Source organism: Elusimicrobiota bacterium (genome assembly GCA_016721625.1).
GTDB lineage: Bacteria > Elusimicrobiota > Elusimicrobia > FEN-1173 > FEN-1173 > JADKHR01.
Genome location: JADKHR010000001.1, coordinates 1 through 230,686 on the forward strand (window position 1 = coordinate 1; position 230,686 = coordinate 230,686).

Below are 230,686 nucleotides of genomic sequence, written 5' to 3' on the forward strand. Positions count from 1 at the left end.
AAGGCGGAGGCAGAAATTTGGACGGATTACCGGAACCCCAAAGAAGGCGACGGGTTTTGGGTGAATCAGACAGAGGTGGAATACGGGGTGACGGATCGTTATAGCCTGGGGCTCTATGGCGTTTTTATCGAGGGACAAGGGTTCTCCGCGGTGAAAGTGGAGAACCGTTACCGCCTGAACGAGCCTGGCGAATGGCCCGTGGACACGGCCCTTTATCTGGAATTTAAGAAGGGGATCCAGGACAAAGCCCAGGATGAGATCGAAGGGAAAGTCATTCTCTCCAAGGATTGGGGCCCCGTGAATATTTCCGCCAATCCGATTTTGGAACTTGAAAAAGAGGAAAAGCCCGGCGGGGACGAGTGGGAATTGGAGGCGGGTCTGGCCCTGGGAACGTGTTACACCCGTTTCTGGAAGCGTGTGACCCCGGGTATTGAACTTTTTCTTGCGGAGAAGGAAAGCCGGGTCACGCCGGGATTCTACATCGACCTCGCTCCGGATGTCCGGTTGAACCTGGGTGCGGGGATCGGGATCGAGAAGGCGGCTGATCCTTTTCAGTTGAAGACCATTTTGGAGTTGGAGTTTTAAATGAGGCTTTTGGCCCCCACTGGGGTAACGTCAGATCCCGGGGTTGTTCCCTCTCCCCGACCCTCTCCCGCTTTCGAGGCGAGAGAGGGCGTGGTCATGGGAAAGAAGGGGGCGGTTCTGTGCCTGTGACTTCGTCGGTTTCCGTGGGCGCTCCGGCCAAAACCCGCACGCTCGTTCTCGTGGGGAACCCCAACGTGGGGAAGTCGGTGATTTTTGGGCGGTTGACGGGGCAGTACGCCACGGTGTCCAACTATCCGGGGACGACGGTGGAGGTCTCCTCGGGGTGGAGCTGGTTGGCGGGGGGGAAGTGGCGCGTGATCGACACGCCGGGGGTGAACTCGCTTTTGCCGTCCTCGGAGGACGAACGGGTGACGCGGGATTATTTACTGAAGGAACGGCCGGACGCGGTGTTGGCCGTTCTCGACTCAAAAAATCTGCGGCGCGGGTTGTTAACGACGTTGGAACTGGTGGACTACGGGATCCCCATGGTGGTGGCGTTGAATCTCGCCGATGAGGCGTTGGATCGCGGCATCGCGGTGGACGCCGCCGGCCTCAGCCGGCATTTGGGCGTTCCGGTGGTCCCGACCGTGGCCACCACGGGGGAAGGGATGGCCGAGTTAAAGCGCGCGGTGGAACGGGCCGCGAGGCCCATCCTTTCCACCAGGGATCCTTCGGAAATCGGGCGGGCCCTGGAAACCCTCGCTCCCCTTTTGGGGGAGGGAAATCCCGCGGCCCGCGCGGTCGGTTTGGCGCTCCTCTCGGGGGACGACACGGTTCTCACCTGGAGGCGGGAGGGGGGATCGTCCGAGGCGGCGCTCTTTCAAGCGGCGGAGCGGGAACGCGCTCGTTTTGCGCGGCCGCCCCGCCAAATCCTTTTTGATGGGCGGGAAGCCCGCGTGCGGGAGATCTGCGCGGAGGTGATGTCGATCCGGGGGCGGCTGGCGCCAAAAATATCCCAACGGCTCGGGCAATGGGCCCTTCGGCCCTGGCCGGGATTTTTGATCGCGGGCCTGGTCCTTTACGGGGTGTATGAATTTGTGGGCGTGTTCGGCGCGGGGATGGCGGTTAATTTTCTGGAAAAAACGGTGTTCGGCCAATGGATCACGCCGGGGGCGACCTGGCTGACGGAAAAAATCTTGCCCTGGCCCTTCGCCAGGGATCTTTTGGTGGGCCCCTACGGCGTGGTGAGCATGGCTTTCTCCTATGCCTTTGCGCTCATCCTTCCCATCGTGGCGACCTTTTTCCTGGCCTTCGGCCTCCTGGAGGATTCAGGCTACCTGCCTCGGCTTTCGGTGTTGTTGGACCGCGTGTTCCGCTTGATGGGTCTGAACGGGGCGCGCGGTCCTGCCCATGATTCTAGGGCTCGGGTGCGATACCATGGCCACCATGACCACGCGGATTTTGGACACGAAAAAAGAAAGGATGATCGTGACCCTTCTGCTGGCCCTTTCGGTGCCTTGTTCGGCCCAGCTGGCGGTGATCCTGGGGATGGCGGCCGGGCTCTCGCCGAAGGTCCTGGGGGTGTGGCTCTTTGTACTCGTGGGGACGACCCTCGCCACCGGATGGGCGGCTTCCCGAATACTTCCCGGGGCGCGCTCGACTTTTCTCATGGAGATCCCGCCGATCCGTCGGCCACTCTTTCGGAACATTTGGATGAAAATGCGGGTGAGGTTGACGTGGTATTTGAAAGAGGTGGTGCCTCTCTTCGTCTACGGAACCCTCGGGCTCTTTTTCTTGGACCGCTGGGGATGGCTCAAGGCGGCGGAGCGGGGGTTCTCTCCCATCGTTCAACAATGGCTCGGGCTTCCCGCCCAGGCCACCGAGGCGTTTCTGGTGGGGTTTCTTCGTCGGGATTACGGGGCGGCGGGCCTCTACTCGCTTCAGAAGGCGGGGCTCTTGGATTTGCGGCAGGTGACGGTGAGCCTGGTCCTTATCACGCTTTTCATGCCCTGCGTGGCCCAGTGGCTCATGATGTTCAAGGAGCGGGGATGGAAAGGGGCGCTGACCATCACGGTGGCGGTGCTGGCGGTGGCGTTGGGGATTTCGGGGGCGCTGAACCGGGTGATTCTTTTTTTTCCGTGGTTGGTGGGTGGGTAGAATAAAGGGGTCTATTGAAGGTTCTAACTTTATCGACGAAAAAACAACAGAGCTTCTTTCTCCCCCTTGGGGTGGGGCGGATGGGGCGGTGATCTTCGTTGGAAACACACCCTCTCCCTCCCCTCTCCCGCCAGCGGGAGAGGGAAATTCCTTTAGAAGGGCAAGAGAGGCAAAAAAAGGAAGGAGCTTTTTATGACGGAGACGCAAAAGTATCCTATGCCGACGGCGGAGCGTGAGGATGTGGAGGAATCGTTGGGGCTTCTTTGGCACAAACGGGAGGGGGGGGTGACGGACGCGGCGGGGCTCCGTTCGGCGCTCATCGCGGCGGGAAGCCCGGAGGGGTTCGATCGACTGCTTCGGCACGGGTTCATCCAGGAAGTTTCAGGCCGAACGATCATGACCCCGACGGGAGATGAACTGGCCCGAAACGTGGTTCGGCGTCTGCGGTTGGCGGAGCGGCTCCTGACCGACGTTTTGCTCATCGACCGGAACGCGGTGGACCCCAACGCCTGCGTGCTGGAACACAGCATTTCGCCCGAGGTCACCGAATCCATTTGCACGCTTCTCGGGCATCCCGCGGAGTGCCCCCACGGTCTCTCCATTCCGCCGGGGGCCTGTTGCGGACGAAACGACGGGCACCTCTCTCCCATCGTCACGCCGCTCTCCCGCCTGGCGGCGGGGGAAAGGGGCCGTGTGGCCTACCTTCAATTGAAAGACCATCCCGAACTGCACCGTTTGCTTTCCCTGGGCGTCATCCCGGGCGCGCCTCTCCACCTGCACCAAACCTTCCCGGCTTTCGTCGTGGAGGTGGGGGAAAGCCAACTGGCGTTGGAGTCCGCCATCGCCGCCCGGATCTTTGTGCGCCGGGCGGAGGGGCCTTTAATTTCGTAATATTTCCTTTCCATTCCAAAGGAAAGGACCCCCATGCCCCTCGCTCCCCTCACGCGCCCCATCGTTTTTTTTGACCTGGAGACCACCGGCCTTTTGGTGGAACTGGACCGGATCATCGAAATCGGTCTCATCAAGCTTTTTCCCGACGGGCGGACCGAGCGGCTCGTCCAACGGTTCAACCCCTCCATGCGCATTCCCCAGGAGTCCATCGCCATCCACGGAATCACCAACGACATGTTGAAGGACCAACCGGCCTTCCGCGATTGGGCGCCGCGGCTTTTTGAAATTTTCGAGGACGCGGACATCGGGGGCTTTTCTTTGAACCGATTGGACATCCCCATGCTCACGAAGGAGTTCACCCAAGCGGGTTTCGCGTTCTCCATGGACGGCCGCCGCATCGCCGACGCCAGCAAGATCTTTCGGGAAAAGGAACCCCGCAACCTCACCGCCGCCTACCGGTTTTACTGCGGCAAAGATCTGGTGGGCGCCCATTCGGCCGGAGCCGACGCCGAGGCCAGCTACGAAGTCTTTCTCGCCCAACTGGACCGCTACGGGGACCTCCCCAAAGAAATGAATGGGATCCATCGGTTTTGCACCGCCCCCGGGCCTTCCCAGGTGGACCTGGACGGGCGGTTGGTGTGGCGGGACGGCGAAGCCTATTTCAATTTCGGCAAACACCGTTTCCATAAATTGGCGGCCGTCGTCCAAGAGGATCCCGACTACATTAAATGGATCGTAGAGAAAGCCGATTTTTCACCCGACTTCGTTGAGATCTGTCGACAGTCCCGTCGGGGAATCTTTCCTCGCCAACCGCCGTCGGCCTTGCCGAAGAAGCCATGAATCACCAGCTGGTCATGTGGGTGGTGTTCAATTTGGTCGTGGCGGCGATGCTATACATCGATTTGGCGGTGGCGCAAAAGAAGAGCCACGCCGTCGGCATGAAAGAGGCCGCCCTCTGGAGCCTCGTCTGGGTGGGGGTGTCTCTCCTTTTCAGCGTTGGGATCCACTTCTATCTTTCCCCGGAAAAAGCTCTTCAGTTCCTGACGGGCTATGTCATCGAGAAATCTCTGTCCGTCGATAACATGTTCGTGTTCATTATGATCTTTTCGTTTTTTGCGGTTGAACCGGCCCAGCAACCGCGTGTTTTGAAATGGGGAATCCTGGGAGCGTTGGGCATGCGGTTCGTGCTTATTTTTGTTGGGGCGGCCCTCGTGGAGAGGTTCCACTGGGTCCTTTACCTCTTCGGAGCGATCCTTCTCTGGTCCGCCTACAAAATGGCTTTTGGCGTTGAAAAGCAGTTCAACCCCGATGAGAATCCGCTCTTTCGCCGATTGAAATCCATTCTGCCGATGACGGGAGTTCATGGGGACCGTTTTTTCGTCCGCATCGGAGGGCGGCTCCACACGACCCCGCTGTTCTTGGCTTTGGTCGTGGTTGAATTCAGCGATTTGGTGTTTGCCTTGGATTCCATTCCGGCCATTTTTTCCATCACGACCGACACTTTTCTGGTCTACACCTCCAATGTCTTTGCCATCCTGGGATTGCGCGCCCTCTATTTTTTGGTCAATGGTTTGGTTCAGATCTTCGCCTACTTGAAATACGGGGTGGCCGTCATTCTTGGCTTCGTCGGGATAAAAATGCTGGTCAACGAGTGGTTCCACATTTCAACCGCCGCGTCCATGGGAGTCGTGTTGGGGGTCCTCGTGCTTTCCGTGCTTCTGTCGGTGTTGCGGCGCCCTCGCCCCCCGGAGAAACTGGAGGGGGGCGCTTGACCCCTTACCAGCGGGCAGTGACCTCGCTCCAGTCGGCGCGGACCAACCGTTTTCCTTCCAAGCGCACGTTCAGCGCGACGGCGTCGTCGTAGTAGATCGAAAGGCCCCGGGCCTCCAGGGTTCCGCCCACCCGCACCGTTCCCAAAATCGCGGCGGCTCCCTCGTCGTGTTTTAACAGATCCCCCTGCACCCACACCAGGCCCCGGATCGCCGCGTTTTCGATGGTCAGACAACAGCGGCCCGGCTGGTCCGCCAGGGGAGCGAACCGTTCCCAGGTTTCTTTCGCCTCCGGCCCATACTCCCGCTGGGCCCCGGCCGGCAGGACCGAACGCAGTTCTCCCGACTGACCCTCCAACTTTAAATGATTTTCCGGCCCTGTTAAAATCAACGCTTCGACCTCCAGAAATGCCCCCCGGGCCGACAGTTTTGTTTCGATGGGTTCCGGGGTGTCGTTTTCAATCAGGATAACGGCCGTGGGGTCCGAGAGGGCGTACTTTCGGCCGTCCGGGGAGGCTTGGAAGCGGATTCCTTGGCCGCTGTTAGCCGAGGCGAGAAAATGGCCGGAGCTGGCGGGAGACGCCAGGGCGGGCCAGGACCCTTCCCCGTTCCATTCGACTCGGCCACCGGAATCGGGAACCAGCGGGATGGACGTTTTTTTGGCGCGCTCCCGGTAATAAGCCAAATCCAGAACGGGGGCGTCGCCCAGGGTTTTATCGTTGGAGCGCCGGTTCCCCGCCCCGTTTTCGCGGTCGTTCCAATACACGACCCGCCCCTGGGCGAATTTTCTGGGAAATCCATCCGTGTTTCCAAGCAAGAGGTTACCCCGGGCCACCACGGGCCCCCAGTGCACGTGGACCGACGGGCCCAGAGCCATGTCGCCCGCCGTTTGCAGGGCCGCGGGCAGGCCGTCTTTCGTAAAAACGGCCTGAAGCGCCCGGGTGTCCCCCGAGGTGGTGTCCAGTCCGGTGGTGAGAACCGTCACGTCCCTGGACGTGGGCCCGGGGACGAACCGTATCCGGTAAAAGCCCCCTGAGAAATCGGAATAGTTGAGATCGTCGTTGTAATGGGGCACGGCGGTCCCCACTCGCGCCCTTTGCCAAACGATCTCCGACTCTTGGAGTTTGGCCAAGCCGCGTTTCAGCCCCGCTTCCGCCAGGCGCCCGGCCACGGTGTTTATTTCCTTGGGGCGGGAGAGGATGTGTTCGGCGTTGATGAAATGAGCGGCGGGCGGGGCGAAAACCGCCAAGCCGAGAAGCGAAACCATGGCTCCCAAAAACGCGTGGCCGCGAAGGGGGATCGAAGATTTCTTTCGATGAGCGGGGGCGCGGGAGTCGTGGGGAGGAAGCGCCTCGGGCGAGTCGGAGACAGCGGGGTTTTGCGGCTCCGACAAGGTTTTTGCCGGACCGAGTGACGCTTTCGCTCGGCGCCAGGGATTCACCAAGAGGTTCCATCCTCTCCGCATTCCCTTCCTCCCGGCCCCGGGAGAAAAACGTCCGGGGTTCCGCTCCACGATAAGCTTGCCCCCGGCACCGCCAAATTTCAAGGGAAATTATTGTAACGGAAACTTTGACGGCCTAAACGATGATCGATAAAGTCAAGTAACATTTTTGTAAAAGTTTGGTTGATGAGGACGCGTGTCTTTTTCATCGATCCGGGGCCTGGGTGAGGGTTTGTGGGCGGTCCTCTCCGGGGCAAAGGAGAATCGGCGGGCTCACTCTCCGCCCTGGTTTTTGTAGAATGGGGACGTCACTCCAAAATACGAGGTCCGCCCCATGAACACGCCTGCCCACGTCGACATTGATCCTTCGCTTCCGACTTCCCCCCCCGGAGATCCGGCGCTGGATGTCTTTCGGGGGGACCGGCGGGACCTGGACGTTTTCTTTCGTCCCAAATCGGTGGCCGTGGTCGGCGCCACCGAGCATGCGGGCACCGTGGGGCGGACGTTGTTGTGGAACCTTATTTCCTCTTCCTTCGGCGGTACCGTTTATCCCGTGAACCCCAAACGGCCCAGCGTGCTGGGCATCAAGGCCTATCCGCGCATCTCCGACGTGCCCGAGGCGGTGGATCTGGCCGTCATCGCCACGCCGGCCCCGACGGTGCCGGACGTGATCGCCGAGTGCGTGTCCCTGGGCGTTCCGGGAGCCATTGTGATCTCGGCGGGTTTTAAGGAACACGGCGCCGAAGGGGCCGCCCTGGAAAAGCGCATGCGGGAAATTTCCCGGGGAAAAATGCGGATTTTGGGCCCCAACTGCTTGGGCTTTATGTGCCCGCCTTCGGGTTTGAACGCCACCTTCGCCAAGGGAATTTCGGCCAAGGGTTCCGTGGGGTTCCTGAGCCAATCCGGAGCGCTTTGCACGGCGGTCTTGGATTGGAGTTTCCGTGAGAAAATCGGGTTTTCGGCCTTCGTGTCTTTGGGGTCCATGTTGGACATCGGGTGGGGCGACCTGATCGACTATTTGGGCAACGACCCGAAAACGGAAAGCATCGTTATCTATATGGAATCGGTGGGGGACGCCCGGGCCTTCATGTCGGCGGCGCGGGAAGTATCCATGACGAAACCCATCATCGTGATCAAAGCCGGGCGTACGGACGCCGCCGCGAAAGCGGCGGTGAGCCACACGGGGTCCCTGGTGGGGCGGGACGACGTGTTGGACGCCGCCTTCGAACGGTGCGGTGTGATCCGGGTGGACGCCATCTCCGACCTCTTTCAAATGGCCGGCACGTTGGCCAGACAGCCCCGGCCCAAGGGGCCCCGGTTGACCATCGTGACCAACGCCGGAGGGCCCGGCGTTTTGGCGGCGGATTCCTTGATCGAGAATGGCGGCCAGTTGGCGGAACTGAGCGCCGACACCATGAAAGAGTTGAACGGGTTCCTTCCGGCCCCTTGGAGCCACGGAAACCCGGTGGACGTTTTGGGGGACGCCGACGCGGCCCGTTACGGCCACGCCTTCGAGGCGGCGGCCAAGGACCCCAATTCCGACGGGCTCCTCTTGATTCTGACGCCCCAGGACATGACGGATGCCACCGGATCGGCCCAGCAGTTGGCGCTCAAAGCCGGAACCCTGGGGGGGAAACCCATCCTGGCCAGTTGGATGGGGGGAGAGACTGTGGAAGCGGGTCGGAACATTCTCGCGGCCGCGGGCGTGCCGGTGTTCAATTATCCGGACACCGCCGCCAAGATCTTTTGCACCATGTTTTCCTACAGCGCCAACCTCCAGTCCCTTTACGAAACGCCCCGCCATTCGGCCGGGGTCGACGGCAAGGGCGTGGACCTGACACAAGTGAGCGCGTTGATTGAGACCGCGCGGGCCGCCGGACGGACCGTGTTGACGGAAGAAGAGTCCAAAAGGCTCCTCTCCCTCTATGGGATCCCGACGGTGGAAACCCGGCTCGCGGCCACGGCCGAGGACGCGGCTCGCGAGGCCGACGCCTTGGGATATCCCATCGTCCTGAAGCTTCATTCCGAGACCGTCACCCACAAGTCCGACGTGGGGGCGTGATCCTCAATCTGGAAGACGCTTCCGCCGTCCGTCAGGCCTTTGACACCATTCGAAAAAACGTGGCCTCCCTCAAGGGGCCCGGCCATTTCGGCGGGGTTTCCGTCCAGCGCATGATCCGCTTAGAGGGGAACGAAGTGATCCTGGGCGCCAGTCCTGATCCCCAGTTCGGCCCGGTTCTCCTCTTCGGGACGGGGGGGAAACTGGTGGAGATTTACCAGGACAAAGCCCTGGGCCTTCCGCCGCTCACGAACATCCTGGCTCGCCGCATGATGGCCAAGACGAAAATTTGGAAAGCGCTTCAAGGCGTGCGCGGGCAAAAAGCCGCGGATCTGGCCACCTTGGAGCGGGTGATGATCCGTTTCAGTTGGCTGGTGTTGGAGCAAACGGCCATCAAAGAGATCGACATCAACCCGCTCTTGGTGTCCCCCGAGGGCGTGGTCGCCATGGACGGACGGGTCGTCCTTTATACAGCGGAGGAAGAAAAGTCCCGGGTCCGCTCGGCCATCCGTCCCTACCCGATCTCCTACGACAAGCCCGGCACGGCCAGAGATGGAACCCCCATGCGGTTTCGGCCGGTGCGGCCGGAAGACGAGCCGCTCCTGGTGGAGTTCCACGGGAAAGTGTCGGAACGGAGCGTGGCGAGCCGTTATTTAAAGACCTTTGAGTTCAGCGAGCGGGTGGCCCACGAGCGCCTTCGCCGGGTGTGCTTCGTGGATTACGATCGGCAGATGGTGATCGTGGCGGAGCAGCCGGGGAAGGAAGGCCAGCCGTCGTCCCTTTGGGCGGTGGGGCGGCTTTCTCGACGTCCTGGAACCCAGAGCGCCCAGTGGACCATGCTGGTGGCGGACCCCTACCAGAACCGCGGCGTGGGGACCGAGTTCCTAAAGCACATGATCCACATCGCCCGCGAGGAACGGCTTAAAATTCTTTGGGCGGATATTCGGCAGGACAACGAGGACATGCTTCATATTTCCGAGCGGCTGGGGTTCCGCCACACGACCTGTACCGACGGCACCGTCCGCGCCCAACTCGTTTTGTGAGGTCGGTTCGGAACGTGAGTCCCTTCGGCGTGCCCGTGCGGGTTCCGGGTTCCCGCCCATGATTCCCACCGTCGGATACGCGGCCCCGGCGGCCGGCGCGCCCCTGGCGAAGTTTCAATTCGAACGGCGGGACCCCGGGGACCGGGACGTTCGGATCGATATCCTCTTTTGCGGCATCTGCCACAGCGACGTCCATTCCTCCCGGGGCGAGTGGGGCGAGGGGCATTTCCCCCTGGTCCCCGGCCATGAAATCGTCGGGCGCGTGGAGCGAACGGGGGCCCGGGCCACGCGGTTTAAACCGGGGGACCTGGTGGGCGTCGGGTGTTATGTGAATTCCTGCCGGACCTGCGCCTCCTGCCGAGAGGGACAGGAAGGCTATTGCGAGGCCGGCCCCCTTTTCACCTACAATAGCCAAGACAAAACCGGTGGTTTTACCCAGGGGGGATATTCTTCCACGATCGTGGTGGACGAGGATTTTGTCCTGCGGATTCCAGACGGTCTTTCGCCGGAGAGGGCGGCGCCGCTCCTCTGCGCGGGCATCACCACCTACTCCCCTTTGAAACGCTGGAAGGTGGGGCGGGGGCACCGGCTGGGCGTGGTGGGCCTCGGCGGACTGGGGCACATGGCCGTTAAGTTCGGGTCGTCCTTCGGGGCCCAGGTGACCGTGTTCAGCACTTCTCCCGGCAAGGAAACCGAAGCCCGTCGGTTGGGCGCCCGGGATTTCGTGCTGGTCAAAGACGCGGCGCGGATGTCCGCTCTCTCGAAGCGGTTCGATTTTATCCTGGACACGGTGTCGGCGGCCCATAACATGGACGGACTATTGGAACTCCTTCGCCGCGATGGCGCCTTGATCCTGGTGGGCGCGCCGCCGGACCCGATCCCCGTGTCGGCCTTCTCTCTCATCCTCGGCCGGCGCAGTCTGGCCGGGTCCCTGATCGGGGGAATCCCGGAAATCCAGGAGATGTTGGACGCTTGCGGCAAAACCGGCGTTCAATCCGACGTGGAGGTCATCGCCCCGTCCCAGGTGAACGCCGCCTTCGATCGGGTCGTCCGGGGGGACGTCCGCTACCGGTTTGTTTTGGACATGAAAAAAATCTAACCCCATGGACCTTTACTTCGACAACGCGGCCACGTCTTGGCCGAAACCGCCGGCGGTGGTGAAAAGCCTAGAGGTTTATCAGCGCACCGTGGGGGCCAGCGCGGGCCGGGGGGCCTATCCCCGGGCCCAGGCCTCCGGCGAGGTGTTGGCGGGGTGCCGCCGGGCCTTGGCGGGGCTCGTGAACGCTCCCGATCCGGGGCGGGTGATCTTCACGCTCAACTGTTCAGACGCCTTGAACCTGGCCATCCACGGATTTCCTTGGCGCCGGGGGGATCGGGCGCTCGTGACGCCCTTCGAACACAACTCCGTTCTTCGTCCTCTCCACGCGCTCAAGGCGCGCCGCGGCATCGCCATCGACCTCCTGCCGGTGGACGGGGACGGCCGCGTCGTGGTCTATAAACTGCCGGGCGTCCTTCGACCCCGGACCCGCCTGGTGGCCTGCGTGCACGCCTCCAATGTGACGGGCGTCGTTCAACCCGTGGCGGAGGTGGGCGCCTTCGCTCGACGGAAAGGAATCCTATTCTTGGTGGACGCCGCCCAGTCGGCGGGGGCCCTGCCCATCGACGTGAGTAAAATGAACATCGATCTGCTGGCTTTTCCAGGGCACAAGGGCCTGCTGGGGCCCCTCGGCACGGGGGCCTTGGTGATGTCGCCGGACGTGGACCTGGACCCGCTCCGCCAGGGGGGGACCGGGAGCCTTTCGGAAAAAGAAGTTCAGCCGGAATTTTATCCCGACCGTTTGGAGACCGGCAGTCACAACGCCCCGGGCCTGCTTGGTCTTTGGGAAGGAGTGCGTTTCGTGTCCCAACGGGGCGTGGCGAGCATTCGGCGCCACGAGCGGGCGTTGTTGGACCAGTTTCGGGAAGGGATCCAGCGGGTTCCCGGGGTTCGTTTTTTTGGACCGGCCAAAACCGTTCACCAGGCCGCGGTGGTTTCGCTTTTGTTCGGAAACGAGGACCCCCGTCGGACGGCCGCCCGGTTGTGGGCCCGGAGTCGAGTGATGGTTCGGGCCGGGCTCCACTGCGCTCCGTGGGCCCATCGTCAGATCGGGACCTTTCCCCTGGGAACCTTCCGTTTTTCCTTCGGGCCTTTCGTGACCCCGCGCCACATCGATCGCGCCGTGGCCGCGCTCCGAGCCCTCTAAGACTTTCGCCCATGTCCCGTTCCGTCAATCCCGTCGAAGCGCTTTTTCAACAGATGCGTCTGCGTCCGTTCCATGCCCTCCGAGAGCGGTGGAAGGAAGGCTACGGTCTGCGTGATTTTCGGGCCGATCTTTTGGCCGGGGTGACGGTGGGCCTCGTGGCCTTGCCCCTTTCCATGGCGCTCGCGGTGGCGAGCGGCGTTGCTCCGCAATACGGGCTTTACACCGCCATCGTGGCGGGGTTCGTCGTCCCGCTTTTCGGCGGGTCCCGGACCCAGGTAACGGGGCCCACGGCCGCGTTCGTGGTGATCCTGGCGCCCATCGCGTCGCGGTTCGGATTGCCCGGTTTGTTGATCGCGGGGTTCATGGCCGGGGTTTTGTTGGTCGTGATGGGCGTGGCGCGCATGGGGCGGGTGATCCAGTTCGTGCCCTATCCGGTGACCACGGGGTTCACGGCGGGGATCGCCCTTGTCATCGCCACCTTGCAGATGAAGGACTTCTTTGGCCTTCAACCCGGCCCGCTTCCGGATCATTTCCTCGCCCGAGTGGGCGCCTTGTGGTCGGCTCGGGCGACCGGGTCTTGGCCGGAATTGGCCGTCGGTCTTTTCACTTTGGGCCTCATGGTTCTGTGGCCCAAAATCTCCCGCCGGGTTCCGGCCCTGCTGGCCTCCCTGGTCCTCGTCACCGTTGGAGTGGCCCTGGCGCATCATTTTTGGCCCACGTTCCAGGTGGCCACGATCCAATCCCGTTTTCCATCCGCCACGGGAGGCGGCGTTCCATCGGGGCCGCCGCCCTTCCAGTGGCCCTGGCGTTGGACGGGCCCCGAGGGAGTTCCTCCTACCTTGAACTTGGGTTATATTGAGTCCCTCGTTCCCGCCGCTTTCGCCATCGCCCTTTTGGGCGCCATTGAATCCCTGCTTTCCGCCGTGGTGGCCGACGGCATGACCCGCACCCGCCACGACCCCGACGCGGAGCTGGTGGCGCTGGGCCAAGGGAACATGCTGGGGGCCTTGTTTGGCGGCATCCCGGCCACCGGCGCTTTCGCTCGAACGGCCGCGAACATAAGGGCCGGCGCCCGCTCGCCCGTGGCGGCCATGGTTCATGCGCTTTTTATCCTGTTGGTCGTCTTGTTTTTCGGCGCGGTGATTTCCCAGGTTCCCATGGCGGCCATGGCGGCTCTTCTCTTGGTGGTCGCTTACCACATGTCGGAGATCCATCGGGTGCGCCAATTGATCCGGCTCGCTCCGCGGAGCGACATCTTGGTTCTTCTGGTCTGTTTCACCTTGACGGTGGCCTTCGATATGGTGATCGGGGTTTCGGTGGGGATCGTTTTGGCCGCATTGCTCTTCCTTCGCCGCATGGCCGGGCACACCCGCGGGCGGGTGGTGGTTCAAGGCCACGCGGCCGACGGGCGGACCTGGCCCAAAGACGTGTTCGTCTATGAAATCAACGGTCCCCTCTTTTTCGGAGCCGTGGAAAATGCGATCGGGGCGCTCCGCGCCATCGGGCAGGAGGCCCGTTCGGTGATCCTTTTAATGGAGGACGTCTCCCACCTGGACGTGACCGCGCTCGTATCGCTGGAGAGCGCGCTCATGGACCTCCTGCGTTCCCGCCGGCAGGTGTCCCTCGTGGGCGCGGGTCACCAACCGCTCCGGCTTCTTCGGCAGGCCGGTCTGGTGGGAGAGGGGCGGCCCGTTCACTCCTGCGCGACGGTGGAAGAGGCCTTGGCCCATTTTGCCGAAAGGAAATAACAATGAACGAAAAAACAACACCGAAGAATAACGCCGCCAAAGGACTTTCCGGGTCGAGCGAACAACGATTGGCGGGCGCGGCGTCCGTGACGGACGGCGGGCAGGAAGCGAGGGTCATCCAATACATCAACCTAAAACTGGCCGCCCGGGGCCAGCCCACGTACGGGGGGGTCTCCAACGATTTGTTGGAAGTGGCGTGGCCCCTCCTTCAAAACCATCAGGAAAAAAGCCGTCTTTTGGCGGGCCATCTGTGCCCCGCCGACCGCCGGGTTCAGAATTTCCTGGACGCCTATTTTAAAGAATCTCCGGGCGCGGATCCCGTGGCTCTTCCGAACCTGACGTTCACGCTGGACCGGGCGGGCCTGGCGCGGGCGTTTTCTCTCCCGCCGGACCAGGACTTTTTTGCCTCCGATGTGGTCCAAACCTACCGGGTGAAGCAGGGGATTCTGCACAACCCCAAAAACGATCGTCGGACCACCGCGGGGGTTTTCCATGTGGCGGAAGGGGGCCTTCCGATTGCCTGGGACAAAAAAGCCGTGCCCAAAGGGGTGTATCGAAACCTTTTGGCGGCGGCGGTGCGCCCTCCGGAAAACTTGATGGTGTTGCCCTTCACCGCGGGGCAATTCGACCGGGCGCGGGTGTGGGTCTCCCTCCTCCTGCGTCCGCTGGTTTGCCCGGCGGTGCCGGGCCGTCGGCCGGAGAAACGGATGGAGGTTCGGTTCTTCGCCCCCGGTTCGCTCGTTGGAAACTTGGATTTTCTGGAACGTATTTTCGGGAACGGGGGCGACCCCTCGCTTCCCGCCAACGACGCGGCCCTGGACCCGGACGGTTGGACCGGCCACAGCGGTTGCGTGATCCTGGCCCCGCATTTGGTCACGCTCAAGAAAAAGGACCTGGGTCTGCCGCCCGCGGCCTCCGCCACCGCGCGACAAAAACGCGACGGGATGTGCTGGGCCGACCCCGAGGAACTTTACAACGAAGGACAGGCGTTCAAGGTCACCGCCCGGGACGCGCGGGGGGTGATGGTCACCGTGATCGCCGACAACTATTTCGGTTACTGTAAGAAGGAAGTCAAAACCCAGATCAGTTTTGCCGCCAACCTGTCCGGCTGGGCGGAGGAAGAGCACGCCGGGGGGGCCGTGGCGTTCCCCAACTACGACCTGGGCGTGCGGTTCGTCCAAGAAGATTTAGCGCTTCCCCAAAATGGCTTGACCTTTGCCGACGTGGCGGCCCTTTACGGCGAGTGCATGGACCTTCAACCGGAAGGGCACGGCGTGGACCTCCGGTTTCCGGACGTTTTGTACGTCCCCGAGGACGCCGTCTTCGATATGCTGGCGAAGACCGTCACTTGGAACCTCAACGGAGAGAGCCGGACGATCCCTCTTCTCGCCCGAAACATTCACCTGCTTCCGAACGGCTACAAGGTGGGGCTCTCCCGGGTTTCGGGAGGACAAGGCTGGCACTTGACCGGGACTTCCGCCGAGGGGACCCTTTGCCATAAACCCAGTACCGTGAGCGGCGGGGGAAAATCCGAGATCTCCAAATCCATCGAGGACGCCATGATTCAGGGCCCGGTCTTCGTGGCCGACTTCCCGAAAGATATGGAGGCCGTGGAGCGCATCATTAGCCGGTCTTACGGCGATCGGTTCAAGGACCCCAGAATGGCCCAGCGGGTCTCGCGTCCCATTCTGGGCCCGGAACGGTCCCTGGGTTCGGTGATTAAACTCCTCACCCCGGGTCCGACCTACAACAATGATTTCAACGAATGGTTACGGTCCATCCCGCCCCACGTCAAAGACCAGGTGTTCATCTTGAAGCGCTTCCACCAGCCGGACTGGGGGGCGGACTGGCGGAGCCATTTCAGCGTGGACATGGTGAACGGAGCTCCCGGCCACGAGCTGAAGTTGGACGGCCGACGGCTTCGGGCCAGCTACCTGCGGGTGGGGTTCGAACGGGACGGGTCGCGGCGGATTTATCGCGTTCGGCAGGATTTTTCCCGCACGGAGAAGATCCAGGTGGAAGACGACATCACGGTTTCCGTCGTCGTGCCGCGGACCCATTTGACGGGACTCAACCCGTCTTACCCGAACCCCAGCGTCAAAATCGTGGGGAACTGCGAAGAGCGTTTGTTTCAACGGCCCGATGACGCCGTCCTTCCGGGTTACGACAAACAGGCGGAAGCGGATATGGCGGGCCGGGACGTGTTCCTTTCCAACTGGGAACCGCTGGGGCGGTCCGAAGCGAGTGAGATGGAGCAGGACGCCCTGACCTTTGAACTGTTCACCCAACCGGTTCGGACGCTCTTTGAACGGTTCCTGGCGGACGGGAAACCGGCCTATATCGTCTCCTCGGCACGGCCGAGACTGGTGGACGGAAAACCTTCTAAAAACCCCCGCTACCTCCAAGAGCGGCCCGATCGGATGAACCCCCGGGCCGTCCACTTGGCGGAGATGGGCACCCGTCTGTTCCGAAAGATTCTCATGGGTCAGCCGGTCCCCTGGGTGGTGAACGCCGTGCTCCCGGCCCGCCGGAACAATCCCCCGGAAGCCGCCAAAGGCGGAGCGGGGGCCCCGCCGCTCTGCGTCTACAATCCCATTCATTACCAGGAACTGCCGGAACTGTTCATGGACTTCATTTGCAGTCTGACGGGGAAATCGCCCTCCACCACGGGGTTTGGCTCGGAGGGCGCCCTCACCAAGGGGCCCTTCAACGCCCTTCCTCCCGTCATTGATTTGAACAACGCCCTGGTTTCCTTTATTCTCACCGGCGCCCACGGTTTTTCCACGGCGGCGGGCTACGTGGGCCCCCATTTCCGCGTGGACCACGACATCAGCTTGTTGGTTCCGGAAATCTGGGCCCGAATGAGCGTCGAGGAACTGGACCCGGCGTTTTTGATCCGGGAAGGATATCTCGAACCCGTGGTTGATTTCGATCACCAGGGGCGGCGGATTTTGGCAAGCCGGTTGGGCTACCGCATCACCCAACGGTTCGTGCGGGGGTTTTGGGTCGGGTCTTCAACAACCCGAACGTGGTATTGACGGACGAAATGCTCCGGCCCGAAATCCAGGATCGGGAGGTTTTCGTGCAGGGGGTCGAGGCGATCGTGTCGGCCCAGCGGAGGGTGGCGGAGGATTATTTCGCGGACGGGAGCATCGCCTTCGCCTGCCCCCCGATCCGGGCGCTTTTGCACCTGATGGCCAAGGGGAATTTTGAGGGAAAGGACCTTTCCCATCCCGACGTCCGTCGGCTTTTCACGCGGGAAACCCTGCTGGCCAGCGACTGGTACCAGGTGCGTTTGGCGAACCAGCAGTCCAAGGACGTCGCCCTCGCCCGCCGTCACGTGGCGAGCCTGGAGGACGCCGTCAAATCGTTCGGGACCGAGGAATCCACCCGGCTCGGTTTCCATCAACGGCTGGCGCGCGCGCGCCAGATGTTGAAAGAGGCCGAAGCCCTCGGCGCCCGCGCCTCGCTCGTCGGCACGCTCGGCGCCGACCCCTACTGTTCTTGAAATCTTTAGGGGCGAATAAGGGGGGTCACCGCATGAGGAGAAGCACGAGGGTTTGGGTGGACAGGACGCGCAACAACATGGTGAGCGGGTAGACGGTGGCGTAGGAGAGGGCCGGGAGTTCGGACCCCATGAAGGTGTTGGCGAAGGCCAGGGCGGGGGGGTCGGTCATGGCGCCGGCCAGGAGACCGCAGAGGGCGGTGAAGTTGGTTTTCAGGAAAAAGCGGCCCACACAGCCCACGATCAAAAGCGGCAGGAGGGTAATGGCGGCGCCCCAGAGGACCCAGGCGACGCCGTCCCCCGTTAGGAGGGTCTGCACGAATTTTCCGCCGGATTTCAACCCCACGCAGGTCAAGAAAAGAGAAATCCCCAATTCCCGGATCATGAAGTTGGCGGAAATCGGCATGTGCCAGACCAGGGATTTCCACTGGCCGATCCGTGCCAGGACGATGGCCACGATCAGCGGTCCTCCGGCCAAACCCAACCGCACGGGCGCGGGAAGCCCCGGGATTTTCAGCGGCAGGCTTCCGACCAAAACACCGAGCGCGATGCCCACGAGAAGAGGAATGATCTGGGGGTCGTTCAGTTGTTTCGGGGAGTTCCCGAGTTCTCTGGCCGCCTCCTGGATCGCTTCGGGCGGACCCACCACGAGAACCGAATCGCCGAATTTGAGCTGAAGCGTGGGCGAGGCCGCGAACTCTAAATCCATCCGGGAGAGGCGCGTGATTTTGACCCCGAACCGCCGGGGGAAGGCCAGTTCGTCGATGGACATCCCCAAGACGCTTTTTTTCGTCACGACGACCCGTTTTGAGGAAATATCGCTTTCCACTTCCCGGAGGTCGATCTCCGCTTTTTTGCCCAAAATGCGTTCCAGCTCCTCTACCTTTTCTTTCGGGCCGATGGCCAAAAGGACGTCGCCCAAGGCCAGGACGGTTTCAGCGCGGGCCACGGTCACCTGGCCGGCCCTCATAATTCGGGACACCACCACGGAGGCGTGGGGCGCGCCTGGCATTCGGCCGATGGCGAGGCCGGCCACGTCGGCCTTCGTCACTTCCAGGTTCACGGCGAAAAGCGGTGGCGCCTGGGTTTTCTTTTCGGAGGCGAAGGCCTCCAATTCTTTTTCCGGTTGGATGCGGAAAACCGATCGCACCAAAAGCATCGTCACGATGATCCCGATGACGCCGAAGGGATACGCCACGGCGTAACCCAAACCCGGTAACTTCGCCAAATCCGACGTCGGGCCCAGGACGTCCCGAAGGGCCTGTTGGGCGGCGCCCAGGCTCGGGGTGTTGGTGGTGGCGCCCGCGAGGACGCCCACCGCCGCGGGAAGCGGCACCCCCCCAACGAAATGCGCCAGGGCGGCGACGCCCACTCCCAAAAGGACCACGGACGCCGCCATGACATTCAACGGCAGGCCGCCTTTCCGAAGCGACGAGAAGAAACCGGGACCGACCTGGAGACCGATGGCGTAAACGAACAGGATGAGACCGAACTCCCGGATGAAGTCTAAAACGTGCTCATCGATGGTGGCCCCGAAATGGCCGAAAAGGAGGCCGACAAAAAGGACGCCGGCCACCCCCAGGCTCACGCCGTAGGCCTTCAAATGGCCCAGGGCCAGGCCGAGCCCGGCGACCAAGGAAATGACCATCACCGCGTGGGGGACGGTGGCGGGATCCATCAATGTGGAAAAGAGGGGCATGGAGTGCCTCGCGAAGGGGATGAATTAAAAAGTGAGATGACGGAGCGCCGAGGCGCAAAGTACCACGCCGAGCGTGACGCCGATATTGAGCCGGGCCCAAAAAGCCATGCGACGGGCCGCCCCGCGGAATTCGGGACTGTCCGGCCGGTCGGCGTGAAGCGCCAAAGCGGGACCCCAGCGTTTGTCGTGCAGGACGCCTAAAATCAACATGACGACGAAGAGGACCATTTTTGCCCAAAAGATCCGGCCGTAGGACGTGTCGAGAAACGACGACAACGAACTGAGAAAGAGGAAACGCACCTGCCAAAGCCCCGTCAAAATCAAAAGGCCGAGGGCCGCGTGGCTCACCCGCTGGAACCGTTTGGCCACGGCCAGGGCCAGGGGCATTCGTTCCTTCGGCGTCATGGACCGACGGAGGACGGGGCCTAAAATCAACCCGAGGAAAATCTGGCCGCCGACCCAAATCATGGCGGCCGTCAGGTGAATAAAATGAAGAAAGATGTCCATGGTGTTGTCCTTTTTAGTAGAGAAACTCCCGAATATCGTAAAGAGCCCGGCGTTCGCCTCGGGGAGGAAGGGCGGCTTCCATTTCCTTTCGTTGGGCGCCCAGGGCCGATTCCCCCATCGGCGTCCACCCTCGATCGGCGGCCGCCCGCCCGTAGGGGGAGCCCTCCTCCACGATCAAGGGTGAAAAATAAACCAAGTCGCCGGGGCCAAGGGGGGACCGTTTTAAAAGCGAGAGGGTCCCCTCCACGTGCCTCCGGGCATTTTCAACCCCGCCCGCGCCCAAGAGGACGATCAGGCCGAGATCGATTCCGGCCCCCTTCAATTTCGCGGCGGCTTCGATCACGGTGTCCGAGGTTCCCGGTTTCTGAAGCCATCGCCTCAAATCGTCACAGCCCGTTTCCACACCCAAATACGCCCGCCGAAAACCGGTTTTCGCCAACGCTCTTAAATCGGCAGGGGTCCAGGCGGCCAATCGCGCGGCTTCCGCGAACCCATAGAGTCCGCCGATGCCGTCCCGTTGCGGGGCGGCCAAACGCGGAAACCGGGCCGCCAACTTTTCGGCGGTTGAAATCAATAGGTCCGGCGGCGCTTGGAACGCGTTGGCGTCGCCGAGAAAAATCGAACAGCGGCCCGCCAGGGCGGGGCCGAAAAAGGTTTCGGCTTCATCCGTGTGGCGCAAAATTTCTTCCGCTGATCTCACGCGGAAAGGCCGCCCCGCGTAGAAGTCGCAGAAGGCGCATTGGTTCCAAGCGCATCCTTCCACCACCTGAATGACCAGCGCCAAATATTGGTCCGGAGGAAGAATGCCCAACGGACGCCAGACCCGCGCAAAATGGGCAGGGTCCTGGTCCCAGGATTTTTCCAGTCCCTCCGCCAGCCGGGCCAAGGTGCGGGAGGCGGCTTCGATATCGGGGGCGAGTTCCCGACCGCGATCCATGCGGCGCAGAGCCTTTCGGCCCGCCAGTTCCGGCAGGGCCAGCCGGGCTTGGGCCAGGAGTGTTCCGAACCGAGCTCTCAGGGCGGACCGTTCAGGATCGGTGAGTTCCCGGATATGCCGGCGGGCGTCGCTGTCGCCTTCCCAAACCCACTTTTTTTCCAGGCAACGGCCATCCAACCCCCGCGCCGTGTAGAGGCCCCCCTCGTAGAGGCCCTGGGGCCGACCCAGGGGGTCAAAACCCAGGGTGGCCAGGGGGGAGAGCACGAGGGAATAACCGCCCTGGGTTTCTCCCAGCGTTAGGAATTCGATCGCGTGGGTCGTTGGGGGCATGAAATGGAAAAGCCCCCCAGGGACCGCACCGGGGGGCCGACCTGGCGACTATGATACCTTATTAAAAAAAGGTAAAAACATGATGAAGATCATGGTCCGTTTGGCCCGCACCGTTATACTAGTGTAGTGTCTCACAAATCGCTTAACAATGGGAGGCCCGAGTCCGTTCGGATTCGAGGCGCGAGGCCCGGCGCAGAGCGCCGGGCACCTGGGGCGCCAGAGGCGCTGATGCGGAGGGCGCGATGCGGGCCATCGTAACCGACGAGCAACGAAGAAGCCGGACGGAGGCGGGCCTCCCTTCCATATATTTCGCCTCGCTAAAGCGAGGCGATCCGTTGAGGAAGGTCCGGGCGCTTTTGCGCGGCGAGCGGCGTCGCTCGTCAGTTGCATACTCCCGGTATGCGCCTTCCTCGCTCCTTGTCGCCACACAAAATCGCCCGGACCATTGTCAAGGGATTTGTGAGACGCTACACTGGAGGTCCAATGTCTAAGCTTGCCTCAGAACCCCTTGTTTCCGGGACCGTCGCGCCCCAGGGCCGCGGCCAGGAACCCAATAAACCCGTCGCCCCTCCGCGCTTAATTTTTTGGGAAACCACGGCCGGGTGCAACCTCCGGTGCGTTCATTGTCGTCGTCTGGACGTTCTGGACCAGGTCTCCGACACCGATCTTCCCACCGACGCGGCCAAGGGCATGATCGCCGACATCGCCTCCAGCTACAAGCCGATCCTGGTCCTTTCCGGCGGGGAACCGCTTTTTCGGCCCGACATTTTGGATTTGGCCGGTTTCGCCCGGGACCAGGGCCTGCGGGTGGCCCTGGCCACCAACGGGACCCTGGTGACGGCGGAAAAAGCCAAAGCCATCAAAGACGCCGGGGTGGCCCGGGTCAGCATTTCCCTGGACGGGGCGAAAGCTCCCACCCACGACCGGTTCCGCGGCGCGGGGAATTTCGAGCGCGCCCTGGCCGGGTTTGACCATTTGAAACGCGAAGGGGTTTCGCTCCAGATCAACATGACGGTGACCCGCTACAACGCCGAGGAACTGCCCACGCTCTACGACATGTGCCTGGCCCGGGGGGCGTCCGCTTTGCATTTGTTCATGCTCGTGCCCGTGGGGTGCGGCGTGCAGATCGCCGAAACGGACATGCTTCCGTCGGCGGAATACGAGAAATGGTTGAATTGGTTTTACGATCGGGACATCGAGAAAAAGATGGAACTGAAGGCCACCTGCGCGCCCCATTATTTCCGCATCGTCCGCCAACGCTCGAAAGAAATCGGCGGGCTTCCCCCCAGCCATCACCGGCAGGAAGCCAAAGGCGCGACGCATCCCAACCAGTCGCTCCACCAAACCACCAAAGGGTGCTTGGCCGGGCAGGGGGTCTGTTTCGTTTCCCACAAGGGAGAGGTGTTCCCCTGCGGGTACCTCCCTATTTCCGTCGGAAATATTCGAACGACGCCCTTTAAGACCCTCTGGGAACATTCTCCGGTTTTTGAAAATTTGCGGGACCCGTCTAAGTTGGAAGGGAAGTGTGGCGTCTGCAGTTTTAAATACGTCTGCGGCGGATGCCGGGCCCGGGCCTATTACGCCCACGGGGACGAACTGGCGGAAGAACCCCACTGCATTTACGTGCCTCCCGGGTTCGAGGAGAGTTCGGCGTGCGACGCGTTTTAGCGGTGGTGGGGGTGGGGGGAACGGCCCTGATCTTATGGGCCGGGGCCGCTTCCTGCGGGCGCGCGAATTCCGCGTCGGGGGACGTTGTCGGAGCGACGGCGCCTGAACTTTTCGGCCCGGCCGATTTAGGTCCGGACTCCGTCGACGTCACCGCCTACCCCCGAGCCCAGCAGGAAAACTATCAACTGTTCGTGGCCAAGTGTTCGGTGTGCCACACCCTGGCTCGGCCGATTAATTCCACGATCGCGGACGCGCCCACCTGGACGCGTTATGTCTCCCGCATGCACGTCAAAACCGAGGCTCGGTCGGGGCAACCGTTGTTGTCCTCCGCCGAAGCCAAGCGGGTGATCTCCTTTTTGGTTTTTGACAGCAAAGAAAGGAAAGTGAAGAAGGCCGAGGCGTTTCAATCGCTTCAGGCTGAGCTCGTCACACGCTATGAACGCGCCCTCAAGGAACGGGATCGGTTGAAAAGCGAAGGAGGCCGGTCCCAGGCGAGGGAGTCGGCTCCCTATGTGGGGGACCGTTAATTTGAACGCAAATAATAAAAGGAGAACTTCATGAAACGTCTCATCCAAAGTGTGATGGTGTTGGCGGTTCTGGCGGGAATGGGCGGGGTCGCTTTTGCGGAGGATGCGGCGAAAATTTATAGTTCCAAATGCGCCATGTGCCACGGCAAGGATGCCAAGGGAAACCCTGGGATGGCCAAAAGTCTTGGCGCCGAAAAGTTGAACTTGCTGGACGCGGCTACCCAGGCCAAGACGGACGCTGATTTAATCAAGGCCACCGCCGAGGGCGCCGGAACTCCGAAGGCCTCAGGGGCCAAGCCCATGCCCGCGTTCAAAGGCAAAGTGGCCGACGTCGACATCAAGGCCCTGGTCGCCTACGTGCGGTCCTTGGCGCCAAAGAAATAAATTTCTCACCCTAGATCGTTTCAATAAGGAGAACATTCATGAACCGTTTGATTCGAAGTGTGTTGGCGGGATTGATCCTGGCGGGGGCGTCGGGCGTGGCGTTCGCGGAAGACGCGGCGAAACTTTACGCCACGAAATGCGCCATGTGCCACGGGAAGGACGCCAAAGGAAGCGCCTCCATGGCCAAGGCCAAGAAGGTGGACAACGCCGTCCTGGATCTTGTGGACGCGGCCACCCTGGCGAAGACCGACAAAGAATGGATCCAGGCAACAGCCGAAGGCGTTGGCACTCCCACCGCCAGCGGGGCCAAGCCCATGCCTGCCTACAAGGGAAAAATCGCCGACGCGGACATCGCGGCCCTGCTGGCCTACGTCCGTACCCTGGCCCCGAAAGCGGACGCCGTTCCGGCGGAACCCGCTGTCCGAAAATAAACGGTTTCCTTCGCGCCCCCCGTGCCGGTTCGCCCACACCTCGCCCGAAGTCTCGGACCCTGGGTATTGGCGGCCGTCCTGGGGGGCGCGTTTTTCTTGTCGCCGGGGCGGGCCCGGGCGGACGGCAACGAGGACTGTTTGGCCTGCCACGCCGAGGAGGGGATGGGGGCTCCCGTGGTGGACGGGGCGGCTTTCGGGAAATCCATCCATGGCAAGAACCTTTGCGTTTCCTGCCATGCCGACGCCAAGGAACTGCCCCACGCGGAAAAGCTGGCCCCGGTTTCCTGCGGACGGTGCCACCGGGTGGAAACCCAAATCTATCTTCAGTCCGACCACGGCAAGGCAGTGGCTCGGGGAAAGATGGAAGCGGCCTCGTGCAAAGACTGCCACGGCCACAGCCATGCTTTGTTGGATTCCCGCCATCCGCTATCGCCCGTTAACCGAAAAAATATTCCCGCCACCTGCGCCCATTGCCATGGAAAGGCTGACAGTCCCATCAACGAGCGCCTGACTGAACGAAAACCCATCGAAAGCTACGAGCACACCGTTCACGGGATGGCCTTCGCGGAAGGGAAAATGAACGCCGCTGTTTGCTCGGACTGCCACGGCACCCACGACCTTCACGGCTCGGCCAACCCAGCCAGCCGCGTCAATCGGGCGCGGATTCCGGAGACCTGCGGCCGTTGTCACCAGAACGTCCTCTCCGTTTACCGCGAGAGCATCCACGGCAAGGCCAGCGCGTTGGGCATCAAAGAGACCCCGGTCTGCACGGACTGCCATGGGGAACACACCATTCGGTCGGTGAAGAGCGCAGGTTCCTCCGCCAGTCTGGGCGGGGTGACCCGCACTTGCGTGGGATGCCATGAGTCCGAAAAAATCATCGCCAAATTCGGTCTCCCCGCCGGTCGGCTGAAGAGCTACATGGACAGCTATCACGGACTCGCTTCTAAGCAAGGGGATCTTCGCGTGGCCAACTGCGCGTCCTGTCACGGCTGGCACGACGTGCTTCCCTCCGATGACCCGCGTTCCTGGGTCAACAAACAGAACCTCGCCAATACCTGCGGCCGTTGCCATGTGGGGGCCCAGGCCAAGCTGGCCGCCGGCCGGATTCACGGGGGGAAAGGCACCCGTCCGAATTTCTGGATCTTCTTTTTCCGATGGTTTTACTTGATCGTGATCCCGCTCACCTTGGGCGGAATGATGGTCCACAATCTCCTGGATTTCCTTCGGAAGTTGCTGTCGTCCCCCTCGGAGGTGGAAGGAGAACACTCCCGCCGTGAGTTGAACCTGCTCCGTTTGAACCTGAACGAGAGGCTTCAGCATGGCGCTCTGACTTTGACCTTCGTCATTCTGGCCTACAGTGGGTTCGCTTTGAAATTCCCCGAGGCCTGGTGGGCTCTCCCGTTCCAATGGGCGGGGGGAGAATTCGTTCGAAAGGCGATCCACCGCTGGACGGCCCTCGTTTTCGTCCTCACGGGGCTTTGGCACGGGGTTTACATGATCGGGACCCGTCGGGGCCGGTTCCTCCTTCGGGTGAATCTCCGGCCGCGCCTGCGGGACTTGTTCGAACCGCCGCGCCTCCTGCTCTACAACCTCGGTCTTTCGAAGCGAAAGCCCGAACTCCGCTACCCGTCCTACATCGAGCGGTCCGAATACTGGGCCCTGGTGTGGGGATCCTTGGTGATGTTGGTGACGGGCGGCGTTCTGGTGTTCAACAATTTCGTTTTGAAACACGCGCCTCTCTGGGTCCCCTACCTCGCCACGATGATCCATTTCTACGAAGCCATTCTTGCGTGCTTGTCGATCCTCGTCTGGCACGCCTATTGGGCGATGTTCGACCCGGCGGTTTATCCCATGAGTTGGGCTTGGCTCAGCGGACGACTGCGCCGTAAACCGGTTTTGAAGGGGACTCCATGAGAAAAATTTTTCGTTGGCGCAGTCCGTTTTCTGGCGGGTCCACAGTGGTGACCGGGGCGGGGCTGGTGGCCTTGGCCGCGGGGCTCCTGGGATTAGGCGTTCCTGTGGGCGCCAGTTTTTCAGGGCCCGAGACTTGCGCCGCCTGCCATCCCCAGGAATATGATGAATGGAAACCGTCGGTTCATGCGGCGGCCTACGCCGCGCCGGGGTTCCAGAAGGCGTGGAAACAGAACGGATCGAAGCCTTCCTGTCTCGCTTGCCACTCCACCGGGGCCAAGGGGGGGGCTTTCGCCTTTCCGGGGGTCACCTGCGAGTCCTGCCACGGGGCCATGGCGGAGGGGCATCCGGGGGACAAGATGCCCATGCCGGTTTCTTCCGACATGTGCCGGACCTGCCACAAAAAATCCTATGACGAATGGAAACTCAGTCGGCACGGACAGAAAAACATCCGCTGTTTCGATTGCCACAAAGTTCACGCCCAAGGTCTGCGGGTCGGCGGGGGGGACGCGCTGTGCGGGTCCTGCCACGCGGCGAAAATGATAGATTTCGCCCACGCCACCCACCACCAGGAGGGCCTGCGTTGCTGGACCTGCCATTTCCCGGCCTCGTCGGCCGGGGCCGACGCCCTGATGGGCACCGGGGCCCCCGCCCACAACCTGTCCGTCGGGGCGGAAGTCTGCGCCCGTTGCCACGAAGACACGGTGCACAAGAGCGCCCGCCTCACGGATCTCCGTCGGCAGGTGAGCGAGAACCAAAAAGAGATGACCGTGGCGGGCGTCAAAAGCGTTTTCGACTTGAACGAGCACGCCCGGGATCTCCAGTGGCGTTTGGACCGGGCGCGTCAAAGCCTCTGGCTGGTGGCGATCCTGGGGTTCCTGGCCGGGGCGGGCCTTGGGTGGTTGGCGGCGTGGATCGCCCTGCGCCCCAAAAAATGATCCGCCGAGAAATCGCCTGACCTCTCCCGTGGATCCTTCCAAAGCCTCGGAGTCCGTGCCGGGTCCAATGGCTCCGGGCGTATCTCGCCGCTCCTTTTTGAAAGGCGCCGTGGGCGCGGCGGCCGCCGCGGCCCTTCCTAAAACCTTCGCCCACGCGGAGGGCCGGGTGTCCAAGGGCGATGTCTTCTCCGTCTTGGTGGACCTCTCGCGATGCATCGGGTGCCGTTCCTGCATGAGGGCCTGCCAACGCGCCAACGATCTGAACGCGCCCCAGGAGTGGATGGACATAGACCATCTGGACCGGCGGTTGGATCTCACGTATAACCAATGGACCGTGGTGAACCGCGAAGGGATAGAGCCCTCCATCCTCCGCCACGTCAAACGCCAATGCATGCATTGTCTGGAACCTGCTTGCGTTTCGGTCTGCCCCGTGGCGGCGCTCGCTCAGACGGAACAGGGCCCGGTGATTTATCGGGAAAGCCGGTGCATCGGGTGTCGTTACTGCATGGTGGCCTGCCCCTTCGAGGTGCCGCGGTTCGAGTGGAACAACGGACTCACGCCGGTCATCGGCAAATGCCAGTTTTGCGCCCAGGAACGGTTGTTTAAAGGCCTTCCGCCGGGATGCTCGGAGGCTTGCCCCACGGGCGCCCTCAAATTTGGCAAACGGTCGGACTTGTTGTTTGAGGCCAAAACCCGCCTGGGGTCCCACCCCGAAAAATATGTGGACCACATTTTCGGCGAGGAGGAGATCGGCGGCACCTCCTGGCTTTATATTTCCGATGTCCCCTTCGAAAAGCTCGGGTTCAAGACGAACCTTCCCAAACGTCCGCTTCCCTCCCTCACCTGGGACGTGGTGAGCTGGATCCCCGGGATCGCGGCGGTTTTGGCCTCGCTCTTCGGGGTTCTCGCCTATTCTTTTTCCCGCAAACCCCACGTTCCTCCCGGCGGCGCCAAAAAGGAGGACGCTTGATCGGCTGGTCGTTTTTGGCGGCCGTCCTAGGGATTCTGTGTTGGCTGGCGGTGGCCTATGGTCTGGGCCGGCCCCCGCGCCACGGCCGGCTTCTGGGGTGGTCCGCGGTCGGATCGCTTTGGGCCGTAACGGCGGTGGTCCTCGCCATTCGGTTTTTCCTGGGAATGGGCGCCATGAGCCACATGTCGGACCGCTTTCCCTGGGGGGTATGGATCGGCCTGCTTCAAAGCGGGGTGGCCCTTTCCGGCGGCGGGTTCGTGATGGCGGCCACCGTGCACATCTTCCACCTTAAACGGTTCGAGCCGATCCTTCGCCCGGTGGTCCTCTTGGCCTTCCTGGGCTACACCTTCGTGGCGCTCACCCTGTTTATCGAGGTCGGACGGCCCTGGGCGCTGTGGCACCCCCTGGCCATGTGGCAACACCATTCCATCATGTTCGAGGTGGCCTGGTGCGTGACGCTCTATTTCACCGTTTTGGCGACGGAATTCAGCCCGGTCATCTTCGAGCGGCTGGGCCTGCCGAAGGCCGTTTCTTTCATCCACGCGGTGGCGATCCCGGTCGTCATTGCAGGGGTCATCCTCTCCACCCTGCACCAATCCTCCATGGGTTCGATGTTTTTAATCGTTCCTCAGAAGATGCATCCCTTGTGGTATTCCACGCTCCTGCCGGTGTTCTTTTTTATGAGCTCCGTGGGCGTGGGCCTCTGCGTGACGGTCATCGCCTCTTTCTACTCTGCCCGGGTGTTCGGGAAAACCCTGGACCGCTGGATGTTGGCGGACCTGGCGAGGGCGGCGTCGGTTCTTCTTTTTCTCTACGCCGCGGTCCGCGTGGTGGACGTGACGGCCCGCGGGGTCTGGGGACGGTTGGGCGATCCGGCGTGGCTGGGGGCCCTGTTCCTTCTGGAGGTGGTGGGCGGCGCTCTTTTGCCGGCGGTGTTTTTGTCCCGGCGGTCGACGTTGGAACGTCCCCGCCGGATGGTGTGGTGGGGGCTCCCGGCGATCGGCGGCGTGGTGCTGAACCGGCTCAGCGTGAGCTGGTTCGCCATGGTTCCCTATACGGGGTCCGGCTATGTTCCCCATTGGATGGAGGTGGCCGTGTCGTTCACGTTGTTCACGGTCGTCGTGACGGTCTTCGGTTTGGCGGTCCGCTATTTGCCCGTCTTCCCGAAAGAATCTTCGGTGGTTTCCTAGAGGTCTCTCTATGTCCCAGCGCCGCCTGCCTGAATTCTTTTACAACTGGATTTCCATCGGAGGGGCTTTGCTCGCCATGGGATCTTTCGCGATCATCGCGCTCTTGGTCCTGATCGATTTGTTCGTGGAGAGCACGACCCTCTATTTAGGGTTATTGACTTATACCATCCTTCCCGGCTTTTTGGTGGCGGGTTTGGTGCTGATTGCCGTGGGGGCCCTTCTGGAACGGCGCCGGGAGGCCAAGGGACATGGGGCCAGCCTGGATCCGGTGTTCAGCCTGGACCTTCGAAACGCGCGACAGCGCACCGCCCTTTTTATTTTCGTGGGCGGGACGGCGGTCTTTTTGGTGGCGTCGGCCCTGGGCACCTACAAGGCCTACCACATCACCGAATCCACGAAGTTTTGCGGCACCCTTTGCCACACCGTCATGAATCCGGAATACACGGCCTACCAACGCTCGGCCCACGCCCGGGTGGCCTGCGTGTCCTGCCATATCGGGCCGGGGGCGGGGTGGTTTGTTAAATCGAAATTGTCGGGGGCCTATCAGGTGTATTCGGCGGCGTTCAAAAAATACCACCGGCCCATCGAAACCCCGGTGCGCAACCTCCGTCCCGCCCGGGAAACCTGCGAGCAGTGCCATTGGCCGGAGAAATTTTTCGGGGAACGCCGCCACGTCAACCCCCGCTATTTGGCTGACGAAAAAAATACGCCCTACCCGCTCACCCTTCTGATCAACACCGGGGGCGGGGGCTCCCTCCGCGGGCCGGGCCACGGCATCCATTGGCACATGGCCATCAACAACAAAGTGGAATACATCGCCCGGGACCGCGCCCGCCAGGAAATCGCCTGGTTGCGCGTGACCAACCGGTCCGGCCAAATGACGGAATTCAACCTCGCCGAGAACCCTTTAACCGTGGAGGAGCGCCGCCAGGCCGAAATTCGCGTGATGGATTGCATTGATTGCCACAACCGCCCCAGCCACAATTATCGGCCGCCCACCCGCGAGGTGGACGCGGCTCTCTACGACGGCCGCATTCCCGCCACGCTTCCTTTCATCAAGCGGGAATCCGTGAAAGCTTTGGACGGGGATTACCCCGACACTCCGTCGGCCATGGCCGCCATCGACCAGAAACTGAGGGGGTTCTATCAGGAGAAATTCGCGAAAGTTTCCAAGGAACGATCCGCCGAGGTGGACGCCGCTGTTCTCGCCGTCCAGGATATTTACCGCCACAGCCTGTTCCCGGAAATGAAAGTGACCTGGCGGCAATATCCGGAAAACATCGGGCACACGCTCTCGCCGGGCTGTTTCCGTTGCCACGGAAGCGGGTTGACTTCTTCCGACGGCAAAACAATTTCGCGGAACTGCACCTCCTGCCACGTGCTTTTGGGCCAGGGGAAAGAACCCGGTGACGGGCTCATGTCCGTCCGCGGCCTCACCTTCAAGCATCCAACGGATATCGGTGGCGCGGAGGCGGAAGGCAATTGCACCGCTTGTCACCAGGGCGGCGCGGAACTCTACGAATAACCCAAGACAGGTTTTTAAGATTTGGACGGTTGTAAATTTATTGTAACACATGATACAGATCATAAATTTAGACGAATTAATCAGTTATACACATGGTGCTGGAGGAATTTTTTGAAAGAAACAAACCTCCATCATGATTTAGCGGATCGGTTTGCGTCGGTGCGCGGGTGACCGGCGGATAACGAAGAAAAATTAATTCGGGGAGACCCATGAAAAAAACGCGAAAAAAGATCCTGCACGCACTTCTTCTCCTTTCCTTCGTTGGAGCGGTGAGCCTGGCGTTGAACGCCGGGCGATCCCTCCGCGCGGAGGATGCGCCTCCTCCGGCGCCGGCCGTGACCCCTGCAGCTCCCGCGGCGGCGGAACCGGTGGTGGTGAACGAAGCCACTGAAAAAGCCGAGTTCGTCGGCGCCGAGTCCTGCGCCAACTGCCACGCGGACCAGGTGGAATCCTTCAAATCCGCCCAACACGCCCGCGGGTTCGCGAAACAAAAAAATATTGAATTCGAAAAGTCCTGCGAAACCTGCCACGGCCCCGGATCTCTCCACGTGAACGCCGGAGGCGACAAGACGAATCCCGGTTTCGCCACGATGAAAGACCCCAAAAAACTTTCCGCGAAAGCGGTCAGCGAGACCTGTTTTCAATGCCACAAAGACACGGGCCGGTCCCACTGGAAAGGGAGCGCCCACGAAAGAGCCGACGTCTCCTGCGTCGAATGCCACAGCGTGCACAGCCCCAAGAGAGTCCGGGCCCAGTTGGTTCAGCCCACGGAAGCCGACACCTGCTACACCTGTCATCGGGAAATTAGAGGCCAAATGCGCCGGTCGGCCCACATGCCCGTGGAAGAGGGGAAGATGAACTGTTCCTCCTGCCACAATGCGCATGGGTCCGCCACGCCAAAACAATTGACGGCCAAGAGCGTGAACCAACTTTGCTTTGATTGCCACCAAGACAAAAGGGGTCCGATGCTCTGGAAACATCCTCCGGTTCAGGAGAGTTGTCTCACTTGCCACCACCCCCATGGGTCACACCACGACAAGATGTTGAATGTTAAACAACCATTCCTTTGTCAACGGTGCCATGTGGCCGGCGGTCACCCCAGCACGCCGTTGGGGAGCTTGGAGATCGGTCAGGGGAGCAACAAGGTCGTGAGCCAATCCTGCGCCGAGTGCCATCCGAACGTTCACGGGTCCAACCACCCGGGCGGCAAGTACTTCGCTCGTTAAACGGAGGACGACCGACAATGAAAATTAAACACTTATGTTTCATGACCTCCTTCCTCTTCGGGGGCAGTTTCCTGACCTCCGCCCTGGCCGAAACAAAGATTTCCCAGGACGTGGAAGTGGGTGTTCAAGGCGTTTCCGTTAACACGTCCGAGGCGAAGTTTGAAGAATACGGCGAGGTTCCGAACGGCCCGTTCATGAATTATTACTCCATGGACGTGGACGCCGAGAAATATGACCTCTCCTTTTTCACCCGCCGTCCCAGTTTGGACGACCAGTCGGCGGAGTTGAACTATGACCGTGGCGGAAAGCTTTGGTTTAACGCGGGCTACGCCCAAAATCCACACCGTTGGGCCAACTCTTCGGTCAGCCTGTATAACGAAGTCAGCCCCGGGGTTCTAGCCCTGCCGGATGGGATGCAGGGGACGCTCCAGACCTTTGGGAACACCACGGCCAACTGGTTCAATGTGATGAACAGCACGTTCGCCGGCCTGGCTCACACCGAAGAGCTTTACGTTCGGGGGGACAGGTCCTCGGTTAACCTGGGCTTTGCCCCCGCTCCCCAGTGGGCGGTGAACCTGGACCTCTACAAGGAAAAAAAGGCGGGCAAACAAATGGGCATGTTTGGGTTCGGCCGCAACTATGCGGTCGAGATGGCCCGAACGGTCGATCAAACCGTCTACGATTCAGCCTTGGGCTTAGCGTACTCCGGAAAACGTCTGTCCATGGGAATGAAATATGGGTTCAACTCTTTTAAAAACGATGTGGACAAGCTGACCTTTGACAGCTATCGGCGACAGACCGACATTGTGGGGAGCCTCACCTCCGGCGTGGGGGCTTCTAAGGGGCAAGGCTCCGTTCAACCGGATAACATCGCCCAAAGCTTCGCGGCTAACCTGGGCCTGGACGTGGCGCCCAAGACCCGTTTTGAGGCCGACGCCTCTTACACCTATATGCGGCAAAATGCAGACCTGTTGCCCCATACGGTGAACACGGCCGCGGCGGCCTCGGCCGACCCGCTCCCTGAAAAATCAGCCGACACAAAAAATGCTTTTTGGGTTCAAAACTATCGGTTGACCCACCAATTGACCCAATCCATGGCCCTGGGCGCCCGCCTCCGTTCAGAGCAAATGGGAGACAACTCGAAACACATGGACTTTGGCGGACACGTGGCCATGGACCAGCTCTGGGAGGCCGATGACTGGGCCACCCATCGGTTTGGGTACCGCAAGAACAACACGGGACTGACCATGGACTGGAACCTGTCCAAGGCCTGGCTTTTTGGCGCGGAAGCGTTCAATGAAACAGCTACCCGTGAAATGCGGAATTTCAAAGAGACGAGTGACGACAATATTATTGGGCGGTTGGAGTTCCACCCGGCCCCCACCTTCAAGGTTCGGGCGCGATACACCAACGCCTACAGGAGTGCCTCGGATTATGAGGCTCCATCGAGCACAACCGTTGAACTGGCTGGCCTTCGATACTTTGATATCGCGGCCCGCGCTCGTAACGCCGGTGATCTGAGCGTCACGGGTTGGAAAGGAGCCCTGTCCTATGGCTTGAACGGCGGTTTCGCCACGGACAAATTCAACTCCGGGGATGGCCCGACAAACGATGATGTCACCATCGCGACCAACAACGTGGCGATGATGTACGGCTTGTTGCATTCCCACACGGCCACCGCCGGTGCCGACCTCGCGCTGGATGTTTCAAGTCAGGTCGGATTTTTTGGGTTCTATCAGTTTCAATGGATCCGCGGGGTTCAGCGGTCCAATCGTAGCGGCGGGGGATCGCCGACTTCAGACGTCCAGGAAATCTGGGAGGTTCAAACCACAGACCGTTACGACGTTGTGGGGGTGGGCGTGGACCTTCGTCCTGTTGAGCGGCTGAAGTTTGTCTTGGCCTACGATCTGTCTCATTCCGAAGGAGCCATGGATTACCTCACGGTCAATGCAGGAAATTCCACGACCTTGAAGGCACCTCCGGAAACCGTGACCACGAAACAGGTTTACCGCTTGGACGGAGAAATAAAAGCAAGTTCGAACTTGACTTGCACGCTGGGGTACACGCGCGAGGACTACAAAATACATGACTTCGCTAACCAAAACCTCGGTTTGACCTCAGGTCAAGCGGCCGGCCAAACAAACGTGACACTGGCTGACAACAGCGAAGATTATAAAGCCCACATTGTGAGTGCCCGATTGAATTTGCGATGGTGAACTGAACTCCTTTTCCGAAAGCACTTATTGTACCGCCCTCCCCCCAGAGAACGGGGGGAGGGCGGTGCATTTATGGGTGAGGGGGTGGTCTTTCGTTGATCGTGGAGCGTAGGGGAGAACAAACAACCAGAGATCGGTTAGAGGGAATTTTGTCATGCCCCGATTCACTCTTCGGGTCCTTCGGACCCGCCTCTCCTGCCGCGAAGGAGGGAGAGGGAGGGAAAACGACGATTTTATTTCGGGGTGCCGGCGCCGCGCTGGGAGAGGCGTTCCACCATGCGGCGGGCTTCGACGTTGTCGGGATAATGGTCCAGGGCCTTTTGGGCCAGTTCCAGGGCCTGCTTCGGGTCTCCCTCTATGATGGCGTCGAGGGATTCGGCGTAAAGTTCTTTGGAAATATCAGTAATAGGTGGTCCTTCTGTTCCGCTTAAGACTTTCAAAAGATGCTCGGCCTCGAGATAATTCGGCCGGTATTTGAGAGCTTTCCGGGCGTAGACGACCGCCGTCTTCGAGTCCCCGTCCCGGGCTGAACCCAGGGCCAGGTTGTAGGCGTCTTTGGCAATCAGATCCTGACAGAGGGGTCGGAGTCGGAGGGCTTCCTCATCGGTGGTGTCGTGTTTCAGAATTTCCTCGAACTTTAGCAGGGCTTCCTCATACCGTTTTTGTTCGAACAGTTCCCGCCCGCTTTCCAACTCAGGTTCGTTTATATTACTCTGTCTTGCCATCAAGGAATCCCCCAGGACTGGAACGCTGAGGGTGACGGAGAATATCAAAAGGAAGACGATCCTTTTCATTGCGGGGTACCGGCGCCGCGCTGGGAGAGGCGTTCCACCATGCGGCGGGCTTCCGTGTTGTCAGGCCAAAGCTCCAGGGCCTTTTGGGCGAGCTCCAGGGCCTTCTGCGGGTCCCCCGCCAGGAAGGAATCAAGGGATTGGTTGTAAAGTTCTTTGGATTTCACCATATCTTCCCCGCCTTTTTTCGCCAGAAGCGTTTTGAGCAGTTCCGCGGCCTCGGGGAAATTCGGCCAGTTTCTGAGCGCTTTCTGAGCGTAGGCCACCGCCGTTTTCGTGTCCCCGTCCCGGGCGGAACGCAGGGCCAGGTTGTAAGCGTCTTTGGCGATCAGGTTCCGACTGAGGTCCCGGAATCGGAGGGCTTCCTCGTCGCCGGTGTTGTTCTTCAGGATTTCTTCGAACTTCACCAGGGCTTCCTCATAGCGTTTTTGTTCGAAAAGTTCCCGCCCGCTTTCCGCCAGGGGGCGGATGATTTCCGTTATGCGTTGCGTTTCGGCGGCCTCCTGGTATTTCTTTTGGACCTCCTCCACCCGCGCTTTCAGCTCCCGCGCTTCGGGGTGGTCGGGGGTCAGGGACAATACTTTGTCGGCCAGCTCGCCGGCTTGCACGAAATCCTGCGCGGCGAACGATTGGACCGCCATGGCATAGAAGCTTTCGGTCAAACTTTGAAATCGTTCGTCGATCCGGTTCAAGTAGGTCTTGGCGCCCATGTGGTCGGGTTGGAGGGCCATGATGGACTGGAACTCCCGCCGCGCGCGGAGCAGGTCGTCCACCTGGAAGAACTGCTCGCCCCGGGCGAAGTGATCGTCCACCTGGCCTTGGAGTTGTTCCGCCCGGGCCTCATCGGCCATCTGCTTGAATTCCGACTCGATCCGCCGCGCCAACAGTTTGGCCGGGCGGTGCCAGGGGGCCACGGTCAGAATTTGGGTCGCCTGCATGTAGGCGTCCACCATGTACCCCTGGGCGTAGCGGGAGAGCGCGCGCTTATAGGCCATCTCCACCTGGGTCGTGACCTGCACTTGCCGGTAGGCGGGCCCGAACCGCATGCCCAAGCTGATCCGATGGCTGTCACCGAACCGCCCGAACGGCACGAACGCGTAGTCCAGGTGGAGCCGTTCGTTGCCGATCCCGAACCCGGAGGTCAGGCCCGTGTCCAGATCGTTGTTGCCTTTATAGCCCAGGCGGAAGGCCAGAATGTCCCAGATCCGGTAGTCGGCCCCAGGTTGAGGTAGGGACCCCGGCCCCAGGCAGGACCAGGTCGCCGGCCAGCGTCATGTTGTCGCCGAAAAGCGGATACGCGCCCAGTTTCATGGCCATGGGGAAAGAGGCTTTCTCTGAATCGAAGGTCAGGCCGGTCCCCGCGTTTTGGAGGACAAAGCCGGTACGGAGACCCTGGTTCCATTTGCTCTGGGCTTCGTAGATGAGCCCCACGTCCGCCATGTAGCCCAGGGCCGACTCTTGGTCCAAGGTTTTCTTCAACACCTTGAGGTTCACCCCCGTCTGGATCCCGGAGAACCAACCCAGGTCCTCCCAAGGCTTCGCCCACCCCAGGGTCAGCAGGGAGTCGGAGGCCGCCACGTTTCCGGTGATCCCGTTGGTGCTGTCGAACCCTCGATGTCGCCCACCCGCAGGAACGATCCGCCCACGCCCAAAACCCCGCCCGAGGCCGTGGGCCGGGCAAAGTAAAACACGTCCTGGTCCGTCCCTGCACGGCGGCGTTGTGCATGAACATGATTTCGCTCTGCGTCAGCCCGCCCAACCCCGCCGGGTTCCAATAGAGGCTCGTGGCGTCGTTCACCGCCGCCGTTTGCGCCTCCCCCAGCCACCCCCGCGCGCCCACCCCCATCTGGAGGAAGTTCGCCGTGGTGTTGCCGGAGGATTTTGCCAGAAGGGTGGGAACCAGCCCGAACAGCGCGGCCGTCAGCACGAGGGCGTCCGGCGTCCCTCCTTTCCAAAACCGCCGCCCGAGGGAACTCATCGGATCACCATCAGCTTTCCGACCTTCCGCTCTTGGTCGTTTTCAATCACGTAGAGATAGACGTCCGACGCGACGGGATCGCCCCCGTCCGAGTCCACGGGGTCCCAGCGGACGAACCCGGCCCCCGTGTCGTCCGACAGGGTTTTCACCAGCCGTCCATCCAAGGTGAACACCTGGACCTTCGCAATCTGGGAATTCGGGAAACTGAAGACGATCCCGCCGGTGTCTTTCGCCGCGCGGTAGGGGACGGGGAACGGATGGGCTTCCGTCAGGTCGAAGGAGGCGGTTCCGATCAACGCGTACACGGAAAAGTGCCGCAGTTCAACGGACACGTTGTGAAGGGTCGTGTCCACCCGACTACCCGGCAGTTTCATCCAAGCGCCGGACAATTCGTCCAAAGCGTAGATCGCCAAACGGTCCACCTTGACGGGGTGGCCGCTTTCGGTTCCGTCCACGATCCCGTTGCCGTCCGCGTCTGAATATCCGAAGGTGAGGGTGACGGGCGCTCCGAACGGCGCCGTCAGCCGGGTCCCGTCCGAGGCGTAATGGTTGAACTCCTTGGTCGCCAGCACCTGATTGAAGTCTCCGCCGGACCGGCGGGGCACGGCCCCGCTCGCGCCGCGCACGGTGGCCCCGATGGGCGCGGGGTCGTTCTTCACATCGTCGTCGAAGGCCACGCCGGAAGGGTCCGGCCCGAAGGCGTTGGCGCTCACCTCCAACCGCGCCCCGTTGTCCAGGGTCACGAACACCGTCCGGGCATTCGGGTCGATCTGGGTGAAGAACGCGATGGAGAACTGTTGGTTGGCGGGCAAGGGGTTGCCTCCCAAGTCCCGCAGGTTCCAGGTGCTGGAACGGATTTCATACCGCGCGCCCCGTTCGAGGGGGACGGTGGGCGTCACATCCATGTAGGTCGTCGACGTCTCCACCACCGTGGCCAAGGAGGCAAAAGAAACGGACGTGTTCACCTGTTGGCCCAGGGCATTGTGGGTTTGGATGAAGGAGAGGGCCCCCGGGCTGGCCAGATTCATGGGTTCGGAGAAAATCAAGCGGATCGGCGCGGACGGGTCCACGGCCGCGTAGTGGTAATCCGACTTCGGCATTTTGGCCCCCGCCAAGGAAACCCCCTTAAAAGTCGGCGGCAGGGAGTCTGCCTTAAAGTTGTAGATAAATGAGGTGGACGTGGGCTGCCAGTTCCCCGCCAGGTCCAACCCCATCGCCTTGAAATAATACGTCCCCGTGGCGGGAACGACCCCCAGGCTGGACAAAGAAAGCCGAACGGCGGGCCCGGCCACGAAGTACGTCGCGGTGCTCTGGACCGGCACCGGCGAGTTATCGTTCAGGGCGAAGCTGTAGGCCCACCCCACGATGGGGCTTCTGGACACCGAATTGCCCAAGTCGATAACAGGCCACGAGAAATCAATCGTTTGAAACCCCAACGTCCCGCCGTTGTCGGGAATCACGAAGCCCGCCCACTGCGCAACGATGGGGCCGGCCAGGGGCGGCGTTCGATCAATGAAAAAACGAAAAGAGGGACTGCCGGGATAGACTGTGCCATCGAAACCAACGGTGGCTCCAACTGCGTTTTTTAATAGTTGATTCCCTTGCAGGTGAAGATAGTATTCTCCCTCATCGGGAATACAAAATCCACTTAAACCGCCGTCGTGAAAAATGCCAATGGCGGAATCCGTTGAACAGGGGTCGACAGGGTTGAAAAGGCCGTTCCAGCCGGTGGACCGTAAAACATCGAAGGTCCCAATCTGCGCTCCGTTCGGATCGGAGTTCACGTGAAAGTTGAAGTGGGCCGACCCAACCGCTTTAAACGGGAGCGACGGGGCGTTGAAATAAAGCCTTTGGGCCAGGCTCATGGCTGGTGTATAAGGGGTCCCAATTAAACTCACGACCGGAACCCCGGCGACGCCTTTGATGACCGTGGTGGCTGAAAAAACTTCTTCCTCTCCCTCCGAGTTTCGGGTCTTCACTTGAAGATAGTGGCCGCCCAGGGGGAGGGACCCCGCGAGAAAATTCACCCGGGAAATCGTGGCATCGTTGGGGGTGCCCCAATCCTTAAATTCTTTCCAAACGGGGGTTGGCGAGGCCGCGATCTGATGGCTAGGGTTTCCGGGATCCAGCATGAGCCATTTAAGGTGCCAGAGGGAGGGGATTGCTGGGACGGGATCCTGGACCATTTGGATAGCATACTCCGTGGTTTTCTGGTTCCCTCCCCGTTCGAGACGAAATTGCAGGGTGGTTTGGTCGACGGTTGCCACCACCTCGACGGGAAGAGCCACCTCCGCCCGGGTGGCGACGGTTGTGGAAAGCGAGACGGCGTGATTCGCCAAATCCTTCGCTTGCGCTCTCACCCGGAATGCATGCGTGGTGTCCGGCAAAAGTGCCCCGAAATAAAACGAATTCCCAATGATGGCGTGTTCGCTGAAACTTTCTCCATCTATCGCTGGGTTGAAGGTGGTGTCGGGATCGTTGAGGCCGGGATTCCAAACCAGATCCAGCTGGGTGGGGGAGGGCTTCCCAACGAATGGAGGAACGGAGAAAGATCGGATAACCGGCGCCTCGGGTCGTGAAAAGGTGAAGGTGGTGGCGAGGCTGGAAGGGATTCCTTGGTGGTTTATGGCTCGGACACCCAGATAATACTGCCGATTGGGGACAACCGCGGTGAAGGTAGTCCCCGTGCTGGTGACCACTACGGTTGTCGAAATGGCGGCCGAAAAACCGATGCTCGTTGAGATGGATGCCTCATACCGGGTGTTGGGGGGGAAGGGATTTACACCCTGGTTCCAACCAAAAGAGATGGATGTCGTTCCCGGGCCGGGTGTAAGGCTGGTGGGTGTTGCGGCCAGGGTGACACCTGTCATCGGGACGGAGGCGTCCATCCAGCCGCCAGCGGGTAACGCCAGGGTTTCAAGGGTGAGGAAATAGGTCGTATTGGCGAGCAATGGCAAGGCATTGAGGTTCAAAGATCGGGTTGTTGAGCTGATGTGCGTGACATCTCCCTCTTTGACCCAATCGAGAAGATAAACGGTGTCGGGATCGTTTGATGCTTGGGCTGTGTGGGAAGACCAGGTGACATCAAGCTGGCTTTGACCAGGGACCACATTGGCCAATTGAGGCGCCAGGGGGGCGGTCACGGTGCTGGCGAAAATGCCAGGGACGTCCACCCCTGTGGCGGACACGTTCGCTGGGTCATGAAGGGCCGTGACCAGGGCATAATAATCCCGATTCGCCAAAATGTTCGTGGTCGGGGTTTCAAAGAACACCGACGTCCCCCTGGTTGAGCTTGACGCAACGAAATCTGTCAACCCCGCATCGGAAAAGAGATCCACCCGATACTCTGTGGAAGAACCGTTCCCGTTCCTGTTCCAAGCTACTTTGACCTGGCGCGTGGGGTCGCTGGGCGGCGCGACGAATGTGACACCGGCGGGAATATTGGGTTTGGTAAACGCCGCCCCATAAAGGGTGGGTGGATCCGAATAAAGATTTGTCCCCGTCCGGTTCATGGCGGTGACGGAACTCTGGTAGAGGGCGTTCCCCGTCAGTCCTAAAAAAGTGGCGGCCCCGGAAGGGGTGCCTCCATAAAAAACCCGGGATGAAACCGTTGTAATGAAACTGTCCGAGGAGACTTGAAAAAGGTAAGAAAAAGAACCGCTCTCCCCCATGTTCACAGGATAAACCCATCGAAGGGTCGCGCTCGTGGAGAACACATCGGCGCCGGAGGACAGGGGGTTTTTAACACCGGTCACAACGGAGCTGATGGCGGACGTGCCGATCAGGATGTCGGATGAGTCGTAAACCGACACCCGGGCATAATAGGTCGTATTCCCGTCCAAACCGGGAATGGATGTGGCGACATTGACCCCAGAGAAAGGAGGCTCAGTAGCGATGGGATAAGGGTCCCACCCCGTGACGTCGAGGCCGGTTATGTTGTATGTGATCCTCGAGAATGAATTGGTTTCTGAGTTGGTCCAGTTAACGTTCACTTTATCCGTTGAAGCGCTGATCGCGGTGATGGTCGGAATTGGTTGGCCCGTGGTTCCCGAAAGAACGTTGCTCCATCCTGACCAAACACCGGCTTTGTTCTTTGACCTCACGCGAACAAAGTACGTCTTATTTTTTAACAGATCTGGGCTCGTGTTTGACTGTTGGAACCGCACCGTTATGTTGCCGACGGTGGAGGAAGAAAAGTTAAAGGAACCAGCCACCTGATTCGTTCCGTTGAAAAGGCTGGATTCATCGATCTGAAAATCAAATGGTAATAGGTATCCGTTAGGGTTCTTGGCATCAAAGGTTACATCCAGTGCTTTGCTGTTCGTCGTGACGGCGAGGACCGAGACGAGGGTCGGGGTTTGGGTGAGAGTGCATTCCGTTTTCGATGCGATAAAATAAGACTCATTGTTAGGGTTCGTATTTCCAACGGCCAGATCGAAAGCGCGAACTCCGATCGAGTAATATTGGTTGTAAAGAAGGCCTGAAATAGGGAAGGGGCTCAAACGGCCACCCACCGTACCCGGGTTGGGAATCGAGTCCGGGATGGAATTCGCCGAGACGAAATCCGACGAGGACATAAGAACCGTTCCATTGGCTACCGGCATGAACCGGACCTGATAGGAGCCCACTGGAAGCTGGTGGCTGTCGTCGTTCTGCATTCCAGGTTCCAGCCAAGAGACGGAAAATTTATTGAAGGCGTTGGTGCTTAGGATCATGCCGCTTGGGGTCTCAGGATAATAAAAAATGGCCTGGGGCCCGCCTAAAATCTTACCGCTTAGATCGCCCGCGATGGAAAGAACGGGTTCGATGGAATCCAGGGAACCTGTCAAGGTGTTGTTGCTTAAGTCTTTGGTGAACAGGCCCCCGCCTGAATTGACATCGCTCCGCGTGATGCGGGAAGAAATCCCATCCGAAGATTCGAGGGCGAAAGCCAAAGAATAGGAAAACCACACCCCAAGGCCGATAACCCCGACCTTAAGAAAATCCGTCGCGCTCCAACCGCGTTTGGCCCAACGACCTCGATTCACGATTCTCCTCCGGGGCTATCCACCCGTCAAATCCAGCGGCTTAGTGTTTTAGAACGCTTACCCGAACAGATTTTGAATCCGGGTTTATTGGCCCGCCTGTTGGATTAAAGCAACGCACCGTTACCGTATTAATCGCCGTCACGGACCCGTACAACATTAATTCATTAAAGTCAGCGTCCGATGGAGCCCCAATCAGAACCACATCCCCTACCGCCGCTCCCGTGAGGGGTATGTCCTTGCTATCGCTTGAACCAGCACTGATGTTGCCAAAATTAACTGGTGTAGAGGTGGAGAGATAACCTTTCAAAGGGGTCCCTCCATTCAAGATCAAGCCACCACCGATAGAAGCTTGATTGGATCCATTTAATTGCACCAACCCGTTGGCGACGTTCACGGTGTTGCCTTTGAGGGTTACGCTGCTGGAATCCAAAAGCGCGTTGGGCACCGTGCCTGACAACAGGTTCGATGCGTCCAGATACCGAGAATCCAAATCTGTTCGGTTGATTTCAGTCAGCCCCACCGCTCCAGCGGCCACGGCAAGGGCGTAGGGGGCCGAAACAAGTTTCTGTCGAGGGGAAAACACCGCGCCATTAACCGTGATTTCAACGAATTTTTCTGATCCATCAAAAAGGTTGGAAGGAATGGCCGTAATTTCTCCAATCATAGCGTTAAATACGCCATTGGTTACTGGAACAACCCTACTCCCGTCGGAATAAGAACAGCCCCTTGTCGGAGCGGAACAAATACTGAAAGAAATATTTCTATTGCCGTTGAAAGGATTCCCGGCATTGTCGGTCAATTTCCCTTGATAATTAATTTTTGAGGGAGCCGCAGTTTCACCAACAATGGGAAAACATACGGCGAACCCAAGACCGAGAATGGTTTTAATAGCGAGGGACATTTTTTTCATAGGGCTACCCTTTTTGTTGAATTTGACTCCCGTCTGCCTGGCCGGCTTCCCGCTGGCTCGAGACCGGCCCTACCCCAAGGATCTTAAACCTGTGGCCCCACAAGGGGGCCTCAATCCGCATTCTTGCAACATTTGAGCCAATATCATTTTCCCTCTAATTTTCCAACTATTTTTCTAAGGTGGTCCCTTTCATCAAATAAATAAGGATTCTTATTTTCTAAGATCACGGTTTTTGGAGGCGAGTTGAGACCCGACTGCGGGTGAGTCAACCCCCCGTGTTCGCCCCTTTTGTCCGTGGCCGGGGGACAACTTTTCACCTAAATAGGAATTGCATGGTATGACCTGCGTCATGGCGGGTTTCGTGGTTTTGTGAGAGAATAAAAGGGCGATAGGAAGTGTTGCCCACGTGGCCCGTTTCGACCGATGGGGGTCGAGAAGGGGGTTCGGTTATGGAGAAAATTCGGCCGAAAGAACGTCGGGTTCACCTCTACCAGCTTCGGTCCGGGTTGGGGGAGGATCCGTCGGAGATTCTCACCCGGCTCACTCACAAAGTTTGGCAGACCATCGACGAGCGGGCGAAGACCTCTCTCGATCCCCACCTGTGGCCCGAAATTTTCCGAATTTTTCGGGAAGTTTTTAAAGACCGCCTTTCCTTCAACCCCCAATGCGGGCATTTCGACTCCTGTCTTGAGGTCCCCTGCGTGCTTTGCGGGCGGGGGCCCCACACCCACGCCGTCCTCAAAAAAGTGTTCCTGCTTGAAACCCGCCGTCCTTTGCCGAACTTTCTGAAAGCGGTGGCTTCGGCGCTCGCCCGCCGTTTGCGGATGAAGGGCGTTCCGGCCCATCCGGGCGGGCGGCCCTTAAGCGAGATATTGGGGGAGAGCATGGTGGATTCCCTTAAAGAGAATTTTTTTGTGAGCGACCTGTGCCTCGTCTGCCCGGCGCGGGAAAGCCTGGGGGATCGGCGGGTCTGGGCTCGGGATCTGCTGGAGACGCCTTGGGGGTCCTGGCGGGACGTTCTTCCCCAGGAAGTCCTTCAACTGGAAGAGGCGGAAGAGGCTTAACGGAGATACCATGAAAATTCTTTTGGCGGTGGATGGGTCCAAAAATTCCCAATGGGCGGAGGGGTTGCTGTCCCAGGTGGCGGGCCAGGGGCACTCGGTCGAAGTGATCACCGTGACCCCAGTGGTTCTTCCGGGCGCGGCGGGAGCGCCTTCCATCACCCAAGCCCTGAGGGAAAGCGGGGAGCGGATGGTTCGGGTGGTGGCGAAAGGGCTGGAAAAAAAATTTAAGACCTCTTGCGCGGTCCTCCCATCGCACGATGTGGCGGGGACCCTGTTGGACCGGGCGAAAAAAATCCGGGCGGATCTCTTGGTCTTGGGCGCTCGGGGTCTGACGCCCATCAAGACATTTTTCCTCGGGAGCGTTTCCAACAAAGTCACCCGCCACGCCGAATGCTCGGTGCTGGTGGCCCACCGGAAACCCGGCCGGGGGGTGCGGATCCTCTCCGCCGTGGACGGTTCTCCCATGGGGCGGCGGGCCCTGGATTTTTTGGCTCGTTTGGGGGTCGCCCGGTCTTCCCCCATGACACTGCTCCATGTCGCCGCCGACCCCATGGCCCTCTGGATACCCGAGACAGGGTTTCCGGGTGGGTACGGCCATGTGGCCGCTTACGAGGAATCCCTTAAGGCCCTTCGGGAGAGAGGGGAGCGTTTATTGGCCGACGCGAAAACCGAGTGGAGGGGCCGGTTCGCTTCGGTGCGAACCCTGATTCGGGAGGGCCATCCCTCCGGCGAAATTTTAGTGGCGGCGAAGAAGACGCGGGCGAACCTGGTGGTGGTGGGGCGACGCGGCCTTTCGAAGCTGGACCGGTTCATCATGGGAAGCGTATCGCAAAAAGTTTCTTCCTATGCGCCCTGTTCGGTGTTGATCGTCCATTGAGGCGGCCATGACCTTGCCGGTGGAGCATCTCACGCGGTTCCTGGCCACGGCGGCCAAGATCCTTCCGGAACGTCCGGGGGGCGGGCACGGGCCTAAACCCTACATCACCATCTCCCGCCAGGCGGGGGCTGGGGGGTTTTCCGTTGCCGAGGCGTTGTTGGAGAAAACCAAGGGCGCTCGACCGGCCACGATTTTCGGCGGGTGGAGCCTTTTTCATGAACGGTTGGCGGAACTCGTGGCCGAGAACCCCGCGCTCAAAGTGTCGCTTCGGGGACTGGCGGAGGAGGAATTCGCCTCGGGCTTGGAGGACATGGTGTCGTCCTGGATTGCCGGGCTTTCCCCTCAGTCCGCCGTGGTGGGGCATCTCTTCAAAGTGGTGCGAACGCTAGCCGGGGAGGGCAAGGTGATCATCGTCGGTCGGGCGGGGGCCTGCCTCACCCGGCATATCCCCGGAGGCCTTCATTTGCGTCTGGTGGCCTCTCTTCCCACGCGAGTTCGGCGCATCATGGTCCGCCACGGGCTGTCTGAAAAGGCGGCAGCGCGGAGGGTGGCCGATCGGGACCGGGCCCGGGCGGCCCTGGTCAAAACCTATTTCCACAGGGACATCGAGGACCCCTTGCTGTACGACCTGGTCTGGAACACGGAGACGGTGTCCGCCGATGTGATCGCGGCGACGTCCCTTCGCGCGGTCGAGGCCATTTTGCGTCACGGGCGGGGGGCCGCCGCCCCGTCTGTCGTTGACCGAATCGCCCTGCCCCTACGCTGATGAATGGAGGTGTCATGACGAAAACAAAATCGCGGAGCCCGTCCATCCCCTCGGGTGTTTTTATGCCGGGGACGAACCTGACGGATTACTTGGAACAGCGGGGAGACCTGCGCGCGTTGTTTGACCGGGTGCACGCCCATTTTTTTGAATCCTTGGGCGTGGGAGGGCTGGCCGACGAAACCCCGCGCCGATCCTCGGGAACCCGAAGCCGATCCAAGGGAGAGACCCATGCTCAAAGCCACTCTCGGTAGAGAGCTCGTCGTCAAGCGTTTGAACGAAATCGGCGTATTGGCTGAAATCGTCAAAAGCGTCGCCGAAAAGGGCGTCAGCATCCTGGCGGTGAGCGCTTGGGTGGAGGGGCGGGACGGGGTGTTCCGTCTTTTGGTGGATGACGAGCTCCGGGCGGCGGACGCCCTCCGCGCCAAAAATCTTGACGTGCGCGAAGGCGTGGTGGTGGTGGTCGAAGTTCCTCACCGACCCGGAATGCTGAAATGGCTCACGGAGAAGTTGCGGGACGCCAAGATCGACCTCCATCACCTCTACGGGTCGGCGGCGTCCGATCAGGCGAAGTGCGTGGTGGTTTTTTCAAGTTCCGATAATCAACGGGCCGTCGTCCTCCTGAACCAGGCCGCCCATTGATTTTTGAGGACCGCCGCGCGGCCGGCCGCGCGTTGGCCGGGGCCCTGGCCCGTTGGCCAGGTCCGTGGATAAATCCTTTGGTCATCGCCCTCCCCCGCGGCGGGGTCCCGGTGGGCCATGAGGTGGCCCTCTCCCTTCGGGCCGAATTCGATATCCTCTGTGTGCGAAAGCTCGGCGCGCCCGGGCGGCCGGAACTCGCCATCGGCGCCCTGGCCGACGGGGGCGAGCCGCTCACCGTTCTGAACCAAGGCATCATCTCCCAGTTGGGTGTTTCCCCATCCTATGTGGAGGAAGAAATCGCCCGCCAAACCCGCCGGTTGGCGCAACTGGAAAAGGCCTTGCGCCAGGGACGCCCGGTGGTTCCCCGGCGGGGCCGGGACGTCGTCCTGGTGGACGATGGGCTCGCCACGGGGGCCACCGCCCGGGCGGCACTCCAACGGTTAAGACGGGACGATGTCCATCGTCTGATCCTCGCCGTTCCCGTGTCGCCGCCGGAAATCCTCAAGGAATTTCGCGCCCTGACCGATGGGGTGGTGTGCCTCCACTCCCCGCCTGATTTTAACGCGGTGGGAGCCTATTACGCCCATTTCGGCCCGGTGAGCGAAATTGAAGTTCTCCAGCTCACCGCCCCCCGCCCCGTATCTCCCCAGTCGCTCAATTGATATAATTCGAACTCGGTGAAACAGGCCGCTGACCCGGAAAGTTCAGTTGGACGCGAGGACCGAGACGGAAAAGACGGCCCTTTTTACGAAACAAAAAAGTGAGAGCGTAGCCGGGACTACGGTCGAACTTTTTTGTGAAGGAAAAAGGGACGGATTTTACGTCGAATCCCGTGGCCAACTGAATTTTCCGGGCGAGGGGGGGCCCGTAGCTCAGGCGGATAGAGCACCTGCCTTCTAAGCAGGGGGTCGGCGGTTCGAGTCCGCCCGGGCCCGCTTCATTTCTGGGGGAAACATGTTGACGGAATCAGCGATCAAGCTGTTGGTTGGAATCGGTCTCCTCATCGTGAGCGTGGCTTACCTGTACCGGCCCGTGCTCGTTCTGCGGGCCAACGCCTGGGCGCGGACTTTGTTGTTCAACGACGCCCATTTGCTCCATTACCGTCGGCGATGGGGGCTTTTGGCTTTCCTGGCGTCCGTTCTCTTTCTTTATTCCGGTTTTCTCAATCTGTCGAAGTTAAAAAATGCGGCGCCGACGGTTGATCTGACGGAAGGGTATCGAGATTTTTTCGAGTACCGGTTCGATGAGGCCGCGGCGATCGCCAAAGAAGTGCTGAAGCGGGATTCGGGGAACCCCCACGCCCTTTTTCTCTTTCAGCAGGCGAGTCGAGCGGCCAAACGGGCCTCTCCAAAACCCTGAAAAATTCCATCTCGTTCTCGGCCCCCGGCCTTCTTCGGAAAGCCCGAGCTCGGTTAAAGCGGCTCGTTCCTCTCGGCTGGCAGGTGGAACTTTTTTTTGAAGCGGAGGCCACGCGGGAGGTCTCTTGGGCCGAGGGAAGTCCCAAAGATGTTTCTTCCGGAGTGGGGGCCGGGGTTTCCCTTCGAGCCGTCAAAAACGGTCGTTCCGGTTTCGCCAGCGGGACGGACAGCTCGCTCCCCGGCATCCGCGCTTTGTTCGACCGCGCCCGGGACGCCGCAGGGGCCACGGCCCCCGACCCGACTCGCCTCCTCCCTCGCCCTCTTTTCCCCGCCCCATCGATCCCCTTGAATGGACCGAGGGTCCCGGCTGCGGTCCGTTCCGAAGAGGAACTCCTCAAACGATTGAAGGTTTTGGAACGCCAACTGCTGTCCGGCGACCGCCGGGTCAAGAAGGCGCTCCGGTTCTCCTTCCATGAAGCGCGCGGGGCCCACGCCATCGTCAGCACGGAGGGGGTGGCCGCGGCGGAACCCTGGAACGCGGTTTCTTTCAGCGCGGAGATTTTGGGGGCCTCAGGGAAAGAAACCGAAACGGCCTGGGGGTCCATGGAAAAAAAATCATGGGGGGAACTCGATCCCCGGGCGGTGGTGGCGGAGACCCGCGGGCGGCTCCTCACCTCTTTCGGCGCGCGCCCGATTCGTTCCGGGGGCTGGCCCGTGATCTTCACCCCCCGGGTGGGGGTGGACCTGGTGGAACTGTTTTCCCAGGCGCTGTTGGCCGACGCCGTCCAAAAAGGGCGATCCTGTCTGGCGGGGCGCCGGGGAAAAAATGTCGGGTCCGCCATGGTCACTTTTGTGGACGACGGGCGTTTTCCGGGCGGGCTGGCCACGAGCCGTTGGGACGACGAGGGCCATCCGACCCAACGGACCCTCGCCGTGGCGGGCGGGGTTCTCCGCTCCTATTTATACGACACGACCACGGCCCGAAAGGATGGGGTCTCCAGCACGGGCAACGCCAAGCGGCCGGGCCGGGAGGCTCCCCCCTCGCCCGGGGTGACGAATTTTCACTTGGCACCGGGGTCCGTGCCTGCGGCGGTTCTCTACCGGTCCACCCCCCGGGCCTTCGTGGTGCGGGACGTGATCGGCATGCACACGGCGGACCCCGTGAGCGGGGAATTCTCTGTGGGGGCCTCCGGAATTCTTTGGGAGAAGGGCCGACCCGGCCGGGCGGTTCGGGGGGTCACTTTGTCCGGGAACTTACTAAATCTTTTGGGGCGTGTGGATGCCGTGGCGGAGGATTTGACGTGGCAGGGGACCTTCGGCGCTCCCACCTTCCGCGTCCAGGAGCTCTCCATTGGCGGATCTTAGAACCGTTTTTGCGGACGTTCCAACCGACCACCGCCGGTTCGGCGTGATCGGTTGGCCCCTCGGTTACAGCTTGTCCCCGGCCATGCAGAACGCCGCGATAGCGCGCTTTGGGTTTCGGGCCGTCTATCGGGCGGTTAAGGTGGCGCCGGCGGATTGGACGGAATTTCTGGAAACCGTCGGCGAACAAAACGGACTGGAGGGGTTCAACGTGACGATCCCCTACAAGGAAAAGATTTTGGCTCTGGCGTCCTCCGTGCATTCCAGCGCCGCCCTGTGCGGGGCGGCCAATACCCTGGTTCGGGGACCCCGGGGTTGGAAGGCTTTTTCCACCGACGGACAGGGCCTGCTGGATGACCTCCGAGAGAAAAATATCGCTTGGGAGGGGAAATCGGTGGTTCTCCTGGGCGCCGGCGGGGCCGCTCGGGCGGCGTTCTTCGCCTTGGGAAAAACCGCGCGCTCTATCGCCCTCGTCAACCGGTCCCGGGGACGTGCGGAAAATCTCGCCAAAGAGTTTCGTTCCCAGGGCGCCGGGGCGGAGGTTCAGGTCAACCCGGGTTTGCGGGAGGCTTTGGAAGGGGCGGAGCTCCTCGTCAACGCGACCTCCGTGGGATTGGGGGAGGGGGATCCGAGTCCTGTCCCAAGCAAGTCTCTTCGAGCGAGCCGGGCCGTTTACGACATGGTCTATCATCGGGAGACGGCGCTGGTCAAAGACGGGCGCGCGGCCGGGGCGGCGGCCGTTGGCGGGCTCGGTATGTTGGTCCAGCAAGGCGCCCAGGCTTTCGAACTCTGGTTTGGGGAGGATCTGAAAAAGGTAAAATACGACCCCCCGGAGTTAAGGGGAATCATGGCCAGCGCCGCCAGCGCGGCCTTAAAAGAAAGGACCAACCCGTGATCCGTTACGCCACCGCAGGAGAATCGCACGGACCCAGTTTGACGGCCATCCTGGAAGGAATTCCCGCCGGAGTCCCCGTCACCGAGAGCTCCGTGAATCATGAACTGTCGCGCCGCCAATACAGTTTCGGGCGGGGCGAACGTCTTCAATACATTGAAAAAGACCAGGCGAAAATCCTTTCCGGCGTTCGGTGGGGAGAAACCTTGGGGTCCCCCATCACCTTTCAGATTGAAAACAAGGACTGGGAGAACTGGGAGAAAATCATGTCGGTCTCGGCGGAAGACCGGGCGGAGAAGTTCCGTCTGACGCGTCCCCGTCCCGGCCACGCGGATTTGGTGGGCGTGCTCAAGTTTGACCGCAAAGACACCCGGGACATCCTGGAGCGCGCCTCCGCCCGGGAAACCGCCGCCCGCACCGCGGTCGGCGCCGTTTGCAAGCGGTTGTTGGAAGAGCTCGGGGTCCGGGTGTATTCCTGGGTCGAGGAAATCGGCGGTATCGCCGCCCCGGCGACGGATATTCCCGTGGAAGAGGCCTTCGCCCTGGCGGAGAAGTCCCCGGTGCGTTGCCCGGACAAGAAAACGGAGGAGAAAATGATGGACGCCATCAAGGACGCCAAGGCCAACGGCGATACCTTGGGCGGGGTGTACACGGTGGTGGCGACGGGGTGCCCCGTGGGCCTGGGCGACCACACCCAGTGGGATCTCAAGCTGGACGGGCGGCTGGCCCAGGCGCTTCTCTCCATTCAGGCCCACAAGGGCGTCGAAATGGGGCGCGGGTTCGACATGGCGCGCCGGAAAGGGTCCGACCTGCACGACGAAATTTTCCACAAAGAAGGCCGGGGTTTTTATCGGCGTAGCAACAACGCCGGCGGCATCGAGGGCGGCATGACGAACGGCGAACCCATCGTGATCCGCGCCGCCGTCAAGCCCCTGGCTTCCCTCCGGAAACCGCTCCGCTCCGTTAACATTTTGACCAAGGCGGAAATGACGGCCGAGATCGTCCGATCCGACGTCTGTCCCGTGGCCAGCGCCGCGGTGATCGGCGAGGCCGTGACGGCCATCGCCCTGGCCCAAGCGATGAAAGAGAAGTTCGGTTCCGATTCGCTTCGCGAAATGCAAGACCACCTCACCCGCTATCGGGAACATCTGCTGAATTACTGACGGCGCCCGGGGCCCCTTCCATGAACATCGTCCTCACCGGGTTTATGGCGACGGGGAAATCCTCCGTGGGCCAGCGGCTCGCCCAGCGGCTGGGTTGGGCTTTTTTCGATACCGATGAGATGATCGAACATCAGACCGGCCTTTCCATCGCCGACCTGTTTGCCAAGGGCGGGGAGGCGGCGTTCCGGGAACTCGAGGCCCAGACCGTGGGCTTGGTGGCGCTCATGGACAAAACGGTGATCGCCACGGGGGGCGGCGTTCCCCTGCGGGAATCGAACATGGACGAACTGGAGCGGAACGGGCGGGTGTTCCTGCTCACGGCTTCGCCGGAAACCATTGTTCGGCGTCTCGATTTGACCGCCGACCTTCGTCCGTTGCTGAAAGGCCCGAGCCCCCTGGAACGCGCGCGGGAGCTGTTGCGGGAGCGTGAAACGGTTTACGCCCGGTGCCATGAAAAAATCGCCACCGACGCTCTCACGGAGGATCAGGTGGTCGATCGAATCGTGGAACGATTTCAAGCGGATCCCCGCCCGTGAAACACATTCCCCTTCCATTGAGCGGCGGCCGGAGCCATGAGATCGTGGTCGGCGCCCCATTGGAAAAACTTGGCCGGGCGCTGGCTCCGTTGGTCCAAGGGCGGCGCGTGTTGGTGATCAGCTCTGCGCCCATCGCTCGGCGGTACGCGGCCCGGTTGCTGGGAGGGCTCTCGGGCGCGGGGTTTCAGACATCCCTTACCCGAATGCCGGACGGCGAATCCCACAAGACGCTGGAGGTGGTTCGATTTCTTTACGGGCGGGCCCTGGAGGCCAAACTTGATCGGCGATCGGTTTTGATCGCCCTGGGCGGCGGGGTGGTGGGGGACGTGTCCGGGTTCGTCGCGGCCAGCTTCCTGCGGGGAATCCCTTTCGTTCAATGTCCCACCACGCTCCTGGCGATGGTGGACGCCTCCATCGGCGGCAAGACCGGCGTGGACCTGCCTCAAGGCAAAAACCTCGTGGGGGCTTTTTGGCAACCGAAACGGGTCTGGATGGACCTCTCGACCCTGGCCACTTTGCCCGACCGGCAGTGGCGCACGGGAATCGCGGAAGTCATTAAATATGGACTGATGGCGGATCGAACGTTATTCGAACAGCTGGAGAAAATCGACCTTCCGGCCCTAAAAAAAGACGTCGGAATGCAAGGGTTTCTTGTTTCGCGTTCGGCCGCGATCAAGGCGGCCGTGGTCTCCAAAGACGAAGGGGAAACCCGGGGCTTGCGGGAAACGTTGAATTTGGGCCATACCTTTGGCCACGCCATCGAATCGGTCTCGGGCTACCGGGCTTATACCCATGGAGAGGCCATCTCCATCGGGATGTGCGCGGCCGCGCGGTTGGGCGCGCTGTTGGGGTCTTTCCCGGCCGATGCGGTTCCCCGGGTGGACCGTCTGTTTGAACGTTGGGGCCTACCCACCCGAGTGTCTCGCCGCTTGTCTCGGCCCCTTATTTTGGCCGCCATGTCGCGGGACAAAAAAACGGTGAACGGCGGGTTTCGCTTCGTCGTCCCGGTGGGCATCGGGCGGGCGAAGGTCGTGGGCGGGGTCGCGCCGGACCAGGTGTCACTGACATTGGCGGAGGTGGGACTTTGAGAATCCCTGCGGACACGCTTTCTGCGGAAGTCTTTCGCGCGCGGCGCGATCGCTTGGGGGCGGTTTTAGAGAAAAAGAAATGGGATGCCTACTTCTTTTCAGGCGTGGCCGACCTCTATTATTTGACAGGATTCCATTCGGAGGGGTTTTACGGGCTCGTGAGCGGGAAGAAGACCTGGCTTTTCGCCTCGGCCCTCTTGGCGGGGCAGGTGCGGGAGAACGCCCCCGGGTGCCGGCTGATCGTCGGGAAACGCTTGTCTCTCGCTTTGGAGGACCTGGCCAAGGAACATCGATTCAAACGGATCGGGTTCGATCCCGACCAATTGGTTTTCGTTTGGGCGACGCGCTCCGAAAAAAGGGCCTCCGGCCTGCCCCGAACCCCCTGGAGGAACTACGGATCGTCAAAGACGAGGAGGAACTGGCCCGTCTCCGGAAAGCCTGTCAGGTCACGGCCCAGGCGGTGGAGCACGTCAAACCCCGATTGCGGGTAGGCATGACGGAAAAGGGCATGGCTTGGGCCATCGAACAACAGTTTTATCGCCGCGGGGCCCAGGGGGTCGGGTTTGACCTGATCGCGGCCGTGGGGCAGAATACCGCCCTTCCCCACCACATCCCAGGGGAGACCCGTTTGGAACGGAATAGCCCGGTTCTGTTTGACGTGGGGTGCCGGGTGGGGGCCTACCGCTCCGACTTGACCCGTTCCTTCTTTTTCGGTAAAATCACTCCGAATTATCGACGGATTTACGGTGTCGTCGCCGCCGCCCAACGGGCGGGTATTGGAACGGTCCGGCCCGGGGTGACCGGCGGTCAGGTGGACGCCGCCACGCGGGGCGTGATTGCCCGGTCGGGACATGGGCGCACCTTCGTTCACAGCACGGGCCACGGGGTGGGGATCGATATTCACGAACCTCCCTGGATTCGGCCCAAGAGTCCCGATGTCCTCGCGGCGAACATGATCCTCACGGTCGAACCCGGCATATATCTGTCCGGACGGTTCGGCGTGCGGATCGAAGACACGCTTCGGGTGACCTCGGAAGGCCACGAAATCCTCACCACGCCATAAAGCGGTTTTTCAACTTTTAATAGGAGAAGTTCATGCTCAACACATCGGATATGGGAAACGGGACCGTCTTCATGCACGAAGGGGTGGTCTACCAAATCGTCTGGTTCCAACACCACAAACCCGGAAAGGGCGGGGCCATGTTGCGGGTCAAACTCCGAAACGTGCGCACCGGGGCCACCATCGAGCGGACCTTTAAGTCGGGGGAACGGTTCGAGGAACTATCCTTGGCCCGCAAACCCATGCAGTTCCTCTATTCCGAAGGCGACAATTACATCTTCATGGATCCCAAAACCTACGAACAGATTTCCGTTTCGCGCGCCACGTTGGGGGAATCCACTCGGTTTTTGTCGGAGAATATGGAGGTCCAGGCCACCTACCTTGAAGATGAATTTTTAGGGGTGGAGCTCCCCGCCAGCGTCGAGTTGAAAGTGGTGAGCACGGTCCCGGGGATCAAGGGGGATTCCGTCTCCAACATGGTGAAGCCCGCGACCCTGGAGAACGATATCGAGATCATGGTTCCCTTGTTCATTAAGGAAGGGGAATCCATTCGAGTCGATACCCGGACCAACGAATACGTGAGCCGCGTTTGAAGTCCCGCCCGAACGGCGAGGCCGCTTCCCCGAGCCTGAACGACCTCTTGGATTTCGCGGCCGAGGTCAACCTGTCGGAGGTGGTGTGGGAAAAGGATGGGCGCCGAATGGCTTTTAAGCGGGCCGTCACGGTGGGCCTGCCCGCCGCCGTGCCCCCGGCGGAAACCCCGGCCCTCCCCGCCGTTTCCCCAACGGCCCACCATCAAAAAATAAAGTCGCCCATGGTGGGAACCTTCATCCGCGCGCCCAAGGATCGGCCGCCGCTCGTGGTGGAAGGGGATGTGGTGTCTCCGGGCCAGCGCCTGGCGATCGTGGAGGCGATGCAGGTGCCCAAGGACGTGATCGCCACCGTGAAAGGGCGTATCCTTCGCGTGCTGGTGGACAACGGACGTCCGGTGGAATACGGCCAAGCGCTTTTTGAAATTGATCCGTCGGAGGGAGCCTGATGTTTAAAAAGATTTTGATCGCCAACCGGGGCGAGATCGCCGTCCGCGTCATCCGCGCCTGCCGGGAACTTGGCATTCGGACGGTGGCCGTCCATTCCGACATCGACCGGGAATCCCTTCACGTTCGGTTCGCCGACGAAACGGTTTGCATCGGGCCGGGTCCCGCCGTGGAAAGTTACTTAAACATTCCCGCCATCATCTCCGCCGCCGAAATCACGGGCGCGGACGCCATCCATCCGGGCTATGGGTTCCTTTCTGAAAACACCCACTTCGCCGAGGTGTGTGAAAGTTGCCACATCACTTTCATCGGGCCCTCCAAAGACGCCATCCGGAAAATGGGGGACAAGGCGGAAGCGCGGAAGATCATGGGCGATTACGGCGTTCCCATCATCCCCGGCACCAAGGGGTGCGTGGACGTCAACGACAAGGACCTTTTGAAGATTGCCAAAAAAATCGGGTATCCCGTGCTCGTCAAAGCCAAAGCCGGCGGCGGAGGCAAGGGCATGCGAGTGGTGCAGGATCCAAACTTCCTGAAAGATTCCATCGTGGCCGCCAGCACCGAGGCCAAAGCCAGTTTCGGCAACGGCGACGTTTATCTGGAGCGTTATTTGAACGCGCCGCGCCACATCGAAGTCCAGGTCCTGGGGGACGCCTTCGGGAACGTGGTCAGTTTTCCGGAGCGGGATTGCTCGGTCCAACGCCGCCATCAGAAATTGATCGAGGAGTCTCCCTCGTCTTCCATTTCGGAGAGCGTTCGGAAGAAAATGGGCAAGGCCGCCCGTTTGGCGGCGAAAGCCGTCAAATACCACACCGTGGGCACCGTGGAGTTTCTCTACGACAAGAAAGCCGACGATTTCTTTTTCATCGAAATGAACACCCGCATCCAGGTGGAACATCCGGTGACGGAAATGGTCACGGGCGTGGATTTGATCAAGGAACAGATCCGCACCGCGGCGGGGGAAAAGCTTCTTTTCACTTCCTCGGACATCCAAATCCGTCACCACGCTTTGGAGTGCCGCATCAACGCCGAGGACCCGGACCGGAACTTCATGCCCTCCCCCGGGAAGATCACCCAGCTGATCCTGCCCGGCGGGCCCGGCGTTCGGGTCGACACGCACATCTATCAGGGCTACACCATTCCGGCCTATTACGACAGCCTGATGGCTAAACTCATCGTCTCCACCCGTTACGGCGTCGGAGGGGGGCGGGAACATACCATCCGCCGCATGGCCCGGGCCTTGAACGAGTTCACCGTCGAAGGCGTGAAGACCACGATCCCCTTTCATCGGGACGTCATGGCCCATGACGCCTTCATGAACGGCGACGTCACCACGGATTTCATCGAAAAGCATTTGGCTCTCCAACCGGCGCACGGATGAAAAAGAAAATGGAAGGACCCGCCGCGACGTCGGTTCAGGATCTGATCCGGGCTCAGTTGCGGGATTCGGCGGATACCCTGCTCCGGTTGGCGGAGGAGGCGCCGCACATCGAAAAAGCCGCCCGGCTCCTCGTGAAGGCGCTTAAGAACAAGAAAAAATTGATCGCGTTCGGAAACGGCGGATCGGCCGCGGACGCCCAGCATTTGACGGCGGAACTCTCGGGCCGGTTTGAAAAGGAGCGGCCGGGTTTGCCCGCCGTGGCGCTCACCACGAACAGTTCCGCCCTGACCGCCATCGCCAACGATTATTCGTATAAAGAAGTGTTCTCCCGACAGCTTCAGAATTTCGTCCAGAAAGGCGACGTGGTGGTCGCGATTTCCACCTCCGGCAACTCGGAGAACGTTTTGGAGGGGGTTCGGGAAGCGAAAAAGGCCGGCGCGGTGGTCATCGCCTGGACCGGCAAGGGCGGGGGACGACTTAAAAAAATGGCGGACGTCTGTTTGGACGTTCCGGCTCAAAGAACGTCCCGCATCCAGGAAGGCCATTTGGTTCTGCTCCACACGCTGTGCGCCTTGGTGGAAGCCGCCTTGTTCCCAGCGGTGGGGAAGGCGAGTGGGTACAAGTAAGCCCATCGGCGGAAAACGAGGGGTGGGGAACGCCGCGTCCCGCGCGCTTCCTTCCGAAAGCCTGAACGCCGTCCTGGAAAAGGTTCGGCGCGGGAAGAGGGTGGTTTTCACGAACGGTTGTTTTGATTTGGTCCATGCGGGGCACTTGCGGGTACTGGAATGGGCCAAGGGCCAAGGGGACCTTCTGGTGGTGGGCCTGAACTCCGACGCCTCGGTTCGAAGGCTCAAGGGCCCGCGGCGCCCGATCCTTCCCCTGGCCGACCGGGCGGCGCTGGTGGCGGCGCTGAAACCCGTGGATTTTGTGACCTGGTTTTCCGAAGACACCCCGCTCCGCTTGATCCAACGGCTCCGGCCGGATGTTTTGGTGAAGGGGGGGGATTGGTCCTCCGATTCCATCGTGGGCCGTGAGGTCGTGAAGAGCGTGGTGCGGGTCCCGTTGTTGAAGGGTCGGTCCACGACGGGGCTCATCGAAAGGATCGTGGGCCGCTATGGTTCTTCGCCGTCCGCGAAATAAACCGAGGGCGTCGTTATCGGGGGCCGAGTCCGGAAAAATATACCGGGTTCTTGACGCGAATTTGAACCGCGCCCGGGAAGGGCTCCGGGTGCTGGAAGACACCGCGCGATTTTTTTGGGACGATCGAGCTCTCTTCGCGTCGTTTCGGAAGGCGCGCCACGCGCTGGACACCGCCACCCGCGCGGCGTACCCGACCTTGGTCGGCGGACGCGAGAGCGGGAAGGATCTCGGTCGCCGGATGGCGGAGGGAACCTCTCGGGATTGGCCGGGTCTCGTCGCCGCGAATTTCCGCCGCGTGCAAGAGGCCCTTCGGGTTTTGGAGGAATACGGAAAGGTTTTCGCTCCGGGCGCCTCGGTCCAATTTAAAAAAGTTCGGTTCCGAATGTACGTCGACGAAAAAAAAGCGCTAAGAATTCCGAACTAAGTCTTTGTGTCCTGTTGGTTTCTTAAAGGGGGGAACCTCGTGCCCGTCATTTCAATGTTTTATGGGATCATTGTGAAAATGTATTTCCTAGATAATAAACGGCATAAAAAACCCCACATCCACGCGAGCTTTCAAAGCCACGAGGTCGTTCTTTCCTTGCCCGGAGGTGGCGTTTTAGAAGGCCGGTTGCCTGGGAACAAGCTGAAGCTTCTGCATGCATGGGTTGAAATTCATCGGGATGAATTAATGGCCGATTGGGATTTGGCTTCAAAAGGCGAGGCTGTTTTTCAAATTGATCCTCTAAAATAGGAGGGTGAAATGCATCCGCGGGTGATCCAGGTGAAGGCTGAGGACGAATTTAAACTTCGGTTGACTTTTAAAAAAGGCCCGGACCGCTTGTTTGACATGAAGCCCTATCTTTCCATCGGGGTCTTTCGAGAGCTTTCCGACCTCGTTAAATTTAAGGCTGTTCGGGTCCATTTGGGAAGTATTCAGTGGCCGACCGGGCAAGATCTTTGTCCTGACACTCTCTTTGAGGAAAGCCACCCGATCGCGAAGCGAAAAAGGCGTTTTAAAAAAGCGGCCTGATCGATGGATGTCGTCGATAAAACGGATGTTTTGTCAGAGGCATCGCTGGCGGCGTGTCCAGGGAGGTTCATTGAAAAAGCGATTGTTTGATTTTTCGGATGTCCACTTGTACGTGGTCACCCAGCCTCCTCGGTCGGGGCAAAGTTACACGGCCATGGTCCAGGCGGCTTGCGCCGGAGGCGCGGACGTTGTCCAGTTGCGGGACAAAACCCTTTCAGCGCGGGAACTTTTCCGTCTGGCGAAAGACCTCCAGGCGATCTGCGACCGGACGGGGACGATTTTTATCTTGAACGATCGGGTGGACGTGGCTTTGGCGGCGGACGTGGACGGGGTCCATGTGGGACAAGAGGATTTGCCCGTCCGCGTGGTCCGGGAGATGCTGGGGCACAAGAAACGAATCGGGTGTTCCACCCATTCCACGGCCCAGGCCCTGGCCGCGGTGGGGGACGGCGCGGACTACGTGAGTTGCGGCCCGCTTTTCGCCACTCCGACCAAGCCCGACTACGCGCCGGTGGGTTTGGCCCTCTTGAAAGAATACAGCCAGCTTATCCGGATCCCGGTGGTGGCCATCGGGGGCATCGATGCCACCAACGCCGCCCAGGCGGTGGCGGCGGGAGCGGACCGGGTGGCCGTGGTTCGGGCGGTGTCCGGCGCGGCGGATGTCGAAGGGGCCGCCAGGGAATTGAAGGACCTGATTTTGAGGGCGAAGGAAAGTCGGAAAGCGACGGCGGTTGCCGGGAGGCCGAAACCATGAGCAATAAAAACCTGACCCAAATGCATCGGGCGAAAGCGGGTGAAGTCACCCCCGAAATGAAACGGATTTCCGTGGTGGAAAAGGTGGAGCCGGAGTTCATCCGACAGGAAGTCGCCCGGGGCCGCGCCATCATCCCCGCCAACGTGAACCACTTGAAACACCGCCTGGACCCCATGGTCATCGGGATTAACTTCAACTGCAAGATCAACGCCAACCTGGGCAACTCCTCCACCACGTCGGACATCCCGTGCGAATTAAACAAGGTCGACCTGGCGATTAAATACCACGCCGACACCGTCATGGACCTTTCCACCGGCAAGGACTTGGACGCGACCCGGGAAGCCGTGATCGCCCATTCGAAGGTGCCGGTGGGCACCGTGCCGATCTACGGGGTGTTGGCCCGTGTGGGGAAAGTGGAGGAAATCACGCCCCAGCTTTTCCTGGACGAAGTGGAAAAGCAGGCCCGCCAGGGGGTGGACTACATGACCATCCACGCGGGACTTCTCAGGGAACACATCCCCCTGACCAAAAACCGCCTCACCGGCATCGTCTCCCGGGGGGGATCTCTTTTGGCCCAATGGATGATTTCCCACAATCAAGAAAACTTCCTGTACACGCACTTCGGGGAACTCTGCGAGATCTTTAAACAGTATGACGTCTCTTTTTCCCTCGGGGACGGCCTCCGACCGGGTTGTCTGCACGACGCCAACGACGAAGCCCAGTTCGGAGAGCTGAAAGTGTTGGGCGAGCTGACGCTTAAGTCCTGGGAGCACGACGTCCAGGTGATGATCGAAGGTCCGGGCCACGTGCCGCTCCATTTAATCAAGATGAACGCGGAGATCCAACAAAAGTGGTGCCACGAGGCGCCCTTCTACACGTTGGGCCCCCTCGTCACCGACATCGCGCCGGGGTATGATCACATCACCTCCGCCATCGGCGCCGCCGTCATGGGGTGGGCCGGGGCCTCGCTACTTTGCTACGTGACTCCGGCGGAACATTTGTCTTTGCCGAACGCCGATGACGTGCGGCAGGGATGCATCGCCTACAAAATCGCCGCCCACGCCTCCGACATCGCCCGGGGCCGTCCCGGCGCGCGGGACCGGGACGACGAACTTTCCAAAGCCCGGTTTGAGTTTCGTTGGAAGGATCAGTTCCGCTTGTCTCTCGACCCGGAAGCCGCCCAGGCCAAGCACGATGCGACCCTTCCGGAGGAAGGCTTTAAGGACGCGCGCTTCTGTTCCATGTGCGGCCCCAAATTCTGTTCCATGCGCATTACCCAGGACGTCCACCGGCTCGTGCAGGAGCACGCGGCGCACGTTCAGGCGGGCGTGGTGGCTCCGACACTGGACACCCCGGCGGAAGTCCCCGCGGCCCTCAGGACGTAGCCCGGAATCCTCGGGCCATCCTGTCGCGGGGCGGTCGGAGAGGGAAAAAATGAAAAAGCCTCCACATCGTTCTTTTTAGTTCGGGTTCCGGCGACCTAGGCCAATCTGGGGCCCGGGTTCGATGTGTTGGGGCTGGCCTTAGGCCTTTTCGACGAGGTGAAGCTGACTCTCTGGCCTAAGAGCCACAAACCCGGTCTATCTATTACGACGACCGGGCCGGGCGCCGGAGGCATCCCCACGGGTCCGTCCAACCTGGTTTTTCGCGCGGTTCGCACGGTTTTTAAGGCCGCCCGAAAATCACTTCCTGCCGTTGAACTCCATTTGAAGGTTCGGCTTCCCGTGGCGGGCGGATTGGGGTCCTCTTCGGCGGCCATTGTGGGCGGGCTCGTCGCGGCCAATGCCGCGGTGGGGAACCGATTTTCGGTGGCCGATCTCGTGGAGATGGCGACCGCCATCGAGGGGCATCCGGACAATGTTTTGCCGGCCTTGGTCGGCGGATTGTGCGCCGGAGTGGTGACGAAAGACGGCGTCAAATTCGTCGCTTGGAAAGACGCGTCCATGAGAAAAAACCTTCGGGCGGTGGTCTGCACGCCGGATTTGCAGGTGCCCACGGAGAGGGCCCGTAAAATCCTTCCGGCCCGGGTGGACCGGCAAGACGCCATTTTTAACGCGGCCCATGTGGCTCTCTTCTTGAGTGCTATCAAGGAAAAGCGCTACGATCTATTGGGCGAAGCCATGGGGGACCGCTTGCATCAGCCCTATCGGGCGAAACTGGTCCCTGGCTTGATGTCGGTCGTTGTGGCGGCTCGACGAGCGGGAGCCTACGGCGCGGCGCTGTCCGGCGCGGGTCCGACGGTGTTGGCCCTGGCCCCCGTCTTTCGGGCCGAGGGCGCCGCCCGAGCCATGGAGCGTGCATTTCAGCGGAACGGCGTCGAGTCTCGTTCGACCGTTTTGGCCATCGAATCACGCGGGGCCCGAAGGATTCGTTGAGGTGGTTTGAGGAGAAGCGCCTTGTTTTGTTGGGATGGCTGTGCGTTGAAAGGAATGCCATAACGTGGAAGGGACGGGTGCCATGAGCCAGTTGGTTGTCATGAAATTCGGAGGAAGTTCCGTGGCGGACGCCGACCGCATTAAAAACGTGGCGGGTCGGGTGATCGCCAAGCGCAAGGGAGGCCACCGCGTCGTGGTGGTCGTCTCCGCCCCGGGGGACATGACGGACGATTTGATCGAGATGGCCGATAAAATCACGGATGAGCCTTCCGGGCGCGAGATGGACATGCTTTTGTCGACGGGGGAACAGGTCTCCATTGCGCTCCTGTCCATGGCCATCAACCATCGGGGCGTGCACGCGGTATCCCTCACGGGGCCCCAGGCGGGGATTTTCGCCGACGAAACCCACACGCGGGCCCGCATCACCGATATTCGCCCAGCGAAAATCTTGGGAGAGTTGAAAAAGGGACGCGTCGTCATCGTGGCCGGTTTTCAAGGGCTGAACCCCAACGAAGACATCACGACTCTGGGGCGCGGCGGGTCGGACTTGACGGCGGTGGCGCTGGCGGCGGCGCTCAAAGCCGACGTCTGCGAAATTTACACGGACGTGAAAGGCGTTTTCACCACCGATCCCCGGATCGTTCCCGAGGCGCAAAAGATCGACCGGATTTCGTTTGAGGAAATGCTGGAGCTGGCCGGAGCGGGGGCTCAAGTGATGCAACCCCGGTCCATTGAAGTGGGCAAAAAGTTCGGCGTGGACATCCACGTTCGATCCTCTTTTAGCGAAGAAGAAGGTACGTTGATCACGGCGGAGGTGCCGCGCATGGAAAACGTGGTGGTCTCGGGGGTCGCCTACGATCCCAAGCAGGCGAAAATCACATTGCGGAACATCCCGGACCGTCCGGGCGTGGCGGCCCGGGTGTTTGGTCCGCTGGCCGAGGAAGGTGTGAACGTGGACATGATTATCCAGTCGGCTCCCCAGGCCGGGCGGAACGATATCTCCTTCACCATCGGACGCGCCGACACCAAAAAAGCCATGAAGGTTTTGGACGAGGCGGCCGGAGTCCTCAAGGCCGAAGAGGTCGTTCTGGACGATAAAGTGGCCAAGATCTCCATCGTGGGCGTCGGCATGCGGAGCCATCCGGGCGTGGCGGCCAAACTCTTCAAGTCCCTGGCGGACGGCGGCGTCAACATTGATATGATCTCCACCTCGGAAATCAAGGTGGCCTGCATGGTGAAGGAAGACGATGGTCCCAAGGCCGTCCGCATCGCCCACAAAGCCTTCGAATTGGACAAGCCTCATCCCAAGGGGAAATAGTTTGGCCCCGCGATCGAAACCGGGCCAGGTTCTTCTCTACGACACCACCCTGCGGGACGGGACCCAGGGGGAGGGGATTTCTTTGTCCGTGGAGGACAAAGTCAAGATCGCCCAATCCTTGGATCGGTTGGGCGTGCGCTACATCGAGGGCGGCTGGCCCGGCTCGAACCCCAAGGACGAGGAGTTTTTTAAGCGGGCGCGCTCTCTGCGCTTCAAAAACGCCCGTCTCTCCGCCTTCGGCTCGACGCGCCGCAAAGACAGTCCCGCCCATTCGGACCCGAACCTGGCGGCCATCGTGCGGGTGAAAACCCCCGTGGCCTGCATTTTCGGCAAGTCCTGGGATCTGCATGTCCTTCATGCCCTGCGGGCCACTCCGGAGGAAAATCTGACGATGATCTCCGACTCCGTGCGTTTCCTGAAATCCAAGGGCAAAGAGGTGATTTACGACGCGGAGCATTTTTTTGACGGGTACCGGGCCAACGCGGAATACGCTTTGGCCAGCCTGAAGGCCGCCCTGCAGGCCGGCGCCGACAACTTGACGCTTTGCGATACCAACGGCGGCGCCCTCCCGCACCAGATCGCCGAGATCGTTCAAGACGTCCACCGCCATCTCCCGAAGGCGCCGCTGGGCATCCATTGCCATAACGACTCCGACGCCGCGGTGGCGAATTCCCTAGAAGCCGTGCGGCAGGGGGTGATCCTGGTCCAAGGCACCATCAACGGCATCGGGGAACGGTGCGGCAACGCCAACCTGATCTCCATCATCCCCGGGGTCATGAAAAAGCTGGATCGGCCGTGCCTCACCGATGTCCAATTGGCTTCCCTGACGGAAACCTCCCGCTACGTTTCGGAGATTGCCAATCAGGTGCCCCACGACGGACAGCCTTATGTGGGGCATTCGGCCTTCGCCCACAAGGGCGGGGTTCACGTGTCCGCCATGGCCCGGCACACCAGTACCTACGAACACATGGGGCCCGCGGTGGTCGGCAACAAGCGCCGCGTCCTCGTGTCTGAGCTGGCCGGGCGCTCCAACATGATCTTGAAAGCCCGGGAGTTCAATGTGGATTTGGAAAAACACCCCGAGGCCGTGGACAAGATCATCCATCAGGTGAAAGCCCTGGAAAACCAGGGTTATCATTTTGAAGGGGCCGAGGCCTCTTTCTATCTCCTCGTCATGCGGTTGGTCCATCCGTTCAAACCTTTTTTTGATCTGAAGGGGTTCCGGGTGATCGTGGAGGAGGATAAGACCACGGGCGGCTTGGTGGCCGAGGCCACGCTCAAAGTCGTGGTGGAGGGAAAGACGGAGCACCGCGTGGCCGAAGGGTCCGGCCCCATCGACGCGTTGGATCAGGCTCTCCGCCGCGCTCTGGAAAAATTTTATCCGGGCTTAAAAACCATGCGATTGATGGACTTCAAGGTCCGGGTCATCAACGCCACGGCGGGCACCGCCGCCAAGGTCCGGGTCTTCGCCAATTCCCGGGACCCTGACGAAGAATGGGGCACCGTGGGCGTCTCCGGCAACATCATTGAGGCCTCTTGGCAGGCCCTGCGGGACGCGGTGGAATATAAACTCCTAAAAGACAGCCAACGCCGAAAACCTCGGCGCGCCTAAATGATTTCCCGCGGCGCCGGGGTTTTGGCCGTCCTCCTGGCCTTTGTGGGTCTGCGGGGCGACGGGAGGTGGTGGGTGACGGTCGGTTTGGCGGGAGCCTACACCCTCGTGGAATTCAGCGACCGCCTTCACGCGCTTTTGCCACCGCGCTGGGCCCGGGGACTTTCCCCTAACACGTTCCGCTGGGTGGGCGCCGGTGTCGTTGGTTTGACGATCCTCCGCCTTATTTACGGTATCACCCAAGGAACCCTGGTCATGGCCGACGATTTGTTTCGCGACGCCGGTCTTTGATTCCGAAATTGTTAGAACCTGGATTCTTTTTTAAGGAGACTTTATGAAACCCCTGATCGTTGCCCTGTTCGTTTCAAGTCTTTTCCTGGCGGTTCACGCCGCGGAAAATCCTGTGGAAAATGCCCCCGCCAAAGACACCGCTGTTTCTCCGCCAGCCGCAGCGCCGAAAGCGGATGAAAAATCTGTTTCCACCCCCGCACCCGCCGCGACGGAAGCGAAAACGACTCCGCCGGACGATGTCAAAAAACCAGAAGAAATAGCGGCTCCCGCTACGACCTCTACCGCCGCAACGGATTCGAAAGATACGGTGTTCAGTTCCACGCCCGTTGTTTCCACGGTTTCGGCGCCATCCCCCGCGGAGGTCCCGCCGGCGATCGAAGTGAAAAAAGTGGAAACAGTGCCTCCTCCCTCGGTGGGTTTCGCGGCCCCTCTCCAAACGCTGGTCGCTTTCCATGAAAAGGAAATAGCCTCCTTGAAACAGACGATGACTCAATGGGAAACGAAGGTCGGCCCCGTTTTCCAGCGCCGACGGGACCTGGAACAATCCCTCAAAGCAAATCTGGAAAAAGTGGAGGAATTGAAAAAGCTAAACACCAAGGCCAGCAAAAAAGAAGCCAACAGCCTGAAGAAAGAGATTTCGGAAACCAAAAAAGGCCTTTCGTCCGTCGAAAAAGAAATCAGTGCCCAACGCAAAGTCCTGATCGCGGAAACCCGTGACGCTTCCCGTGTGTCGGAGCGGCTCCTGAAGGATTATAATCAACACGTTACCGCCGAGATCGAAGCTCTTCAGAAGTGAGGGGGGGGCGTATAGTATAATAGTGAAGGGCGTCCCCTAAGGGGGGCTAAAAATAACTTGACAGGGGATCTGGTTTACTGGTAGGCTATGGGTGATGTTAAACAATCGGGTGGTTGTCGTCGCTGTTCTTTTGGTCCGGGGCCTTGTCCCGGGCCTGGGGGGCGTCGCGCGATAGCCGGTTGTTAAAGCTGAAGGAACGAGGGCCGCCGGCGCAATCCACCGGCGGTTTTTTTGTTTACAGTCGAATTTTTGTTTAAAAGGGGAATGCCATGAACGCTGACCAACAGAATGCCCTGCATCTCATCTCTTGTCTCGTGGAAGACCGGCCCGGCGTTTTGGCCCGCATCAGCGGACTGATTTCGGCCCGGGGGTTCAATATCGATTCCTTGGCCGTGGGCGGCACTCAAATCGAGGGGATTTCTCGGGTGTCCCTGGTGTGCCGGGGGAATCAGCGGGTGGTGGGTCAAATCGTCGCCCAATTGAATAAATTGGTGGACGTGATCCGCGTGGCGGACTTGAGCTGGGATGATTGTTTGGAAAGCGAGCTGATGTTGGTCAAAATTTCCGCTCCGGCGGGCCGCGAGGCTTTGGATACGGTGTGCCGGGTGTTCCATGCCCGGGTGAGCGATTTGGGTTCGGCGGGGTTCATGGTGGAGGCCGCCGGGCGCGGGGAGGAAACCGACGCCCTCATTCAAGCCCTGGAACCCTTCGGGATCCAGGAAGTGTCCCGCACGGGCCGCATCGCCCTGCAAAGGGGCAAAACCCTGGACCTGACCGCCGACCTCCTGCCCCACGGAGAAGAGGGCAAGAATGTCCCCGGGGAAATGATGACGGGGGCCGACATGATCCCCCGCGTATTCGCCCAGGAGGGCGTGGACACGGTGTTCGGCTATTCGGGCGGGGCCATCCTGCCCGGCATTGACGCCTTTTTCCGGTTCAACGAAAAACAGCCGGACAATAAAAAGATTAAGTTCATTGTGCCCGCCAACGAACAAGGCGCCGGGTTCATGGCGTCCGGCTACGCCCGATCCACGGGCAAGGTGGGCGTGGCGTTTGTGACCTCCGGGCCCGGCGCCACGAACACCGTGACGCCCGTGCGCGACGCCGCGGCGGATTCGATTCCCCTGGTGGTATTGACGGGACAGGTGCCCCGCCCGGCCATCGGGAGCGACGCGTTTCAAGAGGCGCCGGTGTTCAACATCATGATGTCCTGCGCCAAACACGTGTTTTTGGTGGAAAAACCGGAAGAATTGGAAGCGACGCTTCGCACGGCGTTTTGGATCGCCCGCACCGGCCGGCCGGGGCCCGTGGTGGTGGATATTCCAAAAGACGTCCAGTTGTGGCAGGGGGCTTACCGCGGGGCGGGGTTACTGCCGCTCCGGGGGTACCGCCGCCGGGTGGACGTCTTGGCCAAATCCCGCTTGTCGGAAGAAGCCGCACGGATATTTTTCGAACACCTCACGGTGTCGGAACGGCCCCTCCTCTACGTGGGCGGCGGCGTCATCAACAGCGGGGCGGCGGCGGAGTTGAAAGAGTTCGCCGAAATTTTTCACTTGCCTGTGGTGACCTCCTTGATGGGCATCGGGTCCTTGGACACCCAACATCCCCAGTCCCTCCATATGTTGGGCATGCACGGGACCGCCTTCGCCAATTACGCGGTGGACGATTGTGATTTCCTGTTCTCCATCGGCGCGCGGTTCGACGATCGGGTGGCCGGAAAGGTGGCGGAATTCGCTCCCCACGCGAAGTTCATCGGCCATATGGACATCGACCCGGCGGAAATCGGCAAGGTGAAGGTGGCCACCTGGAGCCATGTGGCCGACGCCAAACGGGGCCTGCGGGACCTGATCGATGCGGGCAAACGGATGGGGTTCAAAAAAGACCTCTCCGCCTGGTGGAAGGCCTTGGACGCCAACCGGAAGAACCATGCCATGAACTACGATCGAAAAAGCCTGTTGATCCAACCCTATCACGCCTTGGAGATGTTGTCGGAAATGACGGGGGGCCAGGCGATCTTTACCACGGGAGTGGGCCAACATCAAATGTGGGCCGCCCAATATGGGCGCCACAAACTTCCGCGGCATTTCTTGACGTCCGGGAGCATGGGCACCATGGGGTTCGGCCTGCCGGCCGCCATCGGCGCCCAGTTCGCCAATCCCGGCAAGACCGTGATCAACATCGACGGGGACGGAAGCATTCGCATGAACCTGGGCGAGCTGGAAACGGTGACCACCTACGGGCTCCCCGTGAAAATCCTCCTCTTGAACAACGAGGGGGACGGCATGGTGCGCCAATGGCAAACGCTGTATTTCGGCAAGCGCTATTACGCCATCGACAAAAACCTTCACTCGATTCATTTCGTGAAGGCCGCCGAGGCCATGGGGTTCCCCTTCGCCAAACGCATTTCCAAACCCGCCGAGCTGGGCGACGCCCTGGGGGCCTTCGTCTCCAGCGAGGGCCCGGCGTTTCTGGAGGTCATGATCGATCCCAAGGCCATGGTGTATCCCATGGTGGGGCCGGGATCGGCCTACAAAGACATGGTGACCGGCGAATGGATCTCTCATCGGGGCGCTGTTCCCGCGCCGGCCCAGAAGGGCGACGCGGTTCCTGACCTCTTCTAGACTTGTTATAATTTGGCCGCTGTAAAAGGCCCCTCTCCCGGCCGATGGCCGCCCTCTCCCGCACGCGGGAGAGGGAAAACGCTTCAAAGAAACCGGGGGGCTACGATCTTCCTATGCGCTTTTTCAAATTAAGGAGCATTTATGACGACTGAATCGGGTTTCACGCTCAAAGCGAAAACGTTTTACGACAAGGACGCCGATCTGGGCCTTCTCAAAGGGAAGAAAATCGTGGTCTTGGGATACGGATCCCAGGGGCACGCCCAGGCCTTGAATTTAAAGGATTCGGGATTGAACGTCGTCGTGGCCGTCCGGCCCGGCGGGCGCGGCTACGCGTTGGCCTTGAAACACGGCTGGACCGTTGGAAAGAACCTGATCACCAACAACGTCGAGGCCATCAAGGACGCGGATTGGATCCATTTCCTTCTGCCCGACGAGGCTCAGGGAAAGTGTGGCGGGAGGAAGTGGCGCCGAACATGAAAAAAGGCGCGGTCCTCTCCTGGTCCCACGGGTTCAACATCCGGTTCGGCCAAGTGTCTCCTCCGAAAGAAGCCGACGTGGTTTTGATCGCCCCCAAAGGCCCGGGCCACTTGGTTCGGCGCACCTTCGAGGAAGGGAAAGGCACGCCCGCACTGGTGGCGGTCGAGCAGGATTATTCGGGCAAGGCTTTGGCTTACGCGCTGGCCTTTTGCAAAGGCGTCGGCGCTACCCGGGCGGGCGTCATCCAGACCACCTTCACGGAGGAGACCGAGACCGACCTCTTCGGGGAGCAGAACGTTTTGTGCGGCGGCGTCGTGGACTTGGTCAAGGCGGGGTTCGAGACGTTGGTGGAAGCCGGCTATCAGCCGGAAATCGCCTATTTCGAGTGCCTGCACGAATTGAAGCTCATCACCGACATGATTCAAGAGGGCGGCATCGGCTGGATGAATTATTCCATTTCCGACACCGCTGAATACGGGGAATACAGCCGCGGTCCGCGGTTGGTGACGGCGGAGACGAAAGCTCAGATGAAACGGAATTTGACGGAGGTCCAAAACGGCACCTTCGCTCGGGAATACCTGTTGGAGAAAATGGTCAACGGTCCCGTCATCAATTCCAACCGCCGGGCCAACGCCGAACACCTGATCGAAAAAGTCGGCGAAAAGCTCCGCGGCATGATGCCCTGGCTCAAGAAAAAGGAGTAAGGGCCCTCCATGAGCCGCTCCTCCCGTTTCGTTCCGATCCACGCCGACGGCTGGAAGTTTATCCTTGGGTTTGCGATCCTGGGGGGCCTGTTCTTTTTCTTGGGCCCCCTCTTCTCCCGGATCGTCGGCGGGGTGCTGGCGGCGGCGGCCTTGTTTTCCATGTATTTTTTCCGGGACACGGATCGGGCCGTTCCCGCGACCTCCGACCTCGTTTCACCGGCGGACGGGCGGGTATTGGAAATTGCGGAAATCGACGGGGAAGGATACGGGCGCGGGCGGGTTCTGCGTATTTTCCTCTCGGTATTCGACGGCCACGTTCAGCGGTCGCCCGTGGCGGGCACGGTGCGCCAGGTCCATTACCGACCCGGTTCCTTTTTGGACGCGCGGGATCCTCGCGCGCCCTTCGCCAACGAATGCAATGCCGTGGAAATTGAAAGTTTGCGCGGGCGGGTGGTGGTCCGCCAGATCGCGGGCCTCATCGCCCGGCGAATCCTCTGTTGGGTCCGGCCGGACGACACCTTGGACATGGGGGAACGGATCGGCTTGATTCGGTTCGGTTCCCAGGTGGATCTTTATGTGCCCCGCGACGTGGCCATCACCGTGAAAGAGGGGCAACGGGTTCGCGGGGGGGAAACGATCGTCGGGCGTTGGGTGGAACAATCCTCCCCCACTTCTTCCGTTTCCGAAACCGTGGGAGCGGCGCCATTTCCGGAGGTTCGCGCGTGACAAACCGAGGTCCTTTGAACTTTTTGCAGACGCTCTTCGATATTCGGCGGGAAAATAAACCCATGTTTCCGCCCGCTTCCCTGGCTCCGAAGCCGCCGGTCCGGCGGGGGATTTTCCTCCTCCCGGCCTTGCTGACTTTAACGAACATGGGGTTCGGTTTTTATTCCATCGTCAAATCCGTGAACCAAGAATTCAGCGCGGCGGCCACGGCCATCCTTCTGGGTCAGGTTTTTGACATCCTGGACGGGCTGGTGGCCCGGCTCACCCATACCTCCAGCCGGTTCGGCATTGAGCTGGATTCTTTGGCGGATTGGATGACCTTTTCCATCGCCCCCAGCTTCTTGATGTACGAGTTGGTCTTGAAGAACAACAAGTCCTGGGGCTTCGCCATCGCGTTGTTATTTATCATCTGTGGAGCTTTGCGGCTGGCCCGGTTCAACCTCAAGGCCCAGATGGGGGAACCTTCCTCGGGGTTTTTCACGGGCCTGCCGACCCCCGCCGCCGGCGGCGTGCTGGCTATTTTCGCCCTGCTGTATGATATCCAGGAGATCGGAAAACCCATTCGAAGCCTGCGTTTGGTGATGAGCCAGGTGCCGGTATTCTTCGAGGTGGTGCCCGCCATCATGCTGTTGCTGTCCCTCCTGATGGTGTCCGACGTTCATTACGCCAAATTTAGGGTGCAGAACCTCCTGCGGCCCCGGGGCTTGCGGGCGTTGGTTATTACCGTTTTGGCCATGCTCATGATCTGGGTGTATCCGCAGAACATGATTTTGATTCTGTACGTGTCTTACATCGGGTGGGGGCTCGTGGGCTATTTTCTGGTCCCCTCCCGGCGGAGAGAGACCTCCGTTCGGACCAAAGACGACCCGCTGGACAGCTACGGAAAATAGATGCCCAAACCAGACCGCATCCTGATTTTTGACACCACCCTGCGCGACGGGGAACAGTCCCCGGGCGCCAGCTTGAACATCAAAGAAAAGTTACAGGCCGCCCGCCAATTGGCGGAGCTGGGCGTGGACGTCATCGAGGCGGGATTCCCCGTTTCGAGCCCCGGCGATTTCGAGGCCGTCAAAACCGTGGCCAAAGAAATCCGCGGCCCCCAGATTTGCGGTTTGGCGCGCGCGGTGAAAGGCGACATCGACGCCTGCTGGAACGCGGTGAAGGTCGCCCAACACCCCCGCATACATACGTTTATCGCGACCTCGGACCTGCACATGGAGCAGAAGCTCCATATGTCCCGCCAACAGGTGTTGGACCGGGCCGTCGAAACCGTTCGCTACGCGAAAAAGTTGACCGAGAACGTGGAGTTCTCGGCCGAAGACGCCGTGCGGTCGGATTTTGATTATCTTTGCCGCGTCATCGAAGCCGTCATCGACGCCGGGGCCACGACGGTGAACATTCCCGACACCGTGGGGTATTCCATCCCCTCGGAATGGGGGGAGAAGATCCGAAGCCTCATCGCCCGGGTTTCCAACATCAAAAAAGCGGTCGTGAGCGTCCATTGCCACAACGATCTGGGGTTGGCCGTAGCCAACTCCCTGGCGGCCGTGCAACAGGGCGCTCGGCAAGTGGAATGCACCGTGAACGGGATCGGCGAACGAGCCGGAAACGCCTCCTTGGAGGAGATCGTGATGGCCCTCCGGACCCGGAAGGATCTCTTCCGCTTAACCACCGGCGTGAACGCCAAGGAAATCGCCCGGTCCAGCCGGTTGATCTCGAAACTGACCGGCATTCCGGTTCAGCCCAACAAGGCCGTGGTGGGGGCCAACGCTTTCGCCCATTCCTCCGGCATCCATCAGGACGGCGTGTTGAAGTCCCGCACCACCTACGAGATCATGAGCCCCGCGGACGTGGGCGTGGAAGAAAGCGCCCTGCTCCTGACCGCCCGGTCGGGGCGGAACGGGATCAGCAACCGGCTGAAACATCTGGGGCACGTTCTCCCAGCGGCGCAGATGGACATCCTGTTTTAAAAATTTAAGACGTTGGCGGACAAGAAGAAATACGTGTTCGACGACGATCTCCTGGCGCTCCTGGACCAGGAAGGGCGGGAAAAGGCGGGCGAAGTCTACCACCTGGAATATCTGAACACCACCTCCGGGACGGGGATCGTGCCCACGGCGACCCTCCGCTTGAAAAAAGAGGGGAAGATTTTTCAGGAAGCCTCCTGCGGCGACGGGCCCGTGGACGCGGCCTATCGGGCCATCGATAAGATCACGGGGCTACGCCCGGAATTGAAGGAATACGCTCTTCGATCGGTGTCCTCCGGAACGGACGCCCAGGGAGAAGTGTTGGTTCGGGTGGAGGACAAAGGGTTGGTGGTTTCCGGCCAGGGGACCTCGACCGACATCGTGGAAGCCAGCGCCAAGGCTTATTTGAACGCCGTGAATAAAATTATTTCCGCTCGGGCCGCCGGACGGCCGCTCGTGGCGAAGAAGGGGATGTGATGGGAAAAACACTGCTCGACAAAGTTTGGGACCTGCACCGGGTCCGGGAACTGCCCAACGGGCAAACCCAGTTGTTCATCGGTCTTCACCTCATCCACGAGGTCACGAGCCCGCAAGCCTTTCAGATGCTCCGGGAGAAGGGCCTTCCCGTCGCTTTTCCGGATCGCACCTTCGCCACGGCGGATCACATTATCCCGACGGAAAATCAAGCTCGCCCCTTCGCGGACGGGTTGGCGGAAGAAATGATGGCGGCGCTGGAAACCAACTGCCGGCAATTCGGAATCAAGTATTTTGACTTCAAATCGGGCGAGCAGGGCATCGTCCACGTCGTCGGGCCGGAGCAGGGGCTCACCCAGCCCGGCCTGACCGTCGTCTGCGGCGACAGCCACACCTCGACCCACGGCGCTTTCGGCGCCATCGCCTTCGGCGTGGGCACGACCCAGATCCGGGACATTTTGGCCACCCAGACCTTGGCGCTTTCGCGGCCCAAGGTGCGGCGCATTCGCGTTTCGGGGAATCTGGCGAAAGGCGTCTATGCCAAGGACGTGATTTTGGCCGTGATCCGTCAGTTGGGAGTGAAGGGCGGGATCGGTTACGCCTACGAGTTCGCCGGGGACGCCGTCGCCCGCATGACCATGGAAGAACGGCTCACCGTCTGCAACATGGCCATCGAGGGCGGCGCCCGGGTGGGTTACATCAATCCGGATTCTACCACCGTGGGATTTCTGCGGGGCCGGCCGCACGTTCCCGCGGGACCCGCTTTTGACAAGGCCTCGGCCTGGTGGCTTTCCATGGCTTCCGACGCCGACGCCTCTTTCTCGGACGAAGTGGCCCTGGACGGGGGCGCTCTGGAGCCCCAGATCGCTTGGGGCATCAACCCGGGCCAGACCGTGGGGGTTTCCGAAAATCTGCCTCAACCCGGGGCGTTGCTCGGGGGAGAGCGGGCGAGTTTGGAAGAGGCTTATCGCTTCACCTCCTTTGAGCCTGGAAAACCGGTGCGGGACATCGCCATCAACGTGGCGTTCATCGGATCCTGCACCAACGGGCGCATGTCGGACCTTCGGGAAGCGGCCAAAATCGCCCGGGGGCGCCAGGTGGCCAAAGGGGTACGCGCCTTGGTCGTGCCGGGGTCCCAGAAGGTTCAACGCCAGGCGGAGTCGGAAGGCCTGCATGAGCTTTTTCGAGCCGCCGGGTTTGAATGGAGGAACGCGGGTTGTTCCATGTGCTTGGCCATGAACCCGGACAAGCTGAAGGGGCGCGAGGTCAGCGCTTCCAGTTCCAACCGCAATTTCATCGGTCGACAGGGAAGCGCCACGGGGCGGACCCTGCTCATGAGTCCGGCCATGGTGGCCGCCGCGGCTATCCGCGGCCGCGTGGCCGATGTTCGGGAGATGCTATGAGCCTCGATTCCGTGATCCAACAAGTGAAAGGCCGGGCCGTCGCCGTACCGGGGGACGACATCGACACCGATCGCATCATGCCGGCGCGTTATTTGCGTTGCGTGACCTTTGAGAACATCGGGGCGAACACCTTTCAGGACGAACGCTTCGATCCGAGCGGAAAACCCAAAGTTCATCCGTTCAACGATTCGAAACACCAGGGCGCCTCCGTCCTGGTGGTGAACAAAAATTTTGGTTGCGGGTCTTCCCGCGAGCACGCCCCCCAGGGGATCTTGCGTTGGGGGATCCGGGCCATCGTGGGCGAATCCTTTGCGGAGATTTTTGCCGGCAACTGCACCGCCATCGGGCTCCCCGTTTTCACGGCGGCGGAGGCGGACGTTCGCGCCCTGATGGCCTACGCGACGGAGCATCCCGAAGGGACGGTGGAGGTGAATCTGAAAGGGAAGGAAGCCCTGTTTGGCGGAAAGCGGATCCCGCTGGAAATGCGGGAGTCGGCCAGGGCGCTCTTCATGGAGGGGACCTGGGATTCCAGCGCCACCCTGTTTTCGGCCATGGCCGCCGTGCAAGAGACGGCGCGGAAACTTCCCTACCTCCACTGGGGTTCTCTTTCATAACCCGTGGGCCCTCCTTCGGAGGAAAAAAAAATTGTGCCCCGCTCCGATTGCCGAGCGGCGACGGATTTCGTGGTGGAAGTTTACCAGGAAGATGGAAAAACCCTGCGGGGCATTTCAAGGCTGTTGGATTTGTCCGTCAGCGGGGCGTGCGTGGAATCCACCAGCGAGTGGAACGAGGGGGAGGACGTCGTGATTCGCGTACTCTTGGATCAACGGAACCTTTTGGTTCTTCCCGCCCGCGTGATTTGGAAACGTTTGTTCTCAAAGACCTCCCAATTCGGGTTGGTTTTTCGGGAATATCCGGCGGAAATTCACCAGGTGATTCAGACGTTCGTAGCGGATTTTGAGGCGCGGCTTCACCGCATGGCGCCGAAAGTTTTTTACAACGAGTAATCCAGGAGGTCCCACGTGAGTTCCGGAGTTCCCTCAAACAAAGCAAAATCGTCCTACAAAATCGCCGTGATGGGTGGCGACGGTACCGGCCCCGAAGTGGTCAACGAGGGGCTGAAAGTCCTCAAGGCCCTCGGAAAATCCCTCGGCATCACCTTTGATTGGATCCCCTACGATTTGGGCGGAGAACGCTACAAGAAAACGGGGGAAATTCTTCCGGATTCGGCCCTGGCGGAACTGCGCAAAGTCGACGCCATTTACCTCGGCGCCATCGGCCATCCCGATGTGAAGCCTGGAATCTTGGAGAAAGGGCTCCTGCTCCGTCTCCGCTTTGAGCTGGACCAATACATCAACCTCCGTCCCGTGAAACTCTACCCCAACGTGGCGACGCCGCTCAAAGACAAGGGGCCTGAACATATCGACTTCGTGGTGGTTCGGGAAAATACGGAGGGCCTCTACGTGGGCGCCGGCGGGTTTTTGAAAAAGGGAACGCCCGACGAAGTGGCCATCCAAGAATCCATCAACACGCGGAAAGGCGCGGAACGCTGTCTTCGCTACGCCTTTCAACTGACGCGGGAGCGCGCGAAAGGGAAAAAACTGACGCTCTGCGGAAAAACCAACGTTTTGACCTTCGCCTTCGACTTGTGGGAGCGGGCCTTTCACGAGGTGGCCAAGGACTTTAGCGATATCAAAACCGATTACGCCCACGTGGACGCCACCTGCATGTGGATGGTGAAAAACCCGGAATGGTTCGACGTGATTGTCACCGACAACATGTTCGGGGACATCATCACCGACCTGGGGGCCATGATCCAGGGCGGCATGGGGATCGCGGCGCGGGCGGCAACATCAACCCCGAGGGCGTTTCCATGTTCGAGCCCATCGGCGGTTCGGCTCCCAAATACACGGGCCAGAACGTCATCAACCCCTTGGCCGCCATTTGCGCCGGCGGCATGATGATGGACACCCTGGGCCAAAAAGAAGCCGCGCGCCGCGTCGAAGCCGCCGTGGTGAAACTGCTCCAATCCGGCAAGATGAAAAGCCAGGCCGCTGGAAAAATGGGCATGTCCACCACCGAAATCGGAGATTGGATCGCCGCCAACGTCTAGAAAGGTTTGAGCGAAAGGCCCCGGGGGTGTCGGCCACCTCCGGGGCCTTTTTTTTGTCTGCTTGTGTGGCAGGTGAACTATTCGGAATGTCTTGAGGTGTTTCTACCCAGGGTCATGGTCGGTGACATCCGGGCTGATCTGGGCGTCATGTCCAGGCGAGGGGAAAATGGGTAAGACGAATACTGGCTTGGGTGTCACCGCTGACGTTTGCCTATTTACAATAATGTTACAAGTTCTAAAGGCGGAATTAAGGTTTCGGGGCTAGAATGTAGGCAATGAAAAACAGGAAAGGCGCATTCAATAGGCGGATTTTGGCGTCCGTGGTATCTCTTGTTTATTCTGTTGCCAACGTGGCGTTTTGCCATGCGGCGGAGACAAATTTTTGGTCCACCCGTCTCGCGGCGGCACGCCAGGCGGGGCCATCCCGTGGGGCCTCCGCTCCAAAAACGTCCGACGCTTTGATCCTCGCTCAATTGCCGGGCGGAGCTCGACTGGATTTCCCCGGGCCGATGGAGAGCTCGGTCGTTCCGACGGTGCCGCTGGAACATTTGGTGGGCGGAAAAACCCCGGTTTTTGAAAGCGATCTTCCCCGCTGGTTGGCGGACGTTGTTGCTCCCTTCGGAAATATGAGGGACGTGTTTCTGTCCAAACAGCCGGGGGCTCCCCTCGTTATCCATATTCAGGACCTCCACGACTCGACGGAAGCGCAACGGAACATTGCCGGGCTGGTCGAGGCGCTTCAGGACCAACGTGGTGTCAGTTTGGTGGGGTTGGAGGGCGCGCAAGGGGGGTTCGCGACGGAGGCCTTCCGGTCTTTCCCGGACGGCGACCTGACCAAGGCCGTGGCCGAGCATTTCATGGAGGAAGGCTATTTAGGCGGCCCAGAATTCGCAGGTATTACGGCGAAGCGGATGCCTCTCCTCTGGGGCGTTGAGGATTTGCGCGCTTACGAGGCGAACGTGGCGTCCGTCAAGGCGTCGGCAAAAAATATCCCGGAGGTCGAGGTCTTCCTGCGGGAAGCGAGACGGGTGATGGGGGAAGTGAAAAAACGCCGCTTGTCTCTGCCCCTCCTGGAATTTGACCGGCATCTGACGGGGTATCATTCCCGCACGGAGCCCTTGGGCTCCTATACCCGCTATCTCTTGCATCGCTCCCGGGTTCCGCCGGACAAGGTGCCGAACTTGATCCTTTTACGGGACGCTTTGGATTGGGAAGAAACCTTGGACTTCAAGAAAATCGAAGCGGAACGGGCCGCCTTGCTGAATCGGATGGTTGGCGGACTTTCAAAGGAAAACCTCGATCGTTTGGTGGCCCGGAGCGTCTTGTATCGGTTGGCCCGAATTTCTTACGGAGACTACTACCGGTTTCTACGGAGTCTTTGCGTTGAAAGCGGAATAAGGCTGGACGATTTCGATCAATTGAGCGCCTACGTTCGTTACGTTCTTTTGGCGGAACGCATCAACCGCAACAACCTCCTGCTGGAACTGAGCGGGCTGGAGCGCGAGGTTCAAGACGGTTTGGCCGTTACCCCGGAGGAAAAAGAGGTGGTGGGGGCGGCCCGCCATCTCGCTCTTTTGGAACGGTTGGTTCGGCATGCCTTTACCCCCGCCGACTGGGTTTATCACCTCTCTCATGAGGCGGACATCCGGGGTGTCGGAAAGACGATCGTGAGTCTTGCCGAACAAACCGGGGTCCCGAACGACTTAAGCCCTCCCGCGCCGGAAACGCTTCAGCCCTTTGAGGAATTCTGCCTGCAAGCCCTTGGCCGCAACGGGGCGTTGGTCCAAAACCTCCTTGATAAAATGAAAATGGAAAATCGCCCCACGGCTGTCTTGGTGGCCGGCGGGTTCCACACGGAGGGGCTCACCCAATTGTTCCGGCAAAAAGATGTGTCTTACGCGGTTGTCACCCCGAAAATCAACGCCACTTTGCCGGACGGAACCCGTTCCTTGGAACTTCTCGCCCGCGATCCCGCGCCCTTGGAAAAACTTTTCGCCGGGGAAACGCTGAACATCCCCACGCCTCGCATGATGGCGGAAGGGAACGCTGGATTTGGACTGGTTAAGAAAATGTCCGTCTATTTTGGGGCGACCTTGCTGGCTCTTTTGGTGGCCGCCACCAACGTGGCGCCTTCGGCTCGGGCGACGGAATCGGTGGAAGCGTTCCCTGGGATTACGCGGGTGGACGTTCGGAGGTCGGGGCCGTCCGAGGTTTTGTCCCGGTTCGAATTGGATAATGGAGCCTCGGTCCCTGTCCGATCTTTCGTTGGGGTCAAGGGCGCCGTTCCGCCTTTTGCACCGGTGGTCACCGCCACGTTCCAGGACCGGAGCGTGTCGCTGGCTCCAGCGATCGGCATTTCCTTTGAGGAACGACTCCGCGGGGCTTGGGAGGGAGCCCTTTCCTTTGCCGCGGGGGTCGGCACTTTGGTCCGCGGGCGCCGGGCCAAAACATCGACCGTGGGTTTGGATCTCTCGCCTTACGCGGCGGGAATCGATCCTTGGGGGTCCAAAGCGGAGGGCGATCAGGCGATTCTGAGTCTCGTTTCTTCCGAAGCATCCGACGGTTACGTTGCCTCCGGCGATTTTGATTTGACCGGGAACGTTAATCTTTCATTCGGGAAAACCACCATCGGATCGATCACGGAGAGCGAATCGGGGGACCTGTTGGCTTCCCAAGGGAGCTCCCTTTTCTGGGAAGAACGGGCGGTTCTGGCCGCTGCGGTGGGTTCGGTCGGCGGAAATATATACGCGGGGGCCGGCGGGGACGAATTCAGAATCGTGATCTCGGGGGCGGACGCCAAGGAACGGCTGGCGATAGCCACCGCTGACTTTAACGCGCATTTCGTCGGCCGGTACGCCTTTTTTCATCTGAGCCATCCCCATCCGGATGCAGAGGATGTCCAAACGGAACTGAAAGAAAAAGTTCGTTCTTTCGCGCAAAACCGCGCCACGGCGGAGGAATCCAATCCCACGTTTCGACTGGTCCGGTTCGGCGATGGATTTTCTTTGGTTCTCCGGCGAGAAGGGACAACGCCGCTCACTTCCCGGGGATTGCAGGACGCCCTGGGGTTAGAACGAGGCGTGCGGGAGCGAAAGGTGGAACGGCTTGGCTTAAGCCCCTTTACCGTTTCCATGGGAGCCGTGCCCGTCTCGATGGCGCGAGAGGCCTTGGCACTGGTCGGGGGGAATGAAGATGTTGCAGAGGTCGACCGACAGGTCCTTCCTGCGGAACTTATGGTTTGGGTCCAGCGGTTCGCCAATGACGCCCTGGGGTTCGCGAAACGGGCTCGTAACAGGGTTTATAGTCCGGCGGATCTTCCCGCTTTGCAAAGGATTCTAAAGGCGGGATCGTTGACGAAAGATCATCGGGAGGCGTTGCGGAAGGAGCTCTCCAATCCCGCGACAATGACATCCCATTCTCCGGCGGGACCGGGGGTTCTTTCGCGCGGTGACTTTTGGGCTGAAACAGGGAAACGGTTGGAGGTCCGGCCGGGAGAGCCATGGAAACCCAGCCTCGACTTGTATTATTTTTCGATCACGCAATATTCCCCGGGATCGATGGGTCGGGTGGAGCGTTGGTGGGCCGCACACGCCGACAAAATCCCAGCTTCCCTTCGGCGTTTCTTGCCGGAAACCTGGTTTCGCCGCTTGGTGGTGTTCATCCAGGCGCGGGCGTTCCATCTCTTTCAAGGGTCGAATTATGAAAGGGGAAACCGCGCCATCCGCACGGTTGTCGATGCGGTCAAAACCTGGGCCAAACGTGGCCGTTTCACTTGGTCGACGGTTTTAATTGGAAACAGCGTGGACAACGTTTTTGTGGCGCGGAGCCGTCAATTGGGGGAGGATCCTCTGTCGACGGTCGGGTTTGCGGACATGGCCCGGTCGATCAAAAACCGTCTGAACGCGAGCGAATCGACCAGCGAGATCGACCCGCACCTCCTGGTGTTTCATGTGAGTTCCGGGGATTTGAAAAATCTTCCGGGGAACTCTTTGGCAGGGGCCTTGGACCTGATGGGCCGGACCGCGGACCTCTTGGAGGTCCATGCGCGGGAGGCCGCGGGGTATATGGGCAAAGGGTTGGACCAAGATCGATTGGTGAAAAGTTTGGAAGAAATATTCGACGTTCAAAAGGGCGAAAAGTTTGTTTCCTTGATTTTTAACCCCGATAAAGTGGAAAAACTCATGGCTGTTTACCGTCAATCACAAACCGAGGACAGCCTTCGGGGCGAGTCTTCTTTGTTTAGCCGGGCCCCGGCGGAATTAGGGAGCGCGCTCTTCCGCTCCTATCACTGGGTCCTTCAAAAGCTGGGAGTCGGCGAGCATCGGGCTCGGCTCTGGCTGGGCAGTCGGTATGTCCAGGGGTTCGTGGTCCCCTTCGTTGAATTGATCGGACTCCCCGGATTCGCCTGGGTTCTCGCGCCCTATCTGGGGTTTGCCCTCGCCGTCGTCCTCGGATCCGTGGCGTTTTCTTGGATTCATGGCTCGCCCCTGTCGGAGCGGGGTCCCCCGAGCCGTTGGAGTGAAATGGTGGGGCGGCAAGCCTCCAAGCAATTCCTGGTCCGCCTTTCGGCGGCCCTGGCCATCAATGCCCTCTCCCTCTTCATGGGCACCGATCAACTGTCCAACCTGCTTCAGGCCGCTCTACCGGCTCCGGATGCGGCGACGGTGGGTCTCACGGGATATATCGCCCACAGCGCATGGAATCTGTTTGTCCCTGAACAATTTCGGCTCACGCTTCGAAAGAACGGGCATGGGATAAAAATCGATCAGGAACAAGACCCTCTCCAACGGCTTCTCTCCGGTTACGCTCACCATCACCCCGCCCCGAACTCTAGAAGGAGACAGTTGGATTCGAACCGCCTCACCAAGGCGTATAGCGCCCTTTCGGCCATGTATCCTCCGGGGGAAGCGGACCAGTCCTTTTCGATAGAATTGGCGGTCGCCGCCGCGGAATTCGGAGCCGAGATAAACACCGTTCTCGCCGCATTTCTCGGAGGCTATGCGAAAGAAAAAGGGGCCGGGCATATTCCAGACGATTTTCAAATCCTATCGGGCATGACGTTAAGGGATTTCTCGGCCGCCAAAACGAGAGCGGAGAATTGGCTCTCGGCCATGGCGACCCCCTTCCCGGTGTACCCCGAATCGATTTCAATGATCCGGAATCAAATGGGGTTCTTTATGCAAGGGGCCCCCGCCCGGGATAAAGCCCCTCAGGAAGTTTTGCTTCTGACGCTCCTGGGGAAAACCCTCTGGTTCGACCGCGACCCGGATACCTGGGTGGAGGCGGAATATTTATTTTCTCCCCTGGCGGAGCGTTTCGGCCTGGACGGACTGGCAACGGACATTCTCAATCACTTGTTTGAGAAGGAGCAGCCGGCCCGATACCGTGAGGTCCCCACGGCGTTCAAGGAGTTGACGGGGTTGGACTATTACGAGGCTCATACCGTTTTGGAAAATTTTCGATATCGGTTGGAAGGGCAACTCGACTCCCTTCTCCCGGATGAACTGAAAGGCAAAGCCAAATTGGTGGCGCGGGTAAAAGGCGTCGCCTCGATCGCGGAGAAACTGGAGCGGGACGGGAAGGGGAAGAACCTTTCTGAACTGACCGACCTATTCGGCCTAACGGTGGTCTTCCCCGACGGCCACAGAGATCATGAGGTCGTTCGGCGGGCCTTGGAGAAATTTAAATTTTCCCTCAACCAAGAAAAAACAAAACTCAACCATCCGGAAGACCACCAATATGATTTTTATCGATTCGTGGGAGGGGTGTCTCTCCGGTCAGGGGTTCGCCCGAGTCGCCAGCAGACAATCGAATTGCAGGTCTATGACGAAAAAACGTGGCGTCTTTCAAAAGAAGGCGACGCGGCCCATTGGATATATAATCTTCAGAAAAGACTTGGCTCTCAGACCGTGGAAATAGACGATCTTTCGCTCACGGGAAACCTGCAAGAGGACGTTCGCTCGTTTTTAAATGATAAGTCCGAATCGGTTTTCGTCTCTGTTGTCATGGGGACGGAAATGGGAAAGCCCGTGTGCATCCCCGTCCGCCTCCAGAAAGGCGCCTTTTCCAAAGACGCCGCCGCGCATCGACGTATCGATCGGCTGAACCCCGGTTTCCTGGGATTGGACCTGTTGACCCCGTCCGCTTCCCCCCCTTCCCAATGGGAGAGGATCGCCTGGCCGAACGACCAACCGCTTCCTCCGGGAGCTGTTTTCGCCATTCGGCGAATGACCGGAAGACGCGTTTCTCTTCCCCGAAAAATCCAAGGCTCCATGTTAAGGCCCAGGACGCGACTGATGGATTTCCTGGCTTCCTCGGAAAATGCCAGTGGTCGGGGTCTTGCTACCCGGGGACGGATTCTCGTTCAAGAGGAACTGAAAATAAGGAACGTGAAAATTAACAACGTGGTTCCCGTGCGCCAACAAGGCAAGTTTTCTCAATGGAAGCAAAGTCTTAGAAATCTATTTTCTCAGGGACTTGAGCCCGATCGTGAAAACGCGCTCTTGACCCCTCTCGCGCGAAAACAGGGGTTCTTTGACACCGAAGAGTTGTTCGCCTACTTGGGCGCCATCGAAGGCGATCCGGAGAATTTGAAAGAAGCCCTGGGCCTTGTTGTTTCGCGGCTATTGGACTCCCATCTCGAGGTTGAAACGGTCTTTGATCAAAATAGCACCCCAGGGTTTCTCGTTTCCGCGAAATACGACCGACCTGGGTTGGAGGTGGCCATCCGAAAAGTCTTTAAACAGTTTGGTTTTGTCGTCAGGGGGGGTGTCCATCGTTTGGGGTCACAGGAGGGAGATAAAGCGAAGGGAGTTAAACAACTCTATTGGGTTATAACCCCGGTCGACTGGAACCTTTTGCCCGAGGCCGCCAAAGCCATTCGTCAAATTCCGGATATTCCGTATGAGGGGAAGATGATGGATCTTCGCCTTAAAATCGCGAGTCCACTGGGGGTCGGGGACCACGAGAAAATCCTTGAGGTGCTTTCTCATGCGGCGATCAGTTTTAAAAATCTCACTCTTCCTGACGCGAGCGAGTCTCGTTTTGTCATCGATGTGAGTGTTCCAGCTGGAACGCAGAAAATGGTGAGGGAAGTGTTGGAGAAGGCCTTGCCCGAAACGGATGGGTACGTGATAGAAATTGGATCTGCGGAACTTCTGGCGTCCGGCACCGGTTCTTCGATGCCTGTCGCCCTTTTCTTCGGTCTTCCGGTTTTGGAACCCACGTTGCTTTCGGCGGCGATTCTCGGAGTTATCCTAGGGCTTGTGTTCTTCCGTGATGATTTGCGGTCGCCGTCGGAGGCCTGGCGCTTCCTTAAAATGCGCGTTTCCGAATGGTTCTCACCGTCGCTCGGGCGATCGTTGGTTTCCCGTTGGGCTGGAGCGGGTGGTTTGGTCATCTTCCTGTTGTTGGTCCCGGGCAACGTGGACCTGTTCGCCGCCGGGGTTTTGCCTTTCTTGGCCCTGGGTATGAACGAAGCGGGTTCCCCGGCGCCCAAGCCGTTGGGCGAGCGGGTGGATTCGTTCATGGAGGGGTTGCGGGGCCACGAGGGGCCCGCTGTATTAAGGGCGGGCCTTGAGTTGGTCGGATCCTGCGGCGGGGTCATCGATGATCTGAGGACGGTCCGCAATGCGATCCGCGAAAATGCCGTTCGGAAAGCCGGTAGCGAATCCGGAGGAATGGCGGCGGTGGGGCAAATCAGCAAGATCGCGGAGGCTCGGTTGGTCCTCGCGGAAGTCAAACAGCTCCTCCGCCAATGGAGGAGAGAACTGAATCAAAACGGTGCGAAAATCATTTTCGACAAGGTTCTCGCACAACAGCAGGTGGATGCGCTGGGTAAAAAATGGTTGATTGTCCCGCTTCATGGCAACATGGAGACCGCTCCAGCCCACATGAGAAGAGATCTGGATCCTATCCACAACCTGGGACGTTTCCTCCTTAACCAAGCGATTGAGGCCATCACCGAAAGACAGGGGGAAGATAGAAAAAAAACGGATAGTTTGTTGAAGGAAGCTTTGAGCGACGTGGATTTTGCCGCCAAAGGAATCCTTCAAGCAAAATTCAGGACCCATTCGAAAGTTATGGTTTGGAACAATCTTCTCACGTTGGATCCTGCCCCTCTTATTGAAAAGGGGAAAAACTCGGGCGGTTTGGCCGCTGTCCTGCGATTCCCCGCTTCTTTGGGGGGCCACGCTTTGTTCGGCAGGGATTTCCTCACTCCGCTGTTTCTGGCCGCGGGGGCCAACCAGGGAGCGACGGATTATGTGCGGGCGCTCTTAAGGAGGCTCGGGGTTACTTGGGAGCCGAACCAGGTGGAGGTGGATCCTGCCCGGAACTGGCGAGATCCGAAAAAGGGGTTGTTCCTTTTAATCGCGGGGGAAATGTTCCGGGTTCTCCGGGCGGCCGGGTACGCCGTTCTGGCGGAGGATAGTGATCACCGCGTGGCGATCGAATCCGTTTTACGGGAGATCCGACTACATAAGACCGCCGGGGTTGAGCGGTTCAATATTCGGGTTCACGTGCTACGTTCTTTAACGGCCCCCGTGATTGGAATTCACGAAAAGGAATTTGCTTTTCATGTTCGCGGAGCGGACGATTTCTTTGATATTTATGTGCATGAAAAAACCCTGGACGGGTGGAAGGCTTCAGAAAAGGGAGAAGACTATTACCGTTCCGCCCTCATGGTCCTGTTTTACCATGAGTGGGCGGAGAGTTTTGGGGTGTCCCACGCCGAACTGGAGCGCATGGGTTTAACGATTGAGGGATTGAACTTGATGTTCGCGTCGGGGGACAGCCCGGACGATATTCGAGTGGAAATCATGCAACGCGGGATGTTGTCGATGGGAATGGTGGAGCCGGATGGACGGGTTTTGGATGTCCGATCCAGGGCCCAGGCCGCGTTGGCCCTGGAGGCGATGGTCCCCAAGGATCTTCCCCGCGACGTTCAGGGCTATGTGGGGACCTGGCAGATTTCGGAGGATCTTGGTCTTGTCTCAAAACAAAACTTGGAGGCCCTTCGGAACTCTCTCCCGGGGCAAGGGAAAGATACCTACGCACGGTTCCAAAGTGGAAAGCCAACGCCGGAGATCGATACGATGTTGGACGGGTTCCACAGCAATGATGTCGACTCTTTGGAAAGCGGTGTTCGGCTGGAGGCGGAACGGCTTGATCAAAAAGAACAGAAATTGGTGGATGAACTGGCGCGGGATATTTTGGCCCGAGTGAAAGGTGTTTTGAGCGCAGAGGGCGGGCGGACTATGGCCAGGGCCGAACCGTCGTATTTCCAGATTAAAAAGGAATTGGCGTTAATTCACGCGCTGGGGGGGAGCCTCTTCCTGTCCTTCTCCCGCCGGGACCCGTCGAGCCGATCCGTTCCCCCGGGACTTCTCCGGCTCTACCAGGAACGGGACCTGGCGTGGTTGGACCAACTTCCTTTCATGAACGCGCCATTCGGTTCCTTGGATCGGGAAGCCATCCTGTCGTCAACCCGGCGGACCGCCGAAGGGTATCGGGAAATCGCCGAAACTCGGCACGGGTTGGTGGGGGCCTTCGCCGCCTTGGACGAATCCTTGCTGGACGAATCCACCACCCCGGTCTTCCGGATATCCCAGGACCTTCTGGAGGGCCAGGCTCCCCTGACTGGCCCCCAACGCACGGCCCTGCGGGAGCTGACCGCCTTGGCGCGCCGGGCGGCGGTGGATCCCACCGTGGCGGGGCGGGTCGCGTTCCTGGTGGATAAAGGAGAAGGAGAGGCCCTTTCGTCTATGGAAATGTTGGGCCGGTTGGAAACCCGGTTGGGGATCGCCAGGGGAGCCTTGGGCGTCCTGGGGGCCGGCCGGGTGCTGAGCAACGAAAACCTTTTTGAAGAAAGTGTGGAGAATGGACGGACGGTCCGAACGTATTTAGCCAAAAAACTTTTCGTCCTGCTGGAAGCGAACGGCGTCCCATCCAAACGCGTGGACATCTATTCCGTCCCGCCAACGGATACGCTGGCCGAGGTATGGGATATCTCCGGTTTGAATGGAACCGCGGGCTTGGTTCTGCGGCTCATCGAACTGTGGGCCGGCGACGTGGCCATCCGGGTTTCCTCGGAATACGGCGTGGATTTTGAGAAACGAATGAGGGCGGTTAAATCTTCCGCCTAGTTGGGGTTCATCCCGGAAAGGAGATCCTTTTCATTCCCGTTGTGTGAATTACCAACTTTGCTCTGGTCGTTCGTTTGCGTATAGTATAAAAGTGAAGGGCGTCCCCTAAAATTGGTGGAGTTAAACGAGGACGATTTTGCCGAAGTTTTTTCGTTCTTCCATTCGGGTGTGGGCTTGGGCGGCGTCTTTGAGGGGGTAGACGGAATCGAGGACCGGGTTCAGGCGGCCGGCTTGGACATGGGCGAGGACCTCTTTCAGGCCTTCCTTTTTTCCCATGCGGGAGCCGTGGATGGCGATGTTGCGGCCGAAGAGGGATCGTAGATCAAACTGAATTTGTCTTCCGCTGGTGGCTCCGCAGGTCAGGAGCTTGCCTCCTTTAGCGATGGAGTTTAGACTTTTTTCGAAGGTGTCTTGGCCGATGTGTTCGACCACCAGGTCCACGCCGCGTTTGTCGGTTAATCGCATCACTTCCTGCTGAAAATCCGTTGCCCGGTAATTCACCACGTCATCTGCCCCGAGGGCCTTCGCCCTCTTTCCTTTCTCCGGATGGCCTACCGTTGTAATGACGTGGGCCCCCTTTAGCTTTGCGATTTGGATGGCGGCGATGCCGAGGCCGCTTCCCCCGGCATGGATGAGAACGGTTTGGCCTGGTTGGATATTTCCGTTCGTGACCAGCATGTGCCAGGCGGTGAGAAAAACCAGGGGGACGGAGGCCGCTTCTTCAAAACTGAGCGGGTCGGGAAAGGGCAGTAGGTTGGCGGCGGGGACCTTTACCCGTTCGGCGTAGCCGCCGTTGGACTGTTGGCCCAGGATGTCGTAACGGTCGCACAGGTGATCGTCGCCGGAAAGGCACTGGGGACAGGTTCCGCAGGAAATTCCAGGGGCCACCAAGACCTTTTGGCCAGGACTCCAGCCGGTGACGTTGGGGCCCACCGAGTCGATGATTCCCGACACGTCGGCGCCGAGGATGTGGGGAAGGGGCACGGAAATCCCGGGGATCCCCATGCGGATCCAAATGTCCAAATGGTTGAGGGCGCAGGCTTTGACCTGGACCAAAACCTCGTTGGGGCCCGGCTGGGGGGCGGGGACTTCCCCGAACGTTAGGACGTCGGGGCCGCCGTGTTGGTTGAAGAAGACGGCTTTCAATCGACCCTGGTCGCCCGATAAATCGGGCAACTACGCTGGACCGGCCAAAAGGGCATTTATGCGATGAGATTCAGGGTTTCTTCCAAGGTGCGGTGGACGCCGGTGAAGATCGGGGTGTCCCGCACGGTGAAGCGGCTCCCTTGGGTTTCCCTTAAGGCCATGACCAAATCCAGGAAGTCGGAGGGGTAATCGGATTCGAAGGCGACGACGAAATCTTGGTCGTCTAAGCCGAACGAATAGGTGGTGTTCAATTTGACGGAGGGGAACTTGTTTCCCACCACGATGTGTTCGTCCATCATTTTTTGGCGTTCCGACATGGGGAGAAGATACCACTCCCGCGTCTTCACGAAAGGATAGACGAAGAGATATTTGTATTTTCCGGGTTGGATTTTGGTGCGTTGGTTTTCGTGTTCGGGGTTGAGTTTGTCCACGTAGGTTGACCGTTTGGATTGGGCCAGGAAGGCGTGGGGGGTGGTGAGATAACCCCCCAAGCGGGTGCGGTGGAGCGCGGCGGACATGTCTTCGAAATCTTCCAGGCGGTAGCTGATGCGCCAGAGGAAGAAGTCGGTTTCCGCTCGGAACCCAAACGTGGAGTAGGCCAGGGTAATGACGGAGGAGGAAAACGCTTTCAGGGCGTCCAAGGCTTCTTTTTTGCCGGCGGCCCGTTCGGCTTCCGGCAGACGGCGCCAGGCGGGGTCCAGTTTGTAAAAGGCGAAGTTGACGAACTGCCGGGCGGCCGGGGGAGCGGCGGGGTTGGCCGGGTGTCCGGCGGGATGGGTGGCGGGAGCGTTCATGAGTCCTCCAACGGTGTTGTCGACGTAAAAATGACTTGACTTTCGTCATTCATATGCTAACATATTGACAGCACACAGGTGTGCGAAGAAGTGACAACGACGTCCTACCGGGCCCAGGCCCTGTGGGACTTTTTATTTTCGGTCGAAAAGGGAGAACTCGACCAATTTTTTCAGCTTTGGCGGGGGTCACCCGCCGGGGCCGGGCCGCCCCACCGGGGCGAATCCAACGGACGAAGGCGTCTCGTGCGCACGCGCGCATGAGGCGCCTTTTTGTTTTTCAGGACAAAGGAGAATTTTATGAAACCTTTCACTGCCCCTCTTAACCGCCCTTCCCCGGGAGTTCGATTTCTCGCCGTTCTCACGGCCGGGTCTCTCCTTTTTACGGTGTTGGGGTCCGCCCCGGCGGAGGCTTCTTTTTGGGAGGAACGCGCCGCTTCTTCCGCGCGTCGTCAAAACCAGGCCAACGAGAGCCCCATCCTTTTGGCCCAAGGGGTTCTGTCCCAATGGCCCATGGCGGGCCAGGCGGTCCGGGGGTTTATCCCTTTGGGCGGCGTTTCTTCCCCGTCCCCATCGGATCCCTTTTGGGCCCGAGCGTTGGTGACGCCTTTTGCCGATGTTCGCACCGTTCGAGGGGGAGGGACCGGCGATCTTCGAGTCGTTTTGGTCATGGACGCCCACGACGTGTATTCCGCCCAGCAGAACATGGCGCGGGTTTTGGAACGGTTGGGAACCCAGGGGAAAATTCTAGTGGGCGTGGAAGGAACGGCCGGTGCTTTTGATTTGGAACGACACCGAACCCTTCTTCCCGACCCGGATCAAAAGATATTAGTGGAGCATTTGTTGAAGAAGGGGTTCCTCAATGGGGCCGAGGCCTATGGTTTGACGTCGGCCCGCACGCCGGACCTGTGGGGTGTGGAGGATCCCGCCCTTTACGCCGCCAACATTCAGGCCTACCGAGGCACGTTGCCCCTGGAAGAGGAAACCCGAACGGCGTTGGAAACATTAAAGCGGGAAACGCGGGCCCGCGCCGAAATTGTGTTTTCAAAATCCTTGCGTGAACTGGACAGTGAAGTGGAGGCCATGCACGGAGACCGGGGCGACCTGGCTCGTTATGCCCGGGTGGTGACGCGAGGGGTCGGGAGCGGGGCGGGTCCTGAAACGTCCCGTTTCTTGGCCGCGAAAGAGAAAGAGGGGAAGCTTTCGTTTCCAGCCGTGGAACAGGCGCGAGCCGCCTTCATTGAACGGGTTTCGCCGCGCCTGTCGCCCGATGAAATGAATGCGCTCATTGAGAAAACCACGGCGTTTCGCGCCGGGGCGGTCTCGGCCAAAGACTATTATCGGTCTCTGGAATCCCTGGCTCTCTCCAAGGGGGTTCCGCTCGCGGCTTATCCGGCTTTCAAAGACTATGTGGGTTACGTTTCTTTGGCGGATGGGATTGTTCCGGAGCGGTTGTTTGAAGAACTGGAGAGCTTGGAGGCTCAGGCGTACGATCGGTTGGCGGTGGGCGAATCGCGGGTTCTGGCGGATTGGAACAAAGATCTGCGATTGGCTGATCGCGCCCTCCAGCATGCGCTGACTCCGCGGGAGTGGGCCCGGTTCCAGGAACGTCGCCCGGAACTATCGCGGCTGGAGGAAAGGGCGAGGGCGCTCCATCTTTCCGCTTTGCCCGCGCGTAAGCTTCAATCCAACCTTCCTCGGTTCGCGTTGTTTTTTGAATCGGCGGAAGCGCGAAATGAGAGTTTGCTTCAAAACGCGATGGCGGAGGCCCGTCGGCGCGGGGCCGCCACCGCCGTTTTGATCTCGGGCGGGTTTCACACGGGAGCGTTGGAAAAACGCTTGACGGCCGCCGGTGTTCCCCACGCGGTTCTTTCTCCCCGAATGGCGGACGTGCCGGATTCCGCGACGGGCTATCTCCAAGCGTTTGCGTCGACCCGGACGCCGCTGGAAAGGTTGCTCCTGGGCGATCGGCTTTTTATGAATCCCCCGTCGGCCACGGCGGTGGCCGGGCAACAGGAAGGGGATCCCTTTCACGAGGAACAGGTGGCGCTCAACCGCGCCACGCTCAGCTACGGCGCGGTTTTGGCCGGACAACGGGGACGGTTAGCGGGTTTTGTGGAACTTTGGAATCAGCGGCTCGGGGCTAAGAGCCGAGCCGCGTTTCAGTCCGTTAAAAAAGGGTTCGTAGAGATCATCACGTTCCGTTTTGCCGGCGCTGGACAGGACCTTCTTCTGGCCATCCCGGGGTCGGCTTCCGGGGCGGTTCGGGAAGGCGAAACGTTGCAAAAGGCGGTCAAGGAACGAGGCGGCCGGGTGGTGGAGACGGACCAGGTGGGCGATGTCCCCTACGTGCTGGGGGGGAGACTCATCACCCGAGTTCTTCCGGAAGTCGTGAGCGGCGCGGCGTTCCTCGGGTGGCTGGGAGCCAGCGCCCTGTCGCCGCCCCTTTGGCTGGCGAGCCTGGCGACCTCGGTCGTTTTTGGCGGCATCGCCTGGCGGGCGCTTGTGATGGCGTCGGTGTATTGGCACGGGTTGGGCCACGCGGCGGTTGTTCAAGCGTTCGGCGGTCAACCCGTGCGGACGAGCCTTGCCGAATACGGCCAACGTTTGCCCTGGACGCACCTGGTGCCCTTCTCCACCTTTTTCCTGCCCGGCGTCACGGCCCCGGGAAAGGCGCCGAAGTTCGACGAGGTGAACCTGACGGGCGCGCGGCGGCGGATCGCCGCCCTTGCGGGGCCTGCCATGAATCTTCTTGCCGTGGGCCTGCTGGCCCCCTTGGCCGCCCTTACCGGCCCTTGGGGAGTGGCGCATTTGGCTCTCGGAGCGGCCGCCGGGGTCCATCTTTGGACGGCGCTGACCTCCGTCTCGGACATCCGCACGGCGATCACGGGGCTCGGGCGTGCGTTTTACTGCGGCGTGATCGGCGTCGTTTACGGCGGTCCCAACGCCAAAGCGGAAATGATGCCGACGGGTGTTCAGCATCTGATGGATGAGTCGGTGCTTCGCACCCTCCATCGGGGGGGCCAATCCGGAGGTTTCGCGGTCGTCGGCGTGAGGGAAAACGGCCACGCCGAGTTCACCTTTTTCGTCGAGAAAAGGGCCAAGGAAGGAAATCGACGCGCCCGGTTAGGGGAATTGATGCGCGACGCCACGTCCCAACTGGCCCGGCGGGCGGGGAAAGCGGGGTTCGGGGGCCTGCGGCGTCTTTTGGTGGTGGGACACACGCGTTACGGAACCAACTTTGCTCAACCCGTCGCGTTGAACGCGCACCCTCATTTGGGGACGAACGACACCGATACGATTATTTACATCGGCGAAAAAAAACGTGAGGACAACTACGAGCGCCCCTGGGACCGGCCCCGTGGCGTGTCCGCCGTGAAGTCCATCCCCATGACTCGGGGCGTGGCGATCGCCCACAACGGGGACGACAACGCCACGGTCCTTTACCACTACGGCGAAAAGGACGTGGTGCTGACAAATGATGAAGACGCCTTGTTAAATGAACGCATGACCGGGTTCGAAAACCCGGCGAAAGGAGATTCCCCCCAGATCGCCACCCGTATGGAGCATTGGATCACCCAGGGATCCGTGGCGGCCTCGCTTCGACTGACGCTCCTGATGGTGGCCATGGAATCCTTGCGCGGACAGGCCACGCCCTTCGAGACGATCCTGGGTCGGGCGCCCACGCCGGCCTTGATGGAAACCCTTCTTCAGTCCCAGGCCCTTCAGACGTTTCCGGACGTTGTGAAGGCCCTGCACCGCGAGCATCCGGAGGCGGGGTTGGACGAATTGTTCCAGTCCGCCGGAGCCCAGATGGGGTCCCCGGAGGATGTTTGGGATTTGGAAGCCGCGATTCCTTTCGCGGAGGGGTCTGACATCGAAAAACAGCGGATGGCCCTGGCCGGTCAAGCCCAGGCCATTTTGCAGTCCTCCCCGTGGTTTATGGAGCTGTCCGATAGCGAACAGCGTCGGTTGGCGGCGCTGTTTTCGGAACTTTTCCTTAAATTTTTCTTCACGGGAGATTTTCGCCGGGCCGGTGTTCACTTGCTTCGCCGGGCGGATTCCACCTCGACCTTCGGAGTGATGGCGGGAACCCTTATGGAGGCGGAGGGGGCCCTGTGGTTGCGCCAAAACCAACCTTTTTATTTGTGGGTATCGGAGGACGGCAAGAGCGTGGCGGGGAGCAGTGAAGCCAAGGCTTTTCTTGGGGCCAAAAGCGGGGAAAGCCCGTTTCGTTACCGGTTGACGTTGCGCAACGGCGAGGTCGCCACTCTGCGCGGGTCGCGGTTGGTCATTGACCATGTGGACCATGGGCGCGTGGCGGAGTTTGATTTGTCCGAGATGGAGAAAGTGATCGCCCAGCCCCGCTGGTTGGATTTGGAGACCAGCCCTTATGTGTCTCCCTCTGATTCGCTGAAGGTCGCCCCGGAACACCGGGTGCGGGAAGATCTCGAAATGATTCCTTGGGTGAACCAAAAAATCAAAGAAGATTTCGCCGACCCGAAATCCAATAACAGTTTGTCGGGGCGGGCGTTCGTCGACTTGTTGATCCAGCGGTTGGCGAAGCGTCGGGCGGGTCAAAAGGGCGGCGAACTTGATCTGGTGATCGTCGGAACGGAAAAGAGTTACGATGCGGCGGTTCTCCATGCGAAGGCTCTGGCGAAAATAGCCAGTTTGGCAGGGAAACCCCTCAACATTCAGGTTGTTTACGGCGCGGAATTTAAGGGCGAGGACCTGGAGGACCTTCGCGACAAGGGTTTTGGGCCTGATACCCTGGTTCTGGGATTGGCGAGTTCCGGCCAGACGGCGAACACCTTATACGCACTTGAAAGCCTGAACATGGCCTGGCGTGGGTTGCGGGAATCCTCGCCCGGCGAAAGCGTCGATGCGACGCCGCCCCATTTCCTAGTGTCGGCGGACATGGACAATCCCTATTCGGAAGAAGTTTTGGGGCAGGGGTTGGCGGCGGGGGATCCTTTTAAGGCTCGGAATTTTGTGACGTTTCCCACCCTGGATTCCTTTCACCCCGCCGAAGCGGCCACGGTGACCCACAAGGCCACGGAGCGGCTGTTAAAGGAAGTGTCGGTCCTCTTCGCGGAAACCCTGGCCCAGCGGAGCGGGCGGTGGAAAAGCGGGGGATTGCCGAAAACGGTTCCGGCGGCGGTCCGCCAAATGGTGGACAACGGGGACGAATTGGATCGGCGCATCACGGGATTGGACGCGGATGGCAATCCGCACCGGGTTCTGCGCCGAAGCGGGGAACGCAACGATATCCCCGATCAGATCGACGCCGTCGCCGGGCGGATGAGTCAGGCGTTCTTGGAGTCGCTCTGGGCCACCGCGTCCACGGCGCTTTTTGTTTCCCTCACCCTGCTTCTCCACGCCACGCCGGCGACTCTGCTCTTGGGCTGGTTTCCCAACCAGCTGTTCCTCTTTTCCGCGGGGCTTCCCGTTCTGGCCGCCGTCGTCGGCCTCGGCGTTTTGGGCGCCGCGGCCTGGAAGACCCGTCTGTGGCGCTGGCACCCGCTTCTCTATGTTCTCGGTGGAGTGGTGTTCGCCAGCGCGGGTCTGTTGTTGGGCGAATCGCTGGTGTTGGGCCTGGATTCCCTGGGTGCCCTGTTGGGAAAAGGGGCGTTGGGATCGCGCTGGGGATTTCTGCCTGTGCCGGTGGATGTGTCACCGGTTAATCTCGTTAACGCCGTGACCTATGTTTTTTTTTCTTTTTCGGGTTCACACTGGGCCTGCGCAAGCTTCAGGGCCGGCCCCTCTGGGACCGTTTGGGCGGGCGCATTCTGGTTTTGTCGGATTACCAGCATTCCGTGGCTCGGTTGAGCGCGGCCCGTTGGCGGCGTTTGTTGAGCCACCGGTTTGGTTGGATGGGGTTGAACTCCATCAACGAGTCGTCCCTGGGGCGGCTCACCCACGAAGAGGCGCTCAATTCCAATGTGCGCGGAAACCTCTTCCTCCTCGGCGAAGCCCGCCACGCGGAAGGGCCCACGCTGATGAACTACAAACAGTTGGGTGGAAGCCCCAACGGACCGGGCCGCATCTGGCGGATGGGCATCGGCCACAAATCCAAGGACGCCGCCAGCGAGGGCTATTCCGAGGGGTACATTTCCCTGGCGATGAAAGGCGACAACCCCGCGGGGGAGGACCTGGCTTTCGGGGCCATTCAAGAACTTCTTCAGGATGCCCCCGCCCGGGATACGGCGGGGATGGTCCTCGCGTTGGTGGTCGCTGAGAAAATGTCGTCCATCAAACCCTTGGGGTTTGTGCCCGGAATGACCTCGAGCGAAGCGAAAACGTCCACCACCCAACAGCCCTTCCCGCCGCTTTCGGAAGAGGAGGTTCGGCGAATTTTCGGGCTTTCATTGCTTTCCGTCGGTCATCATAGAGAAATGCCGGTCGCGCCTTCCTCCCAAGATTCCCAACCGGTGGCGGTGGTGGCGCCATCCCCAGCTCCCATTCTCCCGTTGCCAAACGAAGGGCGTCCAAGGGGACCGACGATCTCGGTTTCGGCCGTTGAAGGGCCCGTGGTTGCGATGGATGAATCTCATCCGGTTACGGCGGCCGTGGCAACGATGGATGCGTCGCGAGCGTCGGGTCTGGAATCCCAGCCGGTTGTCCCGAGCGTCACCGATCGCGCGAGCCTTCTGTCCCTTGCCGAATACCTGGGGGTGTTTGTCGGCCCTGAAGAATCGACCGCGGGGATCGCGGCCCAAATTCAGACCGTTGTGCAATTTTCCGGAACGGTGAACCTCCCCAAGGACCATGCCCCCGCGTTTTACGGAGTGCTGGAACTCACGGAGGCGACATGGTTCCCCATCGCCAATTTCTCCCGGTTGGAATCCCGTCTGAGCGCGACGTACCCATCCACCCTCCCCGGGATCTCTCCGGGTTCATTGGAACGGAAGCGAGTTCAAGGTCTTTACGACTCCGCGCCAGCCAGAAGTGTCAGAGGAAAAGACGGCCGACGGCTCGGACGCGCCAACCCAAACCCGTGGGGCCAAAATTTATCTTTGGATTGTGCGTCCGTTGCGGAAGACCGCCATGGTCACCGCGGCGACCCTGGCCTTGGTCATGCTCACCTCCTTCGGCGGTTCCGTTCTCTTCCTTGTGGACCGCGGGTTGGCCGCCGTTTTTGACGTTCCTGTCGTGACGCAGGGGACCCAAGGGGGGCGGTTTTCAGACGTTCAAGCGCAAAACCTTGGCACCCCAGCACGCCTTCCGTCCACATCGGTGACGGCGACCGTTACCCAGCCGGCGGTTTCCGCCCAAACGGAAACAGCTTACGTGGGAACCCGGGTCACCGGGTTGCGATCTTTTTCTCATCACCCTTATGCGGGGGTTCGTGTTCTGGGACGTGTCGAGCCAAAAACATATGTGAACGTGTTGCGCCAGGAGAGCGGGTGGGTTCAGGTTCAGACGACAGCCGGGACAACCGGTTGGGTGTCCAGCCGGTCTCTTTTTGGTCTTCAAGGCGAACGCGCCCTCGTGGTCGGGCGGGGAGCGTCGCTTTATGACAAACGCCCCTTCAGCCAAGGGGCGAGCCAAGGATCGTTGCCCAAGGGCGCATCGGTGACCGTCTTGGAACGCCAAGGCGGTTGGGCGAAAGTGCAACGTCTTAACGCACCCGCCGATTCGTCGGTTTGGGTCTCGGCTCGCTATCTGCGCCCCCAAGCGCCGACGGCCAAGCCGGCCAACGGGACGACGCGATCATCGGGTCCTTCCCCGCGTGTGGAACCGTCCTCTCTTTCTATGCCCAGCGATCCATTGAGCCTGGTCCTCCTGTTGGGGCCTGTCGTTCCAATTCTGGGCCATCTTGGAAAACGGCGCGTTCCCCTGTCCAACAGTCCCGGATCTCTATTGCGCCGGCGGTTGATGGCCCAGTCTCGTCGACCTTTCACGGCCGAGGATCGACCCGTGGCCGAATCCTTGTTAGGGTATGTGGAGGCGCCCACCGATTCGGATCGATTCTCCCGCGCGCTACGGGTCTCCTTGGGGTATGGTTCGTTGTCCGGGAACGCCTGGGGCAAAGGTTCTCTGTACTCCGATTATCTCCAGACCCGTCAAACTCTTCTGGGGGGAGAAAAACCCAATCGGACAGAAGGGATCGCTCTCTCCCGGTTGGCGCGCGCCGTTTCCCAATGGACGCGAACCGGCACCCCCTCCTTCGCTCCGGGAGCCCTTCCAGTCATCGACCTGACTCCGGCGGAAGACGAAACCACCCTTTTCCATCATTGGGCTGTCGCTTTGGACCGAGTGTCCCAAGGGGAAGAGCCCCCCATCCTCTTGGCCCGGTCCGCGCGTCAACGGACGCGGTTGATCGCGGCGCTGGCCCAGTGGAGGGCCGCCAACCCTGAGTCGGGGTTGCGCCCCGATGTTCCATCGGCGTTCCGCTGGGTGTTCTTAGACGAGGTGGGGACGGAGGTCGTTCAACGGGACGAGGCGGGAAAACCCCTGGCGGTGCGCCTGGGCGCTCTGCTCCGCGCCGCCCAAGTGGATCTGAAGGGGGTAGGCGCCATCGATGTGGTCACCGGGGTTCGGGCCTCCTGGACCTGGGATCGAGCGGATTTGCCCGCCACGGTGGAGGTGCGCCTGATCCTTGGGGTATTGAAAAACCTTTCGCTGGCGGCGCCGCTGGAACAGGTGCAAGCCCTTCTCGGCTCGGCTCGGCGGGCGCTCACGTCGGCCTAACGATCGTCGACGGAGCAAAGAGATGGGGCGCCGTTTTGCCCTCCCGCGGAAGTGAATCGTCCGCGGGGAGGGTGGGTTTTTGCTAATATCCAACCCTCAATCCCTTTCGATCGGAGCCCTTATGAGAAAATTGAAGCTCGGCATGCCCAAAGGCAGTTTGCAGGAATCCACCATTGAACTTTTCAGGAAGGCGGGCATTCGGGTCAACGCCTCGGATCGATCCTATTTCCCGACGTCCGACGATGACGAGTTGGAAATCATGCTTGTTCGCTCCCAAGAAATGGCGACCTACGTGGAGGACGGGGTGTTCGACGCTGGGCTAACCGGGAAAGATTGGATTTTGGAGTCGGGAGCCAAAGTTCGGGAAGTCTGCGAATTGCTTTACGCCAAGTCCGGGTTCCGCCCCGTGCGCTGGGTTCTGTGCGTGCCCGAAGGGTCGTCCATTAAGTCCGTGAAGGACCTTCAGGGCAAACGCATTGCCACCGAGGTCGTGAACATCGTCAAAAAATATCTTCGCAAGAACAAGGTCACGGCCAAGGTCGAATTTTCTTGGGGGGCCACGGAGGCGAAAGCGGGACGATTCGTTGACGCGATCGTTGAACTGACGGAAACGGGATCCTCTCTCCGGGCCAACCACCTCCGGATCGTGGAGGAGCTTCTGACGTCCTCCACCCGGTTCATTTGCAATGAGAAAGCCTGGGCCGATCCGTGGAAACGGGAGAAAATCGAGAACATGGCGATCCTCCTGCAGGGTGCGCTGGCGGCCGAAGGGCTCGTGGGCATCAAAATGAATTTAAAAGAAAGCAATTTGGCCGCCGTCACCGCGCTTCTCCCTGCGCTCCGCAAACCCACCATTTCCCAGCTCACGGAAAAAGGGTGGGTGGCGCTCGAGGTCATCATGCCGGAGAAGGAAATTAAAAAGAATATCCCCGCCCTTAAACGCGCAGGGGCTGAGGGGATCATCGAATATCCCCTGAACAAGATTATCTACTAAGGCTCCCTCCGTGTCCGTTCGAGTTCGATTTGCCCCATCGCCCACCGGGTTCCTCCACATCGGAGGGGCCCGGACGGCCCTGTTTAATTGGCTTTACGCCCGTCATATGGGGGGGACTTTCATCCTCCGCATCGAAGACACCGACGAGACCCGGTCCACCCAGGAATCCGTGGATGCCATTTTTAACGGGATGAGATGGTTGGGACTGGATTGGGACGAAGGGCCCACGTCGGCGTCGGACCCCAACGCCGCCAAGGGTTCTTACGGGCCCTATTTTCAAATGCAACGGTTGGTCCATTACAAGAAATACGCCGACGAACTGGTGGCCGCCGGGAAAGCCTTTTACTGTTTCGCCACTCCCGAAGAAGTTCAAAAATCAAAGGAACGGGCCGCTCTCCTCAAAAAAGCCCCCAAGTTTGTCAGTCCCTTCCGGGACTTGACGCCCGCCCAGCGGGACGAGTTTGTTAAAGAAGGCCGGCCCTACACCATTCGATTTAAAACGCCCTATGCGGGGGTCGTGGAATTTGCCGACCTGATTCGGGGGCCCATGCGGTGGGAAAACGATTTGATCGAAGATTTTATCCTGCTCAAGACCTCCGGGATCCCGACTTACAATTTCGCCTGCGTGGTGGACGATCATCTAATGGAGATCACGCACGTCATTCGGGGGGACGACCATCTCTCGAACACGCCCCGGCAGGTGCTCTGTTACAACGCCTTGGGATGGACGCCGCCCATTTTTGCCCATCTCTCCATGATCTTGGGTCCGGACGGCCAACGGTTGTCCAAGCGCCACGGCGCCACGGCTGTCGAGGAATATCGTGACGCGGGGTATCTGCCCGAAGCCACCCGCAACTACCTGGCTCTCTTGGGCTGGTCCACGGAAGACAGTCAGGACCTTTTTACCCAGGAAGAGCTGATCAAAAAGTTTACGGTGGAGCGGTGCGGAAAGAGTCCCGCCATTTTTGACCCGAACAAGCTGGTTTGGATGAATGGGGAATACATCCGAAAAATGCCCATCGGGGAGTTGGTGGAACGTGCCCTCCCCTTCATTCGTAAGGCGGGTTATTTGGCGGGGCGGGAGGAAGAGAGGCGCTCTGAGATTTCTGCGGCCTTGTCTTTGGAGCACGAGAAGACCAAACTTCTCACCGACATTCCCCGATTGATCGAGTTTTTCTTTAAGGAGGTTGAATACGATCCGGCCTCTGTCGAGAAAGTTTTAAAAAAGCCGGAGGTGGTCGACATCCTGAAAGACGCCGTCCAGTTCTATGAAAATCTCACCCCATTTACGGCCGCTTCCACGGAACACGCCGCCAAGGATTTGGCGGCCAAGCGAGGAATCAAAAATGCCGCCGTTTTTCATCCCGTCCGCGTTTCCGTTTCGGGGCGCACACAGGGGCCCAGCCTCTTTCATATGTTGGAGGTTCTGGGGCGGGAAAGATCCGTCCAGCGTCTCCGGCAAACCATCGAAAAGCTCACCGCCGGTTTTCTCTGAGTTTTAGCATGGGCCCCTTTGAAGGCCTCTCAGGCGGAGTTTGATTTGATCCGCCCATTGGGGTGGGTTGCAAATATAACAAAAAATGTCATAATTTAGCGGAAGTCAAATCAATTCAGGAGACTATTATGGACAACGAACGCAAAGGCGGTACGACTTTTAAAGGAAACCCGTTGACCCTTCTCGGTCCGGTCATTAAGGTTGGGCAGAAAGCCCCGGATTTTCGTTTGGTGGCGGGAGATCTGAGCGAAGTGTCCCTGGCCAAATCCGATGGAAAAACAAGGCTCTTTATTGCGGTTCCTTCCTTGGACACTCCCGTATGCGAACAGGAAACCAAAAAGTTTAACCAGGCCGTTTCGGGAATCCCGGGTGTTCAAACCTATCTCGTCAGCATGGACCTACCCTTCGCGCAGGGGCGTTTCTGTCAAACGGCCGACATTAAGAACCTTCAAACGGTTTCCGATCACCGAGACGCTTCCTTCGGTCATGCCTATGGAACATTGATTAAAGAACTTCGCCTTCTTTCCCGGGCCATTTTCGTCGTCAATGCCCATGACGTGGTGACTTATGTCGAATATGTGGCGGAGATGACGAATCACCCCAACTACGAGGCCGCTCTGAACGCCCTCAAGACCCCCACCGCTGTGTAAGGCATTTTCACCAACCAAGTGATTTGCTAGAATGACGCCCGTTCGGCGCTGCTAAGGCGCCGAACGGGTTTTTTTGAGCTGATGGAGAAGCGTTGCCTTCCATTTTTTTCAAGGATAATTTTGCCGGAGGAGGGAATGGGTCCCATGTGGCAGTGACACATGGGACGCCAGGCTCGCCTGGCCAGAGGGGGGGGCGATCTGGCCCCCAGGCAAGATCAAAGAAGGCGGATTTTGCCGGATGAGGTAACGGTAGCCTGCCAGGCTCTGAACCTGGTCGTCTAGGTTCGAATCCTAGTCCGGCAGTTTTTATTTGTATAATCAAGCGGCATTTCTTAGTTATCTTTTCGAACCCTCGGGGCCCATCAAAGCCGCGATGCCCGAGGAAGGGGTGAACGGTCGTTAGGCCGAAAACCCAGGGCTGGGATAGCTCAGTTGGTAGAGCACACCCTTGGTAAGGGTGAGGTCGCCGGTTCAATCCCGGTTCCCAGCTGATTTTTTATCACGACGACAAACCTAAGGAGCACGAAAATGGCTAAACCCAAGTTTGAGCGAACCAAGCCTCACGTGAACGTGGGGACGATCGGACACGTGGACCACGGGAAGACGACGCTGACGGCGGCGATCCTTCAAGTTTTGTCGAAGACGGGGAAAGCGCAGATCAAGTCGTACCAGGACATTGCGAAGGGCGGAACGGTGCGTGACGATTCGAAGATCGTGACGATCGCGGTGTCGCACGTGGAATATGAGTCGGACAAACGGCACTACGCGCACATCGACTGCCCCGGCCACGCGGACTATATTAAGAACATGATCACGGGCGCGGCGCAGATGGACGGAGCGATTTTGGTGGTGTCGGCGGCGGACGGGCCCATGCCGCAGACGCGGGAGCACGTGCTGTTGGCGCGGCAGGTGAACGTGCCGAACCTGGTGGTGTTCCTGAACAAAGTGGATTTGGTGGACGACCCCGAGCTGTTGGACTTGGTCGAGATCGAAGTGCGGGACCTGCTGAACAAGTATGAGTTCCCCGGGGACAAGATTCCCGTGATCCGCGGATCGAGCCTGAAGGCGATGCAGGGAGACACGGAGTCGGAGATCGGGGAGAAAGCGATCTTGAAGTTGGTGGCGGCGCTGGACACGGCGATCCCGGACCCGAAGCGGGAGTTGGATAAGCCGTTCCTGGTCTCTGTGGAAGACGTGTTCACGATCACGGGGCGAGGGACGGTGGCGACGGGCCGTGTGGAGCGGGGCCGGGTGAAGGTGGGGAAAACGGGGAGATCGTGGGCCTGCAGGACACGAAGAAAGCGGTGGTGACGGGAATCGAAATGTTCCGGAAGGTGATGGACGAGGCGCAGGCGGGAGACAACGTGGGGATCCTTCTGCGTGGAATTGAAAAGGACCAGGTGGAGCGGGGCCAGGTGATCTGCGCGGCGGGAAGCATCAAGCCCCACAAGAAGTTCAAGGGGCAGGTGTATATCTTGAACAAAGAGGAAGGCGGGCGACACACGCCGTTCTTCAGCGGGTACCGGCCGCAGTTCTACGTGCGGACGACGGACGTGACGGGGAATTTGAAGTTGAAGGCGGGCGTGGAGATGGTGATGCCGGGGGACAACGTGGAAGTGGAAGTGGAGTTGATCACGCCGGTGGCGTTGGAGAACGGCGTGCGGTTCGCGATCCGGGAAGGCGGCCACACCGTCGGCGCCGGCGTCGTGACGGAAATCCTGGAGTAAGAGTTCACTTAAAGAAGAGAGGGCGAGAAAATGGCTGCCGATCGTTTCGTGTTCATGTTAGCGTGTTCGCAGTGCGATAACCGCAACTATCATTATGTGCGGGGACGCCGTCGGGAGAAAAAACTTGAAATGAAAAAGTTTTGTTCGACCTGCGGTAAACACACCCTGCACAAAGAGACAAAATAGAACCGTCGTTCATTTGAAAGGAGTCCTGCGAATGAGAACGTGGGCCGTGTTGTTTCTGGGTCTGTCGTTTGGCGGATGGGTTTGGGCTGGCTCGGCGGCGCCGGTGACGGGGAACAAGGCGGTATTGAAGAAGGTCTACGAGGCCTTCAACACCGCCAATCCGGGCGCGTTGGAAGGGCTCATCTCGGAAAAGGCCGTCAGTTATGACCTCCCGACAGGGATTAACCAAGGAATGCAGGGCACCCAGGAGTTGGTGATCCTGCTTCATCGCGCCTTCCCGGATTTGAAAATCCAGGTGGAAGACATGATCGCCGAAGGGGATCGGGTGGCGGCGCGGGTTTTTTTCAGCGGAACCCACGAGGGGGAATTCTTGGGGATTCCCGCCACGGGGCGCCAGGTGGCCTACACGGGGATCCACTATGTGAAATTCTCCGGCGGGAAGATCGTGGCTCTTTGGTCCTTCATGGATCACGAACGGCTCCGCCGTCAGTTGGGAGAGAAAGTTCCTTCCGCGAAGTAAGCGCGAAATATTTTAAGCTCCCACGCGGAGTGGGTTCTTAATTGTGGGCCCAGGGGGCCCGAAACTTTGCTGTGAGCACCCTCGCACGATGCCGCTAGGCATCGTCCCGGTTTGTAGGACGGGAGAGCTCGGGTGCCTGTGACTGAGGGCGGGGCCCCGAGGAAATGGTTGAAGGGCGCTAGCCCTGAAACCACGGCGGGCCCAGGGGGCCCGAAACTTTGCTGTGAGCACCCTCGCAGAGCTCGGGTGCCTGCGGCGGGCCCAGGGGGCCCGAAACTTTGCTGTGAGCACCCTCGCAGAGCTCGGGTGCCTGCGGCGGGCCCAGGGGGCCCGAATTCCCGCAGGGGGGCGTCGGTTAACTGGTAAACCACTGGTCTCCAAAACCAGGACTGGGGGTTCGAGTCCCTCCGCCCCTGCCATCTAGAAATAAAGGAAGGATAGGGACCCGCCTCGGGACCCGGCCACGCTTAAGCGTGGCGCGCAAAACGTGTGCCGAATGGCACACAGCGCCCTCCGCCCCTGCCATTTAATAGAGTAGTGAAACAATCCCCTCTCCCTCCCCCTCTCCCGCCAGCGGGAGAGGGAACCCGCTTCCAAAGGCTGAGGAGGCGCGGTTGGTCTAAGTTTGAAATGCCGTTAACCACGGGCACTCTGCCTGGTGGCCACCCCGCAATCCTCTTTCCAAAGGAAAGATCTTTTCCTCAGCCGCCATTACGGTGTCTTGTTTGTATTAGGCGGCGATGAAGTGGTTGGCTCCAGCCCAAGGGGTGGCTTCCAAGACCTCAAACTCAGTGGAAACCGGGTGGTCGACCAAGGCAAGGTGGGTTCGGCAGCGAGAGCATCCCAAGACGTGGTAGAAGCGGTAGTATTCGACAATCTCACCGGGGGCGGTGAATCCGCAGGGGCAATACAGCGGCGCCTCTTTGGCGGGGTTGTGGTAATCGAATCGGCGAATCGGGGCAAGACTTGATTTCATGGTGTCCTCCTGAGTTTCGGGGCGATAACTGGCTCCCGTGGCCTCTAGTTTAGCCCCGGATTTAATATAAAACAAAACAAATCTTTTTATAGTAATTATAAAAAATGTCAATTTGTTTCCGGGAATTCCGGCGGGGCTGTCTTTTGGGGATTTTCGTCGCGGTTGTCGACGTGGATGGGGGCGCGCCCGATAGGGCCAGGACCGTCGTTTCGTGGGGGGGGGGGCGTTTTCCTTCGAAAGCGCCAGAGGAACTGTCCCTTTTTATAAAAGTCAAATCGGTGATTGACGCGGGCTTCGTTTTTGACTAGAATAGCGGCGCCTTTCCGAAGTCGTTTCCGACCCACATACCTTTAACACTTTTTCGTTTTCGGGAAGAATGGATTGAAGCGGAGATTAAACGTGGAAAAAATTCGCCAGCTGTTCCAGTTTTTTCGTGACGCCTACGAGGAGCTAAAAAAGGTTTCCTGGCTCACGCGCCCGCAAATGATGGCGTCGACTTGGTTGGTCATTTTGTTGGTCATCGTCTTTTCTATTTTCGTTGGTGCTTTGGATTTTGTGATTTTGAAAAGTTTTCATTTCTTTATTTCCTGAACAAAAGGACTCCCTGTGGCGCGCGGATGGTATGTGATTCACACGTATTCCGGACATGAAGACAAGGTCAAGGCCCTCGTCGAAAAGACGGTTATTCAACAAGACTTGAAGGAACGAATTTTTCAACTTTTGATCCCCACGGAAGACGTGGTGGAACTTCGTCGAAACAAGAAGCAAGTTAAAAAGCGCAAGTTCTTTCCCGGCTATGTGTTGGTGGACATGGACGTGGACAACCAGACCTACTGGATGATCCGCAATACGGCGGGCGTCACGGGGTTCTTGGGCGGTGTGAAGCCCACGGCGCTTCCTGAGTCGGAGATCCAATCCCTCCTTCAGCTCACCGTGGCGCCGCCCGACCACAAGCCGCGGCCGGCGGTCCTCTTCGATAAGGGCGAAAAAGTCCGAATCAAAGAAGGTCCGTTCCGTCACTTCTTTGGAATGGTAGAAGAGATCAATGAGGACCGAGCCAAACTTCGGGTCACGGTGGATATCTTCGGTCGTTCCACGCCCGTGGAATTGGATTATCTGCAAGTGGAGAAACTTTAATGGCCCCCTAAAAAAATAAAAACACAAATCAAACTGCAAATTCCCGCCGCCGGGGCGAACCCGGCGCCTCCCGTGGGGCCCGCGTTGGGACAACACGGCGTGAACATCATGGATTTCTGCAAGCAGTTCAACGATCGAACCAAGGCGATGGAAGCCGGCATGACCATCCCCGCGGTCATTACCGTGTTCGAAGACCGGAGTTTCACCTTCATCACGAAGATGCCCCCGGTGTCGGCGTTGATCAAGAAGGCGGCAGGGTTGGCCAAGGCCAGCGCCGAACCCAACAAGACCAAGGTCGGAAAGCTTTCCCGTCCGCAATTGGAAGAAATCGCTAAAACGAAGATGCCGGATTTGAACGCCCCCAACCTGGAAGCTGCTATTCGAATGGTGAAGGGCACGGCCCGCAGTATGGGCGTCGAAACCGCCGACTGATTTAGAAGTCCGACTTCCCAACACCTCGCTCCGGCTACGCCGGGAGGAGGGAGCCCGCCGGAGGCGAAAGTGGCCGACCCGGGCGCGGGGAAGAAAGAGGTCCTCCATGAGCCGTCGAACCGAAGAACTCCAAAAAACCATTGAAGCTGGGAAGCGTTATTCCATTGAAGAGGCCATTGGTTTAGTCAAACAGAACGCCAAGGCGAAGTTCGACGAGACGGTCGAAATCCATGTGCGCCTGGGCGTTGACGCCAAAAAAGGCGACCAAAACGTTCGCGGAACCGTTTCTCTTCCCCACGGCACGGGTAAATCAAAACGCGTGGTGGTCGTTGCGAAGGGTGAAAAAGTGAAAGAGGCTCAAACGGCCGGAGCGGACGAGGCGGGAGACGCCGACATCGTTGAGAAAATTTCAAAGGGCTGGATGGATTTTGACATCCTGGTGGCGACGCCCGACGCCATGAGAGATTTGACCAAGTTGGCGAAGACGCTGGGTCCCAAGGGTCTCATGCCCAACCCCAAAAGCGGCACCGTGACATTTGACATTGCCCGGACTGTGAAGGAACTCAAAGCGGGTCGGATCGAGTTCAAAATGGACTCCACGGCGATCATTCATTCGATCCTTGGAAAAGCCTCGTTTTCCCAGGACAAATTGGTGGAAAACGCCAAGGCGTTCCTGGAGGCCATTGAAAACGCGAAACCTTCCACCGCCAAGGGAACCTATGTGCGGAGCGTGACCATCACCTCCACCATGGGCCCTGGCGTATCCGTGGTCACGGATTCCGTCAAAAAGTAGAATTGTCTTTTCCAAAAAAACCCAGCCTTCGCGGGCTGGGTTTTTTTATTGGAGGGGGGTTATTCGGGAAGGATCGCCCGGGTAAAGAACCACCGGTCCCGAATTTTTCGAAAGATGAAGACCCCCACCTGAATTTGGCCTGTTTGTTCCGTGGCCATCTCCTCGACGCTGGGTTCTTCCCGTCGGGCGATCATTTCCTTCATGGAATCCCGGAGGGGGCCCCAGGCGTGGGGGTCGGCTTCCAGCAGGCGGGGCCAGAGAAGATCGAACTCCCGGACCACATATTTTTTGGTTTTGTCTCCCTCCAAGGGGCCCTTGGTTTCGAAGGCGAACCGGGTGAGAGATTTGATGGTTTCCACCTCGTTGTCGAGGGCGGCTTTCCGGAAGTCGTTCCAGTAAAACCGAAACGAAAGGTCCTTCCTTGGTTCCTCTGGTTTTGGCTTGGATTTTTTGACGAGTTTGATGGGGGAGGCCGGCACGACGGCGGTGGTTTCTGGTTCAGAACGCGCCAAGTTTTCAAGCGGCGGTTCTTCCTCCACCGCTTCCTCCGCCGGGACGGGGACTTCAGCCTCGGCCGCTTTGGGGGGCCGGACCACGGGGGTTGACGCCAGGGGAACAGGCGTGGGGTCCGTTGGCGCGGGCGGCAACTCCTTCGCGGGGGAAGGCGCCTTTTTTTCCGCAACGGTCCCGGTTCCTAGGTCAGCCCCAACGAAAAGGCACGTTTCTTTCTTTGTCGCGATGCGAAAGCACCCGATGCGGATTTCCTCGTTTTTGAGGGCGGTCCGTTCCTTTTCTGAAAGATCTTCTTTCCCCGCGATCAAATCCCTCATGGTCTTTCCCTTGGTCCCGGAAGGAGCCTCGAGGAGTTCACGGAAAATCTTGCTGAAAGAACCGCGGGAATGGCGGGTGACGGAACCGTCAGCGGCGGTGGTTTCAAACGGGAAACGGGTGGTGTCCCGCAATAACTGGACGTTCTCCGCTAGGATGGCGGTGCGGAAATGGTACCAGAAGAAGACGGCCGGGTCGCGCTGGCGGACCCGGGGTTCCCCCGCGGAAGCGCCCCCCACCAATGACAACACCGTCAGAACCAACGCCGTGAAAACGGCCATGGTTCCTTTCGGAGCGCGATTTATTCTCATCGAGAGGATTTTATCAAATTTCCCGGAGATCTCTTGTTTTTTGGGCCAGGGCTTCCGTCCCCTGATCCCGCTCGGCGCATTTGTTGCACGCACCGCAGGGGCGGATCCCCCGGGGGTTAAGGCAGGAAAAGGCCAGGTGGAGCGGCAGGTCCCCGGCGGCGCGGAGGACCGCCTCCTTTCCCATTTTCTGGAAAGGGGCTCGGATGATGACGGGTTGGCCCAGCGCCAGGGTGAGGGAGCGAGCCAGGGACTTAAAAAAGATCGGTGTCGCGTCCCGAAACGGATTCCCCGCCAGTGTCCCCACGAGGATCTCGGTGGTCCGTCGCTGAGCGCCGAAGACGGCCGCCTGGGACAGCAACAGGGCGTTTCGTCCCGGCAGATATACGGCTTCGTTCCGGGATCGGTAGCCCGGAACGCCCTTTCCCGTCAAACTCCAATGGCCCGCATACAGGGTTTTGGCGGGGAGGTCGAGAACGGCCAGCGGTTGAAGCGCTGGGCAACCGACCGCGGCCAGAAAGCGTTTCAGCCAGTGAAGTTCCGCTCGTTCCCACCGAAGTCCGAACCGACAATATACCGGTTGCACTTTCCGGTAACGTTTGAGCGCCCAGCCCAACAGCGCCGCGCTGTCCAGGCCGCCGCTGGCCAATACCAAGACCTTGTCGTGGCGCATCTTGGTTAAGAATGTAGCAAACCAACTCCGGAGACGAAACTGCTAAAATTTCCCTATGAATCATTTGATTTTGGATGAAGCGGCCCGTTCGCGAGGCGAAGAGCTGGTGTTGGACGAACTTTTCGATTTGCGGTTGTACGAGCGGCTCCGGGGGGTGTCTCGCACCGGGTTGGCGGAGATGTTGGATCGCTTGGTCGCGGTGGAAGCCAAGCATTACGCTTTTTGGCAGGACTTTTTTTCCCTGAAGCGTTCCCGACTGGATTGGGGAAGACGTCTCAAATTGGAGATCGTCACGGCGGTTTGCCGCGTGGTGGGGCCCTCGGCTGTTCTCCTGGTTCTGGAGGGGATTGAGGTGTACGGCATCCGAAAATATTTGACCCTGTGGGACACCTACCGCGACACCCCGTTCGGACAGGCGTTGAAAGACACCCTGATGGATGAGTTCGAGCACGAAGATGAAATCGTTTCGGGTTTTGCCGGCCGAAAGATCAATCCCGAACGGGTGCGGGGAATTTTTCTCGGATTTAACGACGGATTGGTCGAAATTTTAGGGGCGGTGAGCGGGTTTTTTACGGCGCTCCGAGCCCCTTCCTTGGTTTTGGGGGCCAGCGTCGCCGTCGCCGTGGCGGGCGCTCTGTCCATGGCGGCGGGATCTTTTGCCGCCACCAGTTCCGAACGGGAGATCGAGCGGGTGCAGAAGGGAAAAGCCGCTTTCCTCGGGCGGAAGGACGAGACCGGCGATCCTCCTTCCCCGGTTTCGACAGGGATGATCGTGGGAATCAGTTATTTCATCGGGGCGAGCCTCCCGGTTCTTCCGTTGCTTTTCGGGGCCAAGAACGCGTTCGTGTCCGTGGCGTCGGGCGCCGTGGCCGCGGTGGTGGTTTCTTCGGTGTTGGCGTTCCTCTCCGGCATGGACGTGCGCCGTCGGATTGCGTTGAACCTCGCGGTGATCGCCCTGGCGGTGGGGGTGACGAGCTTGATCGGCACCCTGGTCCACCTTTTGTGGGGGGTGGCGATTTGAACGACGCGCAGAAAATCGAAGAGTTCCTCGAAGCCTCCTCGGCGATTCGCCGGGAGCTGGCCAAAACCATTGTTGACAGGACCAGGTGGTGGAGGAACTTTTGATCGGTCTTTTTGCCAGAGGGCATTGCCTTCTGGTCGGGGTGCCGGGCTTGGCCAAAACGCTTCTCGTTTCCTCTCTGGCTCAAATCTTGGACCTCAAATTTCAACGCATCCAATTCACGCCCGACCTCATGCCCTCGGACATCACAGGGACCGATATTCTTCAAGAAGATCCGGTCACCCGCCAACGGGCTTTTCAATTCGCTCCGGGGCCCCTCTTCGCCAACCTGATTCTCGCCGACGAAATCAACCGCACGCCGCCCAAGACCCAGGCCGCCTCCTCCAAGCTATGCAGGAACACCAGGTGACGGTTTTGGGAAGAACGTACCCGTTGCCGGATCCCTTTTTCGTCTTGGCCACCCAAAACCCCATCGAGCAGGAGGGCACCTACCCGTTGCCGGAAGCCCAATTGGACCGTTTCCTCTTTCAAATCAACATCGATTACCCGACGGCCGAGGAGGAACGGGACGTCCTCCAACAAACCACGGGCCCCCGGCGAGGGGACCTGGCCCGCTTGCTCTCCGGCGAGAAAATTTTGGAGTTTCAAGAACTCGTACGACGGGTTCCCGTCACCCCGAGCGTGGTGGAAAAGGTTCTTCGGCTGGTTCGGCGGACCCGACCCCAGGGAACCGACGCCGATGGCTCGGCTCGCTCGGCCCTGGCCTGGGGCGCCGGCCCACGGGCCGGCCAGGCGTTACTGCTGGGGGCCAAGGTTCGCTGTCTTTTGAAAGGCCGTTTCACCGTGTCCTGGGAGGACGTGGCCGCGCTGGCGGCGCCTGTCCTTCGCCATCGGCTCATCCTCTCTTTTCGCGGTGAGGCCGACGGGGTCCGGACGGACGACCTCGTTCGTCGTTTCATCGAGGAGTCCGGTCGGACCGAATGATGGAGAGCGGGGTTTTTGACCCGCGGTGGACGGCGCGTTTGGCGCCGTTGTCGTTCCATCCCCGGGGGCCCGCGGAAGGGCCTCGGGTGGGCCGGCACGAAAGCCATCGACGCGGGCGCGCGGGAGATTTCCTGGACCGGCGCGCCTACGCGCCCGGCGACGATCGGCGTCGAATCGATTGGACGGTATTCGCCCGGACGGATCGCTGGACGGTTCGGGAAGAACGGGAGGACACGAACCTTCGCGCTTCTCTCCTTCTGGATGTGTCCCCATCGATGACGTTTTCGGCCGATGGCCGTGGGACGAAGCTTCGTTACGGCGCGGGTCTCCTGGCCGCGCTGGCTTTCGTTCTTCACCATGGAAGGGAAGCGGCAGGCGTCGGTTTTTTCGACCGGGCCCTCCTCTCTTTCCAAACCCCCCAAACCGGGAACGATGTTTTGTCTCGTCTCTTCGCTCAACTCCAACATCCTCCCACCGGCGCGCCGGGTTGCTTTCAAGACTCCTTCAGGGAATTTCGTTCCCGGTGGCGAGGTCGTGGCGCCGTGGTGGTGGTGTCGGACTTTTTGGGTCCTCTCGATGATATCCTGTCCGGATTCCGTCTGTTGTGCGCCGGAGGGCTGGACGTTTCGGCCCTTCAGGTTTTGGATCCGGTGGAACTGGACCTGGCTTTTCAGGGAAACCGCCGGTTTCAGGACCTCGAAACGGGGGACTTGATTCGGGGCGACCCGGCGGTGATGGCCGAGTCTTACGCCAGAATAATGGCCGCGCGCCAGAGCGCTCTGTCGCGCGGAATGGCGGCGCTCGGTGTGGATTATCAACGGTTTATCACCAAACAACCGGTGGACGAAGCGGTGGCGACCTTCCTCCATCGACGGGCGGCCCGGTGATCGAATTCCTCCATCCGGGCGCTCTCGGGGCCCTTCCCGTGGCCGGCCTGCCTTTGGTTTTGCATGTGTGGGGGCGGATTCGCGCGAAACCAACTGTTTTTTCAGCTGTCTCCTGTTGCGCGAAGCGGCGGGGGATCGCTGGACGCCGGACCGGCTCCGGCGCTGGGCCCTCTTGGCGGCCCGGACGGCTCTCGCGGCCGCTGTGATCCTTTTCTTGGCGCGGCCGGGGTTCCGAGGCGCGCTAGGGGCCGGCCACGTTCGAGGGGTGATTCTTTTGGACGCGTCCTATTCGCTCCGTGTTTCCCAATCGGGTGAAACCGGTTTTGATCGTGCGCGGAACCTCGCCCGCGACGTGTTTCAAAACCGCCGGCCCGGGGACCAATGGGGCTTGGTTGTTTTTTCAGACCGGGTGGAAAGTTCGTTTCCTCCGGAGGCGGATCCCGCCGGGGTGGCGGGGGCTTTGGAAGCCGCGACCCCCACCCACCGGGGGACGCGTTTTTCGGCCGGGTTCGATGAAGCCTTAAAGCTTTTGGGGGGAGGGGGGACGGTGGTTTTGTTTTCGGACGCGGCCGCCCACGGGGCTGGAGAAGGCCAAAAACCTTGGCACGACACTCCGGGCGGGTTGGTGGTGGTCGAAGTGGTGTCGCCCCGCTCCAATGCGGCCATTGTGGGGAGCGGTCCAGCGGTCGGGAGGGGCCGCCCCGCGTGGAATTGCAGACCTGGGGGGATGCCTCGCCTCGAACGTGGACTCTCCGACGGGACGGGGGCGTGGAAGCCCGGGGTCGGGTTCGCTGGGAGGGGGAGCGAGGGACGGTGTTTTCCACGGCCCGGTCCGGCCCGGCCGAAATTTCCTTGGATCCTGACGCCTTGCCGGAGGACGACCGCTGGTTCCTGGTCACCGACCCCTTGCCCCCATTTTCCGTTTTGTGCGTGAACGGGGCTCCCAGCCTTTCCCCGGTGGGGGACGAAACCTTTTTCATCCGACCCGTCCTGGACGGTCTGTTGTCCGAAGGGGTGACGGTGGATTGGGCGTCCCCGGGGGACCTCTTCACAAAGGATTTGTCCCCTTTCCAAGTGGTGGCCCTCCTAAATCCGCCCCCGTTGACGACCTCCACGGTGGAGCGGTTGGCGAGCTTCGTGGAGGCGGGGGGAGGCCTCTGGATGACCGCGGGCGACCGCGGGGGATACCTCAGTCTTCGCGATCTTTTGCCTCTGGAGGCGCTTACCTCCCAGGAGATGGACGAAGGTTTAAGCGAGACGGGCGATGTCCCCCTGCCGAACCTCACGGGTTTTCTGTGGTCCCAGGTCCGTGTGCAACGGGTCTTAGCGGGGGCCCCCCGGCCGGGGGCGCGGGTGGTCCTGGCTTCGGATCGAACCAAAACGCCGGTTTTCACCGTGGGGGCGCGCGGTCGGGGGCGGGTGGCTCTGTGGGGATCCAGCATTGATCGGGATTGGACCAACTTCCCCGCCAAACCCTCCTTTCCCGTCCTGGTTGGAAACCTTTTGCGCTGGCTTTCGGGTTCGCGCGGCCAAGAGGAACGGACTTCCTATACGGTGGGGGAAACGGTGGAACGACCGGGTGGCGAGGGGGCGCCGATCGAGGTGCTTCGCCCCGACGGACGTCTCGATCGCGCGGCGCGAGTCCGGGACCTCTGGGTCTACGACCGCACCGACATTCCGGGAATCTACCACTGGAGGGGCGCTCGAACCCAAGCCGTGGCCGTTAACGTTCCCTCCGAAAAGGAAGGAAATTTATTCCGCTTGACGCCGGACCAGTGGCGGTCCTGGCTGGGCCCTGTTCCTTTTCGCTGGGTTCCGGCGGAACGGGCGCGTTCGACGGAGATCCAACAGGCGCTCCGGGGGCGAGATTTGACGCCGGGGGTCGCGAAGGTCATCCTGTGCCTGCTTATTCTCGAGTCGGGACTTCTGTGGAAACGACGGAGGAAAAGCCTTTGAAACGGATGGGAATCTTGGGGGCTATTTTTCTTATTCCTTTCCTCCTTTGCGGGGCCACGGGAAACCGGTTCGTCTTCGCCCAGTTGGAACGCCCGGGCCGCTGGGATCCCTATCCGGAGGTTTGGGGATGGGGGGCGGTTTTCCTCCGGCAGACCACGCGCTTGGACCCCGTCGACGAACGTCGCGTGTTGCGGTTGTCGGACGACGCGCTCTTCGAGTCTCCGTTCCTCGTGGTGGCGGGCCGGGGGGGGCTGGATTTTTCCGAACCAGACCTCGCGAGAATCCGGGATTATCTGGCGGCGGGGGGCCTGGTTTTTTTTGACGACACGGAGGCATCGTCTTCTTCGCCCTTTTCTCGGTCCGTCCGGGACCTTCCGGACCGGCTATTCTCCGGGGCCCGTTGGCGGCCTGTTCCTTTGGATCATGCCCTGTATCGGTCTTTTTTTCTGTTGCGTTCGGGCGCGGGGCGTCGGCGGGTGGATCCCGGCCTTCAGGGGTTGTGGTTGGCGGATCGACTGGTGATGGTGTGGAGTTCCAACGATCTTCTAGGCGCTGTGGCGCGGGACCGGGTGGGGCAACCTCTTTTTTCTTGCGAACCGGGGGGGGAGGGCCAGCGGGAAGAAAGCGCCCGACTCTTCGTCAACCTGGTTATGTTCTCGGTCACGGGAACCTATAAGACGGACGCCGTTCACCAGCCCTTCTTGGAAAAGAAACGGGTTCGATGAAATTTCATTTTGATTCTCATCTTCTTTGGCCGGGGGCCTTGCCGTGGACGGCCCTCACTCTTTTACTCATCGGCGGGTGGATGCTTCTGTCCCTCCGGCAAGGGGGGGCGCTTCCCGTTGTCATCCTGCGCGCTTGTTCCGCGGTGTTTCTGGCCCTCGCTCTTTTGTCATCCGGGATCCGGCGGCTGGGGCCTGTCCGCGATTTCCGTTTGGCCGTCGTGTGGGACGGGTCGGCCAGCATGATGGAATCGGACGGTCCCGCCTTAGAAACCCGATGGGCCGAAGCCCGGGCCGTTTGGGACGCGCTCCGCCGCTCGGTTCCGGCGGGGGCGGCCCGCCACTATCGGCTCGGGAGCGGGTGGAGTTCCATGGCCGAAACCGACGTGGCCGCGCTACGCCCAGATTTGGGCGAATGTTCCTTCTCGGCCTTGGGGCCCTTGGTCTCCTCCTGCGCTCCACGGGCCATCCTCCTGTTGTCCGACGGCCGGTCCAACGATGAGGCGGCGGCCCCCCCCGGTGTTCCAATTTTCGCCGTGGGGGTGGGGGGGCGGGGCGGCGGTCCCGACGTGGCGGTGGAATCCGTGGATTGCCCGCGCTGGGTCTTCGCGGGCCTACCGGTGGAAATCACCGCCCGGGTATCGGCGGGAGGCCTTTCCGGTCCTCCCGTCCAAGTCATTTTGCTGGAAAACGGACGGCCCCGCGCGCGAACCACCGTTGATCTTTCTTCCGGGCCGGTAACGGTCCCGCTCGTCTTTACGCCCTCGCGTCCGGGGCTCGCGCTCTGTTCGGTTCGGGCCGAACCTTTGCCGGGAGAAACCCGGACCGGCAATAATGATCGCCGCTTTGCCGTCGACGTTCAGCGGGATCGGGTGCGGACGCTCTACATCGCCGGTCGGCCCGGACCCCACTACCATTTCCTTCGCGCCCAGCTCAAGAACGACCCCTCGGTGGAACTGGTTTCGTTTGTCGTTCTTCGGGACCCTGAGGATGCCATGGCCTATTCGGAGTCGGACCTCTCCCTGATCCCCTTTCCCACCGCCGACGCTCTGGTGGCCCAGCTTCCGACTTTCGACCTGGTGGTTCTGGAGGAAATGACGGGATTGCGGATCGGCCTCGGGAGATCTTTTTATGAGGCCTTGGACCGGTGGGTTCGGGCCGGCGGAGGATTCCTTTCGGTAAACGAAGCGGGCGGTTCCCCGAACATCTTCCTCGGGGAGGACGTTCTTGAAAATCTCCTTCCCTGGGAGCCGGGGCCTCCGGCCTTAGGCCCGGAACGGTTCCGTTTGAAGCCCCTGGCCCCGGGGCATCCGCTCCTCGTCTTGGCGGACGGACCGACGAACGACGCCCGGTGGGCGAATTTGTCCGCTTTGGAGGGAAGCGGTTATTTCCCGAAAGGCGTTCGTCAGGGTGCACGGGCGTTGGCGGGGGAACCCGTGGGCGGGTTTCCCGTTTTGGCGGAACGGTCGCTGGGCCGGGGCCGCGTGGTGGGGATGGCGAACTCCACCAGTTGGCGGTGGGCTTTAGACGGAGGCCGTCGCGGAGAAGGTCCCGCCGACTATCAGCGGTTCTGGGAAAACGGTGTCCGGTGGTTGGCCGGTTCTCCTGGGTCCGGGCCCTTGCGTTTGGTGCGGCCCGGGGGCCCGTTGACCCCCCGCGCGCCGTGGCTGGTTCAGCTTCGAACCCCTCCCGATTTGGCCCGTCCGCCTCGCCTCCAGGTCATGGGTCCCGGAGGACGGAGGTTTCCCCTGGCGGTTCGGTCCAGCGGAATTTCCGGGGAGTTTGTTGCCGAATTTATCCCGCCGGACTCGGGTTTTTATGAACTACGGGCGGAAGCGGGAGAATCTTTCCGGGACCGGATGTGGGTGGAAGCGGCTTCTGAATGGGAGGAAACCCGCGATACCCGTCCCGATTTCTCCCGGCTGGCGGACCTGGCGCGCAAGTCCGGGGGCGTTTTCTTTGCCGCCGCGGATTTGAGGGAGAAGGACTGGCGTCGGTGGATTTCGAACTTGCCATGGGAAGACCGTTCGGCAGGGGGAGGGACTGAAAAAGGATGGGTCGCCTTGGCCCTGGCGTTCTTGGCGATGGAATTGGTGGTTCGGCGTCGACGAGGACTGCCGTGACGGTCACAGGGAAGACGGAACCTTCCCCGTCCCCGCGGGGGCGCGGCCCCGCTTCCCATTCGCTGGCGAAGAGTCTTTTCCGAGCGAGAATCTGGGGCCTGGGGGTGGGGGGACTCCGCGTGGTAGCGCGGGGAACGGGTTGGGCGGGACTCTGGGGGGCGATCCTTCTCCTATGGGCCGAGAAACAGCCCGACACGCCGGGACTGTTTGAAACGGCTTGGGTCTTGGCCGGAACGACGGCTATATTCTTCCTGGTTCGAAACATCGGGCGGTTGGTTCGGGAAACGTCCGCTTCGGCCGTGGCCGAATCTTTGGGGACGGAACCGCGGGACCTTCTGCGGACCGCCATGGAACTTTCCGCCGATCCTCAGGCGGGCGAGTTTCACACGGGCGCGATTTTACAAGCGGAGAAAGCTTTTCCGAAAAACTGGAAGTCGCGATTGACTTCCGGTCCCTGGTGGGGGACGGCGGCGCGAGCGGCGTTGGGCGGAATCCTGTTTTTGTTCGTGGCTTGGCGGGTGGACGGCCCGGCGCGGCGTCGAACGATCTGGCCCTTCGGTTCCGACGGCGGGGGGATCCTTTCCGTTCATCCCGGCAACGCCGTTTTTTTTCGGGGGGAAAATGTTTCGGTCACCGTGCGGGTGGCGGGGAGGAGTCCCTCCCCCCAATTGGAGGTCCGGGGTCCCGGATTGGAGGGAGAGGGCCGGTCTTTTCAATTCGTTTCATCGGGGGTTCATACCTACGTCTTTCGTTCACTGCAAGACGCCATCCAATACAGGGTTCTCTTTCGCGGGCGGCGGAGTCCGCGATTTCAATTGACGCCGTTCGATCCTCCCAAACTCTTGGCTCTTCGGGCCGAGGTCGAACCGCCGGCTTATGCGGGCAAAAAACCGGAGAGGCACGAGGATTCGCTGGCTTTAAAAGTGTTGGCCGGGTCGACCGTCCGATGGAGCCTCCGGTTGGATCCCGCGGACACCTCTCTGCGTGTCGACGGAGGTGGGAAGGACCTGGAGCCGACGAAAACCTCCGAGGGATGGCGTTGGGAGGATCGGGCGGATCGGAACTTGGAACGGCGGCTTTGGGCCCGACGATCAAAAGAGACGGGGGAGGCTCTGGTGGGGGAACTCTCGGTGGAGGCCGTTCCGGACGCGCCCCCGGTGGTGACCCTCCTGGGGCCCGCCGAGGACCTTCAGGCTGACTCCAAAGATCGGTTTCCCGTCACGGCCGAATTTCGGGACGACATCGGACTGGTGGAGTCGTCTCTGTTGGTGCGCGTGAACGGCGGGCCGTGGCGTCGGGAGCCCTGGGTTCGTTTTTCAAAAGGCGTTTCGGGGGAGGTCTTGGAGCGAGAATTCGACCTTGGCCGGTTCAGTCTTTCCGAAGGGGACCAACTGGAAATTCAGGCGGCGGCCCAGGATGGCCAGACGCCCGCCGGGGAAGGGCGGAGCGAGGTTCGGCGCGTCTCCATCGCCGCCTACTCCGCGGCTCACGAAAAAATTGAAGGGGATCTGGCCCTTTTTCAGAAAGATCTCCTGAATCGCTTGGCGGAGGAAATGGACCTTCGGGTCCAGGTTCGGGTCTCCACGCCCAACTGGAACGGCTTGGCGACGGGCCAACGGGATCTGGACCGTCGGTTGGCGGAGTCGAAAGATTCATTGGCGGAAATTCTAGACCGGATGTCGGTAGATCCGCGCACCGATCGGGGAAACCTCCTGGAACATCGGGGGATTCAAGAAAGTTTGAATGAGTTAACGCAACACATTCTCCCCCTGGCCGACCGTTCGTTGTCAAATCAGGACCGCCCCGGCGCCGAAAACGCCATGACCCAGGCGGTGGCGGAGCTTCAGCGGATGGCCCTTCTTTCAGAGCAGGCCCTTCGGGCGCAAAATACCCGGCGGTTGATCCGGGATCAGGGGGACCTATCCAACATGGCCGAAAATCTGGCGCGCTCCTTGGCCCAGGGGCCCCGCCTGTCCGAGTCGGAGGCTCGCGCTTTTCAGGAAACGGCTCGTGCCATGGAAGAGGCCCTCCGGCGTATCCGGGAACGATTAGAGAAAATGCCGAAAGATCTTTCAGAGGATTTCGTGAACCGAGCCGCCGTCGAAACCCTTCGGTTCGATCGTGTTTCAGGAGCGCTTTCTCGGATGGCCCAGGCCTTAGCGGTGAACGATGGAGCGGAGGCTCTTGCCGCCGCCCAGGAAGCGTTGGAACAAATTCAGGAAATCGAGCGTCAGTTGGCTCGGGCCGGCGCTGGGGCGCTCGGGCCGGGGATGGGCGGCGCGGGGATGGAAACGGCCGGCGCCTTGCGCGAGGCGGACGATCGGTTGAGGGAGATCATCGGGAAGCAAGAGTCCCTTTTGGACCGAACGGAAACCTCGGCGGCCCAAGTCCTCGAGCGCCATGGGATCCTTCAGGCGAAGGGCCTCGACCAACTTCGGGCGGCGGCCCCTCTCTGGGAATCGCGAGCGGGGGAATGGGCCGAAGGGCTTTCGGCGGAGGGCCACGAGAATGCGGTCGTTCAAGGACTTCGGCGATTGGAGGTTCTTTCCTTTGATTTGGGCCGAGCTCTGGGGTCCGGCCATTTGCCTGCCGCTATGGGACGTTTGGGGGAAATTCAGGCCCAGGCCGAGAAAACCCGGGATCTTCTCATGACGGATCTTGGGTCCAGCGGGGTTCCTTCGTCGGGTGGGGGCGTTCCAACGTCCAATCCCGGCGAGGCCATCGTTTCGGACGTGGCCTCCCTGGTTTCGGAATCACGGTCTTTTCTCGATTTGTTGGGGACCCCTTTTTCCGAAGGGGAATCTCTTTCCTTGGATGAACGCCTTCGCTTTCCTGTCTGGGCGGAGGAGCAGGACCTCTTGGGCCGAGAGACCCGCGGTTTAGCCCAGGCCTTGGCCGACCTGACCGGACGGAATGCGCTTCTTTCCCCGGGCCTTCCTCGACGGCTCTCGGATGCCGCCGTCCGGATGGAGGGTTCCGGTTCCGATCTGCGGCTTTTGGCTCTTCGCTCGGCCCAAAAAAATCAAGAACAAGCGCTGGAGCTCCTTCGGGACGTTCAGGAGAGTCTTTCAAAGGCTTCTCGAAACATGCAAAGTTTGTCGAGCGGCGCTGGGAGCCCGTCCATCCCGACGCTCCGTCAGGGGGGGGGATCGGGCGGAACAAGCGGTGCGGTGGAACTCCCCCGTCCGCACGATTTCCGCCCTCCCCGCGCGTTCCGGGAAGAACTGATGAAATCCATGAAAGAGGGCTACCCCAAAGACCAGGAGCGCGCGATTCAGGATTATTACCGGCACTGGGCAAAATGAGAGGGATTGTCTCGACACTAACGATCTTGCAATTCAGGTTGTTTAACTTATAATACGGGCGTGAAACGGGAGGCGGCACGATGAGGCGGGGTAACCGAAATATTGTCTGGTTATGTCTTCTAGGGGCCCTGCTGTGGCGGGGGCCCCTGTGGGCCCTGACACCGAGGGAGTTGACGGATCCCGTGGAGGCTTTGTCTCGGGCCTCGGCCCCGTTGAACGGGGTGGAATCTTTGCTGGCGGCCCAGGAACGGGACGCGGTTCGGGCGTATCGAGAAAAATTGATCGAAGAGGGCCGGTCGGACGCCGCTAACCGCGTGCGATGTTTGGAAGAACTCTACGCGGGGAACAACGCCGGTGCCCTACAGGCGTTGGAACTATTGGAAAAGAAGGACGCGTGGGCGACGTCGCGGGTAAACTATCTGACCGGGCTCATGGATGTTCAGCGGTCTTTCGCGCGGACGAAATCCGACCATTTCATTTTCCTGACGCGGTCGGAAGACGCCTTCCTGGGCCCCACCGCTCTGCCGTCGTTGGAAAACGCCTACGCGCGGGTGGCGGAGTTTTTTGGTTCCTCTCCAACGGTGGCGGTGCAGGTGGAAGTGTATCCGACGGTGGATAGTTTTGTCTTCGCCTCAACCTTATCGCGGGAGACGATCGAACGGACAGGGGCCGTGGCCTCCGTTGCGTTCGGGCGTGTCATGGCCCTGTCTCCGGAGGCGACGGCTTTCGGATACCGCTGGATGGATTTCCTCGTTCATGAATACGTCCACTCCAACCTCACCCGCGTTTCGGGCGGGAACTGCCCGATCTGGCTTCAGGAAGGAACCGCCCGATTCCTCGAGACAGGGTGGCGTCGGCCCGAAGGGTTCACCCATACACCCAGCGCGCGGGCTCTTTTAACCCGCGCCGTTCTCTCGGACACCTCCACGGTTTCGGGGCTGTTAACCTTCGGTTCCATGGAACCTTCTTTTCTTCGGTTAGAATCCCAGGAGAAGGCGTCGCTCGCGTTCGCGGAAACGTCGGACGCGGTGGATTTTATTGTTCGAGAATTCGGCCAGGAAAAATTGCGTGATCTGCTCATCGCGTTTCGATCAAAAACGAGGGCCGAAGCGTTCCAGTCTACCCTCGGCATGACCGAAGCGGAGTTCGAAAAAAACTGGCGGGATTCTCTGGCCGACTTGACGGAGGTCCCGACCGAATTGGCGCGGGGCGCGCTCACCGAGTCCATTCGTTTGGGGACCGGAGAAGACTTGTCTTTGGTGGGACCCGACATTCAAAATTTTTTGCGTCTTGGCGATCGTTTGCGCCAGCAAGGTTCATTGAACGGGGCCATCGTGGAATACAAGAAGGCCGTGGATTTGGAGCCAGACAACGGGGTGGCCTTGACGCGGTTGGCGCGGGCCTACGTGGGGGCCGAGAAGGCGTCTTCGGCGGAGGAGCTTCTGAAACGCGTCATGGAAAAAAACCACGCCTACGCTTCCTCCTTTGTCATGCTGGGGGACTTGTTTTTTGACGACGGCCGGTACGAGGAGGCCCAAACGGTTTTGCAACAGGCCCTGGAAATTAATCCCTTCCATCCAAAGATTCATGAGGTTTTGGGGCTCATCGCTGTGGATGTCGGTAATTTCGTTTTAGCGAGGCAATCGTTGAACCTGGCCCTGCGTTTCGACCCGAATAACGATGCTGTGCGGCAGGCGCTGAAGCGAATGCCGAAAGGGCGATGAGGGGCGGCTGGTGAGTTCCTCTGCGTCGGGCGAAAATCCCCCGGCTCTTTTTTCCCGGGTTCCGGATCTTTGGCGGGAACGCCTCACCCGGCTCGGCGGAATCGCCGCCCAAAACCATCTCCCCGCCGCCGCCGTGGGGGGCTGTGTGCGGGATCTCCTACTGGGTTTAAATCCGAAAGATTGGGACGTTGTGGTCGAAGGGCGGGCGGCGCCGCTGGTTCACTCCGCCGCCAAGGTCCTTTCCGCCCGGGTGGTCGAGCACCCGCGTTTCATGACCTTCACTCTCCATTTTCAAGACGGCACACACCTGGATGTCGCGACCGCTCGGGCGGAAACCTATTCCCAATCGGGTGCTCTCCCGCTGGTTCGCCGAGCGACGTTGGCCGAGGACGCCCGGCGAAGAGATTTCACCTCGAACGCCCTTTATTTGAGCCTCAGCCCCGAATCCGGTTCTCTCTTGGACCCCACGGGGGGGCAGGCAGACATGAAAGCCCGACTTCTCCGTGCCCTGCACGATCAAAGTTTTATCGACGACCCGACTCGCCTCCACCGCGCGGCCCGTTACTCCTCTCGCTATGGGTGGGCCGTGGAAGAGAAAACCATGGGTTTCATTCGTGAAGCCGTGAGCGAGGAACGTCCCAGATCCGTCAGTCTGGTGAGACTGCGGCATGAGCTATTCCGAATTTTAGAGGAAGAGGATCCGGTTCCCGCTCTCCGTTCCACATGGGAGTGGGGCCTTTGGAAATTCTGGGACGCCGACTGGAAGTTGACCGATGTTCTGGCTCAACGGGTGAAATCCACGCCAAGGGAATCCCCTCCCGTTCAGCGGTTGGCCGCTTTTTTGAGCCCCCATCCAATCACCGCGGAGGCGGCGCTCAAGCGATTTTCCACACCCATGGATTTGCGGAGAAGGGTTCTTGCCTTTCTCGCTCAGGGCCAGCCGATCGAACGCGCGTAGGATGAAGGCCCCACGAGTAAGGACCTCGACCTGGAAAAAGGTGGCCCCATAAATGGGGCAACTACAAACGGAATGTTCAGTCGTAAACACCAGGCGGCTAAAGAGACACGAGACACGGTTTGTGAGTTTCGCGTATAGTATAATACTTTAGGGCGTCCCCCGGTGTTAGAAGTGGAGGTGGGTTTCGGCGGTGTAGCGGGTGACTTTGGAGGCGGTGGGGCCGTAGAGGTCGCCGGGGAAGAAATAGGCCATTCCGAGATTGAAAGTGACGAAACCGGTGTAGCGGAAGGACAGGCCGGCGTCCAGTTCGGCGCCGAGGCTGTTTTGGCCGGCGACTTTGACGCGGGAGTCGTAGGTGTAATAATCCAGGGAGCCGGTCCAATGAATCTTCTGGACCGTGAAAATGCCTAAACCCATGGTTTTAATGCCGGAGGCTCCGGGCGGGAGGCCGGTGTCGGTGGGGGAAAAGGGGGACGACGGGCTGTAGGCGTCGGAGAGCGTGGCGCCGAAATGTTGGCCCCACCCGGCGCGTTGAAGGCCGTCCCAGCGGCCGGCGAAACTCGCGCGGAAGGCTTCGTCTTTGTCGGCGGTGCCGGGGTCGTCTCCTGAACCGGAGGCGTAAAGGGCTTTGACCCCGAAGCGGCCAAACTTCGCGGTGTCCGATTGGGCCCCCAGTTCCAACCGCTCGCCAAGACCCGCGATGGTGGTGTTCACGCCGCCGGGCCCCACGTTGGCGTCTCCCTTTTCCATGGCCACTTCCATCTTGTAGTAGGCGTCTTTTAGATTACCGAACAGGCGAAGGTCGTAGAAGTTTCGGACCACATGAGCGGCCGTGGTTGTGGCCCCGGCCAGGGTGTAGGGTGACGGGCCGCTGTTATTCTCCTGAATCCAAGCCAATTCCCAGCGAAGGTCGCCCTGGTCCAGGGCTCCCACCACGCCGTTTAAATCCGAATCGTTGTGCCCCTCGAGGCTTTCGGTGATCTTGGCGGTGAAAAGGTCCAGGCTAGCTCTTCGAGGCAAGGCGATTTTTGCGCGGAGGGCGTTGAACCCCAGCTGATCATCGGAAACCAGCATCCCGTCCCCGATGACGATGGGCTGACGGCCGATGGTGATATCAAGGTGTTTGTTCATGAGGTTCGGCATGTGCAGATACACCTGTTCGATCCAGGGCGTTCCATCGGTTTTGGGGTAGCGGGAGACGGGCGCTGAGGTGCTCCCTTCCAAGCCCCAAATGCTGACGGATTGCACCCGAATCCCCGCCTCCACATCTTCGTTCAACCAGCCCGTCATATAGAGGCGGGCCTGGTGGGAATAGTAACTCAGGTTGTCGCGGGTGTCCGGTTGGGTGTCGTTATTTTGAATGCCGATGGCGCGAAGGCGGTAATCCAGGCCCAGATTGAGGGCGGAGACCTCGGCACGAGCAAGTCCTGCCGCCAGGAGAAGAAGAACCAATGCTATGGCGCTTTTCATGGGAAGAATTCTAGCAAAAAAAAAAGTAACCCCGCCCTCCGGTTCACCGGAGGGCGGGGTTACGGGTAAATACAGTTTCAGGCGATTAGTTCGATCCGAATTTAAGGTCCAACTTCGCCCAAAGTTTCGACACGTTCTCGTCTGGAGCGCCGGCGCCGCCCGTCAGCAAATCATCGGGGGCTAGCATGGCGTACCCGGCTTTAACGGCGATGTCGTCGGAATGGGCATACGCGATGGCAAGATCAAGCTCATTTCCAATCTTGTTCCCAAGGACGGGAGCCGATTTGTCCGTTTTAACCATGTAATAATCGCCCATGGTCGTGAACTTTCTTCCCATCCAAGGCAGAACATAAGATCCGCCAAGGGTGACAACGTTCAATCCCAACGGTGTTTCCACTCCAGCGCCGGGCAATCCGTTGGCCACCGTGAACTCGTTGTCGTTGGAGAGGATCTCGCCGTAACGATAGTCGGAGCTTATGGAATGGAACGATTTGTCGTCGTTCCCTGTGTCGTCTCCTGAGCCCATGGCATATTGGGCATGGACATCAAAACCCATGTCCTTGTTTCCAAAGGCGCCCTTGACCAGCATGGCATTGCCCTTATAGTTGATTTTGGTACCGCTGTTGTTGTCCTGGCCGCCGTTCATCGCGTATTCCACGCTGGCGGTCAATTGGTCGTCAAACGCCACGATCCCCGCACGAAGGTCCATGACCGTGAGAGTGACGTTGTCGTTGGTGGCGGTGCCGCTGGTGTTGTTCGCCTGGTAGTACCCGATTTCCAGGGGAACTTTAATCTTGTCCAACGCGATGAGCTCATCGGAGGCGGCGGTGATCCAGCTGAGGTTGATGTCCCCCGGTCCAGCGGCGCCGGCGCCAGGGATATTGTTGTTGTCATACATCTTTCCGGTCGCCCCGAAGAGGTTGATTTTGCTGAACTTCTTGGAGATGGCCAAGGCGTCCAGGGCGTTCACGGATAAGGCGTCGTCGTTAACGGGGCCCAAGAACAAGATCAGGTCCCCTTCATGGCCCACATACTGGCGACCGAGACGAACCGTGTCCAATCCCAGGAAGTTTACCATGTCAACGTAGGCGTTTTGTATCGTGACGGCGGTCTGCTCCGTGTCAAGGTTCGTCGCGCCATTTCCATACTGCGCGGCGAAGGTTGCATCCGGATTCCGGACAAACTCCAACCGGCCTGAGACGTCCTTGTTTAGGTCCATGTTGATCCCCAGGCGAACCCGAGTGAGGGTGTCGCCCCGGTGATCGTCAGCGGCGGAGAAGTCCGTCTCGTTGTTCGCACTAACGCCCTTCACCTCCAAACTGCCGTCCACCTTGATGTTCTTAAGCCCCAGCATTTCCGCTTGGACCGAGGCTCCGAAAAGCCCCAACAACACCAACCCTGCAAGTAGCTTTCTCATTCTGGATGATTCCTCCTTCGTTGGAAGCGAAAGGGGATGCTTCGTCGCGCCCCCTCCCGTTAGTGCCCACCGAACCCGATTTCAAGCCTTCCCTCAGGGTGCAAGAAGCGGGCTCGCCGTGCGAGCCGGTCATCCTGCGTTCCTTTGGATCAGTCCTTCCCCGGCGCCTTCGGTGAGAGCGCGCGGGGAATCGGACTGTTTTTCAAGGAACCTGAAACCGATTTTATTCTACAACTACGTGAGAAATTAAGTCAAACACTTTTCGGCATAGGCATTTCCCGGTTTTTTAGTGCGTTGGCCGCTTTGTTGCAGAGAAGTGGGTACCTGAGTTGACCGGGTGTTCGGCAATTTCCTGGTTGGCCAATGACGGGAAAAATTATAGTCTTGTCAGATCCAAGATCGGGAACTCTCTCATGTTTTCGGGGTCGAAGACCCTGTGGGCAGAAGAAATTTAGTAAGGAAGGAATACTTTGACCGAAAATCCAGGACATTCGTCTCATCCCGCCCATCCCCACCACGGCGGCCAAGGGGGGGCTTCTCCTGCGCCCCGGCATGAGCCGGGGCGGGGAAAGTTGCGGGTGAAGGGTCCGCTTCATGCTTTCATTCAGAGGGTCGTCGCCCCCTTTGCGAAAAAACACAAGGTCGCTTTCATGGCGATCGTGGTGATTTTGGGTCTTCTCTTAATGATAGGGGGTATGAAGCTTTTTGGACTTTTTAGCGGGAAAGGCCCCGACACACCGAAAAAATCCGAGGGCGGCACGCTGGCTGTGAATGTGGTGGAGATGAAGGCGGAGCGATTCGTGGACCCGATGGTGGCGGTGGGGTCCATCCAAGGCGGGTCTGAGATTCCCCTGCGTTTTGAGACCGAAGGGGTGATCGACCTCTTTGAATTTCGAGAGGGGGACAAGCTTCGCAAGGGCGACGTCATCGCCCGCTTGAATCAACGGGACACCTACCTCAAGTTAAAAAAGCGCGCCTGGAGCTGGAGCAGTACGAGAAACTTTACGCCATCGGAGGCGTCTCCCTGAACAAATTGGAGGAGGCCAAAGTTTCCGCTGACTTGGCCGCCCTGGAAAATGAAAAGACGGTTCTTCGCTCTCCCAGGGACGGTATTTTGGGCGACAAGGACGCCGAGTTGGGAGAGTACATTACCCCGAACAAAAAAATTGCCACGCTCGTCAACATCGACAGCGTTGTGGTGAAAGTCGGCGTGATCGAAAAAGAGATCGACCGGATTTTTCCAGGGCAAAAAGTGGTTTTGACCGTGGACACCTACCCCAACGTGGAGTTCACCGGGAAGGTTGAAAACCTCAATCCCATGGTGGCGCCTGGAAGCCGGACCCTGGGTATCGAGGCTCGCCTCGCCAACGAGGGGGGGCTTCTGTTGCCCGGGATGTTCGCCCGGGTGCGCATCACGATCTTTGAGCAGGACAACGCCCTCACCGTGCCGAACGACGCCGTAGAAAAAACCTCCGGAGGAAGCCGCGTGTTCGTGGTGACCAAAAACAACACCGCCGAGGCTCGGGACGTGGAGGTCAGCTACGTTTCCAGCCAGTTCTCTCTTATTTCACGCGGACTCGAGCCCGGGGACCTCGTGATCACCCAGCGCCCCCAGGACTTGAAGGCCGGCGCCGCCGTCAAAATTATCGAAAAGAGCTGAAATGCTTCCGGCCTCTCGGGCGCATCGGAAAAAGTTCCGGCGCTGGTTGGCGGGCGTTGGGGCGTTGGCGGGGGCGGCCATGGTGGGCCTTTTCTGGTGGGGCCGGCGCGACCCGCCCTCGGTTCCCCCTTCCGCCGGACCTCCTACCAACCGCGTTCACGTCCTCGAGATGAAACGCGATTTGTTCGAAGACTCTCTTGAGGTGGTCGGGACCATCGTGGCTTCCTCGGCTGTGGATCTTCAATTTGAATCCGAAGGGGTGGTCGCCCAGTTTGATTTCTCCAACGGGGACCGGGTTTTGAAAGGCGACGTGATCGCCCGGTTGGACCAGGGCGACGCTCTGCTGGATCTTCGGGAAGCGCAAAATGATCTCCGCCGCGCCGAAAAACTTTTCAGCGTGGGCGGAATGACCCCCGACGATTTGGAGCGGGCGCGAATCAAGGTTCGGAAAGCGGAACGCGGCATGGAAAAAAGGGTCATCACGGCCATCGCTTCCGGGGTCATCGCCGACCGGGAAATCGCCGTGGGGCAATTTGTTACGCCGAACCGCGTGATTGCTCGGCTTCTGGCCGTGGAGAACGTGACCGTGACGGGGTGGGTGACCGAGCAGGCCATCGACGCGGTGGCCATCGGGCAGGGCGTGGTCGCCCGCGTGGCCACCTACGGGAACGTTTCTTTCAGGGGAAAAATCGATAAAATTGATCCCGAAGCGCAAAACCATCAATTTCGCGTGGAAGCGCGTCTGCAAAATCCGGGGGGACTTCTTCTTCCCGGTCTCATGGCGAGGGTGAAAATTGTGACGTTCAGCTCGCCGAACGCCTTGACGGTTCCCATGGAGGCTCTTCAGCCGGGCCGAGGCGGGGAGCGCCGGGTCCTTTTGGCGGGACCGGACAACCGGGTCGTGGCGCGGGCGGTACAAGCGGGATACCTATCCACCCAGTTCGCGGTGATCGAGCGGGGGCTGGAACCCGGGGACCGCGTGATTACCCAACACGCGGGGGATCTCGCTCCGGGCGATCCCATCACGATCATCGATCAAGATTGACGTCGGCGAGGGCGAGGATGGGATTTGTTTTTGGATTTGAGGGATAGGTCGGTTTCGTCGCCTTCCAGGTCGTTGGCCCTCGGTCTCGTTTTGAGTGGAGAGGCCTCACTTCAATAATTCTTTTTAAGGGGGGCTTGATTTTGGCCCGTTTGTCGCATACATTTAAAAAGCACGGCGTCGACCGGGCCCACTTATGAAACTTCGCGCGCGACTCAGCCTGTTTACAGGTCTCATCATTGTCTTCCTCGTGGGAAACATCAGCATTTCCACGCTTTTCCTTCTTCGGAAGGTTTTTCTGGCCGAAGTCCGCAATAACCAGGAAACCACGCTAAAGAACTTTTCCCGCGTTTGCGAGGAATCCCAGGTGTTGCGGGACCCGGTGATCGTCGCCAATTATATCGACAGCCTTCAGAAATCTCTGCCGGGATTGGCCTACGCGGCTTTCGCCAACGAAGAATCGAAAAGAATGTTGGGCGACACCCCCAAATTCCGAGAGATCTATCCTTTCGTTTCCCAGGCGTTGGTGGGGGGGCCGGCGCGACAAATTGTGCGAACACCGGCGGGCGAGGAAATTCTGGAAGTCTCCGGGGAAGTGAAACACGGCGGAGATCCCTTAGGGATGGCGCGCGTGGGTTTCTTTCAGACCTACGTCGAGGCGGCCATCGCAGAAAAAGTCGGCCGGGTTCAACGGATCGTGATGGCGGTGGCGGTGGTTTCTTTGTTGTTCGCCATTTTGGCGACTCTGGCGATGTCCGCCCAGATCACCCGTCCCCTGCATCTCCTGGCGGACGGGGCGAAAGCCATCGGAGACGGCAACCTGGACACCCAAATCTCCATCGAGCGCCGAGACGAGTTGGGGTTTTTGGCTCACGAATTTAACGTCATGGCTGTTAAACTGAAAGAGGTCGACCAGCTGAAAGACGAATTCGTTTCTTCTGTTTCCCATGAACTTCGGTCCCCGTTGGCCGCGATCTCGGGGTACGTGGAACTGATGACACGCAAACCTCTCGAACAGATCCCCGTGGAAAAGCGAACGAAGGCCTTCAACATCATTTTGGACAGTACCAACCGCCTCACTCAATTCATCAACGACATTTTAGATTTGGCTAAACTGAAGGCGGGCCGAGTGGATGTGAGGAAGACGTCTTTCCACGTTCCCAAGGCCCTCGAAGACACCCTGAACCTGTTTCAGCCGCTGTTGGATAAGAAAAAAATGACGGGCCGCTCCTTGGCCGACGCCTCTCTTCCCATCCTTCTTGCAGATGAGGAAAAAATACGCCAGGTGATCACGAACCTGGTGTCGAACGCCTATAAGTTCACTCCCGAGGGCGGAACGCTCACGCTGGATGCCAGGGACACCGGGGGGGAACTCACCGTCAGCGTGGCGGATACGGGCATCGGCATTCCCAAAGAATTTATCGGCCACCTGTTCGAACGCTTTAAGCAGGTGCCGGGAACGCGCGAGAAGATGGGGGGGCCCAAAGGGACGGGGCTGGGGCTGGCCATCGCCAAAGGCATTATCGAAGCTCACGGCGGCCGGATTTGGGCGGAAAGCGAGCTGGGCCGCGGCACGACGTTCTTATTCACCATCCCGAAAGTTCCCGTGGCGGCGACAACGAACGCGAGGATCTTCAACTAATGGACGAGACCGCGCCCCCGCCCCCTCCCCCCCGTCCGCGCATCCTCATCGTGGACGACGAGGCCAACCTCCCGATCTTTCTGAAGGACTTTCTGGAGGAATGCGGGTTCGACGTTTCCATGGCGATGACGGGAAAATCGGCCTTGCGGTTGGCGCTTGAAAACCCTCCCGACGCCATCATTCTGGACGTGGATTTGCCGGATACTGACGGGTACACCCTCTGCCGAGCCATGCGGCGGACCAGCACGCTTCGGACCGTCCCGATCGTCATGTTGACCGCTCTTTCGGACAAGCGCAACGAGATCGCCGGCCTCCGAGCCGGCGCCGATGATTACCTCACCAAACCGATCGACACAGAACGGCTTCAGGCGCGTTTGGAAAATGCTCTCAGCCGGAATATCCGGGAGTTGGACGCCAACCCCCTCACCCACCTTCCGGGCAACACCAGCATTCTCCAAGAGATGGAGCGACGCCTCCGGAAGCAGGAGGCCTTTGCGGTGATCTATTCGGACCTGAACAATTTTAAGGCGTTCAACGATCGCTATGGGTTCCTGCGCGGAGACCAGGCCATTAAACTGGCGGCCCAGTGCCTCGTTTTGTCCGTGGAAGGGCGCGCGGCCCAATCGGCGGTCTTAAGCGGGCTCTGGTTCATCGGCCATGTGGGGGGCGACGATTTCGTCGTGATTCTGCCGGCGGCACAGGCCGAGGACGCTTCCCGGGAGATCATTCAACGTTTTGACGCCGCTGTGCCCAATCTGTACGACCCGGAGGATCGCGCCCGGGGGTTCATCCTGGGCAAGACCCGGCAGGGGGAGCCGGCTCAGTTCCCGTTCATCGGGATCGCCCTCGCCATCGTTTCCAACGGGGACCGGCGCTTCACCCATCCGGGCGAAATCAGTTCCATGGCCAGCGAATTGAAAAGCTACGCCAAATCGTTCGGGAAGAGCGCTTTCGTCACCGACCGCCGGCGCCTCGCCGGGGACGGAGGGCCTCTGGACCCCCCTGCCTCCGAGCTCCCGGCAGCTAGCCAGAAAGGCAGTGACGTCCCGACTCTGCCGCCCGACCTTTTTAGCGAGTTGGGGTTCTCTTACGACAACCCGCCTTCGGCCGCCCCGAAGGAGAAATAGACCATGGCCGGGAAGAAGATCCTGATTATTGACGACGACGTCCAGCTTTGCCAGCTGGCCTCCGATATTTTGGAGGAGCACGGCTACCAAACCCTCGTGGCCAACAACACCGACCAGGGTTTTAAAAAGCTCTATGAGAACACCCCCGACCTGGTCCTGCTGGACGTTTGGCTTCCCAGCATCGGCGGTCTGGAATTTTGCCGCCAAATCCGCCAGGACGAGCGGGGCCGGCATGTCCCGGTTTTGATGTTGACGGTGCAGGACAAAGAATCCGACAAAGTGATGGGGCTTGAGATGGGCGCCGATGATTACATGACCAAACCCTTCAGCCAACGGGAACTATTGGCGCGGATCAAGGCCCTGCTCCGGCGGTTCGAACGGGCCCAGCCCGAGGTTCTCATCCTGTCTTCCGGAGACCTGACGGTGGACTTGGACAAACACATGGTTCGCTGTAAGGGGAAGGCCCTGGACCTCACGCCAAAAGAATTCGATCTTTTGACCGTCCTTCTTAAGAGCCGTAACAAGGCCATCAGCCGCCAGAGCCTCTTGACCTCGGTCTGGGGCTTCGACACCCCTGGGAACACCGGCACCATCGACGTTCACATCCGGCATTTGAGGAAAAAACTGGGGCCGCATGGGGATAAGATCATGACGGTTCTCGGGTTCGGTTATCGGTTTGACGGGTGACCCGTGAGCGGGCCGCGGATCCTGGTCGTCGACGACGAATCTGGTTTTCGGGAGTTGTGCGTCGATCTTTTGGCCGACTCGGGCTATCACGTGGAAGCCGCGACGGATGGGCAGGAAGCGTTGGACCGTTTGGAACACGTCTCCTTTCAGCTGGTTCTGACCGACATCAACATGCCGCACATGGACGGCATGACCCTCCTGAAGCTCGCCAAGGCGCGGTTTCCGCTGGTCGAAGTCGTTCTCATGACGGCGTTCGGCGGGCTCCAATCGGCCTTGGAAGCCCTTCGCCTGGGGGCCTACGATTACATCACGAAACCGTTCACGCGGGACGCCCTCCTCGCCATTGTGGGCCGGTGCCTGGAAAAACAACGCCTGTCCACGGAACTGAAACGCGTTCAAGAACAGCTGATCGAAAAGGAAAAGCTGGCCGCGCTGGGCTCGGTTTCCGGCTGGCTGGCGCACCGGATGCGGAACCCCCTGAGCGTCATTTTGATGTGCGCTCAATACCTGAAGACCCACTTCACGGCCACCGACGAAAAACGGGAGGTGGCTCTGGCCATCGAGGATAAGGTCAAAAGCTTGGAGCGCATGACTCATGACTTCATCCGGTTCTCCCGCACCTATCAGCCCCGTTTTCAATTGGAAGACCTGCACGATCTCGTCAACGACGTCCTTTCCCGGGTGCTGACCCGCGGCCCCCTGCAAAATGTCCACGTGGAGAAACGCTACGAAGAGCCCTTGCCCCTCGTTCCCCTGGACAAAGAACTGATGGAGGAGGTCTTGGGTTATCTCTTGGACAACGCCATCGACGCCCTCGCGGGTCCCGGCGGGATCACGGTTCGGGCGGGACGGGCACCGGGGGGGGTCTATATGGACGTTTCCGATAGCGGCCCCGGCATCACCCCGGAGGTCCGGGCACGGGTTTTCGAGCCCTTCTTCACCACGAAAGAGCGCGGAACCGGTCTCGGTTTGGCCATCGCCCGCAGGGTCATTGAGAGCCACGGCGGGGACCTGACCCTGATGGAAGGCGCTCCGACCACTTTCCACATACGCCTTCCCGGCCCCCGCCCCGAGCCGCTGAAGGGGGGAGAACCCCATGAGCGTTCGAAATGAGCCGTTTTTGGCGCCGATATGATTAAAAAAAACCTTCCCCGCATCCTCGTCGTGGACGACGAACCGGCCGTCGGCATGATTTTCCACCGGATCCTGGGAGAAGCGGGGTACGAAGTGATCAGCGCGGCGAGCGGAGTCGAATGTTTGCGCGTGTTGAAACGCCAGGACCCCAAATTGGTTTTTATGGATCTCCAGATGCCCGGCATGGACGGGGTGGAAACGCTCCGGCGGTTGCGGGAGACCCATCCCAGCTTGCCCGTCATCATTATGACGGCCTACCAAACGGTTAACTCCGCCGTGGAAACCATGAAGTTGGGGGCGCTCGACTACCTCATTAAACCCCTTGAGGGTGAAAAGCTCACCGCTGTGGTCAAACAGGCCTTGGAAGTGGGGAAGGTGTCCCGCCTGAGTCCCGTCACCCGGGACATCGCGGGGGCGTCGGGCGAGGAGGTGATCGCCCGGGGCGCGATGATGCAAAAGGTGATGTCCCTGGTGAATAAAGTCGCCCCGACGGACATCCCTGTGCTGATTCTGGGGGAAAGCGGAACGGGGAAGGAAGTGACGGCCCGTTCGGTTCATCGCCTCAGTCAGCGGGCCGACAAGCCTTTCGTTGTGGTGGACTGTGCGGCCCTGCCGGAGTCCCTCATCGAAAGCGAGCTTTTTGGGTATGAGAAAGGCGCTTTTACGGGCGCGGATGTCGCCCGCGCCGGAAAGTTTGAGCAAGCCAACGCCGGGACCTTGTTTCTGGACGAAATAGGCAACCTGCCCCTCCACATCCAGGTCAAACTTCTTCGCTTTCTTCAGGAACCCAAGATCGAACGGTTGGGGAGCCGCAAGGGCCCGGTCGAGATTAACGTGCGTATTCTGGTCGCCACCAACAGCGACCTGGAACGGGCCGTTGGAAGCGGGACTTTTCGCGAGGACTTGTACCACCGGCTTAAGGTTTTCGTCATCGAACTTCCCGCTCTCCGCCACCGGGGACCGGAGGACCTGGACGGGCTCCTCATCAACATCGTTGACTCTTTTCGTAAACAGCTTGGCAAAACCCACCTATCCGTTTCGGCGGAAGCGATGGCTCTTCTCAAAGCCTACCGATGGCCCGGCAATGTCCGGGAACTGCAGAACGCTCTGCGGAGCGCGACTTTGCTGGCGGAAGATGTGGTCTTGCCGGAACATCTGCCCATGAGCATCCAGAATTCCCGTCCGGCCAAAGCGGAGCCCGCCTCTCCCGGCGGTCTTAACGAGGTCATTCGGCGCGTGGAGCGGGAACACATCGGGAACGTCTTGAAAATGTTCCCTGGCGATCAGGCCGCCGCGGCTCGAGAATTAGGCCTTGACATCGGGGCTTTGGAGCTTAAACTTAAGGAGCTGGATTTGTAGCGGGTCGGGAGGGGCGATGGTCCGGAAAAGAAGGTCCACGTCGAGAGAAATCCGAGAACTTTACGAAACGTTCTTGCTGTTGGCGTTGCTACTTCTCCTTCTGGCCTTTCGATTCAAGTTCAGATCCGTTTCCTCATCCTCCGGCGTTTCAGCCCAACCTGCTGTCACCGACCTCCACCGTGGCGAATCGATTGAAGCCATATAAATCAGGTCGCTGAATAAAGCGGAAAATCCTAGAATTCACTTCGGCCGAAGTGTTGCATGAATGCGGATTGAGGCCCCCTTGTGGGGCCACAGGTTTAAGATCCTTGGGGTAGGGCCGGTCTCGAGCCAGCGGGAAGCCGGCCAGGCAGAACGGAGTCAAATTCAACAAAAAGGGTAGCCCAATGAAAAAAATGTCCCTCACTGTTAAAACCATTCTCGCCCTTGCGGCCGGCATCGCCCTCAGCTACCCGGCCCTGGCGGCCGCCCCCAATGAAATCGCCTACCAGGGAAAACTTACCGACAATGGGGGAAGCCCCCTAGCGGACGGGAGTTATAGCATTACATTTTCCGTCTATGGGTCCGCTTCGGGGGGAAGTCCAATTGAATCGGTGAATCAATCCGTCTCTACCGTAAATGGGGTCTTCAGCACGGTTGTTCTTTTCACCGCGAACCATTTTAGCGGTGGGACGAGTCGTTACCTGCAACTTCAACGCGTGGGGGCCCCTTCGCCGTTCCTCCCGCGCCAAAAACTCGTGGCCGCTCCCTACGCCCTTGCCGTGGCGGCTGGAGCGGTTGGTTTGACTGAAATCAACCAGTCCGATTTGGATTCTCGGTATTTGAACGCGGCGAACCTCACCGGGTCCGTGGCGGATGCCCGGTTAAGTTCCAATGTGACGCTTCAGGGGAATACGGTAAACGCGGCAAACGGGTTGGTGATTTTAAATGGATCCAATGAAGCCTCTATTGGCGGCGGTTTATCTTTGGGGGGTGGAACCGTTCTGAAGAAAATATTATCGGTCACCGGGCCGACCGATTTTGGAAGTTTGTCATCAGGCGCCACCTCGACCGATACCATCACAGTGACGGGGGCGAATCCGGGAGATGTCGTCCTGATCGGAGCGCCTTCGAACACTGACTTTAATAAATTAATGTTGTATGGGTCCGTGACATCTGTTAATACGGTGACGGTCCGTTGTTTCAATCCGACAAGTTCAACAGTAAATACAATCTCAGGGACTGTTCGGGTGAGCGTTCTACAATATTAAGAATACGGGTTTAATTTGGATTTAGCGGATGGATAGTTCCGGAGGAAAATCGTGAATCGAGGTCGTTGGGCCAGGCGCGGATGGCGCGTGACGGATTTTCTTAAGGTCGGGGTTATCGGCCTTGGGGTCCTGTTTTCCTTTTCTTTGGCCTTCGCCATCGAATATACGGATGGGACTTACAACATCACGCGGAGCGATATCAATGGGGAGGGAGCCATTAACGCCGATGATGGCTCAGTTCTATTGCAGGGGAGCATTGGAACTGTGGATGTTGGTACCTCTTCTTACTCGGGCGGCCGGCACCTGGGTGGAATTCAAGGGAACCTTTACTATCCAAGCATCCCCACCTCCTTCCAACCGGTGCCGTTATCGGTAACCTCCACCTCATTCAAAGTCAACTGGCTAGCCCCCGGGTCGGGAATCAAGTCCGACATTAGAGTTAACAATTATCAGTTGCGCCAACGAACCACCCCGATGAACCAGGCCAACTTCGACTCTTCGACCGACGTCCCGGCTAGCTTTTCCGCCGTCACCACAGGAACCCTGCACCCGGATATAACGGTCCCCGGGCTCAGTTACAACACGGTCTATTACATTGGCTTGGAAGCGCTTGATTCAGATTTCACCAAAAACAGGTCCTACCTCACCACGACCTCCGCCTGCACGCTGGCGCCGGAAATCACGAATGTTTCCTATGCGACGGATTACGACAACAAGTTAATCGCCGTTTCCTTTAACCCCAACAACCCGCGTTCAGACGCCTTGGATTTTGAGGGTCGCCTGTCGACCACCACAAGCTTTATCCTAGCCCAGACCCTTACGCAAGCGATAACGGACAACAACGCCACATCGGTGACCCTTCCGGATTTTAATAGCCTCGACCGGAACAAGACTTGGTATTTCCAAGCGAGGGCAAAAAATCAGGCCGGAGCCTATACCCCGTGGTATCCCGCCGTTCCCGTCGCCATGGTTTTCCAAAACGCCATTCCCACGGCAACGATGGCCGCCTCAGAGGTCTATGTGACCAGCGCCACTCTTCGCTGGAACGTCGCGGGTCTCCCGGCCGGAAACCAATACCAAGCGGAAGCCTCCTCGGATAATTTTTTTACCGTCAGCCGAAGCGCCCTTCTCCCAAACACCCAACCTTATTATCGCTTCCCCTTCCTCGATGATAACCAGGCCTACAAATTCCGCGTCCAAGTTTTTGACAACGTGAGCTCCCCCGTGGGTTATTCCAGCGAGATTTCAGCGGTCACGAGCGTCTTCCGCCCGACGGCGGTGCAAGCCTTCGATGTTTTCCAAACTAGCGCGACAGCGATTTGGTCCTGGAGCGGCGCCCCCCGCGCGCACTCTTTTAAAGTCGACATATCCTCCATTTCTCCGTCCTCCGGGTTCCTCAGCGCGGGGGCGGACGTCAACACAAACATCACCCCGTATCCGTTGAACTCCCTCCAAATCAACACCCCCTACTACATAAAGGTCACGGCCTTGAACTCCTCGGGGGTCCCCTCCGCGCAAGGCCCCGGCGACGTGGCCACTTTCTTCACCCAGGCGGTACCGCCCGGCCCCCTGGGTATTATGGTCCCCCCCGACCCTCGGCATCAAATCTCGTTCTCCTGGACCCACAACGGGAACAACCCGCTTTCTCGGTATCGGGCGGAACTTTCCCGGGATTCGGCTTTTTCCACGGTTCTGGCCTCGACGGATCTTCCCAGCGGGCAGGTTTCTCATATGTTTGAAAACGTGAACCCGTTGGTTCCGGGCGATCCTGTCCTCGCGAACGACGAGCATTTCGTCCGCGTTCGAACCCTCCAGGCGTCCAACGGATCGCCATTGGATCCGCCCGTGACTGGAAACAGTATCACCGCCCCCTTGGCCCCGGTTTTGATATCCGTGACCCGAGCCGTTCGCGATCTCGCCATCCAATGGACGGATGAGTCGGGAACCATTAAAAACTCCCCGAACACCCAGTACCGTAGCTTGGTCCACGGGTTTGTTTTTGGCTTCCCTGCCCCCATCGACCTATGCCATGCCAGCGACGGCGGGTAGCCCGACCTCGTTGACTCCAAACACCACCTACCAGGTTCAGGTGAACGCCCTAAGCCGAAGCGGCTCTTCTTTTTCTGGTCAAGCCTCATCGACGGTTGCCGTGACCTTGGCTAATTCGCCCATCCTTAACACGGCGGACCCCGACATTTTTGAAAGTTCCATTACCGTCCGATGGTCCGCGCCTGGGAACCCCGGCGACACGGAATACAAGGTGGAAATCTCCACCATCCAGACGTTTCCCTCGAATTCGACCTCGTCAGCCTCCGTCACGGGTCTCTTTCATAATTTCAATAACCTCGTTTCGAATCGAAAGTATTACGCGCGCGTCTCCGCCGTCAATCGCGAAGGCATTTGGGCCGCAAATTTGTTGTTTGATACATACCAAACCAAGCCCGCGCCTCCCGTGATCCTACCCTTTGGGAAACCCGTTTCCACGACCACCGCTGATTTGAATCTGGGATGGAGTGCCAACGGAAATGACGGAGCGACCTATTATGACACAAGGAGCCCTCCGTCCCTTATTTGGGACACGCCCAACCAGGTTTTGGGGCGGACCTTTCCAGGACTTCTGCCGAACAAGCCCTATTCGTTTGAAGTGCGGGCCAAAGACATCAACCTCACCCGATTAAAAGATGCCGTCAGCGTGACGACGACTGTCTATACCCGCGCCCAACCGGCCGACCCCTTTGAATACGGAAATGTCACGGATTTAGACACCTGGGAGATTCGAATCGCTTCGAAAGCCAACGATCCAAACACCACGGAATACGCTTTCCAGTTCGAAGCGGTGGGTTCGCCGACACCCTCCTTCCACGATCGGTTTCTTGTTTATTCCGGCGGGAATGCCGTCCCTAGCGCCATTACGGACATCAACAATACCAGTGTGTGGCGAACCCTGGCCCAATGGGGGCTCCTGGACGCGGGAACCGGTCGTTACGTTATTAACGGAGACAATTTGCCGAGCGAGAATCACCATCTTAAGGTGTTTGTCCGGAACGGGGACAAGCAGGTCGAGGCCCCGTCATACAATCTCATCGAACCGCAGTCGGGAACGCCGCGGGTTGAACTGACGGTGAGGGGAGCCACCGTCACGGCGGCGCAAAGTTGGCAGGCATCCGTTTTCGTCAGTTCAAGCGTCATCCCTTTTCGGGCCTCGGGTTCCTCCCATTTCAACATCCTCATGAGCTCCGTCCTGTCGGACAGCACCACCTTTTCCAACGGGAATTATACGTCGGTGGGCCAAGGTTGGAACGGGGTTCAAAAAGACACGGCTTATTGCTCCGACGATAGCATCAACGTGAACCCCACTTATGTGGGTCCGTTGCAGGGGGTGTGCGTTCCGGGAGAAGATCGATATTTCCTCCACATCGTGGGTGATAAAATGTCCGCAACGGGAAACCCCTCTTCGCCCATTTATCCCGGCGATCCCTCTTTCCGCATTTACGTGGATTTGACCCCGCCCCAGGCCGGCCCCATCGATGCGCAGTGGGCGGGCTTCGTGATTCCCGACAACGGCGGGACGTTGGGTTTTCAAACCATTGATTTCTCGTGGCCCGTTATCGACTTGGGCCATCCGGTGTCCAGAAGCCCCATCGTGGGGTGGGCGTACCGTTTCGTTCTCAACGACAACTCCCTGGACCCGGTCCAGAGCACGACGACGCGTTTCGTGGCTGGACCCGCCGTTCGGCTGGCTTTATCGAGCGCGGAAGGGAGCGGGGGGGTTGTTCCCGCCACGGGGACCTACTATTTCAAGGCGATCGGGTTGGACCTGGCGGGGAACTGGCAATCCGCGCCCACCTCCTTTACCTACAACTTCAAAGAGGACTCCCTGCCGCCGAGCTTCAAGGGTGTTTCCTTGGCGGGGGCCAAAATGCCGAAGTCGGATTACCACTACGCGGCCGTGGACCCGTCCGCGCCGATCCGCTTGATTTTCTCCGAACCCATGAATCTGGCCAGCCCGGGGGCCCTCTCCTTCATCCAAACCCACAATGCCCTGGGCCAACAGGTGAACGCCACCGTGACCTTTACCTCCACGGCGACGGTGGCGGATGGATCGACGACTTACATGGATGTGACCGCCAACGTGCCCCTCGAACGGGGCGCGCGATACGAAATCCTTTCCAGCACGTCGAACCTTCGGGACCTGGGCGGGAACCGCATGTCCCAAAACCAACAGTTTTCCGTCACGTTTTTCACCCAGATCGACCCGAACGCCGCGACGGTGTTCGTGACCCTGGACAACGGGGCGCGGTTGGACGTGAGCGCCAACGCTTTCGGCGCGGACCCTTCCGGAGTGGCCTTCGATGACGACGTCAGGAACGACCCCGCGCCCATCGGGGCCGCCGTGCGCGGCGCGAGCGGGGCCGTGTCCCGCCGGTCCGGCGGAGATTACAATCAAGTTTTGGCCACCAAGGAGTTCAACCATTACGCTTCGGACGGGACCCGGCTGACGGCGCCGTTCCGAGCGCCTGTCACCTTGACCTTCAGCTATCCAGACGCGGACGGCAACGGCATCGTGGACGGAACCGAAAGCGGCCACCCCGTCAAGGTGGACCGTTTGGCGATCTACGCTTTGGACGAATTGTCCGGCGCCTGGATGAAACTGCCGGGCAGCCGGGTGGACACCGCTCTTCGCCAAGTGTCCGTTGACCTGCGCCACTTTTCGGTGTACGCGTTGATCGGTACGGCCTCTTTCGACCTGACGGAAGCCCATCCGTTCCCTGTTCCCTACCGCGCGGCGAAAGACGCCGGGGGCATCGTCTTCAGTTTCCCCAATTCCCAGATCGCGAAGGTCCAGGTGTTCACCTTGGACGGACGGCTGGTGAAAACCCTGTCGGACGACACGGGGGCCGGGTTCGTCCGGTGGGACCCCGTGAACACGGACGGGGGCGATCCCGTCGCGTCGGACGTCTATCTTTACGTGATTGAAAACGACCAAGAGCGGAAGGTCGGCAAGCTGATGGTGATCCGATGAGTTCCCTCGGTCGGCGGTTTTGGAAAGGAGGGACGCCGGACGCCCTCGTGCTGACGGCCGCGCTGTTCGGGCTGGTTCCCACCCTTCTGGCAAAATCCTCCGGCAACACCACGGCGAACTTCCTCCAGATGGGGGTGGGCGCGCGGGGGGTGGCCATGGGGGAGGCGCAAACGGCGGCGGTGAACGACGCCACGAGCCTCTATTGGAACCCGGCGGGGTTGGGCGGGCTGACGCAGAGCGAAATCATGTTCATGCACAACGCCGCCGTGCAGGGGACGGACCAGGACGTGTTTTACTTTGCCCGGCCCACGGCCTCGGGCGGGGTTTTGGGCGTGGGCGGATCGTTCCTGCGGGTGGGCGACATCGAGGGGTTCGACAGCACCAACGGGATCACCGGAAACGTGGCGGCCTCCGACTCCCTGCTGACCCTGGGGTGGGCGAAGCCTTGGGAGGACCTGCGTTGGTTCTCCGGGATCCAGACGGGGGTGAACCTCAAGGTGTTGAAGAAAACCTTGGACCAAGAGTCGGCCCTGGGCTACATGGCGGACGTGGGGCTCATCTACGAAGCCCAGAGCAAATGGAACCAGGGTCTCCGTACCGGCTTTGTCCTCCAAAACGCGGGGACCGGCCTGACCTTCGATTCAGAGAAAGCCTCTTTCCCCATGGCCATGAAACTGGGCGCGGCGTATCCGCTTTTCGGCGACAACATGACGCTGGCCGGCGACCTGGTCCTGCCTGGGGCCGGGGGTCCCTACCTCAACCTGGGGGCCGACTACCGGATCTGGGACATTCTGGCCTTCCGCCTGGGCTATAAAGGCAACAACGATCTGGACACGGGCCTGACCTACGGGTTCGGGATCGGCAACGAACGGCTCCACCTGGACTACGCGTTCGTGCCGTTCGGGCGGTTCGGTGACAGCCATCGGATCAGCTTGGGCATGCGGTTCGGGCCCGCCTACCGGCAAGTGCAGGTCACGACCCAGGTGGAGATGGCCTATAAGCGCGCGCTCTCCCGCTACGCCCAGGGGTACATGGTGGACGCCTACATGCAGGCGACCCAAATTCTGACCGTGGCCCCTGGCACCGCCCGGCCAAACTGTTGGCGCGGCGGATCGAGTCGGAATTCAAGCAGATGGCCGATGAGGCCCCGGGCGGAATAACTCCAAGGCCAGGTGGACGATCACTTCGCCCGGGGCGAGCAGTTCTTCCAGGTGGACGACCTGCTCCGCGCGCGGCGGGAGTTCCAGTCCATCATGGCCCTCCAACCCGACCACATGGGCGCCAAGACCTACTTGAACCGGATCGACGAACGATTTCAAAGTTTGACCGAAAGCTTCTATGCCATGGCGGTCCAATCGTTCGCCGCGCAGGATTTCGTGCAAGCCGGCGAGCTGGCCGACAAAGTATTGTCCCTGACCCCCGACCACCCCGAAGCGCGGGAGCTGAAAGCGCGGGTGGAGGAGGTCCAAAAGAAATACCAGGAGGCCGCCGAAACGCAACGCATAACGGAAATCATCCGCCCCCTGGCGGAAAGCGGCGGGAACTTTTCGAACAAAAACGCTATGAGGAAGCCCTGGTGAAGTTCGAAGAAATCCTGAAGAACAACACCGGCGACGAGGAAGCCCTCCGATTCCGGGACCTCAGTCGGAACCTGATCGCCAAAGACGCTTACAACCTGGCCCTGCGTTCCGCCCGGGACGGGGACACGAAAACGGCGGTGGCCTACGCTCAGAAAGCGCTCAGAAACTGGCCGAATTTCCCCGAGGCCGCGGAACTGCTCAAAACGCTTCTGGCGAAAAAAGGCGGGGAAGATATGGTGAAATCCAAAGAACTTTACAACCAATCCCTTGATTCCTTCCTGGCGGGGGACCCGCAGAAGGCCCTGGAGCTCGCCCAAAAGGCCCTGGAGCTTTGGCCTGACAACACGGAAGCCCGCCGCATGGTGGAACGCCTCTCCCAGGGCGGCGCCGGCACCCCGAAAATCAGTTCCAAAAACACTCGTGGGGGGGATCACTTCTGAGAATTCTCAGGGGAAATGCTAACAAAGGTTGCATGGGTTGACAGCTCGACCTTTTTGATCAAAACTTAGCCTAAGTTGGAATCTTGACGTGAGGGGATATCTATTTTTTACATTATGAAGGCTTCGTGGGGCCGGTTTCTTTTTTTTATTTTCGCTGTTTCGCTTGGGCTGAGCTCCCCGGTCCTGGGGGATTCCCCTGTCGAGATGCTTCAGGGGGCCCTGGATGCTTATTTCGACAATCGGTTCGAGGATTCCGTACAGCTCTTTCAAAAAATCTTGGAGGTGGATCCGAAGAACGACGCCGCGCGAAAAGGGCTGAAGAACGCCCAACGCAAGAGGGACGAGCAGGTTCGCCGAGAGCGGGACCAAGAAAGGAAAGCCCTCTACGCCGCTCAAGAATTCGTCGCCCACGGGAAACTGGTGGAAGGATACGATCGGGTGGGGGACGTGTTGGCACGCTCGCCCAACCTTCCGGACGCGGTGGAACTTTTAAAGAAAATCCGTGTCAAGGCGGACGGGGCGCTCCGGAAGGCCAAACCGGGCTCGAGCGCCTTTTTTGAGGCCGAAGGCGTTTTGGCTTACATGGACGAGGATTGGTTCAAAACGGTGGACTCTTGGGAAAAAGTGCTCGTATTCAACAAGGACCGATTGGACTTATCCCAAAAGATTGCTTCCGCGAAGAAACGGTTGGCGGAGCAACAGCGGCAGGAGCGGATCCGCGTTCATTTGGACCTGGGCCAGGGCCTGATCCAGCAGGGCCTTTTCCCCGACGCGATTCGGGCGTTGGACGAAGTGTTGCGAATGGATCCGACCAACGCCGAGGCCCGCACCGCGCTGTACGAAGCCCGCCGTTTGGGCGCCCAGGCCCACAAGGAAGAAGTGGCGGGCCATGTGCAGGAGTTGAACCGAAAAGCCATGGACGCCTTCACGTCGGGACGCCGCAAAGAAGCCTTGGCGATTTTTGAAAAAGTATTAAGCCTGGACCCGGGCAACCTATTGGCCACGGATTACAAAAACCGGATTCTTGGGTTGGACCTCGCGATCGATGCGCCAGGACCCCGGGCTGGGGGCAACGGGAATGTTTTGGGCCGGGCGGAGGAGTTCTTTCAGAACAATCGGTTTCAGGATGGCATCGAAGCGTTGGAGCGGCATCTGGCTCAGAACCCGAACGATGCGAAGGCTCAACAACTCTTGGATGACGGACGGAACCGCCAACGGCAAGCGACGGACCAAGCTTACCGGGAGGCATTGACGGCCTACTCCCGAGGCGATCGAGAGGGCGCCATGCGGAAACTTCAGGACTGTTTGCGCATGAATCCCGACTTTACAAGGGCCAAGCAGGCCCTGGTGAAAATCATGCAGGAGGGGAACAAATGAAATCCCCATGGAAATTCTTCGCGGGGTTGGCCGGGGCGGCTTTCTTCTTGGGGGTTCCCGGGGCGGACGCCGCCCCCACGCCGGACAACGTCATCGAAAGCGTCAGCGTTCAGGGGGTCGGTCAATTCGGCAAAATCATTCTTCAATCCACCCGCCCCCTCAAATACCGTGAGGTCAGGGAAAAAGACACAGGGCTTGTCCTGTATTTTCTTGAGCCCGTTCTTTGCCGTCGCCCCGCCATCGAGCGCGCCTTTAGCGAAAGCGTGAGCGAAATCCGCTACGGCTACCGCGGCGGGGCGGCGCCCGCCTCGGGGGAAGAGGCCAAACCTCTGGAGTTCATTCATTTAAAATTCAAACAACCCACCGCTTACACCGTCGTTCAAAAGGAATGGCTTTTGGCTGTGGAACTTCGCCCCGCCCCCAAGCGGACCTCCGAAATGGCCAAGCCGCTGGATAAAAGGGACCAATTGGTGGTGGGAGATCAACCCGGTGTCCAGCGGTTGGGATTGCCGACCAGCCCCTTGTTGACGGATTTCCTGCGGGTGGGAATCGCCAACCATATGCCGCTTCGCGTCGCGGAAGAGGAGTTTCGCGTGGCCAACGTGCGCTACCTGGAGGCCATGCGGAACCTGATGCCCGCCGTGACGTGGAAATACAGCGAGTCCCAGGGTGAATTGAAAGAAAGCCCCACGGTCTCCACCGACGACACGAAATTCAGGCGCAAAGAATATGGGCTGGAGTTCGGGATCCCGATCTTCCACAGCGGCCGGAATTACTTTAATTTCCGCTCCGCCGCCGCCCAGAGATCCGTGGCGGAACAAAATGTGCGCAAGGTCCGCGGCGAAATCATTTTTGAGATCACGCGGGCCTATTACAACCTGATCCGCTCCCAGCGGGCCGTCAAAGTCCGGAAAGAACTCGGCCAGAGATCGGAAAAGATCATCGAGCTCGCCCGCAAGAAAAAACAGCTAGGCCTGATTACCCAAGCCGACTACCTGGGCGCCGAATCGCTTTTCAATCAGGGCTATTACCGGCTTCTGTCCGACGAAAAAGACCTGGAGATCGCCCGGCTCAAAATGGCCGGGCTGGTGAACATCGCGGAACCTCTACCCGAGGTTTTGTCCAATCCCGCTGATTCCATCGATCCCAACGCCTTGGTGGAATTGGCCATGCCTCCGGAATCCCTGATCGCCACTGGGCACGAGCACCGGCCTGAAATGCGGGTGGCCGAGCAGACGGCCGAAGCGCAATCCTACGGCTATCGCGCCGCCTGGGCCCAGGATCTCCTGAAGGTGGATGGGACCTATTTCACGGGAAATGCTGGCGGCGCCTTTGAGAGCGATCCCTTGGAGATGCGCAACAGTTGGAACGCGGGGCTTCAAGCGAGCCTGTTCTTCGGGGGAAGCACGTTAAAGGGCGCGGCCACCAAAGAACACACGGTGCCGGACTATGCGGAGACCACGGCGACGAACGTGGAAGGGAAAACCGTAAGCGTGGGAATGTTTGATGCGCTTAAAAGCGCCGGGGACGCTCGCCAGGCCAGGGCTGGCCGGGACCGCGCGATCTACGAGCGGGACCAGGCCCGGCGCGACGTGGAGGTGGACGTGCGCGAAGCCTATTACAACATCCAAAAAGGCAAGATCCAAATTCGGGGAGCCCGCTCAGAGGTGGATTACCGGGAGAAGGAGTTGGATATCGCCCACCAAAAAGAACGCATGAACATGGTGGAACCCCAGGAAACGTTGGCGGCCGAAAATGCGTTCGGAGAGGCGACGGCGAACTACGAAGAGGCGCTGGCCTTCTATCAGATTTCCTTGGCCGGTCTAGAACGCGCCGTGGGCGTCCCGTTGGCCTCCATCCCCGAGTTTCGGTAGAGATGAGTCTCCCCGCATTTTTTGTCCGCCGTCCTGTCACCGGGACGATGATTTTCTGCGGGGTTTGTTTGATGGGGTTGATCACCTGGTTCCTCAACGCCCGTGAATTGTTTCCCAGCATTTCCTACCCCCAACTCCTGGTCATTACCCGCTACGGCAACGCCGCCCCTGAAGAAATCGAAAACCTGATCACCAAGGTCATCGAAGAATCCGTCGGCACCGTGCCGAATTTAAAACGGGTCCGGTCGCTTTCGAAGGAAGGTATTTCCTTGGTCACGCTGGAGTTCGATTGGGGGACGGACATGGGTTTCGCCCACCTCTCCGCCCGGGAAAAAATAGACCAGATCAAAGACCGCCTGCCCTCCGAGTCCGAAGAGCCGATCATCAACCGCATCAACCCGTTCGCCCAGCCCATGATGATTTTCTCCATTAGCGGTTCGCTTCCCATGTCGGACATGACCCGCCAGGCGAAAACAGTGGTCAAGCAACGCTTGGAAAAGGTCCTGGGCGTGGCTTCCGCCGTGATCAGCGGGGGCGAAGAGCGTGAAATCCGCGTGGAAGTCGATATGGGCCGGATGGAATCCACTGGCGTGTCTTTGAACGGCATCGTAGATTCATTAAAAGAAACGAACATGAACTACCCCGCGGGCACCACCTTGGGGAAAACCTACCAGTATCTGGTGCGGACCGTCGCCGAGTTTACTCACTTGAGTGAGATTGGCGAGGTGGTGGTCAAAGTGGCCCGGCCGCCGGAGGAGCAACCACATTTCGAGCGGCGGCGCGGCGCTCCCCGGGAGGAGTCCACGCCGAAAGACCAGCGCTTGGTGCGCTTGGAAACCATGAGCCAGACCATCGACGGGTTCAAGGAAAAGACCAGTTTCTCCCGCCACAACGGGTTGGACAATATTTCCATCGCCGTCCAAAAACAGGCGGACGCCAACACCCTGAATACGGCCGCCCGCGTCCTCGCCGCCATTGACGAGATCCGGGTGAGCCTCCCCAGGGGGATGCAGGTGGACCTCGTTTATAATGAGGCCGATTTCATCCGTGACGCCATCAACGGCCTGGTGGTGGACAGCATTTTGGGCGGAATTTTGGCGTTCCTCGTCCTCTACTTCTTTTTACGGAACCTGACGTCCTCTTTGGTGGCCGCGCTGACCATCCCGGTTTCGGCCATGTTCACCTTTGTGTTTATGTATTTCGGCCACGTGTCCATCAACTTACTTTCTCTGGCGGGGATCGGCCTCGCCGTGGGCGCCTTGGTGGACAACGCGATTGTCTGCATGGAGAACGTGACTCGCCATCGGGAAGAGTTGGGCAAAGACCACGCCACCGCCGCCATCGACGGGACCCAGGAAGTCGTCATGCCCATGTTCAGTTCCGCGATCACCAACGTTGCCGTCTTCCTCCCTTTGATGTTCGTGCAGGGGGCCGCGCAAAAACTTTTCCGCGATCTTTTCATTGCGAACACGTTGGCCACCATGGGATCTTATTTCATCGCAATCACGCTCATCCCCCAGCTCATCAGCCACCCTGTGCCTTTGGCGGGGCTCCAGAAGTTGCTGGATCGGTTTATCCCGAAACGGAACCGGGCGCCTGTCCTCCAGGCCGAAGCCGTTCCTCTTCCCTGGCTCCGAAGGGCGTTTCGCTATTTCTCCCATGGAATTCCGGACCGGGACTACCATCGTTTGATCGATGGATATAAATCCATCCTGGACCGCTCCATCCGGGCCCCGCGCAAGCTCTCTCTGGGTCTCGGGATACTGGTGATGTTGAGCCTGCTCTTGATGGCTTTCCAACCCAAGGTGTTCATGCCCCAGTTTGACCAAGGCCGGTTCATCCTAAGGATCGACCTCCCTGTGGGAACTCGTCTCGACATCACCAACGGGGTGATGCAAAAAGTGGAACGGCAGGTGAAGGAAATCGGAGCGGTGACGGACGTCTCGGTGGCCGTGGGGTCCAATAATTCCGACGCCGTGGACGCGTTGACTTCCTACCAGGCTCAGGCCATCGTGAACCTCGACCGCCGACGGATGTCCACGGACGAGGTGATCGAGGCGCTCAAGGCTCGCTTGGACAAGGAAAACCTGGAGGGGGCCCAGGTTCAGTACCTCCTCCAAGGGAGCGTTCTATCCTCCGCCTTCGAGTCCAGTTCTCCCATTCTGATTGAAATCAAAGGGCACGATTTGGCGACCCTTCGAAAACTTTCGACGGACGTGGAAGCGGAAATCGCGAAAGTCCCCGGGATCTACGGGATAAAAACGTCCATGGCCCTCCCCTCCCCGGAAACCCGCGTGGACGTGGACCGCGTGCGGGCCGCGAGCTTCAATCTGTCTGTTTCTGAAATCGCCCGCACGGCGCTGATCGGTATAAAAGGGTTTGTGGCCACGACCTACAAGGAGGAAGGCCAGGAGGTGGATGTGCGGGTTCAACTGAGGCCGGAAGACCGGGTCAATATGGATTCGGTTCGACGGCTGGTGGTGCAAACCAGGAACGGCTTGATGATTCCCCTTTCTGAAATCGGGACCATTGAAACGGCCAAGGGCCCTAGCGAAATCAAGCACCTGGACCAACAGCGGGCCGTCTTGATCTCCGCCAACATTCTCAAACGCTCCTCCAGCGAGGTCATCGCCGACATCGACGCCCGCCTCGGCCAATTCGAGATGGCCGATTACCACCTGAAACTGAGCGGTGAGAGCCAACAGATGAAAGAATCTTTCGGTCCCCTGGGGATCGCCATGGTCTTGGGTGTCGTGGCGAACTACATGATCATGGCCGCTGAATTTGAGAGCCTCTGGCACCCTCTGATCGTCCTGGGCACCCTTCCTCTGGGAGTGATCGGGGTGGCGCTGAGCCTTTTTTTAACGCGCACGCCCTTGAGCGCGCCTGTGATCCTGGGGTGCATCATGTTGGGGGGGATGGTGGTCAATAACGGCATCGTCTTGATCGATTTCATGAACGTGCTCCGCCGGAGCGGCGTTGGCCTCCGGGACGCCGTGTTCCAGGCTTCCGCGGCGCGGTTCCGGCCCATCGTCATGTCCAACATGACGTCGGTGTTGGGGGTCTTGCCTTTGGCCGCGGGGTTGACGGAAGGATCGGAGTTGACGTCTCCCATGGCGGTGGTCTCCGTCGGCGGATTGACGGTTTCGGCCATCTTGACGATGCTCCTCATCCCGCTTCTCTACTACCATTGGGAGAAATGGCGCGCCGAACGCGTTTCCATGGACCCGATCGAGGGGAGCGACCCCCCGTCCCCCGAGCCTCCCGCGGCGGGGTAGACCCGTGCGTTCTTCTCACCCGTCGCTCTCCGTTCCCGCCCCGCGGGATCGCTTTCTTCTTCACTCCCTTTTATGAGCCTCCCCCGCACCGCCGTCGGTCGCCCCGTGACCACGCTGATGCTCTATGCGGCCCTCTGTTTCTTCGGGGTGTTCGCGTTCATCGTTCTTCCGGTGGACCTCATGCCCAACGCCGGCGCGGGAAGCCTCACCGTGATGATCGGCGTGCGGGGGGGATTGCCGCCCGAAGACATTGAGACCCTGGTCACCAAGGTGGTGGAAGAGGCCGTGGCCACGGCAGCCCACCTCCGGAACGTCCTATCGGTTTCTCGAAAAGACCGGTCCGTCGTCACCCTGACCTATGAGCCGGGCACCGACCTCAGTTTCGCCGCCCTGGAAATTCAAGAGCGGTTGGCCAAGATCAAAAATAAATTACCCCGGGACATTGAGAAACCCATCGTTGCCCACTACTCGGAGGGGGATTACCCGGTCCTCATTCTTTCGTTAACGAGCGACAAGCTCAGTCCCGAGAAAATGAGGGAGATTGTGGACAACCGTTTGAAACCCCAACTCTCGCGGGTGAACGGGGTGGCGAACGTGGAAGTCGGCGGCGGGAGGGAACGGAAAATTCTCGTGGAGTTTTATCAGGACCGCCTGGAGGCTTACCGGCTCTCCATCCGGCAGGTGATCGATGCCATCGGGAAAAACAACGTCAACCTGCTATCGGGAAAAACCCTCACCTCCCGCGACGAATGGGTGGTCCGCACCATGGGCCAGTATGGAACCATGGAGGAACTGAAGCAGTTGGTCGTCCTCCAGAGCGCCGAGGGGTCCTCCATCCGTTTGTCGGACATCGCCGATATCCGCGACTTTTATTTGGAGGCCGAGAGCTACGCCCGCCTGAACAAAAAGCCCACCGTGTCCGTCTACATCCAAAAGGACAACAACTCTAACACGATTCGCGTGGTGAAGCGGGCCAGGGACATGATTGCCAAATTTGAAAAAACACAGCTGGACCCCTCGATCCGCCTCCAGATCGTCACGGATCAATCCACGTTCATCCAAGAGGCCATGTCCAACGTCACCCAGAACTTTACTTGGGGCGCGATCTTGACTTGGGGGATTATTTTCTTGTTTTTAAAGGAGTGGAAACACACGACGGTGGTGTTCCTCTCGGTCCCCATCGCGGTCTTGATCACCCTGGGATTCATGTATCTCGCGGGCCTGTCCTTGAACGTGATGACCCTCACCGCTCTGGCCCTCGGCATCGGCATGGTGGTGGACAGCGCCACGGTGGTCCTGGAAAATATTTTAGAAAAGAAAAAACACCTCCTTCGGATCCATCCCGGGTCTGACCTCACGGAATGCACCATTCAGGGAACCGAAGAGCTTTTTATTTCTCTCGTAGGGTCCACCCTGACCACCGTTGTGGTATTCCTTCCTATCGTTTTTATCAATAAGCAGGTCAAGATCCTTTATTCGGGGTTGGCCTTCACCATCACGGTTTCCATGGCCGCGGCTCTCGTGGTGGCCGTCACCTTGGTGCCTCTTTTGGCCTCGCGGATCCAGCTTCCAAGCCACAAGGGGTATCTCAGTCCGGGGGGCCGGGCTCGTTTGGATCGCTTTTGGGCCGCAACCCTTCGCTTCACTCCCGCCTGGGTGTTTCGCTGGGCGGCCCATGGCGGGGGGTGGCGGAGCCGTATCTTTCCGTCGGAGATACCGGAAAAATATTGGACGCCGCCGCCGGATTATGTTCCGGTGGAAGAATCCCCTCCCGTGTCGGCGCCTGTTCCAGCCCCAGAGGACGGTTCCTTGCCGGCGTCCGACCCAGCTCCGGCGGCGTGGGGTATCCGGGCTTGGGTCAAATACTATTGGCACGCCTGGTTTTGGCCTTCGGCCCTTTTTGAGATCCGCCGGGCGCGGCACCATCCTCGCCGCGCCTTTGTTCATTGGTGCGCCCAGTCCGTGCGCCAACAAAAATGGATATCCCTGGGGATGGGCGCGGCGGCTCTTTTGTCGGTTTTCGTTTATTTGTTTGTCATGGAAAAGGATTTTCTGGGGACCACGGAACAAAACGAATTCATCATTTACATCGAACTCCCCGCCGGCGCCAAGCTCGATATCTCGGACCAGGTGGTGCGCGAAGTCGAGCAGAAACTCTCGGACACGCCGGAAATTGCCGAGGTCGTGAAAACCGCCGCCGCGCGGGTGGAGGGCTGGTCTTCCAAAGTGTATGTCACGTTGGCTCCCCGCAGCGAGCGTTCCCGCTCGGTTCAGGACGTGATCAACGAAATTCGCCCCAAAGTGGCCGACATCGGCCAGCAGTTCGACAGTTTTATTTACTTTTCAGAACCGGAATCTTCAAAAGAATTCTTCATTGACGTGTTTGGCCCGGACTACAACGAGCTTCGGGACATGGCCTCGGCCATTGCCGGTAAACTGCAGAACGTTCGGGGCTTGACCGACATCAAACTGCGCTACAAGCCGGGCCAGCCGGAGTTGCAAATCAAGGTCAACAAAGACCGGGCCGCGCTTTTCGGCCTAACGGTGAAGGACATTGCCGAAGACCTTCACGCTCAAATCCGGGGGCTCCGCCCCACGTTCTTTTTTGAGGAAGGCAACCAGCTCGAAATCATTGGGCGGGACAAGGAAATCTATCGTAAAACCGTTGAAGACATCGGACACCTTTCGGTGGCCGGACCCGAAGGAGACCCCATCAATATTTCCCAGATCACGGATTTCGGGTATGCCCTCACCCCCAGTGAAGTCTGGCGCAAAGACAAACAACGCGTGATTCAGGTGAGCGCCAACCGGGAAAAGCTGGCGCTCAGTTCGGCCGCCAAGCGGTCGTTGTCGGCGCTCCGGGGCCTTTCGGTCAAGCCGGGGTATTACTTCCAGATTGGTGGCGATTACGTGGACATGGTCCAAAACGAGCGCGAGTTCCGTTTCGCTTTTCTCATTATGGCGGCGTTGGTCTTTATCGTGTTGGCTAGCCTTTTCGAGTCCTACACCCAGGCCCTCATCGTCATGGTCACGATCCCCATGGCGCTGATCGGAAGCATCCCCTTGCTCCATTTTACCCACACCCCGGCTACCATGAGCGTCTACATCGGAATCATCATGTTGGGGGGAATCGTGGTGAGCGCCGCCATTATTTTGGTGGAGCGGATCAATCAATCCCGCCAGGAAGGCCGGGAACTGAAACGCGCCGTTTTGGAATCCAGCTGGATCCGTCTTTCTCCCATCCTCAACACATCGTTAACGACCATCGTGGATTTGGTCCCCATGGCCCTTTCGCGAAGCGATTCGGCCGCTCTCTGGGCGCCGCTTTCCTTGACCGTGATCGGCGGAGCGACCGTTTCCACCTTCTTGACCCTTTTTTATGGTTCCGGCGATTTACTACCACACGGAAATATTCAAACAGAGAGTTAAACTCTTCTTTGTGAGCGGAGTCCCGCCCCTCGCCGTTTCCCCATCGGTCCCAGAGGGGTCTTGATTTTTAAATTGATGGTCGGATGAAAATGGATCGAGTTCGAAGGAAGCGCCTTCAAATCGGAAGTTTGAACGGAGGAATTTCTATTTAACCGTGGTTGAGAATCCGAAGGAGATTCTTTTCAGTTTTTAGGCGAAGTTTCTTCCGGACCCTCCGCGCGGGATTGAGTTTCGTTGGCTCTCGCAGGGGAGGCCGGGGTCTTCGGAGCCCCTTGGACAGAAGGCGTTTTTTGTCGAAGGTCCCGGTTCAATTGGTTGATGCGGTTTATTTCGTTGATGGTCCGGAGCGTTTCTTGAACACCCGGATCGATGCCGGAGGGGCTCTGCCCAAATTCCCTGTTGTTCGGGCGAGTGTTGTCCACGGGAGCGGGATAGCGTTGCTGTCCCCACGCCCCCTCGGAAGAACGGGGTTTCAACCTCTGTTCTCGAAGCGCAGCCCAGAAGACCCAGCCCGCAACCCCCAACACAAAAAAGGCGCCCGCCCCCCACCAAAGCCAAAGTGAACGACGGGCGCCCATGGAAAAACCGGTTAAGAGGTCAGTCCTTTCGGGTGTTGGACTCGATTTTAACGAGAAGACCGATCACTTCCGCGATGGTCCAGAAAAAAAGAAGATAAAAGAAACCCAGGATCAAGGCCAAGACGGAAGTGGCTCGAGGCGCGTCGGCGGACCCGCCGCCCACCAAGATGATGACGAAGAACACCAGGCCGAGGAGCGCCGAGATCAGAGCCAATGCTTTGAATGTCAGGGGAATGTATTTAAGCGGTTTCGTGCTGTTCATAGGATCGAGCCTCCTCGAAAATAAACGAATACGTTCGACCCCCGGGCACATCGTCCCTGGAGTCCGCGTAAATCTATAACAGACTCCCGTTCCTGTCAAGGGAAAAATTATCTCCCCGGTCAAGCCCTTCGTTTGTGCCGTGTTCTCTTGATCTTAAATTGGAGCCGCTCTCTGGTCGCGCCATTGGTTGAAGCGTTGCAGGGATGTTTCCGCTGTTTCTTGGTGTCCGGGGTGGTGGTGCCCGTCTTCACGTCGGGCGGAAAACTTGTAAATAAATGGAAACATCTCTGTTTCAAGTAATTTACCGAAAATTTCCAACCTGTTTACAAGTTCTTAAGGCAATCTTAAGGTCTGTCTCGTATACTTTGAGGGCTAAGAACCCAATGGAAGGGGGAATGACAATGAAAGACCCACGTGAAATTTTCAGGCGCACTTTGTTTGCGCCCCTGCCACACACGCCGCCGGCGACGAAGTTTCTGCCGGACCTGGCGGCGTTGAAACGCGGCCTCGCCATGGCGATGGCGGCGATCACCTTTTTTAGCCAGACTGTTTGCGCGGGTACGGCGAGCCTCCCCCTCTTGCCGACCCATGCCACGTCCGGCGTCTTGGCGAAACAAACCCATCTCCTGGAACGGCTGATGAAATTGACGGGCGCATCGAAGAAAGGCGCGCCGGTGGTTTTCCACGGCAGCGAGTATAGCGACCGAAGGCCACTGACGGATCCCGGCACCGACCCTAAAACGCTTGAAGCGCAACAGAAGCGTATCGATGCAATAAACGAAATTAGAAAAAATAACCATCCAAGCGGCGAGGGAGATAAGGACATTGAAAACCTGAACAAAGCGGGCTATCTGTCGCCTCAGGAAATCCTGAAAGGCGCACAGATCGATGCGTTGGAGAAGGAACTGACTCCTGGCGACCTGGCGATGAAGACGGTGGCGGAGGTGGTGGAGAACATCAAACTGAAGATGAAGGCGATCTTCGGGTCGGCGACGGAGTTCAATTTCTCGGTGCGGAAAAACTTCGACGGGACGTTTTCGCGGACGTATTTGATCGACGGGCGTGCCAACCGGATCCTGAATTCCAAGACGCGGAACGAGCACGGGATGGCGGTGACGCAAAACATCACGAACATGCGGTACAACAAATCCCACATTTTGGTGTCCATGGACATCGAGCACGAAGACGTGAAGGGGCGGGTGAGCCATACGACGCGGCGGATGTCGTATCACGATGGGGCGAAGGCCAACGTGCAGGAAACGCAAAAGGTTGTGGAGATGTGGGAAGCAACGACAACGGCGCAGAACGAGCAAACAACGCTCCACCGGTGGGACATGCAGTATGACGAGGCCGACAATCTGACGCGGTTCCAGGAAACGGCGGTGGACGAGAACGAGAAGGTGACGGACCGGAAGTGGTGGGGGGGGACGTACGACGAGTCGAAGAACCTGCTGAAGTATGAGGAACTGACGACGGAGAAGGGTCTGGACACGTATGTGACGTGGCAGGCGGCGGGGTATGAGAAGAACGAGCTGTGGACGGGGCGGAAAGTCGGGGAGACGGACAGTTGGGGTCGGTCGGCCTACCACCTAACGGGCTACGTCAAAAACACGGTGGGCCCGGACGGTTTGGAGCAGAAGGACGTGACGGGGGACATGCGGTACAACGAGTATTCGAACCTGATCCACTACGATCGGGTGTTGACGGATTGGCAGGGGATGGATACGCGGGTCCTGTGGGACGGGGATTACGACCGGTATGACCGGGCGGCGGCCTATCGGCAGGTGACGACGGACGCCTTCGGACACAGCCGGACGGTGGATTTCACGGAGGGGGAGTATACGGTGGACGACGACCTGATCTCCTACCGGGAAAAGACGACGGAGAACGGGGAGACGAAAACGCGGTATTTCCAAGACGGGTTGTATGACACGAAGCACAACCTGATGGATTATTTCCAAACGGACACGGATTCGCGGGGACGGGTGAGCGGGAAACACTGGACGGCGTCGGGAGCCGGGCTTGGGTATGTGAAGGGGGAGTTGGTGGGGTATATGGAGATGCTGACGATGGGCCCCTTAAAGGTGAAGAACACGGTGACGGGGATCACCTATGACGCGCTGGACCGCCAGAACGGAGGTTTGGAGACGAAACGGGTGGTGGGGAAGGAAACCGATGGAGCCATGACGGACGTCACGGTGGTGACGGACACGCGGGCGCGGGACGAACAGCTGAAACGGAGCCGGCGGGCATTGAGCCAGGAGCTCGGGTATGAAATGAATTTGGTTGAAATCACGGGGACGACGGCGGTGAAGACGACGAACGGGACGGACAACGGGACGGGGGCCGTGGTGCGGCAATTGACGGAAACCACGGTGCGGAGCGAAATGACGACCCACGGGGATTTCCGGGAAGAGAAGACGCTGGCGGGGTCCTGGGATGGGGAGGAACTGGAAAGCGTGACCGACACGCGGCGGACGAACGTGGTTTTGGATGGGTTTGGGCGAGCGGTGGCCTATGTGGAGGAGACGACGCAGAACAATAACCCGGTCAGTTGGATGAGGACGAGGGTGGATTGGACGAGTTACAACGTGGACGGCAACGTGACGGCGAGCCACGAGAAGACGCTGAACACCTTGGGGGTGCGGGGGGAAACCACGCGGTCGCGAATGCTGTATGACCAGCAAAACCGCGTGGAAGAATACGATGTGACGAGCACGAACAAGGCGGAGGGGGCCATGACCGGGTCCACCACGCACCGAAGCAAAATCGGTTACAACGGTTTGGGCGACGCCACGACCTACCGGGAACGTCAGGTGAAGCTGGGGTCGACAGTGGTGGAGAACGTGGCGTGGAGAGGGACCTACGGGGTGTTGGGATTGGTGGGAAGTTCGGACCAGGTGAACCGGCGCGTGGGGGAAGAGATCGTAAACGGGGAGACCCGGCGGTTGGACGTGACGGAGACGACGCGGACGAGGGGGATGAAATACACGCGGGACGGGTCGTCTCTGCGGAAATACCAGGAAGATCTGACCAGCACGGCGTCGCCGGAGGCGATTCAGATCACGACGATGGACAAGGCCACCTACGACTCTTATGGGCGCGTGGCGACGTATGTGCAGAAGGTGGACCGGGTGACGGGCGCGGCGGTGGGGTCGGATGGAGTCATCGATGAAAAAGGCGGTTTTGCACGCGGTGACAGAATCGGAACGGAGCGGGGCGACCTTTGACCGGTTGGGCGGGCTCACGGGATATAAGGAATCGATGTCGCAACGGGATGGGCTGGGGTGTCCGGCGGGTGGAAGCATTTTGCATCGAGAAAACATCAAATTTCACCCCCTGGGTCAGATGCGATCCTATGACGGGGATGAAACGCGGGCGGATTCGCCGGACATCACCACCGAGCTCCATTGGACAGGCACGTTCGATCGCTATATGCGGTCGGCGGGCGCGCTGGAGCGGAAAACGGAACACCTGGCCGGCGGCGGGACGGGAGTGGAGACGACGACGGTGCGGAACGCGGTGGGATACGACGATTTCGGACAAATGGTGTCTTACACGGAAACCGTGGACCGGTCGGACGCTCCCGACGCGCTGACGACGGTGGTATGGGAAAATGGACTTTTCGATGGGGGGGGGAACCTCGAGGGGTATCGGGAGACCACGAAGGTGGCGGCCAAGGGTCCCGGGACGGGTTTGGACAATACAAAGACGGTGGAGCGGCGGGGGACCACTTACGATGGGTATGGGTTGTTGGCCGCTTTTGAGGAAACGACGACGGATACGGCCCAACCGGCGGTATATGTGACAACGACGCGGCAAGCCACGAGTTACGATCTGATGGGGCGGGAAATGGGGTCCGTGTCCCTTCGGCATGACGCGGGCGCGGCCGGGGCGGAAATCTCCGTCCCGGATAAATGGACCACCCTGGTGCAAGACGGGCGAAAGTACAACGACGTGGGGCTGGCGACCGGGTACCGCGAGGCGAGCTTCGATGGGCAAAGTTTGTCCCTCGGGGGGCGGGAACAGGCTTGGAAGTCCCTTTCGGCCGTCCAACAGCGGGACATCTTGTCGGGCACGCTGGCGGCGGCGGAGGCGGTGACTTTGACGTCCCATCAAGGGATCTCCTACGACGGCCGCGGGTTGGCGGTGGGGTATATGGAAAAGACATGGGACCTGTCCGTCTCCCTCGACCACCATCGCGGGACGGTTCGGACGGGAGCGGTGTACAACTCCCAGCGGCAACTGGTGGGCTATACGGACGTGCTCACGGATGACGCGAGTCCCGATGTGGTGGAAACCTTGAGCTCTTCAGGTGGTACCTATAACGGGTTCGGGCAAATGATCCATAGCTTTGAGGTTCGGGAACAATCGGGAGCGCTGGTGTCCCGGACAGAAGGGGATCGGCGAGTGGAATACGACGAGGAGGGGCGGGTAGCGGCGGAACGCAAAAAGACGGTTTCCGCTAACGGGATCGCGGTGGACCGGGATTACGAGGTGGTGGCGTTTGACGACTTCGGGCGCGTTTTGGCGGAGCGGACGAAAACGGTTCAGACGGGCGTTGCTCAGGACGGGAGACAGGTTTACGAAATTACCACGACATCGAATAAAACCGAAATGGGTTACGACCGAAACGGTCGTCTGAACCACTCCGTGGAGGCGAAGGTCTCCTCCGACCGCCCGGACGTGAGCGTGCGGACCGTTTGGGATGCCGAGACCTTCAACGAAAACAATCTCATGGGGTCCTCGAACGAAACGAAGGTGGAAACGAATCCGGCCGGCACGAACCAAACGACAACTTCACGGACCGGCCTGACCTACGATCTAAAAGGCCGGACAACGGCCTACCGCGACACCATCGCCGATAGCGCCGACAAAATCACCGAGGTCCTGAACTGGACGGGCCTGGGCTTTGACGGGGCAGGTTTGGTCACTGGGTTGTCGGAGGTTCGGCGTCGGACGAGCGGCGACTCCGAGAACCCCTTCGATGTGACGACGACGCTACGGAAAGAAGGCATGGGGTACGACCAATCGGGAAACTTGCGCCGATACACCCAGAAAAGTTCAGGGACAGAGAATCCTGACCTCATTTCTTCGGTGTCCTGGTTTGGCGCCTACGACTCTCTGAACCGGCTTTCGGGTTTCAAGGAAACCACCTTGAACACGGATGTGGGGACCGAGGGCCAGGTCTTTAAAGTGAACCTCGTCACCGTTCGGGACGGCAACCTCTATGATGATCAGAACCACTTGATCGGTTACGCGCAGATATCGACGGACGCTTTGGGCAATGACAGTTCCGTCCTCTGGGCGGGGCTCTACGACGGACGCGGCTTGGTCGAGCAGTTCGAAGAGAAAACCATTGACGCGCAGGTCAATCTGACGGTCAAGAGCCAGAAAGACATTACCTACGACGCCGCGGCCCGGGTCCAGACGTTCAATCAGAAGGTGACGGACCCGCTGGGCACGGTCACGGACACGACGCGGGAAGAAACCGCCTACAATACGGCCGGGCTCCTGGGATCCATGAGGGAACGGGCGAACAGTCTGGACGCCGGTGGCGTTCGGACGGTGACGACCAATCGCCAAGGTCCCACGCGCTACGACAGCTCGGGGCACTTGGCCCAACGGCACGATGACCTTCGAACGGCGGTATACGACACGGATGGAACGTTAAAAAGGGAAACGAACCAAGGGGAAGACCTTTTGATTGTCGCCTATAATGGGTTGGGCCAAGATGAGGCGTACACAAAGACGGTCGTCACGACGTCGCCGGATGGGTTGTTGAATCAAAAAACGACGGGCGAATTCTCCAAAGGGAAATTCAATCTCATTGGCCAGTTGGTTTCCAGCCACCAAAAAGACGTTAGCGCGGGGTCGAGCGTGGAGCCCTTGGTTCTGCCGTCCAATTGGGACGATCTGGCGTTGCAACCGGAGCAAAAGGTGGAATGGTTAAAAAACCTGACGTTCGTTGTGGAGGGGGTTAACACGTCTTTCGACGACCTCGGTTTAGCGGCCCCTTCTGTGGGCGGGTTGGAAATCGCTTGGAAAGATCTCTCCGCCGCGGACCGGGTCCGCCTCCTCTCGGAAGGAAAAACGATGTTGAACGGGAAACCGTTTTCCTTGGACGGTTCTCTCATTCGTTGGGATCTCAACACCTTGACCGAATACGATCAATCCCATACGACCTACTCCAAATACGGGGCGACCTCCGGATACCAACGGTCCGGCACCGAGAATGGGGTCGGTTACACCCAAACCTGGGACGCCTTGGGGTTCGACCGTCACAACCGGGCCATGGGTTTTACCGACTTCATGGCTCGCCAAGGCCAGGCGGCAACGACGACAACGCGTGAAAATATTGTCTATGACGTTCGATCCCTGGTGGCCACGTATCGGGACACGTTGACGAGCGCGGCATCGCCAGACCTGGTCACCCAATCCCAGGCGACGGTTCGTTATGACGCGCTGAAGCGGCAAAAACTCTCTCAACAGACGGTCACGCAAAAAGGCCGAACAGCGAAAGGAGAGGTCCTGGACACGATGCAGACCGTTGTGGATGACCACTACACCTACAACGGTTTTGACAAGACCACAGGCTATGACGAAATAAAGTTTCAAGGGAACACCCTGGCCTTGGGGGATGCGCGGCGGAGTTGGGACAGCCTGGACGCGGATGAGAAAGCCCGCCTGTTCTCAGGCGAAGTCAAACCCGACGACCAGATTTTAACCATCATCCGGATCTCGGGCGTGGCGTACAACGCTGCGGGTTTACAATCAGGATCCATCAACATCACCCGGGACCTTGGTCGGTCTTTGGTGGAGACGTCTCCTCTCGTGATCTCCGCCCCGTTGAACCTGGATTTCCCTTCTTCCTTGGGCGCTCTTCCCGTCCAGCCTCCCCGCTCGATCGGCCCGAACCTGAGGGTTTTGGCGGACGGGTCCGAGCAAGTGGGCCCGTTTTCCCGTTTGTTGGCGGATGGAAGTCGCGAAGAGCGCGGAATAACCACTTTTTCCAACGGGGAGATATCGAATTGGTTGTCCGTGACAATCCCGGATGGCCCCGTCCTCGCTAAAACAACAACGGCGGATAAGGACGGAAAGGAAATTTCGGAATCGTTTTCTGCTGTTTTCCAGGATGGGACGATCCTGAAAGAGACGGAATGGGCCGATGGGTCCGTTGAAAAAACGGAGAGTTCTCCGTCAGCGGAGGGAGGTGTGCGGACGCGGGGGACGACGACTTCGGCGGAAGGAGATATTTCTGTTTGGGAATCGTCGATGTCCTCGGATGGTTCCACTCAAACACGAACCTTGACGCCGGAGGGGGCTGTCGTGGAAACGCGCAGCCAAACGCGGTCGAACGGGAAAGTCGAAACTTTTTCGCGGACGACGTCGGCGGATGGGAGCGAGGTGTCGGAGTCGGTGACCATCAAGAACCCGGACGGGTCGGCGGATGAATGGGCTCGACGGCGGACGGGCGACGGGGCCATAGAGGAAACGACCACTCAATTCCATGTGGACGGGTCCTCGAAAACCTGGGGAAAAACAACGCCTCGCGGCGGCAAAACTTATAACTGGACGTCAACCAAAGACTCCGCTGGAAAAATTCAGATGGTCAAAGACAGCGAGGCCGATTCGGCCGCGAGCGTCGTTGTTTTCGGTGCGACGTTTGATTCTTTCAACCGGCAAATGGGACGGACAGAGGTGGCGTGGGATCAAAAGGCGGAAGGCCAGATTGTAAGCACCAACGTTCACGATATCCATTACAACGATCAAGGCCAGCAAACGGGGTTTATATCGGACCTTAAAAAGTGGGGGGTTGATTTGGAGTTGTTCGAGACCATTCAACGCGAAGGGATGGTTTACAATACTTTGGGACAAGTGGCCGGCTATGTGGACCAGCATACCGCGAACGGGTTGCAAAACACCACGACCATGATGGACATCACTTACGACTCCCAAGGCCGGATGACAGGGTCCACGGGGATCGCCCATAAAGAAGGACAAGAGCCTCGCTGGGTCTATTCGGACCCGGCCGGTGGAAAAGAGCTGAGCGGAGCCGATTTGGCCGCGCTCTTGAGCGCTCACCCAAAGAAAACAGTGGGGGATCTGGTCCGGGAGAACGTGGTCAGGGCGGAAAATCGGATTTTTCAGGTCAATGAAACCGTCCGCACTGTCATGTCCGACATCCAATACGACAGCCTCAACCGGGTTAAATATTCCAAAGAAACAGTGACCAACGCGGACCACACCCAAACGGTGAACGTGCTCTCGGAGATGTATTACGACCTTCGAGGGCGGTTGGTGGGTTCAGAAACCACGACGCGCGTGACGGGTTCCGTGGGCCAATTGATTTATCAATTGAAAGGGGCCGATCTGTCGGCCGCGGCTATGAGCGACCTCCTTCAATCGGAGTCCGCCAAAACCGGGAAAACCGCCAACGACGTTTTTTGGAGCTTGTTCCGGGCGGGGGACCTGCGGGCCGTGGAAGTGGCCGTGAACATGGATCGAACCTCCGCGAATAAACGGTCCGACATCCGTTACAACGCCAACGGCCAGATGATCCATTACGAAGACACGATGTCCGATCCGGATAACGGCGTTCTGAAGCAAGTGACCAAGGCGGATCTGACCTATAATCGGAAAGGGCAGATGTTGACGCAAACGTCGGCGGTGCACGCCGACATGAAAGGGTCCGGTTGGTCGGACTCCACCTCCGTCATGTCGTTGGCGTATGACGACCGCACGGGGCTCCTCCTGGGAGGAACGACCACGTCCAATTCCACCACTCAGCCACGGAAGGAATGGACGGACACCAACCAAGACGGCAAGGTGGACCGATTGATGCGCCCGCCCCAAGTCAAAGGCAAATCCGAACAACATTTCGGCGTTTTTAACGGGGCCGTGCAGTTAAACGATCAAACCTCCTCCCAGGAAACCTGGGGTTATGAGGTCGCCGGAAAAACATGGAACAAGAACGAAAACACGATGGTGTTCATTTACAACGCTTTGGGCCGTTCCCTGGGGGCGATCTCGGCCGGAACTTCCGAAACGAACGATGGGTACAACAACCTCACGACCGGATCGTCCACCCAACTCTTTGTGGCTATCAACGGGGAACAACGGATTCAGGCGAGTTTGAGCGACACGACCGCAAAAAACGCCGACGGTTCCGATAGCCATACGGTGATGACGAACCTTTATGCCTATGACAGCCGGGCCCACGTGACGGGGGCCCAAGGCGAGGGGTACACCAGCGGCAACGAGGTGGGGACCATCGACCCCGAACACGTTTGGAACGACGGTTGGGTGGACGCCAACCATAACGGATTGGTGGAAGACGGTGAAGTCGATGGGTCCCGGGCGGACGGCGTGCGGGACGCCAAGGAAGTGGTTTGGGTGGACACGAACAAAGACGGAATGGAACGGGGCGCCACCGTGGGCCGGACCGGCGGTTCCAGCGGCTCCATTTCACAGGAATACAAGGTGATCAACAACGAGGCTCGTTTGATCAAGAACACCTCGATCAGCGACAACACGTCCGAAACGGGGTCCACCTCGGCCCAGACCTTGGTCACCACCTACCGGTATGACGAGAATGGAAGATTGACCGGCGGCCAGTCCACCGGGACGACCGGGTCCACCACCCTGGATTGGTCGGACGGGCCGCCGAAGGCGCTGGTGAAATCCTCCACGGCTAACGGAACGGTGAAACAAACGTTTGTGGTCATTAACGGGGCCTTAAAACTGAAAGTTTCCCATTCGAAAATACCCAAAGCATGGACATGACGGTGACCTACGGATACGACGACCGGGGAAATACCAAATCGGCTCGAGGCACAGGAAACAGTGGGTCGGTGGAAAGGGGTTGGACGGATACATCGGTCCCCTTGGATGGAACGAAAGATACCTTCGGCGTGACGGGCCGCCAATCGGGGGAGGTGACCCAGGAATACAGCATCGTCAACAATCGGGCCTGTCTGATTTACAGCAAGACGGTGAGCACCACCCTGGATCCGGACACGTCCGCTCTCTTGCGTGACGGGGATGATCTTTTTCGCAAGACGACCTCGGAAGTCCGTTACATCATGGATTCCGTTGGGCGGACGATCGCGGCCTCCGGCGTGACGGAAACGGATGGGACCACCCAGAACGCGACGAAGCTTCCCAACGCCCTGACCGGGTCCGCCCCGGTGAAAACAGCCGCGACCACCCTCTCTTCGATGAAGGAGGGGGGCCCCCGGCCGGAAATGAACCCGCAACAGCTTTTGGCTAACGGCGATATGGGCGCGGCTCTCCTTCAAACGGCGGGAGTTTCCAGTCCCAAGGCGACTCAATTGGGGCGCATGGCCGTGATCAATGCCGCTCTTCCTGACGCCATCAACCCGGCCCTTGCCTCCAATGGAAAAACCATCACCCGAACCCATTCCACGACGATCCAAACCTTCGTTATGATCGGCGGGGCGGCCCGGGGGCTGGAAAGCAAGACGGTAGCGACTCAAACCAGCGGGGCATCCCAAACTCAAACCCTTTCTTCGACCCGCAACACCTATGACGAGAAAGGCCGCCAAACCGGGGCCGAAGGGGTTAGCGACAGCGTCGCGGTCAATTTGATGGCCAACGACGCCGACCGGGATGGGCAAACGGATTCGGTTTCGCGCCAGGCGGTTTTTTCCAAGGCGACCCAAACCTTCCGCATGATCAACGGACAGCTGGTGGTGGTCCATACGGATACGGTGTCGGATTCCTTTACCGGGGTTCAAGGGAACGATGTGTCCGGGGCCTCCAACGTGAGCCGGACGGTCGGCCAGGTGGCGACGCAATACAACGATAAAGCCCAGGTGATCGGCGCGACCGGCGGCGCCATTACCCGATCCGCCAACACCGTGTTGACGGATGGGCACCCTCATTTGGTGGTCAGCCTCGCCGCCACGACCAACCGTTATACCGTTGTGATGGGTCAAACGATGGTGCTTGAATCAAAGACCGCCACGGACAGTTATACGGGCTATACCAAAACGAACGGGGAGGGCATCCCTTTGGACGCGGTCAACGTCACGCATTCGGACAACGCCGTTCAAAACCAATACGACCAGCGCGCCCACCTCACAGGCGCCACGGGGGGAAGCGTGGGGGAAACACGGGGAACCGTTGCCACGGACGACAACCAGGATGGAACGGTGGACCGGTATGTGGAACAACGAACCACGTTCCAAACGACCAACACCTACGGCGTCGTCGCCGGATCGGCTCAAATCCTCCAGTCCGTGACCGACACGCGGAACGCCTTGGGCGCCACGGTGACGAACTCCAAATCCGAGACAAGGAGCTCCTTCAACGCGGACGGATTACTGGTCGGGGCGTCGGGCGAATCCGGGTCCATCACGGAAACCCAAGTATTGACGGAGAAGAAGGACAGCGCCGGGAAAACGACGGGGACGATTTCCACCCCGTCGGTGACCACCAGCTCCACCCAGAATCATTACGTGATCGTCCAGGGGCAATCGGTTGTGGCGCAAGCGCAAACCACTTCCGTTTCCCATGTGGGCGCCACCACGAACGTCAGCTCGAACACGACCGATTTCGTTTTTGACGACAAAGCGCGGCTGGTGTCGGCCACGGGGAAGAGCAACGGGGAAACCACCGTTCGGAACATTGACGGGACGGTCACCCGGACCCCGGTGAGTGGGGAGAATACCTTCCGGGTCGTCCTTGGGGCCTCGGCGGTGGTTCGGAGCGTGTCGACGTCGACCACCTACGCGGGGCCCAGCGTGACGACCACCGTATCCACCATGGATTATGACGTGGACACCCGCACGGGGGCCACGGTCGGGGGGAGGGGCCGGTCCACATCGGAAACCGTCACGAAGAACGTGGACCGGGCCGCGGACGGGAAGGTGTTGGGACAATCCACCACCACCACGTCTTCGACCAGCGACACCGAAAACGTCGTTGTTTTGGGCCAACTCGTTGCCAAAAAAGTTGTTTCGGGTTCAACGACGACGAATGGGAACTCGGTGACCACCAGCGAGTCTACTCAATTGAACGACTACAACGCCATTGGACAACTGACGGGAGGGACCGGGATTAATTCCAGCACGACCAAGACGCGGGTGTGGAACGACATCAATGGTGATAAATCGTGGCAAGAACCCGGCGAAACCGAAGAACAGGTGACCACGACGACCGGTCAGAACTTTTACATCCCCGTCCTGGGCCAGGCCGGGATTTGGGAGTCCGAAAGCGATAGCTCCTCCTCGAGCGCGAACACCGCCAGCGCGACGCACGGACAAACCTTTTATGAATGGAACGACCAAGGCCAAATGGCCGCCGGATCGGGAACCACGACTGGAAGCACGACCACGGAAAATTCGGACGGCACCCAGGAAACATCAACATTTAAAACCCAAAACCAATTCGCGATCGTTTGGGGCCAAGCGGTTTTGGCCCGGTCCGAAACGGACGCCCTGGAATCGAACGTGGCCGGCACGAGCGCGACCCGGACGAACACCGTGACGATTTACCGTTTCGAAAACGGCGAATTGGCGGGCGCCCGCGCGGAAACCCATTCCACGCGGGAAACCGAAGTGTTGCATAACGGGTCCGGCGCCGTCTCCACCCGCTACGAGGTCACGGTGAGCGAAGGCATCACGCTCTTTGAGATTCGTCAAGGCCAGGCCCTGGCGGCGAGCGTGACAATGACCAGCAAAACCTACGCCGACATGCAGGGGCGGGACGTGAATACCGCTAAAAAGGTGGACACGAATACCACGGTCACGCAAAACCAATACAACGCCAACGGTCAACTGATTAACGCGCTTTCGAACTTCACGCGATCCTCTCAAGCGGAAGCAAACGGAGCCTTTTCCCATTCGGATTCAAGCGGCGTCACTTTGAATATCATTAAACATGGTCAAAGCCATTCGGTGCGAGCCGAACAGACCACCACGTCCTATTCGCAAGAAACAGGCAACAACAAGGGGTCGGCGAAAGTTATTTCCTCTTCCCGGGGCGTGACGACCTTCGACTACAACGCGAAGGACCAGGCCACCGGAACGCGGACGGTGTCTTCAGAAGTTCAGAACACCAAAAACAACGACGGGACCTGGTCCCAATCCTATTCCCGGTCCACCAGCGACGCCCAAATGGCGCTGGGCGAAATGCGCGCCCTTCCCTCTGAAACCGTGTCCTTCACCCCGGAACGCGGCGGCGGGGCGATTGAATATATCGGAAGCGGTTTGCCCCCCACCGTGGAGGACGTTCTCAACACCGCCCAGGGTTTCTTTGCCGATGCCCGGGCTTTGGGGGCGCAGGCGCAGGGGGTGTTGCCGTCAGCTCTGCGCGGGCGGCTAGAGGCGGTGTCTGGGAGCCTTTCCTGGAGTCGGCTGACCACGAATTACAACAGTCGCGGGCAAGTGACGGGCGGGTCGAGCGCGGGATTGAACGCCTCCCATTTGAAAGTGTATTCCGACAAGGACCAAAACGGAAGCCTTGAATCCATGGTGTCGTTGTTGTCCTTCAGCTCGAACAACAACGTTTTCGGCGTCCAACACGGGTCTCTTTCTGTTTCGTCGGTGTCAAATCTTTCCCACAACATCAACCCGTCGGAAATAAGTTTCGGCGTCAATAACTCCCATTATAACTACGACGCGGACGGCCATCTGACGGGCGGTTCCGGCTCCTCCAACAATCGGACGGAGACCTCCGTCTACAATTCGGAATCAGGTTCCATCAACTCCAAAACCATCTATTCCAACAGCACTCAAACCTTTGGGGCCTACGCGGGCCAGCCGGTGTTGCTGGGTCAAACGACCACCACGCGGGAAAATAATCCTTTCGACACTGAAAACTTTTCAGTTTCTAACATGTCGTTCGTGATCGGGGCGGATGGCCGTACGGTTTCGGCCAGCGGGACGAACACGACCCACACCCTGGTGGCCCATGACCCCGGCGGGACCGGAAACGTTTCTTATTCCGCGAAAATAATTGAGGGAACACTATCGCAAACCTACGTGACTTATGGCGGCCAGTCCGTTGTCGGGCGGCAAACTAACGGTTCCAATAACACCAATCCTGACGGGAGTTCAGACAACCAGTCGGTAAGCCTGAGTTACACCTATGACAGCATGGGTCGTCTCGTGGCGGCCTCGGGGGCTGGGACGACCAGCGGCAACGACGGGTTGGGGCAAACCTCCACAGGCACTTTGTCTCAGCGGTTTGTCATCATGAACGGGGCCGCGATGCTTCAAAGTTCCCGGTCGATCTCGGACAGTTCCGGCAAAGGCACCAGCCATTCGGATATTACGACCACCAGCGGCTATGACAGCGAAGGCCGTTTGACGTCGATGTACGGATCGGGGTCGGTCAGCGGCACGAGCGTCGCCGAGAGCGGAAAAATCAGCAGTTACAGCGGGTCCGTGGAACAGTTCTATGTCATACGGATGGGGGCGGCGCTTCTGGCCAAGGCGATCAACACCAACGTTAGTTCCGCGACGGAAGATGGGATCAGCCGAACGAGCACTAGCGTCATCACCACGACCTATTCCTATGACCGCTTAAACCGCCTCGTGGCCGCCAATGCCTCGGGGACCATTTCCATCATCAGCGTCAACAGCCTGGTGACCCCGCGAACCCTGACAAGCACCACCCATTACGACGATTGGGGCGGGGCCCAGGGCCAATACCAATATGGTCCGTGGGTCGGCCTGGTTTACGACAACGGAGGGCCCGACCTCGTCGGTCCTCCCGCCGACACCTCTTCGGACAGCGGCGAGTTTGTGGCTGGATCTTATGTGGTCGGGTCCGGGACGATCTCCCAGAAACTCGGGGTCTTTTACGGCCAGGCGAAGGTTTTGGAGTCCACGACCAAAACCACCACAACGACTTACCTGAGTGTTCGCCGAATTACATCGTCCACGAAATACAATTTGTCCTTTGTAAAAGTCGCACCGCCCCAATATTGGTGGGTAGGCGCTTACACAGGCTCGGAGGATTCCTCTGAGGCGCTCGAGCAAAGGCACGAAGAAGCCGTCAAGTCGCGGGATGTCACCACCACGGACAGCATCTACACCACGTCGAAAACGACGTACATGGAATCGACAGAAACGTTCGGTTACTACGATTCCGGAAAACAATACGGCACTCTAAAAACCGTTCAAAACGGGTGGATCCAAAAAGGCGGCGGGGCGCAAGTGCATTTTTCGATGACGCGCACCAACCACAGCTGGGATTCCGAAGGCCGCGCGACCTCGTATACCGAAGACCGGTGGACCGAGGGTAGCGGCTCCAGCCACGCGGTGCGATGGAACATTGCCTACAACTCCCTGGGGCAGGTTTATTCCTATGCGGAGAGCTACTCAAAAAACGGCGGCGATCCGGCGACCATTTATGTCAATTGGATCGCTTACGACAGTGAAGGTCGGGAATATCAAAAGAATCAAACCGTTTATTGGAGTTATTCGACCTACGGAAACGTTCCAGGGCTTCAGGACGGGTTCGAGGGGTGGCAAAATGGGTGTGCGAACGTCACGATCACCACCTCTTACGACAGTTCGGACCGGGTGACGGCGACGTCCGCCTCGGGAACTGTTTACTCCGCTTGGAATTCCGAACTGGCCAGCAAGAGAAATTATTTCAGCGCTTTCAATTTCTCCTCCTCGACTTACAACATCGTCTATGACGCCTATGGCCGTCAGTTGTCCTACTCCTACGTTAACTACATGCCGGGCGTGGAACAAAAAAAGAAAAAACAATACGCCGTCATGGTGGTCACGTCTGGGACTTCCGCGGTTCTTGGGTTCGACGATTTCGATCGGGCGACGTCCACTTACTCCACGTACCAGAAAAGCGCCAACCGCGCCAGCGGATGGTCCCTGACGACGGATATAAAATACAACGATGCGGGCAACGTCGCCAGCCAAACGGAACGGTATTACAGCAGTTCGAAAAACGGAAAAGCCACAAGCAAGACCAACGGTTTGAAAACCGTCACGTATTCCTACGACAGCAAAAATCAAATTGTGACAAGGAACGAAAATAAAATCTGGGAAAAAACAAAATCCAACGGCGGAGGCTCCAGCGCGAAAGCGATTTTGGCGGCAGTCATTACCATCGTGATCGTATGGTTCTCTGGCGTCTATATCCCTTTTGGTGGGGAATCGACTTTGGGCGCGGTGGCGGCCACTGGAACGAGTATGGAGGCCGCCTTGGGGATGGCGGCTGTTTCCTTCGCCGCCAGCTTTACTGTGACTTTGGCCATGGGGGGCGACATTAAGACGGCCTTAATATCCGGTTTGTTCGCCGCGGTCGCGAGTTTTGTCGGTAGCGGGGGACTGTCTCAATTGACTGGCGGCGGGGGAGGTTTTGGGGATTTAATAAAGGGACTTGATGGTGCGCTAAAGACGATTACGGATTCTTTGAAATCTTTAACCGGTTTTGCGGAAGATTTTGTCACAAAGATTGGCGAAGCCATCCATGAACTGCTTCCGGGGAATCTCGGAGCGGGAAATCTCAGTCAAGTGACAAAAGATTTTTCTTTGGCGTTCACCAAAAGCATGGTTTCGAAAGCGGTTCAAGATGTGGTGGGGATTATCGTTTCCGACGTTATGAAGGAGAAAACCGGGTCCAACCTGGGTTTCCTGACCGGGTTGGTCTCCTCCTTGGCCTTGGGGGTCCTCGGTTTTAAAGGAGCCGAATTTTTTACGGGGCGAGGTTTCATGGCCACCCTGGCCAGGGTGGGGTCCGGTTTCGCGATCGAAAAAGTTTTGGGACCGAAAAATGCCTGGTTGAGCTCGTTGTTTTTGGCGATGTTCACTTTCAACGCACTTGAAGTGAAGGCAGACACGAACGGGAACAAGATCACCCTTAGCTTCTTCGAGATAACGGAAAAAAATTGGGCGGGGGGTACTGCAGGCGGCTGGGGCCAAAGTACTTGAAAAAATACAGGCGCGGTTTGCCGATCAAATGTACTTCGAAGGGTCCAACGGCCAATTGACCGCGGTGGGCCATCTGATGGTCCACAATGTCCAAGGTGCTTTTGACTCCTTAGCGTCTTTCGCCAACGATACCATGGCGCGCCAGGCAAATAACGAGAACTCCTACGTGGCGCCGGAAACCCGGCAGAACGAGCTCAGTCTCGTTGACCAAGCGTTGAAAAACGGGGAACTAACGGCTGACCAAGCCAAATTGCTGACTGAAATGAAAGACGGTTCTCTGCACGAACTGATGAAAATGGTGGGCTTGAAGTTTGAGACTCTCTCTCAAGGCCAGGAAAACGGGGACAAAACGATCTCCGGGGATATCAAGCTGGAAAATATCGCTGACAAAGAGACCCAAAATATTCTCAAAGCCGCTGGAAAAGAGAACGGGGACATCATCCAATTCAAAGTGAACGACCGCACAGGCGAGGTGTTCTTTAAAGTGGGGTTCGACCAGGCCCATCTGGCGGGGTTTGTCGGAGCGTTGGTGAAGGACAAGAATCAGGCGGCGACGATCATCGCCGGGTTCAATAAGCTGGGGGCGGACACGAAATTCGTTGCGGAATTCACGACCAACAAGGGGTTGGGAGGGAGCATCGTTGGCGTTGTGAATTTCGGAAACATCAAAGACGCGGCCGTCCGAAATGCGGTGGGAAACCTCGGGTACCAGGGGAACGACGAAGTGCAGGTGAATTATGACCTTCGGTCTGGTAAATTCACCCTGGATTCCAAAGTCAATTTCAAAAGCGTGGATGCCCTTGAAAATAAAACGGGCGTGAAGTTCGATGGTTCCGCAAAAAAAACCTTAATGGCCGTTGAAGCGGCCCGGGGTGTCATGGGCGTGAAGGCGAACATCACGGGCCTTTTGGCCGGCACGGATTCCAACGTCACGGCTGAAGGATATCTGTTCGCGGGCGCCGATGCGGCGCTTCTGGATACGTCCAGCCTTTTCGGAGATTCCGGAAAAACGCTTGAACTGATGAAAGGGCTCGGCGGAGCCTCCGTTTCGGGCCAGTTGGACGGGGATGGCGGAGTTCGAGAAACCGTGATCGTCCCAACCAATATGGCGGCTGTGGTCGAATGGGTGAACGCCCAGAAGGGAGCGGATTTGGAAGGGACCCCCCTGGGGGCCTTGGCGCGGACGAACCTCGATTTGCCTGCGGATTCGATCCGGAAAATGTCCTTTAATTTTTCGATGCGGGAGGACGGGGTTCCCGTTCAAATCACCACGCTGGAAGTGCGGGCGGACAAAGTGACGGAAACAACGCGCGAAAAATTGACCGCCGCGGGAATCACGCCGGTAAAAGAAGACGGTTTCTCCGTTTACAAATTTGAACTGGTGACCACCGCCATCGACGGCACCCACGTTTACCAGACGGGGGGAAGCGAAAAAGCCGCCACCCACGCCTTGGAGGGCACCGGCATCGAGGCGAAACTCACCCTACAAGGGAAAACCGTCAACGCTCAATTGGGCCCCGTGGAGGCGGACGGTACTAGGAAAGTGATGGAAATCAAACCTCTCTCTCTCGACTCGGGCGAAATCATGGAGGGTTCGCGTCTGTTGTTGACGCTGGACGGTAGCGCCGACTTAACGGCCACGCGAGTCGTGGAGGGAAAAACCGGCGGCTATTCGATCGTCGAATTCAAACTCGTCGTCGGCGATCAAGGCCTGGGCGCGCAATTCCCAACGACGCCTTCCGATACCGAGGGGGCGAAATCACGGTTTCCCGTGTCCAGATCCTCGACGGGAACGGGACCCAACGCCTCGCCGAAATCCGTGACGGCGACAACCAACCGGTCTTCGCGGTTCAAGAGAACGAGGGAGGGGTCTGGAGCGATCTAAAGGGTTTTGCCAATGCCCAAGGAGAGACCATCCACGGAGCCGATTTGAAGAAAATCTTAACCGGAGGCCAAATCCAGCTGGGCGGCAAATGGGTGGCCATATCGGGGGTCGACCTGAACGGCGGGTTTTCCCTAACCGTCAAATCGGGCGAAAATGGTTTTGAAATCGCCAGAGGCGTGCGAGTGTTTTCCGAGGGCGAAAAAGGCATTGGAGTCCGGTTAGGACAAAACGGGGATTGGCAGTTGTCCGACGGGAAGGGGAGCATTTCGGTTTCGGAATACAACCGAGCCGTGGGGGATAAAGGGTACCGGTTGATGGAAGGCGAAGGGCAACCGAAAGAAATTCCCTTCACATTCAAGGACGGCGCGATCCTCCTGAATCAAAGCCAAGTTTTGGTGGCTCCAGGCGGGCGAATGGAAACGTTGTTGAGCGGCTACACGGGTTCTGTCACGGGGCAGGTTTATGAGGCAAAACTTGAAATGACTCCCGCGGGACTGGCTCCCACCGGGATGCTGGCCATTGATGGACATAAACCCGAAGAAGGAACTTCGGGCGCCGGGGAAACCCCGAATCAATCCCAGGACACTCAACTTACCGTGAAGGGCGACAAAACCCTGTCGGGTTTTGTTTATGCTCAGGCTGGCCAGAAATTCATGAATCTGGGGCAACTCACCTTCGAAAAAGCCGGTTCAAGTTTTCAAGGGTTGACGGCCTTGTCGGATGGGGCGTCCGTTATCCGCATGAAAGACGCAACCGTTCCTGAAATGGGAACCGTGGAGCAAGAGGCCAAGGGCTTGAAGATCACCTATCGGGCGGAGGACGGACAAAAAACCATGACCCAGACGGGTCGGACCTCCAGTCCCACGCGGGAAACGACATTTACGGAATTGGTCATGGAATGGTCTCCCTTAACAAAGTCTTACAAAGAGGTATCCGGGCGGGTGGAAATCAAGCTGACGAAAGACGAACCGGAAAGGGGCCTGAAAGAAGGCGCCGTGATTCGGATCGTTTACGGAAAGAACTCCTTGGGCCAGTTGGCTGTGACGAAGGACGTCGATGCAGTGCTCAAAGGGAAAGACGTCCAGAAAGCCGCCGTGGTGGACCTGTTGTCTCCTCGCCAGGTTCAGAATTGGTCGGTTACGGTGATGAACCGGGCCCCCGGGCAGCCGGACCAGATATTTGTTTCCGCCACCTGGGTGGATGGTTTCAAGACCCGGGAGCTGGAAGGGAGCGTGGGGCAACAAAACGGGTTCACTGTTACCGGATCCTTGACCGACAAGAAAAGCGGGGAATTGATCCAGGCGGTGGCCGTGAATCCCTCTTTGGGCTTGCTGGGAAGTTTCTTTGATAGTCCAACGATTATCGCCCGCTACGCCGACGGAAAATTGACCGACTTGCAAAACTCCAAGGCCCCTGAGGCCAAGGTGGTCTCTCAAAAAGTGGCGGTGGAAGTGTTTAGCCCAAAAACCACCCCCGTCGTCAATTCAAACGGAAGCCGGTTCGCCGAAATGCCCTCTTTCACCGAAGACCCCACGAACCCCGGAACCGGGAACAATCGCGAGCGAATTTCCGGAACGGTTTACACGGCCGCCGCCGGCCAAGGCCAGAAACTGACCGAAAATCAGAAAACCCTCGCTGGGAATTTGGGCATCGCCACTGAAAAAGGAAAGGGAGCGACCCTTTACGGAGCCGCCTCCGAAACCCTCGTCGCGGCCAAAAACGGCATCCAAACGGGCGATGTCATCGAAAGGAGACCCGCCAGCCAAGATCTGACTGTCGTCCTGGACGGAAAGGACCGTCCCACCGGCGTATTCGACCGCCGCACCAACGTCTATAGCCAAGTCAAGGACGGCGTGGCCGTCGAAGCCAGAGGCGAGCGAAAAGCCGTTGCCGGCACCAACATCCTTTACGCCCAAGTCTCCAAAGCCCCCCCCGCCTGGATGGGCGCCCTCATGGAAGCCACCGGGGCGCGCTATGCGGCGGATGGCCGCCAACTGAAGACGGATGGAAAATACGCCTTGGGCGAACGGGGGACCCACGCTTACGTTCCAATCGCCAAAGGGTTCCTGGCCTTAACCGCGGGGACGAACGGCAAATTTTCACAAGTCCGTAGCCTTGGGATGGAGATAAAAGAAGTGGAGAAGGATAAAATGCAGGTAACCGCTGTTTCCCAAAAAATGGTTCTGCGCGTTAACGGGGCCCTGGAGACAAGCGTCCTTCGCAACGTCCTGAAAAACGATAGTTTCTCTCGACAGGTGGACACCTGGTATAAACTCAACGCGGATAATACGCCCAACCTGAACGCCCCCGTCAAAATTATGGCGACTTTCCATACGGACGGAAATGGGTTCATCAAAGGGAGCACATTAAAAGAGCCCCCCTCCGGAACCTACGTTTCAAAGATGGGGGGAACCCCCACTGGGAAGGATGGGCTTTGGATAACCCACTCCTCAAACAACCCGGGAGCCTGGTCGGAAGGGTTTCTTCCCTCTCAGGTTGGAACATTGAAACAGCAAGGGGTCACGTTGAATGTCGTTATCGACAAGGGTGGAAATGTCCGTGTCGGTGAAAATAGCTTAACCGGGAAGGTCACGGACGCCAAAGGAAACCCCGTGGAGGTTTCTTACAGCGTCTATGGCGTTCAATTGGTTCAAGGAAAGATCGTCCTAAGCCACATGATGACGGCAAAAGAAGGTCAAAGTTTTGAAGTGAATGCGGAAACCTCTAAATCGGGAAGCGGAGCGAAGACCCCCGCGAGCCACGGTTTTTCAATTGAGCACAAGCGGGACTCCAAAGATGAAATCGTACCAGGGGTCGCCATTATCACCGCGCTGTCGGATGGAGCGAAAGTGGCGGGGTCCATGGAGTTGAGCGGAACAAAAGGAGCTGTGCTAAAAACCCAACTCTCTCCGCTGGTGGAAGGTTCGACGTTTGTATCTGGGAAAGGCGGGTTTTCCTACAACGGTAAGACCCTCAACGAAGGCCAAAAAGGGCGCATCGAGGGTGGAAAAATCGAGGGGGCCGTTAAGAAGGAAATGGGAATGGATGCTACGGATGTTAAGGCCATCACCGGGAAGATTATGGAATCGCTCGAACGCAACCAAAAAGCCGGGAATTGGGCGGGGAGGGGGCAATCCGTTGACTTTGAAGGGGGAACTGTCAAGGGAACCGTGCGGGTGGACATGCCGACGGGTCGAATGGAATTGACATTGAATGATAAAGCGACGGGAAAGAGTTACGCAACTATCAAGGCCGATATTTCGGGATTGAAAGGAGCGGCGGGAAATGAAATTGAGAAAGCCATGTCCCAAGTGAAAGTGGCTTCCCCGGGAGAGTTTAAAGACCTTTTGGCAAAGGGCCATGCGACGGTCGAGGTCCACCTGAAGGGGGAAGATGCCAAATTCCATATGAATTCCGCTGGCGAACTTATCAATACATCGGGATATAAAACAGAACTGTCGGCCGGAATTGTCAAAGTCAATACGGCCAATGACGGAACGGCGATGGTCACCGCGTTTGTCGGGCGCGGAGACGTGGTCGATCTTAAATTTGCGGGGGGGGATGTCCAAATCGTGGGGGCCCTGGCCAAGGTTGATGGGGCGATTTATACGAAGGAAGGGTTGTCCATGCCAACGGCGGGAGGGGATTCCCAGGGGGGGAAGGGCGGGTCCCATGGCGACTACAAATTAGACCCCTCCGGCCATGGGGATTGGACGATCTCTGGAAAGGCCTGGGTTAGAGCCAACGACGAGGGGAATTTTGCGGTGAACCTCATGCAGGCGGGTGATACCGTTCAATTTGGCGGGGCAACGACGGTAAATTTTGCTGGAGGGGTTAAATCAACAGTGGCCGCCGGGGTTTACACGGTGACGTCAGACCAACTCGTGCGCGGCGGCGTCTTTGCAAGCGCCTGGGCGGGAGATGTAGCCGGGGTCGGAAACATTGTTGGGGGTTCGTTTAAATACATGGCGGGGAAAGGCGCCCTCATGTTGGGGGCCATGGGTGAAGCGGAAACGAGATTCACCAATATGGCCCTTGAAGGGAGCCAAATGATCAGCGGCATGGGGAATGCCGTGGTGATTGATGAAAGCGACGTGGCGGCAAAGGCTTTTGGCATCACCGCGACCGCGGCCATCGTCCTGACGGGCGGAACGAGTATTCTCTTGGCCGGCGGAACGGGGTTGTTGCGAGCGTTCGCCGTTTCGGTCGTGAACACGCCCTTCCGGGCCATCGCTATGGAAGCCGGAATTCGGGACGTTGGTTCAGCCTACGTAGGCTATGGATTGAATAAGAGCGGTGAAGTGGAAAAAATGGACGGATGGGACCGAACGGTTAAAGGAGCCACAGGCCTTTTGTTCCTGGGGCTTGGCGCCTATGGTTCGGGTCGTGCCGCGCCTGAGGCTGGGACTGCGAGAACCTTTAGCCAGACGATCAATTATATCTCGACTGGCAAAGTTTTTTCGGAAGCGGCAAATTCCATCGGTGTAGCATCAAAATCGCTTGCTACTTGGGTCGGGCGGGCTACGACCTATGCGCCTCTGGGAATTGGTGGACTAACGTTTGTTTCAAAGGCGTGGGGAGATCACAATTTAACCGGCGAATGGGATTTGGCGAGCGCGGCGGCATGGGGTATAGGCGCGGCGCTGGTGACACGGGGAGGGATGGCGCTTTATTCGTCTGGCGCGGGTTTCGTCTCCGGGGTAAGGTCTTTTGTTCAGGCCGGAGGGCTTTATCCCTTGGCCGGTGGAGTCGCCAGCGGAACGGGTGTTTGGTTTGCGACGGACGGTCAGCCCGTGGAAAAGAGGATTCAAACCACAGCCGTTGCGGTGGTGATTGGTTCGTTTATTGGTGGTGGCATCGGGTTGAGGGCAGGTGCGATGCGCGCGGTGATCGTCGACTCGTTCCCAGCTCTGCGGTCCGTTAGCCAGGGCCTTGTTGAGGCGCGAAAGGCGGACGGCGCATTGGGAGTGACCCGGCTCCGGGCCCAAACATTCATCGGCCAGCCTTTGGCCGCCGGGTTTCGTTTTGGTCGGTTGAACGCTTTGGGAATGGGAGATTTCATGACCGTCCTTCCCTCTTTTTCGAAAGACCCGATCACAGGAGCTTGGGGCCTGCACCATGATCCGCACATTTTGAGTGTCAATGAACGAGTCCAGAGCGCACTCAGCGGGATGATGATGGGGGCGATCTTCGGAGTCGTTGGCCCTTTGACGCCGGCGACCACGACCGGACAAAGCGGGCTGGGGTTCCTTGCCGTCAACGGTGGTCTCCAAAACGCCATGAAGGCCCTTCCTCTCGTCGGCGAAAGCCTGGGGACGGCCTATTCTATCGCCGTTTTCTCAGCCGTGGGGTCTTTGATTAACTTAGGGGCGGAAGGCGTTGTTCGGCCATTTTTTGGAGACAGCATGGCGGATGTCGTTGAGAGCGAAGCGGTCAATATGGCCCTGTCGGTGTTCCTCACGCCAACGGCAGGAAACCGGAATGCGGGCCGCGTGGCCGCCGCTGAATCACGGGTTTTCAAGGACGCGGAATTCCGCGCTTCGGTTTTAGAGGGAAGGGCCCATTCGGCGGAAGAACATATCGGGAAGGAAGGGATGGGCCAACTCAAGCAGACGGCCTTGCGGGCCGAAACGCTGGAGGCAAAAAAAGCGGTAAGAGGGACCGATACCCAAACGCTTTATGACGTCGCCCAAAAATTGGATGGGGTCGAATTTGATGGCAAGACCCGACTGGGTTCGTTGCAGGGGTTGGAAGGATTACGTGAAACCGCGTCCCCTTGGGGCCATCCATGCGTCAGCCCCAGTTCGGGAAACCATCATGGGTGAACTGTATGGTCGTCTTACTCGGGCCAACGGTTCAAAAGAGGCGGGGTGGATGGGGGAGATGAAACCGGGGGATTTGGTGCAACGAGATCGTAGCGTGAGTCTGTTTGATCCAAGTCGTCCTGCTTTGACGCAAAAGCCGGAGGGTGTTCAAGTGACCGAGGCTCTGCAAAAATTCGATCGAGGTGTTTTTGAAGCCAAGGTGGCCGAGGTGCATTTGACCGTGGCTAAAGCTCAGGTCATCAATAATGATCCTAAATCCTATTCTAAGGTTGAGGTCAAAGCCGCGGAAGTTCTTTTGGCGAAGGTCGAATCTCTAAGGCTGGCGGAGAAAACCGCAAAAGCGGAATACCTTGCCGCCGCTGACAACGCCAAAAAAGAAACCACACCATTGAATCAAGCCATCGCGGACCTGAAAAAAGCCGAACACCAAGTCCTCGAGGGCGGCTTAAATGCCTTGGTTCTACCTGGCGCAAAACTCAACATTCTTCAAGGTTTTTATGAAGGGCTGGTTGTTCGCCGTCAAGCCGCCTTTCAAAAATATCAACTTGAGGCTGAGAAAAGTGGAATTGAAAAGGAAGTTCGATCCGCAACCTCCGGCGATGCTGTGGCCGCCGCCGTTGCGAAAGCCCAAGGCCCCGTGCCGGTGGGTGAGATTTCCATTGTTGGAAAGATGGATGGACGTAGACTTGAAGTGCTTAAAGAACATGCTTTAGCATACGTGGAGGATGTGTTTTCCATTCGAAAAGCGCAAAACAAGGGGCCCATGAGCCAGGCGTCCTTTGACCGGATGACGAAAGAAATGGTTGTTAAATATGAGATGCTGAGCGAATTGGCCAAAAACGAAAGAGATGGCCAATTGGACCCAGACACGGTGGCTAAGATCCGTAAAGAATTGGGGGGAACGCTATGGCAAGCGAAAGCCATGGAGTTGAAGGGTGTTTCAAAAGCCGATGCGGACTCGCTTGTGGCTTATGGGGAATTTATTAAATCGAAGATAAGCGAAGTTCTTGGGAAATCGATCGGCCAGGTTGATAGTGTCGTGAAGGCCGAAGTTGAGTCCGCCCTGAAGGATTTCGCCCGTGCGAAAAAAGACGGTTCGGATATTCCTCTCCCCCTCTACGACTTTTCCATTCAGTCCTTTCTTCAGGAGAGGGGAATCCAGGCTGAAAAGGGAGGCGTGGTCGACCACCTTCAAGCGTTGGAGCAGGTTCTTGAACGGTATGGGTCAAACAAATTCTACCCCGACCAATACCTGGCTCTAAATAGTCTGCTAATGGGAAACCATATTGAAATGGAAGCCGGGGCCGGGAAAACGGAAATCGCGATCGCGTACCAAATCTTAATGGCAAAGACCCATGGAGCTAGGTATAGCGGCGTTGTGGTGGTTGATTCTGAAATTGCCGCCCAGAAATTCCTGGAGCGTGCTTTCCTTGGGATTAAGACGGGACCGGAAGGGAATCGACGGGAGCTGAGCGGGAAGGATTTTGCGAAAGAGTTCGGAATTGAATTGGTCAATGGGACCGCCATGTTCCAAGAACGAGACCTTAAGGGACTGGTTGAAAAACTCCGCGATCCGAATGCCCTGGTTGTCATTGATTACGCGAGTTTTGGCCACTTGCACAATTCGGCCGGCGCGGAGGGTGGCGAAGTTGGGAGGGCGCTCCGACAAATCAATAACATTGTGGTGGACGAAGTCCATGTGGCCGTGAGCGGAAACCAAGCCTATATCCGTGGTGGTGAGGGGACCCCGTTGGGGGCCTCGGCCGAGGGGCGGGCGCGAGTGGATCGGGTGGAATCGCTTCTTAATGCGGTTCTTTCGTTGAAAGCAGAAGAAATAACCACAGACATGCGAGACGTGTCAGGTTCAGATCCGAAAGCGAAAGTGTGGTTGTCTGAAAACGGTCGTGGGTTTGGAGTTTCTGAAGGTTTCCGTAAAGAATTGGAAACCATAGGATACAAAGATCACGAAATCTCGAGCGTGTTGCGGGCCTTGACGGACCGAAATAAAGAAGGACAACGCGACGGTGGGTTCTCCGTCGTGGATGGCAAGGTGATCTCGTTGGACGGTTACGGGTCCATTATGTTCAATACCCGGAACAACGATGTGAACCACCAAATCGCCCTGGGGCTCATATTGAACCGGGCCGTGGAATTTAAATTGGCCGGTGGCGCGGTCCGCATCGAGGACTTGAAAAGCGAACAGAAAATCTGGAGTCGGTTGGGAACGGTTGAGGTCCTGGCCATTGAGGAAGCCAAAACCGACGGCCACACCTCCCTGTTGGAAATATTTTATAAACCGAACGCCACGGTGGTCGGTATGACAGCCACGGCGGAGGGAAGGAAAACGCTGATTGGTATGGGTTTGGGTGGCGAAATCGTTTCCATCAGCGGATCCCGTTTCGATCCCAAGGAAATCAATCTCGTGACGGGCCTTCAGGAGGGCGTTAAAGGGGTCGCGGATTGGCTGTCAGAGCATATGCTTTCTGCTCTGGAACGGCGGACGAATTCCTCTGATGCGAATTGGAATCCCCATGAAAATCTCGATGGGATTTTTGCCAGCCCGAGCCGGTCCGCCCGCGACCAAATATTTAAGATGTTGGTTGATCGAGCCGAGTCGAGCCAGTCAAGCGAAATTAAAGTCCAGGTCGATGGAAAAATAAAAACGTTCGAAAGCGTCATATTAAAGGTGAGGGACGCTAAAGGGGCTTTACGCGAAGTGGAGTTGGTTCGGATTGAACCTGAAACATTTAACGTCAGCGACAAGCATTTCCTTAATGAGCTGGCGAAAAGCGTTGCGCTGGATAATTCGTCGCGTCCGCGCCTTGTGATGATGAACGAACAAGCCTTCACTGGAACAGATTTTCAGGGACGATACCGAATGGCTGTCTATGACCCCGAAGCGACCATGACAGAGACCCTCTATGCGCAGTTGTTAAACCGGATCGGCCGAACGATTCCGAATGCTGACATGCAAATGGGACACACACGTTGGGAAAGTGAAAAACAAAAGTTTGTCTTGGTCGATAATCTCTCGTCGGATGCGGCCAATGCCAAATTGGGGGCGTTGAGTCCTCAAGAGAGGGCGAGCCTGAGATCTTTGTGGTCGGAGGGGGGCTATAAAAATCCTGAGGCGAGCGGTCTTTTGGAGAGAGCCCCCAATGGGTCCAAAGTCGGTCAACTGAGCGAGCTGGAGACATTGAGTTTGCTCGCGAAATATAACGAGGCGACGGATCGGTCCCAGGCGACGGAACGCGTGGTGAGCGATACCCTCCGGGGACGACTTCTGATCATGAACATGAAAGGCCTTCTGGAAGATCCTTGGATCGGCGGCCAAGACAAAGCGAAAGTGGATGCCGCGTTAACGCGAATTATAAATCAGGGCCCGAGCGGCGTGGGAATTGTCCCGCGCGACGGAATTTTGACTCCAGAACAAATTGTTCTTCGGCTTTGGTCCAATGCCAGCCGCGAAGCCCTTCAGGAGTTTAAGGGCTTGCGGGCGAATATGAGGGACGAACGATCCCTCGCCATCGTTGATGGGTTTATCAAAAATATTGAAACCGCTAACAAAGAGTTCGGGACAAAAACCCTCGGCTCGGTCAATGCGGTTCGTGTTGAAAAAGGACAACAAAAGGTTGGTTCCTTAAACAAGGCGGAGACCGTCTTAGAATTGGCCATGGTCGCCAAAGAAATGGCCCATGATTTGGTGGCCCGCAAAGAGAGCGACGGGTCGGCCAATCTTGATCGCACCGTTCAACAGGTCAGCCAAGCCGTGACGGCCGCCCGGGGGCGAGAGGTGACGGTGAGCGAATCCAGCGTTTTGGAACAACAACTGGGTTCTTTCGCATCGGACCAAATTCGTGGGCCGTCCGCCCGTCTGGCGGGAACCTTGCAAGGCATGATTGGCGTCGGAAGCAACATTGCCTTGAGTAATGCCCTTGGGGTTTTGGCCAGCGGGACCTTTAACGGGGATTCGGTCGATTCTCTCAGTGATCAGGATATTGTGGGAAAGGTTTATGATCTTGGGATGGGGTTAGACAATGACCAGCAACGCGATGTTCTGGCCATGGCCTTAAACCCAACCCTGAATTGGCAGGAACTTTCCCGGGTGAACGGTGGTTATCTAATTCTCGGCCAAGACGCCAATTTGGCGAAGGCGGCAGACTTCAAATTGGTTTCTCGTGCCGACGGCGTCCAGCAAATCCTTAAAGAAAACACGGGAATTCAACGCTGGACAGCGGTTCCGTTGGCCTATGCCAGGGCCTTCTTCTCCTCATTCCGCGGAGAAAAAATCAGCGGCCGTGCCGCTCTGGCGACCAATGAGTATTTGTTGGGGGATACCAGTTGGCGGGGTTCTTTCCGCTTTCCTGTGGCGAAAAGCGATCGTGCGCTCGCCATGAAGATTATGTCAGGGGATCGGCAAGCGAGCGTTCCGCAGATCAACGCGCTGGTGGCGGCGTTCGGCGGTTCCGATCATTCAAAACAACAGGCGGTTCGCGCCGCTCTCCTTGGGGTGACCTCCCAGAAATGGGATAAGGCCATGGGGGTTTACAACCAAGAGGTGAGTTTCATAAAAAGCCAAGATGAGGCGCTATCCGCTCGCGCCGCGTCGAGTCTTCAAATGGCGGATGTTTTGTCCCCAAGTTTTGAAAACGGGGCGGTTCGGGCGCAGGTTCTTCAATCGCGACTCGAGACGGCACCCGCTTCAGACGCTCTTTGGAAATCGTTCCGGTTTACGACGACCGCCGCTGGAACCCTTGGTGGACTCGCTGCCGCTTTTGGAGGGCTCGGTATCGTCACTTCTTTGTTCGGATTGGCCGCCGGATTAATGGCGATGTCAAACCCGAAAGAGCCGACGGACAAGGAAAATGGGGTTATGCGGATGTTAAGGGATCAAGGAAATAACCCTTGGGTTCAAATCGGCACGCTTGGTTTTGGACTGGTGGGGTTAGGTGTGGTTCCCGTTGCGGCCATCGCCGCCACGTTGGTTGTCAGCTTGCCCCTTCTGGCCAAAAAATATGGCGTTGAGTTGGGCAACCGCCGGCTGGATGCAGGTTTCTTGTTCGGTGGAATGGGGACACCATCGGCTAATTCAAACCTTCAGAGAATGAACGCAGCCGAATCCCGCGTAGGTGCTTTGAGAGTTTTTGAACTTGAAACCAAAGAGGGCCGCACTTGGTTAGGACATTATTTCCCGCAAATTGAAGAAGCGGAACGGCGCCATGGCGATTTGGCCAATTTCCAAATGATTCGCGAAGGCGTGACTTATCAAGAACTGGTTGGGTTGTCGGACGGCGAATGGGCGACGGTGAAGGCGAACGCGGTCCTTGTTGGGGGGGAGGAATTTGTTGAGGCGCGGTCTCAGGTTCGCTTCTCGGATTTGAAAGAGACGGCGAAAATACAGGCTATGGTAACTAAGACCGTCGTGAGCCAAGACACGCCTCTTCCCCTTCCGGCGGAGGAAAGGGAAGGTCTCAAATTCGGAGCGCAAGATAACCTTGAGCAGCTGACTTATGACCAACTGATTGAAAAAGGAAAAGGACTCGTTAAACAAATAACGGCTACCATGACCGAAATGGCCGAAATGGACAAAATGGACGAAATTGATCCTAACAAGGCCGTTATCCTGCGCGACAAGGGAGTTGTCCTGCGCGGGCTGACGGTGAGTCTCGACGCTATCAACAAAAGGGCAAAATTGCTCAAAACTCAACCCACTTCGGTGCCCGTGCTTTCACCGCGAGAAGAGGATGATGTTCGATTTGGAGATTATCTGTCAGCCCTTGGGTCTGTGACTGAATTCACTGACTTATCGGGTGAGGGGCTTGATCCTACGTTGGTAATGAACGAATTCAAAGATTTCTCGTCGAACGCTGTTTCCTCTGGCGTGGAGGTCGACTCTGACGCCGGACAAACCGTTGGCGTTAAAGCGGCGGCGTTGTCGGTGGCGGGTCAGGCCTGGGCGGGGGTGGTTAGCGCCGGGGTGTCGTTGGCGGGCGTGACGGGGGTCGCTTTCGCGGGGATGACGTTGGGGGCGGCGCCCTTGGCGGTGCTGGGGGTGGCAGGGGGACTGTCGGCGGCGTATTACTTGGCGAACTGGAGCAGGGAGATCGGGGCGAGTCGATTGAATTCGGGGGCGCCGACGGCGTGGGTGGATGATGGGGACCATACGATTCGGGTGTCATGGGAACGGTTTGCGGGGTTGATGGAGACGAAATGGATGGGGTGGTTGAACCCGCTGGGGAAAAACAGCGTGGGGGCGAGCGTTTTGTGGCACGAACAGTCGCACCGGTTGCTGGGGGCCGGGGAAATGGGGGCGGCTTTGGCGCAGGTGATGCCGACGTTCGTGTCTTTGGCCTACAGCGCGGTTCGTTCGGTGCAGTCGCTGGCGAAGGGTGGAGAGGCGAAGCTTCTCTTGGTGTCCGGCGAGGAGACCCAAGCGATGTTGGGCGCGTTGGAGAACCGGTCGGCCATGGAAGGTCTGGCGGGGTTGGCCGCGGCGGCGCGGACGTCAGGGGTGGAGACGGTGGGTCAGGTCATCTTTAAAGTGACGGCGACGGGGGTGGACGTGGCAACGGTGCGGGGGATCACGGACGGGGTTCGGGCGGACGCGAACCAGGCTGTGGTGGAACAGGCCGGAATCGCGCCGGCGGCTCTTTCCCTGTGGGCTCACGTGCACGTGGGGCTGGCGAGTTTGACGGACAAGAAAACGGGGATGCCGATCCCGAGCGTGACGGACCTGTTGAACCCGGCGGGGATCGTGATGGACACGGCCAATAATATGACGTCGTATAAGTGGGTGGCCACGCGGGAAGGGTTGATGGTTCAGCTGTCGTCCAAGGGGGCCGCCGAATCCGAATTCGGGGCGCCGGTGAACAAGCCGTTGGGTCAGTGGCTGGTGGAGGCCTTGGACCGAGGCGAGTCGATTCCGCTGGATGGGCGGAACGGGGCCCTGCTGGGGGCATTGGTGGAGGCGGGGATGAAGGAGATGGGGGCGATCGACGAGGGGACGAAACTGACCCTGGAGCAGATCCATGAATTGGAAGGCAAACTGGCGCGTGAAGTGGGAGGCGCGGTGAATCGGCTGAACCTGCAATCGGCGACGGCGGGGTATGTGCGCGCGTATTTCAATGCACAGGCGGAGAAACCGCGGGCCTATGTGGGCGCCCTGGCGGACATTGAAAAGGTGAACGGAACAGCGCGCGAGGTTTTGTCGGCGTGGGGGATGTCGCCCTTCGTTCCTGTGACCCGTGGGGAGGTGGAGGGTCAGATCACTACGGTGAGGGCGGAGGATGTGGTGAGCCAAACGCTGAATCGCGAGATGGCGGCGGAACTGATCGAGGCGCTGAGCGTCGGCAACGGCGAAGGATCCTTGAAGGTCTTGAACGCCACGGCGAACCAGGTTCTGGCGCCGGTATACCGGGGCTATCTGGGATACGGGCTGAGCGGTCGGATCTCTGTGGAGCGGCGAGTGGGTGGAGAGGGTCTATCCGAAATGCGGATCGGGACAAAAGGGGATATCCGGATTCTCCTCCCACTGAGCCGAAAGGGCGAGGCGGACCCGACGGCAAAGGCGGCGGAACTGCTGGCCTTGGTGAACCTCGAAATGGCCGAGGCGGCGATTTATTCCGGGATGGCGGAATTGTCTGAGCTGGAAGGGCGCGCTCGTTCGGACATTGAAGCCTTGTCCGTGGCCTTGAGCCAGCGGGCGGCGGAGTCGGCCGGCTGGACAGCCCTGGCGGGGGCGGGAATGAGGATCTTCCTGAAAGACTCGCTGGCTTCCGACCTGAAACGCGTGGATGCGCAACGGCTAGCGTTGAGCCTATTGGATCAGGTGGTTCGGGAAACGAAAGATGGAGACCAACGGGCGGAAACGGTTCGGCAGGTGGTGAACCTGGCGGGCATGGGGCACAGCCTGTTGGAAATGACGGGAGCGGTGGTGTTCCCGAAAGTGCTGACGATCGACGCGAGGTCGTTCTTCACCAACGGCAAATTTAATGAGGCGTTGTGGAAGGCGGTGTCGACGCCGAAACCGGAGATGAACGTGCTGATTGTTGACAATCTGGACCCGGGCGAAAACCCAGCGGAAGGCCGTCGCGTCCCGCTTAAAGGGACTGGGGATGAAAAACGTCCGCCTGGCGGGCCGGGGGGTGGGGGTTCGGAACGGGAAGATTTACTTGGAAGATCTGATGAAAACGATCCCGGCGTTGTTCGGCTGGGACAAGAGCATCGTGCCCATGGTGCGCGTGGGGGTGGCGACGACCGACAAGGATCGTTGGAAATCCCTGAACGGGATCATCCCCGTGGTGTTGGAGGCTAACGTGGCGGCGGTGATCACCAACGCCTTTAAGCAGAGCCGGGTGGTGGATCTGAGCGCGTAGGAGGAGAAGGGGGGCTTCAGTGTGGGAAACATTCCCTCTCCCCTCCCCTCTCCCGCCAGCGGGAGAGGGAAACCGCTAAGAATCTCTTTAGCGCTCTGAGGCGCGCGATAGAACAAAAAAGCGTATTCCTTCTCCTCTCGGGAGAAGCTCCTTCGGACCCGGGGTCTGTTCGGCCCGTCGCCAACGCCTGCCACTGGCAGGCGCGATCCCAAAAGGCGAGGCCGCTAGGCGTCGTCCCCGTTAGCCGGAGGGGAGGCCGATGCGGAACCGACGATTTTCACAAACCGAATCCCTCACGCTGCCCTCTCCCGCGTGGAGAAGGAAATTCTCTTTCAGAGGGCTAGAGTGTTGGTTTTGCCCCTTGTCTAGGTGTTGAACTTCTGATACACTTGGGGAAAGGAGAATTAACCTATGCCCGCTAAAAATCCCCGCGTCATGGTGGTGATGGAACAGCCGTTGTATTACACGGTTTGCCGGAAAGCGAAACGAGACGGTGTTTCGCTATCGACGGAGATGCGCGATTTGGTTCGACAGGCGCTGGAGGACAACGAAGATATTATTTGGAGCCAGGTGGCCGATAAACGAACGGCTCGGCGTTCCTCTCCTCCCTCTGTGTCTCACAAAGCCTTCTGGAAGCGTTTGGGCATTTGATGCCGTATGAGATTGCCTATCTCCCGGAATGTTGGGAGGATGTGGAGTCCATCTCCCGGGATGATCTGAGGAGGATCAAAAACGCCATTGAGAAGCGGTTGGCGTTGGCTCCTGATAAGCTGGGGCGGCCCTTGCGGGGGGACTTAAAGGGTCGTTGGCGGATGCGGATAGGGGATTATCGAATTATTTATTCCATTAACGCAAACAGAGTTCTCATCCTTCTCGTTGGCAACCGGCGCGATATTTACGGCAGGTAATAAAAAAAAGTGAGTTCTTAAGCTTGAGTATCGATCAAAAGGAGAACTTTGTCGAAGTGGGTGAGGGCGTTGGGGGTGAGGGATTGGGGGGGGAGGCGCAGGGTTCGCGTGAAGGGGTTGTAGGAAAGGGTTTGGGTTCGGATGGGGAGCGTGGCGTCGTGGCCGAGGCTCGTGACCAGAGCGACGGCGGCGTCCCCTTCCAGAACGACTTCTTCGACGTCCAGTAACAGACGAACCACGTCCCCGATGTAGCGCCGGGCGTTCACGGGGTCGGCCACGACCTGGGACAGGCGGGCGGGGGCTCGGTTTTGTCGACGTAAATGGGTCTGAACAAAACCCTCCACCTTCTTTAAGTCGACCCGACCTCCCTCGAGCAAGGCGCCGGCTTCTTCTAAGGCTCTCCGGTCCAGGACGTGAACGTTGTTCCCGCGGCTAAATCCTTCTTTCTGAAGCTGTTCCATCATTTTAGTTCCTTCCCCTTCGGCGTTCAAAAACCCAATTTCTATTTTGTTGTTGGAACGGTTCGCCATGCTGGTGATCAGCCGCGCGACTTCCTTGGGGCTGGAGGCCACCATCCCCCAGTCCACAATGACGAGACCCGCCGGATTCTCGGGGTTGAGTAGCCCCGCCGCCAGAGTGTTGTGGAAGCTTGTTGGTCGGGCCTCCTGGCCGGGTGTTGGGGAAAGGTTCGGAGCGGGACGCGGGAAGCGTTCAATGAAACCAATGACGGTCGTCCTGGCGGCGCTCCATTCTTCCCGTGAGACATCGGACCCTGGGGCGGGGAAAGGGATCGTCCCCAGTTCATCCGCCAACCGGTCCGATTGTTCATGGGTCAATGGCGCGAGGGGGGCGGTCCTTTCCAGTTGGGAGGCGAGGGCGCCTAGTGGGGATTCCGTCGGGCTGTTTTCTCCCAAAATTCGGACCGCGGCAAGCAACGTGTTTTTGGGTTCGTTCGCCCGGTCCCGGCGGGGGGTGGGGGCGAAAAAGGCGCCGTCGGTTTGCCCCCACGGGGTGTTCCCGTCGGCACTAAAGGACATATTTTCGTGGGGGGACAACGCCATCCCGGCGCGAAATTCGCTGGGAGAGCCGTTTCCGGGGTCGGAGGGCCGGGGAGGCTTGCCCGTCGTTGAGCCGGAGGCCGAAGAGGGGCCTCCCTCGTCCGGGAACAAGTCGTTCAAGACTTCTTCCACGTGATCCACCAGCACGAACCGGAGGGGAACGGCCTGACGTTTCTCGTCCCGCTCGGGAGTGGCCCCGTCCTGGATCTTATCCATGAGGCCGCGGAGCCAGCGGAAGATGGGCAAGGTCTGCGTCGAGGCGTTTTTGGGAGTTTCGTCTTTCAATCTCCCTATTGAACGGAGCGCTTCTTCCCGGCTGAGTAGCCGGGTCAGGTCCTTCTCGGATCCGCGAAGAGTGAAACTTTGGATAAACGCCGATTCTTTCCCGGTTTGCTTTAACCCCTGAATTTCCTCTAACGGGATTTGTTCCTGCGATACCTCCACCCCCTCTGCTTTGGCTTTCGCCGGCAGGCCCTCCAAGAGGCGGTTCCAGAGGTCCGCTTCCTGCTGTCGTCTCCGGGCGGCCGGGCCGTCGTCCGCGGGATCCCCCGTGCCGGGGTCGGAATTGAGCGTCAGTTCCGCGACCCCGTTTTGGAGGAGGAGGCCGCGAAGATAGGGCTGACGGCGCATCATGGTTTCCAATTCTCGGCGCGTGCCGTCTCCGGCGGGGAGGTAAAACGTTTCGCCCTCTTCCGCGAAGGAACGAATGACTTTGCGAGAGAGCGTTCCGTGCTCCTTGGGATTGACGGGGAGGACATTCCCTTTCAGGTCAATTTCACCCCCGAGGCACACCCCGGCGGGGGGCGCCTGGCCGGTGATGGAAGAATAAAAAGCCGCGAGAAGGCCAAGGCCGGAGAATCCCATGCCGGGATTCTCCGTGGAGGCATCGTTAACGTCCACGTGGAGGTAGACCGTCCCGGGAAGTGCGTTGGGAAACCGTTTCTGAGCAAAGGAAAGGGCCAAATTCCAAGCCAACCGGCCGGTGTCGGCCAAGGTGTTGGGGCGGTCTTCTCGGTCTCCCAGAGAGAGGGGGAGTTGCATTCGCCATTTCGCTCCGGGACGGCGGACCGCGTGGGTGGTCATGAGCGCGCCTTCCTGCACCGGAATCTCCATGCGCCCCACTTCCGTTTCGCCGGGCCCCTCGCCCGTTCCCCGCGGCCCGCGCGGAGGTCCCAGGTATCGTTCCAGCGCATCGGCGTCCAGTCGGACCGGTCGGCCCGTTTCCACGTAATCGCCGAAGGCGGAATCGATCAGTTGATTCAACCGTTCTTCGATTTTTCGCGCATCGTCGAGTGGACTCAGGTGGTGGTCCACCAAGCGGGTCAGGAGCATCAAAGAATTTCCAATCGTGACCGGCGGGGTCCAGTCTTCCGAACCAACGGCTCCGCTCTCCCGGGTTAACCCCTTCGACCTGAGCAATCGCGGCAGTAAAACCTGGTTCGCCATGCCGATTTTGTCTTCGCGGGTGGGTTTTTCCACCTTCAGGATCGTCATCCGGCTTTGGAGGTGTTCGGGAATGGTTTCCAGCCGGTTCATGGTGATGACGGTGAGGGTTGGGCTCACGTCGAGAGAAAGTTCCAGAAAATCGTCGGTGAACCGCCGGTATTTGGGATCGAAAAAACGGGTGAGGGCGTTCAGGGGATCTCCAAAATGGCCATCCACGCGGCGTTTGTCGAGCTCATCAAACACCAACACCATGCGCTTGGTTTTTGTTTTTCGATAGGCTTTGACGATCGAGCCTTCCTCCGAGGACGTGTAGGTTCGAAAGAAGCCGACGAAATGCCGGGGATCGTCCACACCGGAACAAGCGATCACTTCGCTGGGAAGACCAAATATTTCACCGATCAAACGAGCCAGATGGGTTTTTGACGTTCCCGGCGGACCGCTCAGGGCGATGATGGGCATATCCGGTTCCCGTCCCTGGGAAATCTGGTGGAGGTAGAGTTCGTAGATCCGCATGACTTCTTGTTTGATGTCTTTCATCCCATAAACTTCGCGGTCCAGTTTCGCCATGGCCGCTCGCACCAGATCCGGGATTTGGTCGGGCGAAATGAGCGGGAGGGGTTTCTCTCTCCAGGGCCAGGCCAGGACGGTCTCGATCCACGTCGTGAGCATTTGCTGGTCGGCTCCGGCCCCAATCCGGGCCAGGCGGCTGATTTCACTCATCAGGCGTCGTCTCCCGACGGGGTCCGGGATTCGCCGCGCGGCGGCGCGGTACTCTTCGATATTCTCAGGGGCTCGTTCGGCCGATGCGAGGGCTTCTCCCACGGCTCGGTTCACGTCTTCAGCGGTGACGGCGGCGGATCCTCCGCTCCGGGCGGAAACGGCGGCTTTGAGGAGCGCCGAGAGAACCAGGGAAAGGTCCAGGTCGCTTTCCCGTTCCAGGAGTTCCGCCAACGACGCCTGGGCCGCCGGTTTAAAGGGGACCGGCCCCAGCCGGTCAACGACTTGGCCCGTCAGCCATTCCGCAAGGAAAGCGCCTCCCTTGGACGGGAGGAGGGGTGTGGATTGTACGGCTCGGTCGTAAGGCAGGGAGGTGTCGGTCAGGGCCAAATGGGTTTCCTCTTTTCCAAAAAACAAGAGAGGCGCGGGGAGAATCGCCCCCTGGGGGCCCTCGCGGCCCGAGGCGGTATCGATCAAAAAGGCCATGGGGGTGGCGAGGTCGTTATTAAAGTGACGGGAAAAGGCGTCCAGATCCACGGCTAAAACCACATCTCCCGCCGCCCGGGCTTGGGAAATGGTTTCCTGCAGGCGAGTCGTCAGAATTTTCGGATCCCCCACGATTGCGGGGAAGGTGACGGATAGAACACGGGTCGCCCGTTGGTCCGGAAAGGGCGAGGTCCGCTGGAAATAGTGCGCCGCGGCGTTTAAGAAACGCGCGGACAGGGCCTCGTCCGGGGAGTAAACCATAATCGATCGCGAGTCTTCCGTTGACAAACGCCGGGCCAGTTCTTCGGCGGCGGGGCGAAAGGCGGATAATTCTCTTTCCGTGAGGGGTACGCGCGGGGGGCGGGTGTGGTCCATCACCTCCCCGGCCTTCATCCGGAGGCGCAGGGCGTTCTCCCCCATCGCGGCCAGAGCGGTCACGGACACGTCGGAACTGGGGCGGCCGTGCTCCAAATCCGCGATGAGAAATGAAAGCGCGTTTTCCTGTTCCAAATCGGAGATGGGGGTCACGAACGGAAGTTCCCGTCCGCGCGCGGGTCGGGTGGCGGAAGCGGTGGGACCGGGAAAGTCGTTGAACTGGTGGCGCATGAAGGCCAGGTAATTATTAACCGCCGCTAGAAATCGTTGGTTATCCTCAAAAGACGGAGCGGTTTTTGACGTCGGAAGATCATCCAGAAGTTGGGTGAGGAACGTGTGGACGTGGTCAAAAAACCGATAGTCATCCGCCCTCGCCGCATTTCCTCCCAATTCGTCCCGGGACTGCGCCGCCCGCTGTCTTTGGTTGGTCCACCGGGTTCGAGCCTGCTGAATGTAGTCCCCGGAGGTCTGCGGCGTGGCGGTGAGCCATAGTTCCGTTTTCTCGATGGCTTGGCGGAGCAATGCGATTTCTTCCTCGACAACGGCGTCCCGGGCGCGGGCCGTGAGGACCCCCAGGGCCTGGAGGTCGGTCTCGCGAGCCGCGGCCGAAAGGCGTTTCCTCCATGCGGGAAGGGCGCGCAGGGTGGCCACAAAAGAGGGGTCGCCGACGGAGGCAAGACCGTGGAGGACGTTTAAAACCCGGCGCGCGTCTTCGTCCTGTTTAGAAGCGAGAAGCCTCTGCAGGGCCGGGGTCCTTTCTTCCGGGGAAGAGTGGAACGCCAGGCGATTGACCTCGTCCATGGATGAAACCTCGGGCCCAACGGGGGACGGCGGGGCCGGTGTCTCGTTTATGTCAGAGAGGGAATTCAAAACGATTTCCGGCTCGGATTCGGGGGACCCCATGGGGGGCTTGGTCTTTTGGATTTGCCCGGCCGGCTCCGCGTTTTGGGGAACCTCCAACAGTTTTTGCCCGGGAGGGCGAACAATCGCCCTGTTTAAAACTTCATACGAATGGTGAACGAGGACGCACGTGAGAAGGGGGGATGTTTCGGGATGAGCGGTGATAAAGGCGTCGATCTCCGCTCGGGTCCCTTCCAGCCAATGGCCCCAGGCGTTCTCGGGAAAGTGTAGACGGATGCGATTCCCATTCTCCACCGCGAATCGAAGAAGGTCGCCTCGGGCTAGGGCCACCCGCAGTTCGGGTTCGTTCCCCGCCGGCAAAAAAACCGTGTTAACGCCCGCCCGAAGCGCGGCGGAAAGTTTTTCCTCCAACCCGCCGATGCGCTGGGTTTTTCCCGTCGGGGAAATTTCGCCCGTCATGGCGACGCCGGCGCGAACGGGCCACCCGGTCCGCTCCGAATAGAGCGCCGTGGTAAAAGCCAATCCCGCCGAGGGGCCGGATTTTGGGAATTCCCCGGGGATATGGAAATGCGTGCGTCCTATTGATTCGGCTTCTCCCAGGGCCTGCTGGACGGACAGAACGGCGCGCTGGGCGCTGTCCCTCATGTCGGTTTTCATAAGGCCCGTCACGATCAACTCTCCTTCGTCCTCCCCCGGGAGGGAACGAAAATACGCTTGAACCGGGGCCACGGCGCCCCCTTGGGCGCCGGCGGCCAATCCACTCACTTGGCCGACGATGTCGGCGGAGGGAATGGAATCCACTCGGACGGGGGCGGCGCCCAACACGCGGCGGACGAAGGCGGGGTCCACGAGAACGGGAGCGGCCGGTCGGCCGGGCTGGGAAGCGAGAAGCCACTCGTGAAAAGCCTGGGAAAGCAACCGCCGCAGGAACTTTTGTAAATCACGGACGTCCTTACCGGGCAGGTATTCCGATACCAGGGTGCGGATGACCGCCGCGCGGTCCGGGAAGGGGACGCGTTTCTCCCCAAAATCGGTGAGGCGAACCGTCTCCGGGAAAACGTGGTCCAGTCCGATGGCGATCAATTCCTTGTCCGTGTATCGTCTCGTGAACACCCGGCGCAGGCGGCTCAGAAGATGATCGGGAAAAACCTTTTCGTCAATCTGGTTGGCGGTCAGGAGGACGCGCACCCGGGGACGGCGGTAACGCAGGCGGGAACCTAAATAGGTGTCGTGGTATTCCTGCCGCTTATCGAGGAAGTCCGTCAAGGCATCGAGGGCCTCCCGCGACATTTTGTCCACCTCGTCGATCAAAATTAAAACGTCTTCGGTGCCAGCTTCTTCCAGTTGGCGCGTGATCTCGCTGGGTTGGGAGCCGACAAACGTGCGTTTGATCCCTTTCCATCGTTTGGCGTCGGCGGTGCCTCCGGCGTTGATCTCGATGAATTTCCTGCCAGTGGCCTTCGCCAGGGCTTGCGCGATGGTGGTTTTTCCCGTGCCGGGTGGGCCTTCCAAAAGAACCATGTCGGCGGGGTCGGGGGCGGGGTTGCCTGACTGTTGGAAATCATGGAGCAGGTAGGTCCTTTCCAGTTCCGCCTTAAGTTCGTTTTGGCCCGAAATAAATCGGTCCAGTTCGTCCCGGAACGTTTTTCGTTTGGCTCGCCATTGTTGCAGGAGAGTCGTCTGTTCTTGGGGAGTTCGTTTCATCCTCTGGTCCTGTTCGGGTGTGGCTGGTGTCCGTGGCCAAAGGAAGCGCAGGGCTAAAAGGTGTCGAATATAAGCCAAGAGGGGAGAATGGTTGAAGTCGCTGGGCGGGGTGCGACGAAGTTCGTTCAGGTATTGCTCGAGCTCCGTCCCGACGTCCGCCGCCATGGCGTGGAGGGCGATCCCCGCTTGACGCCAGAGCGAGAGATGTTCGAAAGGAGGTAGTCCCTTCTGTTCCAAATCCAAGTCGCCGTTTTCGACCCGCGCCAGGCCAGCGCCCGCTCGGGCGCGCGCGTGCGCGCCGGCGCGGTCCAAAAGACCATCGGCCATGGGGAGGTCCATGGAGCCCTCGTTGACGGCCCTGACCAGCCGGTGAAGCAGATCGGGTTCGCTTTCCACCCCGCTTTTTTTCATTCGGTCGGCTCGGGCCTTAAGAATTGAAAGGACGAGGTCGGGGGCGGCCTCCACCGTGGCGATCGGCGTCGCGGTTCTCCTTCGGGAGGCCAACGGGTCTCGGCTTCCCTTGGAGCCTGAGAAAAAGATCAGAGTTCGTTCCGGACCTGGAACGCCCCGCTCCTGTTCCGCCTGGCGGAGATTTTGGACGGCGTCGGCGAGGGCGTCGGGTTCGGCGCGGAAAAGTTCTTCGAATTCCGCGAGGTCGAGGACGACGGCGTTGCCTCCGGCTTCTCCCAGCGAAACCAGAAGGTCCGACAATCGAACGGCGCGTTTTGCGGTCCCGTTCGGGGTCCGCATCATTTGGCCAAGGTTGATCCGCCAGAGTTTCCGCGGTCCCCAACCGTCGGTTCCCTTCCGGAACCGGGCCGCCAAGGCCTGCTCAAAAGGGGCGGTGGTGTGGGGCCAAGGATGTTGGACGCGGACCGCGCCGTCGATCAGGGCGATCGCGGCCCGATCCACGGCTCCTTCGATGGCCGGGTGGGTGATCAGGCGGATGTCGACGGGGCGCTGGGGGGGGCTTCCCGTCAGATCGGTCAGCACGCCCAAAACCCTTTCCCGCGCGCATCGGCGCCGCGCTTCAAACCCGTTCTGAAGGAGCGGAGCGGTTTCCGGAAAAAAATTCTGAATGTGGCGGTATTCTCCGTAAGCCGAGGGGAGCAAAAAATCGTCTCCCGCCCAGCGCGCCCCGGCCGGGTCTTGAGTCACGAGCGGGTGCAGCCAATAGCGAAGGCGGTGGGCCAGCCATTTGCGTTCGAACTTGAGGATATTGGCGAGAAGTTTGGCGTCCTCATTATTGAAGCCGTCCTTGTGGAGGAGGCGATCGAATTCGGCGCAAAACCAACCCCAACTATTCCCCGTTCCGTTGGGGGAGGCTTGGGCTTGATTGTGTTGAAGCGACAGGTTTCCGTGAAGGGCGTCCGCGGGGATATCGGGAGAGCGGGCGTTTAAATTGAATATCGATAGGGTGTTTTTTGCCTTTTGAAGATGTTCTTCCATCCCGGGCAGACGCTGTCCGCCGGCCGCAAAGAACTCCGTGGCGGTTCGATATTGGTCGGTGAGGAACGCGGCGTGTTCCTCAAAGAGCCGGGTGAAATGTCCGTTCAGGGCGGCGCTCCAGACCCGCAGGGAAAGGTTTTTTCCCGCGCGAGCGCGCTCGTCGGGTGAAAGTTGGCGAAACAATTCGTCCGACCAATGATCGTCCAGGTCCACCGCGTGAAGGAGGCGGAGGGTTTTATCCGCTTCGGGAAAGGCTCCCCGGCGAATCTGGCCTAACGCCTGTTGCATTAAATCGCTCGGGCCGGGGTCCCCCCGCGTGTTCCCGCGCGAAGCGCCGGTCTGTGTCGGGAGGAAATAGAGCGCGCCTCCGCCAACTGAAAAGAAAAACTGAAACAAAGGGTCTCGGAAAAGGGGGGGGAAAGGGACCCCGGCGGGAGAGATATCGGGAAGGGAGGACCACCAGACTCCGACTCTATTTTTCACCCGGGAGGCTCCCCGCGCCAGACGCAACCGAAGGGCCGATAGGCGGGGATGGCCGGAAAGAAGAACGGACAGCTCTCGGTCCATCGCGTCCGGCCTTCTGTCGGTCGAAGCACGGGATCTTTGCAGGGCCAGGAGCGCCTCCCGGCCTTCGATCAATTCAGGCTCCTCCGGGGTCCCTCCCAACAGAAAGGGAACCGGTTCTCCCTCTCCACGGCCGAGGCCCGCCAGACAGCGCTTTCCCTCAGATTCAAAGATTTCAGAGGAATCTAGCGACGGAGGGGCCTGTCGTTCGATTTCGCGCCAGCGTTCGGGATGGTGAAGGATCGTCATGGCCGCCACGAGCGCGGAGAGGGGCACCCGGCTCGGATCCAATTGGAAACGGCTGGCGTCCCTCAGGGTCTGGGAGGCGGTTTCCTCCTCCAAACGCGGAGTCCATTCAAGATACGAGGCCGGTTCCCAGCGAAGCCATCGACGGACACCGGGGGAGTGAAAACCGCCCGTGACGAGAGCGGCGAACCCGTTGCCCTGCGAGCGGGCCAGCGCCACGGCGTGGCGGGCCATGGCGCGGTCTCGTTGGCGGGCCAGCCGATAAAAGTCCAGGAGGCGGGGACCAGCCGCTCGATCCAATAACAGGAGACGCCTGGCGGTAAACTCGGTTGGGGAGGAAACTCTTCTCTTCCCGCACAAGGCGGAGAGATCTCGGTGAAAGGACTCCCACCCCATTTTCCCGCTCAGGGTTTGGAGCTCTTCCCATTCTTCGGGGGACATCTCCAGGGACCACAGGCGTTCGTTGAGCCGAAGCCACTTTTCCAGCCGAAGGAAGTCCGTGGCGTCGCGCCGTTCCGGAGCGGGGAGGCTCCGCACCTTCTGGAGCAACCGTTGGTCTTCCAAGCGGCCGAGGTCCCGTCGAATTAATTCTGGGTTGAGCGAGGCGGCGCGGTTGGCCCAGAAAGCCAACCGTTCCGAGTCTTGGGGCGAAAGGGGGGACGCCCCGGCCGTTGGGGGAAGGGCCAAGGCTTTGGCAAGTCGTCGCCGAATTTCTCCCGTTTCGGGACGCCGTTCGATTTTCTCCGTTTCGAGCCAATTCGAAAGGGAGGGGAACGCGGGCCGCGCCCAGGGGGAAGACCCCGCCGAATCCAGTTCTCGGAGGTAGGTGGTGAGGTCCATGCGGCCCCGCTCAAACCCTTCTTTCAAATCGACCAACCGGGCCGCGAGGGGGGGGAGGATCCGGGACTTCAGATTGGAAATCGCCGCCGAATAGACGGCCAGTATTCCTCCCATGGCCCCCCGAGCATCCGCGGTTTCTTTCCGCGCGCGCCGATTGGCCCGGAAAAGGCCCGCGTCTTCCGCGCCCACCACGCGAACCGGCGGCCCGTCGGAGGAAACCGAGAGAAATTCCTCCCCCGTCATCCACCCCGCTCGAAGGAAAACTTGGGCGAGGGAGTCCCGGTAGGCGGAATCCGAAAGGGAGCGGAACCACCCGGTGTCGAGCTCGCCCCAAGCCCCCTCGACGGCGACCAAGAAAGACTTATTTGAACCCGTCGGCGCGACCCGGCGGGCGAACTCCGCCAGGAGTTTAGCCGCGTTCTTCTGCGCGGCGGCGTTCCCGTGGATTTCTTGAAGGTGCAAAATGAGGGGAATCCCCCCAGATCCTTCGGGATCGGGAAAAGGCTTCGAAGCGAACGGCTGAAATTCCTCCGAAACGATCCCGTTCTTTCGGGAGAATGGAAGGAGCGCGAGCGGCGCGATCGAAGGACCGGTCGACTCACGGCCTCGATTCAGGCGCCTCTCTCGTCGCTCCGCCCACACATCCCGCGCAGAGGCGGACGCCTCTAGAACCGGACCTGCGGGGCCCGTCAGCAAGAGGGCCGCGGTCGTCAAGGCCGCCAGCGGTCGGCGCCATGAAAGAAGAGTGGAACGGGGTGAGGTGGTCATGAATGGACTTTAAAATAGCAAACGGAATGAAAGATCCTCTAAACAAATGGTAACAGAGTTGTAACGGAAACGTAAACGAATCGAACAGCAGTATTTACATGTTTGTTACAAGTTGTTAAGGCGGTGGACCGGAAATGAACGTATCCTTAGTTCGAGGACGGAAACACTTCGAGGAGGGCGGTCCATGGAAAACGCAAAAAGAATTCTTGTCATCGACGACGACATCGGAATGGCCGACTTGTTGGCCGATTTTTGCGAGGAAATGGGATGCGAGGTCCGCTGCGTCACGGATGGCCGAGAGGCGCTTCGCGCCGCCATCGATTTCCGACCGCACCTGATCACGCTGGACCTGGAAATGCCATTTTTGGATGGGTTCGAGGTTCTGCGTTTGCTTCGCGCGCACCCGGCCACGAACCGGACTCCCGTGGTGGTGGTCTCCGTGATTGCGGAGGATTCGGATTTGACAAGCGAAACCGTTTGCGGAAAACTCGCCAAGCCCGTTCGGTATGCCGCTTTTGCCGAGAAAATTCAGGCCATGCTCAAACCGGCGGTTTAACTTGTAAAGGGGGGGCTATTCGTAGCGGTAGCCGATTCGCTCCACGGTTTTGATCCGATCGCCCAGTTTGCCGAGTTTTCGACGAAGCCGCCCGACGTGAACATCCACCGTGCGGGTGTTGCCGAAATATTCATGGCCCCAGACCGTTTCGGAAAGTTCTGCCCGGGTCATCACCTTTCCCTGGTTGCGAAGGAGCGAGAGAAGCAAATCAAACTCTTTGGGGGAAAGCGCTAAGGGTTTCCATCCATAACAACGATGTGCTTCTCCATATCTACCGAGAGGCCTCCGTCCTTCAAGGGGGCCTCCTTTTTGTCTCCCCATTCCACTCGACGGAGAACGGCTTTGATGCGGGCCACGAGTTCCGTCTGATTGAACGGCTTCGTGATGTAATCGTCGGCGCCGATTTCCAATCCGGCGATCTTGTACGAGTCGAGGTTTTGAACGGTGAGGAAGACGACCGGGATGGTTCGAGTGGCGGGATCGGCCCGAAGGATTTTGCAGATTTCAAAACCATCTTTGTCCGGCAGTTGCAAGTCTAGGATGATGAGGTCGGGTTTGGAGTTTTGGATTTTTTTCAAGGCATCCGAGCCGCTTTCCGCCCCCACCGTGACGAAACCTTCCTTTCCGAGGATGCTCTCGACCAGCCGGCGAATATCTTTGTCGTCGTCCACCACCATGATCCGTTTTTTAAGCATTTTCTGCCCCCTCTGCGATTCTTGAAATTATCCTAAATGTTCGGCGCCCTTTTGTAAACCCCCGTTCTTCAGCCCAACGGGGAGGCTTTTTGTTCCGTTTCTTCCTTCACGGGTTCGGCCTGGCGAAGCACGACATGCACCGTGGTGCCGCGGTCCTGTTCGCTTTCAATCCAAACGCGCCCTCCGTGGGCCTCCACGAAGCCTTTGACGAGGGTCAGGCCGAGGCCCGACCCTTTGGTCTTTCGGGCCAGGCCCGTGGTGGGTTTGACCTGTTCAAACTTGTTGAAAACCGAGGCCAGGGCCTCCGCCGGAATTCCGATTCCCGTGTCCGTCACGCGAAGATGGATTTGGTTATTTTCCGCGGCGGCCAGCAAGGCGACCTGTCCTTCCAGGGGTGTGAACTTGAAGGCGTTGCTGAGGAGGTTGGTGATGACCTCGAGCAGTTTGTCGGCGTCTGCCCATAGAGGGGGGAGGTGTGGATCGATGCCGATGTGGAAATTAATGTTTTTCTCCTGCGCCATGGGACGAAAGACCACGGACATTTCTAAGGCGAGGTCTTGAAGGAGGACCCGTTCCTGGTGGAGTTCGATTTTGCCCGATTCAATTTTGGCGACGTCCAACAAATTATCGATGAACCGGGCCAGCCTCACGGAGTTCTTCTTAACGACGATCAGAAATTCACGCTGTTCCGCCGTGACGGGACCCGCGCTTTCCTTCAAAAGGAGTTCGACATAGCCTCGCAAAGAGGTCAGGGGGGAACGAAGTTCGTGCGTCACATTTGAAACAAAGTCCTGTTTTAAACGGTCCAGTTCTTGAAGTCGGGCGGCCATCACGTTGAATTCTTGGGCCAATTCCCCCAGTTCGTCTCGGGTCGTGATTCGAATTCGGTGGTCCAAGTTTCCCTCTCCAATCTTGTGGGCGCCGTCGCGCAGAAGGCCGATGGGCCGCGCCAAGAGCACGGCCAGCCCCACGGCGACAACGATCCCGAACCCCAGGGCCGCCAGAGCCGCCAAGAAAATGCGTTGGCGCGCCGCCTCCAAGGCTTGGTCCACCAGTTGGGCCATGGACGTGCGGGAATAACCGACCCGGGCGACGCCCAACCGCCGGGTCCCTTTTAAAATGGGAAGCGCGAGGTCGACCACATCGTCGGTGAGGCCGGTCTGTTGGCGGAGGAGTCCCCTGGTTTCGGCGGCCCGGAGGCTCACGGGGTCCGTGAGTTTCTGGTCGACGAAAGCGGGGTTCGTATGGGCCACCACGCGGCCCCCTTCGTCCAGGACCATGGCGTAGCTGAGCGCCCGGGACCGGCGGAGGAGAGAAAGATAGCTGGCGAGCAGTTGGTCGTTGTTGGCAGCGACCGACTCGCGGCGAATCTGCACCAACGAATTGACGTTGTCTTCCTGTGTTTGATCGAAACGGCGGACCAAATAGTGCCGCTCGGAAATAAAAAGTGAAACCCCCACGCTCGCGACGGCGCCCAGGACGAGAAAAGCGGAATGAAGAACAAGTTTGGTGCGAAGAGGAATTCGTTTCAAGGGATTTCAGTGTAACAGAGGTATTCCCGCCCGTCAAGGGAAACACCTTGTCGATTCATGGTTTGTCTGTTACTATTGTTTCAATCTTTGCGTAGGGGAGACCTATGTTTATTCTAACGAGCAACATGTTTGGTTTGGCTATTCTGAGTCTTGGTATCTTGGGGGTGATCGTGTCCCTCTTGATCTCAAACCGCCGAAGGTTCTTGATCGGCATTAGTCTGTCGGGGTTCCTGGTGGTGCTCGGAATATTTTACGTCGTCGACACCAGCCTGCGCCAATGGTGGACCGCTCGGAGCATCGCGAAATTACAAGCCAAAAACCGGGAAACCTTGGACCTGCTAAAAAATCGTAACGAGGCGACCGTCCCAGCGGTCCCTTTGACGGTCGAGGAGCGGGGCAACCAAACGCCGGCGCCCGCGGTTCCTCGCCCACGACGTCGTTCTTAACATAATCCGTCCGGCTCCCGTGGCCGTCTTTTCCGTCGTTCTTTTTGGCGGCGGGTTGGACTGTTTCTATGAAAGCGTTTCCTTTATTGCCGCCGCCCGGGCCCGGGGGGACACGGCCATCCTCTTTCTTCGCGGGCCGGCTTTGCGGGCGTTCGTTGAGTCCCGCTGGAGTCTGGACGAGGCTCTTCCATCCCCCGAATCCTTTCACTTTCAAAACAAAACCCCGCGGCGTTCCTGAAGGACCTTCACGCCCATGGCGGCGTTCGCGTATGCCTGCTCGGCTTGGGCCCGCCTCTGGAAAATAAATTCCGCGGTCCTCGCCGAAAGGGTGGACGCGGTGATCGGTTTAAACGCTTTCCTCTCTCAGGGCCAGGGCGGGCCGATCCTGACCTTTTAAAAGCGATATAATCCTCCCATGGGCACGGCTCCCCCCAGCGATATCGTCGCCGAAATCAAACGCCTCGCCAAAAGGCGGAACGCGGTCATCCTCGCGCACAACTACCAGGTGGGCGAGGTTCAGGATATCGCCGACGTCGTGGGGGATTCCCTCGCTCTGTCGCGGGAAGCCGCTCGGACGCGGGCCGACGTGATTGTTTTTTGCGGGGTCCATTTCATGGCCGAGACGGCGGCTCTCTTGGCGCCGGAAAAAACCGTACTCCTCCCGGACCTGGAGGCGGGCTGTTCGCTCGCGGCCACGGTGGACGCGGCCCAGGTCCGCCAGTGGAAAGCCCAACATCCGGCCGCCGTGGTGGTGGCCTATGTGAACACCACCGCCGCCGTAAAGGCGGAAGCCGATATTTGTTGTACCTCCTCCAACGCGGTCCGGGTGGTCGAATCCGTTCCGAAAGAGAAAGAAATTCTTTTTCTCCCGGACATGTTTCTGGGCCAGTTCGTTCGGGAGAAGACCGGGCGGCGGATCCATTTGTGGCCGGGGTCCTGCCACGTTCACCGCGCGATCCATGACGAAGACATTGAGGCCAAGAAGAAAGAGTTCCCCGGCGCCGAGCTTTTGGTCCACCCCGAGTGCGGATGTCTGACGTCCGCGCTCCGACACGCCGATTTCATCGCCTCCACGAGTGGAATGGTCCGGCACGTCTCCGAGTCTCCCCGCCAAACCTTTTTGGTCGCCACCGAGAACGGAATCCTCCACAGCATGAAAAAACAGAGTCCTGGAAAAACCTTCATCCCGGTGTCGCGGGCGGCCGAGTGCGAGTTCATGAAAAAGATTTCCTTGGAAAAGGTTCTCTGGTCCCTGGAGGGGATGAAACATCGCATCACTGTTCCGGCGGAGATCGCCGATAAGGCGCGACGGGCGATTGAACGCATGGTGGCGATTCCGGGCTTATGATCACCCTGCTTTTCTTCGCCCGGCTGGCTGAACTGACCGGGGTTCGGCGGATGGAAACGATGGCGTCAAACACCCCTCAGGCGCTGGCGGACGCCCGCCCCGAGTGGGACTTTTTGAGAGATCGGAGCCTTCGCGTGGCCGTTAATCGCCGCTGGGCCCATTGGGACACGCCTCTGTCGGATGGGGACGAGGTGGCTTTCCTTCCCCCCTGGGCTTCCCCCTAATGGAAAAGGTCCCATTTTTTACGGCCGGTCCCATTGCGGCGGATGGGCTGGAAGAGCGCGCCCGGCACTCCGAACCCGGGGCCGTGGTTTCGTTTCAAGGGTGGTACGGCCGGACCGCACCGCCCGGGGCCCGATCACCGCTTTGGAGTTCGAGGCCTACGAGGCCATGGGCGAGGTGGAAATGGCCCGGATCTTCGAAGAGGTTCAAGTGAAATGGCCTGGCACTCATATGCTGTGGCAACACCGGCTCGGCCGTGTTCCAGTGGGGGAAACGAGCCTTTTCCTCGTGGTCAGCGCTCCCCAACAAGACGCCGCTTTTGCGGCCTGCCACTTCGCGTTGGAACAGATGAAATCCCGTGTTCCCCTGTGGAAAAAGGATATTTTTTTGGACGGCGCCTCCCGCTGGTCCTCTCATCATCGGGAAACCTTGCTGATTTCCGACAGCGTTCTGACCTACCCCGCTTCATGACCGCCTGGATCTTTTCGACGGAGCCGGGGGTTTACCCTTGGTCCCGGGTGGAAGCCGATGGACGGGCCCGTTGGGACGGCATCCGGGGGCCCCTGGCCCGGCGGTGGCTCCGGGAGATCGCCGTTGGAGACACTATTTGGGGATATCACACCTCGCCAGAAAAAACCCTGGTTTGCCTGGCCCGGGCCGCGGCGGCGGCCGTCCCAGATCCCGCGGATGAAAAATGGCTGGCCATCGATGTGTCGTTTGAGCGCTGGCTCCAAAGGCCCGTTCCATTGGCGGAAATGCGTGCCAGCCCTGCGCTCTCCGAAATGCCTTTTTTGCGGATCCCCCGGCTTTCGGTGGCTCCCGTCACACCCCTCCAGGAACGCGCCTTAAAGTCTTTGGCGGGGGAAATGAAAAAACAATGAATCCCCTGCTCGGACAAATGGGAGCCATCGTTCTCGTTTCCGCGCATTTCATTCCCGGGTGGGGGTGGCGACGCAAAGAGGTCCAGTGGGTGCGCCCGCCGGGGCCCACCGCCGCTCATTTTCCTAACACGCGGGGGGCTGAGGCCTGGATGATGATGTTCGTGGCCCTGGGCTGGAACGTTTTGGCGTTTCTCACTTTTTTTGGTTTTTTCGGAAAGGCCCAGGGGATGGGAGTGGGCGCGGGGGGGAGTCTGGGCGTGGTGGGCCTGGCTCTCCTTTTGTGGGCTGTTTTGGAGACACGCCGTTGGCGTGTTTCACGGGGGGCCAAGGTGAACATTTGGGGCCGGGCGGCCCGGGGAAATGTTGGTGGGCGTCATCCGCACGGGCCTTTCCGAGGCGGACCCCGCGGGTCTGATCGTGAACTTGGATTGCTTGGAAAGCGATTCCGATTTAACTCGTCGGCTCTGGACGGCGGAAATTCACGCTCCCTCTCCCACGGGGCCGGACACCTGGCCCTTTCATTTCTCGATTCCCGAGGAGGCTCCCCCGTCAGGATTGTCTCCCAATGGCGTGGTCCTTTGGCGGTTGAGGGCGCGCACCGCCTCTCGGTCGGTTTTCGGGGCCAGCTTCGACTTGGGCGTGGCCCGGGTTCAGGGCCCGCCTTCCCGTGTGTTGCCGGTTCCTCCGCCGACGCTTCTCTCCCGTTCGGGCGGAGCCAGGCGGTATATCCGGGTGAGTGAGGAAGCCGGCGGGGTGGTTGTTCGTTTGGGGGCCCGGACCTCTTTCCCGGGTCCGAACCCCATCGTGTTGTGGGCCTTCGGTTTGGTGGCCGCTCTTTGGTTGCTGGTCATGACGGTGGCCTCCTCCGGGGCCTATGTTTTCCTGGGGCTGGCCAACGCCGCGGTGGCTCTCGGTTTGTTGTACACGTGGTTTGCACGGGTGGAATTGCGTGTCACCAGCGACGAGGTGATCGTGCGGAGGGTCTTTTTTAAATTCTCCGATGCCCGCCGATTTGCCCGGAGCGAGTTGACCGGCCTGCGGGTGAATTTGACGGGGCCCGAACCCCTCTACGGGGTTCGGATGGAACGGGGAAATCTGCGGCCCGTGGGCGTTTTTGAAGGGTTTTCTAACCTCTTGGACGCCCATGAAGCGGCTCGAACCCTGAGCCGAATTTTGGGTCGGCCGGTGGTATAAATTCAGGGAGGAGGTTTTATGTTGAAAGTTGGAGACCGGGCCCCGAATTTTTCGGCGCTGGATCAGAACGGGGAAAAGGTGGAACTTTCCAGTTTCAAGGGAAAGTCCGTTGTTTTGTATTTCTATCCGAAAGACCTGACGCCGGGGTGTACCGTGGAGGCTTGCGGGTTTCGGGACGATCACGGGGCCTTCAAAAAAAAGGGGGCCGTGGTGTTAGGCGTCAGCAAAGACGGGGCCGCCTCGCACAAGAAGTTCGCCGAAAAGCACGGACTCCCTTTTCCTCTTTTGGCCGACGAATCGGGATCCATCGTCAAAGCCTATGGGGCCTGGGGGGAAAAGTCCATGTATGGCAAGAAATACATGGGGATCCTGCGCGTTACCTACGTGCTGGGCGCCGATGGCCGCGTAAAGGCGGTTTTTCCAAAGGTCAAGCCCGCCGGCCATTCAACCGAAATTTTGGCGGTTCTTTGACTAAAGGCACCTAATTAAGTAATATATAAAAATGATTCAGCGCTATTTTACTTTGCAAGAGGCTCAAGCGTGCCTGCCGCGGGTTCGGGAGCTGGTGGCCGAGGTTCAAGAGCTGAAACGGCGAGCCCACGCTAAAATCTCCCACTGGCGGACCAGGGGAGAAGCCAATTTTGTCGAACTGGCCGTGTCGCAGGGGCAAGTCGAATTCCTTTATTCCGAGGTTCGCCATCGGCTGGAAACGCTCCTGGACCTGGGATGCGTTCCGAAGGATATGGATCAAGGTCTGGTGGATTTTCCTGCGCGGATCCCCGGATATGGGGAGGGGTATTTTTGTTGGAAGGCCGGAGAAGCGGAGGTGGGCCACTGGCACGGGCTGACCGAAGGTTTTTCGGGTCGGAAGCCGATCGTCGAAGCGGGGGTTCCCTGGAAAACCCTGCCAGGATTTCGCTCGCCGCTCCGGTAACCCTTTCCAGTCTTCTTTCGCCCGGGCAACCCCTTCCCCGCCTGAGCGCGTCCTCCGAATGGGCCAAGGAACCTCCCCCGAAATATAAAAGGCTTTCCTGGCGTTGTTTTTGAGAGAACGGTCTCTCGGAAAAATCGCTACGCTAGCCGAGACTTTTTTTCCGGCGGCGGTCCCAAAGGATGAGCAGGCTCGTCATGAAAAAGATGTCGCCGATCATGCCCGTCGCCAGGACAAAAACGTTCAATATCCCGAAATGAAAAATGGGAACGAATCGGCTGAGCAGTAGCACCCCGAAAGCGACGCCCAAAATCAGAAAAGAAGACATCATCCCTTCCCCCTTTGAGAGGAGAACCTCCTCAACGCAAACGGGAATGGGAACGCCCCGAAGACGCTTTTCTCGGAATGAAATCATGAAGTGAACCGTGTCGTCCACGATGATGCCGAAAGCAGAGGCGGCGATCAGCACCGTGCCCGTGTCGAGCGCCACCTTCGTTGCTCCCATCAGACCGAAATTGAGGATGATGGGGAAGAGGTTGGGAATCAAAAATAACGTGGCCAACCCCCAGGATCTCAACACCACCAGCATCACCAACCAGATGGACCCCACCGACTGAAAGAAATTCTTTGCTTGGTCTTCCACCATGACGCGGGAGGTATGAACTTCTTGCGCCATGTAGCCGGTCACCCGTATGTCCAAGGGCGTGTTCAGCTTTCGGGCAAAGTTTTCGATGCGGTGAATCATGTCCCCCAACCGCGCCGTGCTATGCTCGGAAATGCGCGCCACGATGCGGGTGTGGCGGAAATCTCCCGTCACGTAGTCATTGATGTCGTCGGCGCTGTAAAGCAGGAGGAACTGCGAGATCAAATTTTGTTTTTCCGGGGTTCGATAATAGGCCGGATCTTCGGCGTGAAACGATTGGTTCATGTCTTTCAGATAGTCCACGAAGGACGTGGTGGCGTCCACGGTCGGAAGAGTGTTGATGAAATTCTGAACCTGCTCGACGGTGGCCAGGTGGCGGGGTTCTTTGAAAGCCCCCGGCGTCGCCGATTGAAAGGAAACGCTCAAATCTTGTAGTCCGCACAAATTCGTTTCAACAAAGTCTGCGTCCTGTCGAATGGGGTCCGTTTTCCAAAAAAACTTCAACAGGTCGGTTTCCACCTTGACACGCGTCGCCAAGACTCCGGAGATCAGTAGCAATGTTAAGGACAAACCGACAATCATTCCGGATCGGGTATTTACCACGCGATTGGCCCAACGCAAAGAACGGCCGATGAGATGCTGTTCGGAAACCTGGCGGTCCCGGTAGACCTTGTCGGGATTCGAGTAAAGGAGGAGAGGGACGAGGAATCCAAAAGAAAATATAAATTCAAACATCATCGCCGCCGCCGCGATCCAACCGAACTGGGAAATGGCCGCAATGCGATTCGTGGTGAAAGAGAGGAACCCGAGCGCCGTGTTCAGGCTCGTGAGAAAACAAGGAAATAGGATTTCCCTCAAGGCCGCCGCCAGGGCGTCCCTTCGGTCCGGATGTTCGGTCAACAATCGTCGATCCAGGTGGACGAAGATATGGACCGTGTCCGATAGCGCGAGAGACATGCACAGCGGAATCACGATCGACGTGACGTTGTTGAGCGGGAACCCGCAAAAGGCCGATAAGCCCAGTGTGGAGGCAACGGTAAGGCAGATGTTGGCCATGGCCAAAAGAACAGGCGTCGGCTACGAAAGACCCATACGATCGTGAGAGCGACGAAAAAAAACGTTAAAGGAACGAACCGCACCAAATCGCGGTCCATGTAATCGTTGAGGGCCAGATTGGTGACGATGTACCCGGCCAAATGAAACTGTTTGCCGGAGGGGGAATACCGCTCCAGCACCGCGCGGGTCTTGCTGAGAAGTCGGTCTTTGTAGTGGGGGTCGTCGGGTCGGTCGAAGGCATAGACGACGATGGCGGTGGTCCGGCGATCGGAAGAAATGAGCTGGCGGAGGAAGAGGGGATTGCTTGTCGCGCGCCGTCCCAGATCTTCCAGTCCACGGGAATCGGCGGGGATGTCTTTGAGAAAACCCTCCGCGATAAAAGAGTCCTCTGTGCCCACGGTGTCCGTGACGTTGGCCAAGCTGGTCACGTCCATGATTTCCTCGATGTTTTTTAAATCGTTGGTGAGGGACCGGATCAGGGTGAGGTTCGCCGTCGTGAAGATGTCCTTGTCCTCAAAAGCGATAATAAAAAATTCCTCTTTGGGGAAGACTTTTTTGAAGTCGCGGAAGAACTTGGCCGACGGACTGGTCCAATCGAAGAAATCGTCGATAGAACTTGTCGTTTGTAAATGCACGACTTGGTAGGAAAAGAAAAGGCTCAGGAGGATGGTCCCGGCCAAAAGAAAGGCCGCCCGCCGAGTGATGAAATGGGCGGCGCGCGCCACCGTTTTTTCGCGGGACGGCAAAAAGCCGAAAATACTCATGGGAGCCAAAACCGGGGGGCTCGCTCGTTAACCGAGCCGGAGCGTTCGCGCGGGGTCATGTCGTCACGCGAATGAGCGATCGGCTATTGGGGTTTCGCGGGCGCACGAACGCCGGCTGTTTTGACCCGTCGATTGGCGAAGGGGCCGGTGTTGTAAGGGTGCGTCTCCACGGTTAGAACGGCGGAGGGCAAATGGTCCCTTCGGAGTTCCCCGAACCCGGAACTGTAGGTGGCGAGGCGATTGTCCAGCTGGGCTCGGGCCCGCTCGAGGAGGTCCGGCGTGTTCGCCGTCCCGGCGCGCAATTCCAAGGAGACACCCAAATTGAATGCGTCCGTGACGAACAATTGATGTCCATACACCGCTTCCGACAAGGCCGCGTCTTCTCTCACGGTCCGTTCCACGTCTTGGGGGAAAATGTTCGCCCCGTCGATGGATACGGTGCCGTCGGTGCGGCCGAAAATAAATAAGAACGGAAGGTGCAGATCGAAATACTTGTCGTGTCGTAAATTGAGACGATTCCAGTCCAACCCCGCTTCGGCCGCGGCCTGCCGTACCTCGTCGTAGGTCACCACAAAGCCTTCGTCGTGGATGTTGTAGCGGACGCGTGGAATCGTCAGAAGGGGCACGAGAACGGTGGAGGCGAATTCTCTTCGCGCCCCGGGGTTTCCGTCCGTGGGCCTGTTTTCGTTGTAATAGAACGAAGGATCGAACTGAAAAACCATGGGTAGACGATGGAGCAGATCTTCGCCCAGCAGTCGCGACAGAAACGCGCGGGCCGACGCCTCGGTTTTAAATGGAAGATTCTCTTCGCCCGATCGGAGACGCCACACCTCGTGGGCCTTCTTTTGATCGATGAAGGAGAGCGAGGCCACATAAAAAAGCGTCCGCACGGCATAGGCGAGGTGGGATTCGATGCCTTCCCCCAGCCCCTTGTCCGAGGACCCATAAACGGAAAAAATAACCGATTTGTTTCCGAGTTTGCGGATCAGGCTGTCTCGCCATTCTTCCACGAAACCTTCGCCTCCCACCACCACGTCAAAGTGATAATCGGAGAACTTGATGCCGACGGCTTCCAGTCGTTGTAAAAGAGAGAAGATAAAAGGCGGATAACCCGCCAAGAGCATTCGACGGGAAGGACCCAAGGAGCGAATGGTTTCCGTCGCTTCTTCCAAAAGCGTTCCAATGTTGATGATGGCCCCGTAAAATCGGGCGCTGGAGGCGAAATTTCCACCCGTCAGCCAGGAACCCATCACCCAGCAATTGACGATAAAATAATCGTGACCGAACATGTCCAGCAGGGTGTGGCCGATGAATCCGACCGTTTTATCAAAAGCCAGTTGTTCCTCAACGCTGTCGGCCCAGATGGTGGGTTGCCCCGAGGTTCCCGCGGATTTGTAGAGAGATCCCGCCCGCGGAATCCGGCCCCCGCGGCAAAGATCCACCAGCGTGTTCGTTTTAACGTAAGACGCCTTGTCCAACACGGGCATGTGGTCCTTGAAATCCTGAAAGGTCCGCAAGCCATTTGGAAAACATCCCTCCACTCTTTTCTTCAAGGCCGGGGTTTCCCGAATGAAATAGCGGACAACGGCGACAAGTTTGTTTTCCGACATTTTCCATAGGGCCGCGGGGGTGACGAGATTGAGAAAGACCTTGATTTGCGAGGGATGGTTCCACAGCCACCGTTCCACCATGATTTGGAGTCTGAGGGGAACAGGCAGGCCGAGGGAGTATGATAAATTGACGCTTTTCGCGGCAAGCCTGGCTATCATAGGGATTCTCCTAAAGTGAGAGTTCCCACTTCGGCCAGGCGATCCAGGTCCACGAGATGGATTCGGGGCGCCGGGGCGACCGGTTGACCGCTCAAAATCCTAACCGCCAGAGTGTTGGCCAAAGCGGCGATGCTCATTCCGCCGACCGCCAGTTGGGAAGCCGGGCAGGCGGTGCCGTCTTCCATGACTTTGAGGGCTTCGGAGAAGACGGCCACGATGGCGGGGTTCAGGTGAGCCCCCAACACCGACATGATCCCGGCAAAACGCTCAATATAAGATTCCCCATCGACGGGCCCGTGTTCTGGAAGACCGAAAAGCGTGCGCGCGGTGCATGAATGGCCCCCAGGAAAATAAAGGCCCGCCGCGCCCCAGCCGGCGGTGAGGCAGGACAATACGGTTTTTTTTGAAGGTGCGACTCGTCGTGCAGAGCGATCACGTCGGGAAGGTTAAGAAAATCAATCGTGTCTATCACGAAATCAATTTTGCCGACGATTTTCGCCACGTTCTTTTGCGTGACCCGCTCATTGAACGCCTCCACTTCGATATCGGGGTTGATGCCGACAAGCCGATCGCGCAAGGCTTCCACTTTTGGCCGGTTCAAGTCTTTGAATTCATAGGCCTGACGGTTGAGGTTGTGGGAAGACACCGTGTCGTGGTCCGCGAGAAAAAACTTTGTGAAACCAGTTCGAACCATGGACTCTGCGATGGTGCTTCCCGCCCCGCACCCTGCCACAAGAACTCGGGTGTTGCGGATCTTTTCCTGAATCGCGTCCAAGATATAACCCTTGTTTCGGAGAACAAGGTCTTGGTACCTTGTTTTTTGGGATTGCCGGCTTCTGTCCATCGTGGATTTGCTCCTAATAAGGGGTCTCGACTAAAGCGGATTTCTCGGCTAAGCCTACATGATGAATAGTGCTTTCGCAAGGGAACTTCATTTTCGGCGGATTCAACCCGAAATTGGAAAATGAGGCCTGGGGTGAAAAATCAATGGGTGGGGAAGGAGGGCCCATCGGGATCACCTTGGCCATGGGCCCGGAGCCGATTTCTTAATGGGGTCCTATCGTCGGGGCAGGGGTAGGCGATTTTTTGACGAAAGGCAACAAATTAAGTAATATATAACCATGCGGAAGAAATATTTTACATTCCAAGAGGTGCAAGCCGCTCCGCCCCAAGGGGAGGTTCTCCTGGGCAGGTCGAATGGTTTGAAACGGCGGGCGGAGGGCGAGATGATTTTTTTGGCTCAAAACAAGTAAACATGACTCCTGCCGCCCCCCCCTTAAAGAGCAACGGCGTCCCTTCGGCGCGGTCTCTGGAAACGTTGGCGGAAGAGCTTTTGGTTTTGGTTGGAGAAGATCCCCGCCGCCAGGGGCTTGTTCGGACACCCCAACGGGTGGCGAAGGCCTGGAAAGATTTGACATCGGGGTATGCGGTGGATGTGGGACAGCTCATCAACCGCGCCTTGTTTGACGAATCCTACAGCGAGATGGTGGTGGTGCGGGATATCTCCTTTTATTCGCTTTGTGAGCATCACCTGCTCCCCTTTTTCGGCGTCTGTCACGTTGCCTATGTGCCGAATGGAAAAATCATCGGACTTTCGAAAATTCCAAAACTCGTGAAGGCCTTTTCCCGCCGGCTTCAGGTGCAGGAGCGGCTGACCAACGAAATCGCCGACGTCATGATGCGCGAAGTAGCCCCCTGGGCGTGGGCGTGGTCATGGAGGCCCGGCACATGTGCATGGAAATGCGGGGCGCCGAAAGCATCAACAGCCCGACGGTCACCAGCTCGATGCTGGGCCTGTTCCGTACCGACGGGCGAACGCGCGACGAATTCTTGGCTTTGATCCACCCCAAGTAATTCCATGGACGTGCAAGGGGTTCTGTTCGACCTGGACGGGACTCTGATCGATAGCCGGAGGGACATCGCGGCCTGTGTCAATTTTACGTTGGCCGCCCTGGGGCGGCCTTCGCCCCTTTCTTTGGAGAGCGTTGAAAAGATGGTCGGGGATGGGGTGCGTCAGCTCCTCACCCGGGCGGCCGGGGTATTGGACGAACCAACGATGAAACGCGCGCTGGAAATTTTCCTTCCCTATTATTTGGACCATTGCGCCGACACGATTTAACTGTACCCGAACGTTCTTGAAACGCTGAAAGCCTTAAGGCCGCGGGGGTTGGCGGTGGTGACGAACAAGCCCATGGCGCACACGGAAAAAACACTGAAGGCCTTGGGGGTGGAATCCCTTTTCGAGGTGGTCTTGGGGGGGGATTCACTGTCGACGAGGAAACCCGACCCCGGACCGGTGACGGAGGCCCTTCGCCGGTTGGGAGTCTTGCCGGACCAGGCGGTCATGGTGGGGGACAGCCCCATGGATATTCAATCGGCTCAGGCGGCGGGGGTTCGGGTGGCGGCCGTCACCTATGGATTTAGAACCGGGGTTGAGTTAATGTCTTACTCTCCGGATTTTCTCATCAGCGCGTTCGCCGAATTGCGGGAGGTCGTCAAGTGAAACTCAATCAAGAGCAGGTGTTGCGCTATTCACGTCATCTGATCATGCCGGAAGTGGGTGTGGAGGGGCAGGAAAAACTGGCGGAAGCCAAAGTCCTTCTCATCGGCGCCGGGGGGTTGGGGTCGCCGAACGCGCTCTACCTGGCCGCGGCGGGGGTGGGAACGCTGGGACTCGTTGATTTCGACAAAGTCGACCACACCAACCTCCATCGCCAGGTGATCCACGGAACCTCCGACGTGGGCCGTTTGAAAGTGGAAAGCGCCAAGGATACTATTCAGGACATCAACCCCAACGTGTCCGTAAAAACCTACACCGTCCCCTTCACCCGGGAGGTGGCCCTGGATATTTTGAAGAACTACGACATTGTCGTGGATGGAACCGACAATTTTCAGACCCGTTACTTGACCAACGATGCCTGTGTTTTTTTGAAGAAGCCGAACGTGTACGCCTCCATTTTTCGTTTCGACGGCCAGGCCACAGTTTTTAAACCGGGCGACCCCGCAAGCCCCTGCTATCGGTGTCTTTATCCCGAACCGCCGCCTCCGGGGGAAGTGCCGTCCTGCGCCGAAGGCGGGGTCCTGGGGATCCTTCCCGGCCTGGTGGGGCTGATTCAGGCCACGGAAACCATCAAGCTGATTATCGGGAAAGGGCGTTCCCTGGTGGGCCGTCTCCTCTTGATCAACGCGCTGGAGATGACCTTTGACGAGCTTCAGATTCGCCGAAACCCCTCTTGCCCGGTCTGCGGGGACCACCCCACCGTGACCACCCTGGTCGACTACGACCAATTCTGCGGGATCGGGCGGGGAAATGAGTCCACCGAGAAATCCTTGAACGGCGGGGGGGACATGAGCGTGCGAGACCTGAAGGCCCGCTTGGACAGGAAAGATCGTTTCGTGCTTTTGGATGTGCGCGAGCCGAACGAATATGAAATCGCCCGCATTCCCGGTTCGCGGTTGATTCCCCTGGGCGACATTGCCCAGCGGGCGGGCGAATTGGACACGGCAGACGATATCGTGGTCCACTGTAAATCAGGGGTCCGGAGCCAAAAAGCCATCCAAATTCTTAAACAGATGGGCTTTAAAAGACTCACCAACGTCAAAGGCGGCATTCTGGCCTGGGCGGACGAAGTGGATTCTTCCATCCCGAAGTATTGACGTCTTCGAAAAATAAACTACAATATCCCGACTTCTTGCCCGCGCGGGCAAAAGACACCCCTGATGCCCATACATTCACTGGAAGATCTGGCGAAACGACTAAAGGTTTCTCGACGGACAGTTTCCCGGGTCTTGCGCGAAGAGAAAAACGTTTCTCCTCTCCTGCGGGAACGCGTGGCGCGTTATCTGAAGCGGGAAGACTACGTCCCCAACGCCCAAGCCTCCCGTTTGGCCGCGGGTCGGGTGCCCGTGGTGGGCCTTGTTTTTCCGGAAAGTTTTCTCCCTTCCATGGACGATTACGCGGCCCGGGTCATCCGGGGGGTTCTTCAAGCCGCTCAACTTCGGGATCACCAAGTCACTTTCTACGCCTTTAAAAATTTGGATTTGGCGGAGGCCTGCCGGCTTCACCAAGGCAAGCGGGTGGGGGGACTGCTTTTCGTCGCTTTTGGTCCGTCGGATTTCAAGGCGCTTCAAACCCTTCGCGGGCGGGACGTTCCCGTGGTGAGCGCGAACCTCATTTGTCCGGGTGTCGATTCCTTTGATTGTGACAATGTTCTGGGCGGTTACCTGGCGGCCAAACATTTGTTGGAGGCCGGGCGGAAGCGGGTGGCGTTTTTGCATGGCGATCCCGGGTGGGTGAGTTCCAACGACCGCTTCCGGGGTTTCAAGAAAGCTCTGGATGAAGGGGGGCAGGTTCCCCGGCCGGAGCTCGTGCAAAACGCCTACTACTCCATGTCCGCCGCCCACGACGCGGTGTTGAAAATGTTGGGTCGCCGCGGGGCCCGGCCGGACGCTATTTTTGCGGCCAACGATTTGATGTGCATGGGGGCCTACGCCGCCGTTCGGGAGCATAGCCTCCGGGTGCCCGAGGACGTGGCGTTGATCGGTTTCGACGACATTCCGGTCTGCGGACTCCCGATCCTCGAGACCACCCTTTCTTCCATCGCCCAGCCCCTGGACGACATCGCCCGGGCCGCCACGGATCGGCTCATGGATCTGATGGAGAGTGAAACCGTTTCCGCTCCGATCCACCGTCTCTTTCCACCCAAGTTGGTGGTCCGGGAGAGTTCCGGTGGCGCGCAACCACACCGCTGGGCCTGAATTCCTAAATCCCGCCTTGAAGAACCCTCTTTCATCAAATGTTGACGAAAAAGTCATAATTCGAGATAATGGGGGCATGTTGACAGCCAAGCGGCTTCGCCATGGGGTGGGGCTCCTGGAACGGATCGGCAACACCCCGCTCCTTCGGTTGGACCGCCTCTCCCGTTGGGTGCCGGAAGAGGTGGAGGTGTACGCCAAAGCGGAGTTCCTGAACCCCGGCGGGTCCGTGAAAGACCGGGCGGCTAAGAACATGATGCTGGAGGCCTTGGCCTCGGGAGAACTGACCAAAGACAAAATTCTCTTGGATTCCAGCTCGGGGAACACGGGAATCGCCTACGCCATGATCGGGGCGGCCTTGGGAATCCGGGTCCAGCTGGTGATGCCGCAAAACGCCTCGGAAAAAGGTCGGTTGATTGAAGCGTTCGGCGCCAAGGTCACCTACACCGATCCCTTGGAGGGCACGGACGGGGCCCAACTCGAATCCCATCGACTTTTCAAGGAAAGCCCCGGCCGTTACTATATGCCGGACCAGTACAATAACCCCAACAACTGGCGGGCCCATTACAAGACCACGGCGGAGGAGATTTGGCGCCAGACGGAAGGGCGGGTGACCCATTTTATCGGGGGTATCGGAACGAGCGGCACCTTGATGGGGACGGGGCGGCGGCTGAAGGAACTGAATCCGGAGGTTCAAATCATCGCGGTGGAACCCGCCACCCCGCTTCACGGGTTGGAAGGATTGAAACACATGGAAACCTCCATCGTGCCGGGGATCTACGACCCGCGCGTGCACGACCGGAAAATTTCCGTCTTCACCGAGGACGCCTACGAAATGTGCTGTCGGATGGCGCGGGAAGAGGGAATTCTGGTGGGATACTCCTGCGGGGCCGCTCTCCATGGTGTTTTTGAAGTGGCCCAGGGACTAAAAAACGGCGTGGTGGTGACGGTTCTCCCGGATTCGGGGAACGGTATCTCCGCACGCGATATTGGGGCGACCTTTTAGACAATTTCGAAGACTACATGAAGGACCACGACCTGTGACCCTGGTCTTGCCCCCGGACGTTTATGCCGGATTGAAAACCTGGGCGGAGGGTTGCTATCCCTTCGAAGGGTGCGGGGTTTTGGTGGGACGGTTTGAAAAGGGAGGCACCCGGTGCGTCGTGCGGTTCGAGCCTTTGGCCAACCAGCTGAGGGAAAAGACCAAGGCCCATCCAGGCGTTTTGGCCGCGGCCCGGGACACGCTCGGAAAACGAGCTGAAACCGAAGGGCAGTTTGAATTTGTGATGGACCCCGCCGCTTTCAACCGAGCGGTCCTGAAGGCGGCGAAAGACGGGTTGGATTTGGTGGGGGTTCTCCATACCCATCCCGACCACCCGGCCCGGCCCAGCTCCACGGACGCGGCTCAACCGCTTCTGGCGGGCTGGTCCAACGTCATCGTTTCGGTTAAAAAAGGCCTTTTTGACGAGGCCCGTTCCTGGTTTCGCGACGAAGAAACGGCGCCTTTCGTCGAGGAGCCCATTGAAGTGACCAAGGAGTCTCCCATGTCGGCTGTTCTTCCCGATTACGTTGAAAATGAAATCCGTCAGTTCGAGGAAAATGTCCGTTCTCTTAAGGCCGGGAAAATGGAAATGGATGATTTTCGTCGTTTCCGGTTGAACAATGGCATTTACGGGATCCGAAACCAGGTGGACAAGCAAATGATCCGGGTCAAGGTTCCCTTTGGGAAACTGACCCCGGAACAGCTGGAGGCCATGGCCGACGTGACCGAGATCTTCGCTCCCTCAAAAATCGGTCATTTCACCACGCGGCAGAACCTTCAAATCCATATGATCCCGCTGGAGGACACCCCCAAGATCATGCGGCGGCTGGCGGAAGCCGGTCTCACGCCCCGGGAAGGGTGCGGCAACACCGTGCGGAACATTACGGCGAACCCTTACACGGGCGTTCATCCCGATGACGTTTTTGATGTGGCGCCCTATGCCGACGCGGCGTTTAAGTTTTTTCTTCGCAACCCCTTAAGCCAAAACCTTCCGCGGAAATTTAAAATGGCTTTTGAAAGCACGGCCACGGATTACGCCTTGACGTCCATTCACGACATGGCTTTCGTGGCGGAAATTCGGGAGGGCGTTCGCGGCTTCAGAACCTATGTGGGTGGGGGGTTGGGGGCCACGCCCCAGGTGGCCATCCGTTTGGAAGATTTCACTCCCGCCGACCTTCTGATGCCGACGATCGAGACCGTGGTTCGGCTCTTTGACCGTTTCGGAGATCGCCAAGACAAGCTTCACGCCCGGATTAAGTTCCTGGTCAAAAAATGGGGGGCGGACGAATTCCGGAAAAAGTTTCAGGCCGAGCGTCGGGCCGTCTTGTCGACCCGGGCGGGGTCCATCGACTGGACGGTGCCCCTGGTGGAGGAATCCGCCCCCGTCCTTTCGGGGTCTATCCCGACGGAAACCCCGGCCCCCGGTTACGATCGCTGGAAGGCCACGAACGTGGCCCCCCAACGCCAATCCGGGTATAGCTGGGCCACGGTGGTTCTCCCCTTGGGCGACATCACCGTGGGTCAAATGCGCGCCTTGGCCGGAATTTCTCGCCGCTTGAACGGAGGGCGACTGCGGACCACCATCGAACAGAATTTCTTGTTGCGATGGGTGCGCCAAGATCATTTGCCGTTGCTCTACAATGCCCTGGTCAAAGCCGGGCTCGGCACGGCGGGGGGGAACCGGCTTTCGGATATCACCCGATGCCCCGGCGCGGACACCTGCCAAATTGCCGTCACCAAGTCCCGGGAACTGGCCATGGCTTTGGGGGATTGTTCACCAACGGTCTTTCGGCCGATGTGGACCTGGAAGGGCTCCACATCAAGATCTCCGGTTGCACCAACAGTTGCGGCCAACACCACATCGGAAGTCTCGGATTCTACGGAACCTACCGCAAGGTGGGCGAACGTCCTGTGCCCCATTACATGATGTTGGCGGGCGGATCGACGAAAGAAGGCGAGGCCCGGTTCGGCCAGGTGATCGCGGCCCTGCCGGCCCGGCTTGTTCCGGGCGCGGTCAAAAAAGTTATCGGCGCCTTCAAAGCCGAGCGGCAAAGTTCCGAAACCTTCGACGCCTGGTTTTACCGGGTCGGCAAGGCCCGGCTAAAAGAATTGGTTCAGGAGTTCACCACTCTCCCGCCCTATGCGGACAACCCCAGCCTCTATTTCGATTGGGGCGAGACCCAGGATTTCAAACCGGACATCGGGGTCGGAGAGTGCGCGGCGTAAAAAATGCGTGCTTCCAAAGGCTGGGCGGAGCGCTACGCGCGCCAGTTGATTCTGCCGGAGGTGGGCGGGGGGGGGCAGGAGAAAATTTCCAAGGCCCGGGTTCTTTTGGTGGGCGCGGGCGGGCTGGGTTCTCCGGCGGCTCTCTATTTGACGGCGGCCGGGGTGGGCACTCTGGTCCTCGTTGACAACGACGCGGTGGATCTTTCAAACCTCCATCGCCAGATTTTGCATTTTTCCCCGGATGTGGGCCGGCCCAAGGTGAGGTCCGCCAAGGACAAACTTTCGGCGCTCAATCCGGGGGTGCGGGTCCTGGCGAAAAAAAACCGTTTCACCTCCGCCAACGCCGCTGGTTTATTGGCGGGGTGCGACCTGGCGTTGGACGGTTCCGATAATTTCGAAACCCGGTACGCCTTGAACGCCGCCTGCGCGGCGCGGGGGGTTCCCTTGGTTTGGGGCGCGGTGCTTCGCTGGGAGGGACAGGTGATGACGGTCGCTCCCGGAAAGTCGGCGTGTTACGAGTGCCTTTTTCCCGAGCCGCCCTCCCCGGACCTGGCTCGTTCTTGTTCCGAAGCAGGAATCCTCGGGTCCGTGGCGGGAACCGTCGGGGCGCTCATGGCCACGGAGGGACTCAAGGTCCTGTTGGCTCGGGGTGAAACCCTGGCGGGGCGGCTGTGGGGGTTGGATCTTTTACGCATGCGGGTGAGGGAAAAGAGCGCGGTCCAGCGGCCGGATTGCCCGGCGTGCGGAAAGACAACGTTGACAAGGAAGGCCTAAATTCATTTAATCCGTGTTCTTCCAATAAATCGGAGAAGGGGTATCCCATGGCTGAGAATTATATTGTGGTGAGCAAGGTCAAGAAGATGGTGAAAGAGAAGGGTCTGCGGACGGGCGGCGATTACGTGGAAGCCCTGTCCAAGAAAGTGGAAGAGATGGTGAACGTCTGCGTCCAGAAGGTCCTGAGCGAGGGAAAGAAAAAGACACTCGGCGCGGAAGACCTTTAAACCGAGGCACCCCGCCTTTTCAATTAGGGTTTCTTTTCCTTTCTGACCGGCGCGCCCCGTGGGCGTTGCGCTTCGTCTGACGGACGAAGATCCTTGGGCGGGGCCTCGGATGGGTCGGACGGGATGGAGACGGTTTCGAAGGAAATCATCGGCCGGATGTTTTCGGCCCTGGCGCCGCGCTACCGTTGGTTCAACCGATGGTCCAGTCTCGGGATGGACGAGGCCTGGAGACGGAGCGTGGTGGCGGAGTTAACGGGTTGCCCTCGCGTTTTGGATCTTGGCACGGGCACCGGGGATTTGGCCTGGAGACTGCAGGCCCGCCGCTCTTTAAAATCTTGGACTGTGGGGTTGGATTTAAGCTTCGACATGCTCGCCCAAGCCCGGGCGGGTGGGGACGGTCCTTCCCCCGTTTGGGTTCAAGGAAGCGCGGACCAACTGCCTTTTCGGTCCGGGTCTTTCGATGGCGTGGTCTCCGCCTTTGTTCTGCGGAATCTTTTGGTGGGGGGTATTCTTCCCGCCGCGGTTCGCGACGCGTGCCGGGTTCTTCGACCAGGGGGGCGGTTGGTTTTCTTGGATCTCACCCGCCCGACCAAACTTTGGATGCGGTGGGGGCACGGGATCTACACCCGAACTTTCCTGCCTTTATTTGGGCGGATCTTATTCGGGCGGCGATGGCCGGGGTCCTATCTGGCGGCTTCTATTCGGGCGCTCCCGGGCCCGGAAACCTTCGAGCGGTTATTTCAAGAATGCGGATTGAGCGGATTTGAGTATCGGCCCCTGTGGGGGGGATTGGTGTCTCTTTACTTAGGAAGGAAATAACAATGATGGCGCTTCAGTATTTTCACATTCTGGTCTTCGCTTTAATCGCCGCGGCTTTTTTCCCGATTCTCCTGGGGGTGGCTTATCTGGCCCGGGAACGCGGGGTGAAAAAAGATTTGACCGCCTACGAATGCGGGATGGAACCCGTCGGATCCGCCTGGGTTTCGCCCAATATCCGATTTTATGTGTTCGCCCTGGTTTTTGTTATTTTCGATGTGGAAGCGCTCTTCGTTTTTCCCTGGGCCGTTCAGTTTAGAACGCTGGGGGTCCAGGGGTTCCTTGAGGTGATGGTTTTCGTCGGGGTGCTTTTCCTGGGGTTGGTCTATGCGTGGCGGCAGGGAGCGCTCCAATGGGAATAATTCAAGAAAAGGTCCTTCCCTCGACGATTTATAAAATTCCTGGGCTGGGCGAGATCAGCATGACCACGGTGGATTTCTTCATCGATTGGGCGCGAAAATCCAGCATTTGGCCCTTGACCTTCGGCCTGGCCTGTTGCGCCATCGAAATGATGGCGGCCTACGGCACCCGTTTCGACGTGAACCGGTTCGGCGTCATCCCGCGCCCCTCCCCGCGGCAGGCGGACCTCATGATCATCGCCGGCACCGTGACCAAAAAGATGGCCCCCGCCATTGAAAAACTTTACCACCAGATGCCGGAACCCCGTTTCGTGATTTCCATGGGAGCCTGCGCGAACTGCGGAGGCCCCTATTTCGATTCCTATTCCGTGGTGAAAGGCGTGGACCGGATCATTCCCGTGGACCTCTACATCCCCGGTTGCCCGCCCCGGCCGGAAGCTCTTTTGAACGCCGTCCTGGCTTTGCAAAAGAAGATCGACACCATGTACGTCGCCGGCATCAAAGTGAAAACCACATGACCGACAACGCCTCCCTTCTCGATCAGATTCGGGCGCGATTTCCGGAAGCGGCGGAGACAGTGTCCCCCGATCCGAAGTTCGTTCGGGGCAACGAGGAGCTCCAAATCAAAGTTCCAGCTTTATCGGTGGGCCGGCTGGCGGCGTTCCTCAAGGACAAGTTGGGGTTTGATTTCTTGAACTTTCTCACCGCTGTTGATTTTCCCAAAGAGAATCGTTTTGAGCTCGTCTACCACTTTTTACGTTCCTCCGATCCCGGCGTTCAGGTTTTCGTCAAGGCGGATCTTCCACGGGAGGGGGAACCTTCCCTCCCGTCCCTGGTGGCTTCCTACGCCGCCGCCGATTGGCAGGAGAGGGAAACTTACGATCTTTTCGGGATCCGCTTCGACGGGCATCCCAACCATAAGCGCATCCTCCTATGGGAAGGATACTCCGGTTGGCCGCTCCGAAAGGATTATGTCCATACCCGGGACAAATACGACAACGGGACCGAAGTGGGCACGCCCAAGACGCCGGCGGGGGGGGCGCGATGATGGATTTTCGGATCCTCTCTTTTAAAAAAAGGGCGCCCCAGGGAAAGGCGCGTGGTTCCTTCGCTTTTGTTCAGGCGAAAACCCTGGTGAAAGGCCTCTGGGCCCAACGGCAAAGGCCGTCTTTATCCCGCCTTTTGAAAAGGGCGGAGGGTGAGAATTTCGTTTGGGGGAGGTCCCGTGCCCACTGAGTGGTCTCTCCCGGCCGGCACGGTGAACGAGCGCGCGGACTCTCTTTTGTCCGGCCCCTCCTTTGAAACGAAAATGGAGCGGGTTTCCGAACACGAGATGCTGTTGAACATGGGGCCCCAACATCCCTCGACCCACGGGGTCTTGCGCGTGGTCCTCCGGTTGGACGGCGAGGTGGTGACGGGGGCCGCGCTGGACGTGGGCTATCTGCACCGGGGCGTGGAAAAACTGGCTGAAAACCGCACGTATCCGCAATTCGTCATCCTCACCGATCGGGACGACTATCTGTGCGCCATGCTGAACAATTGGGCGTACTGCCTGACGGTGGAAAAACTATTGAAAGTCGAAATTCCCCAGCGGGCGGAGTATTTGCGCGTGATCGCCGGAGAGATGAACCGCATCGCCTCGCACCTCCTTTTCATCGGGACCTTCGGGATCGATATCGGCGCCTTCACTCCTTTCCTCTACGCTTTCGGGCGGGAACGAGAAATGATTTTGGACCTTTTTGAACAGCTCTGCGGGGCGCGCATCACCTACAACTATGTCCGCATCGGCGGGGTGTCCAACGATTTGCCCGACGGCTGGATTGAAAAAGCCAAAAAGTTCGTGGCCCACATGAAGGGATGCCTCAAAGAATACGACGACCTTCTGAGCTACAACCCCATTTTCATGGACCGAACCAAAGGCATCGGCCTCTTGACCAAAGAGAAAGCCATCGCCTACGGCGTGTCCGGCCCCAACCTTCGCGCCAGCGGCGTCCCCCTGGATCTACGGAAAGACAGGCCCTACGGCGTCTATTCGAAATTCCAATTCAACGCCGCCGTGCGCCAGAACGGAGATTGCTGGGATCGATACATGGTTCGGCGGGATGAAATTGAGGAGTCCTGTCAGATTCTGGAGCAGGCGTTGGACGGCGTGCCCGCCGGGGACATTTTAGGGAAAGTTCCCAAAGCCAACCTTCGCCCGCCCGCCGGGGAAGCCTACGGGCAACTGGAAGGAGCCCGGGGTTTGCTGGGGGTTTATCTGGTGTCGGACGGAGGCTTAAGCCCCTATCGCCTGCATCTCCGCGCACCCTCTTACATCAACCTCGCCACCCTGCAGGAAATCCTGACCGGCTGGAAAGTGGCGGACGTGGTGGCCATTTTGGGTTCCGTGGACATCGTGTTGGGCGAGGTGGACCGGTGAGACGTTTCAAACGGGGAGCGGGATTCTAATGGCTTCCGGACCCTGGGCGGTCACGGGCCCCTGGTCGGCGTCCCAGACGCCCGCCGCCATACGCCGCCGGTATTTCCGGTCGGTGCTCGTTTTGGCGGCCATCCTGGCGCCGCTTTTCGCGATAACGGTTCTCGTCGGCGAACCGGATAAATACTTTCATAAAATTTTGGATCTTTTGACGGCCTTCGTGGAGAAAAAGGGAGGCCCGGCCTGGATTCCCACGGCGGTCACCATCGCCGTCCCCTGCATGGTGGTCCTGGGTCTGATTCAGGTTTTACCCATTTTTCTCGTGTGGTGGGAAATGAAGATCGCGGCGCATATCCAGGTCCGCCTCGGGCCCATGCGGGTGGGACGGTTCCACGGGATTCTGCAGACCATCGCCGACGGCATCAAACTGTTGTTGAAAGAGGATCTCATTCCGGAGGGGGCGGACCGGAAAATACACTTTATCGCGCCGGTGATCGCCGTGGCGCCGGCGTTGGTTTGTTTCGCTCCCATTCCGCTGGGGCACGCGGGGTTGGCGCCGGTGGGGTTGGACGTGGGCCTGCTTTTCGTCCTCGGCGTGTCCGGACTTTCCGTGATCGGTCTCTTGATGGCGGGGTGGGGATCCAACAACAAATACTCCATGTTGGGGGGCCTGCGGGCCGCGGCTCAGGTCGTGTCCTACGAGATCCCCCGCGTGATCTCGGTTTTGCCGGTGGTGATGTGGGCGGGGACCCTTTCTCTGGGCGGCATCGCCGCTCACCAAGGGGACCTCTGGCAGGGCTTTCTCCCCAAGTGGTTCATTTTCTATCCCGTGGTGGGGCAGGTTTCCTTCATCGTTTACTTGATCGCGTCCATCGCCGAAACCAACCGGACCCCCTTCGACATCGCCGAGGCGGAGTCGGAGTTGACGTCGGGGTTTCACACGGAATATTCAGGGATGAAATGGGCCATGTTTTTCATGGCGGAATACGCCTACATGTTCCTGGCTTGCGCCCTGGGCGCCGTGCTTTTCCTGGGTGGCGGCGGGGCCCCTCACCCGCGATTGAACTTCATTCCATCCTATGTCTGGTTTTTCGGAAAAACGTTTTTCCTGGCGTTCCTGTTTATTCTGTTCCGGTGGAGTTACCCCCGGCTTCGGGTGGACCGGCTCATGGAGTTTTGCTGGAAGTTCCTCCTGCCTTGGTCCCTCGGCAATGTCGCATTGGCCGGGTTCCTGTTTTTGATGAGGAGCCGGTAATGTTCGCTTACCTTAAGACCGTGTTTCAGACCTCCGTGGGATTGATGAAGGGGTTGAAAATCACGCTCCGGCATTTGTTTCTTCCCGCCATCACCGTCCAATATCCCTACGAAAAGTTGAATCTCTCGGAGCGTTTTCGCGGCGCCCTGGCGTTCCATCCGGAGATCTGCATTTCCTGCGAGATGTGCGTTCGCGCCTGTCCTTCGGTGTGTATTTCCCTGGAAGCGAAACGGAACGAGGAAACCAAGAAAAAAGATCTGGCTTGGTACAAAATCGATTTCGGCAAGTGCAACTATTGCCGCCTTTGCGAGGAGGCGTGCCCCACCAAGCCTAAATCCGTCCACCACACGAAGGAATATGAACTCACTTTCACGGGCCGAAACGAGTTCGTGATGGACTGGCGGCCGGAGGTGGCTCAACCCCAAGGGTCGGACGTGGGGCAGATTTGGACCTCTTTCACGGCGCGGGGCCAAAAGTTGGGCCTGGACCCCAAAACCAATGCCTCCTCCACGCCATCGGAACCGGTGGCTTGAATGGGACTTCCTTATGATTGAGGCGGCGGTGTTCCTGTTGTTGGTTCTAATGGTTCTCGTTCCGGCTGTTCTGGCCGTGAGCTTGAAAAATATTTTCCATTGCGCGCTCTGGCTGGTGGTGTCCTTGACGGGTGTGGCGGGGCTCTTTGCCATGCTGGGATCGGATTTCCTTTTTGTGGCGCAGATCTTGGTCTATGCCGGGGGGATTACGGTGCTTCTTCTTTTCGTGGTTCTGCTTTCGGGGAGTCCCAAGGATTGGGTTGTCAAACAGGTCAACAGCCAATGGGTGTGGAGCCTTCTTCTCGCCGGTATTTTCACGGCGCTCTTGGCCACCCTTTTCCGCCAGTTGCCCGAGGCGGCTTCTTTGGGGGAAACGAAGCCGGTGACGGAAGCCTTGGGTCTCGTGCTGGTTCGAGACCTGGCGCTTCCTTTTGAGGCGGTATCGCTGGTTCTCCTGGCCGCTTTGGTGGGCGCCATTCACTTCGGAAAAAGGACGCGGGCCTAATGGTCGGCCTGATCGGTTACTTGATGGTGGGAGCGGCGCTTTTGGGCATCGGGATCTTCGGCGCCCTTTCGCGCCGTAATATCCTCAGCGTTCTGATCGGGATCGAATTGATGTTCAACGCCGCGAACATTAATTTCGTGGCCTTCAACCGTTATCTTCATCCGGGCCAACCCTGGGGGCAGGGGTTCGCGGTGTTCGTGATCGCCTTGGCCGCGGGGGAAGCGGTGGTGGGATTGGCTCTCGTTTTGGCGATCTATCGAAACTTTAAAACGGTCTTGGCTGAAAATCTAGACCTCCTAAAAGGCTGACATGTTGAACCACGCGTATCTCATCCCTCTTTTGCCTCTCCTGGCCTCTCTGGTCATCCTGTTCTTCGGGAAGAGGCTTCCCTTGGGGGGCGCTTGGCTCGGGATCTTGGCCGCGGGTTGGGGGATCGCCCACTCTTTCGGTATTTTGGGAACGGTCTACGCCCATCCCGAGGTTCTCAACCAGCTGGGCGTTTCCGGGCGATTCTTCGAGGCCACCTGGGATTGGTTCACGGTGGGAAACGCGCGGGTGGAAATGGGCGTCATGATCGACGGCATGGCGGCGCTGATGCTCGTGGTGGTGACAGTGGTTTCCTTCCTGGTGCAGGTGTATTCCCTGGGATACCAGCACGGCAAGCCCCGCTTCTCGCGCTATTACGCTTACCTCTCATTTTTCACCTCCGCCATGTTGATCCTGGTGGTAGCTAACAACCTCCTTCAATTCTTCATGGGATGGGAGTTGATGGGACTTTCCTCCTACCTTCTGATCGGTTTTGAATTCGAGCGGCCCGCCGCGGCTTACGCGAGCCGGAAAGCGTTTATCACGACCCGGGTGGGCGATGTGGGTTTCTATTTGGGCCTGCTCCTGCTTTTCACCACCCTCGGGACTTTGAACTTCGGAATCATCGGGAGCGAATACGTCGCCAAGATTTCCCCGGCGCTGGCCACCGTGATCGCTCTCTTGCTCTTCGCCGGGGCGGTGGGAAAATCCGCCCAGGTACCGCTTCATGTGTGGTTGCCGGACGCCATGGAAGGCCCCACGCCTGTGTCGGCGCTGATCCACGCGGCCACCATGGTGGCCGCCGGGGTGTTTTTACTGGCGCGCTTTCATTTCCTTTTCGCTCTGTCGCCGGTGGCCAAAACGATCGTGGCCTGGACGGGCGGGGTCACCGCCCTGGGGGCCGCCTTGAGTGCCTTAACGGCCACGGACATCAAGAAAGTGCTGGCTTACTCCACCATCAGTCAATTGGGGTTCATGGTGATCGCCATGGGGGTGGGAAGTCCCCAGGCGGGTATCTTTCATTTAACCACGCACGCCTTCTTCAAGGCCCTTCTTTTCCTGGGGGCCGGAAGTGTGATCCACGCCGTTCACACCAACGAAATGCCGCTCATGGGCGGGTTGGCCAAAAAAATGCCTGTCACCGCCATCGCCATGATCTGCGCGTGGCTGGCGATTATCGGGTTCCCCTATGTGGGGTCCGGGTTCTACAGCAAAGAGGCCATCCTGGGAGCCATCCTGGAAGACCATCGATACGTTCTTTTCGGCGTGGCCGTTTTCTCGGCTTTTCTCACCACGTTTTATATGACTCGGCTCATGGTTCTGACGTTTTGGGGTTCGCCTCGGGATGCCCATCGGTTCGGCCATGCCGAGGAGAGCGGGCCCAGCATGATATACCCGCTCATGGTTTTGGCAGTATTTTCCGTGGTCACGGGCTTCCTGCTGGAATACCCCTTTCCTCTGGAAAAATGGGTGTCTCTCCCCGGTGCCCTGGCGGAGGGGGCCCACGGCGGGGCCCACGCGTTGGTTTTGTCCGCCTCCTTGGCGGCCCTCGCTTTGGGTTTGGGTCTTGCCTTTACGATGTACATCGGTAATTCGCCGGACCCGGCCCGTGTGGCGGCCCGGTTTCCCGCGCTCTACGAAATCGTCACGGTTCGTTATTTCGACCGGTTCTATTTAAAACTGGCCGATTGGTTTTGTTTCGTACCGGCCCGGGTGTTGGCGGCCTTTGACTATAACGTTCTCGACCAGTTTTTTGTGGACGGGGTCGGTCGGTTGGGGACAAAACTCTCGCGGGTTCAGCGATGGGTGGACGACCACATCGTGGACGGAATATTTGTCGATGGTTTCGGCTGGCTGGCCCTGCGGGCTGGCGCGGCCTTCCGTTCCCTTGAGTCGGGGGCGGTGCAGAATTATCTTTTGGCGGCGGCTTTGGGCGTGGGCGCGTTGGTGCTCTGGGCCGCGGGTGTTTTTGGATAAATTCCTGAGGAGCGACCGTATATGTTAAGCGTAACGACTTTTCTCCCGTTGGTCGGGGGTCTTTTGATTCTGGTTCTTCCTAAAGAACGGAAGGGGCTGATCCGCGCCGTGGCGGTGCTGGCCGCCGGGGCGGCCCTGGTGGCATCGATTTTGGCGTGGATGCGTTTTGACGCGGCCACGGCCGATTGGGCCCACATGCAATTGGTGGAGCGTTGCTCCTGGATTCCGACCTTTGGCATTCATTACGCCTTGGGCGTCGATGGCCTTTCTTTGCCGCTGGTGCTTTTGACCACGCTTCTTTCATTGGTTTCGATCATCGCGTCCTTCGGCATTGAAAATCGAATCAAAGAATATTTCTTTTGGTTCCTCCTGCTGGAAACCGGAATGTTGGGGGTCTTCGTTTCTCTGGATATGTTCCTGTTTTATGTTTTCTGGGAAATCACCCTGGTCCCCATGTATTTCTTGATCGGGATTTGGGGGGGACCGAAGAAAGAATACGCGGCGGTGAAGTTCTTCCTCTATACCTTGGCGGGAAGCGTGTTCATGTTGCTGGGAATCTTGGCCCTTTATTTCTCCAGCGAACCTCGGACGTTCGACATGGTTGAGTTGGCGCGACAATCCACGACGTTTGTGGGGCCTCGGTTCCTTTGGGTGTTTTTGGCGCTTTTCGTCGGGTTTGCGGTGAAGGTTCCCGCGTTCCCTTTCCACACTTGGTTGCCCCTGGCCCACGTGGAAGCCCCCACGGCGGTGTCCGTGATCCTGGCGGGCGTGTTGTTGAAAATGGGAACATACGGCCTGCTACGGGTTTCTTATAGCATCCTCCCCGAAGCGACGCGCTGGTTCATGCCCTTTCTTTTAATCATCGCCTTCATCAACATCGTTTACGGCGCCTTCTGCGCCATGAGTCAAAAAGACATGAAACGCATGGTGGCCTATTCCTCGGTCAACCACATGGGGTACTGCCTGCTGGGCATGGCCTCGATCACCGGAACGAACCCTGCGGCAGGGCTTTCCGGTGCGGTTCTCCAAATGGTGACCCACGGGATCATTACGGGGAGTCTCTTCCTTTTGGTCGGTGTCATTTACGACCAGGCCCATACCCGGAATATCGACGAGTTCGGCGGACTCGGCGCCCGGTTGCCGATTTTTGCCGGTATCATGACGGTTCAGGCCATGGCGTCCCTGGGTTTGCCGGGTCTGGCGGGATTCGTTTCGGAGTTCCTCTGTTACCTGGGCGGCTTCGGCCTCCGAACCCAACTTCTCTGGGTGGGTTTCTCCGTCATCGGCATCGTGGTCACGGCGGCGTTTTTCCTTAAACTGATCAAGGATGTTTTTCTTGGGCCGTTCAATCCCCGATGGGAAGGCCACCTAAAAGAAATGAGCGTTCGGGAATTGTGGACCACGGTTCCGCTCGTGTCCCTCACGATCTTGATCGGGGTTTATCCGGCCTTCCTTCTTCAGATGATGGGGCCCACCCTGGAACAGTTGATCCGGCACGTGGTGGGCGGGTAACCCCAGGGGCTTGAAGGAAACCCCATGATCGCTTCGCTCTCCCTCATCCGCGCTGAACTTCTTTTGACGGCCGCCGCCGTTTTCCTGCTCTTATTGGACAACGGCCGGCAGGAGCGGAAAGGCCTTTCGGTTTGGATCGCCGGGTTGGCCTTGGGGATCGGCGCATGGCTGGTGTTGGACAGCTCGGACGGAACGGCGTTCAACGTTGAGACGCTGGACGCCGGGGGGCGGTTTCTGAAGGTCTTGATTCTGGGCGCGGTCTTGCTGGTCTTGGCTCTTTGCCATGGATTTTCCGGTTTCGAGGGAACGGAAGACCATCCGTTTCACTGGTGCACGTTTGCCGGCCTTTTACTGCTGTCTTCGGTCGGGCTGTTGCTGATGGTGTCGGCCAATGATTTCCTGATGATCCTGATCTCCGTCGAGCTGGTCAGCGTGACCTCCTTCATTTTGACGGGCTTCCGAAAGGACGATCGGCGGGGGAGCGAAGCGGCGATCAAATATTTCCTGGTGGGGGCTTTTTCTTCGGGCCTCATGGTGTATGGAATGTCCCTTCTATACGGAGTAACCGGCGGAACGTCGGTGAGCTCCCTTTTCGGCCCCGGCGTCGCGAGCCTTCCGGCGCTCCCCCTCACGGGAGCACTGTTCTTCCTGTTGGCGGGATTCGGGTTTAAGTTGGCGCTGGTGCCCTTTCATATGTGGGCCCCGGATGTTTACGAAGGCGCGCCCACCCCGATCACGGCTTTCCTTTCGGTGGCGCCCAAAGCGGCGGCGTTCGGTTTGATGATCCGGGTGTTTCAAAACCATGGGGCCTTGCATGTCTCGACGCTCCTGGCGGTTCTGGCCGCGCTCACCATGACCGTGGGGAATTTGGCGGCGCTTCGACAGACCAACGTCAAACGTCTCTTGGCGTATTCGTCCATCGCTCAAATGGGGTATGTGATGATGGGGATCGTGGCGGCGGGTCCGGCCGGTCTGCGGTCGGTTCTGGTTTACCTCACGGCCTATGTGTTCACGAATCTCGGGGCCTTTGCCAGCGTCATCGCCGTGACCGAGGACGCGAAAACGGAATCCATCGAGGGTTTCGCCGGGTTGGCTTTCCGCTCCTTTCCTCTGGCCCTCTTGACAACCTTTTTTCTCCTGTCCCTCACCGGCATTCCTCCCCTGGTTGGGTTCATTGGTAAGTTCTCTCTTTTTTCGGCCGTTCTTCAAACTCCCGGCCTGGTCTGGCTGGCGGTGGTGGGCGCCGTCAATAGCGTCATTTCCTTGGCCTATTATTTTTCCATTGTGAGAGTGATGTTCTTTGTTCCGGCTTCGCGGATGGAGCGGGTTTCCCTGTCTCTGCCGGTGCGGGGGTGCCTGGGTGTGACGTCTTTGGCCACGGTGGGGGTGGGGGTGTTTCCCAATCTTCTGTTGGTGCTCGTCAAGGCCGTATGGCCCTAGTCCTCAAATTATTGGAACCGGTGTTGCGGGCCGAGGAAGCTCGGGAGTTGACGTCTTTTCTCGCGGAAATAGAGGAAACTCTGTCCGGCGTGGCCCGGTCCAAAACGGGTTTTTTGGCCCAGCTGACGGATTATGTTTTGACGGGTTCCGGCAAGCGGGTGCGGCCCGCGTTGGTGTTTCTGGGGTCTCAATTTGGGAAAACCGACCGCGCGGCCCTTCGGGAAACGGCGCTGGCGGTGGAAATGATCCACATCGCCACGCTCATCCATGACGATCTCGTGGACGAAGCGGTCATCCGCCGCCAACGGCCCACCGTGGGAGTCAAATTCGGAGAAGGATCCGCGGTCCTTCTGGGCGACTACGTGTACGCCGAGGCGTTTCAGCGATTGAGCGGTCTCCGGCTTTCGGACCTGATGACGCTTTTCGCGGGCGCCACCATGAGCATGTGCGAAGGGGAGATTGCCCAATACGAAACCCGTTACCGCTTCGATTTGTCCGAGGAGCTTTACCTTTCCTTCCTGAGAAAAAAAACCGCTTCCTTGATGGCCGCGGCCTGCCGGGCGGGCGGGATGCTGGCCGGCCTCCCGGAGGGATCCCTGAAGGCCTTGGAAACGTTCGGCGACCGCTTGGGCCTGGCGTTTCAAATCGTCGACGACATTTTGGATATTGAGGGGGACGAGGCCGTGGTGGGGAAAACCCTGCACACGGACCTCATCCACGGAAAAATGACCCTGCCGTTGATCGATTTCGCCGCGGGCCTTTCAACGGAAAAAGAGCGGGGCCGATTCCAGGATACCTTGCGGAACCCCAACGGGCGGGTGGACGCATTTATCGCGGAATTAAGGCGTTCCGGGGTGCTGGCGCGTTCAAAGGAAAAAGTTCGGACGCTTTTGGGGGAAGCGGAGGTGGCTCTGGCCCCCCTTCCGGATCTCCCCGCGAAGGCGCTCTTGCTCGATGTGGCGCGGCGTTTGTCCGACCGAAGGGTTTGATTTTTTAGGAGGCTCTTATGTTTGGTATGGGATGGCAGGAACTGTTTTTGGTTTTGTTGATCGCGCTTCTTTTCTTCGGCCCGAACAACCTTCCTGAATTGGGGAAAAGTCTTGGAAAGGCCATTTCCGCTTTTAAGAAAGGTTTGAAAGAAGGGGAAGAAGAAGGAAGCGGGACCCCTTCGGTCCGGCCCCCTGCCCCCCCCCAAGCGTAATCCTTCGAACCGATTGAGGTTCCTTCCGCTGTGCGCGGCTTTTTCGCCCGCTTTTGCGTCTTTTACCCCCTGTGAAAAAACTCATGTCAACCTCGAATTTTCCCTCTGATACGCCCCTGGACCGGGGGCGTCCTTTGTCGGAGCATTTGGGGGAATTGCGGGGACGGCTCATCTGGAGCCTGTCAACGGTGGGCGGGTTGGTGGTGCCGGGATGGTACCTCAGCCGGATTTTGATCGTGCAAATGACGCGGGTCACCGGGCCCCTGGTGTTCCTCTCCCCGACGGAAGCCTTTGGCGCACAGTTGAGGCTGGCGGGGATCCTTGGGTTGGTTTTGGGAGCGCCGGTCCTCCTTTATCACCTGTGGCGATTCATCGGCGTGGCTCTCACGGTGAGCGAGCGTCGGGTGGTACTCGGCGCCCTTCCCATTTCTTACATGTTGTTCGCGGTGGGGTCTGCGTTGGGCTGGTTCGTGATCGTTCCCGCGGGGATGCGTTTTCTGGTTGGGTTTTCATCGCCGGAAATCCGGCCGACGCTTTCCGTGGAAGCGTGCGTGAGCTTCGCCCTATGGACCTCCTTCGGCTTGGGGATCCTCTTTCAACTTCCGGTGGTGATCGGCGCTTTGGCCCACTGGGGATTGGTGCGGGCCGCCGTGCTCGTTCGCTATCGGCGCCACGCGTTTTTGGGCATCTTGATGGTGGCCGCGATCCTCACGCCCGGGCCGGACGTTTTTTCGCAACTGCTTTTGGCTCTGCCCACGTACGCGCTCTTTGAGGTTTCCGTCTTGTTCGCCCGGTTTCTGGAGCCTTGACAGGGAACGTCGGCTTGTTGTAAATTAAGGTTTCAATTTTGAATCCAAACAAATTAAGGGAGAACCCGCATGGCTGCCATTGACCCCGATTTCCAGAAAAATCAAAAAGTGGTTAAGAAAGATGAAAAGTTCGGTTATCAAATTTGGAGCCCCTTTGAGCCGCCCGCCAAACTCGGGATCCATGGCACCTGGGTGGCGGTGGACTTCGACCTCTGCATCGCCGACGGCGCGTGCTTGGACGCCTGCCCGGAGAACGTTTTCGCCTGGGTGGACACGCCGGGCCATCCCGCCTCCGCCAAGAAAGCCGCGCCCGCCAAAGAGGACGCTTGCATTTTCTGCATGGCCTGCGAGAGCGTTTGCCCCGTGGTGGCCATCAAGATCACCCCGAAATAGTTTCATTGCCCGACCACTGTTATTTCAAGAAACCCCGGGCGTTCGCCCCGGGGTTTCTTTTTTGGAGGGTTCTATGACCCAGCTTCCAGGAAAACTTTTTTCGGCGGGTGTTCTCGTTTTAGCCATGGGAATTTTCCCCGGTTCTCTGCGGGCGGGGTCCGCCCAGGTCTCGCTGGATTTCGATCATCTCTCCCCGTCCGGGGGAACGTTTTTCGGCTCCAATATGGATATTTACGACAACCGCCATCCGGAAAAACACCTGGATGGGGAACGGCTCCTGGACCGATCCTTTGAATGGTCGCA

At 59.2% G+C, this 230,686-nt stretch carries 162 protein-coding genes, 4 tRNA genes and 11 pseudogenes (1 of these 177 cut by a window edge); 150 read left to right on the forward strand and 27 right to left on the reverse strand.

All coding sequences use genetic code 11. The annotated features are described in order from the left end of the window. Window positions 1-60 precede the first annotated feature (60 nt). From IPP35_00005 to IPP35_00025, 5 genes are all read left to right on the forward strand, one after another. The gene (locus tag IPP35_00005) at window positions 61-585 is read left to right on the forward strand and encodes a hypothetical protein (GenBank protein ID MBL0057534.1); all 525 of its coding nucleotides are present in this window, start codon (window positions 61-63) and stop codon (window positions 583-585) included. 119 nt (window positions 586-704) lie between these two features. Next, a complete protein-coding gene (locus IPP35_00010) occupies window positions 705-2,687 on the forward strand; it encodes a ferrous iron transporter B (GenBank protein ID MBL0057535.1) in 1,983 nt (660 codons plus the stop codon). Window positions 2,688-2,874: 187 nt separating this feature from the next. Beyond that, window positions 2,875-3,573 (forward strand): metal-dependent transcriptional regulator, encoded by a 699-nt coding sequence (locus tag IPP35_00015; protein MBL0057536.1) that lies wholly within the window; start codon window positions 2,875-2,877, stop codon window positions 3,571-3,573. Between the two features lie 33 nt (window positions 3,574-3,606). Continuing rightward, complete coding sequence (locus IPP35_00020) at window positions 3,607-4,413, forward strand: 3'-5' exonuclease (GenBank protein MBL0057537.1); 807 nt, start codon at window positions 3,607-3,609, stop codon at window positions 4,411-4,413. After that, window positions 4,410-5,345 (forward strand): TerC family protein, encoded by a 936-nt coding sequence (locus tag IPP35_00025; GenBank protein ID MBL0057538.1) that lies wholly within the window; start codon window positions 4,410-4,412, stop codon window positions 5,343-5,345. The genes IPP35_00020 and IPP35_00025 overlap by 4 nt, the downstream gene beginning before the upstream one ends. A 4-nt stretch (window positions 5,346-5,349) precedes the next feature. On the opposite strand, the gene IPP35_00030 is transcribed toward IPP35_00025, so the two are convergent. Continuing rightward, complete coding sequence (locus IPP35_00030; protein ID MBL0057539.1) at window positions 5,350-6,807, reverse strand: hypothetical protein; 1,458 nt, start codon at window positions 6,805-6,807, stop codon at window positions 5,350-5,352. A 310-nt stretch (window positions 6,808-7,117) separates the two neighbouring features. Here IPP35_00030 and IPP35_00035 point away from each other — a divergent pair. The 5 genes and pseudogenes from IPP35_00035 to IPP35_00055 all read left to right on the forward strand — a co-directional run bounded on the left by IPP35_00035 (window position 7,118) and on the right by IPP35_00055 (window position 17,384). Beyond that, window positions 7,118-9,885 (forward strand): annotated as a pseudogene (locus IPP35_00035) (bifunctional acetate--CoA ligase family protein/GNAT family N-acetyltransferase). 58 nt (window positions 9,886-9,943) lie between these two features. Next, window positions 9,944-10,984: an NAD(P)-dependent alcohol dehydrogenase gene (locus tag IPP35_00040; protein MBL0057540.1), complete on the forward strand. Its 1,041-nt coding sequence runs from the start codon at window positions 9,944-9,946 to the stop codon at window positions 10,982-10,984. Between the two features lie 4 nt (window positions 10,985-10,988). Beyond that, window positions 10,989-12,128, forward strand: coding sequence for an aminotransferase class V-fold PLP-dependent enzyme (locus tag IPP35_00045; GenBank protein MBL0057541.1), 1,140 nt, complete (start codon window positions 10,989-10,991; stop codon window positions 12,126-12,128). A gap of 11 nt (window positions 12,129-12,139) precedes the next feature. Beyond that, on the forward strand, window positions 12,140-13,876 hold the full coding sequence (gene dauA / locus IPP35_00050; GenBank protein MBL0057542.1) for a C4-dicarboxylic acid transporter DauA: 1,737 nt from the start codon (window positions 12,140-12,142) through the stop codon (window positions 13,874-13,876). A 68-nt stretch (window positions 13,877-13,944) separates the two neighbouring features. After that, window positions 13,945-17,384, forward strand: a pseudogene (locus tag IPP35_00055) (hypothetical protein). Window positions 17,385-17,409: 25 nt separating this feature from the next. Here the strand turns inward: IPP35_00055 and IPP35_00060 are convergent. The 3 genes from IPP35_00060 to IPP35_00070 are packed head-to-tail and all read right to left on the reverse strand — an operon-like array spanning window position 17,410 to window position 20,854. Beyond that, window positions 17,410-19,080, reverse strand: a complete 1,671-nt coding sequence (locus tag IPP35_00060; protein ID MBL0057543.1) for a putative transporter — start codon at window positions 19,078-19,080, stop codon at window positions 17,410-17,412. Between the two features lie 24 nt (window positions 19,081-19,104). Beyond that, the gene (locus IPP35_00065) at window positions 19,105-19,587 is read right to left on the reverse strand and encodes a CopD family protein (protein ID MBL0057544.1); all 483 of its coding nucleotides are present in this window, start codon (window positions 19,585-19,587) and stop codon (window positions 19,105-19,107) included. 13 nt (window positions 19,588-19,600) lie between these two features. Continuing rightward, window positions 19,601-20,854, reverse strand: a complete 1,254-nt coding sequence (locus IPP35_00070) for a radical SAM protein (protein MBL0057545.1) — start codon at window positions 20,852-20,854, stop codon at window positions 19,601-19,603. A 483-nt stretch (window positions 20,855-21,337) separates the two neighbouring features. On the opposite strand from IPP35_00070, the gene IPP35_00075 reads away from it, so the two are divergent. The 11 genes from IPP35_00075 to IPP35_00125 all read left to right on the forward strand — a co-directional run bounded on the left by IPP35_00075 (window position 21,338) and on the right by IPP35_00125 (window position 33,843). Next, window positions 21,338-22,522 (forward strand): radical SAM protein, encoded by a 1,185-nt coding sequence (locus tag IPP35_00075; protein MBL0057546.1) that lies wholly within the window; start codon window positions 21,338-21,340, stop codon window positions 22,520-22,522. Then, entirely contained in the window at window positions 22,507-23,049 is a 543-nt protein-coding gene (locus tag IPP35_00080; protein MBL0057547.1) for a hypothetical protein, read from the forward strand. The genes IPP35_00075 and IPP35_00080 overlap by 16 nt, the downstream gene beginning before the upstream one ends. A gap of 30 nt (window positions 23,050-23,079) precedes the next feature. Beyond that, window positions 23,080-23,433, forward strand: a complete 354-nt coding sequence (locus IPP35_00085; GenBank protein ID MBL0057548.1) for a c-type cytochrome — start codon at window positions 23,080-23,082, stop codon at window positions 23,431-23,433. Between the two features lie 38 nt (window positions 23,434-23,471). Continuing rightward, window positions 23,472-23,864 carry a c-type cytochrome gene (locus tag IPP35_00090; protein ID MBL0057549.1) on the forward strand — a complete coding sequence of 131 codons (393 nt, stop codon included), beginning with the start codon at window positions 23,472-23,474 and terminating at the stop codon, window positions 23,862-23,864. A 21-nt stretch (window positions 23,865-23,885) separates the two neighbouring features. Next, entirely contained in the window at window positions 23,886-25,781 is a 1,896-nt protein-coding gene (locus tag IPP35_00095; protein MBL0057550.1) for a hypothetical protein, read from the forward strand. Then, window positions 25,778-26,716 (forward strand): hypothetical protein, encoded by a 939-nt coding sequence (locus IPP35_00100; GenBank protein MBL0057551.1) that lies wholly within the window; start codon window positions 25,778-25,780, stop codon window positions 26,714-26,716. Before IPP35_00095 ends, IPP35_00100 begins: the two co-directional genes overlap by 4 nt. Before the next feature lie 67 nt (window positions 26,717-26,783). Then, window positions 26,784-27,686: a 4Fe-4S dicluster domain-containing protein gene (locus IPP35_00105; protein ID MBL0057552.1), complete on the forward strand. Its 903-nt coding sequence runs from the start codon at window positions 26,784-26,786 to the stop codon at window positions 27,684-27,686. Further along, a complete protein-coding gene (gene nrfD / locus IPP35_00110; protein ID MBL0057553.1) occupies window positions 27,683-28,876 on the forward strand; it encodes a polysulfide reductase NrfD in 1,194 nt (397 codons plus the stop codon). Before IPP35_00105 ends, nrfD begins: the two co-directional genes overlap by 4 nt. A gap of 10 nt (window positions 28,877-28,886) precedes the next feature. Beyond that, window positions 28,887-30,401 (forward strand): NapC/NirT family cytochrome c, encoded by a 1,515-nt coding sequence (locus tag IPP35_00115; protein ID MBL0057554.1) that lies wholly within the window; start codon window positions 28,887-28,889, stop codon window positions 30,399-30,401. Between the two features lie 209 nt (window positions 30,402-30,610). Further along, on the forward strand, window positions 30,611-31,627 hold the full coding sequence (locus IPP35_00120) for a DmsE family decaheme c-type cytochrome (protein ID MBL0057555.1): 1,017 nt from the start codon (window positions 30,611-30,613) through the stop codon (window positions 31,625-31,627). Window positions 31,628-31,644: 17 nt separating this feature from the next. After that, entirely contained in the window at window positions 31,645-33,843 is a 2,199-nt protein-coding gene (locus IPP35_00125; GenBank protein ID MBL0057556.1) for an MtrB/PioB family outer membrane beta-barrel protein, read from the forward strand. A 233-nt stretch (window positions 33,844-34,076) separates the two neighbouring features. On the opposite strand, the gene IPP35_00130 is transcribed toward IPP35_00125, so the two are convergent. From IPP35_00130 to IPP35_00150, 5 genes are all read right to left on the reverse strand, one after another. After that, window positions 34,077-34,568, reverse strand: a complete 492-nt coding sequence (locus tag IPP35_00130) for a hypothetical protein (GenBank protein ID MBL0057557.1) — start codon at window positions 34,566-34,568, stop codon at window positions 34,077-34,079. Between the two features lie 65 nt (window positions 34,569-34,633). After that, on the reverse strand, window positions 34,634-35,725 hold the full coding sequence (locus IPP35_00135) for a tetratricopeptide repeat protein (protein ID MBL0057558.1): 1,092 nt from the start codon (window positions 35,723-35,725) through the stop codon (window positions 34,634-34,636). A gap of 79 nt (window positions 35,726-35,804) precedes the next feature. Next, on the reverse strand, window positions 35,805-36,212 hold the full coding sequence (locus IPP35_00140; GenBank protein ID MBL0057559.1) for a hypothetical protein: 408 nt from the start codon (window positions 36,210-36,212) through the stop codon (window positions 35,805-35,807). 396 nt (window positions 36,213-36,608) lie between these two features. After that, entirely contained in the window at window positions 36,609-41,639 is a 5,031-nt protein-coding gene (locus tag IPP35_00145; GenBank protein ID MBL0057560.1) for an Ig-like domain-containing protein, read from the reverse strand. A gap of 40 nt (window positions 41,640-41,679) precedes the next feature. Then, window positions 41,680-42,549 (reverse strand): hypothetical protein, encoded by an 870-nt coding sequence (locus tag IPP35_00150; protein ID MBL0057561.1) that lies wholly within the window; start codon window positions 42,547-42,549, stop codon window positions 41,680-41,682. 449 nt (window positions 42,550-42,998) lie between these two features. Between IPP35_00150 and IPP35_00155 the strand changes: the two genes are divergently transcribed. The 40 genes and pseudogenes from IPP35_00155 (at window position 42,999) to IPP35_00350 (ending at window position 85,700) form a co-directional block, all read left to right on the forward strand. Continuing rightward, window positions 42,999-43,613 (forward strand): hypothetical protein, encoded by a 615-nt coding sequence (locus IPP35_00155; protein MBL0057562.1) that lies wholly within the window; start codon window positions 42,999-43,001, stop codon window positions 43,611-43,613. A gap of 10 nt (window positions 43,614-43,623) precedes the next feature. Beyond that, the gene (locus IPP35_00160; GenBank protein MBL0057563.1) at window positions 43,624-44,490 is read left to right on the forward strand and encodes a universal stress protein; all 867 of its coding nucleotides are present in this window, start codon (window positions 43,624-43,626) and stop codon (window positions 44,488-44,490) included. A 7-nt stretch (window positions 44,491-44,497) separates the two neighbouring features. Next, entirely contained in the window at window positions 44,498-45,256 is a 759-nt protein-coding gene (locus IPP35_00165; GenBank protein MBL0057564.1) for a cytidylate kinase-like family protein, read from the forward strand. Between the two features lie 14 nt (window positions 45,257-45,270). After that, entirely contained in the window at window positions 45,271-45,507 is a 237-nt protein-coding gene (locus IPP35_00170; GenBank protein MBL0057565.1) for a hypothetical protein, read from the forward strand. Continuing rightward, on the forward strand, window positions 45,485-45,895 hold the full coding sequence (locus tag IPP35_00175; GenBank protein ID MBL0057566.1) for a hypothetical protein: 411 nt from the start codon (window positions 45,485-45,487) through the stop codon (window positions 45,893-45,895). Before IPP35_00170 ends, IPP35_00175 begins: the two co-directional genes overlap by 23 nt. Then, the gene (locus IPP35_00180) at window positions 45,892-46,557 is read left to right on the forward strand and encodes a phosphoribosyltransferase (protein ID MBL0057567.1); all 666 of its coding nucleotides are present in this window, start codon (window positions 45,892-45,894) and stop codon (window positions 46,555-46,557) included. Before IPP35_00175 ends, IPP35_00180 begins: the two co-directional genes overlap by 4 nt. Before the next feature lie 199 nt (window positions 46,558-46,756). Next, window positions 46,757-46,830 (forward strand) — tRNA-Arg (locus IPP35_00185). A 19-nt stretch (window positions 46,831-46,849) separates the two neighbouring features. Further along, window positions 46,850-47,254, forward strand: coding sequence for a hypothetical protein (locus IPP35_00190; protein MBL0057568.1), 405 nt, complete (start codon window positions 46,850-46,852; stop codon window positions 47,252-47,254). A gap of 83 nt (window positions 47,255-47,337) precedes the next feature. Further along, entirely contained in the window at window positions 47,338-48,618 is a 1,281-nt protein-coding gene (locus tag IPP35_00195) for a TldD/PmbA family protein (protein ID MBL0057569.1), read from the forward strand. Then, window positions 48,605-49,510, forward strand: a complete 906-nt coding sequence (aroE, locus tag IPP35_00200; protein MBL0057570.1) for a shikimate dehydrogenase — start codon at window positions 48,605-48,607, stop codon at window positions 49,508-49,510. Before IPP35_00195 ends, aroE begins: the two co-directional genes overlap by 14 nt. Continuing rightward, complete coding sequence (aroC, locus tag IPP35_00205; GenBank protein ID MBL0057571.1) at window positions 49,507-50,670, forward strand: chorismate synthase; 1,164 nt, start codon at window positions 49,507-49,509, stop codon at window positions 50,668-50,670. The genes aroE and aroC overlap by 4 nt, the downstream gene beginning before the upstream one ends. 20 nt (window positions 50,671-50,690) lie before the next feature. Beyond that, on the forward strand, window positions 50,691-51,206 hold the full coding sequence (locus IPP35_00210) for a shikimate kinase (protein ID MBL0057572.1): 516 nt from the start codon (window positions 50,691-50,693) through the stop codon (window positions 51,204-51,206). Then, on the forward strand, window positions 51,203-52,294 hold the full coding sequence (gene aroB / locus IPP35_00215; GenBank protein ID MBL0057573.1) for a 3-dehydroquinate synthase: 1,092 nt from the start codon (window positions 51,203-51,205) through the stop codon (window positions 52,292-52,294). The genes IPP35_00210 and aroB overlap by 4 nt, the downstream gene beginning before the upstream one ends. Next, window positions 52,291-52,785 (forward strand): aminopeptidase P family N-terminal domain-containing protein, encoded by a 495-nt coding sequence (locus tag IPP35_00220; GenBank protein MBL0057574.1) that lies wholly within the window; start codon window positions 52,291-52,293, stop codon window positions 52,783-52,785. Before aroB ends, IPP35_00220 begins: the two co-directional genes overlap by 4 nt. Beyond that, on the forward strand, window positions 52,755-53,357 hold the full coding sequence (locus IPP35_00225; GenBank protein ID MBL0057575.1) for a M24 family metallopeptidase: 603 nt from the start codon (window positions 52,755-52,757) through the stop codon (window positions 53,355-53,357). The genes IPP35_00220 and IPP35_00225 overlap by 31 nt, the downstream gene beginning before the upstream one ends. Window positions 53,358-53,389: 32 nt before the next feature. After that, on the forward strand, window positions 53,390-53,947 hold the full coding sequence (gene efp / locus IPP35_00230; protein MBL0057576.1) for an elongation factor P: 558 nt from the start codon (window positions 53,390-53,392) through the stop codon (window positions 53,945-53,947). Further along, window positions 53,944-54,393, forward strand: a complete 450-nt coding sequence (locus IPP35_00235) for a hypothetical protein (protein MBL0057577.1) — start codon at window positions 53,944-53,946, stop codon at window positions 54,391-54,393. The genes efp and IPP35_00235 overlap by 4 nt, the downstream gene beginning before the upstream one ends. Further along, window positions 54,393-55,772 carry an acetyl-CoA carboxylase biotin carboxylase subunit gene (gene accC, locus IPP35_00240; protein MBL0057578.1) on the forward strand — a complete coding sequence of 460 codons (1,380 nt, stop codon included), beginning with the start codon at window positions 54,393-54,395 and terminating at the stop codon, window positions 55,770-55,772. The genes IPP35_00235 and accC overlap by 1 nt, the downstream gene beginning before the upstream one ends. An 8-nt stretch (window positions 55,773-55,780) precedes the next feature. Beyond that, entirely contained in the window at window positions 55,781-56,398 is a 618-nt protein-coding gene (locus IPP35_00245; protein ID MBL0057579.1) for a D-sedoheptulose 7-phosphate isomerase, read from the forward strand. A gap of 22 nt (window positions 56,399-56,420) precedes the next feature. Continuing rightward, a complete protein-coding gene (locus IPP35_00250; GenBank protein ID MBL0057580.1) occupies window positions 56,421-56,912 on the forward strand; it encodes an adenylyltransferase/cytidyltransferase family protein in 492 nt (163 codons plus the stop codon). A 61-nt stretch (window positions 56,913-56,973) separates the two neighbouring features. Beyond that, window positions 56,974-57,336 carry a hypothetical protein gene (locus tag IPP35_00255; protein ID MBL0057581.1) on the forward strand — a complete coding sequence of 121 codons (363 nt, stop codon included), beginning with the start codon at window positions 56,974-56,976 and terminating at the stop codon, window positions 57,334-57,336. A 39-nt stretch (window positions 57,337-57,375) separates the two neighbouring features. After that, a complete protein-coding gene (locus tag IPP35_00260) occupies window positions 57,376-57,645 on the forward strand; it encodes a DUF4160 domain-containing protein (GenBank protein ID MBL0057582.1) in 270 nt (89 codons plus the stop codon). 9 nt (window positions 57,646-57,654) lie between these two features. Next, on the forward strand, window positions 57,655-57,924 hold the full coding sequence (locus IPP35_00265; GenBank protein ID MBL0057583.1) for a DUF2442 domain-containing protein: 270 nt from the start codon (window positions 57,655-57,657) through the stop codon (window positions 57,922-57,924). Between the two features lie 25 nt (window positions 57,925-57,949). Continuing rightward, the gene (thiE, locus tag IPP35_00270) at window positions 57,950-58,678 is read left to right on the forward strand and encodes a thiamine phosphate synthase (GenBank protein MBL0057584.1); all 729 of its coding nucleotides are present in this window, start codon (window positions 57,950-57,952) and stop codon (window positions 58,676-58,678) included. Next, the gene (gene thiC / locus IPP35_00275) at window positions 58,675-60,063 is read left to right on the forward strand and encodes a phosphomethylpyrimidine synthase ThiC (protein ID MBL0057585.1); all 1,389 of its coding nucleotides are present in this window, start codon (window positions 58,675-58,677) and stop codon (window positions 60,061-60,063) included. Before thiE ends, thiC begins: the two co-directional genes overlap by 4 nt. Window positions 60,064-60,186: 123 nt before the next feature. After that, complete coding sequence (thrB, locus tag IPP35_00280; GenBank protein MBL0057586.1) at window positions 60,187-61,053, forward strand: homoserine kinase; 867 nt, start codon at window positions 60,187-60,189, stop codon at window positions 61,051-61,053. A gap of 82 nt (window positions 61,054-61,135) precedes the next feature. Next, complete coding sequence (locus tag IPP35_00285) at window positions 61,136-62,371, forward strand: aspartate kinase (protein ID MBL0057587.1); 1,236 nt, start codon at window positions 61,136-61,138, stop codon at window positions 62,369-62,371. After that, window positions 62,301-63,983 carry a citramalate synthase gene (locus IPP35_00290; GenBank protein MBL0057588.1) on the forward strand — a complete coding sequence of 561 codons (1,683 nt, stop codon included), beginning with the start codon at window positions 62,301-62,303 and terminating at the stop codon, window positions 63,981-63,983. The genes IPP35_00285 and IPP35_00290 overlap by 71 nt, the downstream gene beginning before the upstream one ends. Beyond that, window positions 63,984-64,274 (forward strand): hypothetical protein, encoded by a 291-nt coding sequence (locus tag IPP35_00295; GenBank protein MBL0057589.1) that lies wholly within the window; start codon window positions 63,984-63,986, stop codon window positions 64,272-64,274. Window positions 64,275-64,317: 43 nt separating this feature from the next. Further along, window positions 64,318-65,070: a hypothetical protein gene (locus tag IPP35_00300; GenBank protein MBL0057590.1), complete on the forward strand. Its 753-nt coding sequence runs from the start codon at window positions 64,318-64,320 to the stop codon at window positions 65,068-65,070. A 269-nt stretch (window positions 65,071-65,339) separates the two neighbouring features. After that, window positions 65,340-67,691, forward strand: a complete 2,352-nt coding sequence (gene ilvB / locus IPP35_00305) for a biosynthetic-type acetolactate synthase large subunit (GenBank protein ID MBL0057591.1) — start codon at window positions 65,340-65,342, stop codon at window positions 67,689-67,691. Between the two features lie 141 nt (window positions 67,692-67,832). Further along, window positions 67,833-68,872, forward strand: a pseudogene (gene ilvC / locus IPP35_00310) (ketol-acid reductoisomerase). Between the two features lie 9 nt (window positions 68,873-68,881). Then, the gene (locus tag IPP35_00315; protein ID MBL0057592.1) at window positions 68,882-69,598 is read left to right on the forward strand and encodes a phosphatidylserine decarboxylase; all 717 of its coding nucleotides are present in this window, start codon (window positions 68,882-68,884) and stop codon (window positions 69,596-69,598) included. Continuing rightward, window positions 69,595-70,488: a CDP-diacylglycerol--serine O-phosphatidyltransferase gene (pssA, locus tag IPP35_00320; GenBank protein ID MBL0057593.1), complete on the forward strand. Its 894-nt coding sequence runs from the start codon at window positions 69,595-69,597 to the stop codon at window positions 70,486-70,488. Before IPP35_00315 ends, pssA begins: the two co-directional genes overlap by 4 nt. Further along, a pseudogene (locus IPP35_00325) lies at window positions 70,489-72,042 on the forward strand (2-isopropylmalate synthase). Continuing rightward, the gene (gene leuC, locus IPP35_00330) at window positions 72,039-73,442 is read left to right on the forward strand and encodes a 3-isopropylmalate dehydratase large subunit (GenBank protein ID MBL0057594.1); all 1,404 of its coding nucleotides are present in this window, start codon (window positions 72,039-72,041) and stop codon (window positions 73,440-73,442) included. Before IPP35_00325 ends, leuC begins: the two are co-directional and overlap by 4 nt. Further along, window positions 73,439-74,056, forward strand: coding sequence for a 3-isopropylmalate dehydratase small subunit (locus IPP35_00335; GenBank protein ID MBL0057595.1), 618 nt, complete (start codon window positions 73,439-73,441; stop codon window positions 74,054-74,056). Before leuC ends, IPP35_00335 begins: the two co-directional genes overlap by 4 nt. A gap of 33 nt (window positions 74,057-74,089) precedes the next feature. After that, the gene (locus IPP35_00340; GenBank protein ID MBL0057596.1) at window positions 74,090-74,449 is read left to right on the forward strand and encodes a PilZ domain-containing protein; all 360 of its coding nucleotides are present in this window, start codon (window positions 74,090-74,092) and stop codon (window positions 74,447-74,449) included. A gap of 69 nt (window positions 74,450-74,518) precedes the next feature. Further along, window positions 74,519-75,555: pseudogene (locus tag IPP35_00345) on the forward strand (3-isopropylmalate dehydrogenase). 275 nt (window positions 75,556-75,830) lie between these two features. Then, window positions 75,831-85,700, forward strand: a complete 9,870-nt coding sequence (locus tag IPP35_00350; GenBank protein MBL0057597.1) for a hypothetical protein — start codon at window positions 75,831-75,833, stop codon at window positions 85,698-85,700. A gap of 120 nt (window positions 85,701-85,820) precedes the next feature. Here the strand turns inward: IPP35_00350 and IPP35_00355 are convergent, their stop codons facing one another. Further along, window positions 85,821-86,846 carry a zinc-binding dehydrogenase gene (locus IPP35_00355; protein MBL0057598.1) on the reverse strand — a complete coding sequence of 342 codons (1,026 nt, stop codon included), beginning with the start codon at window positions 86,844-86,846 and terminating at the stop codon, window positions 85,821-85,823. A gap of 56 nt (window positions 86,847-86,902) precedes the next feature. Further along, window positions 86,903-87,640 carry a chlorite dismutase family protein gene (locus IPP35_00360; GenBank protein ID MBL0057599.1) on the reverse strand — a complete coding sequence of 246 codons (738 nt, stop codon included), beginning with the start codon at window positions 87,638-87,640 and terminating at the stop codon, window positions 86,903-86,905. A 297-nt stretch (window positions 87,641-87,937) separates the two neighbouring features. Between IPP35_00360 and IPP35_00365 the strand changes: the two genes are divergently transcribed. The 12 genes and pseudogenes from IPP35_00365 to IPP35_00420 all read left to right on the forward strand — a co-directional run bounded on the left by IPP35_00365 (window position 87,938) and on the right by IPP35_00420 (window position 102,325). Then, window positions 87,938-93,469: a hypothetical protein gene (locus IPP35_00365; GenBank protein MBL0057600.1), complete on the forward strand. Its 5,532-nt coding sequence runs from the start codon at window positions 87,938-87,940 to the stop codon at window positions 93,467-93,469. Further along, window positions 93,415-94,782: a hypothetical protein gene (locus IPP35_00370; GenBank protein MBL0057601.1), complete on the forward strand. Its 1,368-nt coding sequence runs from the start codon at window positions 93,415-93,417 to the stop codon at window positions 94,780-94,782. Before IPP35_00365 ends, IPP35_00370 begins: the two co-directional genes overlap by 55 nt. Continuing rightward, window positions 94,688-96,334: a hypothetical protein gene (locus IPP35_00375; protein ID MBL0057602.1), complete on the forward strand. Its 1,647-nt coding sequence runs from the start codon at window positions 94,688-94,690 to the stop codon at window positions 96,332-96,334. Before IPP35_00370 ends, IPP35_00375 begins: the two co-directional genes overlap by 95 nt. Window positions 96,335-96,455: 121 nt before the next feature. Beyond that, complete coding sequence (locus tag IPP35_00380) at window positions 96,456-97,328, forward strand: ATP phosphoribosyltransferase (protein MBL0057603.1); 873 nt, start codon at window positions 96,456-96,458, stop codon at window positions 97,326-97,328. A 10-nt stretch (window positions 97,329-97,338) separates the two neighbouring features. Then, window positions 97,339-98,823, forward strand: coding sequence for a glutamate--tRNA ligase (locus IPP35_00385; protein ID MBL0057604.1), 1,485 nt, complete (start codon window positions 97,339-97,341; stop codon window positions 98,821-98,823). A 128-nt stretch (window positions 98,824-98,951) separates the two neighbouring features. Then, the gene (gene tpx, locus IPP35_00390; protein ID MBL0057605.1) at window positions 98,952-99,473 is read left to right on the forward strand and encodes a thiol peroxidase; all 522 of its coding nucleotides are present in this window, start codon (window positions 98,952-98,954) and stop codon (window positions 99,471-99,473) included. A gap of 232 nt (window positions 99,474-99,705) precedes the next feature. Beyond that, window positions 99,706-99,776: transfer RNA gene (locus IPP35_00395), tRNA-Gln, on the forward strand. Window positions 99,777-99,890: 114 nt separating this feature from the next. After that, window positions 99,891-99,963, forward strand: a tRNA-Thr gene (locus IPP35_00400). A gap of 38 nt (window positions 99,964-100,001) precedes the next feature. Beyond that, window positions 100,002-101,200: pseudogene (gene tuf, locus IPP35_00405) on the forward strand (elongation factor Tu). Window positions 101,201-101,230: 30 nt separating this feature from the next. Next, window positions 101,231-101,386, forward strand: a complete 156-nt coding sequence (gene rpmG / locus IPP35_00410; protein ID MBL0057606.1) for a 50S ribosomal protein L33 — start codon at window positions 101,231-101,233, stop codon at window positions 101,384-101,386. Between the two features lie 31 nt (window positions 101,387-101,417). Beyond that, complete coding sequence (locus IPP35_00415) at window positions 101,418-101,906, forward strand: ester cyclase (GenBank protein ID MBL0057607.1); 489 nt, start codon at window positions 101,418-101,420, stop codon at window positions 101,904-101,906. A gap of 344 nt (window positions 101,907-102,250) precedes the next feature. Then, window positions 102,251-102,325, forward strand: a tRNA-Trp gene (locus tag IPP35_00420). Between the two features lie 311 nt (window positions 102,326-102,636). Here the strand turns inward: IPP35_00420 and IPP35_00425 are convergent. Next, window positions 102,637-102,882 carry a hypothetical protein gene (locus IPP35_00425; GenBank protein MBL0057608.1) on the reverse strand — a complete coding sequence of 82 codons (246 nt, stop codon included), beginning with the start codon at window positions 102,880-102,882 and terminating at the stop codon, window positions 102,637-102,639. Window positions 102,883-103,281: 399 nt separating this feature from the next. Here IPP35_00425 and secE point away from each other — a divergent pair, with 399 nt between their 5' ends. The 4 genes from secE to rplA all read left to right on the forward strand — a co-directional run bounded on the left by secE (window position 103,282) and on the right by rplA (window position 105,244). Further along, a complete protein-coding gene (secE, locus tag IPP35_00430) occupies window positions 103,282-103,473 on the forward strand; it encodes a preprotein translocase subunit SecE (protein MBL0057609.1) in 192 nt (63 codons plus the stop codon). Between the two features lie 15 nt (window positions 103,474-103,488). Further along, the gene (nusG, locus tag IPP35_00435) at window positions 103,489-104,019 is read left to right on the forward strand and encodes a transcription termination/antitermination factor NusG (GenBank protein ID MBL0057610.1); all 531 of its coding nucleotides are present in this window, start codon (window positions 103,489-103,491) and stop codon (window positions 104,017-104,019) included. Window positions 104,020-104,034: 15 nt separating this feature from the next. Beyond that, window positions 104,035-104,451 (forward strand): 50S ribosomal protein L11, encoded by a 417-nt coding sequence (gene rplK, locus IPP35_00440; protein ID MBL0057611.1) that lies wholly within the window; start codon window positions 104,035-104,037, stop codon window positions 104,449-104,451. Between the two features lie 106 nt (window positions 104,452-104,557). Continuing rightward, on the forward strand, window positions 104,558-105,244 hold the full coding sequence (gene rplA / locus IPP35_00445) for a 50S ribosomal protein L1 (protein ID MBL0057612.1): 687 nt from the start codon (window positions 104,558-104,560) through the stop codon (window positions 105,242-105,244). Between the two features lie 59 nt (window positions 105,245-105,303). Here the strand turns inward: rplA and IPP35_00450 are convergent, their stop codons facing one another. Together IPP35_00450 and IPP35_00455 are read right to left on the reverse strand one after the other, a co-directional pair. Then, window positions 105,304-106,383, reverse strand: coding sequence for a hypothetical protein (locus IPP35_00450; protein MBL0057613.1), 1,080 nt, complete (start codon window positions 106,381-106,383; stop codon window positions 105,304-105,306). 13 nt (window positions 106,384-106,396) lie between these two features. Continuing rightward, window positions 106,397-107,053: a 7-cyano-7-deazaguanine synthase gene (locus IPP35_00455; protein ID MBL0057614.1), complete on the reverse strand. Its 657-nt coding sequence runs from the start codon at window positions 107,051-107,053 to the stop codon at window positions 106,397-106,399. A 55-nt stretch (window positions 107,054-107,108) separates the two neighbouring features. Between IPP35_00455 and IPP35_00460 the strand changes: the two genes are divergently transcribed. The 9 genes and pseudogenes from IPP35_00460 (at window position 107,109) to IPP35_00500 (ending at window position 120,733) form a co-directional block, all read left to right on the forward strand. Continuing rightward, entirely contained in the window at window positions 107,109-108,074 is a 966-nt protein-coding gene (locus IPP35_00460) for a VIT1/CCC1 transporter family protein (protein ID MBL0057615.1), read from the forward strand. A gap of 85 nt (window positions 108,075-108,159) precedes the next feature. After that, window positions 108,160-109,058: pseudogene (locus tag IPP35_00465) on the forward strand (AAA family ATPase). Continuing rightward, window positions 109,055-109,945, forward strand: a complete 891-nt coding sequence (locus IPP35_00470; GenBank protein ID MBL0057616.1) for a DUF58 domain-containing protein — start codon at window positions 109,055-109,057, stop codon at window positions 109,943-109,945. The pseudogene IPP35_00465 and the gene IPP35_00470 overlap by 4 nt, the downstream one beginning before the upstream one ends. Before the next feature lie 67 nt (window positions 109,946-110,012). Beyond that, complete coding sequence (locus IPP35_00475) at window positions 110,013-110,879, forward strand: VWA domain-containing protein (protein MBL0057617.1); 867 nt, start codon at window positions 110,013-110,015, stop codon at window positions 110,877-110,879. Window positions 110,880-111,897: 1,018 nt separating this feature from the next. Further along, window positions 111,898-112,626, forward strand: coding sequence for a DUF4159 domain-containing protein (locus IPP35_00480; GenBank protein MBL0057618.1), 729 nt, complete (start codon window positions 111,898-111,900; stop codon window positions 112,624-112,626). Next, window positions 112,623-114,746 carry a hypothetical protein gene (locus IPP35_00485; GenBank protein ID MBL0057619.1) on the forward strand — a complete coding sequence of 708 codons (2,124 nt, stop codon included), beginning with the start codon at window positions 112,623-112,625 and terminating at the stop codon, window positions 114,744-114,746. Before IPP35_00480 ends, IPP35_00485 begins: the two co-directional genes overlap by 4 nt. Further along, the gene (locus IPP35_00490; GenBank protein ID MBL0057620.1) at window positions 114,743-118,051 is read left to right on the forward strand and encodes a hypothetical protein; all 3,309 of its coding nucleotides are present in this window, start codon (window positions 114,743-114,745) and stop codon (window positions 118,049-118,051) included. The genes IPP35_00485 and IPP35_00490 overlap by 4 nt, the downstream gene beginning before the upstream one ends. An 80-nt stretch (window positions 118,052-118,131) precedes the next feature. After that, window positions 118,132-119,775 (forward strand): tetratricopeptide repeat protein, encoded by a 1,644-nt coding sequence (locus IPP35_00495; protein ID MBL0057621.1) that lies wholly within the window; start codon window positions 118,132-118,134, stop codon window positions 119,773-119,775. Between the two features lie 10 nt (window positions 119,776-119,785). Then, a complete protein-coding gene (locus IPP35_00500; protein ID MBL0057622.1) occupies window positions 119,786-120,733 on the forward strand; it encodes a CCA tRNA nucleotidyltransferase in 948 nt (315 codons plus the stop codon). 165 nt (window positions 120,734-120,898) lie between these two features. Here IPP35_00500 and IPP35_00505 read toward each other — a convergent pair whose 3' ends face one another. Together IPP35_00505 and IPP35_00510 are read right to left on the reverse strand one after the other, a co-directional pair. Continuing rightward, window positions 120,899-122,203, reverse strand: coding sequence for a hypothetical protein (locus IPP35_00505; GenBank protein ID MBL0057623.1), 1,305 nt, complete (start codon window positions 122,201-122,203; stop codon window positions 120,899-120,901). Window positions 122,204-122,288: 85 nt separating this feature from the next. After that, window positions 122,289-123,620, reverse strand: a complete 1,332-nt coding sequence (locus IPP35_00510) for a hypothetical protein (protein MBL0057624.1) — start codon at window positions 123,618-123,620, stop codon at window positions 122,289-122,291. 470 nt (window positions 123,621-124,090) lie between these two features. Between IPP35_00510 and IPP35_00515 the strand changes: the two genes are divergently transcribed. The 18 genes from IPP35_00515 to IPP35_00600 all read left to right on the forward strand — a co-directional run bounded on the left by IPP35_00515 (window position 124,091) and on the right by IPP35_00600 (window position 150,522). After that, window positions 124,091-124,648 (forward strand): hypothetical protein, encoded by a 558-nt coding sequence (locus tag IPP35_00515; protein ID MBL0057625.1) that lies wholly within the window; start codon window positions 124,091-124,093, stop codon window positions 124,646-124,648. A gap of 5 nt (window positions 124,649-124,653) precedes the next feature. Beyond that, window positions 124,654-125,280: an efflux RND transporter periplasmic adaptor subunit gene (locus IPP35_00520; GenBank protein MBL0057626.1), complete on the forward strand. Its 627-nt coding sequence runs from the start codon at window positions 124,654-124,656 to the stop codon at window positions 125,278-125,280. Window position 125,281: 1 nt separating this feature from the next. After that, window positions 125,282-126,325, forward strand: a complete 1,044-nt coding sequence (locus IPP35_00525; GenBank protein MBL0057627.1) for an efflux RND transporter periplasmic adaptor subunit — start codon at window positions 125,282-125,284, stop codon at window positions 126,323-126,325. A 193-nt stretch (window positions 126,326-126,518) separates the two neighbouring features. Next, the gene (locus tag IPP35_00530) at window positions 126,519-127,964 is read left to right on the forward strand and encodes a HAMP domain-containing histidine kinase (protein ID MBL0057628.1); all 1,446 of its coding nucleotides are present in this window, start codon (window positions 126,519-126,521) and stop codon (window positions 127,962-127,964) included. Next, a complete protein-coding gene (locus IPP35_00535; protein ID MBL0057629.1) occupies window positions 127,964-129,091 on the forward strand; it encodes a response regulator in 1,128 nt (375 codons plus the stop codon). The genes IPP35_00530 and IPP35_00535 overlap by 1 nt, the downstream gene beginning before the upstream one ends. A gap of 3 nt (window positions 129,092-129,094) precedes the next feature. Continuing rightward, on the forward strand, window positions 129,095-129,778 hold the full coding sequence (locus tag IPP35_00540) for a response regulator transcription factor (GenBank protein MBL0057630.1): 684 nt from the start codon (window positions 129,095-129,097) through the stop codon (window positions 129,776-129,778). A 3-nt stretch (window positions 129,779-129,781) separates the two neighbouring features. Continuing rightward, a complete protein-coding gene (locus tag IPP35_00545; GenBank protein ID MBL0057631.1) occupies window positions 129,782-130,891 on the forward strand; it encodes a response regulator in 1,110 nt (369 codons plus the stop codon). Between the two features lie 18 nt (window positions 130,892-130,909). Beyond that, on the forward strand, window positions 130,910-132,271 hold the full coding sequence (locus tag IPP35_00550) for a sigma-54-dependent Fis family transcriptional regulator (GenBank protein ID MBL0057632.1): 1,362 nt from the start codon (window positions 130,910-130,912) through the stop codon (window positions 132,269-132,271). Between the two features lie 386 nt (window positions 132,272-132,657). Beyond that, window positions 132,658-133,521 (forward strand): hypothetical protein, encoded by an 864-nt coding sequence (locus IPP35_00555; protein ID MBL0057633.1) that lies wholly within the window; start codon window positions 132,658-132,660, stop codon window positions 133,519-133,521. A 51-nt stretch (window positions 133,522-133,572) separates the two neighbouring features. Then, window positions 133,573-135,570, forward strand: a complete 1,998-nt coding sequence (locus IPP35_00560) for a hypothetical protein (protein ID MBL0057634.1) — start codon at window positions 133,573-133,575, stop codon at window positions 135,568-135,570. 100 nt (window positions 135,571-135,670) lie between these two features. Beyond that, window positions 135,671-138,544 (forward strand): fibronectin type III domain-containing protein, encoded by a 2,874-nt coding sequence (locus IPP35_00565; GenBank protein ID MBL0057635.1) that lies wholly within the window; start codon window positions 135,671-135,673, stop codon window positions 138,542-138,544. Continuing rightward, the gene (locus IPP35_00570) at window positions 138,541-139,704 is read left to right on the forward strand and encodes a PorV/PorQ family protein (GenBank protein MBL0057636.1); all 1,164 of its coding nucleotides are present in this window, start codon (window positions 138,541-138,543) and stop codon (window positions 139,702-139,704) included. The genes IPP35_00565 and IPP35_00570 overlap by 4 nt, the downstream gene beginning before the upstream one ends. A 12-nt stretch (window positions 139,705-139,716) precedes the next feature. Then, the gene (locus tag IPP35_00575) at window positions 139,717-140,124 is read left to right on the forward strand and encodes a hypothetical protein (protein ID MBL0057637.1); all 408 of its coding nucleotides are present in this window, start codon (window positions 139,717-139,719) and stop codon (window positions 140,122-140,124) included. Next, the gene (locus IPP35_00580) at window positions 140,121-140,564 is read left to right on the forward strand and encodes a tetratricopeptide repeat protein (protein ID MBL0057638.1); all 444 of its coding nucleotides are present in this window, start codon (window positions 140,121-140,123) and stop codon (window positions 140,562-140,564) included. Before IPP35_00575 ends, IPP35_00580 begins: the two co-directional genes overlap by 4 nt. A 204-nt stretch (window positions 140,565-140,768) precedes the next feature. Next, window positions 140,769-141,941: a tetratricopeptide repeat protein gene (locus tag IPP35_00585; GenBank protein ID MBL0057639.1), complete on the forward strand. Its 1,173-nt coding sequence runs from the start codon at window positions 140,769-140,771 to the stop codon at window positions 141,939-141,941. Continuing rightward, a complete protein-coding gene (locus IPP35_00590; protein ID MBL0057640.1) occupies window positions 141,938-143,815 on the forward strand; it encodes a TolC family protein in 1,878 nt (625 codons plus the stop codon). The genes IPP35_00585 and IPP35_00590 overlap by 4 nt, the downstream gene beginning before the upstream one ends. 2 nt (window positions 143,816-143,817) lie before the next feature. Next, complete coding sequence (locus tag IPP35_00595) at window positions 143,818-147,093, forward strand: efflux RND transporter permease subunit (protein ID MBL0057641.1); 3,276 nt, start codon at window positions 143,818-143,820, stop codon at window positions 147,091-147,093. Window positions 147,094-147,165: 72 nt separating this feature from the next. Further along, on the forward strand, window positions 147,166-150,522 hold the full coding sequence (locus IPP35_00600) for an efflux RND transporter permease subunit (GenBank protein MBL0057642.1): 3,357 nt from the start codon (window positions 147,166-147,168) through the stop codon (window positions 150,520-150,522). A gap of 182 nt (window positions 150,523-150,704) precedes the next feature. On the opposite strand, the gene IPP35_00605 is transcribed toward IPP35_00600, so the two are convergent. Both IPP35_00605 and IPP35_00610 read right to left on the reverse strand, forming a co-directional pair. Continuing rightward, on the reverse strand, window positions 150,705-151,049 hold the full coding sequence (locus IPP35_00605; GenBank protein MBL0057643.1) for a hypothetical protein: 345 nt from the start codon (window positions 151,047-151,049) through the stop codon (window positions 150,705-150,707). 70 nt (window positions 151,050-151,119) lie between these two features. Further along, a complete protein-coding gene (locus tag IPP35_00610) occupies window positions 151,120-151,362 on the reverse strand; it encodes a hypothetical protein (GenBank protein MBL0057644.1) in 243 nt (80 codons plus the stop codon). Between the two features lie 401 nt (window positions 151,363-151,763). On the opposite strand from IPP35_00610, the gene IPP35_00615 reads away from it, so the two are divergent. From IPP35_00615 to IPP35_00650, 8 genes are all read left to right on the forward strand, one after another. Next, complete coding sequence (locus IPP35_00615; GenBank protein MBL0057645.1) at window positions 151,764-154,592, forward strand: hypothetical protein; 2,829 nt, start codon at window positions 151,764-151,766, stop codon at window positions 154,590-154,592. After that, window positions 154,534-161,148, forward strand: a complete 6,615-nt coding sequence (locus tag IPP35_00620) for a hypothetical protein (GenBank protein ID MBL0057646.1) — start codon at window positions 154,534-154,536, stop codon at window positions 161,146-161,148. The genes IPP35_00615 and IPP35_00620 overlap by 59 nt, the downstream gene beginning before the upstream one ends. Beyond that, window positions 161,145-168,293, forward strand: a complete 7,149-nt coding sequence (locus IPP35_00625) for a hypothetical protein (GenBank protein ID MBL0057647.1) — start codon at window positions 161,145-161,147, stop codon at window positions 168,291-168,293. Before IPP35_00620 ends, IPP35_00625 begins: the two co-directional genes overlap by 4 nt. A gap of 28 nt (window positions 168,294-168,321) precedes the next feature. Then, complete coding sequence (locus IPP35_00630; protein MBL0057648.1) at window positions 168,322-170,178, forward strand: hypothetical protein; 1,857 nt, start codon at window positions 168,322-168,324, stop codon at window positions 170,176-170,178. Between the two features lie 44 nt (window positions 170,179-170,222). Continuing rightward, entirely contained in the window at window positions 170,223-176,003 is a 5,781-nt protein-coding gene (locus tag IPP35_00635; GenBank protein ID MBL0057649.1) for a hypothetical protein, read from the forward strand. Further along, a complete protein-coding gene (locus tag IPP35_00640; protein ID MBL0057650.1) occupies window positions 175,996-184,317 on the forward strand; it encodes a DEAD/DEAH box helicase family protein in 8,322 nt (2,773 codons plus the stop codon). The genes IPP35_00635 and IPP35_00640 overlap by 8 nt, the downstream gene beginning before the upstream one ends. A 472-nt stretch (window positions 184,318-184,789) precedes the next feature. Continuing rightward, complete coding sequence (locus IPP35_00645) at window positions 184,790-185,029, forward strand: hypothetical protein (protein MBL0057651.1); 240 nt, start codon at window positions 184,790-184,792, stop codon at window positions 185,027-185,029. Beyond that, the gene (locus IPP35_00650) at window positions 185,029-185,286 is read left to right on the forward strand and encodes a type II toxin-antitoxin system RelE/ParE family toxin (protein MBL0057652.1); all 258 of its coding nucleotides are present in this window, start codon (window positions 185,029-185,031) and stop codon (window positions 185,284-185,286) included. Before IPP35_00645 ends, IPP35_00650 begins: the two co-directional genes overlap by 1 nt. 17 nt (window positions 185,287-185,303) lie before the next feature. Here the strand turns inward: IPP35_00650 and IPP35_00655 are convergent, their stop codons facing one another. Further along, complete coding sequence (locus IPP35_00655) at window positions 185,304-195,800, reverse strand: AAA family ATPase (GenBank protein MBL0057653.1); 10,497 nt, start codon at window positions 195,798-195,800, stop codon at window positions 185,304-185,306. A gap of 184 nt (window positions 195,801-195,984) precedes the next feature. Between IPP35_00655 and IPP35_00660 the strand changes: the two genes are divergently transcribed. Further along, window positions 195,985-196,356, forward strand: a complete 372-nt coding sequence (locus IPP35_00660; GenBank protein ID MBL0057654.1) for a response regulator — start codon at window positions 195,985-195,987, stop codon at window positions 196,354-196,356. A gap of 15 nt (window positions 196,357-196,371) precedes the next feature. On the opposite strand, the gene IPP35_00665 is transcribed toward IPP35_00660, so the two are convergent. The 3 genes from IPP35_00665 to IPP35_00675 form a co-directional block, all read right to left on the reverse strand. Continuing rightward, window positions 196,372-196,563 carry a winged helix-turn-helix domain-containing protein gene (locus IPP35_00665; GenBank protein ID MBL0057655.1) on the reverse strand — a complete coding sequence of 64 codons (192 nt, stop codon included), beginning with the start codon at window positions 196,561-196,563 and terminating at the stop codon, window positions 196,372-196,374. 23 nt (window positions 196,564-196,586) lie between these two features. After that, entirely contained in the window at window positions 196,587-197,051 is a 465-nt protein-coding gene (locus IPP35_00670; protein MBL0057656.1) for a response regulator transcription factor, read from the reverse strand. Between the two features lie 68 nt (window positions 197,052-197,119). Next, the gene (locus tag IPP35_00675) at window positions 197,120-198,583 is read right to left on the reverse strand and encodes a HAMP domain-containing protein (GenBank protein MBL0057657.1); all 1,464 of its coding nucleotides are present in this window, start codon (window positions 198,581-198,583) and stop codon (window positions 197,120-197,122) included. Window positions 198,584-198,687: 104 nt separating this feature from the next. Here IPP35_00675 and IPP35_00680 point away from each other — a divergent pair, with 104 nt between their 5' ends. The 10 genes from IPP35_00680 to IPP35_00725 all read left to right on the forward strand — a co-directional run bounded on the left by IPP35_00680 (window position 198,688) and on the right by IPP35_00725 (window position 203,608). Then, window positions 198,688-199,029, forward strand: a complete 342-nt coding sequence (locus tag IPP35_00680; GenBank protein MBL0057658.1) for a hypothetical protein — start codon at window positions 198,688-198,690, stop codon at window positions 199,027-199,029. A gap of 19 nt (window positions 199,030-199,048) precedes the next feature. After that, window positions 199,049-199,267: a hypothetical protein gene (locus IPP35_00685; GenBank protein MBL0057659.1), complete on the forward strand. Its 219-nt coding sequence runs from the start codon at window positions 199,049-199,051 to the stop codon at window positions 199,265-199,267. A gap of 15 nt (window positions 199,268-199,282) precedes the next feature. Further along, window positions 199,283-199,426 carry a hypothetical protein gene (locus IPP35_00690; GenBank protein MBL0057660.1) on the forward strand — a complete coding sequence of 48 codons (144 nt, stop codon included), beginning with the start codon at window positions 199,283-199,285 and terminating at the stop codon, window positions 199,424-199,426. Window positions 199,427-199,444: 18 nt separating this feature from the next. Further along, on the forward strand, window positions 199,445-200,377 hold the full coding sequence (gene nadA / locus IPP35_00695; protein MBL0057661.1) for a quinolinate synthase NadA: 933 nt from the start codon (window positions 199,445-199,447) through the stop codon (window positions 200,375-200,377). Then, the gene (locus tag IPP35_00700) at window positions 200,374-200,601 is read left to right on the forward strand and encodes a MoaD/ThiS family protein (protein MBL0057662.1); all 228 of its coding nucleotides are present in this window, start codon (window positions 200,374-200,376) and stop codon (window positions 200,599-200,601) included. The genes nadA and IPP35_00700 overlap by 4 nt, the downstream gene beginning before the upstream one ends. Before the next feature lie 100 nt (window positions 200,602-200,701). Next, window positions 200,702-201,070, forward strand: coding sequence for a molybdenum cofactor biosynthesis protein MoaE (locus IPP35_00705; GenBank protein MBL0057663.1), 369 nt, complete (start codon window positions 200,702-200,704; stop codon window positions 201,068-201,070). After that, complete coding sequence (locus IPP35_00710; protein MBL0057664.1) at window positions 201,067-201,480, forward strand: EVE domain-containing protein; 414 nt, start codon at window positions 201,067-201,069, stop codon at window positions 201,478-201,480. Before IPP35_00705 ends, IPP35_00710 begins: the two co-directional genes overlap by 4 nt. A 360-nt stretch (window positions 201,481-201,840) precedes the next feature. Next, window positions 201,841-202,674, forward strand: coding sequence for a hypothetical protein (locus IPP35_00715; GenBank protein ID MBL0057665.1), 834 nt, complete (start codon window positions 201,841-201,843; stop codon window positions 202,672-202,674). An 18-nt stretch (window positions 202,675-202,692) separates the two neighbouring features. Beyond that, window positions 202,693-203,145, forward strand: a complete 453-nt coding sequence (gene bcp / locus IPP35_00720; protein MBL0057666.1) for a thioredoxin-dependent thiol peroxidase — start codon at window positions 202,693-202,695, stop codon at window positions 203,143-203,145. Between the two features lie 31 nt (window positions 203,146-203,176). Then, entirely contained in the window at window positions 203,177-203,608 is a 432-nt protein-coding gene (locus tag IPP35_00725) for a DUF2203 domain-containing protein (GenBank protein ID MBL0057667.1), read from the forward strand. A 142-nt stretch (window positions 203,609-203,750) separates the two neighbouring features. Here IPP35_00725 and IPP35_00730 read toward each other — a convergent pair whose 3' ends face one another. The 5 genes from IPP35_00730 to IPP35_00750 all read right to left on the reverse strand — a co-directional run bounded on the left by IPP35_00730 (window position 203,751) and on the right by IPP35_00750 (window position 208,612). Then, the gene (locus IPP35_00730; GenBank protein MBL0057668.1) at window positions 203,751-205,304 is read right to left on the reverse strand and encodes a hypothetical protein; all 1,554 of its coding nucleotides are present in this window, start codon (window positions 205,302-205,304) and stop codon (window positions 203,751-203,753) included. Next, window positions 205,217-206,050 carry an MMPL family transporter gene (locus IPP35_00735; GenBank protein ID MBL0057669.1) on the reverse strand — a complete coding sequence of 278 codons (834 nt, stop codon included), beginning with the start codon at window positions 206,048-206,050 and terminating at the stop codon, window positions 205,217-205,219. The genes IPP35_00730 and IPP35_00735 overlap by 88 nt, the downstream gene beginning before the upstream one ends. 101 nt (window positions 206,051-206,151) lie before the next feature. Then, window positions 206,152-207,837, reverse strand: a complete 1,686-nt coding sequence (locus tag IPP35_00740; GenBank protein MBL0057670.1) for a hypothetical protein — start codon at window positions 207,835-207,837, stop codon at window positions 206,152-206,154. Next, complete coding sequence (locus IPP35_00745; GenBank protein MBL0057671.1) at window positions 207,834-208,088, reverse strand: hypothetical protein; 255 nt, start codon at window positions 208,086-208,088, stop codon at window positions 207,834-207,836. The genes IPP35_00740 and IPP35_00745 overlap by 4 nt, the downstream gene beginning before the upstream one ends. After that, window positions 208,064-208,612 carry a ThiF family adenylyltransferase gene (locus tag IPP35_00750; protein MBL0057672.1) on the reverse strand — a complete coding sequence of 183 codons (549 nt, stop codon included), beginning with the start codon at window positions 208,610-208,612 and terminating at the stop codon, window positions 208,064-208,066. The genes IPP35_00745 and IPP35_00750 overlap by 25 nt, the downstream gene beginning before the upstream one ends. A 480-nt stretch (window positions 208,613-209,092) precedes the next feature. Between IPP35_00750 and folE the strand changes: the two are divergent. The 27 genes and pseudogenes from folE to IPP35_00885 all read left to right on the forward strand — a co-directional run. After that, window positions 209,093-209,691: pseudogene (gene folE, locus IPP35_00755) on the forward strand (GTP cyclohydrolase I FolE). Window positions 209,692-209,695: 4 nt separating this feature from the next. Then, window positions 209,696-209,956, forward strand: coding sequence for an HAD hydrolase-like protein (locus IPP35_00760; GenBank protein ID MBL0057673.1), 261 nt, complete (start codon window positions 209,696-209,698; stop codon window positions 209,954-209,956). After that, window positions 209,957-210,340: an HAD-IA family hydrolase gene (locus tag IPP35_00765; GenBank protein ID MBL0057674.1), complete on the forward strand. Its 384-nt coding sequence runs from the start codon at window positions 209,957-209,959 to the stop codon at window positions 210,338-210,340. Between the two features lie 44 nt (window positions 210,341-210,384). Continuing rightward, the gene (moeB, locus tag IPP35_00770) at window positions 210,385-211,494 is read left to right on the forward strand and encodes a molybdopterin-synthase adenylyltransferase MoeB (protein MBL0057675.1); all 1,110 of its coding nucleotides are present in this window, start codon (window positions 210,385-210,387) and stop codon (window positions 211,492-211,494) included. 63 nt (window positions 211,495-211,557) lie between these two features. Further along, a complete protein-coding gene (locus tag IPP35_00775; GenBank protein MBL0057676.1) occupies window positions 211,558-212,595 on the forward strand; it encodes a LacI family DNA-binding transcriptional regulator in 1,038 nt (345 codons plus the stop codon). A 76-nt stretch (window positions 212,596-212,671) separates the two neighbouring features. Further along, a pseudogene (locus IPP35_00780) lies at window positions 212,672-213,636 on the forward strand (cysteine synthase family protein). After that, window positions 213,579-214,073: pseudogene (locus IPP35_00785) on the forward strand (M67 family metallopeptidase). The pseudogenes IPP35_00780 and IPP35_00785 overlap by 58 nt, the downstream one beginning before the upstream one ends. Before the next feature lie 63 nt (window positions 214,074-214,136). Next, window positions 214,137-215,860: pseudogene (locus tag IPP35_00790) on the forward strand (nitrite/sulfite reductase). A 3-nt stretch (window positions 215,861-215,863) separates the two neighbouring features. Then, window positions 215,864-216,634, forward strand: coding sequence for a HesA/MoeB/ThiF family protein (locus IPP35_00795; protein ID MBL0057677.1), 771 nt, complete (start codon window positions 215,864-215,866; stop codon window positions 216,632-216,634). 47 nt (window positions 216,635-216,681) lie between these two features. Further along, entirely contained in the window at window positions 216,682-216,861 is a 180-nt protein-coding gene (locus IPP35_00800) for a hypothetical protein (protein ID MBL0057678.1), read from the forward strand. 93 nt (window positions 216,862-216,954) lie between these two features. Further along, entirely contained in the window at window positions 216,955-217,680 is a 726-nt protein-coding gene (locus tag IPP35_00805) for a class I SAM-dependent methyltransferase (GenBank protein ID MBL0057679.1), read from the forward strand. Window positions 217,681-217,682: 2 nt separating this feature from the next. Further along, window positions 217,683-218,039, forward strand: a complete 357-nt coding sequence (gene ndhC / locus IPP35_00810; GenBank protein ID MBL0057680.1) for an NADH-quinone oxidoreductase subunit A — start codon at window positions 217,683-217,685, stop codon at window positions 218,037-218,039. Next, on the forward strand, window positions 218,030-218,554 hold the full coding sequence (locus IPP35_00815; GenBank protein MBL0057681.1) for an NADH-quinone oxidoreductase subunit B: 525 nt from the start codon (window positions 218,030-218,032) through the stop codon (window positions 218,552-218,554). The genes ndhC and IPP35_00815 overlap by 10 nt, the downstream gene beginning before the upstream one ends. After that, window positions 218,551-219,084 (forward strand): NADH-quinone oxidoreductase subunit C, encoded by a 534-nt coding sequence (locus IPP35_00820; GenBank protein ID MBL0057682.1) that lies wholly within the window; start codon window positions 218,551-218,553, stop codon window positions 219,082-219,084. The genes IPP35_00815 and IPP35_00820 overlap by 4 nt, the downstream gene beginning before the upstream one ends. A 261-nt stretch (window positions 219,085-219,345) precedes the next feature. Next, complete coding sequence (locus IPP35_00825; GenBank protein MBL0057683.1) at window positions 219,346-220,455, forward strand: NADH-quinone oxidoreductase subunit D; 1,110 nt, start codon at window positions 219,346-219,348, stop codon at window positions 220,453-220,455. Between the two features lie 28 nt (window positions 220,456-220,483). Then, on the forward strand, window positions 220,484-221,707 hold the full coding sequence (nuoH, locus tag IPP35_00830) for an NADH-quinone oxidoreductase subunit NuoH (protein ID MBL0057684.1): 1,224 nt from the start codon (window positions 220,484-220,486) through the stop codon (window positions 221,705-221,707). After that, window positions 221,707-222,240, forward strand: a complete 534-nt coding sequence (locus IPP35_00835; protein MBL0057685.1) for an NADH-quinone oxidoreductase subunit I — start codon at window positions 221,707-221,709, stop codon at window positions 222,238-222,240. The genes nuoH and IPP35_00835 overlap by 1 nt, the downstream gene beginning before the upstream one ends. Window positions 222,241-222,253: 13 nt before the next feature. Then, window positions 222,254-222,745, forward strand: coding sequence for an NADH-quinone oxidoreductase subunit J (locus tag IPP35_00840; protein ID MBL0057686.1), 492 nt, complete (start codon window positions 222,254-222,256; stop codon window positions 222,743-222,745). Continuing rightward, window positions 222,745-223,053: an NADH-quinone oxidoreductase subunit NuoK gene (gene nuoK / locus IPP35_00845; protein ID MBL0057687.1), complete on the forward strand. Its 309-nt coding sequence runs from the start codon at window positions 222,745-222,747 to the stop codon at window positions 223,051-223,053. The genes IPP35_00840 and nuoK overlap by 1 nt, the downstream gene beginning before the upstream one ends. A 1-nt stretch (window position 223,054) precedes the next feature. Further along, window positions 223,055-225,028 (forward strand): NADH-quinone oxidoreductase subunit L, encoded by a 1,974-nt coding sequence (gene nuoL, locus IPP35_00850; protein ID MBL0057688.1) that lies wholly within the window; start codon window positions 223,055-223,057, stop codon window positions 225,026-225,028. Between the two features lie 21 nt (window positions 225,029-225,049). Then, window positions 225,050-226,540, forward strand: a complete 1,491-nt coding sequence (locus IPP35_00855) for an NADH-quinone oxidoreductase subunit M (GenBank protein MBL0057689.1) — start codon at window positions 225,050-225,052, stop codon at window positions 226,538-226,540. A gap of 24 nt (window positions 226,541-226,564) precedes the next feature. Next, a complete protein-coding gene (locus tag IPP35_00860; GenBank protein ID MBL0057690.1) occupies window positions 226,565-227,980 on the forward strand; it encodes an NADH-quinone oxidoreductase subunit N in 1,416 nt (471 codons plus the stop codon). Next, on the forward strand, window positions 227,971-228,969 hold the full coding sequence (locus tag IPP35_00865; protein ID MBL0057691.1) for a polyprenyl synthetase family protein: 999 nt from the start codon (window positions 227,971-227,973) through the stop codon (window positions 228,967-228,969). The genes IPP35_00860 and IPP35_00865 overlap by 10 nt, the downstream gene beginning before the upstream one ends. A 17-nt stretch (window positions 228,970-228,986) precedes the next feature. Then, complete coding sequence (locus tag IPP35_00870) at window positions 228,987-229,181, forward strand: twin-arginine translocase TatA/TatE family subunit (protein MBL0057692.1); 195 nt, start codon at window positions 228,987-228,989, stop codon at window positions 229,179-229,181. Between the two features lie 134 nt (window positions 229,182-229,315). After that, a complete protein-coding gene (gene tatC / locus IPP35_00875) occupies window positions 229,316-229,990 on the forward strand; it encodes a twin-arginine translocase subunit TatC (GenBank protein ID MBL0057693.1) in 675 nt (224 codons plus the stop codon). A gap of 69 nt (window positions 229,991-230,059) precedes the next feature. Further along, the gene (locus IPP35_00880; GenBank protein ID MBL0057694.1) at window positions 230,060-230,383 is read left to right on the forward strand and encodes a ferredoxin family protein; all 324 of its coding nucleotides are present in this window, start codon (window positions 230,060-230,062) and stop codon (window positions 230,381-230,383) included. A gap of 73 nt (window positions 230,384-230,456) precedes the next feature. Then, window positions 230,457-230,686 carry the 5' end (the start) of a hypothetical protein gene (locus IPP35_00885; GenBank protein MBL0057695.1) on the forward strand. Its footprint extends 2,155 nt past the window's final position, so the window shows 230 of its 2,385 coding nt (coding positions 1-230); it begins with the start codon at window positions 230,457-230,459; its stop codon lies off the right edge, out of view.

Coding starts and splice junctions, on each gene's coding strand:
- IPP35_00015 (MBL0057536.1), top strand. CDS start 2,875: ATGACGGAGACGCAAAAGTATCCTATGCCGACGGCGGAGCGTGAGGAT.
- IPP35_00020 (MBL0057537.1), top strand. CDS start 3,607: ATGCCCCTCGCTCCCCTCACGCGCCCCATCGTTTTTTTTGACCTGGAG.
- IPP35_00025 (MBL0057538.1), top strand. CDS start 4,410: ATGAATCACCAGCTGGTCATGTGGGTGGTGTTCAATTTGGTCGTGGCG.
- IPP35_00030 (MBL0057539.1), bottom strand. CDS start 6,807: ATGCGGAGAGGATGGAACCTCTTGGTGAATCCCTGGCGCCGAGCGAAA.
- IPP35_00040 (MBL0057540.1), top strand. CDS start 9,944: ATGATTCCCACCGTCGGATACGCGGCCCCGGCGGCCGGCGCGCCCCTG.
- IPP35_00045 (MBL0057541.1), top strand. CDS start 10,989: ATGGACCTTTACTTCGACAACGCGGCCACGTCTTGGCCGAAACCGCCG.
- dauA (MBL0057542.1), top strand. CDS start 12,140: ATGTCCCGTTCCGTCAATCCCGTCGAAGCGCTTTTTCAACAGATGCGT.
- IPP35_00060 (MBL0057543.1), bottom strand. CDS start 19,080: ATGCCCCTCTTTTCCACATTGATGGATCCCGCCACCGTCCCCCACGCG.
- IPP35_00065 (MBL0057544.1), bottom strand. CDS start 19,587: ATGGACATCTTTCTTCATTTTATTCACCTGACGGCCGCCATGATTTGG.
- IPP35_00070 (MBL0057545.1), bottom strand. CDS start 20,854: ATGCCCCCAACGACCCACGCGATCGAATTCCTAACGCTGGGAGAAACC.
- IPP35_00075 (MBL0057546.1), top strand. CDS start 21,338: ATGTCTAAGCTTGCCTCAGAACCCCTTGTTTCCGGGACCGTCGCGCCC.
- IPP35_00085 (MBL0057548.1), top strand. CDS start 23,080: ATGAAACGTCTCATCCAAAGTGTGATGGTGTTGGCGGTTCTGGCGGGA.
- IPP35_00090 (MBL0057549.1), top strand. CDS start 23,472: ATGAACCGTTTGATTCGAAGTGTGTTGGCGGGATTGATCCTGGCGGGG.
- IPP35_00100 (MBL0057551.1), top strand. CDS start 25,778: ATGAGAAAAATTTTTCGTTGGCGCAGTCCGTTTTCTGGCGGGTCCACA.
- IPP35_00105 (MBL0057552.1), top strand. CDS start 26,784: ATGGCTCCGGGCGTATCTCGCCGCTCCTTTTTGAAAGGCGCCGTGGGC.
- IPP35_00115 (MBL0057554.1), top strand. CDS start 28,887: ATGTCCCAGCGCCGCCTGCCTGAATTCTTTTACAACTGGATTTCCATC.
- IPP35_00120 (MBL0057555.1), top strand. CDS start 30,611: ATGAAAAAAACGCGAAAAAAGATCCTGCACGCACTTCTTCTCCTTTCC.
- IPP35_00125 (MBL0057556.1), top strand. CDS start 31,645: ATGAAAATTAAACACTTATGTTTCATGACCTCCTTCCTCTTCGGGGGC.
- IPP35_00130 (MBL0057557.1), bottom strand. CDS start 34,568: ATGGCAAGACAGAGTAATATAAACGAACCTGAGTTGGAAAGCGGGCGG.
- IPP35_00150 (MBL0057561.1), bottom strand. CDS start 42,549: ATGAAAAAAATGTCCCTCGCTATTAAAACCATTCTCGGTCTTGGGTTC.
- IPP35_00155 (MBL0057562.1), top strand. CDS start 42,999: ATGGAGAAAATTCGGCCGAAAGAACGTCGGGTTCACCTCTACCAGCTT.
- IPP35_00160 (MBL0057563.1), top strand. CDS start 43,624: ATGAAAATTCTTTTGGCGGTGGATGGGTCCAAAAATTCCCAATGGGCG.
- IPP35_00165 (MBL0057564.1), top strand. CDS start 44,498: ATGACCTTGCCGGTGGAGCATCTCACGCGGTTCCTGGCCACGGCGGCC.
- IPP35_00170 (MBL0057565.1), top strand. CDS start 45,271: ATGACGAAAACAAAATCGCGGAGCCCGTCCATCCCCTCGGGTGTTTTT.
- IPP35_00175 (MBL0057566.1), top strand. CDS start 45,485: ATGCTCAAAGCCACTCTCGGTAGAGAGCTCGTCGTCAAGCGTTTGAAC.
- IPP35_00190 (MBL0057568.1), top strand. CDS start 46,850: ATGTTGACGGAATCAGCGATCAAGCTGTTGGTTGGAATCGGTCTCCTC.
- IPP35_00210 (MBL0057572.1), top strand. CDS start 50,691: ATGAACATCGTCCTCACCGGGTTTATGGCGACGGGGAAATCCTCCGTG.
- efp (MBL0057576.1), top strand. CDS start 53,390: ATGCTCAACACATCGGATATGGGAAACGGGACCGTCTTCATGCACGAA.
- accC (MBL0057578.1), top strand. CDS start 54,393: ATGTTTAAAAAGATTTTGATCGCCAACCGGGGCGAGATCGCCGTCCGC.
- IPP35_00245 (MBL0057579.1), top strand. CDS start 55,781: ATGGAAGGACCCGCCGCGACGTCGGTTCAGGATCTGATCCGGGCTCAG.
- IPP35_00265 (MBL0057583.1), top strand. CDS start 57,655: ATGCATCCGCGGGTGATCCAGGTGAAGGCTGAGGACGAATTTAAACTT.
- thiE (MBL0057584.1), top strand. CDS start 57,950: ATGTTTTGTCAGAGGCATCGCTGGCGGCGTGTCCAGGGAGGTTCATTG.
- thiC (MBL0057585.1), top strand. CDS start 58,675: ATGAGCAATAAAAACCTGACCCAAATGCATCGGGCGAAAGCGGGTGAA.
- IPP35_00285 (MBL0057587.1), top strand. CDS start 61,136: ATGAGCCAGTTGGTTGTCATGAAATTCGGAGGAAGTTCCGTGGCGGAC.
- IPP35_00290 (MBL0057588.1), top strand. CDS start 62,301: ATGGTCCCAAGGCCGTCCGCATCGCCCACAAAGCCTTCGAATTGGACA.
- IPP35_00295 (MBL0057589.1), top strand. CDS start 63,984: ATGATTTCCCGCGGCGCCGGGGTTTTGGCCGTCCTCCTGGCCTTTGTG.
- IPP35_00300 (MBL0057590.1), top strand. CDS start 64,318: ATGAAACCCCTGATCGTTGCCCTGTTCGTTTCAAGTCTTTTCCTGGCG.
- ilvB (MBL0057591.1), top strand. CDS start 65,340: ATGAACGCTGACCAACAGAATGCCCTGCATCTCATCTCTTGTCTCGTG.
- IPP35_00315 (MBL0057592.1), top strand. CDS start 68,882: ATGAGCCGCTCCTCCCGTTTCGTTCCGATCCACGCCGACGGCTGGAAG.
- IPP35_00335 (MBL0057595.1), top strand. CDS start 73,439: ATGAGCCTCGATTCCGTGATCCAACAAGTGAAAGGCCGGGCCGTCGCC.
- IPP35_00350 (MBL0057597.1), top strand. CDS start 75,831: ATGAAAAACAGGAAAGGCGCATTCAATAGGCGGATTTTGGCGTCCGTG.
- IPP35_00360 (MBL0057599.1), bottom strand. CDS start 87,640: ATGAACGCTCCCGCCACCCATCCCGCCGGACACCCGGCCAACCCCGCC.
- IPP35_00365 (MBL0057600.1), top strand. CDS start 87,938: ATGAAACCTTTCACTGCCCCTCTTAACCGCCCTTCCCCGGGAGTTCGA.
- IPP35_00375 (MBL0057602.1), top strand. CDS start 94,688: ATGGTCACCGCGGCGACCCTGGCCTTGGTCATGCTCACCTCCTTCGGC.
- IPP35_00380 (MBL0057603.1), top strand. CDS start 96,456: ATGAGAAAATTGAAGCTCGGCATGCCCAAAGGCAGTTTGCAGGAATCC.
- tpx (MBL0057605.1), top strand. CDS start 98,952: ATGGACAACGAACGCAAAGGCGGTACGACTTTTAAAGGAAACCCGTTG.
- rpmG (MBL0057606.1), top strand. CDS start 101,231: ATGGCTGCCGATCGTTTCGTGTTCATGTTAGCGTGTTCGCAGTGCGAT.
- IPP35_00415 (MBL0057607.1), top strand. CDS start 101,418: ATGAGAACGTGGGCCGTGTTGTTTCTGGGTCTGTCGTTTGGCGGATGG.
- IPP35_00425 (MBL0057608.1), bottom strand. CDS start 102,882: ATGAAATCAAGTCTTGCCCCGATTCGCCGATTCGATTACCACAACCCC.
- rplA (MBL0057612.1), top strand. CDS start 104,558: ATGAGCCGTCGAACCGAAGAACTCCAAAAAACCATTGAAGCTGGGAAG.
- IPP35_00450 (MBL0057613.1), bottom strand. CDS start 106,383: ATGAGAATAAATCGCGCTCCGAAAGGAACCATGGCCGTTTTCACGGCG.
- IPP35_00455 (MBL0057614.1), bottom strand. CDS start 107,053: ATGCGCCACGACAAGGTCTTGGTATTGGCCAGCGGCGGCCTGGACAGC.
- IPP35_00460 (MBL0057615.1), top strand. CDS start 107,109: ATGAATCATTTGATTTTGGATGAAGCGGCCCGTTCGCGAGGCGAAGAG.
- IPP35_00470 (MBL0057616.1), top strand. CDS start 109,055: ATGATGGAGAGCGGGGTTTTTGACCCGCGGTGGACGGCGCGTTTGGCG.
- IPP35_00485 (MBL0057619.1), top strand. CDS start 112,623: ATGAAATTTCATTTTGATTCTCATCTTCTTTGGCCGGGGGCCTTGCCG.
- IPP35_00495 (MBL0057621.1), top strand. CDS start 118,132: ATGAGGCGGGGTAACCGAAATATTGTCTGGTTATGTCTTCTAGGGGCC.
- IPP35_00505 (MBL0057623.1), bottom strand. CDS start 122,203: ATGAAAAGCGCCATAGCATTGGTTCTTCTTCTCCTGGCGGCAGGACTT.
- IPP35_00510 (MBL0057624.1), bottom strand. CDS start 123,620: ATGAGAAAGCTACTTGCAGGGTTGGTGTTGTTGGGGCTTTTCGGAGCC.
- IPP35_00525 (MBL0057627.1), top strand. CDS start 125,282: ATGCTTCCGGCCTCTCGGGCGCATCGGAAAAAGTTCCGGCGCTGGTTG.
- IPP35_00530 (MBL0057628.1), top strand. CDS start 126,519: ATGAAACTTCGCGCGCGACTCAGCCTGTTTACAGGTCTCATCATTGTC.
- IPP35_00535 (MBL0057629.1), top strand. CDS start 127,964: ATGGACGAGACCGCGCCCCCGCCCCCTCCCCCCCGTCCGCGCATCCTC.
- IPP35_00540 (MBL0057630.1), top strand. CDS start 129,095: ATGGCCGGGAAGAAGATCCTGATTATTGACGACGACGTCCAGCTTTGC.
- IPP35_00550 (MBL0057632.1), top strand. CDS start 130,910: ATGATTAAAAAAAACCTTCCCCGCATCCTCGTCGTGGACGACGAACCG.
- IPP35_00555 (MBL0057633.1), top strand. CDS start 132,658: ATGAAAAAAATGTCCCTCACTGTTAAAACCATTCTCGCCCTTGCGGCC.
- IPP35_00570 (MBL0057636.1), top strand. CDS start 138,541: ATGAGTTCCCTCGGTCGGCGGTTTTGGAAAGGAGGGACGCCGGACGCC.
- IPP35_00585 (MBL0057639.1), top strand. CDS start 140,769: ATGCTTCAGGGGGCCCTGGATGCTTATTTCGACAATCGGTTCGAGGAT.
- IPP35_00590 (MBL0057640.1), top strand. CDS start 141,938: ATGAAATCCCCATGGAAATTCTTCGCGGGGTTGGCCGGGGCGGCTTTC.
- IPP35_00595 (MBL0057641.1), top strand. CDS start 143,818: ATGAGTCTCCCCGCATTTTTTGTCCGCCGTCCTGTCACCGGGACGATG.
- IPP35_00600 (MBL0057642.1), top strand. CDS start 147,166: ATGAGCCTCCCCCGCACCGCCGTCGGTCGCCCCGTGACCACGCTGATG.
- IPP35_00610 (MBL0057644.1), bottom strand. CDS start 151,362: ATGAACAGCACGAAACCGCTTAAATACATTCCCCTGACATTCAAAGCA.
- IPP35_00615 (MBL0057645.1), top strand. CDS start 151,764: ATGAAAGACCCACGTGAAATTTTCAGGCGCACTTTGTTTGCGCCCCTG.
- IPP35_00620 (MBL0057646.1), top strand. CDS start 154,534: ATGAAAAAGGCGGTTTTGCACGCGGTGACAGAATCGGAACGGAGCGGG.
- IPP35_00625 (MBL0057647.1), top strand. CDS start 161,145: ATGACGGTGACCTACGGATACGACGACCGGGGAAATACCAAATCGGCT.
- IPP35_00630 (MBL0057648.1), top strand. CDS start 168,322: ATGTACTTCGAAGGGTCCAACGGCCAATTGACCGCGGTGGGCCATCTG.
- IPP35_00640 (MBL0057650.1), top strand. CDS start 175,996: ATGGGTGAACTGTATGGTCGTCTTACTCGGGCCAACGGTTCAAAAGAG.
- IPP35_00645 (MBL0057651.1), top strand. CDS start 184,790: ATGCCCGCTAAAAATCCCCGCGTCATGGTGGTGATGGAACAGCCGTTG.
- IPP35_00650 (MBL0057652.1), top strand. CDS start 185,029: ATGCCGTATGAGATTGCCTATCTCCCGGAATGTTGGGAGGATGTGGAG.
- IPP35_00655 (MBL0057653.1), bottom strand. CDS start 195,800: ATGACCACCTCACCCCGTTCCACTCTTCTTTCATGGCGCCGACCGCTG.
- IPP35_00660 (MBL0057654.1), top strand. CDS start 195,985: ATGGAAAACGCAAAAAGAATTCTTGTCATCGACGACGACATCGGAATG.
- IPP35_00670 (MBL0057656.1), bottom strand. CDS start 197,051: ATGCTTAAAAAACGGATCATGGTGGTGGACGACGACAAAGATATTCGC.
- IPP35_00680 (MBL0057658.1), top strand. CDS start 198,688: ATGTTTATTCTAACGAGCAACATGTTTGGTTTGGCTATTCTGAGTCTT.
- IPP35_00690 (MBL0057660.1), top strand. CDS start 199,283: ATGGCGGCGTTCGCGTATGCCTGCTCGGCTTGGGCCCGCCTCTGGAAA.
- nadA (MBL0057661.1), top strand. CDS start 199,445: ATGGGCACGGCTCCCCCCAGCGATATCGTCGCCGAAATCAAACGCCTC.
- IPP35_00700 (MBL0057662.1), top strand. CDS start 200,374: ATGATCACCCTGCTTTTCTTCGCCCGGCTGGCTGAACTGACCGGGGTT.
- IPP35_00710 (MBL0057664.1), top strand. CDS start 201,067: ATGACCGCCTGGATCTTTTCGACGGAGCCGGGGGTTTACCCTTGGTCC.
- IPP35_00715 (MBL0057665.1), top strand. CDS start 201,841: ATGTTGGTGGGCGTCATCCGCACGGGCCTTTCCGAGGCGGACCCCGCG.
- bcp (MBL0057666.1), top strand. CDS start 202,693: ATGTTGAAAGTTGGAGACCGGGCCCCGAATTTTTCGGCGCTGGATCAG.
- IPP35_00725 (MBL0057667.1), top strand. CDS start 203,177: ATGATTCAGCGCTATTTTACTTTGCAAGAGGCTCAAGCGTGCCTGCCG.
- IPP35_00730 (MBL0057668.1), bottom strand. CDS start 205,304: ATGGCCAACATCTGCCTTACCGTTGCCTCCACACTGGGCTTATCGGCC.
- IPP35_00740 (MBL0057670.1), bottom strand. CDS start 207,837: ATGATAGCCAGGCTTGCCGCGAAAAGCGTCAATTTATCATACTCCCTC.
- IPP35_00745 (MBL0057671.1), bottom strand. CDS start 208,088: ATGTCGGTGTTGGGGGCTCACCTGAACCCCGCCATCGTGGCCGTCTTC.
- IPP35_00760 (MBL0057673.1), top strand. CDS start 209,696: ATGGACGTGCAAGGGGTTCTGTTCGACCTGGACGGGACTCTGATCGAT.
- moeB (MBL0057675.1), top strand. CDS start 210,385: ATGCCGGAAGTGGGTGTGGAGGGGCAGGAAAAACTGGCGGAAGCCAAA.
- IPP35_00775 (MBL0057676.1), top strand. CDS start 211,558: ATGCCCATACATTCACTGGAAGATCTGGCGAAACGACTAAAGGTTTCT.
- IPP35_00795 (MBL0057677.1), top strand. CDS start 215,864: ATGCGTGCTTCCAAAGGCTGGGCGGAGCGCTACGCGCGCCAGTTGATT.
- IPP35_00800 (MBL0057678.1), top strand. CDS start 216,682: ATGGCTGAGAATTATATTGTGGTGAGCAAGGTCAAGAAGATGGTGAAA.
- ndhC (MBL0057680.1), top strand. CDS start 217,683: ATGATGGCGCTTCAGTATTTTCACATTCTGGTCTTCGCTTTAATCGCC.
- IPP35_00815 (MBL0057681.1), top strand. CDS start 218,030: ATGGGAATAATTCAAGAAAAGGTCCTTCCCTCGACGATTTATAAAATT.
- IPP35_00820 (MBL0057682.1), top strand. CDS start 218,551: ATGACCGACAACGCCTCCCTTCTCGATCAGATTCGGGCGCGATTTCCG.
- IPP35_00825 (MBL0057683.1), top strand. CDS start 219,346: ATGGAGCGGGTTTCCGAACACGAGATGCTGTTGAACATGGGGCCCCAA.
- nuoH (MBL0057684.1), top strand. CDS start 220,484: ATGGCTTCCGGACCCTGGGCGGTCACGGGCCCCTGGTCGGCGTCCCAG.
- IPP35_00835 (MBL0057685.1), top strand. CDS start 221,707: ATGTTCGCTTACCTTAAGACCGTGTTTCAGACCTCCGTGGGATTGATG.
- IPP35_00840 (MBL0057686.1), top strand. CDS start 222,254: ATGATTGAGGCGGCGGTGTTCCTGTTGTTGGTTCTAATGGTTCTCGTT.
- nuoK (MBL0057687.1), top strand. CDS start 222,745: ATGGTCGGCCTGATCGGTTACTTGATGGTGGGAGCGGCGCTTTTGGGC.
- nuoL (MBL0057688.1), top strand. CDS start 223,055: ATGTTGAACCACGCGTATCTCATCCCTCTTTTGCCTCTCCTGGCCTCT.
- IPP35_00855 (MBL0057689.1), top strand. CDS start 225,050: ATGTTAAGCGTAACGACTTTTCTCCCGTTGGTCGGGGGTCTTTTGATT.
- IPP35_00860 (MBL0057690.1), top strand. CDS start 226,565: ATGATCGCTTCGCTCTCCCTCATCCGCGCTGAACTTCTTTTGACGGCC.
- IPP35_00865 (MBL0057691.1), top strand. CDS start 227,971: ATGGCCCTAGTCCTCAAATTATTGGAACCGGTGTTGCGGGCCGAGGAA.
- IPP35_00870 (MBL0057692.1), top strand. CDS start 228,987: ATGTTTGGTATGGGATGGCAGGAACTGTTTTTGGTTTTGTTGATCGCG.
- IPP35_00880 (MBL0057694.1), top strand. CDS start 230,060: ATGGCTGCCATTGACCCCGATTTCCAGAAAAATCAAAAAGTGGTTAAG.